Below are 223,878 nucleotides of genomic sequence, written 5' to 3'. Positions count from 1 at the left end.
TCGAGGTTCCGGTCAGCGACAGCTTCTGCGATCAGCATGAGCGTCACTCCCACGTTGGCCGCCAGGATGCTCCTGGCCGCCTCCCGCGGTTGAACGCTCAACTGGCCGGCAGCAGCGGCCTTGTTCAGCATCTCCTCCATGAGCGCCTCGGCATCGGCGACAATGGCGGGACGGCTTTCCGGACGGAGGTTACCGAACATCACCAGATAGAGCTCCGGCTGGTTGAGTCCGAATTGCACGTGGTTATCCCACATCCGCCGGATGTCTTCCAGCGGCTGCCCGGAGGGAGCGAAATCACGCTCACCCGCCACGTACTCCTCGAACCCAGCTGAAACCACCGCATCAAACAGGCCCTCCTTGTCGCCGAAGTGGTGATACAGGGTGGGCGCGCTTACTCCCGCCAGCTGAGTGATCTGACGGGTAGAGACGGCAGCTCCAGCAGAGTTGGCCAGCAATTCTGCGGCTGCACGCAGCAGTCTCATCTTCGCCGGTGGCTGGCCTTCGAAACTCATGGCCGCTAGCCTAGCACCTATAGCAACGCTATATGAACTACGTCACAGCCCAATTTCGCTAGAGTAAATTCTTACGCGGTGACGGACATCGGCAGGAAATGAGGACCTTCAGTGCAGAACTTCCAAGGAGTAGGCGTAAGCCCAGGCCGAGTGATCGGACCGATCCGTCAGATGCCCAAACCCGTGAGCGAGCCTCCCGCCGGCGAGCAGCTGCCCGCCGGTGTAGCTGCGGAGGAGGCGACGGCGGAGCTGAAACAGGCCGCCGGAGCGGTCCACGATGAGCTCAAGACACGCGCGGAGCGCGCCTCCGGCGATGGCAAAGCGGTCCTTGAGGCGACGGCGCTGATGGCCAAGGACACCATGCTCCTGAAGGGTGCCTCGAAGCTGATCGCGAGGGGAACGTCCAATCAGCGGGCCGTCTGGGAGTCCGCCGCCTCCGTCGCCGAGATGCTCCACAACCTCGGCGGATACATGGCCGAGCGCGCTACCGACGTGCTGGATGTCCGCGCCCGTATCGTCGCTGAGCTCCGTGGACAGGCAGCACCCGGAATCCCCGCCTCCGACACGCCATTCATCCTCGTCGCGGAAGACCTTGCCCCGGCCGACACCGCGACCCTTGACCCGGCCACAGTGCTTGCCCTCGTCACCTCCGGCGGCGGCCCTCAGTCGCACACCGCAATCATCGCCCGTTCCCTCGGCCTCCCCGCCGTGGTGGCTGCGGCCGGAGTCGACGAACTACCCGACGGCGCCGAGGTGTACGTCGACGGTGCGGCCGGCACTGTCGTCGTCGAACCGGGCGACACGGAACGCGCTGCGGCAGTAGCGTGGAGCGAGACGGCCTCGCTCCTGGCTGACTTCGAGGGCCAGGGCTCGACGGCGGACGGGCACCTGGTCCCCCTTCTGGCCAACGTGGGCGGAGCGAAGGACGCCGTTACGGCTGCGGGTCTCAGAGCTGAAGGAGTGGGCCTCTTCCGGACCGAGTTCTGCTTCCTTGAGCGTGACAGCGAGCCGACGGTGGACGAGCAGGCCGCTGCCTACCAGGGAGTGTTCGACGCCTTCCCCGGCAAGAAGGTGGTCCTCCGCACCCTCGATGCCGGGGCGGACAAGCCGCTGCCCTTCCTGACCGACGCTACCGAGCCCAACCCCGCCCTCGGCGTCCGGGGCTACCGCACGGACCTCACGTCTCCCGGTGTTCTCGGACGCCAGCTTGAGGCCATTGCCCGTGCCGCACAGCAGTCGGAGGCGGACGTCTGGGTGATGGCGCCCATGATCTCGACGGCGGACGAGGCTGCGAAGTTCGCCTCCATGTGCGCCGAAGCCGGATTGAAGACGCCGGGGGTGATGGTCGAAGTGCCCTCCGCCGCCCTGACCGCGGATGCGATCCTGCAGGAAGTGTCCTTCGCCAGCCTTGGGACCAATGACCTGACGCAGTATGCCATGGCCGCCGATCGCCAGCTGGGCCCGCTGGCCGCCCTCAACACCCCGTGGCAACCAGCAGTGCTGCGCCTCGTGCGTCTGTCCGTGGAAGGCGCCGGCACGGAAGGCAACGGCAAGCCGGTGGGCGTGTGCGGTGAGGCCGCAGCGGATCCTGCCCTCGCCGTCGTACTTGTGGGCCTGGGCGTCACCACGCTGTCCATGACGGCGCGGTCGCTGGCTGCCGTGGCGGCGGTTCTCAAGACAGTGACGCTGGAGCAGGCGCAGGAACTGGCGCGGCTCGCGCTCACTGCCCGTACCGCCGAGGACGCACGGAGTATGGTGCGCGAGAAGCTTCCCGTACTGGACGAGCTGGGCCTCTGACTGCGGCGAGCGCCTTGACGCCGGCTATCGCCGGGGCGTAGGACTCAGATGTCAGCTATTGCGAGCGTGAGGAGAGACCATGAGCGAAAGCACGTCGGACGAGCCGCAGGAAATCAACGAAAACCTGCCGGGCAAGCCACCTGTTGACCCGGACGTCCAGTCCGATCCCGCCAATGACGCCAGCAACCAGGGCGACTGGACCGGTGAGGGCGGGGCAACGCCGTCGGGTGCGGCCACGGACGTTGCCGATGACGACCGCCCCGTCAACGAGGAAGACGAGCAGCGCGAGGGCTGATCATCAGCCGCACGTCGAGGGGCTGGCCGTTCATCAGCTAGTTGGCGGAAGCCATCCAGAGGTCAGGACCGAAGACCTCATAGTGGATGCGTTCCGCCGGCACGCCGGCGGCCAGCGCCTGGGCGCGGATGTTTTTCATGAAGGGCAGCGGCCCGCAGAGGTACACAGAGGCGCCGTCCGGAATGCTTAGCCCCTGAAGGGACATGAAGCCCGGCTCCGCGGTGCCGGTCGGGTTCTCCAGCCAGAGCTTCAGCTGGGCACCGGTGAGTGCCTCGACGTCAGCGTTCATCTGGTCCTTCAGCGCCCACTGGTCCATGCTGCGCTCGGCGTGAAGTACCAGGACCTCCCGATTGGAGCCCTGCTCCACGAGTGAACGCAGGATCGATGCCGAGGGCGTGCAGCCTATCCCGGCGGTCGCCAGCACCAGCGGCGCGTCGCCGTCTGCCAGGGTGACATCGCCGTACGGGTTGGACAGCTCGATCACGTCCCCAACGCCGATGGAACCGTGCAGGACCGGCGAAACCTCACCATTGTCATCGCGCTTGGTGGTGAAGACCCGGCACCCTGAGCCGGTCTCGGCCGACAGGGAGTACTGGCGTACCTGCCGAATCCCCTCCGGCAACTGCACGCGGACGCTCACAAATTGCCCTGGCCTCGCAGGAGTCACGGGCGTATCGTCGGCCGGCTCGAGGGTGAAGGTCATGGCGGCAGTCCCGGCCGGCTGCGTGTCGATCACGGTCCAGGGGCTCCAGGGTTTGGTGTTGGCCTGCGCGGCATACAGACCTTTCTCGATCTTGATCAGCGCGTGGGCCATCAGCCAGTAGACCTCTGTCCAGGCATCCGCGATCTCGCTCGTGATGACATCGCGCAGCTCTTCGGCGATGGCCTCGAACAGGTACTTGTAGACGACGTCGTACTGCTCGGGCGCAATGCCGAGGGAGGCATGTTTGTGAGCGATCCGGGACAGCAGCACCTCGGGGTAGGTGTCCGGGTTGCGGACGAGGTGTGCGGCGAAACCGGCAACACTGCCGGCGAGTGCCTGCTGCTGCGATCCGTTCTTCTGGTTTGCCCGGCTGAACAGTCCGTCAAGCAGCTCGGGGTGCGCCGTGAAGAGGCGTCCGTAGAAGTTCTTCGCGATGCCCGGCATGCGCTCTCCGACGATGGGAAGTGTTGTTTCAATAATGGGGAAGGACTGGTCCGAGAGCATCGTTTCTCCTGCGTGGAAGGGCCTTACTGAAGAAAAGTAGCATCTGGCATGCTACTTTTTTGAGTCTTTTCTACGTGTCGTAGAAGAGTTCCTTGAGAAGACGCGTTTAAGCGGATTCGCGTGTGCGCAGCGTCACAAAAACGGGGCCCATTTGTTGCGGCTTGGGCATCTCGGAAATGACCAGATCGTCGAGTTCCGCATAAAAAGCCTCACGAGCGCGGCGCAGGGCGGCGCGGAGCGAGCACCGATGGTTGAGCGGGCACCCGCCCATCGCGCTTTCACAATCGACGACGTCGGCCCGGTCATCGAGTTGCCGGAGCAGCCAGCCCACCGTCGCACGGCGCCCGGCCGCACTGAGGGTTACACCTCCGCTTCGTCCTCTCGTTATGTCCACGAGCCCGAGAGTGCGCAATCGCGCTATGGCTTTGCTGACGTGGTTGTACGGCGTGCCAATGCCGGCGGCGATGTCCCGGGACGTAAGCAGGTCACCCTCGGAGGCCGCCGAAAGGAGCATGACTGCGCGCAGGCATACGTCTGCAAACGCATTGATCCTCATACTTCAAGGATAGGTGTCCTGCAAAACTGCGGCGGACACATGGTGGTGGCGCGGACGAGTGCACCGTACATAATGGAAACCATGAGCGCCGAGACCGAACAATTCGTAGGACATATCGCGAGCCTGGGCACCACGTCGGGGGTGCGGATCGTGATCGGCATGTGGGCCAGTTCCCCCCTTGGCGCGTTCACCGACGTCATGGTGCAGAGCGCGGAAGGCACGCGCACGCTGCTGGCGCCGACGCAGGCCGTTGGGGACTACGTTGCCGGAGCCTATTCCTTCGACATTGTGCGCACCGTTCCCCTGACGGTGAGCCTGGGTGAGGACTCGCTCGCTCTTGACGCCGGACCGCTGAAAGTCCGTGCGGATTTGGGGGAAATGACCTCGGTCGGGCGCCTGCTCGGCCTCGTTCCACGGGCGGTCGGCACCCACCCGCGCTGGCTCACCGCGATCAACCCGATCGCCAGGGTCCTCATGCCGGGCGTGCGCACCGCAGGGACCACGAAGGACGGCCGCCGGCAGTACTACGGCGTCACAGGATCTCGCCTGATTACTTCCGCAACGGCGTCGTGGGCGGGCGATCCGCTCGGCGTGCTGACCAACGTGCGGCCGCGCGTCCGTTTCGGGTTCAGCTCGGTGCCGAAGAAGCCGCAGGTCATAGACGTGACGACGACGGTGCTGCCGCTGACGGATTCGCCCTCGCGCGACACGGCGGACGACCTCCTCTAGCCTGCGTATTAGGACTGTCCGGAAATGCATGCTCTGAACGGCACACGGCACAACGGCTGAGGGCCGCCCTCCCGTGGGAGAGCGGCCCTCCGTCATGGCTGACGAACCTTCAGGAACCGGCGAGCTTCTCGCTGGCCTCGGGATCGGATTCACGCAGCAACTTGGCGATGCGTTCCGCCTCCTCGATCTCTCCGATGGAGGCGGCAGCACGGCCGAGTGCGTTCAGCGCCCGCAGGAACCCGCGGTTCGGTTCGTGTGAGTACGGCACCGGACCGGCGCCGCGCCACCCGTTGCGCCGCAGCGAGTCCAGTCCGCGGTGGTAGCCGGTGCGCGCGTAGGCGTAGGACTCGATGGTCCGGCCTTCGCGGTATGCCTCGTCGGCGAGGATTGCCCACACCAGCGACGACGTCGGGTGCTTGGCTGCCAGATCGACAGCCTCCTCCCCTGCCTCCAACCGTGCCACCACATCAGGCTCCTCCGGCAGAAGGGTGGGCTCTGGGCCGAGGAGGTTCTTGCGGAACTCGTCGGACATCAGAGCTTCTTGCCGGCTGAACCGAGGGACTTGGCGGCCTCGACAACGCGGGCGGCCAGACCGGCTTCTGCGGAAGCGCCCCAGACGCGGGGATCGTAGGTCTTCTTGTTGCCGACCTCGCCGTCGACCTTCAGGACGCCGTCGTAGTTCTTGAACATGTGGTCGGCAACCGGGCGGGTGAACGCGTACTGGGTGTCGGTGTCGATGTTCATCTTGATCACACCATAGGAGACGGCGTCGGCGATCTCCTGGTCCGAGGAGCCGGAGCCACCGTGGAACACGAGGTCGAACGGGTTGTCCTTGCCGATCTTCTGACCGACCTGCTCCTGGATGTCCTTGAGGATCTCGGGGCGCAGCTTCACGCCGCCTGGCTTGTAGACGCCGTGCACGTTTCCGAAGGTGAGCGCGGTGATGTAGCGGCCGTTCTCTCCGGCGCCGAGAGCGTCGATGGTTGCCATCGCGTCCTCGACAGTGGTGTAAAGCTTGTCGTTGATGGCGTTTTCGACGCCGTCTTCCTCGCCGCCAACGGTGCCGATTTCAACTTCGAGGATGATCTTCGCCGCAGCAGCGCGGGGCAGGATGTCCTTGGCGATCCGCAGGTTCTCCTCAAGCGTTTCGGCGGAGCCGTCCCACATGTGCGACTGGAATAGCGGGTCCTCGCCGCGCTTGACGGCGTCCTCGGATGCAGCCAGCAGCGGCAGCACGAAGTCGTCGAGCTTGTCCTTGGGGCAGTGATCGGTGTGCAGGGCGATGTTCACGTCATAGCTCTTCGCAACTTCCTTAGCGAACGCTGCGAACCCGAGGGAGCCGGCAACCATGTCCTTGACGGAGGCGCCGGACCAGTAGGCCGCGCCGCCGGTGGAAACCTGCACGATGCCGTCGGATCCTGCCTCGGCGAAGCCGCGGATTGCCGCGTTCAGGGTCTGGGAGGACGTGACGTTTACCGCGGGGTAGGCGAAGCCGCCTGCCTTCGCGCGGTCGATCATCTCGGCGTAAATGTCCGGTGTGGCGATGGGCATGGCAACTCCTCGTATGGTTTTGGGCGACTTGAGGCTCATGGGACATGCGCCTCACTTCCGTCCCATCCTAACGAGGGCGGTAAATGCGCGGAAACCTTACGACACCAAGGAGGAGTTCGGTTCGAGAGCGTTCCTCAACCGCCCGAGGCCGTCCCTGATGCGGGCCTTCACCGTTCCAAGCGGGGCTCCGAGTGCCTCAGCGACCTGAGCATAGGTGAGGCCCTTGTAATAGGCCATCTCAATTGCCTGCCGCTGCTTCTCGGTCAGCGCGGTGAGCGCCGCCCTCACCGCGACTGATTCGTCCCGCGCGATGACCGATTCTGTGACCTCATCGAACGGGGTGGAGATCTCCGTTGTGGACCAGCGGTCGAGCCTGTCGCGATGGGCCTGTTCCGAGCGGATCCTGTCCACCGCGCGCCGGTGGGCGAGGGTCATGAGCCAGGCGAATGGCGAGCCAAGATCGGAAGAGAATTCGCTGGCCTTATGCCATACCTGGAGAAAAACCTCCTGGGTCACTTCCTCGGAGATGGTTGAGTCGACGACGATCCTGCGGACCAGGCCGAATACCCGCGCGCTGGTATGACGGTAGAGAGAAGTGAAGGCCTCCTCATCACCGAGTCCCACCCGGGTCAACAGGTAGGCGAGGTCCGGTTCTGCTGACCGTGAGCTGGACGGGGCTTCCCCGGTGAATGTCACTGCGAGACCAACAACTGCACTTCGTCGGGACCGAGATCGATGGCGGAAGCGATGTCGGCCGGTGATGCTCCTCCCAGAATGGCTTCTTCAACAGCCACCCGGAGTTCGAAGGTCGCGGCGTCCAGCTCCCAGCGCAACCGTTCGACGTTGGATAGCGCTGCCACGAGATGCGTTTTGTCCAGAGGTGTCCCCGGCTGTGCCTCAGTTATGAGCGACATCCTTGGCACCTCCGTACTTTTAGCTAGCTCAACTAGTAATTCGACAGTCTTTTCACTAGCTAACCTATATACAAGTTGTCCATCCCGCAAGGCCGACTAGCAAAATGCTACGATGTTGCCCATGAGCACCGTTCCCCAAGCCGCCCCCGGCCCAACCGGGTACTGGTATGAGCGAGCAGAGGGAATGGACGTCCTCAATGCGCTTCGGGATTATCGTGCCGCCGAGACAGCAATGCGTCGTCGTACCCGTACCTCAATGGGAATGAATGAGAACGATCTCCTGGCTCTGCGTTACCTCTTTGAGGCGCAGCGCGATGGACGCGAAGTCAGCCCGAAGGAGCTCGCCACAAAACTCGGTATTTCCTCAGCGTCAACGACCACCCTGATCGACCGGTTGGCTCGAACGGGTCATGTCAGGCGCAAGCCGCACCCCAAGGACCGCCGGGCCCTGGTATTGGAGGCGACCACCGAATCTGACTGCGAAGTTCGAGAAACCATGGGTGACATGCACAGAAGGATGATGGAGGTGGCCCGGTCCCTCACGCCCGAGGACGCGTCCGTCGTCGTTGATTTTCTGAACCGCATGCGGGAGGCCGTCGACACGGTCGACAGCCATCACCGCGCCTAGCTTCCAGGAATGACCCGTTGCCCGAAAACGTGGCGACGCACCCAGCCGTGCATGGCAATGGCGGCTGCCGCTGACGCGTTTATCGACCGGGTGGAGCCGAACTGGGCGATGGACAGCGTGGCATCGGCTGCGGCATGAACTTCGTCGGTGAGACCAGGGCCTTCCTGGCCGAATACCAGGACACAATTGCGCGGAAGCTCGTACGTTTCGAGCGGAACGGAGTCTGGAAAGTTGTCGATACCGATCACCCTCAGGCCGGCCGACTGCGCCCACTCGACGAATTCCTCCACCGTGGGGTGGTGCCGCACATGCTGGTAGCGGTCCGTGACCATGGCACCGCGACGGTTCCACCGGCGTCGTCCGATGATGTGGACTTCACGGGCGAGAAACGCGTTGGCGGTGCGTACCACTGAGCCGATGTTCAGGTCGTGCTGCCAGTTCTCGATAGCGACGTGGAAGTCGTGGCGTTTCGAATCGAGGTCCGCAACGATGGCGTCGTGCTTCCAGTAGCGGTACTCATCGACAACGTTGCGGGTATCACCGTGCGCTAGCAGCTCGGAATCCCACTGGGGTCCGGATGGCCAGACGCCTTCCCAGGGCCCAACGCCCACGGTTGCCGGAGGGTTCTCCACGGTTTCTTCCACCCCCCAAGACTAAGGTGAAAGACTGAAGGCAGGATGTATGTCCCTTTCAACATGAAAGAAGCGAATGCGCGAAAACGAACACATTGAGTGCTGGCTGACCGATATGGACGGCGTCCTGGTCCACGAGAACCAGGCCATCCCCGGAGCAGCAGAACTGATCGACCGCTGGGTGGCCACCTCCCGGCGGTTCCTCGTCCTAACGAATAACTCGATCTACACTCCGCGAGACCTCGCCGCACGGCTCAGGGCGTCCGGGTTGGAGGTTCCGGAAGAGAACCTGTGGACCTCGGCGCTTGCCACCGCCCAGTTCCTGCAGGATCAACTGCCCGGCGGTCGCGCGTACGTGATCGGTGAAGCCGGACTAACGACGGCGCTGCATGAGGCAGGCTTTGTCCTCACCGACCAGAATCCGGATTATGTGGTCCTTGGCGAGACGCGCACCTACTCCTTCGAGGCGATCACGAAGGCTATCCGCCTCATCCTCGACGGCGCCCGGTTCATCGCCACCAACCCGGACACCACCGGCCCCTCGAAGGAGGGCCCACTTCCAGCCACCGGCGCAATAGCGGCACTCATCACAGCAGCCACCAACCGCGAGCCCTATATCGTCGGCAAGCCCAATCCGATGATGTTCCGTTCGGCGATGAACCAGATTGATGCGCATTCGGAGACCACCGCAATGGTGGGTGACCGCATGGACACCGACATCATCGCGGGAATGGAAGCCGGGCTGCATACCGTCCTCGTCCTCACCGGCATCACCCAGCGTGCGGATATAGAGGCGTACCCGTTCCGTCCGGCGCAGATTGTGGACTCCGTACAGGACCTCATCGACCAGGTCTGATGGGCGGCATCCAGAGTCTGTTGGGGTGACCGGCGTCTCCGAACGCTTCAAGACTTCCTGCGGTCGGAACCCCTAGCCCCCGGGAAGCCGCATCCCTGGCGACGGCGAGGTCCGCCACGAGCTGTTCAAAGGCGGGCTCCCTGTCCTCCGCGTTGCGCAGGCGGAGGAGCGCGGACGGATGGGTGGTGAGCAGCACCTGCGCCGGCGCCACCTCCACAGGCCCGGGCATGAGCTTGCCCCGTTCTGGGCCCACCCGCACCGGCCTGCCCATCACAGCGACGCACGGATACCCGCCGCTCAGCGGAAGCTCTTGTTTGCTCCACCGGTAGGGATCGGGATGAAATCCTGCTGCAATTGGCGTACCACGGCCTGGTAGATCAGCGGATTCCACTGGGGGCTGGCGTGTGCCGGCAGTGCACCGTCCGTGATCAGGTCGGCCGACACAATGTTGTTCGAAAACGCTGCCGCCCAGCCGGGACGCGCCGTGGCATAGTCCACCGTGCCGTCATTCGGGTTGCCGATGAAGGCCAGCCCCGTGTCGCCCAAACTGAACCGGGCAACGTTGTAGTGGAAGATGTACGAGGCCTGCGACTGGATCAGCACGCTGGAAGGAGCCAGCGGTGAAAGCTGCTCAAGGGTCTGATCGGCGATCTGGGACCAGGTGCGCTCGTTCTTATGCACAATGCGCTCAGCCAGCTCATATCCCCCTCGGAGCACCGTCGGAACGCGATATCCGGCCTCGTACAGGTAGACCACGCCGTCGAACATTGCCTGGTCGATTACGTCGAACCGGCTATGGGGACTGGAGTCCAGCATGACGAAGCGGACGTCGATGCCCACCTCCCGCAGCCGGGAAGCCACCTCCACGGCCACCATCCCACCGAAACTGTGCCCGTAGAAGTAGAGGGTATTGATCTGCTGCGTCCGGATGTAACGCCGGAGGGAGCCCACGATGGTGGTGACGTCGAGGCCGAGGTTGGAGTAACCCATCACCGCCAGCCCTGCCCGACGGCTCAGCACCGGGCGAAGTGAGTTCATGATCCAGACACCCTCCTCCCAGCTGGTCTTGTATCCCGGGAAGAGGATCCAGCGAGCGTTCGGGAACGCGGCGTCCGCGTAGTCGTCCGCGACGGGGATGATACGGAGTTCCTCCCGTGCTTCCTGAATCTGCCGCGTGACGAACAGGTCAGTAGCCAGTGCCAGGCTGAGGGCGGATCCCGTGAGGAAACGACGGCGCGACATGCCCTTCAGGGCATGCGCGTATTCCAGTAGCCGTTCGGGATCGTTGGTCATTACTCCAGACCGAGTTCATCCTTGCTGTACGCGAAGAGGTAGGGAATGCCGGCCTCTGCCTCGATCCGTTCCTTTGAGCCGGTATCGCGGTCCACGATGACGGCGACGGCCTTCACGTTTCCGCCGGCCTTGCGCACGCCCTCCACCGCACTGAGCGCGGACCCGCCGGTAGTCGAGGTGTCTTCCAGAACGACGACGTCGCGGCCGGCGACCTCCGGGCCCTCGACCTGGCGCCCCATCCCGTAGGTCTTCTGTGCCTTGCGGACAACAAACGCGTCAATAGCGCGCCCGTCCCGTGAGGCGACGTGCATCAGGGCGGTTCCGACAGGGTCCGCCCCCATCGTCAGTCCGCCTGCACACTGGAAGGTGACGCCGGCGTCGTCGAGCAGGTCCAGCATGACTTCCCCCACCAGCCCTGAGGCTTCATGATGAAGGGTGACTCGGCGGAGATCAATGTAGTAATCGGCTTCCTTGCCGCTTGAGAGCGTTACTTTCCCCCTCACCACCGCCAGGTCAAGGATGAGATCGCGGAGTCGGTCACGGGCGGTGGGGAGATCGGTCATGGGAACCAGTTTAGTAGGGCCCGCCCTCTACCCCGATTCGTACGACGCCGGGCGGATACCAGGCCTTCGGACGGCAAGTCAGGCGGTGAACGTACTGGCTGCCTCGATGGCTTCAGGTGAAAGAACGTGCGAGATTGCCATCGCCGCCGCGCCCATGACACCGGCCCGCTGCCCTGCCACCGACGGCACAATCCGAAGGTGCTCAGTGGCAAGCGGAAGCGAACGGCGATAGACCACCTCACGAATTCCAGCCAGCAAGTGCTCCCCAGCCTGGGCCAGTGAGCCGCCAATGACCACGACCGAGGGGTTGATCAGATTCACGCAGGTGGCTAGGACGTCACCGATATCCCTACCTGCCTGCCTGATGACCCCAATGGCAGACACATCTCCCGACCGCACCATTTCGATCACGTCACGACCGCTGACGAGCTCCCTTCCGGTCAGTTCGTTCAGTGCGGAGGCGAGGGCCGGCCCGCCAGCGAGTGCCTCAAGGCAACCAGTGTTGCCGCATCGGCACAGAACTTCCCCTCCCCGAGGAACGCGTACATGCCCGAGATCACCGGCGGTGCCTTGCGCGCCGCGCTGCAATTGCCCTCCGGAGATGATTCCGGCCCCGATTCCGGTGGCGACCTTGATGAACATCAGGTCGGTTACCTCCGGCCAGCTCCCCGTCTGCTCGCCCAGAGCCATGATGTTCACATCATTGTCCACGAGAACCGGGACGTCGAAGCTGCGCTGTACAAAGTGGGGAACATCGAAACGGTCCCAACCGGGCATGATCGGCGGATTGATGGGCATGCCCGTCTCATGCTCGACCGGGCCCGGAAGCCCGATTCCGATCGCTGCCAACTCCGACAGCCCTCGCTGCCCTCTGTCGAGGAGTGTCCATACAGCATTGATCAGCCAACCAAGTACCGTTTCCGGTCCATCGGAAATGGTGATTTCTGCACGCTCACTGACGATCTCTTTTCCGGAGAGATCAGTCAGAACGACTATGGCATGCGTAGCTCCAATGTCGGCCCCGACCACCACGCGGGCGCCGGGATTCAGAGCAAACAACGACGGCGGCCGTCCTCCGGTCGACGCGGCACCCCCGTAGGGAGCTATCAATCCGGTGCGCATGAGCCAGTCCACCCGCGATGCCACCGTAGAGCGCGCCAACCCGGTCAACAGTGCAAGCTCAGCACGAGTGCGTGGCTGGCCGTCCCGTAACAGCTGAAAGACTTCGCTTGCCCCCGGCGCAGGCAGCGATGAAGACCGCTGAGCAGGAGATTCTGCGGTTGACTTGGACACGCTTTTAGTAAAACACGCCGGACTTCATGCCGTCACGCCGACCCCTATCGGGTAGCCGTTGCTCGACTTTTGCCTGACTATCGACAAAAGTATGCGACGTATGTCACAGTGAAAACGTGGATGATGAAGTCAACGACCCCGTGTTGAGAGTTGTAGGGCTCACGAAGGCCTTTTTTGGCGTCCAGGTCCTCAAGAATGCCCATCTGGAACTCCATGCAGGTGAAGTGCACGGGCTTGTCGGAGAGAACGGCGCCGGGAAATCGACGCTGATGAAACTCCTGGCAGGCGTCTACCAGCGGGATGCCGGAACTGTGGAAATTGATGGCAAGGCCGTCCACTTCCATCACCCGACCCAGGCTCATGAGGCTGGCCTGTCTACCGTGTTTCAGGAGTTCAATCTGCTACCTGATCGCACCGTTGCGGAGAATATCTACCTCGGCAGGGAACCCCGCAAGGGTCCTCTCGTGGACCGCAAGGCGATGCACGCCAACACTACTGACCTTCTGGCTCAGTTAGGCATCACAAGCATTGAGCCCTCCACCGAAGTGCGCTCTCTGTCCGTCGCACAGCAGCAGATCGTGGAGATCGCGAAGGCGGTGAGTTATGACGCCCGCATCATCTCTATGGATGAGCCAACAGCCGCGCTGGCCGGGCCGGAAGTCGAGCTGCTGTACGCGATCATCCGCCGCTTGAAGGATCGCGGCACCGCTATCCTCTATGTTTCGCACCGACTCAAGGAGATTTTCGACCTATGTGACACCATCACCGTGCTGAAAGACGGCGAGGTCGTCGGAACCCAACCCGCTTCGAGCATGGACGACGCCGTCCTCGTGCGCATGATGGTTGGCCGTCCTATCTCGGCGTTCTTCCCGGACAAACTGGCCGGAACTGCACGTGGCAGCGCGTTGCTGACAATCAAGGACGGCGGAAATTTTCAGCTTGATTCCATCAACTTGACCCTTCACGCGGGCGAGATTGTCGGTGTGGCCGGCCTGCAGGGTTCCGGACGAACCGAGCTGGTCGAGGCGATATTCGGGAGCCAGCCTTTTACGCGTGGCCGTATGGAACTTGCCGGTAAACCCTATGAGGCGCACAGTCCACGCCGCGCTATCCGCCATCGTATTGCCCTCATCACCGAGGACCGAAAATCCCAGGGGCTGAGCCTCAACCAGTCCATCCTGGACAACGCGCTTGGCGTCATCAGGTCCGTCTTCCCGGGGAAAACATCCGCCGCCCGGGCGGGCGTACCCGGCGTGTTCTCTTCCCTCGAGGTCGTCGCACGCGACCTTGACCAGGAAGTGCAGTATCTCTCCGGTGGGAACCAGCAGAAAGTGGTGCTTGCCAAGTGGCTCGCGATAGACCCCCAGGTTGTCTTGCTGGATGAACCCACGCGCGGAATCGACGTTGGGGCGAAGATCGCCGTCTATAACCTGATGCGTTCCCTAGCGGCGGAAGGAAAGGCCATTCTGATGGTTTCGAGTGAACTACCCGAAGTACTTGGTATGTCGGACCGAATTGTCGTTATGCGTGATGGCCGGATCGCAGGCGAGGTATCCCCTGACAGTAGTGAAGAACAGGTCCTGCACCTCGCAACCGGTGCGCGAACGGAGGCTTTGTCATGAAGCGTCTGTCTTCAACCCACGTCGTGTACGCCGTAGTCCTGCTGACCATTATTGTGGGCGCGATCCTGGTCGGCGCCGCAGGACGCAACTTCTTCAGCACCGGCAATATATCCGCCATCCTGACCGGCACCAGCGTGCTGGGTTTCATCGCCATCGGGCAGACCCTCGTGATCCTTGTGGGCAGCCTGGACCTTTCAGTTCCGTACGTTGTGAGCATGAGCAGCCTCATCGCAGCAGGGATCATGGCGGATCAGGCCGCCAACGTCCTCCCCGCTGTTCTGATCGCGCTACTCGTTGCGGCGATAATTGGACTGACAAACGGACTCATTGTGTCTGGGCTTAAGGTGCACGGCTTCATAGCCACGCTGGGTGTGGGCCTCATCGTTAGCGGATACCTTGCTACCAACTACAAGGGCAGTTCCGGTCAGACGCCCCTCGAGTTCCGGCTCATCGGTGCCACTGGAATCGGTCCCGTGCCGATCTCAACGCTCATTATGCTGGCATGCGCCGCCATAGTACTGCTCATGCTCACTCGTACGAGGCTGGGCCACCACATCTATGCTGTCGGCGGTGACATCTCGGTGGCCCGAATGTCCGGGATCCAGACCCACACGCCGATCATCGCGGCGCACGTCATCTGCTCAGTAATGGCGGGACTCGCCGGCCTGCTGCTGGCTGCACGCCTCGGAGTTGGCAGCCCAACAATTGGCACGCAGGGCGGGTATGCTCTGCTCTCCATCGCCGCGGTCGTGCTTGGCGGCACGTTGCTCTCGGGCGGGAAGGGGTCACTGGTAGGCACTCTTGGCGGTGTACTCATCTTCGCGATGATCGACAACATCATGAGCGTCATGCAGATCAACCCCTTCCTCAAAGACGTTGTGCGCGGGATCGTGATCGTGGTGGCGGTCGCCGTCTACGCACGGCGCAAGACCACCAGCCGCACCGACAGATTTCCAACAACGCCGCGATCAAAGCAGAAGGATGCCATCAGGCAGGAGGTCGCCGCATGAGTACCGCCACCACGGCCCGCAACCAGGCTCTGAAACAGAACCGCTCGTCGGCCGCGGAACGGTTCCTCCGGGCGTTGCGTACTCCGAGCGGAGCAGTCTTTGTGCTCCTCCTCGTCCTCCTCATCGCTGTCATCGCGGCCAACCCCTCCTTCGGCGAGCCAGGGTCGCTGATCCGCTTCATCGGAAGAACGGCGCCCATAGCTATCGCAGCAATGGGGCAGTACTTCGTCATCGTGAGCGGTGAATTCGATCTATCGATGGGGTCGGTGGTGACCGCGCAGGTCATCATTGCAGGAAACCTCATCGGCCAGGATGACAGCCGAGCTATTCCCGTACTTGTTCTCATGCTGGTGTTCGGCGCCTTCATCGGCCTGGTCAACGGCCTGATCACCACTCTGCTGAAAGTGCCGAGCTTCATTGTCACGCTCGGCATGATGCTTGCCCTGCTCGGGCTGGTGCTCTACTGGACCGGAGGTGCCGCAACCGGCAACCCCGCAGACAGCTTCCGACAGATTGGTCGGGGCGGCATCGGGGGTGTCCCCGTGGTGGAGGTGTTGCCCTACCCGGTCATCATCCTCGTTGTTCTGGCCGCCGGCGCATTCTGGCTGATGCGCCGCCCGTACGGCCGCACGCTCATCGCCGTGGGGGACAATGCGCAAGCTGCCGCTCTGACCGGAGCGCGCGTCTGGTGGGTCCGTACGAGGGCGTTCATGCTTTCATCGCTCGCCGCGACGGTGGCCGGAGTCATCCTCGTCGGCTATGCCGGCGTTCACCCCTCGGTAGGGCGAGGTTACGAATTCACCGCTATTACCGCCGTCGTGCTTGGCGGCGTCGTCCTCGGGGGCGGACGAGGCTGGGTGCTCTCGGCAGCAGCCGGTGCCTTCGCCCTCGAGATGTTATTCACCCTCCTGAATTTCGTCGGAGTCCAATCCACCTGGCGCGATACCGTCCAAGGCGCCATCATCATCCTCGCCGTGGCTGCGGGGACCATAACCTGGCAACGCCGTCGGCGTGGCCGGAGCAGTACCGCTCATGAACCGCAACACCCAGTAGCAGAAACAGTTGCACCATTGCCCGCAGTGGGCACCGATGAGGGAGGAAAATGATGCGCCGACGCATCCCAACACAGGTCACAGTGCTCGCAGCTGCAACGCTGCTTGCCCTGACCGCATGCACCACCGATTCATCCATAGAAGACCCACCCACCGCCGACGCCGGCGGAGATGCGGCAGCCACTCCAGCGGAAGAAAGCAGCGATGAATGGTTTGTTCAGGAGGTATACGACGAGCAGTTCGAGCAGCGATCGGCCACCTTCGAGGGTGACCCCGAAACACCTTGGCTACAGTACATAGACGGTGAAATGACCGATACGTCGCAGTTCGCTGCCGAGGGCGGGCAGAAGGTCTGCTTTGCCAACGCCTCGATTTCCAACCCGTGGCGCCAGACCGGCTGGATCACCATGAACGAGCAGCTCAAGGTTCTGCAGGAGTCAGGGGTCATTTCCGAGATGGAGACCCGCGATGCGCAGGACGATGACAATACGCAAATCGCCGACATCGATTACTTCATCGCAGAGGGAAACTGTGACGCGTTCGTGATCTCGCCGAACTCCACGGCGGCGCTTACCCCGGCGGTCGAACGGGCATGTGAAACCGGTAAGCCCGTAGTGGTCTTCGATCGTGGGGTCCAAACCGACTGTGCAACAACGTTCATTCACCCGATCGGTGGTTTCGCCTGGGGAATCGACTCGGCGAACTTCCTTGTCGATAACCTCGGAGAGGGCAACAAGGTCGTAGCCTTGAGGATCCTCCCCGGGGTGGACGTGCTTGAGCAGCGTTGGGCGGCAGCGGAGAGAATCTTCGAAGAGAACGGCATCGAAGCGGTGGACTACTTCACCGGTGCCGACCCGACTGAGATCAAGAAGATCATCTCCGACGAGCTGGCCACCGGAGACGTCCATGGCGTGTGGATGGATGCAGGCGACGGTGCGGTTGCAGCCATCGAGGCATTCGAGGACGCAGGCGTGGACTACCCGGTGATGACCGGCGAGGACGAGATGAGCTTCCTGCGCAAATGGGAAGATACCGGCCTGAACGGACTTGCGCCCGTTTACTCGAATTTCCAGTGGCGCACGCCGCTCCTCGCGCTCGAGAAGATTTTCGCCGGAGAGGAAATCCCGGCCGAGTGGGTCCTCCCGCAGGAGCCGATCACCGAAGACGAGCGCGGCGATTATCTGGCTGATAACGAGGGCATGCCTGACGGTCACTATGCGAAGTTCGGCGGCGAGGAGCTCCCGGGCTACCCCGACGTCTGGCAGGAACGCATCATCCCGTAACCCATCCATGAGTTGTCGCCTAGTTGCCCTCTCGGACGCTGTTGAGTGAGCAACTAGGCGACAAGAACGTCAGGACACAGAAACATGCACCGGCCTATCGGCGTCAACACCTGGGTGTGGGAGTCGCCCCTGACGGACGCAACCATAACTGAACTTCTTCCACGAATCGCGGGGCAGGGCTTTGACGCGGTCGAGCTACCGCTTGAGAACGTCGGGGACTTCTCCGCACAGTCCGTCACCAACTCGCTTTCGGGCCTGAAGCCCTACATTGTCGGAGCGATGGCTTCCGGACGTGATCTGGTGCTTGCCGATCCCGGCACGATTACTGAGACGCAGCGCTACTTGAGCGCCTGCATACAGTTAGCTCACGACGTCGGTGCCCCCGCCGTCTGTGGTCCCTTCTACTCCGCCACCGGTCGGCTGTGGCGCATGAGCAAGGATGAACGCAGCGAAGCCTATGCTGAACTGCGCCGAAATCTTGCTCCGCTGGCCGGCGAAGCGGCGGACGCAGGGGTCGTGCTCGGCATCGAACCGCTCAACCGCTACGAAACCTCGCTCCTCAACACCACTGCCCAGTCGCTGGAAGCGCTCGACCCCCTGCTGGGTCACGGAGTCGGGCTGGCGCTCGACACCTACCACCTGGGAATTGAAGAGCGGTCATCTGCGGACGCAATCAAGGCGGCCGGCGAACATCTGGTCCACCTGCAGGTCTGTGGGAATGATCGCGGCGCGCCCGGCGGCGACCAGACCGACTGGGACGGCATCTTCGACGCCCTGGATACTATCGGTTACACCGGCGCACTCAACATCGAAAGTTTCACGGCACTCAACGCGAGCATCGCCACGGCGGCATCAATCTGGCGCCCGCTGGCAGCCACGCAAGACAGACTCGCCGAGGACGGCCTCGCATTCCTGCGCAGGACGCAGGACAGGACTATTAAGGAGATGCAGATATGACGACGGCGGCGCCCGCTCCCACTTCGGGAGACCTTCGTCCTGACAGCCGGCTCGGAGTGGCTGTGCTCGGTTATTCGTTCATGGGGAAGGCCCACTCCAACGCGTGGCGCAACGTCAATGCGTTCCATCCGTCACCGCTGGTGGCTCAGAAAGTGCTAGTCGGCCGCGACGCCGCGCAGGTAGACGAGGCCGCACGGCAGTACGGCTGGGAGGAAAGCCTCACCGACTGGGAGCAGGTCCTCGACCGGGATGACATTCATATCGTCGACATCTGCACACCGGGCCACCTACACGCGGAGATAGCCATTGCAGCACTCGAAGCCGGCAAGCACGTAATCGTCGAGAAGCCCCTCGCCAATACCCTCGCGGAAGCTGAGCTCATGGTCACGGCGGCTCAGCGCGCGCGAGCCCGCGGAGTCCACTCGATGGTCGCCTTCAACTACCGCCGGGTTCCCGCGCTTGCCCTCGCACGGAAACTCATCAGCGACGGTCGCCTCGGGGAGGTCAGGCAACTACGTGTGAGCTACCTCCAGGATTGGTTGGTCGACGAGGAGGCGCCCATGACATGGCGCCTGCGTCAGGAAACAGCTGGATCGGGTGCGCTCGGCGACCTGGCCTCGCACGCCACCGACCAGGTGCGGTTCCTATGCGGTTCACCTATTGAGTCGGTCACCGGATCGGTGAATACCTTTGTGAAGACACGCAAGGGTCCAAACGGTCCGGAAGAGGTAACCGTTGACGACGCTGCCTGGGCAACCCTACGCCTTGCTTCCGGTGCGGTTGCGAGCCTGGAAGTGTCCCGTTTTGCCGCCGGGCGGAAGAACTCGTTCGAGATTGAGGTCTATGGGTCTCGGGGAAGCCTCTCCTTCAACCTCGAACGGTTGAATGAGTTGCAGTTCTTTGACGCGACAACGGATTTCGACTCGCAAGGCTTCAGGACCATCATGGTCACCGAACCCACTCACCCTTACCTTGAGGCGTGGTGGCCAGCCGGACACATCGTTGGTTGGGATTCCACGTTCATCAATCAAGCAGCTGAATTCACCAATTCGATCCGAACAGGCACCGCTCCTACGCCCTCCTTCGAGGACGGGCTCGAAGTACAGAAAGTGCTGGCCGCGATCGAGACAAGCGCTGCGCAGTCCAGTGCCGCCGTCACACTCTGATCTGACCTAACCCACCCCGAACACTCCACCGAAGGAGCAATGCGTGCAACTCTCCGTGCAGCTGTACACCGTCCGAGATGCCCTTGAGTCAGACTTGGACACTACGATCGATCGGTTGGCGGCGATGGGTTACACCAACGTAGAGCCCTACAACTTCGCGGCAAATACCGATGCGTTGGGTGCTGCGCTGACGCGTAACGGGATGAGTGCGCCGTCGGGCCATGCTCCCCTGCTCGACGGCGACCGCGACCTCATCTTCGAGGCCGCCGGCACGTTGGGCATCGGCACTGTCATTGAACCTCTCGTCGATCCCGTCCGCTGGAGCACCGAGGAGGCGATCGTGCAGACCGCCCAGGCACTCAATGAAGTGGCGGCCCTCGGAGCTGAGTACGGCATCACGGTCGGCTACCACAATCACTGGTGGGAAGTGGGAACCGACTTCGGCGGCCGCACCGGGCTTGAGGTACTCGCCGAAGCCCTGGATCCCGCCGTCGTGCTTGAAGTGGACACCTACTGGGTGGCTGTGGGTGGGCACGATCCCGCTGAGCTGCTCGGGAAGCTGGGCGACCGGGTCCGTTTCATCCACATCAAGGACGGGGCCGTCGACCGGGACAACAAGTCGCAGGTAGCCGTGGGCGCTGGGCGGATGGATATTCCGTCGATGCTCGCGGCGGCTGCGTCGGTGGAGGTAGGAGTCATCGAGCTGGACGACAGTGCCGGAGACCTGTTCGAGGCGCTTGAGGACAGCCTTCGGTACCTGCAGGCCGGCGCGAATTCGACAAACGCATGAGCGGGCCGGTGGGGGTCGGCATCATTGGAGCCGGTGTTATCAGCAAGGAGTACCTGACCAACCTCACGTCGTTTCCTGACGTGCAGGTCCATATCGTCGCGGACCTTTTCGCAGAGGCTGCCCAGTCCCGTGCGGAGGACTTCGGTGTTCCGGCGTGGGGGACGGTCGAGGATGCGCTGCAGCATCCCGACGTCGAAATAATCGTCAACCTCACCACTCCCGCCGCGCATGTGCCGGTCGCGCTGGACGCGGTGGCAGCCGGGAAGCATGTATGGAGTGAAAAGCCCTTCTCCCTCGACCGGGAGTCCGGCAAGTCCCTTCTTAGGGCGGCGTCCGACGCGGGCGTGAGGTTGGGATGCGCCCCTGACACGTTCCTCGGTGCCGGCCTGCAGACCGGCCTTCGCATGATCCAGCGCGGCGATATCGGAGTGCCGCTCACTGCGCTGACGCTCATGCAGTCGCCCGGCCCGGAAGCCTGGCACCCCAATCCGGCGTTCCTGTTCCAGGAGGGTGCGGGGCCGTTGTTCGACATGGGTCCTTACTATCTGACCGCGCTGGTACAGGCCTTCGGCAGCGTGAACACCGTAGCCGCGCTTGGGTCGCGGTCACGGGAGACCCGCGTGATCGGATCCGGCCCGTGCGCTGGTGAAGAGTTCGCCGTCACCGTTCCCACGCATGTGAGCGCGCTGGTCCAGTTCAAGGGCGGCGCCTCCTCCACAAGCAACTTCAGCTTCGATTCGCCGCTCCCCCGTCACGGTTTCGTGGAGATCACCGGGTCGGAAGCCACGATTGCCTTCCCGGACCCGAACATGTTCGACGGCGCCATCCGCCTCCACCGCCACGGTGCCGACGACTGGGAAACCCTCCCGGCCGTCGGTTCCACCTTCGGCCGCGGCACCGGAGTGCTAGATATGGCCCGCTCGATCCGTGCCGGTGTTCTGCACCGCGCACAGGGTGAAACAGCCTTCCACGTCCTGGACACCATGGCTTCCATCGCCGAATCCGTGGAAAACCGCACGTTCGTTGACGTCGCCAGTTCCGCCGTGGCGGCCGAGCCCCTGCCCGAAGACTGGAACCCCACTACCCGCACGCTTTCCTGACCACTCACGCAAGGAGAAAAATTCATGGCACGCAATTTCACCCTGTTCACGGGCCAGTGGGCGGACCTGCCGTTCGAGAAGGTAGCCGAACTCGCAGGCCAGTGGGGGTACGACGGACTGGAGATCGCAGTCTCCGGTGATCACCTCGACGCCTGGCGCTGGGATGATGACGACTACATCCAGGAACGGCTCGACATCCTGGAGCGCAACAACCTCAAGGTGTGGGCCATCTCGAACCACCTCAAGGGCCAGGCTGTCTGCGACAACCCGATCGACTTCCGCCACGAAGCCATTGTCGGCCCCAAGGTCTGGGGCGACGGTGATCCCGAGGGCGTACGGCAGCGCGCTGCGGAGGAAATGAAGCTCACCGCACGGCTCGCCAAGAAGCTCGGTGTGAAGACCGTCGTCGGCTTCACCGGCTCGTCCATCTGGCAGTACGTCGCCATGTTCCCTCCCGTCAGCCAGGACGTGATCGACGCCGGGTACCAGGACTTCGCTGACCGGTGGAACCCCATCCTCGACGTATTTGATGAGTGCGGCGTGCGCTTCGCCCACGAGGTGCACCCCTCAGAAATCGCCTACGACTACTGGTCCACCCGTCGCGCGCTCGACGCCGTCGGGAACCGGCCCGCTTTCGGACTCAACTGGGATCCGAGCCACTTCATGTGGCAGCAGATAGACCCGGTGGCATTCATCTCCGACTTCGCGGACCGGATCTACCACGTGGACTGCAAGGACACGAAGATGCGGATGGGCGGCGGCCGCAACGGCATTCTGTCCTCGCACCTACCCTGGGGAGATCCCCGCCGCGGCTGGGACTTCGTGTCGACCGGACGCGGTGACGTGCCCTGGGAGGACAGCTTCCGGGCCCTCACCGCAATCGGCTATGACGGTCCGATCTCAGTTGAGTGGGAGGACGCCGGCATGGACCGTCTCGACGGTGCCCCCGAGGCTCTCGCTTTCCTGAGGAAATTCGACTTCGCGCCGTCGTCGTTGTCCTTCGACGCCGCGTTCAAGCAGTAGTCCGGCGGAGTTTAGTAACCTGTCCCCATGCGCGAACTTCAGGCGAAGATCATCGACGAAATGGGCGTAAGCCCCACCATCGACCCTGTGAAGGAGATCCGCCAGCGCGTGGACTTCCTGAAGGACTACGTCCAGGCCTCCCGGACCCAGGGCTTTGTGCTCGGGATCAGCGGCGGTCTGGACTCAACCCTCGCGGGAAAACTGGCGCAACAGGCGGCGGAGGAACTGCGGGCCGAGGGCACCGAAGCCTCCTTCGTGGCTGCCCGTCTGCCATATAACGTCCAGCATGACGAGGATGACGCGCAGGCAGCGCTGGCCTTTATCGCGCCGGACCGGTCCGTCGTCTACAACGTTGCTCCCGCCGTCGACGGTTTCCAGCGCGAGTTTTCCAGCGCTGCCGGCAAAGAAATGTCCGATTTCAACAAGGGCAACGTGAAGGCGCGCGTACGCATGGTGGCGCAGTACGCCCTGGCCGGCGAAGACAACCTCCTGGTCATCGGCACGGACCATGGCGCCGAGTCCGTCACGGGCTTCTTCACGAAGTACGGCGACGGCGGCGCGGATATCCTCCCGCTGTTTGGCCTGAACAAGCGGCAGAACCGCCAGCTCCTCAAGGAACTCGGCGCGGAGGAACGCCTCTATAACAAGATTCCCACCGCGGACCTGCTGGATGAGAACCCCGGCCAGACCGACGAGCACGAACTGGGCCTTACCTACGACCAGATCGACGACTACCTTGAGGGCCGGGAAGTTCCCGAGGAAGCAGCGCAGCTCATCGAGCGCCGCTACCTTATGACCCGGCACAAGCGCACGGTCCCCGTCTCCATTCACGATTCATGGTGGCGCGGCACACCCGAATCCTGACCGCAGGGCGGGCGCTCACGTCTGATAGAGGATCGGGTACCAAGCAAAACCCGCCGATTGGGTAACGTAGCAACTGTGAAGATTGCGACCTGGAACGTCAATTCCCTCCGAGCCCGTGCCGACCGTGTGGAGGCCTGGCTCGACCGCTCCGATGTGGACGTCCTTGCCATCCAGGAAACCAAGTGCAAGGACGAGAACTTCCCTTGGGACATGTTCGAGAAGAGCGGCTACGAGGTGGCGCACTTCGGCGTGAGCCAGTGGAACGGCGTCGCCATCGCTTCCCGTGTGGGGTTGACCGACGTTGAGCGCACCTTCCCGGGACAGCCCGTGTTCGGGAAGGACGCCGATCCTGTGCAGGAGGCCCGCGCGATCGGCGCCACTTGCGGCGGCGTACGGGTGTGGAGCCTGTACGTCCCGAACGGCAGAGCGCTCGGAGACCCGCATATGGCATACAAGATCGAATGGCTCGAGCTGCTGCGCAAGCACGCCGTCGGGCTGCTGGAGGCGGATCCGTCAGCCCAGGTGGCGCTGACCGGTGACTGGAACATTGCGCCGCAGGATGAGGACGTCTGGGACATCGACCTCTTCCTCAACAACGGCTACACCCACGTCAGCCCGCCGGAGCGCGCCGCGTTCCATGCCTTCGAGGAGTCGGGCTTCACCGACGTCGTCCGTCCGTACACCCCTGGCCCCGGCGTGTACACCTACTGGGACTACAAGCAGCTCAGCTTCCCCAAGCGCATGGGAATGCGCATCGACTTCGTGCTCGCCTCCCCTGCCCTCGCCGAACGTGTAGGCGGAGCTTCGATCGACCGTGAGGAACGCAAGGGCAAGGGCGCATCCGACCATGCGCCCGTCATCGTGGAGCTGACCTGACCCATGGCTCACATGCCGCGCGCGGGCCGCAGCTTCCCCTACGTTTCCTTCCTGCGGGTTTATGAACCACTCGACGCGTTCAGTGACGCCCAGCAACTCGCAATCCTGGAACAGCGGACCCGCGAGCGCCGGGTCACCGAGGCGATGGACCGCCTCGACGCGATGCGGCGCATCACGCGTGCCGTCTCGGACCCCTTCCCGCACCATGCGCAGGACCTCGTGCGAGTGCTTCACTTCCCGCGCGGCAACGGGACCACCGCACCCTTCTACTGCCCCAACCAGTTGGCGGTGCGCACCTTCCTCGCCGCCGAGTCCCTCGAGCAGACCATCCGCGGTCCGCTGATGGACGTGCTGCTCCCGGACATTGCCCGTGAAGCGCATCAGGCGCGGCTGGATCCGGAGACGCTCGCCGAGTCCACGGCGAAGCTGCACACCCGGTCCGCTACCTGGGGCGTCCCCTTCGCCTGGTTTGTGCTCATCCATGAGGACGACCTCACCGAGGTCGTCGACGACGACGGCCAAGTCCACACCGTCCGTGTCTCCGTCACGATCAGCGAGTGCATTGACCGTTCCCGACGCGCCGTCGCCAGCCTCGCGATCGCCGCCCCGGAACTGGACCTGCTTGAAGAGCTGACCGAGATCACCGAATGGCTGGAGTCCTTCCGCCGTGACGCCGTCGTCGAGCTGGACTACGGGCCGGTAGCGGACCTGGTGTTCCCGGACGAGTCGCCCATGGATGTCCGGATGGGCATCGAGTGCCTCGCCGAAGTGGACATGACCGGCGCGGCCGCAGCCTACCGGCGCCTCGCGTCGCGGTGGGTTCCCATCCGCCAGCTCGCCCGCGCCTCCTAGTTGACGCCGTCGACCGCGTAGGACACCTTCGTGATGCCTTTCTTTGACTTGATCCTGGTGATGTTGAGCTTCCCGACCTCGGCGACATCACGCACATGCGTCCCGCCGCACGGCACCCCGAAGGTCGGGTTGTAGAGCACGATCCTCGCGGGCTTGTTGGTAGGGATGTTCTCCGGAACGTGCCGGCAGTATTCGCCCATGTCAGCGACCGGCATGAACCGGATCTCGTTGCGGCTGCCCTCATCGATGACCCGTCCCACCTCGCGCTCGATGCGCTGACGGGTCTCCTCAATGTCTTCGGGGACGTCGCCGTTGTACTCGACGAAGGACATGTGCGGATAGTGCGCACCCTTGCCCGGCACCCATGAGAGGCCCAGCCGCTCGACGGCGAGATCAACAATGTGTCCGGCTGAATGAAGCCGGGTATTCACCGCCCGCCGCTCGGCGTCCACATCCAGTACGACGCCGGCACCCTCCGACACAGTGCCCTCACCCAGGTGGTGGACCACCCCGTGCTCATCGAGGCGCACCTCCTCGACGGTGAAGGCAGCGTCCCCTGCGGAGATTGTCCCGGTGTCCCAGTCCTGTCCTCCGCCGCGGGGATAAAAGCAGGTGCGGTCGAGTTCGACGTCGAGCCGGCCGTCGTCGAGCCTGGTCACCGCCGTAACCGTGGCGGAAGCAGTCAGCACATCGAAGTCGTCGAGATAGAGGAGGTCGGTAGCCATGTCTCCAAGCGTAGCGACCGGGACCCGGCTAGCCGGGCGCCGGGCCAGTCGAGGCGCGCAGGATGAGTTCGTGGGGCTGCGTCGGCGGGTTTTGCACGGGCGGCACACCTTCCAGCTCGTTCAGGAGGAGTTCCGCTGCGGAGGCACCCTGCTCCTCGGGCATCTGCCGCACCGTGGTCAGGCCCATGGGTTCGGCGAACTCGTGATCGTCAATCCCTGCGATAGAGAGTTCGTCCGGCACGCGGATGCCGAGCTCGGAAGCGGCAATCAGGGCACCGAACGCCATCTCGTCGGACGAGCAGAACAATGCCGTGGGCCGTTCACGCGCTGTCGAGAGCATCCGCTTCACGGCGATCTTTGCCTCCTTGAAGCGGAAGTCACCGAAGACGGACCATTCCTCGCGTACCGATAGACCGTGGGCAGCCATCGTCGCGTGATAGGACTCCTCACGGATGCGGGGTACCTCAAAATACAGGCCGAAAGAACCGCCTCCCCGCACATGTCCGATCCGGGTGTGACCGAGTGAGATCAGGTGTTCCATGGCGTCCCGAACGGCTGCATCATCATCGATGCCGACATGACGCACGCCCTGAACGGAACCGCCCACCACAATGGTGGGCGATTCCAGTTCCCGGAGGGCGCGATGCTCATCCTCCGTGAGTTCCATGCACATCACCAGGAGGGCATCGATCCGCTTTCGCAGGATCGAACGGTGGAACACCCTTTCCCTGTTTACTCCCGTTCCGCCCAGACTGAAGACGATGAGGTCATATCCTGCGGCACGGAGTTGACGGTCCACGCCCTCCAGGACAGCCGAGAAGTACCAAGTTTCGATCATGGGCAGCAGCACGCCCATCGCCATGGTTCGTCCGGAGGCCAGTCCCGACGCAGCCGACGACGGTACATAGCCGAGCTCCCGCGCCGCGCTCAGCACGCGGGCGCGGGTGCTCTCCGACACTCCAGTCAGCCCGCGCAGTGCGCGCGACACTGTCGCGGTTGACACCCCGGTGGCAACCGCAACATCCTCGATGCCGGTCACGTTGCATCAGCCCTTGAGCCCACCAGCAAGCAGCCCGCGGACAAAGTAGCGTTGCAGCCCGAAGAAGACGAGCAGCGGAACGATCATTGATACGAACGCGCCTGCCGTCAGTCTGTGCCACTCTCCGCCGCGTGTTCCGGTCAGCTCGGCAAGTCGCTGCGTGATGGGCGCGACGTCGCCTGTACCTCCGGAGAACACCAACGCCACCAGCAGGTCATTCCAGACCCACAGGAACTGGAAAATCGCATAGGAAGCGAGTGCGGGAACCGACAGCGGAATGATGATGCGCCAGAAGATGGTCGCGTGCCCGGCGCCGTCCACCCTCGCTGCTTCGATGACCTCGCCGGGAATCTCGGCTATGAAATTGTGCAGGAGGAAGATGGCCAATGGCAGCGCGAAGATCGTATGCGCCAGCCACAGTTGCGCATAGGAACCCGAGGGCAACAATTGGAACTCGCCGATCTTCAGGTTGACGAACAGCGTCAGCAGCGGAATCAGAGCCATCTGCAGGGGGATGATCTGCAGCGCGAAGACAAAGACAAACAACGTGTCCTTGCCGCGGAAGTTGCTCCACGCGAAGATGTAGGCGGCCATCGAGGCGACCACCAACGGGATGAGGGTCGCGGGAATGACAATGGCAAGGGAGTTGACGAAGTACTGTCCGAGGTTGGGTGACTGGCTGCCGCCGGAGACGAGTACGTCCCTGTAGTTATCGAGCGTGAACTCGAAGTTGGACAGGATGTTCCACCAACCGTTTCGGTTGATTTCCGCCTGCGGTCTGAAGGAGGAAATGAACAAGCCGGCAGTCGGAACGGTCCAGATGATGGCGATGATCACCGCAGCAATCGTGGCACCGCGGGAGGTAAGTCGCTGTTTTACCCGGCGGGCGATCGGCGGGGCTGGTTGACCGTCCTCGGTGCCGACAATTACTGGTACAGCTGGTGTCGAAGTCATCGGATCTCCTTCTGCTTCTTGAGTACCCGAGCGTTATAAATGACTACCGGCAGCACCATGAGGAACAGGACCAGTGCCAGGGCTGCTCCGCGACCGGGTTCAGCGGCCCGGAACGCCTGGGTGTACATCTCGTTGGCGATGACCGACGTCTCGTAATTACCCGCCGTCATGGTGCGAACGATGTCGAACACCTTCAGGGTGATGATCGTGATGGTGGTCACCACCACCACCAGTGCGCCGCGAATGGACGGGATGGTGATGTTCCGGAACTGCTGCCATGCACCCGCGCCGTCGAGCCGCGATGCTTCAATAACATCCGCCGGTATCCCCTTGATCGCCGCCGAAAGAATAACCATGGCGAACCCCACCTGGATCCACACCATCACTGCGATGAGGAAAAAGGTGTTTCCCGGAGCGTCGAGCAGGAACTGCTTCGGCTCCCCACCGAACCAGACGAGGATCTGGTTCACGAGGCCGATCTGCTCTTGCTCCGAGCCGCGGAAGGCGTACATGAAATTCCAGATGATGCCGGCGCCGACCATGGAAATGGCCATCGGCATGAAGACGAGAGCTTTCAGGACGCGTTCGCCATGTGCCTTGTCGATGAACACTGCGTAGACGAGCCCGATGATCGTCGAGAGCGTGGGAACGAGAATCACCCACAGCACGGTGTTCCTCAGTGTGACCAGAGCGGACGGCTCTGTGAACATCCAGATGAAGTTGTCGATGCCGTTGACGTTTCCGTTACGGTCCGTGAACGCGAGGAAGGTGGTCTGCAGTGCGGGCCAGACCATGCCGATGATCAGCAGGATCGCGGCAGGCGCCATGAACCCCAGGATCGTCGCTTTGTCGCGGAAAGATTTGGGTGCCCGGTCAACCAGCAGCATGATGATCCCGATGATGGCGGCAAAGACAGCCAGGGCGATCACCACCTGCAGGAATTTTTCGCCGAGATCCTCCATAGCGAAGCCTCCTTTGTGGGAAATATTCCCGAAGATCGAGAAAGTCAGTACGAACCCGGCGTACCACGTGAGTGATACGCCGGGTTCGTGAAGGAACTACTGGGGCCAGCTGCTTTCGATGGTGTCAACCACCTGCTGCGTCGGCGTGCCGTTGATCCACTCAACGATGCCCTTCCAGAAGGAGTTGGAGCCTACGGCCCCCGGCATCAGGTCAGACGCGTCGAACCGGAAGACGGTATCTTCGCTCTGCAACAGCTCGATGGACTGCTTGTCCAGAGGGCTCTGGGCAAGCGAGGCGTCGAGCGCTTTGTTGGCGCTGATGGCACCACCCTCGGAAACGCGGTTGTTGGCGAACTCAGCGGAAGCCATGAAGGTCTGGAAGGCCACAACTGCGGGTTCGTCGGAGTACGCAGCGACAATCTCGCCGCCGCCCGTGATTGCACCGCTGCCGGCTTCAACACCCGGGGTCATGAAGGCCCAGACGTCTCCGTCTTCGGCGATTTCGGTACCTTCAGGCCAGTTTGATGCCTGGAAGGACGCCTGGTGGTGCATTGCGCACGCTCCGTCGAGGACCGGCTGGCCGGCATCGGCGAACGGCGTGGTCAGGATGGAACGAGAGTCACCGAATCCGCCGTTGACGTAGTCATCGTTCTTGAGGATTTCACCCACGGAGTCGAATGCTTCAACGATTTGCGGGTCGTTGAACGGAATTTCGTGGTTGACCCACTGGTCATAGACGTCCGGGCCGGCCTGGCGCAGCACGTAGTCTTCGATCCAGTCGGTGCCCGGCCAACCCGTGGCCTCGCCGGATTCGAATCCTGCGCACCACGGCTTCATTGTTCCTTCTGCTGCGATGTCCTCGGTGAGGGTCATCATCTCGTCGAGGGTCTCAGGGATTTCCCACCCCTTCTCCTCGAAGGTCGCCGGGGAGTACCAGACGTAACCCTTCACGTTGGCGAGCATTGGAGCGCCGTAGAACTCACCGTCGACCGTGCCGTAGCCCTTCCAGTCCTCGGACCAGTTCTCATCGACGAGCGCTTCCACTTCATCGGGGGCGGGCAGTACGTTGCCGCCGGCCACCTCAGCTGCGAGCAGACCGGGCTGCGGGAAGATCGCGATGTCCGGAGGGTTGCCGGCCTGTGAGCGGACGCCGATCTGGGTCTCAAATTCCTTCGACCCTTCATAGACTATTTCGGCGCCGGTGCACTCTGCGAAGTCGGCCCAGGAATTTTCGAGACGCTCGGCTTCAATGTCCACGATGGTCGAGTAGACACGCACTTCTTCGCCGTCGAAGGTTCCGTATTCCTCGTAGGCCGCGCAGTCCGCGGCCGGTTCCTCGCCGCCTCCTCCGTCGCCGTCGCCACCTGTCCCACAGGCAGAGAGTGTGAGCGTTAGTACGCTGAGTGCCGCAATCGGCAGCACCGCTTTGCTTCCGCGAATAATCGCCATTAAATGACTCCTTTGTCTGGCAGTCGGTCTCTGAGTGGGCACCGCCGCCTAGCCTCTTGATAACATCAAAGTAAGCGCTTACGTTGTGATCTGCAACACCGAGTGCACCGTACCGCCCGGTCGATATCCAATCGTGACCCGCATCTGAAGAGGAGCCCCATGACTGCCGCCGAGCTCTCAACCCCGACTCACCAGGCCCAGAACGAGCGTGGTGCTGCATGGTGGGAAGACGCTGTCATCTATCAGATCTACCCCCGTTCATTCGCGGACGGGAACGGTGACGGCATGGGTGACCTTCACGGCATCAAAAGCAAACTCCCCTACCTTGAGAATCTGGGAGTCAATGCCGTGTGGCTCTCACCCTTTTATGTCTCACCGCAGGCCGACGCCGGGTACGACGTGGCGGACTACCGGGACGTGGACCCCCGGTTCGGCACTCTTGCTGACTTCGACTCCATGCTCGCCGAAGCGCACCAGCGCGGACTCAAGGTGATCGTCGACCTCGTCCCCAACCACACCTCCGATGAGCACGAGTGGTTCCAGGCTGCCCTGCGCTCCCCCAAGGGCTCCCGTGAGCGCGACCGGTACATGTTCCGGGACGGACGCGGCGCGAACGGCGAACTGCCGCCGAACAACTGGCAGTCCATCTTCGGCGGCAACGCCTGGACGCGGATCGAGGACGGTCAGTGGTACCTGCATCTCTTCGACACAAAGCAACCGGACCTGAACTGGGAGAACCCGGAAGTCCATGAGGAAATGATCTCCGTCCTGCGCTTCTGGCTGGATCGCGGCGTCGACGGATTTCGCATCGACGTGGCGCACGGTCTGGTCAAGGCCGAGGGACTTCCGGACTGGGCCGGCCGCGAGAGCATGGTCGGCGATGTGCATAATCCGGACGCGGCGGAGGAGGTGGCGGCCACCGAACCCACACCGCCGTACTTCGACCAGCCCGGCGTCCACGCAATCTATCGCGACTGGAACCGGGTCCTCGCCGAATACCCAGGTGACCGCATGCTCGTGGCCGAAGCCTGGGTGGAGCCGACCGAACGGCTCTTCCACTATGTGCGACCCGACGAGATGCAGCAGGCCTTTAACTTTGACTTCCTGCGTGCCGGCTGGGATGCCGGGCGCCTGAGTGTGAGCGTCACCGAGTCCCTCGCACAGGCCGGAAACGTCGGCGCGCCCAGCACCTGGGTGCTGTCGAATCACGACACCGTTCGGCACACCACGCGCTTCGGCCTTCAGGATCCGACGCAGCTGCCCAAGGGCGTAGGAACGCCGGATGAACAGCCGGATGAGGCGCTAGGCCTGCGGCGCGGACGCGCGGGAATACTCATCATGCTTGCGCTGCCCGGCTCCGCGTACCTGTACCAGGGCGACGAACTGGGCCTGCCCGAGCACACGCTGCTCGATGACACCGTCCGCCAGGATCCTGCGTTCTTCCGGACCCAGGGTGCAGAGCGCGGCCGCGACGGTTGTCGCATCCCGATTCCGTGGAAGGCAGGCGCCCCGGGCTTCGGCTTCAGCACCACGGACGACGGCGTCGCCCCCTGGCTGCCTCAGCCCGCCAGCTTCGCCGACTACGCGGCGGACGTGCAGGTCGGCCGCCCGGGCTCGGTTCACGAGCTGGTGAAGTCCGCGCTGGCCGAGCGCTCAGCGCGGCTGCTGGGCCGCGGATCTGTTGAGTGGGCTCCGGAACACCGCCCTCAGGCCGGCGTGGTTGCCTTCACCAACGGGTCCGTACTGCTGGTGGCAAACATGGGCGAGGAGCCCATCGAACTGCCTGCCGGCGTCGTCGTTGTTGCGAGCGCGGAGGATGCGGTGACCGACGGCGCGCTGCAGCCGAACAGCGCTGTGTGGATCGAGCGGTAACAGATCAGGGGGGCCAGTGCACCGTGAGCTGCGCCAAAGCCCTAGCGCACCCTCTCGGCGCGGGTGAACCGCGTGCGGGCACCGGAGCTGATGCTGATCAGCACCGGGGTCTGCACGCCGAGGACGTCATCGAGTGCGGAAACGAGCCCCGACACCTCTTCCGCCACCACATAGGGCGCTACCCCCTGCCGCGGAAAGACCCGTACCTTCAGCGCAGGCCGGCCGCGGAATTCATAGGTGGACACCGCTGAGTTCACCAGGTCCACCCGGTCGCTCAGCGCCGCCTTGAGCGCCTGCTCAGCTACGGCGGCGTTGATGGTGACGCTGCCGGGAACGGGATCGTCGTCGTCGTCATAGGCGAGCGTTCCCGAGCGGCCCTTCCCCTGATTGGCCACCCACGCGATCATGAGAATAACCAGCACGACCATGAGCAGGGCAACGACAATCCATAACCAGCTATCGCGCTGCCCCGGAAGCGTAGTGGATTCAAGCACGTTGCTGATCCCATCGCCGGCCTGTGCTGCCGTTGACTGCCACCAGCGGTCAACCCCGGGCGCACCGAGCGCCAGCGCCAGGGCGCCCACCAGCATCAGGATCGCACCGAACACTGCCAGCAGGATGCGGTTGATGACTCGCGGGGTCTGGTTCACTGCCCGATCACCCCTGACTGCGCCACCGTCACACGGACCTCGGGCACCGGATCGACGGCGCTGCGGCGGAGTTCGTCCTCCACGGCTGCCTGGACTGACCGGTCGTTAACCGGGATCCCCGATGTTGGCCGCACCTGCACCTCAACGATCCGCCGCCCGATCGTCACCAGCACCTGCTCCGGCGCGACGCCCGCGGCGACGCGCGCGCGGCGCGCCAGGGAGGAGGCCAGCACCTCCGAATCAACGACGACGGCGGCACGATCGTTCGGTATGCTCAGCCGCGCCCTCCTGCCGGGCAGGATGGCGGCCAGGAAGAAAAAGAGACCCACCAGGAAGATCAGCGCTCCGGCCGCGGCGAGCACGCTGGTGGATACGCCCTCCGGGAGGGAACCGACCCAGCCCGCAGCCTCCTCAGGGCCCAACAGCCATGGCTCCTGTCCGAGTGCCTTCAGCGCCGCCTCGAGCATCACATATAGGGCCAACACAATGACGAGCACGGCAACGATGGTTGACGGTATCGCCCGGGAGGCGTGTGTTTCCCGCCGGATGACCTCGGAGGTGAGCCGGGTGGTTTCATCGTTCATCTGGCCCTCCCGCCGTCGGAAACGAGGGCGCCCGTGACGCGGATGTCCACGCGGCTCAGGCGCGATCCGCTCAGCTGCATGACGCGTTGCAGGATCTCGCCCTTGGCACGGTGCACCCTGTCCTCCACCGATCCGCCGAAAACCGCAACCGCTGAGGGGTCCGCTGCCACCCGGTGCAGGGGAGGCACCGCGATGGGCAGGGCGAGATTGAGCCCAAGCAATCCGGCGTCGTCGAACCAGGTCGCTCTAATCTCCCGGACGGGCACGTGAAGAATATCGGAGGCAACGCCGCAGGCGGTGCTGGTCAGTGCCTGCGTGGTGATCCGATTGTGCCCGGGGAGCCGCACGCGCGCGGCGGATGCGGGGGTCACGAGGATGAACGGCGTCCGGCCAGGGCGTCACGCACGCTGCGCAGGTCGAGTTTGCCCTCTGCGACCCGGCCAACGAACGCGCCGATGGCCATGAAGAGGGCCACCAGAAGGAAACCCCAGAACTCGAAGATCAATGCGGCGAAAGCCAGGATGGTACCCACGAGCATCCCGACGACAGTGAGGTTCATGGTGTCTCCTAGCTCGCCGCAGGCCGCGGCTTATCGGGGGTCTTCGGATCATTCAGGCCGGGCACGTGCACATCATTGACCTCGACGTTGACTTCGATGACCTGCAGGCCCACGAGCTCACCGACCGCAGCAAACACTGCTGCCCGGACCTGGTCCGCCACCGCCGTAAGCGGATACCCGTATTCGGCGACAAGGTTCACGTCAACGGCAGCCTGGATCTCGCCGACCTCGACGTGCACGCCCTGTGCGAGGTCGCTGGCACCAACGACGTCGCGAAGCGCTCCGAGCGCCCGTCCGGTGCCGCTGCCCAGCGCATACACACCCGGGACCTTACGGGCGGCGATAGCGGCGACCTTGGCTACGGCCGTTTCTGAGATGGTTGTCCTGCCGGTTGCCGAGGCAGCGATCGGCGTTAGGCCCGCGGGCCGGGTTTCCTGCTCGTTTTCCATGCTGGGACCCTTTCTCTCTCGCTCAGCCTAACCCTTCCGCTGAACCTTTGACACGCGCCGGAAATGGTCAGCGGACGGGCTAGCTGCAGTGATGCGTAAGCCACTCCTGCACCGGCTTCAGCGCTTCCCGGAAGGCTTCTTCATCGAACTGGCCGGCCCCGTCCTCACCGCCCTCCGCCGCGTCCGCTAAACGGACGAAATGCGGCTTCAGTTCGTCGGGCACCTTCCCGTGCAGATGGTTCAGCTGATGCTCAAGTTTCGCCATTTTTTCGGGGTCTGCATCGCCCTTGAAGCTGAGCGGTGCAAGCAGCACTGAGGAAACCCCCGCGGCCACGACAAGACAGTCTTCCATTGCGGCTCCGGCGCTCACCTCCTCGGCCAGCCTCGGGTGCGGTACCACCGACCCGGAAGGTGAAGGCTGCGGCGCCTTGGGCGGTTCGGCCGGCATGCTCAGGCTGCTTGTGGCCTCCGGCGCAGTCCCGGCACAGCCTGACAGCATCAGAGCGACAGCGCTCCAGGCAGCCACGGCGAACACGGGTCTCACGCCTAACGATCCTTCCATGTGCGGGACTTGCTGACGGGACTCTCATCCCTGTCGGGTACGCTCCTCGATATTAACGGTCAACCGGGCAAGTCCTCTCCCCAACCGATATCGATCGAACGGATCGCTCGGGATTACTGTGAGGCGGCTTCGAACCCCGTCCGGGTCATGGTGCCCCACACCTGCTTCTTGCCGCGAAGTGCTGCCCACCACCCCTGGATCCGCCAGACCGCGGTGAGCTGGCGGTACCCGATGTTCTCTTGCACGGAAACCAGCAGCGCAATCCACAGATCCCCCCACCGGTTGTAGCGGTGGAAGGAGGCCTCCTCCACCAGCAGCGCCATCAGGGAGACGAAGATGGCATAGAGATACGCCACCGCAATAAACGCGAGCGCATAGGGCACATCCACCACGCCGAGCAGCAGGCCCAACGGGACGATGATGATGCCGAAGAGTTCGATGGCGGGGGCAACTAGCTCGAAGATCCAGTAGTACGGCAGTGCGATCATGCCAACACTTCCGTAGCGCGGATTGAACGTCATGCCGCGGTACTTTACGAGGACCTCCCACAGCCCGCGGTGCCACCGCCGTCGTTGTCGTGCAAGCACAGCGGCAGTGGAGGGCACTTCAGTCCAGCACACCGGCTCGGCGATGAAGATGACCCGGTATTTCCGTTTGGATTCGCGCATCATTCGATGCAGCCGCATGACCAACTCGAAGTCCTCGCCGATGCAATCCGGATCCAGCCCGCCTGCCTGGATCACCAGGTCGCGCCGGAACATGCCGAACGCGCCAGAGATCAGGATCAACGAGTTCAGCTGCGACCACCCGGCCCGCCCGAGGAGGAACGAGCGCAGATACTCGACAATCTGGATGCGTGCAAAGTAATTCTTCGGCATGTTCACGTCGACCACGCGGCCTGCCACGACCTCGCACCCGTTGGCGACGCGCACCACGCCGCCGGTCGCGATCACGCGCTCGGGGTCATCGGTGAAAGGTTTGGCCACCACCAGGAGGGAGTCGGGATCCAGCAGGCTGTCGGCGTCGACCATGACCACCAAGTCTTTCGACGCGACGTTCAGGCCCGTGTTCAGCGAGTCCGATCGTCCGGAATTTTCCTTGTCGATCACGACAATCGGCAGGGCAGTATCGCGTGCACGGTAGATGCCGCGGATGGTTCCGCGGACGGGCACCCTGGTCGAAACTTCCCGCCGGTCTTCAACGAGGTCGTACACATCGACCAATGTCTGCAGTGTTTCATCCGAGCTGCCGTCGTTGATGACAACAACTTCGTGATCCGGGTAACGCAGGTCCAGCACCGCGCGCACCGAGGCGGCGATTACGGCGCCCTCGTTGTAGGCGGGCATCAGGACGGAGATCCCCGGGCTTAGCGGAGAGGCGGCAGTGATACGCGACCCCGCGAAGGACTGTCTCCGAAGGTGCCCCCTGAAGTTCACGCTGGCGAGAACGATGAGCAGGAGAAGGGAGGTGTTGATCACAATGAAGTAGGCAAGCACGGGGTACGCGGTCAGCTCGAAGAGCCATTGGATCCCCGACCGCAACGGGCCCAGTACGTTATCCATCCGCTCGCCCTAGGCGTCCACGAGGATGCGGCGAACATCCGCATCAGCGTGCTCCAGCACCCGCTGGCGCACGTCCCGCGCCTCAGCGCCGGGCATCGTCTTGAGTGCTTCACCGGCTGCCTGCCGTACCGACGACGGCGCCTCGCCTGAGCAGGAGATTTCGGCCAGCGCGCTGGTGGCGGGCTGATACCCCAGCCTGCCCAGGGATCGCGCGCAGGCGGCAATGACGACGTCGGACGCGTCCTCCCGCTTACTTTCCGACACCATGCAACGGAACAGCGCTTCCGCCGCTTCCGACATGAGCAACAGTCCGACGACGGCGGCAGACCCGTAGCGGATGCCGGCATCGCGATCCTTCAGACCCTCGATGTACACCGCGGGATCCTGCTCGGGGAGATTGAGCAACGCTGTGGCCGCGACCGAGTGCGGAATTCCGCTGCTCAGGGACAGCGCGTCGATCAGGTTGCCTCCGGCTTCCGGCCGGGCGGTGACACCGAGGGCACGGGCGGCCACGAGGCGAACTTCGTGGCTCCTGTCCCGCAGTGCCACAGTGAGGGGCCTGACGACTTCCTTGCCCCCGAAGATACCAAGGAGTTCCGCCGCGGCCGCCCGCTGGATGGCGCTGCGGAAGTTGATCCGCTCAAGGGAACGGCGCAGCAGTCCCCGACCAGCGAGGACGCGGATCATCGCCTCGCGAACGTCGCCGCGGACTTCGGGAATCATCCGCAGGAGTGTTTCCTCGACGTGGGTGCCGACGGTGCCGGAGGTGGATGCGAGGTCCTTGACGAGCGCATCCAGTGCGGCATCCTCAGCAACCGCAAGCTCCATGATGCGACTGCGGATCACCGCATCATGGACAGTCCGGCGACGCTCACGCACGTGGCGTGAGCCCTTGACGATGACCACGGCGGCGAGCGCAAGAAGGCAGGCCGCAATCAGTACGACGACGGCGACCGCCAGTACCTCCCAGGAGACCAGCACAGGAATTAGCGGGCGAGGATGCCCGCGACCCGGGCTGCGAGCTCACGGGGGCTGAACGGCTTGACGACGTAGTCAGTGATTCCGGCTGCGAAGCCGTTTTCGATGTCACGTTCCTGGTTCTTCGCCGTCAGAAGGATGACGGGAACGGAGATGGGGGGCTCAGCTGCGCGCATCATCCGGACCATGTCCACTCCGGACATGCCCGGCATCATGACGTCCGAAATCACGAGGCTGTACTCACCGGTCGTTGCCAGTTCCAGGCCTGCGACGCCGTCGCCGGCAGTCTCCACCTCATAGCCGCTGGACTGCAGCTTGGTTGCAACGAGATCGCGGATGTCCGCATCATCGTCGACAACCAGAATCCTATGTGGCATGTTGCAGCCCCTCCCCGCCCGGTGTGCGCATTGCTCGTTCCCGAGACCTACCCTAATGGACGGGTCCCCGGCCCTGAATCGATTCGACACTGAGGCACGGGAGGATGGCCTGGAGGCGAAGGGAAGTGGGCAAAGCAAAAGCCCCCGGTTTCCCAGGGGCTTTCAGTGGTGGCTCCGACCGGCGTCGATCCGGTGACCTTTCGATTTTCAGTCGAACGCTCTACCAACTGAGCTACAGAGCCTTGCAACCATCTTGTGATGATCACCGTCGACGTCCGGATTTCTCCGGCCGCCTCAGCGACCCTGACGGGACTTGAACCCGCGACCTCCGCCGTGACAGGGCGGCGCGCTAACCAACTGCGCTACAGGGCCTTGCGATTTTGCAAGAGTTTTATCCTAACAGCACCGTGGCGGTGCTTTAGACAACTCTCTTGCGTACCCCCAACGGGATTCGAACCCGTGCCGCCGCCGTGAAAGGGCGGTGTCCTAGGCCGCTAGACGATGGGGGCCTGGACCACACAAGTGCTTTACTCCTCGTTGTGGACCTCTAAAACTATAGGGCCTCAATCTCGATTACACAAAACGCGGTAGTCATGCGCCGAACGCGTGGCCGGAGCGGCGGCAGTAGAGTTTCCTGCGTGCCCATTGACATGAGCCTCGAAGACTTCGAATCCGCGGTCGATGACGCGATCGACCAGATCCCCGACAAACTTGCGCGCGCAATGAACAATGTGGCGATCTTCGTCAAGGAGGAGTTTGAGCCCGGTCCCGGAGAGGAACCCGACCCCGATCTCCTGGGCCTCTACGAGGGAACCCCGCTGACCGAGCGGGACTCGTGGTGGGATGCCGGTTCGCTCCCTGACCGGATCAGCATTTTTCGCCAACCGCTCCTGCGCATGTGCGAAAGTCGCGAGGAACTGGTCAACGAGATCCTCATCACAGTCATCCACGAGGTTGCGCACCACTTCGGGATCGACGACGAACGCCTGCACGAGCTCGGCTGGGGATAAACCGGACTCCAGGACAGGCCGGGCTTCATACTGGGTATATGGGCGTACATTCTCACGGGCATCCCGTCACAGCGACGGGGAAGCACCGCAAGTCCCTGATTACGGTCGTCGCCATCACGCTCACCGTCGTTGTCATCCAGGTGATTGGAGCGGTGCTGTCCGGATCCCTGGCGCTGCTCGCCGATGCGGGGCACATGCTCTCCGATGCCGCCGGTGTCTTCATAGCGTTGCTTGCTTCCTGGATCGCGACCCGGCCCGCCACTGCCCGCAGCACCTACGGTTACCAGCGGGCGGAAGTCCTGGCCGCCCTCGCCAACGCCATCATCCTGGTGGTGATTGCCGTCGTCATTACCCTCGAGGCGTTCCGCAGGTTCGGTGAGCCGGTCGAGGTGCGCACCGACATCATGCTGATAGCCGCGCTGCTCGGTGGGGCCGCCAACCTGGTCTGCCTGCTCATCCTTCACGGCGGCCACAAGGAGAGCCTGAACATCCGCGGTGCCTATCTGGAGGTGCTGGGAGACCTGCTGGGATCGGTTGCAGTGGTGGTTGCCGCCGTCGTGATCGCAGTGACGGGATTCCAGCAGGCGGATGCCATTGCCTCCATCCTCATCGCTATCATGATCCTGCCCCGGGCGTGGAGCCTGCTGAGCGACGTGATCAACGTCTTGCTGGAATCAGCGCCGAAGGGCGTTGACCCTGCGATGATTCGGGAGCACATCCTCACGGTTGAGGGAGTGGTGGACGCACATGACATACACGCCTGGACCATCACCTCCGGGGTACCTGTCTTCTCGGCTCACGTTGTCGTGGATGCGGAGAGCCTCAATGCCGAGGGTGTGGACCGGATGCTGGATCGCCTAGTGCATTGCCTGAGCAACCACTTCGACACCGAGCACTGCACCTTCCAACTCGAGCCGTTGGAGCACGCCGTCCACGAGAGCGCCCAGCACGCCTGACGCGCACTGATCGGCCGCACAGGGTCTCCACTCGTACAGGCGCAGTTCGGCCACCTTACGGCCTGGTTCTAGGCCGCCATCGGTCCAAAGTTTGCGCGGTCCGTCAGGCGCGGGTCGTCACGGTCGGGCACCACTAGTACCGGGCCCTTTGCATGGTGGAGCACGCCCTGGCTGGTGGAGCCGAGCAGCATGCCCGTGAACCCGCCCCGTCCGCGGGTTCCTAGCACAACCAACTCGGCCGTCCGCGATGCTTCGATCAGGACCTCAACCGGCGGCCCGTCAAGCAGCTCGACTGAAATGTTCAACTGCGGGAAATGGCTCTGCAGCCATGCCTTGCCGGCGTTGAGCTGAACCATGATTTCCTCATGGAGCGCGTCCCGGTCTACCGGCGTCGGCATCCACGCCAGTGAACCGGTGAACGGCGGCAGTGAACACACCACGCGCAGGGGAAGCCCGCGGGCCTCCGCCTGCTCAGCGGCAAGCAGCGAAGCCATTCGCGCCTGTTCCGAGCCGTCAACGCCGACAACGACAACCTTCTCGACTTCCTCGGCCCTCGGGCAGGGCTCCCCTTTCGGCTTGGGCGCCGATACACCCGCTTCGTCCAGACGTGGGGCACAGAAAAGCGGTACCACGACAGTGGGGCACTTCGAGTGGGCCGGCAGCGCGGAGCTCACCGATCCCAACAACCTGCCGACGAAGCCTCCCCTGCCCCGTGATCCAACGACCATCAGCTCGGCTTCCTCGGAGAGTTCAAGGAGCACGCCAGCGGCGTCCCCAGTCTCCACACGAGGGACAATTTCGATGTTGTGATGGCCGGCTATACGACCGATGGACTGGTCGAGGACAGCCTGCGCCCCTTCGCGGATCACCGAGTCATCCACGGTGGCGTAACCCGCATCCATGCTCGACGCCGCGAAAACGGGGACGGTATATGCAGTCACCACATGCAGAGGAGATTGGCGGCGCTCGGCTTCGTGAGCGGCCCACACCAGGGCGCACATACTCTGATCGGAACCGTCGACTCCGACAACTATCCCGCGCCCCTGGGAATGCCTCGGCGCGTCCCGCATATAAGCCTCACTCATGTCCCGCCTCCTCACGGCTTGCCCCTATCACACCTTCGCTGAGCCGTTCAGATATTTCTAGCCTACTCTTCAGTAGGAAGACTATTCAGCACCCAAAAAGTTATATAGGCTTCGAGAATCGTTATCGGGCGGATGGTCTCCCCATGGGGTTCCGCCCGCTTTCAGTGCGCTTGGTTGACCCGTTCGCAGCCAAGTGTCCGCACAGCCCGGAAGAGGCGCCGGGCTGTGCGGAATTCCTCTTCCCTCAGGAGGTTTTCATCGATGGTGCCGGAGTCGCTCACCCACGTCACCGCGGAGTCCCTCACGCAGGCCGCGGCAGAGATGACAACCACCGTGGTGATCGGTTCCGGACTGTCAGGTCTGGCCGTCGCCAGCGAGCTGAGCCGCCGAGGCGTGCAGTCCATCGTGGTCGAGAGCATGGAGTGCCTGAATTCCGGCCCGAACCGTACCGTCATGACCGACTCGGTATCCCTATCCGAACGCACTGAACTCCTCCGGCTTCTGCGCTGCTACGCGTCCAGCCATTCGCTGGACATCCGGCAGGAAACCGTGGCGGAAGGCTTGTGCATGGTCGGCTACTCGCAGCATCTTCCAGCGCCCGTGCTCGGCTCCAAGAAGTGGGCGGTGCAAACCCGGAACGGCGTCCTGCTCGCGGACCACGTGGTCCTGACGAAGTATCCCCAAAACCAGCTGCGCCGCTTTGTACAGTCTCTTGGTCTCGCCGTGGGAAGTGACATCAAGGCTGCCCTGCGGGCGATCGGCCTTTACCTCATCGGCGTGGGGGAAGTGCTGACGCCCACAACTCGGGAGATCGTCCGTCAGGCCAAAGTCATCAGCGACGCAATTGTCACGCAGGGAGCCGTTGCGGCCCAGGTGATCCGGCCCGTCAAGGCTGCCGCTCTGTCTGCCGCAGTGACCGGCTCGACCAAGCGCACTCCCGTCATCAGCGCCTGACGCACCTTCTAGGGGACTTCGGTGTTTCCCTGCATAAGCCGCCGGCGGGCACCAAGGCCGAGCACTATGGTGATCGCGATCAGCACGGCGATCATCAGGATGACACCCCAGGACACGTCAGAACCTGCTGCAGGCTCCTGGTCGATTGCTCCCGGCTGGGAAGGTTCAACGGGACCAGCAGTGTCCACCGAAGCGTCGGGCGTTTCCGACACGGCGGCGCCAGCTGAAGCGGTGAATTCGAAGGTTCCCTCGATGGGATGCGAATCAGAGGAAACTACGCGCCAGTTCACCGTGTAGGTTCCGGCCGGAGCCCCTTCACGGAGGACCTGCGTTGCCACGGCGTCCGTGATTGACACGTCACCTTCAGCCCAGTCCTCGCCGGTCTCATCCAGCACCTGAACTTCCGAGCCAATCGTCGCAGGAACGTTGGTGAACGTGAGCTCGATCGTTTCCGGGACCGCCTCGAGCGTTGCACCAGGTTCCGGGGTCGAGGAGCTCAGTTCGTCATGTGCTGACACGCCGCCCGCCGTACCAAGGACCACTGCGAACGCAACCATCAACACGCCGGCGAGGACGACGGCCATGCGCTGGACGGAACGGGCAACCGGACGCGTTGCAACTACTGCGGGATGCTGGTTCATACCCAAAGCCTACGGGAGTGAACTGGCAGGATCCTGAGCCGCTCATTGGATAGACTTTCGAGCGAACTCCCCCACCAGCAGAGGAATACCTGTGCCTGCACTGCGCACCACGATGGACCGCTACTTCCAACTCACCGAACGCGGCTCATCCTATTCACGAGAAATCAGGGGCGGCATCGCCACCTTCTTCGCGATGAGCTACATCGTGGTGCTCAACCCGCTGATCCTCGCTGGTGCGGATGCCAGCGGAGTCAGCCTGGGCCTGGAACGCGTGGCGGCCGTGACGGCCCTCGTCGCAGGCGTGCTCACCATTGCCATGGGCGCCTGGGCCAAGTACCCCTTCGCTCTGGCCACCGGGCTGGGCGTAAATGCCTTCGTGGCGATCACCGTGGCCACCAACCCGGAACTCACGTGGCCGGAGATGATGGGCCTCGTCGTGCTGGCCGGCCTTACCATGCTGGTGCTGGTCCTCACGGGCTTCCGTACGGCTGTCTTCAACGCGGTGCCGGAAAGCCTCAAGACAGCGATCGTCGTCGGGATCGGGCTCTTCATTGCCCTGATCGGCCTGGTCAACGCCGGTTTCGTCAGGCGTATCCCTGACGTTGCGCAAACCACCGTCCCGGTGGGGCTCGGCTTCGAGGGTGTACTGCTCGGCTGGCCCATCCTGGTGTTTGTGTTCGGTCTGATCCTCACGATCGCCCTGGTTGTCCGAAGGGTCCGCGGCGGCATCCTGATCGGCGTCATCGCCTCCACGGTCCTCGCCGTCATCATTGAAGCGGTGGCGAACGTGGGACCGAGCGTGGGACCCGACGGCGTCAATCCGCAGGGCTGGTCGCTCGTTGTCCCCGAATTTCCCACCGGGTCCTGGGTCGGCATTCCCGACCTGAGCCTGATCGGCAGCGCCAGCGTCTTCGGTGCTTTCGGTAGCCTGGGAGCAACCGCCGCCCTGCTGCTTACCTTCACCATCCTGCTCAGTATCTTCTTCGACGCCATGGGCACAATGGTCGGTCTGGCCAATGAGGCGAAGCTGGTGGACAAGAAGGGCAACATTCCGGGCGTTGACCGCGTCCTTATCGTCGACGCTCTCGGTGCCGTTGCCGGCGGCGCGGGCTCGGTGTCGTCCAACCAGATCTACGTTGAGTCCGGCGCCGGCATCGGGGAAGGCGCCCGTACCGGTATCGCCAACATCGTGACCGGTCTGCTTTTCCTGGTGGCGATGTTCCTCACGCCCCTGATCTCGCTGGTGCCGTTCGAAGCAGTGGCGCCGGCCCTCGTCGTCGTCGGCTTCATGATGGTTTCCCAGGTGGGCCGGATCAACTGGCAGGACTGGGGAATCGCCATTCCTGCGTTCCTGACCTTCAGCCTCATGCCGTTCACCTACTCGATCGCGAACGGGCTCGGCGCAGGATTTATCGCCTACGTCCTAGTCCGGACATTCCAGGGCAGGGCCAAGGAGATCCACCCACTCATGTGGGCCGTGGCGGGTGCGTTCGTCATCTTCTTCGGGATTGGACCAATCGAGCAGCTACTGGGCGTCGCCTGACCCTCCCCCCACGTTGAAATGGCAGGACACACCCCGTTTGCAGTTCATGCGGGGTGTGTCCTGCCAACTCGAACGGGTGTGCGGGCTCAGCGCGCCGACCAGCCGCCGTCCATCGTGTAGGAGGCACCGGTCACCATGCCTGCCTGATCGGATGCCAGCCACGCCACCAGTGAGGCCACCTCTGACGGGTCCACCAGCCGCTTGACCGCGCTCTCGGTGAGCATGATTCGCTCGAGCACCTCGTCTTCGCTGATGTCGTGCAGCTTCGCCTGGTCAGCGATCTGGTTCTCCACGAGGGCCGTCCGCACATAACCGGGATTCACACAGTTGCTTGTGACCCCGTGCGGCCCCCCTTCCAGGGCGGCAACCTTCGACAGCCCCTCCAGCCCGTGTTTCGCTGACACATAGGCGGACTTGAAGGCCGATGCCCTCAACCCGTGCACTGAAGATACATTGATGATCCTGCCGAACCCTTTGGCATACATCGACGGCAGCGCTGCGCGCATCAGCAGGAACGGCACCTCGAGCATGAGCGTGTGGATGCGCCGGAAGTCGGCCGGATCGAACTCCTCGATTGGCCGCACCACCTGGATACCGGCGTTATTGACGAGGATGTCGGCGTCAAGGGTCAGGTCCTCCAGGGATGCGGTGTCCAGCAGGTCCACGGCCCAGGCCTCCCCCTTCACCTCCTTGGCAACGACGCCGGCACCTTCCGCATCGCGGTCGGCGACGACGACGAACGCCCCCTGTGCTGCCAGCTCCCGGACACAGGCTGCCCCGATTCCACTCGCCCCGCCGGTGACTACCGCGCGTCGACCGGTGAGGTATCCGGTTGGGGAAGCCGTAGGAGACGACGGCGACTGTACGGTGGGGCGCAAGCCGCCGTCGTCATTCTTGTGGGCCGCAGGCATGGCTAGCTTTCCCTGCCGACCGAAATGCCGTGGCGCTCTGCGTCCGCGGCGTCAATGTCCCGCAGCGACACACCCCGCGTCTCCCGAAGGGTGATGACCGCAATGGCCGTGACCACGCTGGCACCGAGGACGTAGAGCGCCACTCCGAGCCAGGAGCCGGTCTCCTGCAGGATCGCGGTCGCGATGATCGGCGCGAGGGAACCGGCAAGGATTGAGGTCACCTGGTAGCCAAGCGAGACACCGGAATAGCGCATGCGTGTCGGGAACATCTCGGCCATGATCGCCGGCTGGCCGGCGTACATGAGTGCGTGGAAGCACAGTCCGATTGTCACGGCAAGAATGATGATCACGGGATTGAGCGTGTCAAACATGGGGAAGGCGAAGAACGCCCAGCTTGCTCCGAGGATTGCGCCGGCCAGGTAAACGGGCTTGCGTCCGAAGCGGTCGGACAGGCGACCAACCTGCGGAATGACGAGGAAGTGCACAACGTGTGCGATCAGCAGCGCAAGCAGCAGTGAACTGGTGTTGTACTGGTGGACCTGCGAAAGGTAGACGATCGAGAAGCTCACGATGATGTAGTAGAGGATGTTCTCGGCGAACCGCAGGCCCATAGCGCCGAGGATGCCGCGGGGGTACTTCTTCACTACTTCGAAGACGCCGTAGCTGATCGCCTTTTCGCGCTCAACCTGTTCGCGGGCTTCGAGGAAGATGGGCGATTCGCTGACGTGCGTCCTGATGTAGTACCCGATCACCACGATGATTGCGGAGAGCCAGAACGCCACGCGCCAGCCCCACGCGAGGAATTCGTCCTCGGGCAGAATCGAGGACATTGTCAACAGCGCCACGGTGGCCAGAAGGTTTCCGACAGGCACGGCCGACTGCGGCCAGCTGGACCAGAAGCCGCGCGACTTGTTCGGGCTGTGTTCAGCGACCAGCAGGACTGCTCCGCCCCACTCGCCTCCCACTGCGAAGCCCTGGACGAAACGGAGAATCACCAGGAGCGCCGGTGCCCAGTAGCCAATGGAGTTGAATCCGGGCAGACATCCCATCAGGAAGGTGGCGACGCCGACCAGAATGATAGTCACCTGGAGGGTGTGCTTGCGGCCCAGCTTGTCGCCGATCTGGCCGAAGAAGATGCCGCCGAGCGGGCGGGCGACGAAGCCGACGGCGTAGGTGAGGAAGGCCGCAATGATCGCGTCCAGCGGGGTGTCCGCGTTGGGGAAGAATACGATACCGAACACCAGGGAAGCTGCGGTGGCGTAGAGGAAGAACTCGTACCACTCGACAACAGTGCCAACCATCGACGCGGCAACGATCTTCTTCAGGCCGGTGGGGGCTTCCTCGCCGGAGGCCTGGTTCCCTCCGGGTTGGGCTGGACGCGAACTGACGCTCATGGACTACTCCTTCTGTGTCGGCTCTGACACTGTTGGTCTGTGGGTGAATCGGGGTTGTTCGATTCGACTGCGATGCGCTTGTGACGACTGTCACCCGGTATGGGCCTCATTGAGTATGGCTGCACACCCATCCGCGCATCAATGGCCAGTTCCGCAGGGCTAATCTGCGAAAATGCAGATGTGTCCCTTCAGCCCGATGATCTGCTCATCCTCCTCGCCGTCTCCCATTCCGGCCGCTTCACCTCCGCTGCCGAAACCCTCGGCCTGAATCACACCACGGTGTCCCGCCGAATCACGGCGCTTGAACGCTCACTGGGCGGACACGTCTTGGTGCGGGCAAGCGGCGGTTGGGAACTGACCGACCTCGGCCTGCGGGCGGTCGCGGCTGCGGAGGAGGTCAAGCGCGCGCTTTCGGCGCTGGAAGGCAACGACGACGGCGCCAGCCGGCTTTCCGGCGTCGTACGCATGAGTGCCACGGACGGTTTCAGCGCCTACATCGCGGCGCCCGCCTTCGCGCGGCTGCGGCGTGATCATCCCCGGCTCAGCGTTGAAATCGTCGCGGCCACGCGGCGGGCATCGCAAACCCGCAGCGGCCTCGATCTTGAGGTGGTCGTTGGCCGCCCCCAGGTGCACCGTGCGGAGGCGCTGCGGTTGGGTGAGTACATGCTGGGGCTCTACGCGTCGCGTGAGTATCTGGCCGAGTACGGCACACCGTCGACCATCGAGGAGGTGCTTCATCATCCGCTGGTGTACTTCATCGATTCCATGCTGCAGGTGGACAGTCTGGACGCGCCGCGACGGCTGCTGCCGGGGATGAAGGATTCATTGAGCTCGACGAACGTATTCGTCCACGTCGAAGCTACACGGGCAGGTGGCGGCCTTGGCCTGCTGCCCTGTTTCATGGCGGACCTGCACGATGACCTGGTGCGGCTGCTGCCGGCCGAAGTCGCCGAACGGTTGGGCTACTGGCTGGTGGCACGTCCGGATTCGCTGCGGCAACCGGCCGTTGCCGCCGTCGTCAATGCGCTGCGTGCGGCGACCGACGCGTTCGAGGACCGGCTGCTCGGCAGGGACTGAATCCTTGGCCTCTAATCCCGGAGGATCTGCGCGCCGCTGATGAAACGGGTCACCTGGGTGTTGTGCCACAAGTGCGCCGGCACCCCGCCCCCCAGCAACTCCCGTGCAAGGCCCGGATCCTCACCGAGCGGCGCATCGCTTCCGGCAATGATGACGTTCCCGTAGCGCCGCCCCTTGAGCATCGCCGGATCCGCAATGATCACGGTATGGGTGAAAGCCGCAGAGATGGTAGCGGCCTCGCGTCGGGCCAGCGCGAGGTCGGGTGAATCGCCGCAGTTGACGACGTAGACGCCGTCGGAGTCCAGAACGCGCTTGGCCTGCTCGACGAATTCGAGGGTGGTGAGCGGCTCCGGTGTGCGGCTGCCCGCGAAGACATCCCGGATGATGAGGTCGCGACTGTTGTCGGAGAGCGACTCCGTGACCGCACGCGCCTCACCGACCCGTATCCGCAGCAGCGGTGCGCGTGGCAGATCGAACCAGTCGCGCACCAGTCCCGCGAGCGCACCGTCGAGTTCGACGACCACTTGCCGCGCGTCCGGGAAGGCCACCGCAAAGCTGCGCGCAAGCGAGCATGCGCCTCCGCCGAGGTGGAGGGCGCGCAGCCGCGCCGTCGACGGCCACTGCGAGGTTGCCAACGAGCTGATCCAGCGCATGTACTCAAAATCGAGCCGTGCTGGATCTGCGAGGTCGATATGCGAGCTCGGCACTCCGTTGACGTGAAGCACCCAGCCATTCGGGTTGAACCGGTCAGAAACCAGCTCGCAGGTTCCGGTGTCGATGGCGTGGATGCCGGGAACCGGGCCGCCGTCGGGGCTGGTGGTTCCCTTGCGCTCCCGTTGACGTCCCACGAATTCTTACTCTTTCAACTTGGTGCCGTGCCGGCTAGTAAGGACGGGCTGCGCCCTGGTTATGCTGATATGCGTTGACCTGCCGAACCCGGCCAGGGATTGTGAACAGGTCAATGACCATCATGATCCATAGCGGTACCAGGAAGAGAAAACCGATCAGAATCCCCACTGTGGCGTAGCCGACAAGGCCCAGCGCCAGGTACAGGAAACCCATCCCGTTCTGACGCAGGTAGAACTTGTGGGCGCCGAAGTTTCCGAGCAAAAACCAGAGCAGGTACGCGAGCCAGCTTTCCTTCGCCGCGTACACCACCACGTGCTGGGTGGGCTGGTTCCCGTAGTGGTTCGACATGTCATTCCCCTGTCTGTTGTGAAGCTGCTGCGGCCTGGCCGGCCTGCGATGGCGCGCTTGTTCGCACGGAACGCACCATCCGAATCTCGTTGAGCCCGCTCCACCGATCGGAGAGCGGTTCCCACTCGCCGTCCGGAGCGAAGCCGAGTTTGCGATAGAAGGCGATGGCGCGTTCATTTCCCTCAAGCACCCAGACACAGGCGGCGGCGTCGCCGATCGCCGCATCGGCCAATTGCCGCCCGAGTCCCGTGCCGTAATACTCCTCAAGCACGTAGAGCATGAACAGTTCGACGGCGGCAGGCGGGTTATCGCCCCGCGCGGCTCCCCCTGCAGCGATACCGACGATACCGCCGTACTCATCCACGGCGACGAAAGGAACATCGTCCTGGCTGTCGAAGCCCATCCGCCAGGCTTCAGCCTGCTGTTCAACGGTGTGGTCCAGGCCGTCCAGTACCTCCGCGCCTAGCTTTCCGCGGTACGCCTGCCTCCAGCCCTGGTTCTTCATCCGCAGCGCAGCCTCGAGCTCATCAACGCGGAGGGGACGAATAGTGACCATGCCGTTCATGCTATCCCCCACCCCGGACGATGTCGGTTGCCCGAATGCTGTGAGGACCACGCCCGCGTGCTACGTCCGGTGCATGCGGAACATGGGCTTGGAGTGCCACACCGGACCGCAGAGCGCTGTGGTTCCGTCGGGCACAAACCCGTTGCGGAGATAGAACCGCTCGGCCCGCGGGTTGTCATTCAGGATCCACAGGTACGCGGGCGAGGAGCCGATCACCGTCTGATGCAGTGCGGCGACGTTCGTGCTCGCGTAGATCTCGGCGTCGTCGGCTGTGGCTCTGCGGATCGAGAATTCTGTTCTAGTTGACGATGGCGACTGCAATCCCATCCCAGTCCTTGGATCCGACCGTCTGCAGGGCGGTCGCCTCGAGGCGCGGATGGCTGCCGAGGATTTCGAGCGCTTTCCTGGTTCCCCGGACGTCATCATCCCCGTCCTCATCCAGCACGGTTCCGCCGCGCACCACGTTATCCAGCACAATGACCGAGCCGGGACGCGACAACTTCACCGCCCACTCCACGTAATTGGGGTTGTTCGCCTTGTCAGCGTCAATGAAGAACAGGTCATAGGGCCCGGTGAGCGATGGGAGCGTCTCAAGTGCGGCCCCTACATGCACAGTCACCTTGTGCCCGATTCCGGCGGCCTCCAGATTTCGCCGCGCTACCTCCGCGTGCGCAGGCTCGTACTCGCAACTATCTACCGTGCCGCTATCGGGAAGACCCCGGGCCAGCCAGATAGTGCTGAAACCGCCCAGCGTGCCGATTTCCAATACGCGCTGCGCGCCCTGAATTCGCGCGAGGAGCATCAGGAACTTGCCCTGTCCGGCGGTCACTTCGATGGCGGGCATCCCGGCGCCGCGTGTGTTCTCGACGGCAGCGAGCAGTGCGTCATCGGGCCGCACAACGGTGCGGTTGAGGTAGCGATCCACCTCCGCCCAGTTGCTCACGAGTGCCCCTGGTACTCATCCATTTCCGCGATGGCGCTCTCAAGGCGTTCCACTTTTCCGGTCAACTCTCCCGTTCGGCCGGGCCGGATGTCGGCCTTGAGCACCAGGGAGACGCGGCTGCCGTATTTGGCAACTGCCTCGGTAGCGCGCTTCACCACGTCCATGACCTCGTCCCACTCACCTTCGATCTCGGTGAACATGGAGCTGGTGGAATTGGGCAGACCGGAATCCCGCACGATCTTCACGGCTTCAGCCACGGCGGCGTGAACGGAAGAACCGTCGGCGTCGCCGGTTGTGTCCTCGTGAGCGCCGCTGGGCCGGCCGGAAGGTGCAACTGAGAAGGCTACGAGCATGGGAACAGTCTCTCAGGTTTGGCGGCGCCGGTCACGGGCTTTAATCGACGTCCATCGTGCCGGAAGCTCATTGTGGTCCGTCCAGCGGCGGGCCCATGACTTCGATCTGGTGCCGTGTTGCTATTGCCGTGAGTGCGGGCCCGTCCATGGGAACGGGCTCTGGGAGCTCCCCCAATAGCCCGTTTCGCCGCCGGATCGCACAGGAATGACGGCGGTAGCCAACCGCTGCAGTGAAGCAGGCAACAGTGACCGGTCAGTGACTAAGCACCTGCGATCGTGCAGGATGAGGTGATGACCACCCGCGGTATTTATGTCAGCGCCATGGCCCCCAGCTCGGGCAAGTCCCTCATCTCCCTGGGACTGGCGAGCATGCTCCAGGGGCACGCGGACCGGATCGGTTTCCTGCGACCAATCTCGGAAGCGGAAGACGGCGCCGATGACCCCATGGTCCTGCTGATGCGGCGAGCGTTCGGGCTGGATGTGAGGACCTCACGAAGCGGAATGACGCGGGCAGAGGCGCGTGCACTACTGGTCTCCGGCGAGCGGGAGGAAATTGATGCGCGCTGCGTGGCGGTGTACAGCGAGATGGCACAGTCCTGCGACGTCATCATCGTGGAAGGAACCGACCTGAGCGGACAGGACGCCGCCGTCGAGTTCGATCTCAACGCGCGGTTGGCGAACAACCTGGGCGCCATGGTCCTCGCGGTGGTGAGCGCCAAGGACATGACCGCGGCCGAAGCTGCCGACGCCGTCGACGTCGCGCGCCGCGAACTGGACGCAGCACAGGTGTCCCTGCTGGCGATGATGGTCAACCGTGCGGCGGAAGACGCCGTCGATGACATCCGGAACCAGGTGAGGCCAGGCAAGTCCGGCCGGCCTGTTTATGTCATCCCCGAGATGAGCGAGATCTCCCAACCGACCATCGCCGAAGTCGCGAAGGCGCTGGACGCGCGGCACATCGCGGGCGGAGCAACGCTCGAACGGGATGTCTCGTCCATCCGCGTTGCGGCGATGAACGTGGGGCATTTCCTTGAACTGCTCACGGACGGTGCGCTGGTGATTGTTCCCGGCGACAGGGCCGACGTTCTGGTTGCGACCGTGGCGTCGTCATTCTCGCCCGAATTTCCCGTGCCCTCCGGCATGATCCTCACCGGCGGCCTCACACCGGATCCCAACATCCTTGCCCTGCTGGCCCACGCGACCTTTCCGGTATTCGCGGTCGACGACGACACCTACACCGCCGCCAAGCGCGTCAGCGAGGTACGCGGTGAAATTGCAACCGGTCTGCGGCGGAAGGCCGCTGCCGTGCTCGGCGTGTGGGCGCGGCAAGTGGACACAACGGAACTGCTGGAGCGGTTGGAACTGCCCCGCCCGGTCAGGATGACGCCGCTGCGCTTCCTTCACGAGCTCATCGAAAAGGCCCGCCGGGACCGGAAGCACATCGTCCTTCCCGAAGGGCTGGATGAGCGGATCCTCCGCGCGGCAGAAATCCTGCGCAGGAGGGATGTCTGCGACCTGACCATCCTCGGGTCGGAGTCCCAGATCCGTGAACTCGCCGCCAGCCAGGGTATCGACCTCTCGGGACTGACTCTGCTGGATCCGGAAACTTCGGAGCTGCGTGACGAGTTCGCTGGGGAGTACGCGCGCCTGCGCGCACACAAGAACGTCTCGCTCGACGACGCACGGGACCGGATGCTCGACGGCTCCTACTTCGGAACCATGATGGTGCAGCTCGGGTACGTCGACGGCATGGTGTCCGGCGCCGCCCACACCACCGCCAACACCATCCGTCCAGCGCTGGAATTCGTAAAGACCAAGGAGGGCGTGAAGATCGTGTCCTCCGTGTTCCTCATGCTCCTCCGGGACCGCGTGCTGGTCTACGGCGACTGTGCAGTCAATCCCGACCCCACAGAAGAACAGCTCGCTGACATCGCCGTTGCCTCAGCGGAAACCGCAGCTCAGTTCGGTGTAGAACCACGCGTGGCAATGCTGTCCTACTCAACCGGCGAGTCCGGTTCCGGAGGAGCGGTGGACGAGGTTCGGCGGGCGACGGAGCTTGTGCGCTCGCTCCGCCCCGATCTGCCGGTCGAGGGCCCTATCCAGTACGACGCCGCGGTGGATGCGTCCATTGCCCAGTCCAAGCTACCCGGTTCCTCGGTCGCGGGACAGGCGACGGTCTTTATATTCCCCGATTTGAATACTGGCAACAACACCTATAAGGCGGTGCAGCAGTCGGCCGGCGCCGTCGCCGTCGGGCCGGTGCTCCAGGGTCTGCGCAAGCCGGTGAACGACCTTTCCCGGGGGTGCACCGTCGAAGATATCGTGAATACCGTTGCCATCACCGCCGTCCAGGCCCAGGGCACTACATCGCAGGAGGCGCCATGATCATCCTCGTCATCAACTCGGGCTCATCGTCGCTCAAGTACCAGGTTCGGGATTCCGACAGCGGAGAACGGCTGGCGAACGGACTGATCGAGCGGATTGGTGACGCCGCCCACGGCGGCCCCAGGGATCATACGGAGGCGCTCGACCGTGTAACGGAAGACCTGGACGCTGCGCTGCAGGGCAAACCGATCGACGCCGTCGGACACCGTGTGGTGCACGGCGGGGAGCGGTTCAGTGAGCCGGTACTGATCACCAACGAGATCATTCGGGCGATCGAGCGGCTCAATCCTCTGGCACCCCTTCACAACCCCGCGAACGTGCAGGGCATCCGTGCCATCGCGGAGCGGTGGCCGGACATGCCGCAGGTCGCGGTGTTCGACACTGCTTTCCACCGCACGCTGCCGGAGCATGCGTGGCGGTACGCCGTTCCCGATGAGCTGTACAAGAAGTTTGGCATCCGCCGTTACGGGTTCCACGGCACGTCAGTCGAGTATGTGACGAGGCACGCCGCCGAGCTGTTGGGCATGCCCGTGGAGGAGTTCACGGGCGTGATCGCGCACCTGGGAAACGGCGCGTCCGTCACCGCCGTACAGAATGGCAGCAGCATCGATACCTCCATGGGTTTCACGCCGCTGGAAGGCCTCGTGATGGGAACCCGGTCGGGTGACATCGACCCGTCGATCCTGCTGTTCCTCAGCCGCGAAGGCTACACGGAGAAGGATCTCGACCAGCTGCTGAACCGGGAGTCCGGCCTGAAGGGCCTCGCCGGTCACAATGACATGCGCTCAATTGAGGAATCGGGTGACCCCGCAGGCACCATCGCGCTCGAAATTGCGGCCTACCGCCTCGCGAAGTACATCGGCGGATATCACGTCGCCGTGGGCGGAGCGCAGGCGATCGTATTCACGGCCGGTATCGGGGAGAACTCCTGGCGCTTCCGCGAGAAGGTGGTGAACCGCCTCGGCGCCCTCGGAGTTTTCATTGACGACGCCGAGAACCAGAAGCCGGGCGGTTCACCGCGTGAGATCAGCACCGAGGAATCGGCCTTCCCGGTTCTTGTGGTGCCCACAGACGAAGAGGCAGCCATCGCGGAGGCGACTGCCGCCGTCGTCGGCTCTTCTGCCTAGACCGACCCCGTTCATTTGGCAGGACACTCCCGCAAAGCGCGTCCAAACGGAATATGTCCTGCCAACTCATGGTCAGGGGGCGCCGAGCAGGCGTGCCACCGCCGCTGCACCGGCGCCCAACAGCACGACGACGAGAAACGGCGCCCGCAACCACAGCGCCAGCCCGGCGGCAACGAGCGCCGCGAGCCGGGCGTCGAGAACCAGCGCCTGCCCGCTCGAGAACGTGTTGACGGCCGTCAGCGAGGCCAGGAGCCCGATGGTCAACGTCCCAGCGACGCGGGTCATGCGCGGGTCTTCCATGATTCGTTCGGGGACCAGGTAACCGGCGAGCTTTGTGAGGTAGCTGATCACGCAGGCCAGCAGTATCCACATCCACAGGTTCACGGGTGTCCTTCCGCAGGATACGGCTCGACATCGGGTTCGAGACCCTCGCGCGGTGGCCCGAAACTCAGCCATCCGAGCACAGCGGCTACCGCGGCGGCCACAAGGATCGGCACCCCTGGCGGCACAAAGGGAACCGCGAGCAGGGTCACCAGGGCGCAGACCACCGCGATGGCGGCCGGTTCGCGAGCCCTGAGCCTCGGCCACAGGAGTCCGAGGAACGCGGCGACGGCAGCTCCGTCGAGCCCCCACTGCGCCGGATCTCCGAGGGCGTTACCGAGCAGCGCCCCGACGAGGGTGAAAACATTCCACAAAACGTATATGCCTAGGCCGGCCACCCAGAACCCCCGCGCGCGCTCCTGTGGTTCGCTCTGACCCGTGGCAGTTGCAGTCGACTCATCAATGGTCACTTGCGCAGCCACCAACCTTCGCCAGGAACGGGGCCGCAGCATCGCGTTCATCTGCATGCCATAGATCGCGTTCCGGATGCCCAACAGCGCTGAGGCGGACATAGCGGCCGCTCCGCTTCCGCCGCCTCCCACTACGCCGATGAAAGCGAACTGGGAACCTCCGCTGAACAGCAGGAGGCTCAGCGCCATGGTCTGCAGGAGGTCCAGTCCCGACGCCACTGAAAGAGCCCCGAACGACACGCCATACAGCCCGGTCGCCACGGCAATCGACAGTCCAACCCGCACGGCCGGGGATCTTGAAAACTCCACCGGCCAAGCGTATGCCGAACCTTCGAGCGCTTCACTTCGAGTCGGCGGGCAGCAATACTGAGAAAGGTCAGCATACTTACGAATCCAAGGAGGAGTATCGATGAAGGCACTTACCTGGCAGGGCAAGCGCTCCGTGAGCGTGGAGGAAGTCCCTGATCCCCGCATCGAGGAACCCACGGACGCTATTGTCCGCATCACCTCCACCGCCATCTGCGGCTCCGACCTCCATCTGTACGAGGTGCTGGGCCCCTACATGCACAAGGGCGACGTCTTGGGCCACGAATCCATGGGCATCGTGGAAGCCGTCGGCAGCAGCGTGACCAACCTCAAGCCCGGCGACCGCGTCGTCATTCCCTTCAACATCTCCTGCGGCCACTGCTGGATGTGCAACAACGGGCTGCAGTCGCAGTGCGAAACCACACAGGTCCACGAGCAGGGCACCGGTGCACGCATCTTCGGGTACTCCGAGCTCTACGGTTCCGTACCGGGTGGACAGGCAGAGTACCTCCGCGTACCCCACGCGGATTACGGACCCGTCAAGGTGGGCGACGACCTCCCCGACGAGCGCTACCTGTACCTCTCCGACATCCTTCCGACCGCCTGGCAGGCGGTGCAGTACGCGGACGTGCCCGACGGCGGCACCCTCGCGGTCTTCGGACTGGGTCCCGTTGGACAGTTCGCGGCTCGCAGCGGCCGCCATCTGGGTCACCGCGTGATCGCTGTCGAACCTGTTGCGGAGCGGCGGGAGATGGCCGAGCGCCACGGCATCGAGACGATCGACTTCACCAAGGAAGTGGGCGATGTCCTCCGCGAGATGACCAACGGACGCGGGCCGGACGCCGTCGTCGACGCGGTTGGCATGGAGGCACACAACTCACCACTGGGAGCGTTCGCGCAGCACGCGGTCGGGCTGCTGCCCGATCCCGTTGCCAGGAAGGCGATCGAAACTGCCGGCGTTGACCGATTAGCCGTCCTCCACGCGTGCATAGACGCGGTTCGCCGCGGCGGGACGGTTTCCCTGAGCGGCGTCTACGGGGGAACGGCAAGCCCCATGCCGCTGCTCGTCATGTTCGACAAGCAGATCCAGACCCGGATGGGCCAGTGCAACGTGCGGCGCTGGACGGACGAACTGCTTCCGCTTGTTGAGGATCCCTCCGATCCGCTGGGCGTGATGGACCTCAGGACCCACGAGCTGCCTCTCGCAGAAGCGCCCGGTGCCTACAGGATCTTCCAGAAGAAGCAGGACGGGTGCATCAAGGTGGTGCTCAAGCCGTAACAAACCGCCGTGCCGCGTGGATGGCGTCAGCTGCCCGCACAAGCGCAAGGTGCGAGAACGCCTGGGGAAAGTTTCCGGCCATCCGGGCGTTCTCCGGGTCGTACTCTTCAGACAGGAGGCCGAGCTCGTTGGCGTAGCCCACCAGCTGATCCATGAGGCGTTTGGCCTCGTCGAGGCGTCCGGTGTGCGCGTACTGCTCAACGAGCCAGAATGAGCAGGCCAGGAACGGGTGCTCCCCCGGCGCCAGTCCGTCGATTGCCGATTCGGTGCGGTACCGAAGCAGCAGACCGTGGTCATCCAGAAGCTGCTCCTCCATCTGTGCCACCGTGCCGAGCATCATCGGGTCGTCATAGTCGACGAAGCCGACCTGCGGCAACTGCAGCAGCGATGCGTCCACCAGAGAGCTGCCGTAGAACTGGGTGAAAGAGTTCAGCTCACGGTCGAAGCCCTGTTCCAGAATCTCCTTCCGGAGCTCATCCCGAAGCTTCTCCCACCGGTCCGCTTCACCGTTGAGCCCGTAGTCCTGGACGGCGCGCACACCACGGTCGAATGCCGCCCACATCATGACGCGGGAGTGCGTGAAGTAGGCCGGTTCTCCTCGCATCTCCCAGATGCCGTGGTCCTTCCGGCTCAGGTGCTTCTCCAGGAACCCCAGCAGTGCGTGCTGCAGGGGCCAGGAGAATTCACCCTCGTGGACGCCACGCTCACGCAGCTTCTCAAGGGCGACCATTACTTCACCGACCACGTCGGCCTGGTACTGGGTAACGGCCCCGTTGCCAATTCGCACGGGAGCCGAGTCTGCGTAGCCGGGCAGGTGACCGAGGACCTTCTCCGGCAGGTGACGCTCTCCGGAGACGCTGTACATGATCTGCAGATCCTCCGGGTCGCCGGCGACAGCGCGCAGCAACCAGTTGCGCCATCCGAATGCTTCATCCTCGTAACCGTGGGTCATCATCGCTTCAAGAGTCAGCGCCGCATCCCTCAGCCAGCAGAACCGGTAATCCCAGTTGCGTTCGCCGCCGAAGGCCTCGGGCAGCGAGGTGGTGGGTGCCGCGACGATGCCGCCCGTGTCTTCGTGTGTCAGCGCACGAAGCACCAGAAGCGAGCGCTTGACGATCTGGTCGTACTCGCCCTGTTTCTCACAGCTTGCTGCCCAGCCCTGCCAGTAGTCGATGGTCGCCTGCAGCGTAGCGTCGAAGTCCAGCGGCGTCGGCTGTTGTCGGTGTGAGGGATACCAGACCAACTCGAGGTCCACCTTCTCACCCGGCCGGACTGTGAACTCCCCCGCGTGGCGATGGTCTGCAGCATGTGGGAGATGAGTGCCGCGCAGCAGCAGTGCATCCGGTCCGGCCATGGCGAGGATGCCGGGTCCGCCGTCTTCGTTGGTGCGCCGCACCCAGGGCAGGACCTCACCGTAGCCGAAGCGCACCACGAGTTCCTGCCGCATCGGCACCGCTCCGCTGATTCCTTCGATGCGGCGTGCGAGGGACGCGCGGCGGTCGTGAAGGGGCATGAAGTCGGTCACCAGCACTTCGCCGGTTTCTGTACGCCATCGGGACTGCACCACGAAGGTTGAGTCGATGTACTTCCACTCCACCAGGTCCGCAACGCCGGCGTCATAAGCCGGAGCGACCAGCCACCGTCCGTGGCTCTCATTGCCCAGAAGAGCGGCGAACACCGACGGTGAATCGAACCGCGGATAACAGAGCCAATCGACGCTTCCGCCTCGGGACACCAGTGCGCCCGTATGAAGGTCGGAGATCAGTGCATAATCCTCAATCGGCATAGCCATGCGTTAACTCAATCACAAACGACCGGCGGTGGGCTCCCATTCAGTCTGCGGAGAACATCGGCCGGTCGGTTGGTGGTGATCTCCTGGACACCGAGCTCCCGGAGCAGGTCGACGTCGTCGTCCGTATCCACGGTCCAGACGCGGACGCGCAGCCCCGCCGCAATCCACCGTTTCACGCGCTCGGGATGCGCACGCACGTACTCGATCCCAGGGCCCGCGATCCCCACCGCTCCGCTCACAATGATGCGTTCGCCCTCATGCAGCGCGCGGCGAAGGAGGTTCATGACGGCGGCGGCAGTGAGCGGCCCCAGGGTTTCGCGCACATCGTCCGGCTTGACGTCGGCAACGAGCTGGCAGACAACCTCGGCCGGGACGCGCTCCAGCAGGTGCCTCACCGAGTCTGGGTTGAAGCTCATGAAGGTAATGTGCAGGTTCGCCAGGCGGGAAGTTTCCGGGTCATAGCCTTCCTTCATCAGGAATGCGATCAGCCGCTCCTCGAGCTTGAGGCCGAAGGGGCTCGGATGCTTCAGCTCAATCGCCAGCTCCAGCTCGCGCCCGTCCTCGCGCAGCAGATTCAGCAGGTCCTCAAGGGTGAGCAGCTGATCAGCCAGACCGCCGTACTCCGGCGGGATCCTCGCTCCCTTCCATGAGGCGAAGTCCAGTTCGCGAAGCTGTCGCAGCGTGTGGTCGCCCACTTCGCCCGTCCCGCTGGAGGTGCGGTCCAGGGTGGGGTCATGGATACAGACAAGCTGCAGGTCTTCCGTGAGGTGCACGTCGCATTCCACGCCGTCCGTATCTTCCGCGAGCGCCTGCAGGAAGGCTGCGCGCGTGTGTTCAGCGAACCGCCCGCTCGCTCCACGATGTGCAAAAACCAGATGTCTGACCGCTTGTTGTTCTGCCACACGCCTTACGCTAGCGAATCCGCGGCGTGACTGTGCCCGCCGGTGACTGGTTAGATTGGGAATCCAGCACCGATGCGGAGGACTAAGTGAGCATTGCGTTGACCGATACGGAGCGCGCGGCAGGTCTGAGGCGGATGAAGACCGTTGCAACGGGCCTCCTCGCCGTCATGGCGGTGATCTTCCTGATTGCGTTCGCGCTGCAGGATCCGTATCCGTGGCTACAGTACGTTCGCGCCGCTGCGGAGGGCGGCATGGTGGGTGCTCTGGCCGACTGGTTCGCGGTAACGGCGCTGTTCAAGTACCCGATGGGCATCAAGATCCCTCATACCGCGATCATTCCGCGCAAGAAGGACCAGATCGGAACGTCCCTGGGGCAATTCGTGGAGGAGAACTTCCTCGCGGAATCAGTGGTGCAGGAGAAACTGACTTCCCTCGGGCTCGCACAGCGCGCCGGCTCCTGGCTCTCCCGGCCTGAGGGTGCAGACCGGGTGGCTGTGGAGGGCGCCGCACTGATTCGTGGCGCATTCACCGTGCTGGACGACGACGCCGTCCAGAAGGTCATCGAATCCATTGTCCGCAAACACGTGGTTGACCCACCGTGGGGTCCGCCGGTCGGGCGGATGGCCGAACGGATCTTTGAGGAGGGACACCACCACCGTCTCGTGGACCTGCTGGTGGACCGGGCGGCAGAGTGGGTGGACACAAATTACGACGTCGTCTCCCGCGTAGTTTCCCAGCGCTCCCCCACCTGGGTGCCGCAGTTCGTAGACGGGCTGGTGGGCGACAAGGTGTACGTTGAACTCGCGAAGTTCATGCGCGCCGTCCAGGCGGACCCGCAGCATGATGTCCGGCTCTCCATCGACAAGTACCTCAAGGATCTTGCTCAGGACCTGCAGTATGATCCGGCGATCATCGCGAAGGCAGAGGAGATCAAGGCCGGCATCCTCGATGACCCACGCGTGCACGACGTCGCTGTCCGGGCCTGGACCACGGTCAAGACGGCGCTGCTGGAAGCAGTCAACGATCCGGAGAGTGAACTGACCCTCAACTTCAAGGCAGCGGTGCGGGATTTCGGCCGCAGGCTGACCACCGACGAGGATCTCGCGGGCAAGATCAACCAATGGATTTCCGACGGCGCCGGATACCTCGTGCGGACCTACCGCAGCGAGGTTGCCGGAATCATCTCCGAGACGGTGGAGCGCTGGGACGCCGAGGAAACTTCGCGGAAGATCGAACTGCAGGTGGGTAAGGATCTCCAGTTCATCCGGATCAACGGCACCGTCGTGGGCTCCCTCGCAGGGCTGCTGATATTCAGCATCGCACACGCCCTGTTCGGCTGATAGCAAGGCGAAGAATCAGTCCCGGCGGTCCTTTTCGGACGCCGTCAGCTTCTCAAGTTCGGTCAGCAGTTCGCCTGGAATAACAGTTGGCGGAGGGCCGAAGGCTTCGCGGGTGGCGTTGATGACCGTGCGTCCCATCATGTTGTTGCCCGCTCCGCCGACTGCGGCGCCGACCCCGAACGGCAAGGCACGTCCCAGCAGCGCTCCGCCCTGCCGGGCGAGCAGGCGCCGGATGAACCGCTTGCGGATGCTGGCGCCGATACCGCGAACGGCAGAGGAGGACATTGATCCGCCCACGACGTTGCCCCAGTGGCGGGTGACTCCGCCCGCGGAAGATCCGATAGTGGCCTGAATCAGTGCCGACCCTTCTTCCCCCATGAGAACGCCCATGATGAGGGTTCGCGCACGCTCGGGGTCCTCGGTGGAGATCCCATGCAGTTCGGCTACCGACTGGGCATAGAGCGCCGTGGCCTCCAGGAAGCCGACTGTGGCTGCGGCCGAGAGGCCAAGCGCCACCACCGTGCCGATGGCAGGTACGACGGCGGTGCCCCCTACCGCGGCTCCCGCCGTTGTTATCGCTACAAGATAATCCCGTTCCAGTTTTGCGCTCAACTCGGCCGCCGTTGCATCCGGATATTTCCTGCGCAGCCTTCGGATGTTCGCCAGCACCAACGGCCGCTGGATGTCGATAGCCCGTTCCACCGCGCGCTGGACGCCTGGTTTCGGTTGGCCGTGGCGGTCGAATACCGCTCCGCTGGCTATTTTCCCAGCGGGGTTGAAGCGTGCCATTGCTGATCCTTCCGTCGAATAGTTCAAGTCTGGGTTAGGAGGGTCGTCGCTGTCACGCAAAACGCCCCGCCGGATGGGGCCGGCGGGGCGTTCTAGCGGATCTCGCCCGAATTAGGCGTGCGTGCGGTTCTTGGTGATGGCTCCATAAATAAGGAGGACGATGATTGCTCCGCCAATGGCCAGGAGCCACGAGGAAAGGGAGAAGAACTCATCCACACCGACACCGAAGAGCAGGTTGCCCAGGAAGCCTCCGAGGAGAGCTCCGACCACCCCGAGGACAAGCGTGATGATCCAGCCGCCGCCTTGGCGTCCCGGCAGGATCAGCTTGGCGATGGCGCCTGCGATGAGACCTAGAAGAAGAAATGCTAGGAAATTCATGAAGTACTCCTTTATCGAACTTCTATCCGCGCAACATGTTTGTCGATTTCGACGGTGCACCGAAGTGCAACTGATACCACCCTACTTCATCAGTGAGCTTAGTAAACCTTTTGGCCGTGCCAGTGCAACCATTAAACTCCTGCTTCGATACTTTGCAACCCTCCGTAATCAAAACTTCACCCGCCGCAGGATTGACCTGTAAAAGCACGACGGCAATTGTGTCCGCGCGGCCCAGTTTCCCGAAGCGCCTGCCAGTATGCTGATTACATAGCGCGTTATTCGCCACCTGTTGCGGCTACTGTGACAAACAGAAGAATTCCCAGCAGGTCAAATCAAGGAGTAGTTGGTATGAGAATCGGTTCCTCCATCGTCCTGATTGCAATCGGTGCAATCCTGGCCTTCGCCGTCGCAGACGTTATCGACTTCGTCGACCTTCGTCTGGTCGGCTACATCCTGATGGGAGTCGGCGTCCTCGGGCTCATCATCTCCCTTGTGATGAATGCACCCCGCAGCCAGAAACGCGTCAGCGAATCGCGCAGTGTTCAGGATCCCAACACCGGCGAGCAGATCACCCGCAATGAAACCCGCGACGGCGGGATCTAGCCAGTTCCACCATCCGGGTTCTCGAACAGCCCGGACGCCTGTGAAGCCACTTGCGCCTATGCGCGGGTGGCTTCGTCGTTTAAGGAGATTCCGTCACACCGATCTGTTTTTTCTTCTGTTTTCCGTTGACAGGCAAACATAAACGAAGATAGAGTCACTGAAACGGAAACGCATGTGACACTAGTCACCAGTGAGGAGGGTCAGCTTGTTCGCCGAAGAACGCTATAACAGGATCGCCGCGCTGGTCGCGTCCGAGGGCCGCGTAAGTGTCGCCCAGCTGGCCGCCCGCTTCAACATCACGAAGGAGACCGTCCGGCGCGATCTTGCTGTACTGGAGAAGGATGGCCTCCTGCGCCGGGTTCATGGGGGTGCCGTCCCGACCACCAGCGCAAGCACCAGCGAGCTCAGTCTGACCAGCCGCGAGGGTCGCAACCAAGCGGAGAAGGCCCGAATCGCCAAAGCAGCTCTGACCATGGTTCCTGCGGAGGGCTCGATCGTGCTCGACGGCGGGACCACGACCGGCAGCCTCGCATCACTCCTCGCGCAGGAAGCCAGTGACCAGCTCCTGATCATCACCCACTCCGTGCCGGTGGCCCACACCCTCATCGGCTCATCCCTCCAGCTCGAGTTCATCGGAGGGCGCGTCCGCAGCCTGACCAGCGCATGCGTTGGCAGCGGCACTGTGGCGCGGTACAGCGGCTTCCGCCCGGACGTCGTTTTCATTGGCACCAACGGTGTGCATCCGGAATTCGGACTCAGCACCCCAGACCCAGAGGAGGCCTCCGTGAAGGCGGCAATCGTTCGATCTGCGCGCCGCGTCGTCGTACTGGCGGACGCGTCGAAGCTGAACGCGGAGACGCTCGTCGGTTTCGCTGACCTCAGCGAGATAGACGCGCTCATCACAGATGTCCAACCCGAGGCCGGGCTCGCCCGTGCGTTGGCTGACGCCGATGTGGAGCTGGTGGTCGCATGATCGTCACGCTCACCGCCAATCCCAGCCTCGACCGCACCATCGAGCTGGCTGCTCCCCTCACCCGCGGGGCGGTTCAGCGTGCGAGCGCCAACCGCCAGGAATCGGGGGGCAAGGGCGTGAATGTCTGCCGCGCTCTGTCGGCAGGTGGCACAGAGGCCCTCGCGATCCTGCCCGGCCATGATGAAGATCCGGTTCTCATCGGACTCCATGCCGCGGGCGTGCCTTACCGGAACCTGCCCATCTCCGCGGCGCTGCGCAGCAATGTGACCATCACGGAGCCGGACGGCACCACCACCAAGATCAACGAACCGGGACCGGCGCTGTCACCGCAGGACGCCGACGCTCTCATAGACCTGGTGGTGACCCTGTCCGACGGCGCCCACTGGCTGGTTCTCGCGGGTTCCCTGCCACCGGGGCTTGAGTCGGACTTCTATGCGGCGACAGTACGCGCGGTAAGGAACCGACACGGCGACCGCGCGCCACTGATCGCGATCGACGCGTCCGAAGCAGCGCTCATCGCCGCGATTGACGGTAATGCCGCACCGGACCTGCTCAAGCCGAACGCCGAGGAACTCTCCCAGCTGACCGGACTCGGTGCCGGGGATGACCTGGAAGATCAGCAGGAGCTCGCTGTCGAAGCAGCCACCCGACTGCTCGACCGCGGTGTCCGCGCGGTCCTTGCAACCCTCGGGTCCAAGGGCGCCCTGCTGGTCACGGCCGACGGCGCGTGGCATGCGCAGCATCCGCCCATCACTGCGATCTCAACGGTCGGTGCGGGGGACTCCGCGCTGGCCGGTTATCTCCTGGCGCATACCCGCGGCGCCAGTGCCCCCGATTGCCTGCGCCAGGCGGTGGCTCACGGCTCTGCTGCGGCATCCCTACCGGGATCCACAGTACCGGCCCTGCACCAAACCACACCGGACGCCGTCACTGTACAGGCGCTCACTCCAGCCAATACCTCCCCCAACCACCCATAACCTCCAAAGGAAAACCAATGTCCGCAATGATTACGCCCGAACTTGTCGTTCTCGACAAGTCCCTGGGCAACGACCGCGCCGACGTCATTCGCCGACTCGCCGAACTGGTGGTGGCGCAGGGCCGCGCCGACCAGGTGGAAGGGCTGTTCGCCGACGCACTGGCCCGCGAGGAGAAGACGGCCACCGGCATCCCGGGCGGGATCGCCATTCCGCACTGCCGTTCCACTTCTGTTCTTGAGCCCACGCTGGCAATGGCACGCCTCGAACCCCGCGTCGACTTCGGCGCCAAGGACGGGCCGGCAGACCTCGTGTTCTTCATCGCCGCTCCGGAAGGGGCCGACCAGCAGCACCTCAAGCTCCTGTCCAAGCTCGCGCGCTCCCTGATCAAGAAGGACTTCACCGCATCGCTGCGCTCCGCCGCTAACGAGCAGGAGATCGTGGCCCTGGTTGAGGGAGCGCTCGAAACCGCACCGGCACAGAAGGAGGGCGCCGGCGCCACTTCCGCTGCCACCCCCCAAGGCGGTGGCGCCACTTCCGTGACCACCCCCGAGGCCGCCGACCCCGGAACCACGACGCCGCCCGAGGCAGCCCGCACCAAACGGCTTGTGGCCGTCACTGCGTGCCCCACCGGCATCGCCCACACTTACATGGCAGCTGACTCCCTGGTCGCCGCCGCAAAGGAGCGAGGCGTTGACCTCCAGGTTGAGACGCAGGGCTCGTCCGCATCCACTCCCCTCGACCCCTCGATTATTGCGGCGGCAGACGCCGTAATCTTCGCGGTCGACGTCGATGTCCGCGACAAGCACCGCTTCGCCGGCAAGCCGGTCATCAACGCGCCCGTCAAGCGCGGCATCGATGAACCCGGCGTCATGGTTGACGAAGCGCTCGCGGCGGCGGACAACCCCAACGCCCGCCGCGTTGCTGACTCCTCCATGCCCGGTTCCGACGACGACGGCCCGCGGGAGGGCGTCGGAGGACAACTGAAGCGCGCACTGCTCACCGGCGTCAGCTACATGATCCCGTTTGTTGCCGGCGGCGGTCTCCTCATTGCCCTGGGCTTCCTGCTCGGCGGTTACGACATCACCGGCTTCGCTGACGACATGGTCCTCAACAACAGCCTGTGGAACCTCCCCACGGACTTCCCCGAGACGGCGCAGGGCGCACTCGGTGCCTACCTCGGTGCGGTGTTCTTCAAGATCGGTGCCCTGTCGATGGGGTTCCTGGTGCCGGCGCTCGCCGGATACATCGCCTATGCGCTTGCTGACCGTCCGGGTATTGCTCCGGGCTTCGTCGCCGGTGCTGTTGCCGGCTTCATGGACGCAGGGTTCCTCGGCGCGATCGTGGGTGGCCTGCTGGCCGGTTACGTCGCCATGAAGATCGGCAAGTTGGCGGTCCCCCGCTGGCTGCGAGGCCTGATGCCGGTGGTCATCATTCCGCTGGTGGCCTCGATCATTGCATCCGGCCTCATGCTTCTCGTGTTCGGCGGTCCGATCGCCGCCCTCACCGTTGCCCTCAATGACTGGCTTTCAGGTCTCACCGGCACCGGTGCCGTCCTGCTCGGCGTAATCCTCGGACTCATGATGGCGGTGGACCTCGGTGGCCCGATCAACAAGGTTGCCTACGCCTTCGCAGTCGCAGGGCTCGGCGCGGGTGCCGTAGCCAACCAGGCTCCGTGGCAGATCATGGCCGCCGTCATGGCCGCCGGCATGGTTCCACCGCTGGCAATGGCCCTGGCAACCGTCATCGACCGCCGCCGGTTCTCCCTCGCCGAGCGCGAAAACGGCAAGGCGGCGTGGCTCCTCGGCGCTGCCTTCATCTCTGAAGGCGCTATCCCGTTCGCCGCCGCCGACCCGCTGCGCGTCATCCCTGCAGGCATGGTCGGATCTGCGGTCACCGGTGCGTTGATCATGGGCACCGGCGTCACCTCCCAGGCACCGCACGGTGGAATCTTCGTATTCTTCGCAATCGGCAATGTCGCTATGTTTGTTGTATCAATCCTGGTGGGCATGATCGTCTCGGCTCTTGCGGTTGTGGCACTCAAGCGGTTCGCTGTACGCAAGCCGGCGGGAGCCACCGCCTCCGAGTCGGTTGCAGCCTAGTCCCTAGCTGAGGAGTTGGACCATTGAGCACTTTCACAGGTGTAGGAGTGAGCCCCGGTCGGGTGATCGGGCCGGTGCGGCAGATGCCGCGTCCGGTCTCGGAACCGCCAGCCGGGGAGCGATGGTCCAACACCACGGTTGATGATGAGACTGCACGGCTGAAGACCGCCGCCAAGCAAGTCCAGGCCGAACTCCGGGGACGGGCCGACTCCGCCACCGGTGACGCCAAGGCAGTCCTTGAGGCGACTGCCATGATGGCGGCAGACCCCATGCTCCTGAAATCCGCCAACACCCTCATTGTGGCCGGCACCTCCGCCGAGCGTGCTGTCTGGGAGGCGGGCGCCCAGGTGGCTGACATGCTGAAGGGTCTGGGCGGCTACATGGCGGAGCGGACGCAGGATGTCCTGGACGTCCGCTCACGCATCGTTGCCGAGCTGCGCGGCCTGCCGGCCCCCGGCATACCGACTGCCGACCACCCCTTCGTCCTCGCGGCGGAGGATCTGGCACCGGCTGATACCGCCACTCTCAACCCGGAGCTGGTGATCGCGCTGATCACCAGCTCCGGGGGGCCGCAGTCCCACACAGCGATCCTTGCCCGCGGGCTCGGCCTGCCCGCCGTGGTCGCCGCCCACGGTGTAGAGGATATCGACGACGGGACGGAAGTTTTCGTCGACGGTGCCGCCGGCACCGTGCTCGCCGGGCCGGGAGATGTCGAGCGGACTGCCGCCGCCCTCTGGGCTGAACAGTCGCAGGCACTCGGCACGTACAGCGGCACCTGCACGACGACGGACGGTCACCGGGTTCCGCTGCTCGCCAACGTGGGTGCCGGTGCTGATGCCCGCAAGGCGGCCGGAGCCGGTGCTGAGGGCGTGGGGCTTCTCCGCACCGAGTTCTGTTTCCTCGACCGTGATACCGAGCCGACAGTCGCCGAACAGGCTGCGGCGTACCGTGAAGTGTTCGAAGCTTTCCCGAACGGGAAGGTTGTGGTGCGCACGCTCGATGCCGGCGCAGACAAACCCCTGCCGTTTCTCACGGATGCCACTGAGCCGAACCCCGCCCTGGGTGTGCGCGGCTACCGTACCGAGCTCGCCACTCCCGGAGTGCTGGACCGCCAGCTGAAGGCAATCGCCGAAGCTGCCGACGGTGCCACCACGGACATCTGGGTCATGGCGCCCATGATCTCCACCGCCGAGGAAGCCCAGCGATTCGCTGAGTCCTGCGCGGCGGCGGGCCTGAAGGTTCCCGGGGTGATGGTCGAAGTGCCGTCTGCGGCCCTGACCGCCCGGCCCATCCTCCAGCGCGTGAACTTCGCATCAATCGGCACCAACGATCTCACGCAGTACGTGATGGCTGCGGATCGTCAGCTTGGACCACTTGCCGCCCTTAACGACCCGTGGCAGCCTGCCGTCCTTCAGCTGATCCGCCAGACAGTAGCCGGCGCCGACGCTGCCCGCAGCGATGCCGGCTCCGGTGATGAATACAATGGCGGCGATGATAAGTCAGTCGGCGTCTGCGGTGAAGCCGCCGCTGATCCGGCCCTCGCCGTCGTACTGGTGGGTCTGGGAATCAATTCACTGTCCATGAGCGCGCGGGCGCTGGCCGCGGTGGCCGCCGTAATTGGTTCGGTGTCCCTCGCTGAAGCCAGGGACATCGCCGAGCGTGCATTGGCTGCCCCTACTGCTCTTGAGGCACGCGCAACTGTGCGTGCCTCTTTACCGATTCTCGAAACGCTGGGCCTGTAGGCTCGCACAAAAGCAACCGGAAGGAAGATCATGATCGAACGCAAAGCAACCGTAGCCAGCCGGGTGGGGCTCCACGCCAGACCTGCAGCCATCTTCGCCGAAGCGGCGGGGGAACTGCCCGTTGAGGTGACCATCGCCCTTGAGGGCAGCCCGGCGGACGAAGCGATGGATGCATCAAGCATCCTGTCCCTCATGAGTCTCGGTGCCGAGCACGGCGATGTAGTAGTGCTCCGATCCGAGGACGACGGCGCTGAGGAGTCGCTTGACTCCCTGGTGCGCATCCTCGAGACCGACCACGACGCCTAGCAGCAGATTCCTAAAGCGGGCCGATTGCCGCGCGTAAAACGAAATAGGTGCGTCCACCCGTTCTAATGGACGCACCTATTGCTGTGTAACCCGGTGACCCCCCACGGTCACCGGGAGTTACATAATCATAATTTTGACACACCATGATGAAAACGTGAATAGTGTTTCTCACTTCGGTCGAAAAATTTCACGAAGAGGCGGCAGGCGGCCCAGGAAGCGTCAGTGCTCGCCCGCAAGGAAGTTCACGGAACGGACCTTCTCCGCACGCCTGCGGGATAGCCAGATCATGGTGAGGCCAATCGTCACAAGGACGATCCCACCGAATGGCAGCAGGACTACGGCCGCTCCAATATCGAGGGGGAACAACAGGAGCACCGCCATCACCAGCACCATCAGTAATCCCGTGCCGATCAGTGCGGCGGCCACCCGGTGCAGGCCCCGGCGGCGGCGGTCGCGCACGCTGGTAAAAGCGGGGCCCATCAGGCAGGCCGCTACGTATCCCGGGTAGATGCGTCCCATGTCGGCGTACCAATGCACCGTGGGCTGATCAGAGTAGGCGGCAAGACCAGTGGAGGACTGCGGAAGATCACTCAGCGCGAAGAGGACCACCGTCACGAGCACTGTCAGCGCCAGCACCGCCATGCCCACCGGGCCTTCGATGCACCTGCGCGCACGGTCCGACCCGAAAGCAGCCGCGCAGCGCACCCCCAGCAGCAGCATGACGACGTAGAGGCTGATCCGGATCACAAGGTTCGCCAGGTTGGCTCCGCCGAGCAAGCCGTCAACGAGAAGGTAGATCGGAGATAGGCTCAGCGCCACCGCGAGGGAAAGCAGAACCAATACGACGAACATGCTCCGGCCCTTACCGCGAACAACGTCCGGCAGTCGCATGGCCGCGAAGATGACGCAGAGTGCGAGCGCCAGCCACTGAATGAATGTTCCACCGTTCATCCGAGGTTCTCCCATAGCGTCTGGTCACGTGAATCGTCCTGCTCCTGTTTACGCAGGCGCTTTCCCAGTCCGTCAAGCCGGTCCCGCGCTATCAGGATGAGCTCTGAATCGGGCAGGGCGCTCAGAACTCTTTCGCGGCCGTCGTCGTCCCAGCCCCCTTCTTCGGGAGTAAGAAGTCCGGTAACCACCAGACCGTTGGCGAGCGAAACCCCAGAGACTCTGGCCACTTCCACACATAGTTGGGTGCTCAACCGGCCCGCGCTCAGTTGAGCGGAGAGGTTCTGTGGAGCTATTCCGGTTCTGGCGGTCAGTGCCTGGCGGAGATCCCCGCGGTCGACGGCGTCAAACCAGGCCCGTACTGAATAGCGGTGGGGAAGCGGCGAAAGTCTGAAGCTCACGGGGCAACCTACGCAGTCGGTCTCCTCGCTCCGCCCCAGGATGAGGCGGAGAAGGTCCATCGGGGAGACCTGGCTAAGGTATTCCGCCGAGGTGGGCGGAAGGATCCCAGCCGCGAGATCCCGGTATCCGTCGAACTCACTGAGCGCCTGGACTGGAGGAATCTCATATGCGCGCGCAATGCTGATTACGGTCTCCACGGAGACTTTCCCACGAACCAGCTGCTGGGCAAGGGTGGACCGCTTGATGTCCGCCTTGCGGCAGAGGTCCGAAACCGTTGCTTCCGGGGCTATCTGGGTACGCCACAGCTGGAATGATTTGGCTGTGACTGTCATCATCACCCTTCAGGTGGATTGCGACTGGACTTTTGACCCCTACCTTGAAGTATAGTTGGAGGTGCTGGCTCCCCATTCTGCGATTCCCCCATACGCAGAACGCGGAGCCAGTTTCACTTTAACCCTCCACTAGCGGCGTGCGGCCGGCAGCCAAGCTACCAGCGCACCTTCTTCTCCCGCTTTCCCTGCCGGTTGCTGGCGTGAATGGACTTGTTCCTGCGACCCGTACTGTGTGCGCTATCCAACTCCCCGAAGGCCGGGTTCTTTCGGGCGAGCGCTTCGCGGGCGCGTGGGTCGTCCACCAGCTTCCTGGCAGCCTCCTCGCTGAGATGGACGTTCAGGGGCTTCTGGTTATCTTGCTGGGTCATGGCTCTCCTTTGATGGCTATGACCGGTTGGGCCACTCACCTACAGGCAACGGTAAACAGCGACGTTAGTTGCATCCCTGGTTCCGGCATTCCGTAGGGGGATCCTGCTGCAACGACCGGGGTTACGTCCGGGGACAGCCACCGGGGGCTCATGCGCAGGAGGAGCGGAAACAAACATGGAGGCGAGGCCTCAACACGGTCTTTTCGAATGATGTTCTTGTTATTGCGACAGGTGCCGAAGCGCCCCGCCGACACAATTACTCGAAAATTATTGCTTCCATGCATTTCAACCTACACGAGCACTCCGGACATTGACCAGAGTCTCCGCGGTCTTCCTCTGCCGGCCCGGCGCCCACTTACCCCGACGCGGCAGAACTAGTAGATTTCCAGAACAGGCCAGGAGGAACAATGGGCGAGAACACGCCGAACATCGACAACCGGTACAGTCCCATCTACCAGCGCGGCGGTATCGGAGCACCAACACCCCCTGGCAACCGCGGAACTTCACCCGGCGAGCCGCAGCAGCATCGACCCGCCTCGCCTCCGAAGGCACCGGTGACACACTCCCCTGAAGAGGAAACAAACGTAGTCGAGGTGACGCCGCAGGGTAGTAGACCTCCCGGCGCCGCCGCACTCCCCGGTCCGCGAATCAACCCGTTCGTGCTGGTGCTGTGGCTGCTCGGAGCAGTGCTCCTCGTCCTGGGCTTGTGGGCGGTCTTCGCTCCGCTTCAGGTGGACGAAACGGCGATTAACGGTCCATACCCGCAGTGGATCTTCATCATCAGCCAGTCTGCGGGCGGCATCGTTGTCAGCGGCAGCATTCTTCTCGCTGCGGCCGGCGCGCTCAGCGCAACGTTCTGGGACCGGCGGCGCAGTTAGCGCTTCTTGACGTCCACGTCGACATACACAAGCCGGTGGTCGCTGGTGGGGAACGGGAATACGCCGGTCAGTTCCGAGCCGGGTGTACCGGCGCGAGGCCAGAAGATGCCTGCGCCCCGTATCTTCAGCTTCTTGGAGGGAAGGACGTAATCCACGCGTATGTTGCCCGCATTGGCGTCTTCGAAGTCAGCGGTGTCCAGGGCGGGATCTCCACGATGCTCCGCGTTCACCCTGCCCTGCAGGACCGACGCTTCCGCGGCACCGTCCGCGGTGGGCAGCGGATCCTGCACTTCCTTCAGTCCGAGGAGCCGGGCAATCGATCCGGGACGCGAATCGCCGTCAGCCGGGTCGCTGTTCAGGTCACCCAGCACCACGAAGTTGGCGCGGCGTTCGAGTCCGCCGCGCGCGCCGTCGTCGTCGTAGATGTAGTCGGCGCTCTGGCCGCCGCGGATGTAATCCGCCCAGAAGCGGATTTCATCGCTGTTTCGCCGGCCATTGCGGTCTTCCTCACCGTCGAAAACCGGCGGCGTGGGGTGGCTCGCGAGCACATGCACCGTTGAGCCGCCGACGATCAACGGAACGTCCCAGTGAGACTTGCTGGACAGACGGACAACAGCAAGTTCCTCTTCGGTGAACCAGACGTTGGGTTTGGACGTCGCGGGGTCATTCGGCAGGAGCGCGCCGGGCATGTCCTTCCAGAGGAAGTTCTGGAAGGTGCGGACGTTTTCGGTATCAATGGGGTGCCTGGAGAAAAGGACCATCCCGTACTGACCCTCGAACTGGCCGAATCCGAGCGCGTCATCCGGGCCGCCGACACTGCCGTCGTTATTCAGGTCCATCCCGCTGGGGATGCCGGTATTGGATGGCGCGGTGTAGACGTAGGGGTAGCTGACCGGGGCCTTGCCGTTCTGGCTCACCTCGAGGTATTTGGTACGGAAGAGGTCGGCTGCTCTGTGGTCGGTGTCATAATCGAATTCGTTGAGCAGCACCACGTCGGGGTTGTTGATCTGGATGACCTCGGCGATTCGCCGGGCCTGGTCATTGTCACCGGTGCTCAGGTCCGCTATGAGCGCTCCCTCGGCAGATCGGTTCAGGCTCGCGTTGTAGGTGGCGAAGCGCACGCTTTCCTTGCCCTTGGACTGCGCGACGCTGGGCTTGCTCTCATGGCGGGCAGTCGCTGCGGGCGCCGATACGCCAATGGCGGTGACGGCGAGCGCTCCAGCGGCCAGAAGGGCGGCCGCGCGGCGGCGACGTGTACGTGCTGAACCCATGGACATTCCCCTTCGATCCTGAGTGACCGGTCCAGCCTAGCCGTCCCTCCTGTGAGGGGTCGAATGCGCACCGGCCGCGCGCTCGGCTTCCTCGAACGCCGTCTCCAGCTCGGCGACGGCCGTCTCGTATCCCGGTGCGGCGCCGTCGTCGTCGGTGTCTGCCTGCTCGCGCAACGCTGCGGCTTTACGCATGGCACGCACCAACTGCGCCGTTTCCGGCTGCTTCACGTCCGTCATGTTGGGGTAGTCGATGGCGACCGCCGGATCCAGCTCATAGCTCACCCATCGCTGCAGCACCGATTCGTGGCGGGCCCGCAGCGCTGATCGTGCCTGTTCCACGCTCCGACGACGACGGCGCGCCTTGCGCTCCTGCTCCCCGCGCCACACCCAGCCGGAGGCCATGCCGAGACCCAGCATGCCGGCCAGCCCTGTGACCGCTGCTGTCTCCGGGACTAGCACCATGGCACCCGTGATGGCTCCGAGACAGGCGAACCCGCCCGTGAAGCCGTACCAGAAGACGCCGTCGCGGTCCTCGTCCGTTGCCAGGCAACGTGACACCGCCAGCGCCGCCAGCGCGATGAGCGCACAGATTACGACGACGGCGAGCGCCGTCTGGACGGGTATCGCCAATAGGGCGGGCATCGGTTTTCCTCCCGGCACCAGGTGCCGCTTGCTGGAAAGAGTCTGCACTTCCAGTACAGACTTCCTGCGCCCGGGAGTCAATGGTCGTTGCCGGAAAGCAACCAGTGGGAGCGATTCGCAACATCCCGATAAGAGAACATCCCCGCCGAAAACCTCGACGGGGATGTTCCTCAATGCACAAAGTGGGCCCTGTGGGACTCGAACCCACGACCCACGGATTAAAAGTCCGATGCTCTACCAACTGAGCTAAAGGCCCACACCATTCGGGCAGCCCGAATGACGTGTCTACTTTATCGCACCCGATCGGAAGATGAGGCAACCTGGCTCCGTTGGGTGAATTTGCCGAGGTTTCCCGGGTGCCTAGCCCCTCAATAGGCGCAGGAGTATTCTCGACCCATGGACGGCGAATACATCGACAACAGCCCTCGGCACCACAAACCCAAGCCGTTCGCGCCTGCAGACTTCGAGGTCTTTGCCGGTGGTGCGGACCCCTCCCGGGTTTCGGAGGCCGCCCATCTTGCTGCGCACGCACTGGTTCACCATGGCCGCGAGGCAGAGGACCCGCAGGTGACGCAGCGTCTCGTGCAACTGGCGGATCAGCAGGGTCTCGAGGCGATTGCCGAGCTTTGGGCCGAGAGCCCTGCGCGCTCGCTTCCCGGCGCACTCTGGCGCCTTTATGCCCTGCGTGCCGCCACCCAGCAGAGCCCCGAGAGAATCGCTGCCTACTTCAAAGCCGGCAAGGAGGTGGCCCAGGTTTCGAAGGTTGTTGCCGGCGTCGCTGAGCCGCCCGGCGCCGATGAGGTCCAGAAGATGGCAGACACCATTCTCTCCGGCGCTTTCGATGGTGAATTCGATGTAGCGCTGGAGCGTTTCGCTGCTTTCTGCCGGGTTGTTGCCCTGGGCCAGACCAACCACGCTGACGATGCCGAAACGGCCAACGGTGCCCACGCGAGCAAACTCACCCGCAGTTCGCACCAGCTGGTGAAAACCGCCGAGGACCTGGAGCACGCTGCCGCCTCGTGGCGCCGTGGCGAACTGGACTGACTGCCTGCGGCCCCTGTCTTCGCGTCGCAGGCAGGTCTAGGATCGCGGTATGGGAGATAATTCTGCGGCCACGGAAGTACTCACCGACAGCGACAGCTGGAACTGCCTGCGCGGAGTGTCAGTAGGGCGCCTCGCCGTCGTCCTTGGGGACGGACCGGATATCTTTCCCGTCAATTACACGACTGACCATGGGACCATCGTGTTCCGTACAGGAGTCGGTTCGAAGCTGGACGCGCTCGCCGCGGATGGGCGGGTAGCGCTGGAGGCCGACGGCGTGGATTCCGAGGCCGGGATTGCCTGGAGCGTCGTGGTTCGCGGGAATGCAGAGTTGGTGCAGCGTCCCGATGACGTGATCGAGTCGTTCTCGCTCCCGCTTTTCCCCTGGGAAGCGGGAAAGAAAGACCAGTTTGTGCGCATTGTTCCGGACTCAGTCTCCGGCAGGCGTTTCCCCGTGGTTGAGCCGAAGGTCTGGTGGAATCCCGATGCCGACGGAAAGCGTACCGCGGTCGAATAACAGTCGCGGTTCAGTTCTTCACCGCTAATGGCAGCAGCTTCTGCAGGCCACGGTTCTCATCCTCGTCGAAAAGAAGAGCTGGCCAATCCACCCCGCCAGCCCACCGCCGTCGTCATGTCGTTGACATGCGGGCGGGTCAGTAGCAGACTGAAACTGGTGTCGGACCGTGGAACCCCCGGGCTTCAACATTTAGCCGCTTCGAGCGGCCTTCCGCCGAGAGGCGCTCCCGGTTCGGCGCCACTTTTGTGCCCTTAGGTGGCCGGCTGCACAGCACCGGCCACCTATGCGTGGCACAGGTATTCTTAGGTGGCAACCGTCCGTGCGACCCCTAGGTGACTTAGTGAAGCTCCGCCTCTTCCCACAGGAGAACGCAGGACTGGAACTGCTCTCCAGCATGGCCCAGCAACTGGTCCTTGGAGTCCGCAGCATGTCAGGCATCCTCGGAGCTGCTCCCCAGGATTACGACCAGCTGGCCGAAGAGCTCCACCAGTACGAAGGCACCTCCACCGACCTGCACTTCGCCCTGCTGACCTCAATGCGCACAAGCTTCATCAACCCGCTGCCGCGCGAAGACCTCTATGCCATGTCGCGCCTGCTGAGCGAAGCAATGGAAAAGCTCGACGGCGCCGCGGAGCTGATTGCCCTTTACAAGCTGAACAAGCTCAGCCGGCGCGCGACCGAGCAGCTTGAGGTAATCACGCGCCAGGCGGAACTGACAGCGGAAGCGATGCGGCAGCTCAACTCTCTCGACGATCTCGAGGACTACTGGATCGAGATCCTGCGCCTCGCCAAACGCGCCGAACGCACCCATCGGATCTGGTGCTCGGAGCTGCTCGCAGACCACAAGCCCCTTGTCTATGCCCGGCACCGCGACGTCGCAAATCAGCTCGTCGACGTCACAAAGGACATCCGCAAGGTTGCAACCCACGTCGGTGCCATCGTCGTCAAGGAATCGTAGGTGGAGGGCTTCCTCCTCGGTGCCGTCATTCTGTTCGCCGGCAGTTTTGCCTTCATCAACGGTTTCCATGATGTCTCCAATTCCATCGCGACGTCCGTCCAGACCCGGGCCCTGACGCCGACCGTAGCCGTCCTGCTCGCAGCGCTGTTCAACCTCGTCGGTGCGCTTATGAGCGCCAGCCTTGCCACGCTCTTCACCGGTGACAGCATCGTTCTTCCCCCTGGCCAGAACGGCCTGGGTATTCTCCTGGCCGCGCTGCTGTCAGCGTGCGCGTGGGGAATTTTCACCTGGTATCGCGGCAAACCCTCGTCGTCCACGCATGCGCTCATCGGCGCATTGGTCGGAGCGGGCGGAGCTGCGGCCGTGCTCGGAGGCGAATCAATCGCAGGTTCGGGCCGGGTGTTCCTTGTGGATATCGCGCTGCCGTTGCTGCTCTCGCCGCTGATTGCCTACCTGCTGGCGTACGTCGTCGTCTTTCCTGCGACTTGGCTGCAGCGGCACAACTCACCGCGGAAGGTCAACGAGGGAAACCGGATGGCGCAGGCTGTCCTGACCGCCGCGTTTGCGCTTGGCCACGGACTGCAGGATGGCCAACGCACCATGGTCGTGATCGTTCTCGCCCTGGTGGGAGCCGGCCTGTATTCCGGGAGCGGCATTCCCCTGTGGGTCCAGGTTTTCGCCGCAGTGCTCCTGGCTGGAGGTTCACTGCTGGGAGGCTGGCGCATCACTCACACGCTCTCTAACCGATTGGTGCGCATCGACCCCCTCCGCGGCATGACCGCCCAGGGAGTCAGCGCCGTGATGCTGTTCGTGGGCGCGCTGTCGCTGCACATGCCGCTCTCCAGCACGCACACCATGACCTCGGCGATCGTTGGCGCCGGCGCAAATCAGCGCTACGCCACGGTTCGCGGCCGCGTTCTGCGGTCGGTACTGCTGGTCTGGATTACGACGGCGCCCGTCACCGCGCTGCTGGCGGCGATCCTTTATCTCGCGATGAGCCCGCTGCTCTAGGCGCGCGCAACGGCGCGTCCTTATCCGAAGCGGCCGGAGACGTAATCCTCGGTTGCCTTCTGGGAGGGCATGTTGAAGATGTCGGTGGTCTCGCCGTACTCGATCAGCTTGCCGGGCTTGCCGGTGCCCGCGATGTTGAAGAAAGCGGTCTTGTCGGAAACACGCGCCGCCTGTTGCATGTTGTGGGTGACGATCACCACGGTGTACTCGCTCTTGAGCTCATTGATGAGGTCCTCGATGGCGAGGGTGGAGATCGGGTCAAGTGCCGAGCAGGGTTCGTCCATGAGGATAACCTCGGGAGAGACCGCTATGGCGCGTGCAATGCAGAGGCGCTGCTGCTGGCCGCCTGACAGGCCGGAACCGGGACGGGCGAGGCGGTCCTTGACTTCGTTCCACAGGTTGGCGCCACGCAGGGACTTTTCGACCAGAGCGTCAGCGTCCGACTTTGAGATGCGCCTGTCGTTCAGCTTCACGCCGGCCAGCACGTTGTCGCGGATGGACATGGTGGGGAACGGATTGGGTCGCTGGAAGACCATGCCGATCTGGCTGCGGACGGTGACGGGGTCCACTGCGGTGTCGTACAGGTTGTCACCGTCGAGCAGCACTTCACCCTCAACGCGTGCGCCGGGGATGACCTCGTGCATACGGTTCAGGGTCCGCAGGAAGGTGGACTTTCCGCAGCCGGACGGGCCGATGAATGCGGTGACTGAGCGTGCGTCGATGTTGATGTTCACGTCTTCAACAGCGAGGAACTTGCTGTAGTAGACGTTGAGGTCCTTGACGTCGATTCGCTTGGACAATGGGGATCCTTCTGGTTGTGCCGGGGGGTCAGCGGCTGGTCTTGGGAGCGAAGAGGCGGGCGATCAGGCGTGCCACGAGGTTCAGGAGCATGACCATGACGATCAGCACCAGCGCGGCCGCCCATGCACGCTGCGTGCTGGGGTCAGTGGCGGTCGGCGAGGTCGGTGTCAGGATCTGGTAGTAGATGAACGTCGGCAACGTACTCATCCAGTCACCGAAGACGTTCCAGTTGATCGAGCTGGCGAAGCCCGCGGTTACAAGGATGGGCGCGGTTTCACCGATCACGCGCGCGATGGCCAGGGTGACGCCGGAGGCAATGCCGGAGATCGCCGTCGGAATCACTACGCGCGTAATTGTGCGCCACTTCCTGACGCCCAAGGCATAGGCGGCTTCGCGGAGCTCGTTCGGGACGATCTTGAGCATCTCCTCGGTGGAGCGCACAACGACCGGAATCATCAGTACTGACAGAGCGACGGCGGCAACAAAGCCGGTACGTGTTCCCGGCCCGAACAGCTGGCCGAACAGCGCCGCGGCGAAGAGGCCGGCAACGATGGAAGGGATACCGGTCATCACGTCAACGAAGAAGGTGATGGCGCGTGCCAGTTTGCCGCCCGTGGAGTACTCCACGAGGTATATGGCCGCCAGCAGCCCGATCGGCACGGATATGAGGGTTGCCCACAGGGTGATCTGGAGAGTTCCGACAATGGCGTGGTAGGCGCCGCCGAGAACCGGCGATCCCTCTGCAACGGTCTGGTTGTCGATCGCGCCGGTGACACCGTTCATCGAGGTAAACAGGAAGTTGTAGGTCAGCCCGGGGAAGCCACGTTCCAGCACGGTCCAGATAACCGAGAGCAGCGGCAGGAGGGCTACCAGGAAGGATCCGTAGACCAGGAACATGGCCAGTCGGTTCCGTGCTTTGCGGGACCCCTCCACGGCGCCGGTGACAGCTGTCCCGGCCACGATGAAGAGGAGTGCACTGAAGAGTGCCCACGGCACCAGACCGAACCCGACCAGCGCGGCCAGGGCAGCACCAACCACGATTGACGCTGCCAACACCGCCCAGAGGGTGTAGGAGGGCATTTTGCCCTTGGTCAATTGTGAGCGACGCGGAGTCAAGGTGGCATTCGCCATTAGTTAGCCCCTGAGAATTCTTTGTGCCGGCTGATGATCCACCGTGCAACGATGTTCACGGCAAGGGTGATGAGGAAGAGAACCAGGCCGGCGGCGATCAGTTCGGCCAGGCGCAGCCCGTACGCCTCCGGGAAGTTGAGCGCAATCTCCGCTGCGATTGTCTGGTTGCCGGATTGGATGAGGCTGGCGGAGAGCGCGCCTCCCGAAAGCACGAGAGCCACGGCCATGGTTTCACCGAGCGCGCGGCCGAGGCCGAGCATCGCTGCGCTGATGATCCCGGGGCGGGCGAAGGGCAGGACCGCCATGGTGATCATTTCCCAGCGCGTGGCGCCCATGGCGAGCGCTGCTTCCTCGTGCAGCTTCGGGGTCTGGAGGAAGATTTCTCGGCTCAGTGACGTGATGATGGGGAGGACCATCACTGAGAGGACGATGCCGGCGGTGAGCATAGTGCGTCCGGTCTGGCTCGCGGGCCCTTCGAAGATCGGGATCCAGCCGGCATTGCGTGCAAGCCACGCGTAGGCGACAGCGAGCTGCGGTGCGAGGACGGCGTAACCCCACGCCCCGTAGACCACTGACGGGATGGCCGCCAGGAGGTCGATTACGTAGCCGAGGCCCTGAGCGAAGCGCCGCGGAGCGTAGTGGGAGATGAACAAGGCAACGCCGATACCGAGCGGTGTGGCAATCAGGAGAGCAATGGCCGCTGCTATGACGGTGCCGATGACGATCGGGAAGATGTAGGTGAAGAAACCTGCCCCGCCGGAGATGTCGGCTGGGTCGGCGCCGAGAACCGGCAGAGCCTCAACGATCAGGAAGACTGCAACGCTGAATAGCGCCGCCAGGATCAGGCAGCCTGCGGCAAGGCTGGCGCCGGAGAATATCTTGTCTCCGGATTGACCTGCACCGCCTGCTCGTTTCACTGCATTCGTGGACACGGGGGACCTTTCGGCGCTTCGCGGGGGATCTTCCGGAACAGTGCTCGCGCAACTGTTCCGCTTATACAAGGTACCTGCAACCCCGTCGGGGCGCAGACAGCGGACAGCCCCGCCAAGGCCTTTCGGCCTGGCGGGGCATCATCGGCTGGTTAGGAAGCAACCTGAATGGCGTCAATCGCTTCCATGGCCTGTTCACGCAGGGTTTCCGAGATAGGCGCGTTGCCGGCGGAGTCAGCTGCAGTCTGCTGGCCCTCCTCGCTGACCACGTAGGTGGCGAACGCCTTCACGAGGTCAACGGTCTCCTGGTCTTTGTACTGGGCGCAGAAGATGTTGTAGGAGACCAGAACGACGGGGTAGGCGCCGGACTCAGTGGTGTCACGCTCGAGGTCGAGTGACATATCCAGCTCACCACGGCCTTCGACCGGGGTTGCAACCTCCACTGCACGGGCAGCGGCCTCGGAGCTGAGCGGAACGTATTCCTCGCCAACCTTCACCAGGGCGGTCCCCAGATCGCCGACGGCGGAGGCATCAGCGTAGGTGATTGCTCCCTCGGTGGCGGAGGTGGTGGAAACAACACCGTTGGTGCCCTGTGCGTTCTCAGCAACGATCTCGGAAGGCCAATCACCTGCAACCTCGTAGGTCCACTGCTCAGGCGCAGCGGCAGCGAGGTATTCAACGAAGTTCTCGGTGGTTCCCGAATCGTCCGCGCGGTGAACAACGGTGATCGGCAGATCAGGGAGCTCTACTCCCTCATTCTGGGAAGCGATCGCCTCATCATTCCAGTTAGCGATTTCGCCCTTGAAGATGGAAGCGATGGTGGGAGCGTCGAGGTTCAGTTCCTTGATCTCCGGAAGGTTGAAGGTAACCGCGATCGGCGAAACGTAGCCGGGGATGTTGATCGCTCCCTCGGGTCCGCAGATCTCCTTGGATGCTTCGAACTCCTCTTCGTCCAGGTAGGCATCCGAGCCCGCGAACTGCACGCCCTGGGCGCGGAAAGCATCGCGCCCAGCGCCGGAGCCGTCCGGGGAGTACTGGACAGTTGCCTCAGGGTTCGCCTGCTCGAAGCCGGTCTTCCACGCAGTCATGGCTGCGTTCTGTGCGGAGGAACCCGCACCGGTCAGGGTGCCGGAAACGGTGCTTTCGGTAGCGGAGCTCGAGCCGCCGTCAGATCCCGGGCTAACGGCGCTGTCAGAGCCACACGCCGTGAGGGCCAGAGCGGCCACAGAGATTACTGCCGCAGCGCGGCCAAAGCGAAGAGCCTTCACTTGAATATTGCCCCTTCCAGGGTTAACAGTCGGTGCTCAGAGGGCACCCGCGTTGTCTGTACGAGATTCGGTACGCACTTCACGCTAGGCACCGCAGGTAACGAGACTGACCGGTCAAAGTGAACGGAAGGTGAACGGAGGAAGGATTCTTACCCCTATTCGCCATGCAACTCTTGTGCTTTGGAATGAATGCGTTATTTAGGTCTGATCTTTCTCCTTGTCACAAGGGATTAGCGTGGTACCCATGACCATCGACAGCAGCTCCGACGACGGCCTCGCCGAGAACGAAAGCTCCACCGCTGACCGGCCCGCCCATGCGCTCAAGTGGCGCCGCCTGCTGTTTGGCCTCGGTATTGTGCACGTGCTGATCGTCACCCTCAGCTTCATCGCTCCCCTACTGACCGGCCAGCCGAGGGGCGAAACGCTCTTCAGCGTGTACGTCGATGTGAACCAGGAAGGGAACCTCCCCTCCTGGTGGTCCGTTGCACAGCTGGCCGCAGCGACCACCAGCCTCCTGTTCGTTGCTGTGCTGGCCCGCCACCAGAAGATCAAGGGAGCCGCCGCCTGGTGGATCCTTGGCGTGCTGGTGTTGCTCTTCTGCCTGGACGAGGGAACCGGACTACACGAACGGATGGACGCACTCGTCCTGCAGTTCGTCGATGTTACAGATTTCACGTCGGTCTGGCTGGTCGTCGGCATCCTGATCGCAGTCGTCATTCTCGTGCTGGCGATCATCAGCGCCCGCTACCTGCCGGAAAAATCAACCCGGCTGATCGTGCTGGGCGTGGCCACTCTGCTGTTCGCCGCCGTCGGACTGGAGTTCGTGGCAGGCGAGCTCACGCGCCTCGGTGCGCCGGCGCCCGTACTGCTTGCGCTCTCCCATCTGGAGGAATTCATGGAGCTTGTCGCCGGGTCGCTCCTGCTCGTTGCCCCGCTGGCCGCCGTTCGTACGCGGACAACCGGCCACCTGACCAGCTTCACCCTCATGCACCGTTCCCGGCGGTAAGGTCAGTCGTATGACCCGGGGATCCCGACTGGACCGCGCACGTTCGTTTGTGCGCACCCGATCCCGGGTCGGACTGCGGCGCAGCCGCTCCTCCTTGTTTCCGGCCGTGCAGATCACCGTCGGCGCCGTGGGGGCGTACGCCTTCGCCGAGCAGGTGCTCGGCCATGAGGCCCCGCTCTTCGCTGCCACCTCAGCGCTCATCGCGTTGGGATTCTCCCGTGATCCCCGTTTGCGCCGCGTGCTCGAGGTGGGTATCGGGTGCACGCTCGGCATCGCCGTGGGCGACGTGCTGTTGGCGCTGCTCGGCACAGGCCTGTGGCAGGCCGCCATCGTGCTTTTTCTGTCAGTGCTGCTGGCCCGGTTCCTGGACAGCGGAACCATCTTCACCACGCAACTGGCCCTGCAGTCGCTCCTGGTTGTGCTTCTGCCCGCGCCGGAAGGCGGGCCGTTCACGCGGAGTGCGGACGCCATCGTCGGTGGTGTCATCGCCCTGCTGATCACTATGGCAATACCCCGGGACCCGCGCCGCGAACCCAAAGGCGATGTCCGGAAGCTTCTCGGGGAACTGTCGGGGGTGCTGCGGGAGAACGCACGGGCGCTGTCCGCGAGCGACCCCACGCAGGCTTGGCATGCACTGGTCCGGGCGCGCAACTGCCAGCCGATCATGGACGGTCTGTCCGGTTCGATGCGCGCGGCCGCGGAGGTTGCCCGAATATCCCCGGCGTACCGAAGACACCGCGGCGAGATAGGTGAGCTCAGGGGGTCGATCGACTATATCGATCTGGCAATCCGCAACAGCCGGGTGTTCTCGCGGCGGCTCACCTCGGTCATCAACCATGCGGCACTCTCGGACGACGCCGTACAGTCCCTCTCGCAGGTGATCGAGGATACTGCCGATGCGGTGGATGTCCTGGCGCTTGCCCTTCACTCCTCCTCCACAGCCGAACGGGATCAACACCTACGCAGGGCGCGGGAGGACCTGGCGGCCGTGGCCACGGTGCTGCACCCGACCCGGCTCAATGTGGAGCGCCTTGAGGGCGAGGGGCTGGTTATCCTGTATCGGCCGCTGGTCGTCGACCTGCTCGAGGCCACCGGGCTGTCCCACGAGGACGCCGCCGGGTACCTGCCGAAACTGTGAGCCTCCTCAGGACTGTCAGAAGCACCGAGTACGTTTGAGGCATGGCAACAAAGACCTCGCGCTCGCGCACGCAATCCCCCGCCTACCGCTGCGGTGAGTGCGGCTGGAGCACCGCCAAGTGGGTTGGCAGGTGCGGGGAGTGCCAATCCTGGGGAACGGTCGAGGAGACTGCCGCCGCAGGTGTAGCGCGTACGACGGCGGCTACTACCGTTGCGCACCCGGCCCTCCGGATTGCCGATGTAGACGCCACTACCGCGTCCTACCAGCCCACCGAGATCGGTGAACTGGACCGGGTCCTTGGCGGTGGGCTGGTCCCGGGGGCAGTAATCCTGGTGGCCGGGGAACCCGGCGTCGGCAAGTCCACGCTGCTGCTCGATGTCGCGGCGCGGGTTGCACGGCTGGGACGCACCGTCCTGTACGTCACGGGTGAGGAATCCTCCGCCCAGGTGAAGTTGCGGGCGGAGCGCATCGGCGCACTCGCGGACACGCTGTACCTGACGGCTGAGTCGGACCTGAGCCAGGCTCTGGGTCAGGTGGAGAAGGTGGATCCGGCATTGCTCATCGTCGACTCGGTGCAGACCCTCAGCAGTCCGGCCGTTGAAGGCAGCGCCGGTGGTGTCACGCAGGTGCGGGAAGTGGCGGCGTCGCTCATCAACGCGGCAAAGACCCGCGGGATGACCACGCTGCTGGTGGGTCACGTCACCAAGGACGGTTCAATCGCGGGCCCCCGCCTGCTGGAGCACCTGGTGGACGTAGTCTGCCAGTTCGAAGGTGAGCGGCACTCGCGTCTTCGCCTGATGCGCGCGGTCAAGAACCGCTACGGGCCCACTGATGAGGTCGGGTGCTTCGACCTGACTGATACCGGAATTGAAGGACTCGCGGATCCGAGCGGACTGTTTGTATCCCGCACCAAAGAGCCTGTGTCAGGAACCTGCATCACGGTCACCCTTGAGGGCCGACGGCCACTACTGGCTGAGGTTCAGGCGCTGCTGGCCGAGTCCGCGAACGCCCAACCCCGGCGTGCCACCAGCGGTTTGGACGGCTCCAGGGTGTCAATGCTCCTCGCGGTCCTGCAGCGCCGCGCGTCACTGCAGCTCCACAAGGATGACAGCTACGTGGCCACGGTGGGCGGAGTGAAGCTGACCGAGCCGGCAACGGACCTCTCGGTTGCCCTCGCCATCGCATCGGCCAAGACCAACCAGGCGCTCCCCTCCCGCATGATCGCGTTCGGGGAAGTGGGTCTCGCAGGAGAGGTCCGTCCTGTCCCGGGTATTTCGCGACGCATCCAGGAGGCCGAACGCCTTGGGTTCACCCACGCCGTCGTACCGGAATCGCCGAACGGGCCCGGCAAGGTTCCCGCCGGCTTCACTGTGAAGCAGATCAGCACCCTCACGGAGGCCCTGGAGCTGCTCTTCTGACCCATCCACGGCTCCGGTGGGGCCGTAGATGGGCCGTACTGCGCTGAACGTTACGGATTTGAGCAGGGGCTGGGCCGTCAAGCGGATACGTGCTCCCATAGGATTAGGAACTGCCGGGCCGTGCATTCGCCTGTCCAGCGGGAAGAGGGAGTGAGATGGTACGCAGTCCGGAGGACGCGCTGAAGGCAACCTTGGCGCGGGTGGCGCCGGGTACGCAGTTGCGCGATGGCCTTGAGCGGATCCTGCGCGGCCGCACCGGCGCCCTGATTGTCCTTGGGTTCGACCGCACAGTGGACTCAATCTGTTCGGGTGGCTTCGACATCGGGATCGATTTCTCACCGACCCGCCTGCGCGAGCTTGCAAAAATGGACGGCGCGATTGTCTGCGACCGGGACGCGAGCAACATCCTGCGCGCCGGTGTGCAGCTGGTGCCGGACCATCGTATTGAAACGCAGGAATCGGGGACCCGGCATCGGACGGCTGAACGCGTTGCCATCCAGACTGGAGTCCCTGTGATCTCGGTGAGCCAGTCCATGCAGATCATCGCGCTTTACGTCGACGGTCTCCGTCACGTACTTGAGGGGTCAGAACCCGTGCTGGCTCGCGCCAACCAGGCGCTGGCCACCCTCGAGCGCTACCGTGCCCGGCTCGACCAGGTCACCGGGTCCCTTTCCGCGCTCGAAATCGAAGCCATGGTCACCGTCCGCGACGTCGCGGTCACCCTGCAGCGCCAGGAAATGGTACGGCGCATCTCCGAGGAAATCTCGCAATACGTGCTTGAGCTCGGCATCGACGGCCGCCTCCTCTCGCTCCAGGTTGAGGAGCTCACCACGGGTCTGGGCCCGGGCAGCGAGATGGTCCTCCGCGACTACTCCGGACTGGGCGGCAGCAGCACACCGGTCGAGGATCAGCTGGCCCGCCTCCAGGGATTCAGCTCCACGGACCTCATCGACCTCGGAACAATCGCGAGCGTGCTCGGGTTCAACCCGTCCACCGACTCACTCGACGCGGTCGTACAGCCCAAGGGATTCCGGCTGCTTTCCGGCATCAAGGCCGTTCCGCCCACCGTCGCGAATCGGCTGGTGGATCACTTCGACGGGCTGCAGAACCTTATGGCCGCCAACATCGATGACCTCATGGCGGTAGACGGCATCGGTGAGCAGCGGGCGCGGACGGTCCGGGAAGGCCTCTCCAGAATTGCGGAGACCAGCCTGCTCGATCGCTTCATGTAAGCAGACCGCTTCGCGTCGTCCCGCTTTCCTGCGTGGACTGCCCGGGTCCTACTCGAGCGTGAACGGGATGTCGTCACTGGTGCGCTCACCAAGACGCGTCTGGAACGCGTACTGGCCCGGGCCCGGCACAGCGTCCACCTCGGCGCACTCGGGTGTGCTTCTCATCCGTTCCCACGTAAACCGCGCTGTCTCCGACTCTCCCGGCTCGATAGTCACCTCGAGGTCCTCCGCGCCTTCCTGACAGTCGCGGGAGGAGAAGATTCGATCGTCGCCGCTGGTGACAAGGAACTCCATCTGCGATGTTCCGACGTTGACGGGGCAGGGCACGTCGCCCGTGTTGCTGACCGTCAGGGAGAGAACCGGGGACTGGTCAGCTGCGTAGGTCTCGGCGTCGGTGCTGCCGGTGACCTCGATGGAGGCCGGATTGCACACCGGCTCGGTTGGAGTGGCAGAGGGTGTCGGGGACGCCGACGCGGTTGTCGTGGGCGGTGCAGACGGATCAGGGGCAGCGCTGGTGGGGCCGGCGGCGGCGGCCGGAGCAGGTGCCGTGTCACCGCGAAACATACCTGCAATGGCGATGCCTGCCCATATGAGGCCCCCGATAAGCAGGAGGGCGAGCAACGCGACCATCTGACGGCGTCGCTTGTATACCCGGGGGCTGGGTTTCCCCTGGGGCCTTCTCACCCGGCTGCTGCCTGTACCTCCTGCCGAGCTCATGGTTCAAGGCTAAGAGACTGAGGCGCAACAGGCCTGCGCACCACGCCGCGGAGCCCTCACTTCCACCTGGTGCTTCGATAGGGTGGATCCTGCCTGTTTCCCAAGATTTCTGGAGCTCCCCGTGGACACCGCCGTGCTGCATGCTCGACTGATCGACTGGTTCGACGACGCGGCCCGCGACCTCCCGTGGCGGCTTCCCTCCCGCACGCCCTGGGGAGTTCTTGTCAGTGAGTTCATGCTCCAGCAGACTCCCGTATCGCGCGTTCTGCCCGTCTGGGAGGACTGGATGTCCCGGTGGCCAACGCCGGCGGACCTTGCCGCAGCGCCGTCGGGGGACGCTCTCCGGCACTGGGGCCGTCTGGGTTACCCGCGAAGGGCCCTTCGCCTGCATGCGGCGGCGACCGCCGTCGTCGTCCGCCATGAGGGCGAAGTACCCGGCTCGTATGACGACCTGCTCGCGTTGCCGGGCGTCGGCACCTACACCGCTGCCGCCGTCGCTGCCTTCGCTTTCGGACGTCGCGAAACGGTGGTCGATACGAATATCCGCCGCGTGCACGCCCGACTGGTGGGTGGAGCGGCGCTGCCCGCACCGTCGCTGACTGCTGCAGAAATGAAGCGGGCTGCCGGTCTTCTGCCCGACGACGACGCCGCCTCCGTCCGCTGGAACGTGGCTGTGATGGAGTTGGGGGCGCTCGTGTGCACCGCGCGGACTCCTGACTGCGAGCGGTGTCCGGTAATCGACCGCTGCGCCTGGGTAGCGGCGGGGAAGCCCGCTCCTACGTATGTACCCAAGGGCCAGTCCTGGGCGGGCACCGACCGTCAGGTGCGCGGCGCGATCATGCATGTCCTGCGGCACGCCGAGACGCCGGTGCCGCGGCCGCTGATCCACGAGCGACCGGTTGACATTGCGCACGGGACACCTGCGGTGCTCGAGAAACTGTACGGGCTGAACGCGCCGCTGGAACAGCTCGAGCGCGCCCTCGATGGTCTTCTCGCCGACGGGCTGGCCGAGGAGACACCTCGCGGCTTGCGGCTCCCCGCCTGACCTCTCCGGAGGTTTTGAGCACCTATGGCGGGATCGACCGTCGCGGACTCACCGGAACTGTACAAAAGTTCCGGGCGGAGGGCGTAATCGGTATCCGATCGTTCCCGGCGACCGACCGGAAGGCGCCTATCCTGCTTTCATGGGAGGCTTCCGGGCAGCACCTGCAGTCACCGGCGTCGTGCTGTGTACAGCGTGCGCGGGCGGCGGGACGGGCCCGCTGGAGTGCACGGAAATTGGTGCCGAACCGGGTGTATCAATCACCGTCGCAGAAAACATGGCGGACGCAATCGAGGACCCGGTGCTTGAGGTTTGCACCGATGATTGCCGGACCTACGATCTGGAACTTCGACCGGGAAGCGAGACAGTCGACCTCGGCTGCGACTCCACCGAACCCGAGGGCAGCTGCTCCGCGAGTGTCCGGCCAGACGGCACCCTCGTGGGGTTCGTCAGTGTTGCTGAGCTGTCCACTGAAGAGGTTGGCGTGACGGTGATATCCGGCGGCGGCACCCACTACCGCACCGCGGGCACACCGGAACCGGTCTACCCGAACGGCCCCGATTGCCCTGGCGAGGCTCTGCAGCTGTCTCTGACGCTCGACGACGGCGCCCTCACCTCCTGAACCCGGACGCCTGAGCCCGGAATTTTCGCTAGAGCTCCCCGAACCCCGCCTTCACTTCGCCGCCGATGTACTCAATGGCTTCCTGTGCCTGCGGACCGGTGGCCTCCGCCCGCAGCTCCTGCCCCTCGCCGAGCGCGAGCGACATCAGCAGCATCACTGACTTGCCGTCGACGCCGTTGACGTTCACTTCAGCGTCCATATCCGTCAACGCCCTTGCGATCACGGCCGCAGGGCGGGCGTGCAGGCCCATCTTGTTCCGCAGTCTCCACGCACCGGTCACAGGCGGCCCTGTTGGCTCCTCCGGCTGTGCCGACGGACCGGGAGCCGCGGCCCCGTGGGACACGAACGGTTCGAGCGCTTCAGGGTCGATGGACACGATGGCGCGTTCGGCAGCCGAAGCAACCTCATCCACGGTGCTGCCGGACTCCGCCTGCACAGCCGCCGCAACAGATCCCTCGACCAGTGCAGCCCGGGGAAGTCTGATCCGCGATCTGGCCTCCGCCGGAAGGAACTCAAGCGTCATTTCCGCCGTCATCACAGCCGAACCAAGGTCAGTGAGGACTACGACGCCGTCGCCCTGCTCTGCTTCCTCGAGCGCAGACTGCACCTTCTCGAGGCTCGTGCCGATGCGGGACGGTGAATCGCTGGTGCCGCCGGCAGCTACCATCTGGACACTGGGCGCCATCTGCGCTGCAAGCTCGACTACTCCCTCGGCGATCTTGCTGCTGTGGGAGACGATCACCAGGCCGACCGTCATTGGTCCGGCCTTGCAGTGTCAGCGGCCGCCTGAAGGATCAGCGCGGTGGACTGTGCACCGGGATCACGGTGACCGGCGCTGCGTTCACCCAGGTAGCTGGCCCTGCCCTTCCTGGCGATGAGCGGTTCGGTGGCAACGGCGCCCGCCTGCGCGGCATTGGCCGCAGCCTCGAGCACCTCGACGCTCGACACGTCCGCAGAATGCGCCGTTTCGGCAGCCTCAACGGCCGGAGTCCACGCGTCGATCATGGTTTTGTCGCCCGGCTCAGCCTTGCCGCGCGCCACCACGCCGTCGCGCGCCGCGGTCAGGAAGGCGACGACGGCGGCAGGATCGATCTCAGCTGCGTCGCCCAGCGCTGTGGCCGCGCGGAGGAAGGCGGTGCCGTACAAGGGTCCGGCGGCCCCGCCCACGGTGGACATCAGGGTCATGGCCGTGAGCTTGAATACCGCCGCCGGGGTCTCCTGGCTGCCGTCGTCGAGCTTGGCCACCACAGCAGCGAATCCGCGCTGCATGTTCTCACCATGGTCGGCGTCGCCGATCGCGCGGTCCAGCTCCATCAACTCAGAGCGATGCTCCGTGAGGACACGCGAGCATTCCCGGATCCAGGCTTCGGCCCAGTGCGCAGTCAACGCCATTTACACACCCCATCTCAGGGCCGGCGTCCACACCGGCGTGTCCCAGAGTTCCACCATTTCATCGTCGAGCTTCAGCACCGAAATCGATGCTCCCTCCATCTCAAGGGCGGTGATGTAGTTCCCGACGAGGGATCGTTCCACTGAGACGCCGCGTTCGGCGAGTACCTGCCGCGCGCGCCGGTACACGATGTAAAGCTCGCTGGCCGGGGTGCCGCCCATGCCGTTGACGAAGAGCAGCACGCGATCGCCGTCGGAGGCTTTCAGGTCACTGAGGATGGGCTCCAGGAGGCGATCCGTAATGCCGTCCGCATTCTCCATCGCTATCCGGTGCCGGCCAGGCTCCCCGTGAATGCCGATGCCGATCTCGATCTCTTCCTCGGTCAGCTCGAAACTGGGAACACCGGCATGCGGGACCGTACAGGCGGAGAGCGCCACGCCCATTGAGCGGACGTTGTCGTTGACGCGTTGAGCGATCTGGGTGACGGCGTCGAGCGAATCACCGCGCTCCGCTGCTGCCCCTGCTATCCGCTCCACGAGCACCGTCCCGCCGACGCCGCGCCGACCGGCGGTGTACAGCGAATCTTCCACAGCCACGTCGTCATTGATCAGCACCGATTGGACCTCGACGCCCTCGGCCTGCGCCATCTCCGCCGCTGTCTCGAAGTTCAGGACGTCGCCCGTGTAGTTCTTGACAATGTGGAGCACTCCGGCACCGCCGTCGACGGCGAGCGTGGCCGGAATGATCTGGTCCGGGGTGGGCGAGGTGAACACCGCGCCGGGTACGGCTGCGTCGAGCATTCCGCGGCCCACGAACCCGGCGTGCAGGGGTTCATGGCCGCTTCCGCCGCCCGAGACGAGACCCACCTTGCCTTTCACCGGAGTGTCCTTGCGGGTGATGAAAAGCGGGTCGGAATGCACCTCGACCAGATCAGCGTGGGCGGCCCCGAACCCCTCAACGGATTCAGTTACCACTGACTGCGGGTCATTGATGAGCTTCTTCATACGAATCTCCTTGACGGTGATCGACGGGGTGGATGACCGGTTCGCCATTGATCGGCCCGCTTCGTGTCCTGTTACAGGAAACATCCATACCCGGCAGGCCGCAAGGGTACTTGAACACTACTCTGCGCCAGCGACGGTTGCCCAGACTTTCCCGGGCGCGAAAAGCCCCAGACACAGTTGTGGGAAGGGCCCGAGAGGGTCCTTCCCACAACTGGTGGCCTAGAGGCACCAAATCAGATGCCGATTATTTCTTGAAGGCGTCCTTGATGTTCTCGCCGGCGTCCTTGAGATTGGCCTTGCTCTGGTCCTTCTGACCTTCAGCTTCCATTTCCCTGTCACCGGTGGCCTTGCCCAGGCCTTCCTGGATCTTGCCGCCCAACTTCTCGGCCTTGTTCTGTGTCTTGTCGTCTGCACCCATGGCGTTCCGCCTTTCGTCGACGTTCCGTCCCCCATTTGGGAGGACTCACCTGGCCTTCAAATACCAAGCACACTTAGTTTATCGAAAACTGCCCCCCTCTGGCTAGATGGGTCTCAGAGATCGCAGATCATCCTCGTGTTGCCGAGGGTGTTCGGCTTCACCCGCGCCAGGTCCAGGAACTCCGCCACGCCCTCGTCATGCGAGCGCAGAAGCTCGGAGTAGACCACCGGGTCTACGGCAGACTGGTCCTCCATGACCCGGAATCCGTGGCGCCGGAAGAAGGCCTCCTCGAAGGTGAGGCAGAAAACCCTCCGCACGCCGACGGCGCGCGCTTCCTCCAGTAGCGCATTGACGATGGCGCTGCCCACTCCCCTGCCGCGCGCCGCCTGAGCGGTCGCCAGGGTACGGATCTCGGCGAGGTCCTCCCACATGACGTGGAGGGCTCCGCATCCCAGCACGGCGCCGTCGTTGTCTTCGGCGATCTTGAACTCCTGGAGGCCCTCGTAATAGGCAACCGTCTCCTTGGCGATCAGGATGCGTTCCTCCGCAAGCGGGGCCACGAGCTGCTTGATGATGGGCACGTCAGCGGTGGTCGCGCGGCGGATACGAAAGGATTGGCTCACCCGACCCAGTCTAGAGAACCGGAGGCTTCTACAGTCCCAGCTCAGCCGGCAGATCCACCTTCTCGCCCAGTACGTGACGGGCCAGAAAGTGCTCGACGACGGAGTACCAGATCTTCGCGTGCTGCGGCTTGAGGATCCAGTGGTTCTCATCCGGGAAGTAGAGGAACCGGTGTTCGGTTTCCCCGTCAGGCCCCGCGGGCAGCTGGGACCGGGATAGGAGCTCGTACCAGAGCCGCAGGCCTTCGCCGATCGGCACGCGGTAGTCCTTGTCGCCGTGGATGACGAGCATCGGGGTGGTGATTTTCTCAACGTGGGCGTGCGGTGAGTTGGCGAGCGCCATCTCGGGCGTCATCTCCTTCTCCCAGTAGAACGAGGCATCAGTGGTGGGCCCGAACTGGTCCAGCGCCCACAGGCTGGCATGGGTGACGATCGCCTTGAAGCGGTCGGTGTGCCCGGCCACCCAGTTGGCCATGTAGCCGCCGAAGGAACCGCCCATCGCCGCCGTCCGGTTCTCGTCAATGTCCGCGCGGGCAACAACTGCGTCCGTTGCCGCCATCAGATCCGTGTAGGGCGCGTCTCCCCACGCACCCCATCCACGGTCGATCATTACCTGGCCGTATCCCGTGGAAAGGGCCGGATCCGGCAGCAGGACCGCGTATCCCTTCGCCGCCAGCAGCCACGGCGACCAGCGCCACGTCCACGCGTTCCAGGAGCCCAGCGGCCCGCCGTGGATCCAGAGCAGCAACGGCGCCGGATTGGAGTCACTGGCGCCTTCCGGCAGTACGAGGTAGGACTTCACCGGGTGCCCGTCGGCCCCTGTGGTCTCGACCCGCTCAAGCGTTCCGGGAAGGGCCGGGCGCTCACTCGGGGCGGGAAGTGCTGAAACGGTTCCTGTGGCCAGTTCAATCCGCACCGGCTCCGGCGGGAACTCGTAGGAGCTGCGCAGCGCGTAGGCGGTGGCCCCGTCCGGTGAGACAACGACGTCGGTGTAGGACGCCGCATCCGCCGTCACCCGCCTGACCTGACCTGTAGCGACGTCGATGGTGAAGACCGGGGAGGCGCCGTCCTCGTCGGCCGTAACCACCAGTGTGCTTCCATCGGGCAGCCACGCCGCGGGATTGGGCCAGCGGTCCCAGTCGGACGCCAGCGGCGTGAGCCGTTCGCCGGCCGCGGGAAGGAGACCGAGCTCCACCTTGGGCGGGGCATCCGGGCCGGTCCTGTGCCTCACCACAACAACGGCGGTGGAGCTGTCCGGACTGATGGGGCCGGCGTCGTAATTGAAGTCCGGATGATCGAGGATGACGGTGCGCTCCCCGGTCGCAGCATCGATGCGTACGAGCAGCGAGCGCTGGTCTCCTCCACCGATGGAGACGGTCTGCGAGGTGAGCAGGAACGTGCCGTCCGGACTGATGCGCGGAGTGGCGTCTCGCAGCCCCGTTCCGATGTCCCCGGTGACATTGCGGAGCGTGAGGGGAGGTTCGTCGTCGACAGTGACCGGCTGGGCATCGCCCCGCTCACCGTTCTCGGCCAGGAAGTAGCGGGGCTCTGCCGGGCCCAGATCGGCATCCCAGCGGCGGACCGGATAGCCCGTGTGCAGGATCGCGGCGACCCCTGCTTCCTTGCGTGCCTTGCGGCGTTCCTCATCATCCGATTCGTCAGTCGATCCCGCCAGGACCTCCGCCACCACGACGACGGCGTCCGCCTCCGCAGCAGCGGTGACCGATTGCACTCCTCCCGCACGGGAATGCACGACGCGAGCTTCGCCGCCTGCGGCAGGAATCTTCCAGAGCGCTGCGACGGGCTCTTCATCTGAATTCTCCGGGTCCGGCCGCGTGGAGGTGAACAGCAGCTCGCCGCCTGGCAGGAAGGCGGCGCCCGATTCGCCCTTTGAGCTGCGGGTGATGCGCCGTGCGCGTTGACGGCCAGTCGGGTCGAGCTCCCAGAGGGCGGAGACGTACGCCGTGCGTTTCGGATTGAGGGTAGCCACCGAGGTAACGAGCCGTGTGCCGTCGGCGCTGAGCGAGAGTCCGCGCAGGCGCGGCAGGGCAACGAAACGATCCAGGTCATGGAAGGCAGAGTCGGCGTTCGCGGGGGTGTGCGAATCGGATGCGGAAGTCATAAACCATCTTTACCACCCGATGTGTGCCACTTCACAACCCGGTCGTTCGTGGCCGGGGCTTGAAGCACTCCGAGCCCCGGCCTTAAAGCAATCATGCCCGCACCGACGATCCGGTGCGGGCATGGTCACTTGATGATGTTCAGACCTACTCGGGGACGACCGCCTCGATAGCCGGCGGCACGTCCTCGATCTCCTTGGGCGCGCCGCGTCCCACGAAGGTGAAGCGAGCTTCCTCGCCCTCGCCCTCGACGTCGACCGAGACGATTTCGCCGGACTTGATGTCTCCGAAAAGGATCTTCTCGGACAGTTGGTCCTCGATCTCGCGCTGGATGGTCCGGCGCAGCGGCCGCGCGCCCATCGCCGGGTCGTAGCCACGAGTGGCGAGCAGCACCTTGGCGGCGGGAGTGAGCTCGATGCTCATGCCCTTGTCCGCCATGCGCTTGCTGAGACGCTCGAGGAACAGATCGACGATCTGGATGATTTCGTCCTGGGTCAACTGCGGGAACACCACGGTGTCATCGACACGGTTCAGGAACTCAGGGCGGAAGTGCTGCTTGAGCTCTTCGGTGACCTTCGCCTTGATCCGGCTGTAGCTCGTGTTGGTGTCAGTGCCCGACTGGAAGCCGGTCATGACGCCCTTCGAGATATCCCGGGTACCCAGGTTGGTGGTCATGATGATCACGGTGTTCTTGAAGTCCACCACGCGGCCCTGGCTGTCGGTCAGGCGGCCGTCTTCCAGGATCTGGAGCAACGAGTTGAAGAGATCAGCGTGTGCCTTCTCCACCTCATCGAACAGGACAACGGAGAACGGGCGACGGCGGACCTTCTCGGTAAGCTGGCCGCCCTCTTCATAACCCACATACCCGGGGGGCGCGCCGAAGAGGCGGGAAACCGTGTGCTTCTCCGAGTACTCCGACATGTCCAGGGTGATCAGGGCGTCTTCATCACCAAAGAGGAATTCGGCCAGTGCCTTGGCGAGCTCCGTCTTACCGACGCCGGTGGGGCCGGCGAAGATGAATGAGCCACCGGGACGCTTGGGATCCTTAAGGCCGGCGCGGGTACGGCGGATGGCCTGGGAGATCGCCTTGATGGCGTCATCCTGGCCGATGACCCGCTTGTGCAGCTCATCTTCCATCTTGAGCAGGCGCGAGGACTCTTCCTCGGTGAGCTTGAAGACGGGGATGCCGGTGGAGTTGGCCAGGACCTCGGCGATCAGTTCCTCGTCAACCTCGGCGATGTCATCCAGGCCACCTGACTTCCAGCGGCGCTCCTTGTCCACGCGCTCATCGTGGAGCTTCTGCTCCCGATCACGCAGGCGGGCAGCCCCCTCGAAGTCCTGGGCGTCGATGGCGGATTCTTTCTCCCGCTTCACGGTAGCGATGCGCTCATCGATCTCCTTGAGCTCCGGCGGGGCCGTCATGCGACGAATGCGGAGTCGCGCTCCGGCTTCGTCGATGAGGTCAATGGCCTTGTCCGGCAGGAACCGGTCGGAAATGTAACGCTCAGCCAAATTCGCAGCGGAAGCGAGGGCGGCATCAGTGATCGAGACGCGGTGGTGTGCCTCATAGCGGTCCCGCAGCCCCTTCAGGATTTCGATGGCGTGCGCCACCGAAGGCTCCTGCACCTGGATCGGTTGGAAGCGGCGCTCAAGTGCGGCGTCCTTCTCGATGTGCTTGCGGTACTCATCCAGCGTGGTGGCGCCGATGGTCTGCAGCTCGCCGCGGGCGAGCATGGGCTTCAGGATGGATGCGGCGTCGATAGCGCCTTCAGCTGCACCGGCGCCAACCAGGGTGTGGATCTCATCGATGAACAGGATGATGTCTCCGCGGGTGCGAATTTCCTTCAGGACCTTCTTCAGTCGCTCTTCGAAGTCACCGCGGTAGCGGGAACCGGCAACAAGCGAACCGAGGTCGAGCGTGTAGAGCTGCTTGTCGCGGATGGTCTCGGGGACATCTCCGCGGACGATCGCCTGTGCCAGGCCCTCGACGACGGCGGTCTTGCCGACACCGGGCTCACCGATGAGCACCGGGTTGTTCTTGGTGCGGCGCGAGAGAACCTGCATGACGCGTTCCATCTCAAGCTCGCGCCCGATGACCGGGTCCAGCTTGCCCTCGCGCGCAGCCTGGGTGAGGTTTCGGCCGAACTGGTCCAGGACAACAGAGCCGGCAGGAGTGCCCTCCTGCTGCTGACCGCCGGACGCCACGGGCTCTTTGCCCTGGTAGCCGGACAGCAGCTGGATGACCTGCTGGCGGACTCGGTTCAGGTCAGCGCCAAGCTTGACCAGCACCTGCGCGGCAACACCCTCACCCTCACGGATGAGGCCGAGCAGGATGTGCTCGGTGCCGATGTAGTTGTGACCGAGCTGGAGCGCCTCACGCAGGGAGAGCTCAAGCACCTTCTTGGCGCGCGGAGTAAAGGGGATGTGACCGGAGGGGGCCTGCTGGCCCTGCCCGATTATCTCCTGCACCTGCTCGCGCACCGCGCCCAGGGAAATACTCAGTGATTCGAGCGCCTTTGCGGCGACGCCCTCACCCTCGTGAATTAGCCCAAGCAGGATGTGCTCGGTGCCGATGTAATTGTGGTTGAGCATGCGGGCCTCTTCTTGGGCCAGCACTACAACTCGACGGGCACGATCCGTAAATCTCTCAAACATGAGGCACACTCCTAGCTAACGCGTAGTTCGATGCTACGTGCCTAGGAAGGGCTTGTGGGGCGTGTTCGCCACAGGCGAGATAGCCCGGTTGCGACGGGGAGTCCGGACCGCCACGGATGGACTAGCGCTGGGCCGCCCGGTATGCCTCGATGATTTCGGAATTGACCCTGCCGCGTGCGGACACGTTGTACCCGTTCGCCTTTGCCCATTCGCGGATCTGGGCCGCTTCCTGGTTTCGCGCACCAGGAGCATTCTGGCGCTGTTTGGGCTGGCTCTCCCGCCGGGCCGCGGAGACGTAGCTTGAGAGAGCACTCCGCAGTTCCTCAGCGTGCGCTGTTGAGAGGTCTATTTCATACTGGGTGCCGTCGAGGCCGAACCTCACGGTTTCATCTGCCTCGCCGCCATCGAGGTCGTCAATCAGAATGATTTTGACTTTCTGCGCCACGATATTCTCCTCAATCGGCCCGGACAGGTATTACACAACAATTATCGTCCGTATTAAAGCCAAACGTCAAAGAGAAAAAGTCGCCCTGAAGGCTTTACTGCTCCCCCGGTACATCCTCCTGAGACGGGGGCGGTTTTGTTATTGCATTCTCCCTGCTGCTTCGTTCCGCAGATTCCGCTTCACGCTCCGCGCGGTCCGCGTTGAAGATCGCCTTCATGACGAAGTAGAAGATGACGCCAACCGCAAGGGAAGGCAGGAGAACAGCCAAATACTCCATGAATTATCCAAGCTCCGGCTTCAAGAGGGGGAAAAGGATGGTTTCGCGGATTCCGGCGGAGGTAAAAAGCATGACGAGGCGATCGATACCCAACCCGATCCCGCCCATTGGCGGGGCGCCGTATTCGAGGGCGCGAAGGAAGTCCTCGTCCAGCTGCATGGCTTCCTCATCCCCGGCCGCTGCCCGCCGAGACTGCTCGGTGAGGCGCTCCCGCTGGATAACCGGATCGATGAGTTCGGAGAATGCCGTGCCCCGTTCCATACCGCCGATGATGAGATCCCACGCCTCGATCAGGTGTGGCTGATCCCGGTGCTGGCGGGCCAGGGGCTGCGCGGAGGGCGGGTAATCGTAGACGAACGTAGGCTGCAACAAAGTCGGCTCGACAATTTCTCCGAAGAGTTCCAGAACCAGCTTTTCCTCGTCCCAGGCGGGGTCCACTGAAATTTCCCGTTCCCCGGCGATCTCCAGCAGCGTTTCCTTGCCGGTTTCCGGGGTGATTTCACGGCCTACAGCTTCGGAGAGTCCCGGGTAAACCCCGAGCCAGTGCCATTCGCCGTCCAGATCAATGGTCCCGGCCCCGGTTTCAATCTGTCGGGACCCGAGGAGGTCTGCGCAATTCAGGATCATCTCCTTCATTCGTTCAGCCATCACGAACTGGTCGGCATAAGCTTCGTAGCACTCGAGCATGGTGAATTCGGGGCTGTGCGTGGAATCGACGCCCTCATTGCGGAATATCCGCCCAATTTCGTAGACCCGGTCGATCCCGCCAACAACTGCACGCTTCAGATAGAGCTCCAGCGCGATGCGGAGGGTCATTTTCTGGTCGAACGCGTTCACATGGGTCTCGAAGGGTCTAGCCGCTGCGCCTCCGTGGACCAGCTGGAGGATGGGCGTCTCCACCTCGATGTACTCACGGGAGTGAAGTGTCTCGCGGATACTGCGGGTGATCATGGCCCGCGTTCTGACCATCTGCCGCGCTTCCTCACGCACCAGCAGGTCAACGTAGCGCTGCCGGACACGGGTCTCCTCATTGACCCCGGCATGCAGTGTGGGCAACGGACGCAGCGCCTTTGACGCCATCTCCCACCCCGAAGCCATGACGGAGAGTTCACCGCGGCGCGAACTGATCACCTCGCCGGTGACCTGCACATGGTCGCCGAGGTCAACGGTTGCCTTCCAGTCCGCCAGTGACTCCTCACCCACGGCCGCGAGGCTCAGCATGGCCTGCAGCCGCGTCCCGTCACCCTCCTGAAGGGTGGCGAAGCAGAGCTTTCCAGTATTGCGGAGAAAGACCACCCGGCCCACCACGCTGACGTGCTCGCCGGTGGAATCGCCCGCCTCCAGGTGCGTGAAGCGTTCGCGGATTTCCCCCAGAGAGGCGGTCCTCTCCGGCTTGACCGGATACGGTTCGTGACCGCGCTCCAGCAGGCGCTCGCGCTTTTCCATTCGGATGCGCATCTGCTCGTTGAATTCTTCGGTGGTGAGGATCTGCTGCTCAGTGGTCACGGTATCTAAGGTTACCGGTTCAGCCCTGCGCTTCCGCCGGGACTGCTTTCAGCGGCTGGTTGTCGATGAGCCTGACGCTGCCCACGCGTGCGGCAATCAGGGCCAGGCCCTCTCCCGAGAAGGGAGTCTCCCGGCAGTTGAAGGCCAGCGACTCCAAAGTGTCGGGATCCACTACCTCGAAGTACTCCAGCTTCACCAGCGGCTGGCTTCGGACCAACCCGACGGCGGAATCCAGGTCCAACGGTTCACAGCGGGAAGCACGCCGTGCCAACAGGCGCAGCGCGCGGGACAAGACCAAGGCTGCCTCCGCCTCTTCCTCGCTCAGGAAGCGGTTTCGGCTCGAGAGGGCGAGCCCTTCGGCCGACCGGACCGTGGGCACTGCCCGGATGTCGGCCGCGAAGTTGAGGTCGCGGGCCATCCTGCGGATCAGGGCCAGCTGTTGGGCGTCCTTCTGCCCGAAGTAAGCCCGGTAGGTTGCATCCGCGGCCGGCCACGCGAGGTGCAGCAGCTTGGCGACGACGGTGAGCATGCCGTCGAAGTGTCCCGGCCGGAACTCACCCTCGAACCTTTCGCCGAGGCGCCCGGCCGAGACCCGAACCAGCGGCTCACCAGCCGGGTACACCTCATCCTGGGACGGCGCGAACACCAGGTCCACACCGCACTCTCCGAGGAGCTCGACGTCGGTCTCGAGCGTCCTCGGGTATCGCTCAAGGTCGGTAGGGTCACCGAACTGGAGGGGGTTCACGAAGATAGTGGCAACAACGACGTCGTTCTCCTCCCGGGCCGCGCGGGCAAGCGCAGCGTGGCCCTCGTGCAGGGCGCCCATGGTGGGAACAAGCCCCAGACTGGCTGGACCGGGACCAGCAGCGTCCAGCAGCTGGATCGTCGCGGCGCGTAGTTCAGCGACGGTCGTGAGAACCTGTGGGCTCATTCAATTCCTTCCTTCCCGGGCACCGCGAGTGCGTCAGCGATCACCCGCGCCTGTTCCGGGGTGAGTACGCCCCGCTCCACGGCGCGACGGGTAGTGACGGCAGCCAGCCGGGTGTAGGCGAGATGGATGTCCTCCGGAGCATCGGCGAGCGCAGCCGCATGCGCTGCCACCGTCCCGGCGTCACCACGCGCAACAGGACCGGTCAACGCACCCTCACCAGCAGCGAGAGCGTTCTCCAGTGAGGCACGCATCAGCGGCCCCAGCAACCGGTCCGGGCGCTCCACTCCGATGCCCGCCAGCAGCTGCGTGGACTGCGCTGCGAGGGTGACCAGATGATTCGACGCGTGCGCCAGCGCCGCGTGATACAGAACCCGGTCCTCCTCCTCGATGACCACCGGCTCCGCGCCCATCTCCACCACCAGCGCCTGCGCCACGGGAAGGACTGCGGAGGGGGCGGTAACACCGAAAGTACAGTCGGGCAGCCGGGTGAGGTCCAGGCTCATGCCCGTGAAGGTCATCGCGGGGTGCAGCGCCAGCGGGATGGCGCCAAGCTTCCGCGCGGGCTCGAGCACCGCTGTGCCTAACCGGCCCGAGGTGTGGGCCACGAGCTGGCCGGGCTGCCATGCGCCCACGGCGGCGAGGCCTGAGACGAGCTCCGGTAGGGCGTCGTCGGGCACTGCCAGCAGGACCAGTTCCGCGCGCTCGATGATCTCCGGAATCTCAAGCACCGGGACACCCGGCAGCAGGTTCTCGGCCCGCTCCCTGCTTGCTTCAGAAACGGCGGAGACCCCGACGACGGCGTGTTCAGCTGCGCGCAGCGCAGCGCCAAGTACCGCGCCGACCCTGCCGGCACCGATTACACCGACCCCCAGCCTCCCCGGCTTCCGGCGCGATGCTCCCGTCCGACGAGCCGGATACTCAGGGACGCTCATGGGCTGGACCTTCCAGGTAGGACGGCGGTGGGGGCATGACGGGCGTTTCAGGGAACTCGTCCGGCTCTCCAGCCGCCTCCTCCACCTGTACAGGCCTCATCCACTGTTCGGGACGGCTGCGCCGGCGAGCATCGGCCGCCCGCGTTGCCTGATCGTGGAAGAGCTGCCAGGCATCCTGGTCGTCGATCTGGCGGACACGGGGCGATACCGGCCCGGGAGTGGTGTGGAAAATGAGGTCGGCAACGCCGAATCTGCGCGCCAGCGGCCCCTGGTGCAGGGCCAGAGACTGGGTGCGCTCGTGAGGTACGACGGCGAGCTGCCGCCACCACGCACCGGAGCGCGCCAGCAGCGCAGTGCGCGTCACCGCCACTGCGTTGCGCCGCCAGGCCAACGGTGCGATCAGCCGGGCCCGTCGTGGAGTGGTGATGAATCCGGCATCGGAATCACGCCCGGCGAGTCCGGCGGAGAACACCTCGACCGGCGAATCGGTTCCGGGATCGGGAAGAACCAGCGCGATGACCTGAAGCACCTCGTCGAGCGTTCCTACCGGAAGGAGGGTGGCGCGTGCCTGCGCCTCGCCGCTCGCGGAGGCGCCGTAACCGGCAACGTTGACGGTGACCTTGTACCAACCCTTCATGCGCCACAACGGTGACTGGACCACGCCGACTGCCTGCACCCGTCCGGGCGGCACTGTCTGGGTTCGCGTGTCCAGAAGGCCGTAACGGATCCGGATGCCGTCCGGGGATATAGCCGCTCGGAAATTGAAGCCTGTGTTCAGTACGTTCCAGTAGCCGCCGATCACACCGATCAGGATGGGAACGAAACCGGCGAGCAGCACCCCGGTGTCCAGGACGATCGCGAAGACCACCACAGCGATGAAACTTATGAAAACCGTGACCGTGTTGCCGGACAGGGCGGCTGCGCCCAGGACGCGTGCAGGGGTCAGAGCCAGCACCTCACGTTCAGGCGCTTCGGGAATGTCCTGCGGGTGCTCGGGGTCGACGGCGACGCCGGCCGCACGCGCCAGAATTGTGGCACGCAGTTGCTGGGCCTCGCCGAGCTTCAGGAAGGAAAGCCGCACAGCCGATTCACCGGCGTCGGCCACATCGAACTTCAGTTCCGCGAGGCCGAAGACCCTGGCGAGGAAAGGCTGCACTACGTCAATGGCCTGGACCCGATCCAGCCGGGCCTGACGGTGCTGGCGGAAGATCACGCCGGAGTTCACCCGCACGTGTTCCTCGGTCACCTGGTAGCGCGTGTAGTACCAGGACAGGAAGAACCCGGCCGCAATCAGCAGCACAACGCCCACGGCGAGCGCGATCGCAATGGGCAGGCTGCCCACCGCTTCTCCTCGGAAGCCCCTCGGCTCCCCTACCAGGAATCCTTCGAACCAGTCGCGTCCGCCAAAGAAAATCAGTGCCGCAATCGCGATCCAGCCTCGGACCAGCGGCGAGATGATGTGGACGCGCTTCCATTCATCCGGGGAACCGGACAGTACTTCCGGGTCAGGGGCAGAGCCGGTCACAGCCCCGCCAGCTTCGCTTCACCGCGTGCCGAGAGCTGCTCACGCAGACGCGCTCCCTCGCTGGAAGGAAGGCCGGGAATTTCGGCATTCGTGCCCGGAGAGGCGGTGTGCAGCTTGAGAGTGCACAGGCCCAGGGCGCGCTCGACCGGGCCGACGGCAACGTCCACGTACTGCATGCGCCCATAGGGCACCACCATGGTGCGCTGGAAGAAGATTCCTTGCCGGATCAGCAGGTCCTCGTTCCGTTCCGCGTAGCCGATAGCGCGCACCTGCCGGGGCAGCAGGAGACCACGCCACCCGGCCAAGACAACGACGGCGGCGGGCAGCCCCCAGGCAAGCAGTGACGGGAAGCGCGGCAGCACTCCGGTCAACATCAGGACGAGCGGCACCGAGAAAATAACCAGGAAGATGAGGCTGCCGATCGCCCACCCTGCGAGTCGGACCCACAGGTATTTCGACGAGACCCGGGTCCACTCGATGCCCGCCGGATCTATTGGTTCCCTACGCATACTCCCCCTCGCCGCTCTCCCCCGATGATCTGGATCCGGCCTCGTCGTCGGGGGGAAGCTTGCAGAAACTCTCCACGATCAGTCCGGTTCCAATCATGACTACGCCACCGGCGATCACGGCCAGCGAACCCCATACCGGGCCGACGTTGCTGCGCACCCCCATCAGCGTCAGCTGGTCGGCGAGGACACCGATGTGCCACCCGGTGGTCAGTGCACCGGCGTACGCGGTTGCCTGCGCGAGGATGACCGTGCGCGCGGCGAGTATGGGATCCAGGATCCGCTTTCGGTTGCCGGCACGCCAGCGTCGCACCCGGAGCCCGAACACAAGGGTCACGGCGACGACGACCGCGATGGTCAGCAGCGAGCTCAACGGAAGCGACGGCGTGGGAAAACCGTTCCGGGTGGCCCACCAGTTGATCAGCCATCCCGCGGCGCCGAACACCAGCCCGATAAGAACAAGCCAGGCGATTCTGATCGAGGCCACGGCTGCGTTCAGACCCCCTCGAACGGCACGAGCCCGGGGAGGTCCTCCGCCTGTTGGACGAGCTCGGCGACCGGACGACCGGCAAGAGTTGCCGACCCGTCCATCCAGGCCCAGGGCTGCAGCACAAAGGCGCGCTCAGCTGCGCGTGGATGCGGAAGGGTCAGCGTTTCATCGTCCAACACCAGGTCACCGTACGTGATGATGTCGATATCCAGCGTGCGCGGTCCCCACCGGACGGAGCGAATACGGTGATGCTTGTTCTCGACGGCCTGGCAATGTTCAAGCAGCTCATACGGTCCGAGGTCGGTTTCAATTTCGACCACCATGTTCAGGTAGTCCGGCTGCTCCGGGCCGCCGACTGCCTTGGTCTGCACGATGGGAGATACTTCGCGCAGCCGGACGTTGGGCGAGTCAACGAGGTCGGCGACAGCGAGGGAGAGCGTATCCCGGCTTTCGCCGAGGTTGCTGCCCAGCGCGAGGATAGCGCGCACACTCGGGCTCATGTGCGTGCCCGGTAGATGGAGACGGCGACGTCGCCGAAGGGAACCTCGATGGGCGCCTTGGGCTTGTGCACGGTCACTTCGACGGCATTCACCGGGAAGGACGCAAGAATATGCGCTGCGATGCGCTCCGCGAGCGCCTCGATCAGGTTCAGCGGATCACCCGTGATGAGTTCCATCACCTGCTCGGCGAGCTCGCCGTAATGGGCGGTTTGCTTCAGGTCATCGCTCTGCCCTGCCGGCCGCAGGTCAAGATACAGCACAACGTCGACTATGAACGGCTGACCATCGCGTCGTTCGTGTTCAAAAACCCCGTGGTGCCCGACGGCGGTAATCCCTGTCAGGGAGATTGTGTCCTGCCGCGCGGGGAGGGTGTGTGACATGACCTGCCTACCTGGTCCAGGCTGCGGCGACCTTGACCGCATCCAGGTTCGATGCGACGTCGTGCACGCGGACGCACCATGCGCCGTGGGCAGCAGCGAGGGCGGTGACGGCGACGCTGGCATGTCCGCGTTCGCTGGGACCGGCGGCCTTCCCTGCCGAGCTAAGCAGTGTTCCAAGGAACCTCTTGCGGGAAGCGCCGATCAGGAGACGGTGGCCTAGAACCTCGAAGCGCTGCAGTGAGCGCAGCAGCGCCCAGTTGTGGTCTTCCTTCTTGGCGAACCCGATTCCGGGATCGATGATGATCTGCTCCGGCGATACTCCGGCCGCGTAAAACTTGTCCCGGATGGTGGTGAGCTCCGAGATAACCTCTTCAACGACGTCGTCGTAGCTGGCGAGTGAATCCATGGTCTGGGGATTACCGCGCTGGTGCATGAGGACGTAGTGCACTCCGCGTTCAGCGATCAGCTCCGGCATCTCGGGATCGAAGTCCTGCCCCGAGACGTCATTCACAATGGCGGCACCGGCATCGATTGCCTTCGCCGCAGTGGCGGCGTGCATGGTGTCAACGCTGACCAGCGCGCCGGCTTTCACCAGCGCGGCAACAACGGGAAGGATGCGTTTCTGCTCCTCCTCCACCGTGATGCGGTCGGCGTTCGGACGCGTGGATTCGCCGCCGACGTCTACGATGTCAGCTCCCGCGTAATGCATGCGGAGCCCCTCGGCGATGGCGTCATCCGCCGTGACGAACTTGCCGCCGTCGCTAAAGGAGTCCGGCGTAACGTTCAGGATCCCCATCACCAGCGCCCGGTCGGTAGGCAAATCTGCGAAAGACTTGCGGACCCGGGTTGGCCGCAGGACGGGAATAGGGGATGTTGCCGGTCCGGTCCCTGGGGCTGCCGCGAGTGAATCCATAAAGCTGCTGTGTCCTATCTTCCGAGTATCAGGCTCATGGCCTCGGCGCGCGTGGCGGCTTCCCGCACCTGTCCGCGTACTGCCGAGGTGACGGTTTTCGCTCCCGGCTTGCGGATGCCGCGCATCGACATGCACATGTGCTCGCATTCGATGACCACAATGGCGCCTTTGGGTTGCAGGTGGTCCATCAGCGCATCCACGATCTGCGTAGTAAGGCGTTCCTGGACCTGTGGGCGCCGTGCGAAAATCTCCACCAGCCGCGCCAGCTTGCTCAGGCCAGTGATTTTTCCGTCCTCAGAGGGAATGTACCCGATATGGGCCGTGCCGTGAAACGGGACGAGGTGATGCTCGCACGTGGAGTAGAACGGAATGTCCTTAACAAGGACCAGCTCTTCGTGGTCCAGTTCGAAGGTGGTGGAGAGGACGTCCTTCGGGTCCTGTTGGAGACCGGCGAAGAATTCCGCGTAGGCCCGAGCCACCCGTCTGGGCGTTTCCACCAGGCCGTCTCTGTCAGGATCCTCTCCGATTGCGGCAAGGATCTCGCGAACGGCTCGCTCGATTCTCGGCTGGTCCACCACGGAACCACTGGCTGCCAGAGCGGCCTCAACCATCTCATCATCAAAATCGGTCACGCCAAGAATCCTATCCCGGCCCTTTTAGCCGTCCAGCCAGTCGTTACGGGACTTAACCCGGCCCGTTGGCGCCACGATCTCCGGTGTACCCGGTTGTTCCGCCCTTGTCATCCGGTTCGGTTTCCGGCTGCGGCAGGTTATCACTCGAGACGTCGAAGTCGCTTGGCAGGTTTGCGTCGGCGATCTGGTCCTGGGGCGGAACGCTGTCCGGGTCCGGCTCTCCGGCTGCCTCCGCCTCTTCACGTTCCTTCGGCGTGACCACCGGCGGCAACGAGTGCACGGGCCGGCTGTCCTTCGAAAGCCAGATGCTGCGAGCGTCGCGCTTGCGGATGTCGGCGAAGACCTCCGCGATTTCGGCCTGGTTGAGCGTCTCGCGTTCAAGCAGTTCGAGCGCCAGCCGGTCCAGAACGTCGCGGTTCTCGGTCAGGATTGCGTAAGCCTCGTCATGGGCGTTGTCGACGAGCCGCCGCACTTCCTCATCGACGATGTAGGCGATGTGGTCCGAGTAGTTCCGCTCATGGCTCATATCCCGGCCAAGGAACGGTTCGCCACCGCCCTGCCCCAACTTGACCGCGCCGATGCGCTCGCTCATGCCGTACTGCGTGACCATCTTCCGTGCCGTCGCCGTTGCCTTCTCGATGTCATTGGAAGCACCGGTCGAGGGGTCGTGGAAAACGATCTCCTCAGCCACGCGGCCGCCCATGGCGTACGCGAGCTGGTCGAGCAGTTCGTTGCGGGTGATGGAATATTTATCATCGGCGGGCAACACCATGGTGTAGCCCAGGGCGCGGCCACGCGGGAGGATGGTGACCTTCGTGACCGGATCAGTGTTGCGCAGCGCCGCGGCAACCAGGGCGTGACCACCCTCGTGGTACGCCGTGATCTTCCGCTCCAGCTCCTTCATGACCCGGCTGCGCTTCTGCGGACCGGCAATGACGCGATCGATAGCCTCGTCAAGCGCCCGGTCGTCAATGAGCTGGGCATTGGAGCGTGCCGTGAGCAGTGCGGCCTCATTCAGCACGTTGGCGAGGTCAGCACCGGTGAATCCGGGGGTCTTCTTGGCAACCGACTGGAGGTCGACGCCGGGCGCCATCGGCTTGCCCTGCGCATGGACCTGCAGGATGCGGTGGCGTCCGCCCATGTCCGGTGCCTCGACACCGATCTGGCGGTCAAAGCGTCCGGGACGCAGCAGGGCGGGATCCAGCACGTCCGGACGGTTGGTCGCTGCGATGAGGATGACGTTGGTGTTCGCGTCGAAGCCGTCCATCTCAACCAGGAGCTGGTTCAGGGTCTGCTCGCGCTCGTCATTTCCGCCGCCCACGCCGGCGCCACGGTGGCGTCCGACGGCGTCGATCTCATCGACGAAGATGATCGCCGGAGCGTTGGACTTGGCCTGCTCGAACAGGTCGCGGACTCGCGACGCACCCACACCGACGAACATCTCCACGAAGTCCGAGCCGGAGATGGAGTAGAAGGGCACCCCAGCCTCACCGGCCACGGCTCGGGCGAGGAGTGTCTTACCGGTGCCGGGAGGGCCGTAGAGAAGCACGCCCTTGGGGATCTTGGCGCCGAGAGCCTGGAACTTGGCCGGCTCCTGCAGGAACTCCTTGATCTCATGGAGTTCCTCAACAGCTTCATCGGCACCGGCGACGTCATTAAAGGTCACCTGCGGCATGTCCTTGCTGATGAGTTTTGCCTTGGACTTGCCGAACTGCATCACCTTGGACCCGCCGCCCTGCATCCTGCTGAGCAGGAACCAGAAGATGGCACCGAGGATGAGGATGGGAAGGATCAGGCCAAGGATGCTCGTGAACCAGTTGTTCTCAACCGGCTGGTCGGTGAAGCCTTCGACCTCGGAGCTGTTGATGGCATCGACGATGTCCTCGGCGCGGGCCTCGCTGAAGAAGAAGGAAACGCTGCGGCCGAGCTCTTCGTAGTCCTCGCGCAGTGTGAGGTCGACGCGCTGTTCGCCGTCGTAAATCTTCGCTTGCTCGACCTGATTACCGGAGAGGAGTTCCAAACCGACGTTCGTGTCCACGCGGGCACCGCTGGTGTCGAACACAGAGGGCAGGATGACCATAAGCGCGGCAACCGCCAGCACGATCCAGAATATGGGTCCTCTGAAAAAGTTCTTGAATTTCATTCAACTCAGGGCTGGGTGCCCTGTCCCTCCTGCTTAACTGCCAAATGGTCCTCGTCCGCAACTGCGGATTGCCCACTGCGGTGCGCCCCGAACGTGTGTACCAGCTTTACATTCTCTGCAGAATCCACGCGCACCCGGGGTGGAAAGTTCCCTCTGGGCGTACAGGACGGGGCAGGGTTACTCGTAAACGTGCGGCGCGAGCGTACCGATGAAGTCCAGGTTGCGATACTTCTCCGCGAAGTCCAAGCCGTAGCCCACCACAAACTCGTTCGGGATGTCATAGCCGACGTACTTCACGTCGATGGCGACCTTCGCGGCGTCCGGCTTGCGGAGCAGAGTGCAGATCTCCACCGATGCCGGTCCGCGCGAGAGCAGGTTGGCCTTGAGCCAGGACAGCGTCAGACCCGAATCGATGATGTCCTCCACGATGAGGACGTGCTTGCCCATGAGGTCTGTCTCAAGGTCCTTCAGGATCCGGACGACGCCGGAGGACTGGGTTCCCGAGCCGTAGGAGGATACGGCCATCCAGTCCATAGTGACGTGGGAGTGCAGAGCCCGGGCAAGGTCCGCCATGACCATCACAGCACCCTTGAGCACACCCACGATGAGCACGTCCCGGTCGGCGTAGTCACGATCGATGTCCGCGGCCAGTTCCTGCACCCGTTGCTGGATCTCTTCCTTGGTGTAGAGAACGTGCTTGAGGTCGGACTGGACGTCGTGTGAATCCACCAATTACTCCCGGATTTAGAGGTTTTTTCTAAGGACAAGACTGCCATAGCTTGGGTCACCTTGGGGAACGCGAGGCCTCCTGACCTGCCGGTAGGCGCTCACCTTGCCGCCAAGCTGCACAGGACCCGCCGATCCCCTGCGCCTAAGCAGGTTCTCGGCGGCTAGCAATCGCTCGAAACTGGGCTGCACCCCGCCAAGTTCAACGACGGCGAGCGCCAGGACCCGTTGCCGCAGCGCAGGCGGCAGGGCACGCAGGGCGTCCTCGGACAGGAGGAGGGTGCCGTCGTCGTCCCCGGTGGTATCCGGCTTCCTCCGGAGGCGGCCGTATTCAGCCAGCGCCAGCTCATCCAGGTAGGCGGCGTCCTGGGCGAGGATGCGGGAGGTCCGGTAGAGGGACTCGGCGATGCCGGGGCCGAGGGTGTCCTCAAGGTAGGGCAGCACCTGGGTACGCACGCGGGAACGGGTCAGTGTGGGGTCGGCGTTGGTGGGGTCATGCCACGGGTCAATGCCGGTGACGCTGCAGATTTCTTCGGTCTCGGTGCGCCGCAGGGCAAGGAACGGGCGCAGGTAGAGGCCCCGGCGGAACGGCATGCCGCTGAGTGATCGCGTGCCGGAGCCGCGGGAAAGGCCGAGCAGCACCTGCTCGGCCTGGTCGTCGAGGGTGTGGCCGAGCAGAACGGCGGACGCTCCGTGCTCTGCCGCGGCGGCGTCGAGGGCCTCGTAACGCGCGGTCCTGGCTGCTGCTTCGGGACCCATCCCCGCGGTGGCCACCTCGACCCGGCGCACCTCAACCGGTTCGAGGCCGAGTTTCGACAGCTGCCCGCCGGCCCTTGCCGCCACTTCCGCGCTGTCCGGCTGCAACCCATGGTCGACGACGACGGCACCCACCCGGTGCTGCCCGCTCTGCGCGAAATAGGAGGCGGTCGCAGCCAGTGCGAGGGAATCCGTGCCGCCGCTGCAGGCGACGAGGACGAGCGACCCTTCGGCGACACCTGCTTCCTCCAGCGCAGCGCGGATAAGGTTCCGCGCCATGCCGACAGTGGGACTCAGTCGTGGCCGGCGGCTCACAGACCCATCCGGTTAATCCACTCCTCGGGGGCGTGGATCTCCTTTTCGGTCGGCAGGTTGTCCGCCCGCTCCCATACCCGGTTGAACCCTTCCATGCCGACGGCATCCACCACGGCGCGGACAAAGCGGGCTCCATCGCTGTACTGGCGCATTTTGGCGTCCAGGCCCAGGAGCCGGCGGATGAACTTCTCGACAGGTCCACGGGATTTGCCACGGGCATTGAACCGGCGGCGGATGGTCTTCACGGTGGGCACGACGCTGGAGTCCACGGCGTCCATGACTACATTGGCGTGCCCTTCGAGCAGGCTCATGACGGCGGTGAGGTGGGAGAGCCTGGCCTTGTCCTCGGGCTCCTGAAGCAGCGATAGGATTCCGCCGTCGCCTTCCGGCGCGCCGTCGTCATTCTGTTGCTGGCTGTCCTGCCGGCTCCCCGACGGCAGCGACTTCAGCGCGTTGGCGAGCCGTTCGGCGAGCGTGTCGGCCTTGTCGGCCAGCCCGACTGTGAGCTGGGAAATATGCTCCATCATGTGGTCCCTGAGCCACGGCGCGGCGGCGAACTGCACGCGGTGGGTCTGCTCGTGCAAGCACACCCAGAGCCGGAAATCGGCGGGCTCGACGTTCAGCTCCCGTTCCACGGACACAATGTTGGGCGCCACGAGCATCAGACGCCCTCCCTTCCCGCGGGAGGAGGCAACGAACGGATCGTACTGGCCGAGCACCTTGCTGGCGAGGAAGGCGAGAATAGCGCCCATCTGCGCGCCCGTGACGGTTCCGCCCAGTGCGGCGTTCGCGGCCTTGAGCTGCTCGGCTTTGGTCTCCAGGAGGTGCTCGATTGCCGGTGCCATCAGCGTCTTGAAGCTCTGGGTGTTCGCCTTGGCCCACGAAGCGCGGTCGACGATGATCAGGTCCGAGTCCCGCAGGTCCCGGGCGGCTTCGAGCCCCGTGATCCGGTGTACGTGCTCAACCGAAAGGTCGGCCAGTTCCCGGAGGTTCTCGACGACGTCCCGGACCTCTCCGGCGCTGAGCTTCGGACCCGGGGGCGTCAGTTTCGCGGCGGAACTCGCGGCGAGGTCCCAGTTGACGAGCTGAAAAGGGGCGTTGCTGTCCATGGTGGCCATTCGACCACATTAGTCTGGGAGGCCGCTTGAGGGGCATCCTGCCCGTGCCCGGATTGAGGGGTTACCGGCAGCCGCAGGTGGCAAGGACGGCAGCGGCGGCGTCCACTGCGGCCCGCGCCGGCTCGGTGGTGCCGTCAAGGCCGCTCGCGATGAACGAGAAGACCAGAAGGCGCCCGTCGGCGGAAACCACGTGGCCGCTCAGGGCAGTGACGGCGTTGAGGGTCCCTGTCTTGGCCCGCACCAGTCCGGCTCCGGAAAAGGCGGGCGCCTCGACGTCGTCGAAGCGTTCGGCCAGCGTTCCCGACAGGCTGGCCACGGGCAGGCCATGCAGCACGTGCCTCAGCGAACGGCTGTCGGAGCGGAGCAGCGTGCGGACGACGTCCGCCAGTTGGCGGGGAGCAACGCGGTTGCGTGGCGAAAGGCCCGCAGCGTCACCGAGCACCAGGCCCTCCGTCGGCACCTCAAGCCGGTCGATCACCTCCACGATGGTCTCAAGTCCACCTCCGAACGACGCCGGCCTGCCGCTGGCCTGCGCCGCAAGACGGGCGAGTGCCTCCGCGAGATAGTTGTCGGAGGTCAGGAGCATGTGCTCGACCTGCGCTTCGACTGTGGCTGATTCGACGGAGCCCAGCACCACAGCATTCTCGGCTGCGGGCTGCCGCTCGATGCCCTCCTGCACGTCCACGCCGGCGACGATCAGCGCCTCCCGGAAGGCGGCGGCGGCAGCGAGGGCTGCATCCGGGGCTCTGTCGCCCGACTGCTTCGACTCGTCGACCCAGGCGGAGTTGATGGCGAGGGGGTAGATCGGCGCGATCTCGCCGGCCTCCACATCACCGGGCTGCCAGCTGGCATTCACGACGTCGCCCACGAAGAACGTATCGTCGAGCACGAGGCGGTAGGGGCCGTCGCCGCTGAGTTTTGACGCGGTCTGCTCGGCGAGCGTTGCGAGGCCGGCGTGGCCCACCACACTGTCGGGGTTCGATTCCCCGGAGCCGAGCAGCACGTCCCCTCCTCCGCGCAGCACGAGGAGATCCTCAGCGCCCGTGCCTCCTGCAACGACGGACGTGGTCAGGCGGTGGTCAGGCTCAAGCTTCGCCAACACCGCTGTAGCGGTGAGGATCTTGATGTTCGATGCCGGCAGTTGCGGTTCGCTGCCCCCCTGATCGAAGAGAACCTCTCCGGTCAGTGCATCGAGAACGACGCCGGCCACCGGCGTATCGCCCGGGACCTCCAGTGCCGCGGTGAGCAGCGGAGCGAGTGCCTCCGCCGTGGGCATTGGCGCCTGTGCGCCCAGCTGGCTGACGAGCGCTGGGGCCGATACGTCGTCGGGCGTCTGCTGGATGAGCGGAACCTCCGGCTCGGCGTCCGCGCGGGGAGCGGAGACCAGTTCGGCGACCTGGGGGCCGTAATGGAGGCCGAAAGGAACTGCCAGGACTCCCAGTACAACGGTAAGCAACAGGGCAGTGAAGACCCTGGCGCTGCGCTTCATGTGGCCCTCTCCCCAAAATTCGAATGGCAGGCGCCGGTTCATGAATCGATGATGTCGGCGGCGGCCTATATCTTTAACAGTAGATCGGGGCCGTGGGTGGTGGTCACGCTGGATCGACACGTTTGAGTTACGTTCCAGCGGCGTCGCTGCCGCGCCCGCTGTCCCACCGATGTTCCACCGCTTTCCTACCGCTGACTGCAGGAGTTCCACATGGCCATGAAGCTCGACGTAACCATCGAGATCCCCAAGGGATCACGCGTCAAGTACGAGATTGATCACGAGACCCACCGGCTCCGCCTGGACCGCGTGCTCTTCACTTCGATGCAGTACCCCACGCACTACGGCTACTTCGAGAACACCCTGGGGGAGGACGGCGATCCGCTGGACGCCCTGGTGCTCCTGCAGGACTTCGACCTCATCCCCGGCGTTCTGGTTGAGTCGCGACCGATCGGCGTCTTCAACATGGTCGACGACGGCGGCGGTGACGCAAAGGTGCTGTGCGTCCCCGTTGATGCGCGCTTCGACCACATCCAGGACCTTGGGGACGTGTCCAAGTTCCTGCTGGACGAAATCGAGCACTTCTTCCGCAAGTACAAGGACCTGGAGCCGGGCAAGTGGGTCGAAGCCGCTGACTGGGAGGGCCGAGAGGCTGCAGAGGCCGAGGTCGAGGCATCGCTGAAGCGCTTCGAGGCTCTTGGCGAGGTCAGCGAAGAGGACGAGCCGCAGGGCCGCGCCGTTGACGCGGACGCGGACAACGCCCGGGTTCAGCCCCAGGGTCGCTAGTCCTCGCGAAATACGGCTCAGCGAAGCCTCCGAATCAACGCAAATCGGTTGATTCGGGGGGTTCCTCCGTCATACTGGGGTCATGCTGTTCGTGGTGACCATCAACCAGCGCGACTCCCGCGAGGTGGGCGACCTGGTTCCCGAACTGCTGCGTGAATTCCGGTTCGTCGACGCCGTCGTGCCCTTCCAGCGCTCGGTGGGAGACGAACTGCAGGGCGTCGTCGGCAGTGCCAAGGTGGCCGTGGATGTAGCTCTCAAAGCAATCCGGTTCCGCCGCTGGCATGTCGGAATAGGGGTCGGAGAGGTTCACTCGCCTATCCCCGAGCGGATCACTGACGCTGAAGGTTACGGGCTGGTGTACTCCCGGAGGGCGGTGAATCGGGCCCAGAAAACCGGCGAGCGGATCCCGCTGGCTATCGAGGGACCGGACTCGGAAGTCGCGGCCGAAGCTGAAGCGGTGCTGCGGCTACTGGGGCAAATTGTCTACACGCGAACAGACGCGGAGTGGAACGTGCTTGACCTCATGACGCCCGGGGCTCGGGGGCAGCAGAAACTGATCGCACAGGAACTGGGAATCACAACCCAGGCGGTTAGCAAGGCCGTCATCCGGTCGCACTGGGTGGAAGAGTGGGCTACCCGTCCCGCGGCTGCCCGGCTTCTTGACCTGGCGTACGGGCCGGTGGCGCTGCCGCCGGCCGCGCTGGCGTACTAGAAGCGGCACGGCGGGCGTCCTAACGTTCGTCCTGGGCGCCGCGAGCGAGGGATCTCAGGATCTTGGCTGCGCCGTCGTCGTACACCGACGCGGTCACCTCCGACGCGACGGCGAGAACCTCTTCCGGGGCCTGGCCCATTGCTACGCCGCGTGCCGCCCAGGAAAGCATCTCGATGTCGTTGCGGCCGTCGCCGATGGCAACGGTATCCGACGGGTCGATGCCGACCCTCCTGCGCACCAACTCAAGCGCACTGGCCTTTGTGACACCCGCAGCCGCGATATCCAGCCAGGCCGTCCAGCCCACCGAGTAGGTGACTCCGTGAAGCCCGATCGACTCGACGGCGTCGCCGAATTCCTCCGCCGTGCTGTCGGTGCTGAACACCACCACGCGTACTGCCCGCGCCCGCAGCATGCGCTCGAAGTCCACACTTTCGGCCTCCGCGCCGAAGCTGGCGTCCTGGAACCGTTCCGTGGAAAGGAAGCGGCCCTCGTCGTCTTCAAGGGCGAATTTGGCCGTGGGAAGGCTCTTCCGTAGCGCCACCAGGGCCGGCCGCGGGTCGAATACCACGCGGTTGACTATCTCGTATCCGTCTTCGAACTCATCCACATCGATGCGGAGGGTGACGCCGCCGTTTGAGCATACGGCGTGCCCGCGCGTCAGGCCGATCTTCTGGATGATGGGTAGCGTGGCCCCGAGTGACCTGCCGGTTGCGATCACCGTTTCATGGCCAGCGTCTACGACGGCGCTGGCCGCCGCGCGGACCTCGTCCGACATCTGACCCTCGTGATCCACCAGGGTTCCGTCGACGTCGAGCGCAATGAGTTTTCGTGTTGTCTGCTGCTGGTCCTCGATGCCAGCGTCAAATGTAGTTGTCATCGTTAAAGTGAACCAGAAACCCAGTAAGTGCGGGTAGGTTTTTGGTCACAGCTAGGCCAACGTGAGGTTACGGACGGATGTAGAAACCGCCATGGACTGTCAGGAAACGGCGCACCTATAGCACCGGGAGAACCTCAAGCCCGCCCAGATACGGTCGCAGCGCGGATGGCACGTTCACCGAACCGTCGGGGTTCTGGTGGTGTTCAAGGATGGCCACGATCCACCTCGTCGTCGCGAGGGTTCCGTTCAGCGTCGCGACGGCCCGGGTGGACTTCGCGCCCTCGACGCGTTCACGGATGTTCAAACGCCGCGCCTGGAAGCTGGTGCAGTTCGACGTGGACGTCAGCTCGCGGTACGCGTTTTGCGTGGGCACCCAGGCCTCGCAGTCGAACTTGCGCGCCGCTGACATGCCCAGGTCACCGGCGGCCGTGTCGATCACCCGGTAGGGCAACTCGACCTTCGCCAGCATTTCCTCTTCCCAGGCGAGCATGCGCTCGTGCTCCGCGTGTGATTCCTCCAGCGTGGTGTAGGTGAACATCTCCACCTTGTTGAACTGGTGCACGCGAATGATCCCGCGGGTGTCCTTGCCGTGGGATCCGGCTTCTCTGCGGTAGCAGGACGACCATCCCGCATACCGGAGCGGCCCGGTGGAGAAGTCAAGGATTTCATCAGAGTGGTAGCCGGCGAGCGCAACTTCGGACGTACCGGTCAGGTAGAGGTCGTCCTCGGGGAGGCGATAGATCTCCGCGTCGTGGGCAATATCGAAGCCGGTGCCCTGCATCGTTTCCGGGCGCACCAGCGTGGGTGTGATCATGGGGGTGAACCCGGCTGCAACTGCCTGGTCCATAGCCATGTTCAGGAGAGCGAGCTCAAGGCGCGCGCCCACGCCCTTGAGGAAGTAGAAGCGGGATCCGGACACCTTGGCGCCGCGTTCCATATCGATCGCACCGATGAGCTCGCCGATTTCCAGGTGGTCCCGCGGTTCAAAGTCGAACTGCCGCGGCTCCCCTACCGTCTTGAGGACGACGAAATCGTCTTCGCCGCCGGCCGGCACGCCATCGAGGATGGCGTTGGGCAACTGACGCAACAGGGAGTCAGCCTCTGACTTTGCTTCCTCCGCCTCCGCCGCTGCGGTCTTCACGGATGCGGCCAGGTCCTTGACTTCGGCGAGAAGCGCCTGCTTTTCCTCACCCTGAGCTTTGGCGACCCGCTTACCGAAGGAATTCTGTTCGGCGCGAAGCGACTCTGATCTCGTAACAGCCTCACGACGCCGGTAATCTGCCGCAACGATCGCATCAACCAGAGACTCATCGGCCTTACGGGAACGCTGGGAAAGGCGGAACTTTTCAGGATTGTCGCGGAGTTCATTTACGTCGATCACTCCCCAAGAGTACCGAACCCGACCTCGGCGCCCGCACTCCCGCGCTGAAGGATAGTCTGGGGAAATCATGCCCCTCGAGTGGATTATCGTCGCCCTTGCGGTAATCGCCGCAGCCGCGTCAGCGTTCAGCTGGTGGGGAGTACGAAAGCTGCGCCGCGAACGCTCCCCTCAGTGGGAAGAACCCCGAGCGCCGCTGCAGATAACCGGTGAACGTCAGCGGGTGGCATTGGTCCTGAATCCGGTCAAGATCAACGCTCCACTCGCGCGCGAGCAGGTCGAGCAGGCCTGTTCCGACGCAGGGTGGGACCCTCCCCTCATCCTCGAGACCACCGTGGCAGAGCCGGGTGCCGCCCAGGCGAGGCGGGCGGTCGAGGAAGGCTGCGACGTCGTTATTGCTGCCGGCGGTGACGGCACCGTCCGTGCCGTGGCGGCCGCCCTGGTTCACAGCAATGCTGCTCTCGGACTGCTGCCGCTCGGGACCGGCAACCTGCTTGCGCGTAATCTCGGTATCGCTGTGAATGATGTTCCGCGCAGCGTCCGGCAGGCACTCCACGGTGCCGGCCGAAGGATCGACATGGGCCGGGTTGAGCTACGCAACGAGCGCACCGGTGTCAGCGGTGAACACACGTTCCTTGTGATGGGCGGCGTCGGGCTTGATGCGGTGGTGGTTGCCGCCACCAAGGACACGCTCAAGAGGAAGTTCGGCTGGCTGGCGTACAGCGAGGCGGGTGTGCGAAGCCTGCCCGGCAAGCGGCAACGGATGTCCATCAGCCTCGACGGCGAACCTCCGCAGACGCGCAAGGTCCACAGCGTCCTTTTCGCGAACTGCGCAAGGCTGCCGGGAGGAATTACGTTCATTCCGGACGCCTCGATCGACGACGGCTACCTCGACGTGGTCATCACCAGTCCTCGCAGCATCCTGGGCTGGCTGTGGGTCGCAGCGAAAATTGTCTTCCGCCACCCGGGCCCTATCCCTGTCATCACCTACCACCGGGTGAAGCGGGTTGACGTCGAGGTTTCGGCAGCAACGGGAACACAGCTCGACGGTGATACGTCCGGCGATGTCACGGCGCTCAGTGTCAGCGTGGTCCCGGGTGCGCTGATGGTCCGGGTCCCTGGAAGGGCAACCGGACCATCAGCGGGGATGTTCAGCGATACTGCAGCGAACTAGGGGCGCTGAGTCCCTTCCGCATCTCCGCCCTCCTGGAGAGAAGGCACGGCGTCAGCGTCGGTGTACTCGCCCTCGACTCCTGGATCGACATCCGTGGTGCCGTCGGCGTCGGTGTACTCTCCTTCGTCAGGCTGATCCTGGCCTTCGGTGTAATCACCGGCATCACCGGCACTCTGTGCACCCGTGTATCCACCGCGTGCGCGGCCCGCCGCGAGTCCCTCAGCGTCCTCGTTCTGCGCCTGGCTGTTGATCAGCTGCTGCTCCTCCGCGAAGCGCAGGTCATTGGCCTGGTCTCCAGCGTCGCCGTGCCAGTTTGGGTCCGACGTTGATCCGTCACCCTTATTCGGGTTGACCTCGCTGTTGTGTGGCTGCTCGCTCATGGTGCCTGCCTTTCATCAAGGGTCGCGCCACTGGCCGGACGCTCTCTGTCAGCCTACTTAGCAGTTGAGCCCGAGGAAAGGATTCCTACTCTTTAAGCAGCTCGCGAACAGCCTTCTCCGACGCGGAGTAGCTCGCCACCGGAATGACCTCCCCGGACATGAAGCGATCAACCACACGTGGGTCGACGTAGGAACTGCGGGCAATCGCCGGGGTGTTGCCCAGGTGCTCGGCGACCGATCGCATGGTCGCGGCGACCGCCTTCTGCCGTGCGGTTCGGCTGGTCGCTTTCAGGTCCATTCGGGCAAGCTCCATGGATGCGACGACGGTTGCCTGCCAGGTGCGGAAGTCCTTAGCGGTGAAACCTCCACCCGTTACCTGACGGAGGAACTCGTTGAGTTGCGAAGCATCGATAGAGTGCCAGGATCCGTCGGCCGTCCGGTACGCCAACATGGTCCCCGCTTCCTCCCTGCGCACCATTGGGCGCAGTGCCGCAGCGAGGTCCTGGTCCTCGATGGTGGTGTCCCACTGCTGCCCGCTCTTGCCTGGGAACCGGAGGGTGACCATCGGCCCGCTGATCGAGACGTGGTCCACCCGAAGTGTCGTCACCCCGAACGAACCGTTTTCGGCGGCGTACTGCGCCGAGCCGATACGCAAGGCACCGGTGTCCACAATGCGCAGTGCCGCTGCGAGAGCGCGTTCCTTGCCGCTGCCGTTGCTTCGCAGATGCTGGGTGATGACCCGCCGCGCGCCGGGCAACCTTTCGCCGAACTCCAGCGCGCGGTCGAACTTCTCGCGGTCCTTCTTCTCCCGCCAGACCGGGTGGTAGATGTACTGCCGCCGCCCGGCGTCATCAGTTCCAACTGCCTGTATATGCCCATTGGGGTACGGACTGATCCAGACATCGCGCCAGGCAGGCGGGATCACGAGCTCCCTGATCCGCTCGACCTCGTCCGGTTCCAGCGGCTCGCCGTACTGATTGCGGTAACTGAACCCTTTTCCGTGGCGGCGGCGTGTATAGCCGGGCTTGTTGCTGTCACTGCGTCTCAGTCGCGGCACGCCGCCTCCTCTGGTTACCCGGCAGGAAGAACTAGCCTATGTCCCCGGAGTCCGGCGCGGGGGAATGCATCAGGGAGTCCACCCACTCCTGCGCCGCCCGGAAGGCCTGGTCCGAGGTGTGCCGGGCTACCTCGTATTCGCGCCGGTCGGCACGCGCGTATGAACCAAGGAAGCGCAATCCGGGACTGATCCGGTGCAACCCCTGCAGGGCGTCAGCAACGCGGGCATCCGCAACGTGTCCGTCGGCGTCGATACTGAAGAAATAGTCGCCGAGGAACATGCCGGTCGGGCGGGATTCGATCCTGCTGAGGTTGACCCCCCGCGCCGCGAACTGGTCCAGAATTTCCATCAGGGCGCCGGGATGGTCCTCAGGGAGCGGGATCACCAGCGTGGTCTTGTCAGCACCGGTTCGCTCGGGCAGGGAATCCGGCTTGCTGACCAGGATGAATCGCGTCACTGCATCGCCCACGTCGCCGATGTGCTCGGCGAGTACGCGGAGGCCAAGCCGGTTGGCGACCAGGGGAGAACAGATCGCAGCGTCGTGGCCGGCGCCGTCGTCGAGGAGTTCGTGGGCCGCAGCCGCAGTAGAGGAGGTCGGCACATATTCCGCATCTGGAATATTTCGCTCCGTCCAGCCCCGGCACTGCGCCCAAGCGTGACCATGCGTCCCCACGAACCGGATATCGTTCAGTTCCACGCCGGCGCGCGCGACCAGTACGAAGGAAATAGGGACCAGCACCTCCCGGATGATGCGCAACGGTTCGCCGTTTGCGATCGCATCGAGAGTGGCCGATACGCCGCCCTCGACCGAGTTCTCGATCGGAACCATAGCTGCTTTCACCCGGCCCTCCCGCACCATATTCAGCGCGGCATTCACCGTGGTTGCAGGTACCCGGTCCGCTTGCTCGGCGCCCGGGACCTGGAGAAGGGCAGCCTCAGTGAAAGTTCCCGCCGGACCAAGATATGCGTATGAAGTCATAGGACGCGGGGCTCGGTGTCGGTTTCGGACACCATGGGCTTGGATGCCTCGACCCAGGCATCCATCCCGCCGCTGACGTTCACGGCCGAATATCCGTTCGCCACCAGCCATTCGGCAACGCGGAAGGAGCGGCCACCGGTGCGGCAGATGACGTGCAGGTCCTCATCCGGATCCAGTTCGTCAAGCCGTGCCGGGATCTGGTCCACGGGGATGTGCAGGGCACCCTCGATGTGCCCCGCTTCCCACTCATAGTCTTCGCGCACGTCCAGTACGGCGGTGTCCTCGCGGATCGCCTCAATGGACACGTTTTCACTGTTGCTCATTGCCAGTCCCGTTCATATTCTTCGTCCAATTCCTCCGACTTGAACCAAGCCTATAGTGGGGACCGGACTCAAACCCACCAGTGCGGAAGGCATCCCTATGAGCTCCCTGCATGAGTTGTCTGCGCTCGAACAGCGGGACCTGCTGAGGCGCGGCGAATTGAGCTCGCGGGAGCTCACCGCGCACTACCTGGAGCGCATCGGGATCCGGAATCCGGAGTTGGGAGCCTTCATCACGGTGACCGCCGATGCCGCAATGGCGGACGCGGCGGACGCCGACCAGCGGCACGCGGCAGGCGGAGATCTGCCCATGCTTCACGGGCTGCCCCTGGCGCACAAGGACCTGACCGACGTCATCGGCGTTGTGACCACGCACGGCAGCGCCGCGTTGCAGCATACGGTGGCCGCCGCGGACTCCCCGCTCGTGGCCGTTCTTCGCCGCGCAGGAGCTGTAAGTGTAGGAAAGACCCAGGTACCTGAGTTCGGGCTGAGCTGTTACAGCGAGAACCTGATCGCCCCGCCGTCGCGCAATCCGCTGAACCCCGCACTGAGTTCGGGAGGCTCCTCCGGTGGCAGTGCCGCGGCCGTTGCGGCCGGCCTGATCCCGTTTGCACCGGGTACGGACGGCGGCGGTTCAGTCCGGATACCGGCCGCCGCCACCGGCCTCGTCGGCCTCAAACCGAACCGTGGCCGGGTTCCCTCCGGTTCCGGGCAGGACGACCTCGGCCAGTTTGTGGTCGCCGGTCCGCTCGCGCGGACGACGGCGGACGCCGCCCTGTTGTTCGACGCCATGGTGGACGAGCCGAACTACCACGCAACCAGCGCTGCCGCACACGGGCCTTTCCTCGACGCGGCATTCCGGGCGGAAGGACGGTTCAGGATCGGCGTGAGCACCGCCTCTCCCTTCGCTGAAGCTTTTCCGATCGAGCTCGACGACGACGCGAAGCTGAGCTTCGAGGCGGGTATCCGCGCGCTCACGGCGGTGGGGCACGACGTCGTGGAGGCGGACCTCCGATACGACCCGCGTTACCACGAGGCTTTCCAGTCGGTGTGGACAGCCGGGCTCGCCGTCGCGCGCATTCCGTCCGCCCGGGAAGGGGAGCTCACAACGCTGGCCCTCACCCTGCGGCGCCGCGCGCAACAAAAGTCGGCAACCGAGCTGGCCACCGCCGTCGACATCCTTCGGCAGTTTGAACAGGACACGATCCAGCAATACTCCGCGTTTGACCTCATCGCGACGCCGGCCCTCGGCATGACGCCCCGCCCGATCGGCTGGTACACCGACGCCGGTGCGGACACCGACTACATGCGCCAGTGCCAGTACTCCCCCTACACGTCCATGGTCAACGTGTGCGGCCTGCCTGCCATCTCGGTACCCGTATTCACCACTGCCAGCGGACTCTCCATGAGCATTCAGCTCATTGGCAGGCCCAGCGCCGAGGCTGAGCTTCTCACCGTGTCGGCCCAGCTTGAGGACCACTTCGGACGAAACCTGAGAGGATAACTGCTTGAGCGCACCTTTCGTTCCAGGAACGACGACGGCGCCCTCCTCTCGCGGTGGGCGCCGTAGTTGTCTGGTTGTGTTGGCTAGGAGCCGTCTTCGCTCTTGCCGGTCTCATTCTCCGGCCCGGGCCCGCCGTAGCCGGACTTGTCCAGGGCGTCGGCAGCCTTATCCGCGTCCCGCTCCAATTTCTCGTCGTCTGTTTCGTCGATTTCGTCGCTTGTGGGGTTATCGCTCATGACACAACCTTTCGTTGACGGTTTTTCCAACGTACCGCCCGACAGTCGTGTGCACTAGGGCGGGGCGCCCTCTCAGTTCCGGATCACCTGACTATCGCCAGGCCAAAGCAGCTCCCCCGTAACGCTGTGGAGGATGCGGATATTCAAGTTGCCGTCCGTTGACCAGCAGCGGCGGTGGAACGTAGATCAGCTCTCCATAATCACTGGCCGTCCGCCACAGCATCGGCTCCAGCTCCACCGACCGCGCGTTGTCCGGCGTCGGCATCTGTAGCAGTTCAGCTGCTGTGCGCGCCAGGGAAGGATGCGCGGAACCGCACAGCCCTCGAAGGCGGGCGGAGACGAGGGTGACGGCAGCGGCCGCCATCCCAAGCCCGGTTGCGTAATCGAGCGCCTGAACCGGGAGGGCCCCAGGCTTGAACTCCGGCCCGGAGCCGGTCCCGTAAACATGGGCGATGCCGGTCGCCGCCTGAACGATGCTGTCGAATCCTCTACGGCCAGACCACGGCCCATGTTCTCCCCAGGCGTCGAGGGATACAACGGCGAGCCCAGGGAAGTCCTCCCGCAAGGCTGCGGCGTCCAATCCATACCGGGCGAGCGCCCCTCCGCGGTACGCGCTGAGCACTATGTCCGTCGCGGGCAAGAGGGACCGCAAGCGTGCGAGCTCCTCCGGGTTGTTCAGATCGGCCACTGCACTTCGCTTGGCGAAGCCGGTCTCCACGTGCTGGTGTTCCAGCTCGGGAAACGCGGGCGGGTCCACCCTCAGCACGTCCGCCCCCAGTGCACCGAGGAGTCGGCTCGCCGAGGGTCCGGCGATGACTCGGGTGAGGTCCAGGACGCGAAGGCCTTCCATCAGCCCTCCGTCACCACCGAGGATCCCGGCCGTTGCCCCGCGCGGGAGTTCAGGGCTCGCCGCCACTGAGAGCCCCACCCACGGCTGGCCAGCAACATCTTGCCCGGCCGGGGTCGCAGCCCACTCCTGTGGCGTTCTGACGACCGCTGCCAGTCCTCCTCGAGCGGTCACGGCGTCCTCGATGACGCTGGCCGGCAGGTCCAGCAAGGCGGCGTCGACATCAGCGGCGGTGACCACACCGAGCGCATCCAGGAGTGCACGCTCGTGGTGCGGGTAGTTCCCGTGTATGCGCACCCACCCGTCGGCAGCCCGGCGGAACCCCGAGAGGGGCCCGAATCCCTGGATCGGTAAACCTGCGATTCGGAGGTGAGTGAAGGAATTGAACCAGGCACTGACCCCGGATGACGTGAACGAAACCGCGTGCCGGCCGCCACCCGACGACGAAGCGCCGACGAGCGCCGTGGCGACCGCCTGCATGGACCCGAGCGTGAGTCCCTCCACATCCAGAGGTCCGGCCCACCACCAGCGAGGCCCTGACCACGACGCCGGTTCCGTAGCCTGCGGCAGCAACTCTTCAAGAAACCGCCAAAGCGCAGCGGCCGGGCGCCCGAAAGGATGGTCCCCTGTTTTGCCTGTCATCTCTGCATTATGTGCGTCGCGGAACGAACTTTGAGCCGGAACATCCCGATCCAGTCAGCAGAAATCACTCGGATCGGCGAAACTTCCAGTCATTTCTGCTGACTTGTCAGGCGTGATGGCATGCTGGTCCCATGGCTAATCGAGCAGGCACCGTTGCCCAATCCAGCGACCTTGTTGACGTAAGCGCCCTTCTGGACGCGTATTTCGATTCCAAACCCGACCTTTCGGACCCGGCGCAGCGAGTGGCCTTTGGGACTTCCGGTCACCGCGGATCGTCACTGAAGTCGTCCTTCAACGAAGGCCACATCGCCGCGATCACACAGGCGATCGTCGAGTATCGGGCTGGTCAGGGCATCACCGGACCGCTCTTCATGGGCAAGGACACGCATGCCCTGTCCGAACCCGCACAGAACACCGCCCTCGAAGTACTCGCGGCCAACAACGTGGCGGTGCGGATCGACGCCCGCGGCGCCTACACGCCCACCCCGGCCCTCTCGCACGCCATCCTGGCCTACAACGGTTCACGGACGGACCAGTCCGACGGCATCGTCATCACGCCGTCGCACAATCCCCCTGCTGACGGCGGCTTCAAATACAACCCTCCTCACGGCGGTCCTGCGGACTCTGATGCCACCAACTGGATCGCCGCCCGAGCCAATGAGCTGCTCGAGAACGACCTCCGCGACGTCAAGAGAATCCCCACGGCCCAGGCGCAACAGGCCGATGCCATCAGCACCTACGACTTCCTCCAGCACTACGTCGAAGACCTCCCCAATGTGCTGAACCTCGAGGCCATCCGGGGCGCCGGCGTGCGTATCGGCGCTGACCCGATGGGCGGGGCGTCAGTTGATTACTGGGGTGCTATCGGAGAGCGGCACAACCTCGACCTCACCGTCGTCAACCCCGCCGTCGATCCGCAGTGGGCGTTCATGACGCTGGACTGGGACGAGAAGATCCGGATGGACTGCTCTTCACCGCACGCCATGGCGTCGCTGATTGCACGCGCGGGTGACTACGACATCTCCACCGGAAACGACGCCGATGCGGACCGACACGGCATCGTCACCCCGGATGCCGGCCTGATGAATCCCAACCACTACCTCGCCGTCGCGATCGATTACCTCTACCGGAACCGTCCGCAGTGGCGCTCGGACGCAATGGTGGGCAAGACTCTCGTGTCGTCGTCGATCATTGACCGGGTGGCAACGGACCTTGGCCGGGTGCTGGAAGAAGTTCCCGTCGGCTTCAAGTGGTTCGTGCCCGGGCTCATGTCCGGGCAGGTTGCATTCGGCGGCGAAGAATCCGCCGGGGCGTCCTTCCTCCGGCACGACGGATCCGCCTGGAGCACCGACAAGGACGGCATTCTCCTCGCACTGCTCGCCTCCGAGATCACCGCTGTCTCGGGACGCACGCCGTCCCAACATTACGAGGGTCTCACCCAGCGGTTCGGTGCTCCGGTCTACGCGCGTATAGACGCCGCTGCGACCCGCGAGCAGAAATCGGCACTCGGCAAGCTGTCGCCCTCGGACGTCACAGCCACCACGCTGGCGGGTGAAGATATCACCGCGCGCCTGACGGAAGCGCCCGGCAACGGCGCACCGATCGGCGGACTCAAGGTCACCACCGAGAACGCTTGGTTCGCCGCCCGCCCATCCGGAACCGAGGACGTCTACAAGATCTACGCCGAATCGTTCCTCGGTTCGGAGCACCTGAAGCGTGTGCAGGAAGAAGCAAAAGCCCTGGTGGACGGAGTCATCGCCTAGTCACCTCCCGGTGATTGTCGCGTAGGATTTCCAGAGATCCCCACATCTCCGGAAGGCCGCGCCATGAGCAGAATCGGAACGAACTGGACGCTGCACGGAGACGGGCGGAACGTCCGGCCGGGGCACTTCGTAGCACCGGATGAGAGGCTGAGCTGGCCCCGGACCGTGGGCATTGGTACGCAGCACGTGGTCGCGATGTTCGGCGCCACGTTCCTCGTGCCGCTGTTGACCGGCTTCCCGCCGTCCACCACCCTGCTTTTCTCCGGGCTTGGCACCATGCTCTTCCTCGTCATAACGGCGGGTCGCGTGCCGAGCTACCTGGGATCGAGCTTCGCGTTCATCGCGCCGATTGCGGCTGCCCAAAGCCAGCACGGCCCTGCAGGGGCGCTGGGTGGCGTCGTCATGGCCGGCGCGGTGCTGGCGCTGATCGGCCTGATAGTTCACTCGGCCGGCGCCCGGTGGATCCAGGTCCTGATGCCGCCGATCGTCACCGGTGCGATCGTTGCCCTGATCGGCCTGAACCTCGCCCCGACCGCCAGGTCGAGCTTCGAACAGGCTCCCCTGACGGCGCTCGTTACCGTGGTGTCGATCCTGCTGGTCACGGTGCTCTTCAAGGGAATCCTCGGACGCCTGTCCATCCTTATCGGCGTCCTCGTCGGATACCTCGTGGCAGTCCTGCGGGGCGAAGTGGATTTCACCGCCATCAATGACGCCGCCTGGTTCGGACTGCCGCCGTTCATGGCGCCGGAGTTCCATCTTTCCGTCGTCGGGTTGTTCGTGCCGGTGGTTCTCGTACTGGTGGCGGAGAACATCGGCCATGTGAAGTCAGTTGCTGCCATCACTAACAGGGACCTCGACCCCGTCACAGGGCGCGCCCTCATGGCTGACGGCCTGGCAACGGTCCTGGCAGGTTCCGGCGGAGGCTCCGGTACAACGACCTATGCCGAGAACATCGGCGTTATGGCCGCCTCCCGGGTTTACTCGACCGCCGCCTACTGGGTGGCCGCAGTGATCGCTGTTCTACTCAGCCTCTTCCCGAAATTTGGTGCATTGATCGCTACGGTTCCCGCAGGAGTGCTGGGCGGAGCCGGCGTCGTGCTCTATGGCATGATCGGCATCCTCGGGGTGCGTATCTGGGTGCAGAACAGGGTTGATTTTTCGAACCCGATCAACCTCTCGACAGCGGGAGTCGCCCTTGTGGTGGGCATCGCGAACTTCACCTGGACCGTTGGCGCCCTGACCTTCGAGGGCATTGCCCTGGGCACGGCCGCGGCGCTCATAATCTTCCACGGGATGAGTGGAATTGCGCGGGTTCGCGGCAGCGAGTATGTTGCCGGGCCGGATGAGCTTGAGGCCGAAGACCACGGAAGCCGCCCATCAAAGCTCGGGTAAATTACGTACCCATCCTCCACGCTGACTGCGCCGAACAACCGGTGACGAGCCCCTTTGCGGGGAGAGAACCGACGGCCAGAACATGTGTTGGCACACTACTCACTCTGGCCGCCGGCTCCGGTCGGAACACCATATCGCCGCGGCTCCGCATCCTTACGGATGCGCAATCAGCGTCGCGGCTGGTTCCCCCCTGCCTATCGAACGCGGGTAGCCGGCAGCAACACCTGTTCCGGTGATGAGCAACATAACCGGCTAGCTGCTGAACCGGACCATGACCGCTCGTAACCATTCGAGCACTACCGGGGCAGCGTGTAAACCAATCATTTAGGACGGCTCGCTAGTAATAAGCATGCTTCCTATTCGAACGGGTTTGTGGTTAAGGTAAGTGCACCAACTCGGCGAGGGGCACAACGCTCGCTAAAGCTCATCACCTCGGAGGCATAGATGGAAGAAACCATAAGAAGTGGCCTAGCCACCGTCGTCGAATTCGTTCCAAAATTGCTGCTGTTCCTGGTCATCCTGATTGTCGGGCTGATCATCGCGAAAGCAATCTCGAAGGCGCTGTCCAAGCTTCTGGAGCGGGTTGGCTTCGATCGCGCGGTAGAGCGCGGCGGAGTGAAGAAAGCGTTGGCGAAGTCATCTCTTGACGCGAGCGACATCATCGCGAAAATCCTCTACTACACCCTCGTCCTCTTCGTGCTGCAGTTCGCCTTCGGAGTCTTTGGACCTAACCCGGTCAGCGATCTCCTGCGCGGCATCATCGCATTCCTGCCGAAGATCATCGTCGCGATCCTCATCGTGATCATCGCCGCAGCAATCGCAGCAGCGGTCAAGAGCCTGATCCAGAACGCCCTCGGCGGTCTTTCCTATGGCAAGATCCTCGCCAACATCGCGAGCATCTTCATCCTCGGCATCGGCATCATTGCAGCCCTCAACCAGGTGGAAATCGCCACTACTGTTACCACCCCGATCCTGATTGCCGTGCTCTCAGCGATCGTCGGAGTCATCATCGTTGGCGTTGGCGGCGGACTGATCAAGCCTATGTCCCAGCGCTGGGAGACCTACCTCAACAAAGCAGAAGAGGAAGCTCCCCGGGTCAAGGCCGAAGCACAAAACTCACCTTCCGCCTCACAACAGCTCAAGGGTGCTGCTGAGCAGGCTAAGGCAAAGACCAAATCAACCGAGTCGTCCGGCGCACACCGCGTCTGAGCCAGGCACTCCCATCCCAGTACGAATGCAACACAACTGATAAGGAGAACACCATGATTTCCCAGGACAACATTTCCCAGATCCTCGAATCCGGCGGCAAAGTCATCGATAACGACGGCGACAAGGTCGGCTCGGTCGGCCAGATTTACGTCGACGATCACACCGGCAACCCCAGCTGGGTCACCGTCAACACTGGGCTCTTCGGTTCGAACGAGTCCTTTGCACCCCTTGAGGGCGCATCGCTTGAGGGCAACGACGTGCGCGTCGGATACTCCAAGGCCAAGATCAAGGACGCACCCAACGTCGCCCCTGACGGTCACCTGAGCGAGCAGGAAGAGGCGGAGCTCTACCGCTACTACGGCCTCTCGACCGGCGGCTACGACGCCGACACCACCGATTACACCACCGGAACCACCGGTAACTACGAATCGGACCGCGCCACCGTCGGCCATGACACCTCCGGCCCGACCACGGACGATGCAATGACCCGCTCGGAAGAGCAGCTCCGCGTAGGCACCGAGCGCCGTGAAGCCGGACGTGCCCAACTGCGCAAGTTCGTCGTCACCGAGAATGTCACCAAGACGGTCCCGGTCCAGCGCGAAGAGGTCCGCATCGAGCGTGAACCGATCACCGACGCAAACCGTGATGACGCCCTCGCCGGCCCCGCCATCAGCGAGGAAGAGCACGAGGTCGTCCTCCACGAGGAGCGCCCGGTTGTGGAGAAGGAAGCTGTCCCGGTCGAGCGGGTCCGCCTGGACAAGGAGACCGTCACCGAGCAGCAGACCGTCACCGAGGAAGTCCGCAAGGAGCAGATCGACACTGATGACGTCGATGGCGTCCGCGGACGCTAACTAGCAACTCCCGCTGCATCCGGCCCATCTCCCCTCGCGGGAGGTGGGCCGTTTGTGTTGGTTACAGACACCGGTTCCGCAGGGCTGTCATGATGGGGCCATGTTGCGCATTGGCATGCTGGGAGGCATGAGCTGGGAGAGCACCGCCGAGTATTACCGCCTGGTCAATGAGATGGTCAGGGACCGTCTCGGTGGCCTCCACTCAGCGGACTGCCTGCTTAGGTCTGTCGACTTCGCTCCGATCGAGGAACTGCAGACCCGAGGTGCGTGGGAGGAAGCCGGTGCCGCGCTGGCTTCCGCCGCCGTCGAGCTCGAACGCGGCGGTGCCGAGCTTCTCGTGCTGTGCACCAACACCATGCATAAGGTGGCGCCGGCGATTGAGCAATCCGTAAGTATCCCATTCATCAACCTCATCGACGCGACGGCCGCCGCGGTAACGGCCGCCGGCATGACGACGGTGGGCCTGCTCGGGACGGCTTTCACCATGGAGCAGGACTTCTACCGCGACGGACTGGCCTCTCACGGGTTGAAGGTGTTCATCCCGAATGCCGAAGACCGCGCCACAGTTCACCGGGTCATCTACGAAGAACTGTGCCTCGGTATCGTCTCTGACGATTCTCGGAAGGAGTATCAGCGCATCATCTCCGAACTTGCATCCCGCGGCGCAGAGGGCGTCATCCTCGGCTGCACGGAGATCGAGTTGTTGATCGCGCAGTCGGATGCAGAAATCCCCCTCTATGCCACCACGTCCATCCACGCGCGGGCAGCGGTTGACGCTGCCCTTGCTGGGTGAGGGCCAGTATGTTCCCCGCGTGCCGGTTTGCCCGGGTTCTCCGGGGAGGCACCGCCGTGGAATCAACAACCGCCGCGCTCACCCGGCACAAACCCAGACACAACAGGCCGGAAGTCGGGCAAACCGGCACGCGCAAGGTGACGGTGACAGAATAATCCGGTGACCTCCCCCGCCGTCCATCCCACCAAACTGTGGAAAAGCCCTGCCTGGCAATCGCAGGTGCAATCCTGGGTCTCGCAGGTGCTGGAGGCTTTCAATATCGAACAGACGGGGCCCGTGAGCGAGCCGAGGATCCGGTTCTGGTCGGTTCAGCTCACCGTTCCCACAGATCACGGGAAACTCTGGTTCAAGGAAAATAACCCGGGGCAGTTTCAGGAGGCGTCGATCGTGGCGGCGCTGGCCGAGATCGTGCCGGAGCACGTCGTCGCGCCGTTGGCCATCGAGCCGACCAGGGGCTGGATGATCTCTCCCGATCACGGAGCCACCCTTGCCACACTGAAGTCAACGGACTACGCCCTGTGGGCGAGGGTGGTATCTGATTTCGCTGAGCTGCAACAGCAGGTAGCGCCTCACGGCCAACAGCTGATGGAGGCCGGGCTGGCATCACTGAAGCCCGACATCACCGGCAACTTCGTCAGCAACCAACTCCTCCTCCATACGGGCCTGCCGGAGGAGCACCCGCTGCACCTCAATGCCGAGCAGGCAGACGAGGTCTACGGCAGCGTGCCGTCGATTGAAAACGCAGCCGCGCAGCTCAGTGCCCTCGGGGTGCCGCTGTCCCTCGAGCACAACGACCTCCACCCCAACAACGCCTTCATACCGGGTTCAAGCACGGATCCGTTGCGGTTCTTCGACTTCGGCGACTCTTACTGGGCGCATCCGTTCAGCTCTCTCTACGTTCCCCTCGGCGTCATGATGGAGAGCTGGGAAGCAAGCCCGGACGACGCCCGCATCCGAAGGGTGCTCACGGCGTACCTTGACCGGTGGACGGCCTACGCGCCGCTCCCCCAGCTGCGCGAGGCCCTGGAACCAGCGCTACAGCTCGGCCGCCTCAACAGGTACGCCTCCTGGCTGCGTCTCCTGATACACGCCGATGACGAGTCCATGCGCGAATACGGCCCGCACGCCCTCGGATACCTGCGGACCATCACGCACCCGGTTCTTTAGCACCTTCAGGCGCGCTGCGCAGCGGCAATCACTTCACGCATCATCAGGTTGAGCTCCTCCGCCTGCTTGCGGGAAAGACCCAGCTTCGCCAACATGGTGCCCGGCACGGAGATCGCGCGTTTGCGCAGCGCGCCTCCCTCAGCAGTGAGGCCGACGGCGAGGGCACGCTCATTTCCGACCACCCGTTCACGGGTGACCAGACCGTTGGCTTCGAGTCGCTTGAGCATCGGCGACAGAGTAGCCGGTTCCATGGCGAGCGTATCGCTGAGCTCGCGGACAGTCCGGGGACTGTTCTCCCACAGGGCAAGCATCACGAGATACTGCGGATGGGTGAGGTGGAGCTCCTCCAACACCGGTCGGTAGGCGCCGATAACGCTCCGGGAGGCGACCGACAGGGCGAAGCACAACTGCCGTTCAAGGAGCAGGTCCTCCCCCTCGGAAACTTCCTCAGAAGCCTCGTGAGAAAGCCCCTGCGAGAAATCCCGAGAAGTGAGCGTCACTCCTGCCCTCCGTCGCGCTTAACCAGATACGTGGAGCCATCAGCGTTCCGGACAACATCCCACTGCTTCAGTTCCTGCTGGCGCTGTTGGTGGGCGGCACCGTCGGCGTACTTGATCGGTCCCTCCAGTCCGCCTTGGTCCGCGGGTCCGAAGAACATCCGCAGTTTCCCCGTGACACTCATGAACCGGTGTGACAATGGTTTCTTGTCCGCCATCTTCGAACTCCTCGCAGTAGTCAGCGATACCCACCGCAAGCATAACCGGGAACGTTAGTGCACTAACAATCAGCGGGCCAGTGTCCTCGCGCACGCATTACCTCAGCCAGTGTGTCTGCACGGTCAGAAACCAGACCACCCACACCCTGCTCCAACAGGCTTTCCATCACAGGCCGCTCGTTGATCGTCCAGACGTGAACCGGGATTCCCGCGGTGTTGCATCGCCTGATGAAGCCGCTGGTCACCACCGGGAGACCGCGGTAGTGCCGTGGAACCTGCAGGCAATCGACACAGGCTACCCGCGCAACCCTACGGATGAGACCAGGCACGGGCAGCACCTTCAGCACCGCATTCACGGCCATACCAGCGGACGACGCCGTCGGCCTGCTTAGCCGCTTCAGCACCCTCAGACGACGGCGGTCGGAAAACGAGGCGACCAGCACCCGGTCATGGGCGCCCGCCTTCTCGATCACATCGACAAACGGCTGCACGGACGCATCGTCCTTGATATCCACGTTCAACCGCGCCTGGGGCCACCGCTCGAGCACCTCTGCAAGGGTGGGAATCCGCTCACTTCCGCGGACCCGTACGGAGCCCAGTTCCGCCAAGGAGTGGTCTCCGAGGCGACCGTTGCCGTCCGTGACGCGCTCAAGGCGTTCGTCGTGGAAAACCATGACCACGCCGTCGCGGGTGGTTCGCACGTCTATCTCCATATAGCGAAAACCCAACTCCAGAGCCGCCTCCATGGCGGACAGAGTGTTCTCACGGCCGTCCAGTGAGAAGCCGCGGTGCGAGAGGGCAATGGGGCCCGCGTTCTCAAGGTACGGCTTGCCCACGGAGGTTCAGGCCGACTTCAGCGCGGCGAGCCGTTCCTCAAGGACCTGCGCTACGCCGTCGTCATCGAACGCGGGTGCACGAAGATTCGCCGCGGCGAGCGCATCGGGGTGGCCGGAAGACATGGCGTAGCCGTGACCGGCCCACCCGAGCATCTGGATGTCGTTGGGCATATCGCCGAAAGCGATGACGTCCGCCTGGTCGATGCCCAGTTCAGCCGCATATTTGGCGAGCGTAACGGACTTGTTGATCCCCGGCACGCTCATCTCCAGAAGGGGCACGCTCGGCGCCGAGTGCGTTGTTGCGACGAGGTGTTCAACGGCCGGCGCCACCCCGTGCAGGAACTCATCCGGAGTGATGTCCCGTTCACGGGCAAGGAATTTGATCACTCCGCAGCCGTTGAGGGACTCGCGAAGAGGCCGCGGCTCAGCCGCGCCGAGAAGCTCAACGGACCCTGGGTCCGCGAAACCCGGCTCGATCAGGAAGTTCTCCACCGTTTCGGCGGCGAACCGTACTGCCGGATAGAGGTTCCGGATGATGTCCTGTGCCTCGAAAATGCTCTGATCGTCAAGCAGGTGCGACGCGACGACTTCCTCGCGGCCGAGGTCGTAGGTCAACGCGCCGTTGGAGCAGATGACGGTTCCCTTGAAGCCGAGGTCCCGTAGGGGCTTGAGCCAGCGCGGCGGACGTCCGGTCACGAACACCACCTCGATGCCGGCAGCCAGGCATGCCTCGAACGCATGCACCGTCCGGTCAGAAATCCGGCCGTCGTGCCCGATGATGGTGCCGTCCATGTCGCTGGCGACCAAACGCATGCGAAAACTCCTTGCTTGGGTAGGTATCAAGCCTACCCAAGCCCCACCGAACAGCGCGCACCGGGTTAGGCCAGGGCGTTCTTCTCGCTCCTGGAGACCTCTGAGGTAATCCCGCAGTACGCGCAGGTCCGCGAGTAACGGCGGCTCGTGGTGAAGATCGGGATAAAGAACACGGTGAACTTCGACGCGCGCTCATCAACGCGCTGGGACGCGTTTTGGCCGCAGTTCGGGCAGACAGCCTGCCGGCGGAAAAGTTCCTTCACAGCGGTCTTGAATCCAAACAGAATCAACATGACGTGCCCTCCCGACCCTTGGCGAACCTACTGCTCGTAGGTGCCCACGATACGCGCGCGTCCGAGGGTGTGGGAGAAAAGATTGAACCCGAGGTAGGCATTCGAAGCCTCGGCGGGCACATCAAGCTGTTCAACGTCGACCGCGTGAACCACCGCGTGATAGTGGTGCGGTCCGTGCCCGGGAGGAGGCGCCGCACCCGCGAAACCGCGGAAGCCGCCGTCGTTCCTCAACTGGATAGCGCCTTCAGGCAGTGTGCCGCCGTCTTCGGTGCCGGCCCCGGAAGGCAGCGACGTGGTGCTGACAGGAAGGTTGAACACGGCCCAGTGCCAGAACCCGCTGGCAGTCGGCGCATCCGGATCGTAGACCGTGACGGCGAAGCTCTTGGTCTCCTCAGGAAATCCGCTCCAACTCAGTTGAGGTGAGATGTCCTGACCGCCCGCGCCCATGTGTCCCGATGCGTGCTTGATGTCCAGGGGCTGGTTGTCGGCCATGTCGCTGCTCGTAAGCCCGAATGACGGAACATCGGGAAGGTCTGCGTAAGGATCACGGGTCATGCGTACACTCCTTGTGCTCTCAGTTCATCTCTGGTGGGCGGGTTGGCACCCGCCCGTGACACCGTTACTGCCGCAGCCGCCGCGGCGAAGGCCAGGATGCTACGCACCTGCTCAACGGACAGCTCGCGCAACTCATTCCGACGCTGTGCGCCATCCAGCTCCCGGTCCACGACAGCGCTGAGCAACGCCGCCATGAAGGAGTCACCGGCGCCTACCGTGTCCACCACGGATGTCGACGGCGCCGAAACCTCGCACTCCCCGCGGTCAACAACTGCCCACGGACCTTTGGAACCGCGCGTGACGACGACGACGGCGGGGCCAAGCCTCAGCCACCGGCGCGCCGATTCGCGGTGGTCCTGTCCCGGATACAGCCATTCGAGATCCTCATCCGAGGCCTTGACCACGTCCGCGAGGGCGACGAACTTCTCAGCCTGCTCCCTGGCGTAGGTTGCGTCCTTGATGATGGTCGGCCGGCAGTTCGGATCATAGGTGACCGTTGCGAAGGGCCGTGCGTGCTGGATTGCGGTCAGGACATCGTGCGCGCCCGGAGCCAGCATGGCGGCGATGGACCCCGTGTGTACGAGGGTGGTTCCGTTGAACAGCTCATCACGGGCGGCCAGGTCCGGCAGTTCCCACGTTAGTTTGAAGGTGTAATTGGCTCCTCCAACGGGATCGAGCCTCGCTGATGCAACGCTGGTTGGATGGGCGTCCGGCGGCAGCGGTGCAAGGACGGAATTATCGGCGAGGTGCTGGCGGATTCGACGGCCGAACTCGTCATCCCCGAACCGGCCGAGGAACTGGGTCGGGTGCCCGAGCCGGGACAACCCCACGGCCACGTTCAGGGGGCTCCCACCGACGTGGGCACGCGGTGGGGCGGTGTCGCTGATGACTTCGTCGATAAGGGCTTCGCCGATTACTGTGAGCACCGTCTCAACCTAACATTTTGCTCCACAGGTGGGAGGCGTTGAAGTGTTACCGGAAGCGGTGAATGCTGTACCCGAGAAGCGTCAGCGCAATGATGGCGGACAGCACGAGGCTCAGGCCTGTGCCCCACCCGCCGAACAGCCACAGGTCCCCGTTGAACGGCCACCAGTCGGGGATCGGCGGCTGAAGCATCCAGATAATCCCAAGGGTCATGAACGCCAGGGCTCCCAGCGCACTGACGGCTATCCGGGGCCAGGTTTTCACGCCGATCCTAGCCGCTTTGTAGGCCTGTTTCTTGACCGGGTGCAGCTTCCGCTCGGCCCACACGTACTGCTGCGACAGGACCGCAAGGCCGCCGACCAGCATCAGCAGGCCCGGTCCGGGCAGGACCAAAGCGGCGATTCCGAGCACGACAAGGGTCCAGCCAACAACTTCGAGGCCGGTGCGGTGGGCAACCCGATGGAAGCGGGATCGCTCGCTCATTGGTGAAGGATTTCACACTTCCCTGAATTCCCCATTAACACGGCTACGTGAGACGCTCAACGGCGGCCGTAACGCGCCCCCACGCATCCGTGCCCGGGGTGATCATCGCGAAATGGTCTCCGGGTATCTGCTCGAGCTCAGCCCGCGCGCCCAACGCGCGCGCGGCATCAACGTACGTCTGTGACTGGCTGAGCGGAACAGTGGTGTCCTCCTCGCCGTGAAGGGCAAGCACCGGCACCGGAAGCGGCAAGACTGTCATCGGGTCGGCAAGACGGTACTTCTCTCCGCCCGGCTCACCAAGAAAATCACTTACGGCTCCGTTGCCCAGCTGCTCCTCATGTGCCCGCTGCAGGTTTAGCACCCCGGACTGACTAACGACGCCGGTGACCGGCACCGCCGGTACGCCGCCTCCCGGTGCGTCGCCCGGCAGCGACGACCGCCCGGCCGCCCACACCGCAAGGTGGCCCCCCGCGGAGTGGCCGAGCGCCGTCGTCGTACTGGTGTTGAGGCCGTGCTCCTGTGCCGCGACGGCGAGCAGGTCGATGCCGGCAGCGACATCCTCGAAGGTCTGCGGCCAGCCCCCGCCGTTACCCACGCGCCGGTACTCAAGGTTCCAGCAGGCGAAGCCGCGCGAGCTGAGGTCTTCGGCGAGCGGCGCGCCGAGGTCCAGGGTGTACCGGCTGCGCCAGAACCCGCCGTGAATAATGACGACGACGCCGTCCCGTGCCTGCCCGACCGGCAGGTAGACCTCGGCGAACTGGCTGGGATCAGTGCCATACGTGTAGCGCTGGGGTGCCATGGTTTCCTTGCTGTCGTCTCCTGGACCTGCTGAACGGCTGGAATCGCAACCCGCGACGGCGGCCGCGCCGAGCAGTGCCGCGCGGAGGACTGCGCGTCGCGGGAGGCCGGTCATCCTCGCCAGCGTAGCCGGTGTCCGCGGCGGGTGTTTAGATGGGTTGGTGAGTGCATGGGATGAGTTGGACGAGCGGCTGCGGCCGGCCGTCGAGGAGAGCGTTCGGGAGTATGAGCGTGTCCGGCCTGCGCTCGAGGCCGTTACGGCGGATGCGCGGGAGAGGATCGAGGGCATCTTCACCGGCACGGACCTCCGGCCGGTGTTCGTCACGGCGCGCACCAAGACCGTCGAGTCGTTCCGGGACAAGGCTTCGCGGATGCTGGCGGACGGCGATGGCCCGCCCAGCCTCGTCTTCCCCGACCCGCTGCGCAACCTGACGGACCTCGTCGGCGTCCGCGTCATCACCACACTTCCCCACGAGGTGGACATCGCCGCCAATCTCATCAAGCGGCAGCGGCACGAGTTCGACTGCCGCGGTGACCGTGAAAAGGACATCGGCTCCATTGAGTCGGGCACCTACGGTTACTCCAGTCGCCATCTGATCCTGCGGACCATCCAGAACGACGCCGTTCGCGCCTACCAGCAGATGCTTGGTTCCGATTCCGGCAGCTACCTGTTCGAGACGCAGATCCGCACCGTGCTGGCCCACGCCTGGTCGGAGATTGAGCACGACATCCGGTTCAAGTCATTCAACCCGAAGGCGTGGAGCCCCTACTTCGACCGGCAGTTCACTGCCACGGCAGCCATGCTGGAGAGCGTCGAATCAACCTTCGCTGACCTGCATTCGCGGTACCAGAAGGTTACGGGGTTCTGGGATCCCGAGGGCGAGGGAGGCGTGGAGCTCACACCCGACCGCATTCGTGAGGTGTGGCAGACGCTGCTGCCGCACGTGGACCGCAAGTCCGACGACGACTGGCGCTGGGCCGCCGAGCTCCTGTCCGCCCACGGACTGACAACGACGACGGCCCTCGCCTCCCTGCTGCAGGCTGACACCATCACCTCGGTTCGGCGCGCGCTCGATCACCGCTATTCGCCAGGCCCCGACCGCCTGCTCGACGACGTCCTGCTCTGGAACTACGGCGAACGGCACATCGAGCTCACGGCGGATCCGTCGTCGGAATCCGGGGCTTCGCGCCGCGACAGTCTGCTGCGGAGGTTCCGCCAGATCAAGACGTTCCGATCGCGGGGCTAGCCTTCCGCCTCAGCGCGAGCTGACTCGTCCGAACAGTCCCGCGATCGGCGCCAGCACAACCGGTCGGGCTGCGATCCAGGCGCCGATCACCAGCAACAATGACACGAAGAAGATCCAGAAACCGACCCAGTTAACGGCGTCCTGTCCGCCATACATGTGGTTGAGGTTGCGCAGTGCACCTGTGGCGAACACCAGCGCCACGTGGGCGATGATGAAGGCCACGAAAAAGAGCATCACCGGAAAGTGGATTGCCCTTGCCCACTCGACCGGGTAGAGCCGGTTGAGAGCCTTGGCGTCCTTCGGCCAGATTCCCGACATGCGCACGCCGGTGATCGCTGCCAGCGGCGATGCAATGAAGATGATGACGAAGTACGCGAGCATCTGGAGGCTGTTGTAATTCACCCAGCCGTTCTCGGTGGGCCAATCCAGCGAAAGGTACTGGATCAACGCCGATAGTGCGTTGGGGAAGACCTCCCAGGTCGTGGGCACCAACCGTACCCAGTGGCCGGTAACGAACAACAGCACCACGAATATCAGGCCATTGAGGAGCCACAGAACGTCGAGCGCCTGATGGAACCAGAGATTGATGCTGATCTTTCCATCGCCACCCTTGGACCACTTCGGCGTCCAGTATCCCGGCGGCCGTGTCTCCCTGCGGACATGCAGGCCGGATCGGATGATGAGGACAATCAGGAAGAAGTTGAAGAAGTGCTGCCACTGCACCCACGCTGGGAAGCCGGGCTCGGTGCCGACAGGCAAGGGCGTTTCGCCCGGGTACGTCGCCAGGAAGTCCTGCATGAAGCCGAGGGTGACGAACCACCGGGTGAAGAACACAGCGGCCAGCGCGACCACCAGGAGTCCTCCTGCTCCGAGAAGCAGCTTGGTTGTCCGGCTCGGTGCGGAGCGTGGCCGCGCGACTTTTGTCCGGTCATCGCGAACCGGCGGCTTCGAGGTTGGCTGCGCTTGAGATGCTGCACGGGCAGGTTCAGCAGGCGCAGTTTCAGTTGAAGCGGTGCTCTCGCTGGGGGCCGTCGGGGTGCTTGCCGCAGCAGCGGAACCTGCGGGTGTCGTCACCGGTTCGACGACGACAGCCGTCTCGGCCGGCCAGGCTTCGCCACCCGGGACGCGGGGCAGTCCGCGACGCAGCAGTCGCGTCGAGCCCGCCCCCACCCTTGCTGCAGCAGGGGCAGCGCTGGCGGGGTCGGATGCTGGCGTCGGTTCAGTCGTGGCTGCTGCGGCGGCGGGTACCTCCGGGCGTTCAACGGACCCGGCAGCAGGAGCAGGTGCACTCCCGGCCTCGGGAACGGCGTCCGCTGCCGAAGCCGGCGGAGGGGTCGCAGGCAGATGACCGGCGGGGGGCCACGGCTCGCCTCCGGGAATCCGGGGAAGACCTCGGCGAAATGCACGGGTCACCGTCTGCGCCCCTGACGCCGTGACCTCCTCAGGAGGTGCCGCCATCGTTCCTTCTGTCACGTATGCCGCAGCCGGGGTTTCATCCGGTGAAGGGTGGGAGGACGGCGCGGTGGAGCTGGAATCCGCGGTGATTGTGTCCGCCCCGGCGCCGTTGCCGGTTCCAGCGGCCGGACCGGCAGCGGGTTCCCGGCTAACGCCGTCGTGCAGTTCGGCGGGCATGGCGTCAGCAGGAGGCCACGGTTCCCCGCCGCTCTGCCGGGGCAATCCCCGGCGCATCGTGCGACCGTGCGTCGCCATGCCCTACTCCTTCCGCGCCGAGAGCGACTTGATCAGCTGCGGCACGACTTCAAAGACGTCTCCGACGACACCGAAGTCGGCGATTTCGAAGATCGGCGCGTCCGGGTCCTTGTTGATGGCGACGATGGTCTTTGCCGTCTGCATGCCGGCCCGGTGCTGGATGGCGCCCGAGATACCGAGGCCCACGTACAGTTCGGGGGAGACCGAGACGCCGGTTTGCCCGATCTGGTAGCTGTTTGGCACGTACCCGGCGTCGACGGCAGCACGGGAAGCACCGACGGCCGCACCCAGGACATCGGCCAGCTGCTCAACGAGCGCAAACTGTTCCTTCGAAGTAAGCCCGCGACCGCCCGCCACAACTCTGGCCGCGCCGCGCAGTTCAGGGCGGGTGGACGTCATTATCTGCTCCTCAAACGACTCGATGGACGCCGCGGCGGCCCCGGACGGCGGAGCGTCAAGCGACTCGATTGCGGGGCTTGCAGCCTCCGCGCGGGCATCGACTGCACCTTCGCGGATGGTGATCACCGGCGCACCGAAGGTGGGCGCGCTGTCGACGTTGTAGGCGCCGCCGTAAACAGAGTGGCGGGCAATGATGCCCTCTTCATCACGCACTACCCCTACGGCGTCCACGGCAAGTGCGGAACGCGTGCGGGCGGCGAACCGTCCGGCTACGTCACGGCCGTCGATGGAATTGGAGATCAGGATGGCGTCCGGCCGAACGAGGTCCGCGGCGGCGGCTAGTGCATCCACAGTGGGCACTGCCAGCAGGGAGGACGCTGCTTCAGGATCTGCCACCAGCACGTACTGTGCCCCGAGGGAGCCCGCAGCCTGCGCCGCCTCAGCTCCCTTGCCGGAACCGGCCACAAGAAGCGCAACCGGCGTGCCGACCTGAGCGGCGGCACCGAGCAGCCCGGGTGCGCTCCTCGTCAGCTCTCCTGATGGCGTCGTTTCAAGGAGGACGAGGATTGAGTCGTCAGGGAATGTGGTCATGATTGTTCCTTAGGCCAGTCGGTTCTGAATCAGGAACTCGGCGAGCTTCTCCCCGCCGTCGCCCTCGTCGACGATCTTGGTTCCGGCTGATCGGGCGGGCCGTTCGGAGACTGCGAGCATGATGGACCGGGGCGTGTCCAGTGCTTCCGGATCGATTCCGAGGTCAGCGGCCGTCAGAGTCTCCACCGGTTTCTTCTTCGCCGCCATGATGCCCTTGAAGTTGGGGAACCGCCCGGTGGGAAATCGCTCGGTGATCGAGATGACCGCCGGTAGAGGGGCCGAGACTGTCATGATTCCGCCGTCGGTCTCACGTGTTCCGCGGACGCCATCGGCCGATAGTTCCACCGTCGCCAGGGTGCTGGCGTGCGGAACGCCCAGCAACTCGGCGAGCATTGCTGGAAGCACCCCGCCGTAGCCGTCAGTGGACAGATTTCCAGCGATCACAAGATCGAACCCGGTACGGCGAATCGCCGCTGCAAGCACTTCGGCAGTGAGACTCAGGTCAGCGCCCACGAGTCTCTCGTCGGCGATGTGAACCAACTTGTCCGCACCCATGGCCAGAGCTTTGCGCAGCGTTGCTGTTGCTGTTTCAGGGGCCATGGAAACGACGGTGATCTCCGAGTTGTCGATTGCGCCTGCCTTCGACAGCGCCAGCTCGAGTGCGCGCTCACCAATCTCGTCGAGCACAGTCTCGCTGGCACCCCGCTCAGCGAGTCCAGTCTCGAGATGCAGCTTGCGTTCCCCGTAGGTGTCCGGCACCTCTTTCATGAGAACGACGATCTTCATTGACCCTCCTCAGTGTCTGACGACTTCCCGCAGCACCTCAGTACATTGAGTGAAGGAGCGTTAACCGAAAACCGTCTGCACCGAGGATACCGCGAGACGGTCTAGGGATGGGTCTCGGCCGACGCCGGAGGCGTTGGCTTCGTGCCGTTACCGCCCCAGTTGCGCAGCATCTCGACAGCGTCGAGACCGGTGGTGTCCTTCAACAACTTGAAGGTCTGCTGGAGACCGCCCGTGACGTTCTTGCCGAGCTGACTGGCGCCGTCTGTGGAGATGACCGTCATGTTATCGATCGAGGACATCGGTGCGGCGATCTCGCGTGCCACCAGCGGCAGCATCTCCATGACCTTGTTGAGGACGGCGGCGTCGTTGAACTGCTCGTAGGCGCGGGCCTGCGCTTCAATGCCCTGCGCTTCGGCGATGCCCTTCTGACGGACGACGTCGGCCTCTGCAATACCGCGGACCTGGATCACCTCCGCCTCGGCTGCACCGTTGGCGCGGGCGACTGCCGCGGCAGCATTACCCCGGGCGGTGCTGGCGGCTGCCTCTGCTTCGGCGGCGACCTTGTCGCCCTCTGCGGTCAGCCGGCGCTTGGTCAACAGGACTTCGGCTTCCACCTGATCGGCCTCCGACTGACGTTTGCGCTGCTCGAGTTTACCGGCAGCTTCCTGCTCCACCCGGTACTTTTCGGCGTCGGCGGGCTTGCGGATCTCGATGTCGAGTTCCCGCTCTCGCAGCTCCGCCTGACGGGAGGTCACCTGCTGTTCCTTGAGCAGGATCGCCTCCTTCTGCTCGGCAGCGGCAAGGGGACCTGCAGCGTCCGCCTGCGCCTGGCGTGCGTCGGCGACTTCCTTCAGCTCTGCGCGCCGGATAGCAAGACGCTGTTCAGCGAGCGCTACCTGCTCGTCGGCGATCGCAGCGGCTTCGGCGGCTTCCTGCGCGGCGTTTGCCTCCGCGATTTTTGCCAGCTTTTCAGCCAGGGCGGCCTCGGGGCGACCGAGATTCGTCAGGTAACTGGAATCGTCATTCACGGACTGGATCTGGAAGGTGTCGATGACCAGGCCCTGGTTGTGCATCGAGTGCTCGGCCTCTTCCTTCACGCTCTTCGCGAAAGAGGCACGGTCCTTGATGATGGAGTCAACGGAGAGCGTGCCCACGATCGAGCGCAGTGAACCGGACAGCGTTTCCTGCGTGTAGTGGTCGATTTGCTCCTGCTGGTTGAGGAAGCGCTGGGCCGCCCGGCGGACGGCTTCTTCGTCGCCGCCGACCTTGATCTGTGCCACGCCGGTCAGGTGGAGCTTGATGCCGTTCTTGGAAATGCCCTCAATCTGGAGGGTGACCTGCCGGGAGGCCAGCGAGATCGAGAACGCCCGTTGTGTGAACGGGTTGATGAAGGTTCGCCCGAAAACCACCCGCTGGCTTTCCTGGGCGCCCTTGCCGGTGATGATGAGCGCTTCCGACGGGCTCGCAATCCGCAGAGCCATACGAGCGACGATGACGGCGATCAGAGCAAGAACAACAATGACGCCGGCAATCACCCCAAGCGTGATTAACAGACCAATGTCCACAATTTCCCCCATGCATGAGACTGATTAGTGACGACGGTTACTCGCCCGTACAGACGCTACACGATGGGGAAAGTGAACTTCGTGCACCGTCGTCGTCTCCTGTTTTTCAGGCGCCTTCGCGCCGGGCGTCAGCCCAGCTTTCGACGGCAGCGAGATGCCGTCGAGCGGCGGCCACCACGGCGTCGGGCCTCGGGTTCCGCCAGGCCTGCTCAACGTCGAAGAGCGCGTCGGCAACGGCACGACGGGCGGCGGCAAGAGTAGTGGACTCCGCTGAAGCGCTCTGGGTTACCTGGTCGATACTCATAACACTTGTTCGTACCCGCGTGGTCTTCGGACTGTGTATCCTTCAATGAATTTAGGGGCCACGACGCTGGCGGAGGCACCGTGAACGAGCGGGAGACCATGGGCGGGACGACGGGCATGTGGCCCGAGTTGCGCGTTGATGACTGGCAGGACACACAAGCGACTCTGCACATGTGGTTCCAGGTAGTGGGCAAGGTCCGGATGGCACACGCGCCTTTGATCAACCACTGGTGGCAGATACCGTTCTATGTCACGCCGCGCGGCTTAAGTACGTCCTCGATCCCCTACGGTCACGGGGTCTTTGACATGGAGTTCGACGTCGTGAACCACCGTCTACTTGTGCGTTGCAGCTCCGGTGAAGAGGGCAGCGTGGCCCTTGAGCCGCAGTCCGTGGCCGAATTCCACGCCCGGACGATGGATGCGCTGGCCGAACTCGGGATCGATGCTCCCATCCGCCCGGTGCCGACCGAGGTGGACCCTGCCGTCCCGTTCGCGGAAGACCATCAGCACGCGTCCTATGACGCAGTCGCCGTCAATGCATTCTGGCGGCAGCTGATCCAGGCCGACCGTGTCATCACGCGTTTCCGCTCGGAGTTCCTCGGCAAGGCGAGTCCGGTCCACTTCTTCTGGGGAGCCATGGATCTGGCCTGTACGCGCTTCTCGGGACGTACCGCCCCCACTCATCCCGGAGGTGCACCGAACTGTGCCGACTGGGTCATGGAGGAGGGCTATTCACACGAACTCTCCAGTTGCGGGTTCTGGCCCGGTGGAGGCGAGGAGGGCGCCTTTTATTCCTATGCTTACCCGGAACCGGAAGGATACCGCGATGCGGTGATTGACGTCGAGGGCGCACACTACAGCGCGGAGTTCAGGCAGTTCCTGCTGCCGTATGAGGCCGTGCGTACTGCCGGGGACCCGGACGCCGTGCTCCTCGAATTTCTGCGGGCTACCTACGTGGCGGCAGCGAGCAAGGGTGATTGGGACGGCGACCTGCTGATCGACCCGCGGAGGTTGGACAAGCACGCCCGTCAAACCCTGGGGTGAGACACCGGCCAACGGGACGCGGCAGCGTTGGTTTGCGCTATTCCTGGTGTGCGTTCTCCGGGGCATCGACGTAGTCGTTATACGCCGGGTGGCGCCGTATGTATGCCGCTATGAACGGGCATACCGCGACGATCCGGTGGCCCTGAGCGGCAACGTCGTCCAGCGCAAAGCGGGCGAGAACCGCCCCCAAACCACGGCCCGCATATTCATCGTGCACTTCAGTGTGGATGAATACCCTCTGGTTCTGGCGAAGCCGAGTGCGGTACTTCGTGAAGCCCGCGATGCGATCACCATCAACTAGCTCGTACCGGTGTAGATCGGGGGCATGTCGAACGATGATATCGGAAGCCGCTGCCTCTTGGGGCGCTGCGTTATCGAAGGTCATTGAGCATCCTATTCATCATTGCGGTGTCCCGCGATCCGATCCGAGCTGCCAATCAGTCACGACGCTGATGTCCTTGCCTGCGTCTCGCGTGTGCTGCCACGCCCGCTGACGCTCGTCCTGAAGGTTCTGGCGCAGCGGGGCCTGCGTGGACCGAAGCGATGGCACCCGATCGATCACGTCGATCGCCAGTTGGTACCGGTCAATCTGGTTCATCATCGCCATGTCGAACGGCGTGGTGGTTGTCCCCTCCTCCTTGTAGCCGCGCACGTGGATGTTGTCGTGGTTGGTGCGCCGGTACGTCAGCCGGTGAATCAGCCAGGGGTAACCGTGATAGGCGAAGATGACCGGCCGCTCCCGTGTGAAAAGGGAGTCGAAGTCCCGCGCGGGCAAGCCGTGCGGATGCTCGGCGTCGTCCTGAAGCCGCATCAGGTCGACGACGTTCACCACACGCACCTTGAGCGCGGGCAGCGCTTCCTCCAGCAGCTGTGCAGCGGCGACCGCCTCGACCGTCGGCACATCTCCCGCACAACCCAGTACGACGTCGGGATCCTCCCCACCGCCTGAATCCTCGCTTCCCGCGAAATCCCAGATGCCGATCCCGCGCTCGACATGCAGCCGGGCGTCCTCCGGCCCCAGCCAGGTCATGGTGGGCTGCTTGCCCGTAACGATCACGTTCACACGGTCCCGGGTCTGCAGGCAGTGCTCGGTCACGGCGAGCATGGTATTGGCATCAGGCGGCAGGTAGACCCGGATGACACCCGCCTTCTTATTGACCACATGGTCGATGAATCCCGGGTCCTGGTGCGAAAAGCCATTGTGGTCCTGCTGCCAGACATGGCTGGACAGCATGTAGTTCAGTGACGCGATGGGCTGGCGCCACGGCAGGTCCTGATGCACCTTGAGCCACTTGGCATGCTGGTTGAACATCGCATCCACAATGTGCACAAACGCCTCATAGCAGTTGAACACCCCGTGGCGCCCGGTCAGGAGATATCCCTCGAGCCAGCCCTGGCACAGGTGCTCACTGAGGAATTCGAGGACGCGACCGGATCGCGCAAGGTGCTCATCGACGTCGTCAATCCGGTGTTGCCATGCCTTGTCGGTGACGTCGTAGACGTCCTGCAGACGGTTGGATGCGGTCTCATCCGGGCCGAACAGCCGGAAATTCTCGGGGTTCAGCCGGATGATCTCCCGCAGGTAGCCTCCCACGGTGAGCATCGGGCTCACCTTTTCCTGACCGGGCTTGTCGACGACGACGGCGTGGTCCGCGTACGCGGGGAGCCTGAGGTCCTGCAGGAACCGGCCCCCGTTGGCGTACGGCGTCGCGCTCATGCGCAGATCACCCGGAGGTGCCTGAGCGGCAACCTCCCCGGCGAGCGTGCCGTCCTTTGTGAACAGCTCCTCCGGGCGGTAGGAGCGCATCCATTCCTCGAGCTGGCGGAGGTGCGCGTCGTCGTCGTGGACTCCGGACAGCGGCACCTGGTGGGCACGCCAGGTACCCTCAACCTTCTTGCCGTCGACGTTCGCGGGGCCCGTCCAGCCCTTCGGCGAGCGCAGCACGATCATCGGCCAAGGCGTGTACTCCCGATCGCCGTGCGTTTCCTCGCGCGCGGCCGCCTGCACTTCGGCGATCCGCTCAAGGCAGGCATCGAGGGTTGCGGCGAAGTCCCGGTGCGCCTGTTCCGTGGCGTGCGGGTCTGTAACGGTGACGAAGTGGGGGTCATAGCCGTACCCCCGCATGAGATGCTCAAGCTGAGCCTCGGGCATCCTCGACAGCACGGTCGGGTTGGCGATCTTGTAGCCGTTGAGGTGCAGGATCGGCAACACCGCGCCGTCGTGCCTGGCGTCCAGGAAGCTGTTCGAGTGCCAGCTGGCCGCCAGCGGACCGGTCTCGGCTTCGCCGTCGCCTATCACGCAGGCGGCGATGAGCCGGGGGTTGTCGAAGACAGCACCGAACGCGTGAGCGAGCGAGTAGCCCAGTTCACCGCCCTCGTTGATGGAGCCGGGGGTTTCCGGTGCGGCGTGTGACGGGATGCCGCCCGGATAGCTGAACTGCCTGAACAGCTCCTTCATGCCCGCCTCGTCCGGCCCCACATGGCTGTACGTTTCCGAATAGGTTCCCTCAAGCCAGGCGTTGGCTACGTTCGCCGGACCGCCATGGCCGGGGCCGGTGATGAAGAGCATTTCCTGCCGGCGCTCCAGAATCGCCCGGTTCAGGTGCGCGTAGATGAAGTTGAGGCCCGGCGTGGTTCCCCAGTGTCCGAGCAGGCGTTCCTTCACGTCCTCCCGGCGCAGCGGCCGGCGCAGCAGCGGGTTGTCGCGCAGGTAGATCTGGCCGACGGACAGGTAGTTTGCCGACCTCCACCAGGCATCAAGCGGTCTGATCTGCACAGGCTCCTCCTTTTATTGCTGGATGAGTCAGATTTCGACGACGACGTCGGACGGTCTCTTGTCCGGTCGCCACCCCCGCCATACCGGGTGGCGCAGCTTCCCGCCCTGTGTGCGTTCGCTGAACTGGACCTCCCCGACCAGCGCCGGGCGTACCCACCGGGCGTCCGACGCGTCAAGCGCTGGTACATCATCGAGCGGTGGGGTTTTGCGGCCCATCTTTTTCAGTCGCGAACCGATTTCGGCCAGTTCCCGCTCGGTCAGGCCGGAGCCGACCCGCCCGATGTACTTCAGCTCCACGCCGTCGGGAATCGCCACCAGCAGTGAACCGACCTTGTGTGCGCGGGTGCCCTTGCCCGGCCGCCAGCCGACGACGACGACCTCCTGGGTCAGTGAATGCTTGATCTTGACCCACGATTCGGAGCGGCGGCCCGGCGAGTAGGGGCTGGTCACCCGCTTGGCCATGATCCCTTCAAGGCCCAGTTCCTTGCTCGCGTCAATGGCTTCGTCGAGAGTCGCATCGAGGGCGGGCGGAACCTGGATGTGGCCGTCCCCGGGTGCGTCGACTGCCTGTTCGAGAACTTCGCGGCGTTGGGAGTACCCGAGGTCCAGCAGCGAGTTGCCGTCGAGATGCAGCAGGTCGAAGAGCAGGAAGTGCACCGGCGTCCGCTTCCGGGCCGCATCGATGTCCGACTTCTTGGTCAGGTTCATGCGCCCCTGAAGCAAGCCGAAATCGGGTCTGCCGGCTTTGTTGATGGCGACAATTTCGCCGTCGAGCACTGCCTGTTCTCCGTTGACGTAGCTGCCGAGGTCGGCCAGTTCAGGGTAGGCGTTGGTCAGGTCATTGCCGTTCCGGCTCAGGAGCCGGGTTCCCTCCGGGGTGACTGTCGCAAGGGCACGGATGCCGTCCCACTTCATCTCGAACGCCCAGTCGTCCTCGGAACGCAGCAGCCCCGGAGACCCGGTGGTCGCCAGCATGGGCTTCAGCTGAGGCAGGTCCTCGGCTGGCTGGGGTGTGAACGCGGGTGGTGACGGCTGACCGGGCTGTTCCTTCATCAGGTGGATGAGCCAGTTCTTCTCGGCGGAGTCGGTGGAGCCGCCGGTGTGGATGAGGGCATACCTGCGCACAGGGTTGCCGCCCTTGGCCAGCCCGCCGTCCTCGCGGCCGTGCAGAGTGCAGATGACTTCCTTGCCGGGCCGCCACTTCTCGGCTTCATAGGTGCCGGAGTCCCAGATATAGACCTCACCGCCCCCGTACTCGCCTTTCGGGATGGTGCCTTCGAAGGACGCGTAGTCCAGCGGATGGTCCTCGGTCTGGACGGCGAGGTGGTTCTCGCCGGTGGAGGTCGGCGGGCCTTTCGGGATGGCCCAGGAGACCAGGACGCCGTCGCGCTCCAGCCGGAAGTCGTAGTGCAGGCGGCGCGCATGGTGTTCCTGAATGACGAAGCTGTTGCCTCCGGACTCCCCCACCATGTCCGGGACGGGCTCCGGTGTCTTGGAAGCGTCCCGCATGGAACGGTACGTGTGCAGCCGGTCCGGGCCGCCGTCGTCGTGCTGTGAGCCTGAGGAAACAGCAGCGCCGTCGGCCTGTCCGGGATCCATGTCCGTCAGCAGGTCGCCGTACTCCCGGATGCGCTCAACAACCTGCTCGAAGTCGAGGTGGGCAAGATCAGGATCGTCGAGTTCCTCCCAGGTCCGCGGTGCCGCCACCATCGGGCGCGCTTTCCCACGCAGAGAGTACGGCGTGATCGTGGTCTTGTTGCGGTTGTTCTGGCTCCAGTCCAGCAGCACCTTCCCACCGCGCAGCGACTTCTTCATGTCGCTGACCACCAAATCCGGATGATCGGCTTCAAGGACCCGTGCCAGTTCCTTCGCGACGGCGGAAACCTGGTCCGAGGTCTGCTTACGGTCAAGCGCAGCGTACAGGTGGATGCCCTTCGACCCGCTGGTAACCGGCCGAGAATCCAGGCCCATGTCGTTGAGGATCTCCCGTGCCAACCGGGCCACCTCTGCGCATTCAGGAAGCGAGGCGCCCGGGCCGGGGTCGAGGTCGAGCACCATCCGGTCCGGGTTGTTAAGTTCGCCGTTGGGTCCGAACTGCCACTGCGGGACGTGGATTTCGAGGGCGGAAATCTGGCCGAGCCACGTCAGGGTCGCCAGGTTGTTGAGCATCGGATACACGTTGGTGTGGTCGCTGTGCTCAATGCCGTGGCGCTCAATCCATGACGGCGCCGACTTGTCCAGGTTCTTCTGGAAGAACACTTCGCCCGGCTTGTCCTCGGTTCCGACGCCGTTGACCCAGCGTTTGCGGGTGACCGGGCGGTTCCGGGCGTGCGGGATGAGGCAATCAGCGACGGCGGCATAGTAGGCCAGGACGTCGGCCTTCGTGGTGCCCGTCTCCGGGTACATCACCCGGTCCAGGCTGGTCAGCTTCAGGCGGTGCCCATCGACGGTAACCGTCTGCTGCGCGCTGCCCATGGCCATTTCCCCAGTCTTGTAGGGATGCGCCGTTTACGCCAGTGGCGGCGGGGCACACCCGCCCCGTCAGTCGCCGAACTGCTCCTCGTACCGGGCCACGTACTGGTCCCACAGCGCGGGGTCCTGCCCGAGGGAGCGTTCATTCAGGAAATCGTCGAGGCCCATCAGGGTCAGGTGCCAGCCTGCTGCCGACCGGGCGATGTCCTGGCCCTCCTGAATGGTGTTGGTGAGCGTGAGGAGGCTGCCGCCGTCGTCGTCCTCGATTTCCCAGCGCAGGACTTCCTCATCCCAGGTGTAGGCGAGCAACCGCGGCTTTTCCGCCTCCAGGACAGTGCCCTCCATGGCCTTCTGCCCGGGGAATTTGAAGGTGACCACGGCACCCGGCCGCGGCAGGATATCCAACTGGCACGGGAACCAGTACTTGAGTTTCTCGGGGTCGGTGAGGTGCTTCCACAACACCCTGGCGGGTGCGTTGAAGCGCATCTCGAACCAGAGGGCGGGTTCTCCATCGGCAAGCGTCTTGGTAACCATCGGTTCGGAGTTCACCTAAGCAATCGTAGACCGGCAAGGGCAACACTGGTTCACTAGGAACATGAGAGCGATCTGGAAAGGCGCAGTAGCGTTTGGGCTGGTCAACGTCCCTGTGAAGGTTTACAGCGCCACGGAGGACCACGACATCAGTCTCCATCAGGTCCATGACAAGGACGGCGGCCGAATCCGCTACCAGCGCCGATGCGAAATCTGCGGGGAAATCGTTGAGTACAAGAACATCGACAAGGCGTACGACGACGGCGAGCGCACCGTCGTTCTCACCAGCGAGGACCTCGCGTCGCTCCCCGTGGAAAAGAGCCGCGAGATCGAAGTGGTCGAGTTCGTCCCCAGCGACCAGATCGATCCGATCATGTTCGACCGGGCCTACTACCTTGAGCCTGATTCGAAATCGACCAAGGCCTACGTGCTGCTGCGGCGAACGCTGGAAGAAACTGACCGGACGGCGATCGTACAGTTTTCGCTGCGGCAGAAGTCACGGCTTGCGGCGTTGCGCGTGCGCGGTGACGTACTGATGATTCAGACGCTCCTGTGGCAGGACGAGGTACGCGAGGCCACCTTCCCGTCCCTGGACGAGAAGGTACGTATCTCGTCCAAGGAGAAGGAAATGTCCGCAGCCCTGGTCGAGTCATTCTCCTCCGACTTCGATCCCGAGAATTTCAAGGACGACTACCAGGAGCAGCTGCGCACCCTGATCGAGGCCAAGCTCGAAAAGGGCGAAGCGCTCGATACCGAGGAGACGTTCGGGGAGACCGGCGACGAAGAAGGCGGCAACGTCCTCGACCTCATGGAAGCGCTCCGCCGCAGCGTCGAGAAGAACCGCGAAAAGAAGACTGCGGCCGGTACAAAGAAAACGTCGAAAGCAACATCGAAGAAAGGCGCGTGATGGGATTCATCCGGAATGACCTGGGGCAGCAGACAATCGTTCGCCCACCCAACGCTCCCATTGTTGGCTGGGCGCTCCTGGGCGTGGCATCCATGATGGCGCTTGAGGAAAAGAATCGGCAGGCGCTCTCGGCAGCGAGCAAGGCATGCCTGATGCTCTGGGCGGCGCTGGAGGTGACGCAGGGAGAGAGCGGCTTCCGCCGGGCCATGGGCAGTGTGACTCTGGGCTGGCTGGCCCGGGGCCGTTAGTCAGGACGCCTGGCCTGCAACCCTGGGGTCTTCGGGCGCTTTTTCCCGTTCCTGCTCCAGGAGTTTCCGGTCGCGTACCAGCCGGAGCGCTGTGACCAGCAGGATGCCGCCGATGACGTTGAACACCACGGTGTAACTGAACCAGCCCAGCCAGTCCAGGTAGCTGATGTCGGCGCCGGTCTGAATGGCGCCGAAGATCAGCAGCGAGTCGAGGATCGAGTGGAAGAGCTGCAATCCTGACAGCAGGAAGCCTCCGACGACGGCGGCGGCCAATTTGCCGCTCATCGCCTCGGTTCCGTGTTGCATCCGCGTCATGAGCGTGATGGTGCTGCCGCCAAGCACGGCCAGGCACACGGTTTGCCAGCTGAACCCGGCACCGACGTAGTGTTCGGCTGCAGTGATGACGGTCGGGGTCCACTGCGGGAAGGCGGTCATCACCAACGCCATGAACAGCCAGCCGCCCGCCAGGTTGGCGAGCAATGTGCCACCCCACAGTTTGCCGAGCTGACCGATGGTGGCCTGCTTGGCGGTGACGGCAGCAATCGGGACGAGAAAACCCTCCGTGAAGAGTTCGCTTTTCGCGAGCAGCAGCGCTATCAGACCGGCGCTGAATGCAACTCCGGCCAGAAGATGACTATCCGTCTGATGGAGTACCGCCAGGTAGGCCATGACGCCGATGCCGATTTCGAAACCGCCGAACAGGCCCGTGATGAGGACATCGGGGAACGTTCGGTGCAGGCGCTGGGCGCCTTCGTCGACGGTTCGGTCAAACGACTCCTCGATCTCATCCTCGACCGGGCCAGGGGTGTTGCCGAGTTCCCGCCGTCGGGCGTCGGGGTCGTTCTGGGGATTCGTCAAGCGCCTCGCCTATCTCCATTGAAGTGTTCGCGACCGATGCTACGGCGCAGGGTAGGGCGCCGATTTCAACGACTTCGCTAGGTGGACCGCGTTTGCGGTCATGGCGGAGATGGTGGAGGCAACCGGGTCGGGCACCTGGTCGAGGTCCTTGAAATCCACGGTCTGCATCGCCTCTCCCACCCAGTACACGCCGCCCTGTGCAGGAACCGTGAAGCCAATGTCGTTCAGGCCCTGATGCATCTCCGCGGTGACGTGGTGGGCGCCGTCCTCATTTCCGACGACGGCGGTGAGCGCCACCCTGTTGTACATAATGGGCCTGCCCTCATCATCGGTGGAAGATAGATCCGCGTCCAGCCGCTCGAAAACGCGCTGCCCGAGGCTGCTCATGTGTCCCACCCAGATCGGAGCAGCGAGAAGGAAGATGTCCGCGTCCAGGATCTGCTGGCGGAGCTGCGGCCATTCGTCCCCCTCGCCCATGTCGATTTCCACGCCGGGAGCCACATTGTGGTCAACAACCCGGGCCGACGACGTCGTTACTCCCTGCTCCTCCAGCTTGCCCAGGATGCGGCCGGCCATGAGGTCGGAGCTTGAGTCCGCCGGTGACGGGGTGAGCGTGCAAATCAGTGCGAATGCCTTCAGGTTTTCCATGGGGTTCCTTTCACTCTCTACACGCTCTTCGTCGCGGTTCCCACCACGGACGGGACGTCTTACTGGCGGTACCCCTCCACCTGGTCGATCGGCCGGGCCTCTGCCTCCTGCGGACTCTCACCAGCGTCCTGCTTCGCCCGCCTTTGGCGGAGCAGATCCCAGCACTGGTCGAGTTCCTCCTCAACCCGCCGCAGGCGGGCCCGCCGGTCACCGGCGGAGTCACTCTCATCGGGGGAGGAATCCCGCAGTCCATGCTCCTCATCGACAAGCGCCTGAATCCGCGCCAATATGTCCTGATCATTCATGACAAACTCCTTCGCTGGCTTCGAGCAGTGCTCGTCCCCCGTTGGGATGTCACGAGACAGGCCGGGCTTGTCAGGCTACTTAGTGTCCGCCCGAATATCCACCGATTTGAGCGTTTGCGTGATCAGTCCACCGATGCCCTAAACTGACTGGGAACTATTTGCCTGTGTAGCTCAGTCTGGTAGAGCATCCGCTTCACACGCGGAAGGCCCGGGGATCGAGGCCCCGCGCAGGCACTGTTCGTAGCCCGTCCCGCACCCGCGGGGCGGGTTTTTTCGTAGGTCCATGTTCGTCATGAGCGAACAAAATCAGTTAGCACTCCGTATGGTCGAGTGCTAATCTACCTACAGGTTGAGCGTACAAGACTCAACCCTAAGCAGACTAGATATCCTCAAGGAGTGACCCATCATGGCTATGAAATTCGACCCATTTCGCGAACTGGACCGCGTGGCCGGCGCACTTCTGGATACCCGCCAGGGACTGCGCCTGATGCCGATTGACCTCTACCGCGAGGGCGACCACTACATCCTGAACGCTGACCTCCCCGGCATTGATCCGGGCTCCGTCGATATCGACGTGGACGGCCAGCTGCTCACCATCCGTGCCGAGCGCACCCTGCGCAATGCGGAAGGAGTCAAGTGGCTCACCCGTGAACGCGAGAGCGGATCCTTCCTTCGGCAGCTGAACCTTGGGCAGGGTGTCGACATCGATGCCATCTCCGCGCGGTATGAGAGCGGTGTCCTCAGCGTCACCATCCCGGTCAGCGAGCGTGCGAAGCCCCGCAAGATCGAGGTGGTTTCCGGCGAGGATGCCCGGCCGGTAAAGGGCGACAAGGCTGTGGAAGCCTAGTCTCGTCCTACGAACCACGACAAAAATGAACGACGACGACGGGCTGTGACCCGTCGTCGTCGTTCATTTTCTCCGGAAGGTTACCGGCCCCGAACCGTGCGGTGCTTGTCCCGCAGCGCAAGCGCCAGAGCAATCATGGCGATGGCGAGGACCAGGTGCAGGATGTTGTCCGCAGCGTTCACGGGGACGAAGTTGGCTGCTGAATCATGCGGGACGATGAGCCCGTAGATGAACAGAACGGCGTAGATGACCCCTCCCCAGAGGAGGAAGTTGTATGCGCCGGTGGCCGACTTCGCCATCGCCACACCAGCTACCCCGAACAGGAGGTGGACGATGTTGTGCAGGACGGAAACCTGGAAGATTCCAAGCAGGAGGGCCTCTGACTCAGCTCCCGCAATGGCGAGCTGATCATAATTGCCGGTGATGCCTGGAATGAAGCCAAGGATACCGACCAGCAGGAAGACTACTCCGACTGCGAGCGCGGCTTTCTGGATGTTGCTTCGGGTTGTGACTCCCGAGCCAGATGAATGTGTGGATGCCATTGCTATATCCCCTCTGATTTGCCGGCGTGGCGGGGCGTCGGCGTTTGTTCTTGCGAGTTGATGAACAGCATTTCCCGCCACTGGTAATGCCAGACTGACACACTGGGGGTGAAATAGAAAGCAAGCTTAGTTAACTTTTCGATAACCCTTTTGTCCGATTGTCGACCCTTGCGATGCCTGCCGGGGCTTGGGGAGGATGGTGCATGACCTTCTCACCAAAGACAGCAATAGTGACGGGATCCAACTCGGGTATCGGACGGGCTACTGCAGTGGCTCTCGCCGAGGCCGGAATGGACGTCGGCATCACATGGCATTCCGGGGAAGAGGGGGCAAAGCAAACCGCGCGGGAAGTGGAGCAGCACGGACGACGGGCGGTGATTGCGCACCTGGACACCTCTGACGCCGCCGCGGGGGCAGCCGTGGTTGACCACCTCGCCGAACAGCTCGGCGGGCTTGACGTCTTCGTCAACAACGCAGGCATGAACAAGCCGATGCCCTTCCTGGAAACAGACTTCGACACCTGGCGCACCATCCTGACGGTCAACCTCGACGGTGCGTTCGCCTGCATGCAGCGTGCCGCCCAAAGGATGATCGAAGCCGGCAACGGCGGGCGGATCATCGCGGTCACCAGCGTGCACCAGGAACAGCCGCGCGTCGGCTCCGCCGCATACGACGCCTCGAAACACGCGCTCGGGGGGCTCGTCCGCACCATGGCGCTCGAACTGAGTCATCATGGGGTGACCGTGAATGCGGTCCTCCCCGGTGAAATCTCCACACCGATGAATGATGCCGAGGACGAGGACCCGAAGGAGGTCGACCGCCCAGGCATCCCGATCGGCCGTCCAGGTGCAGCCATGGAGGTGGCATCGGTAATCGCTTTTCTGGCGACGCCGGCCTCCAGTTACGTCAACGGCGCATCATGGGCGGTCGACGGCGGGATGCTGCAGATGGGACCGCAGGCCGGCTCGCATCTGAATGACCACGCCTGGCGGAAGGGCTGAATCGCTTCACGGGCGCTAATCATTCGCTTGGTTGCCTAGCTGTTGTCCAGAATCTATTCACCGAACATTCAGGAAAGCCAAATAGTGTGGCCGCAGTCACACTCCAGAAAGGCTTTTCCATGACAACCTCGCAGCATCAGGCCCTCACCGATTTCTCCGCTCTGCAGCGCGGCCAGCAGGTCACCTTGCGCCATCAATCCGGGAATCAATTCACCGGCGTATTGGAGGATCGCGCAGACGATGCCTCAGTAGTGTGGGTTCGCCTTGATGACGGCGCGGGACGGCGCCTCTTTCACCGCGAGGACGGTTACAGCATCGGTCTCTGACTGCATCACCCTTAGTACACAATCTCAGGGGTGCTCCCCGCTCACGCCCGGCTCACGGCGAAGAGCTTCCGGACGTCGTCGGCGTCGAGGGACTGCTGGCGATATTCGTCCATCAGCACACCAAGGACGTTCTCTGCGTACTCTTCGTTGGTAGAGGCGATCGCATCCTTCGCGTACGCCACCCGCACATTGTTGGCGTATGCATCCGCCGCAGTCTGAGCCACGCAGTTGTGCGTTGCTACCCCGGCGAGCACAACCGTATCCACGCTGAGATTGCGTAGACGTTGCAGTAGATCGGTACCGAAGAAGGCGCTGTCCCGTGTCTTCACCAATTCGGGAAGTCCCTCGATGTCCAAGCCGTCAACGGGTTCTGCCTGCTCGGTGCCGCTGAAAAGAAACCCCTGGTCGTCGTCGAGCATACTCAGCGTCCACGTCGACTTGTCCCGCTGATGCTCCGTGCGGATTACATAGACCGAAATACCGGCTTCACGCGCATCCGCGATAGCGGAATTACACGCCTCAACCAGCGAGTCCTGCTGCCTTCCGAGAGTTTCGTCCTCGAAGAACGCCTTCTGCATATCGATGATCAGCAGCGCAGCCGTCATGTCTTCTTCCTTCCCTGTTGCGGGTCCCTCGCGACCACTTAGACAGCATACTTACGGACCGCCCGTGGTGGCCTGCAGCATCCCGGGCAAGATCAATAACTGATAAACCTCTAAACTGTTGACTGTTAACAGTTGAGCGGCTAGTGTGAGTCGTGACACAATGCCGTCGTCGGCGGTCGTGGCCGCTAAGGAGCGCGTTTCGCCGAGACCGGATAAATCCACACGAGGTGAACACCTATGGAATCGACCACAGAACAGATCGCGTCTGACGCAGAGCGTCTACAGCGGATCAAGGAAGCGGCCTACCGCATCCGAACCAACGCTCTCATCCAGGCCGAGGTGCAGGGGCAGGGCTACATCGGACAGGCACTCGATCTGGCCGACGTACTCGCTGTCCTCTACACCGACCAGCTCAAGCTCGATCCTGCCAACCCCGAGTGGGAGGACAGGGACCGGTGCCTGCTCTCCATCGGCCATTACGCCATTGCGCTCTACGCTGCGCTGGCCGAGGCTAAGTTCTTCCCCCGTGAGGAACTGGAAACCTACGCAACCGACGACTCGCGGCTGCCCATGTCGGCGATGGCTTCCTACACTCCCGGCGTGGAAATCTCGGGCGGATCGCTGGGCCACGGACTCACGATCGCAAACGGGGTCGCGCTCGGCCTCAAGCGCAAAAAGAACCAGGCCTTTGTGTACAACATCCTGTCCGACGGCGAATTGAACGAGGGCTCCACCTGGGAAGCGGCTGCGGTCGCCGCACACCACGCGCTGGACAATCTCATCGCCATTGTCGATTTCAACGACCAGCAGGCCGATGGAAAGAGCTCATCGACCCTCGGCATGGAGCCGATCGACGGCAAATTCGAGACTTTCGGGTGGATCACCCGACGCGTGGACGGCAATGACATCTCCGCCGTCCTTGCCGCACTGGAGGAGTTGCGCGCCGCCGATGCTGCTCAACCCCGCTGCCTGATCGTGAACACCAAGCTCGGTAAGGGCGTGCAGTTCCTGGAGAACCGGGAGAAGCTGCACTTCATGTCCGTTGCCCCTGATGAATGGAAGCTGGCCCACCAGCAGCTGAAGGAGTCTTTCGAAGCATGAGCATCACCCAGAAGAAGAGGCTGACCTCGGATGCAATGAGTGCATCCCTCGCCCGTGAGGGCCAGCGCGTCACCGCCGCTCCCCTCGGCCACGCGCTCGTCCAGTTGGCCCAGCAGGATGAACGGATCGTGGGGCTTTCCGCTGACCTGGCCAAGTACACCGATCTGCACATCCTGCGCGATGCCATGCCGGACCGCTTCTACCAGATCGGTATGGCCGAGCAGGCACTGCTCGGAGCCGCGGCAGGCCTGGCGATGGAAGGCTTCGTTCCTTTCGTCTCGACCTACTCGGTCTTCGCCACACGCCGCGCCTATGACTTCCTCTGCCTGGACATCGCCGAGGCAAACCTGAACGTCAACATGGTGTGTGCACTCCCCGGTCTCACCACCGGCTATGGTCCTTCCCACCAAGCCACGGAAGACGTTGCCATCCTCCGCGGTATGCCCAACCTGACCATCGTTGATCCCTGTGATGCTGTCGATATTGAGCAGGCCGTCCCCCAGCTGGCTGCACACGAGGGCCCCACGTACATGCGCACTCTGCGCGGCAAGGTCCCGAGGGTCCTCGACGAGTACGACTACACGTTCCAGCTGGGCAAGGCCCAGTTGCTCCGTGACGGTGCTGAAGTGCTGCTCATTTCCACCGGTCTGATGACCGAGCGCGCACTGGAAGCTGCGAAGGCACTGGCGCTCGACAAGGTAGACGTGGCCGTCCTGCACGTGCCCACCCTGAAGCCATTGGACGAGGCCGCGATTCTGCGCGAACTGGCTCGTGACCGTCTGGTCCTCACCTGTGAGAATCACACCATCATCGGCGGCCTCTTCGACGCGGTGGCACACGCTGCGGTGCGCGACGGCGTTCACCGCCGAATTACCCCGATCGGGCTGCCCGACGAATTCCTCGACGCCGGCGCCCTGCCCACCCTCAATGACCGCTACGGCGTCAGCACCTCGAAGATCGTCGAGCGGGTCAAGAGGCTACTGAATCCCCCGCATACGGAACGCGCGGACTGATAGCCGCTCGGGGTCCGGCCACTCCTTGAGGTGCGCCCCGGCGAGGTCTAGCGTTGGCCACACGGAGGTGATCACCGTGCGGACGCGACTGCCGGGCGTAGCGGCGCTTCTCGCCGTCGTCGTTCTTCCTGGTTGCAGCGCCCCGGTGTCCACCACACCGGCGCCGCCCTACTTCGAGCCGCCGCCGATCACACTGGAGTCCGGCGATGTGTTTCCCTTCCTCACCGTCTATAGCGGCTGGTGGAGCACCCTCCCGTTCTCGCCCGGCACGGCGGGGCTGCCGCTCCGGATTGGACTGGTTCGGGCGGACACGGGCGAATTCCTCGCCGGTTACGACCGCGCGGCCGGCCGCCAGATAACCGGAACCCGGCCCAGTCAATCTTATGAGGGGCCGCCGGGCGCGATCCTGGTGGTGGATCTGTCCACCAACGTGGTGTGCGACTGGTTCATTGTCGACGACGCCGGCCTGCCTACCCGGGAATTCCAGGACAGAGTCTCTGCGCAACGGCGCTTCCCTCCCCTCGCGGACAATGCTGCCCCCGGCAGCTTCCACACCTTCGTACACAACGAAGACACGGGAGAGGTGATCTACCTTGGCACAGCACCGGAGGACCTGCATCAGAACGCCCGCTTCGATCTTGACTGGTAAACCATCACACCTGATGCCTCGGACGGAGCTCAACCGGCTCAATTGATCAACCGCCCTATAGAAGGAGAACTGGCCGTGAAATCACTTTGGCTTGAATCATCACCGCGCATTCCCGTCGATGCCTTCCGGGAGGGCGGCCAGTACGACTCCGTCATCGTCGGTGCCGGCATCACCGGGCTCACCCTGGCCGCGCTGCTTGCGCGGTCCGGCCAACGCGTTGCGGTCCTGGAAGCCCGCACTGTCGGAGCGGTTACCACGGGAAACAGCACGGCGAAGTTGTCACTGCTGCAGGGGACTCAGCTGTCCTCGATCATCAGGCATCACGGTGCGGCCCTGGCCCGCCACTACGTCACCGGAAACCGCGAGGGCCAAAGCTGGCTGCTGCGGTTCTGTGACGAGAACAGCGTTCGCCACGAGAGGCGGGACGCCATCAACTACGCGGTAACCGACGACGGCGCCCGCCTCCTCAGTGACGAACGCGACGCGTGTGCCAACTCCGGGATCACCGCCGTTCTGGAGAACTCCTCGGAACTGCCCTTCTCCGTGACGCGGACCCTGCGCGTGACCGGCCAGGCGCAGGTGCACCCGATGGAGGTGCTTGCGGCACTGGCCGCTGACCTGCGGAAACATTCCGGCCAGCTCGTCGAGGGCGCCAGAGTGACAGGGGTGAAGACAGGCAGCACGAAGGGCGAACGAACCACCATTCAGACGTCGCTCGGTGAGGTGACGGCAGCCCACGTGATCATCGCCACGGGCACCCCGATCCTGGACCGCGGCGGACACTTCTCCGTCCTCCAGCCGCACCGTTCCTATGCGGTCGCTTTCACCGTGCAGGACGAGATCCCCAACGGCATGTACCTCTCGGTCGATTCGCCCTCCCGGACCTTGCGCAATGCCATGGTTGAGGGCCGGCAGTACCTCATCGTGGGCGGCAACGGACACCCCGTTGGACGTGAGGCGCATACCCAGTCCCTTGTCGACGACATCATCCGCTGGACCCAGGAGCATTTCCCCACCGCACAGCCGGCATTCAACTGGTCGGCACAGGACTACCGGCCGGCGTCGTCCGTTCCCTATGTCGGCAAGATGCCGGTGGGAGGCCAGTCCATCTACACCGCCACCGGTTTCAACAAATGGGGTTTCACGAATGGAGTAGCTGCAGCCCTGGCCCTGTCAGCGGAGATTCTCGGCGGGAACATGCCATGGGCGAACGAGCTCTACAAGGTCCGTGTAGGCAAACAGGATGCGCTGAGCACCGCCAAGACCAACGCCGGCGTCGGCCGTGAAATGGTCACCGGTTGGCTGGGTGGGCTGGTTCGAACCACCCACGCCCAGCCGCCTGAGGGGCAGGGCGTCGTCGTGCGAAACGGTGCGCGGCCGGTGGGGATCTGCCAGATCGACGGCGTGACGCATCGAGTGTCCGCGGTTTGCCCGCATCTCAGCGGAGTGTTGAGTTGGAACGACGCCGAACGCTCCTGGGACTGCCCGTTGCACGGCTCCCGCTTCGCCCACAATGGCGAGCGGCTGGAAGGACCGGCCACCCGCGACCTTCAAGCACCCTAGGACGGGTTCACCTTCCATTCAACGTGGGTTCACTCAGCATTCACCTGTATCGTTGGCGTGTGATTTTTCGTCGCGCGCTTACCATCGCCCTCAGCTGTGCCGCCGGTCTTACGGTTGCCTCCTGCGGCTCGGATTATCCGCTGGGTTCCGAGCAGGAAGCTGCAGCCCAGAACGCTTCCTCCAGCCTGAGTGGAACCATTACCGGTGCCGGATCATCGGCGCAGGGTCCTGCAATGAATGCCTGGCAGTCGGAGTTCGCCACCATCCACCCGGATGTACGGGTGCAGTATTCTCCCGACGGGTCCGGGGCGGGCCGTGGTGCTCTTCTTGCCGGAGCAGTGGATTTTGCCGGATCGGATGCCTACCTCAGCGAGGAAGAACTCGAGGAGTCGCGCGAAGTATGCGGTACCGAAGGCGCATTCAACATTCCGGCATACGTGGCACCGATCAGCATCGCTTTCAACCTTCCGGGCATCGAGGAGCTGAACCTCGACGCGGAGACGATCGCCCGCATCTTCCATGGTGAGGTCACGAGCTGGAATGATCCCGCGATTGCGGGCCAGAACGAGGGCGTGAACCTGCCCGATACCCCCATCACCCCCGTGAGCCGCTCGGACGACTCAGGAACGACGGAGAACTTCACGGACTACCTGCACTCGGTGGTGCCGGATGTCTGGACCGACGAGGCTGACGGCGCCTTCCCGTCGGGTTTGGCAGGAGAGAACGCCAAGGGCAATGCCGGCGTCGTCAGCACCGTCTCCGGAACCGAAGGAGCAGTCACGTACGCGGACGATTCCGCCGTGGGGCCGCCGCTCGGCAAGGCGAAGCTGCTGGTGGGGGACGAGTATGTGTCGGTCAGTCCGGAAGCGGCTGCTGCCGCCGTCGATGTCGCTGAGCCGGTGGAAGGCCGCGCCGAATTCGACATCGCCCTGAACCTCGACCGAAAAACAACGGCGGCCGGAGCCTACCCGCTGGTACTCGTTTCCTATCACATCTTCTGCGCTACCTACGAGGATGAGGAAACCGCGAATCTGATCAAAACCTTCGGCTCCTTTGTGGTCAGTGATGAGGGGCAGCAGGCCGCAGCCGAAGCTGCCGGCAGCGCGCCGATCTCAGAGAACCTGTCGAAGCGCGCCACGGAAGCGATCAGTATGATCAGCGTCGAAAACTGATCCCGCGTAGACGCGGAAACGGAGGGTCCTCCCCAAAGAGGACCCTCCGTCTTCTGTGTTCTGCCTTAGGCCGGGTTGGACGCGCGAGGTCCACCTGACTCAGGATCGTCGAGCGACGGATCTGCAAGGCCTGCGCCCCCCGCCAGCGGATCGGCCGTCTGGCTGACCGTAGCCGAGCCAGAACCGGGCGCGTCGACGTTGCCCCGCCAGGCACCCGTCTCATTCCCGGTGTTCTCGATGAACTCCTTGAAGCGGGCGAGGTCGGACTTCACCTGCCGGTCATCTGCTCCAACCGCTGCACCGACCTTCTCGGTGAAAGTCTCCGGATCCCAGTCCAGCTGGACAGTCACCCGGGTGGTGGAGTCATCGAGCCTGTGGAAGGTCACGACGCCGGCATGGGACTTCCCGTCGGTGCTCTTCCAGGCGATGCGCTCGTCGGGGTGCTGTTCGGTGATCTCGGTGTCGAACTCCCGTTCCACCCCGCCGATCTTGGTGACCCAGTGGCTCTGGGTGTCAGAGATCTGGGTGATGGACTCCACTCCCCCCATGAACTCAGGGAAGGTCTCGAACTGCGTCCACTGGTTGTAGGCGGTGGACACCGGCACTGAAACGTCAATGAATTCCTGAATTGTTGCCATTGTCTGTTCCTCCTCTTTTGCTGGAACTCGCGTGGAACAAGTCGCGGACTAAGTGACCGCTTGATGGCCACGCTAACCGACGGTTCATCACGGATCAATAAAATGCTAAGTTTACTTAGGGTTTTCCCAGCAACAGGATTCGGCCAAAAACCCGGGTCCAGGCTGAACCGACACTGGCGGCGTTCAGCGGCCGGATTTCCGGACGGAGCGCCGTCGTCGCCAAGGGAACCTCGCTGAACCCTTTCCCTCCCGGCCTGGATGGTGAACGCGGAGAACACGACGCCCACGGCCAATGTGGTGCAGCCCGAGAAGAAGTAGAGCACTTGCACAGATGGGTGGCGGTCGGCCGACCGCCACCCATCTCGGGTTCTAGAGCCCGGGGAAGTTCGGGCGCTCCTTCGCGAGGAACGCCCGGGTCCCCTCCACCTTGTCTTCCAGTGTGAACGCGGTGCGGAAGGAGTCCGCCTCGATGGCCAGGCCTTCACCGGTGGACTTGCCCTGGGTAGCCGACAGTGTCTTCTTGACGAGCGCGACGGCGGCAGGAGACTGCCGTGCCACCAGCGCAACGGTACTGCGCGCGCCGTCGAGCAGATCATCAACAGTGTCGAACAGGGCTGTGACCAGCCCCGCACTGTGTGCTTCCTCGGCGTTCATACGGCGTCCGGTGAAGAGGAGATCGCGCGCCAGGCCCGGCCCAACATACTGAGGCAGCCGCACGGATCCACCGAAGCCCGGAACGAGGCCAAGGCTGACCTCAGGTTGCCCGAAGGATGCCGTCGACGCGGCATAAATGACGTCGCACGCCATCGCGAGCTCACAGCCACCGCCAAGGGCGAAACCGTTCACCGCAGCGATGACGGGAACCGGCAACTGCTCTATCGCAAGGGTGACCCGGTGCATGCGGGAGCTGTAGGCGTGAGCCTCATCCGGGGTCATCGCTGTCATTTCACGAATGTCCGCGCCGGCGACAAAGGCCTTTCCTGCACCGGTGATGATCACGCCGCGAACCGGCCACGCGCCGTCGTCGTTGGTTAGAACCTCCGACACTGCGCCGATGCAGTGCTCAAGGTCTTCGACCACTCTCGAGGAGAGGGCATTGAGGGCATCGGGCCGATTCACCGTAATGGTCAGCACGGAGTCACGGACATCGGTGAGGAGCGTGGCGTAGACGGGAAAATGCATGCGCCCAAGCGTAGCCCTCGCAGCGCGCGAAGGGAGCCTGAAGGCTGCTTCGGTAAGGTCTCCGGCGAAATGTCGGAGAGGGATGACACCTTTGAATCAGGCACACCGAAGGAGCGCATCATGACCGACCTCATCTTTCATCCGCCCTGCTCTTCGCTCGAATTCCTGAACCTGGGACGAGGGGAAGGGTTCAGCCGGGAACGGATCGAAGCGCAGCTGGCACAGGAGGGAGTCCTGCTGCGATTCAGCCACACTAACGGTGAACTGCCCTGCGCCTACACCGTGGGCCTGACCGAGCAGAGCCTCCCGGAACTCATTCTCTATGGCCAAAGCCCGGGCCACGTACGTCATGCCTGGTCGTTGCTTGAACCGATGCTTCATCAGCTCACTCGTCCCGGGAACCGGGTTTTCCACGGGCAGTTCGATGGGCAGACCGTCGGTGTCCGTCGGGCGTCGCTGCGGAGGCTCCGGGATGCTTTCCAGCTGTATGGCCAGGACGGGTTCAGTGCGCTGCAGGTGTACTGGATGGTCGGTTCGGACAATCATCTGCCACAGCAGTGGGAAATCCGGTTCCTCGCGGCGCAGCCTTTCCTCGGCAACGGTACCTTGCGCGATCTGGTTGACGGGACGGAAACACCTAGTTAGGGCAGCAACTCCGGCGGAATCAGAAGAAGCAAGGCTACGCCAGTGCCGTTGAACACTATGTGAGTGACGATCGCGGCACCCAGCCTCCCGGTGATGACCGTCAGCACACCGCACATCAGGCCGATCGTGAAGGTGCTGAGCAGGAGGTAGATCGATGAACGGAGGTCCGGGACCGCACCGGTATGCAGCAGACCGAAGGCAAGGGAGCTCACCAAAAGGGCAATGACCGTGGACGTCACGATAGATCGCCGCTGCACGGCAGGTGTCACTGGATCACGCCGGTTGCCTGTGCGCCGGAGCCATAGCGCGTTCTGGACCCCGCGCAGCACGAGGCCCCGGTTGAACAGCTCCTCAAGGAAGGGTGCAATCAGTACGCCGCCGAGAACACCGTTGATGAGCACCCAGACCGTATCGCCCAGGAGGAACAGTTCCGCGTTGCCCTGGATAAACTCGCCGTCCTGCAGGGGCCACAGAAGGGTGAGAAGGATGAGGATTATCGCCACAGCAATCCGGGCGGCGATGCCGACTCCCAGTCCCACCACCACGTCCACCCACTGGAACCGCAGACCGAAGTCGCGCGAAAGGGAGCGGAAGCCGTGACGCCGCGAAGCATAAAAGGTAACGCCGAACATCGCCGTCCAGGTCAACAGCAATGACGCGAAGACCAGTTCGGGACCGAAGGGCAGTGTCTCTGCCAGTGCGAGGGTCCCGAGCAGCGGCAACAGCACCACAAGCACCAGCCCGGCCAATGCCAGTCCTGCTCCCCAGCGGGGTGCGAGGGGCCCCTCGGCGGTCAGCTGGCTGGGGTTGGCCAGGCGGAGCGACGTCTGCTGCCCTATCGGTGAGGGAATGGATCGGGCCATGCAAGCACCCTACCGGTCTATTCCGGGAAGAAACTGGGCGGGGCAGTTGACGGGTGGGGGTAGGGAGTTCTTTAGTGAAGGGACATCGAGATCAGGGAGTGTGGATGAGCGAGTTCGGATTACCACCAGGGTTCGTGTTCGGGACCTCGACGGCTGCGGCTCAGATTGAGGGTGCCGTCAATGAAGGTGGACGCGGACCCAGCATCTGGGACGAATACGCGAGCCAGCACAGCAACATCCTTGATGCTTCGAGCCCCGCCATCGCGTGCGACCACTACAACCGGTACGAGGAAGACTTCAACCTGCTCAAGCAGCTGGGCGCCAAGGTGTACCGGATGTCCATTGCCTGGCCCCGCATCCAGCCCACCGGCCTCGGCCCGGCGAATCCCGAAGGGATCGCCTTCTATCATCGGCTTCTCGATGCGCTGCTGGAACGGGGCATCGAACCGTGGGTAACGCTGTACCACTGGGATCTTCCGCTGGCGCTACAGGACGCCGGCGGGTGGCAGAACCGCGACACCATCGACGCCTTCGCCCAATACACGCGCATCCTCCGCGACGAATTCGGGAGCAAGGTTGCCGCCTGGATGACAGTCAACGAACCGGTGGTGCACACCGGCGTCGGGCATGCGATCGGCCGGGCTGCCCCCGGGCTCATGCTGCTCGGTAGCGCGTTTTCGGTTGCGCATCACCTGCTGCTTGCGCACGGACGGGCCGTGCGGGTGCTGCGTGAGACCCTGGACACCCCCATCGGGATCGTCAACAACCACTCCCCCGTTGAGCCCGCCGGCGACTCGGACAAGGAACGCAACCTCGCGCTTCTCTATGACCACTATCACAACGGTCAGTTCGCGGCTCCACTGCTGACCGGTGAATACCCGGCGGACCTTGCTGAGATAGAGGGCATGTCCTTCGAGCTCATCCAGGACGGGGACATGGAGATTATTTCCACGCCCCTGGATTTCTACGGCATCAACTATTACTTCCCGACGAAGGTCGGCGCTGCCCCGCCACTGTTTCCGGTCCCCTTCATGCCACGTGACTACTCCGACGTGCCGAAAACCGACTTCGACTGGCCGGTCATCCCCAGCGGCCTGACCACCATCCTCAAGCAGCTCAAGGAGCAGTACCCCAACATCCCGCCGATCTACATCACCGAGAACGGCTGCGCGTATGACGACGGCCCCGGCGGAGACGTCGAAGACACCAACCGGATCGAGTTCCTTGAAAAGCACCTGGCAGCTATCGGGGATGCAATTGCCGAGGGGGTGGACGTCCGCGGTTACTTCCACTGGACCCTCATGGACAATTGGGAGTGGCAAGAGGGCTACACGAAAAAGTTCGGCCTCATCCGCATGGAACCCGCCACGCTTGACCGCATTCCGCGGGCGTCTTTCCACCGGTACGCGGAGATCATCGCCCGGCACAGCGGTGTCAATGCGGCCCAATCGCCGCTGGCCGCCGAAGCATCCTAAGGTCCAGTTCGACCGCTAACGACGGCGGCCGCGGCCGCGAGCGCCCTGCGCACCCTTGGAGCTCCCCGGTTTCCGCTTGGTGTTCTTGCTCTTGCCCGCAGCGGGCTTGCCCTTCGCGAGCTTTGCCGTCTTTTTGGGCTCAGCGGACGTCTCCTTCTGCGCCGACGGCTGCCGTGAGCTGCGCGCGGTCCTCCCCCGGACTATCCCGATGAATTCCTCGATCTCATCCGTGGTGTTATCGGCAATCCAGGCGACGGCGATGGTGGTTGGGGGCGCATCCGGCACTACGCGGGCAACGACATCACGCCGGTTGTAGTGACGGGCAACGGACATGGGAAGCACAACGACGCCGGCGCCCGACGCGACGACCTCGACAGCCGTTCGCGCGCCGCCGCACTCCTGAATGTCGAGGACCTTTTCATCACCCAGCTCGGGAAGCAGAACCTCGTCGAGCAGGGAGAGTTCGTTTTCCTTCGAGACGACCACCACAGCAAGCTCCTCGTAGAGGGGGATGACACTGAGCGCGTCCCGGTCCACGGGTAGGCGAACGAAGGCGATGTCTACAGAACCGTCCCTGAGCGCTGAAACCAAGGCGCCGTCGTCGTACTTGGTTGCTTCGATCGGAAGATGCGGATTCCGCTCGCGCCAGCGTCCCACCCACTTCCCTGGCGTCACCCCGGGCACGAAACCGATGTTCAGGGCGGAAGGCTGGAACTCGGGCACGTCTTCACAGTAACCCAGCCGACGTGACTACTCCTGTCCTTCCCACAGTTCGCTGGCGCTCGGCGCGGGGCCCTCGCCCAGTAGGCGCTTCTGGGCTCCCACCCCTCGCTGCGCTCGGCGCGGGGCCCTCGCCCAGTACGCTTAGGAGAATGACCCCAGCGAAGTCCCCGCAGACCATGAAGCCGGCTACAGCCGCGAAGAAACTTGGCATTTACCTGCCCGCAACACCACAGGAGTTCCAGGACAATGACATTTCCCGTGGAGACTTCAATGAGCTCCAGGAGAACCCGCCGGAGTGGCTCGCAGAGCTGCGCCGCAACGGTCCGCACCCTCGGCCGGTGGTAGCGCACAAGCTTGGCGTCTCGATCAGCGGCCTCGCCCGCGGCGGAATCACAAATCCACTGACGACGGCGGAAATCACCGCGCTGCTCCAGGCACCGCCGGAGTGGCTGGTGGCAGAGCGCTCAACAATGGCGCGGGTGCGTGCCGAGGAGAAGAGGGCCAAGGAAGCGCGGCGCGCTAAGGACTAGCTCCTACGCCGGGTTCAGCGGCTTGATCAGCAGGGGGCTGTCGTCCCGGACCGGTCCCACCTCGTGGAACTGCAGTCGTTCAGCAACGGGAGTGGCGGCGGCGACCGCTTCGTCGGCCAGTTCCTGTGTCCCCTTTGTTGTGGGGTTCAGCCACTCGTTCCAGAATTCACGGGGCAGCGTCACGGGCGTGCGGTCATGGATCTCGGCCACTCCCCCCACTGCTTCGCGGGTCAGGATGGTTGAGGAAAGTACCCACCGGTTGGGATGGTCATCCGGCAGTTCCCGGTTGCGCCACCACGCATACAATCCCGCAAACACCACCGGTTCGCCGGGCAAGTGGATGTAGAAGGGGGTCTTGGTTTTCCCCTCGGTTCGCCACTCGTAGTAGCCGCTGGCCGGAATGAGGGCACGGCGGCTCTCCAGCGAAGGCTTGAAGGTGGGTTTGCTGCCCACGGTTTCTGCTCTGGCATTGAAGGTGGGGCCTTTGGTTTTCAGTTCCTTGGAGAACGACGGCGTCAGCCACCATCTCGCTGCCTCCATGCGGCGAGTAACGTGGTCGTCCTTGAGGGACTCCAACACCACGCGAATGGGATCGGTTGGGCTGATATTCCAGGAGGGGTCGGGGAGGTTCTCGCCTACCGTGTCGACGTCGAAAAGGTCCACCAGATCCTTGTTTGAGCCTGCCACTACAAAGCGTCCGCACATGGAGACAGGCTACTCCGTATCACTTGTCCACAGAGTCTTCCACAGGTCCTGCGAGCAATTGACTTAATCGAACACAGGTTCGAATATTAAGTGTGAGTTCACCGGCTGCAGCCTCGTTTCAGGCGGCGCCCCCGGGTCATCCCCCGCAGGGTGCCCGTCGGGCACTGTCTGCTGTGGATGATGCTGCCGCAGCCACCTCCAAAGCCAGGCTCAAGGCAGAACTGCAATCAAAGATCAACGGAATGCAGAACAGCCGGCCCTCTTCCCGGCGACTGCCCACCGTGCCGGTGTTGGCAGGGATCCTTCCGGGTGGCGGCCTGCAGGCGGGTACCGCGTACTCGGTGACCAACTCCACCACTCTCGCCATGGCTCTGCTGGCCGGGCCGTCAGGTGCCGGAGCCTGGTGCAGCGTGATCGGCATGCCCACCTTCAGTGTGGAAGCCGCCGCCGGTTTCGGCATAGCGCTGGACAAACTGGTTTTGGTGCCGAATCCCGGTGACCAATGGCTCACAGTCACCGCCGCAATGGTGGACGTGGTGTCAGTTGTCCTTACCTGTGCTCCAAAGCAAGTCACACCGTCGGATGCGTCGCGCCTCATGGCCCGCCTGCGTCAGCGGGGTGCCGCACTGGTGACCATGGGCCCATGGCCGCACAGTGAGGCCACTCTCAGCGTGACCGGAAGCAACTGGCAGGGCCTGGGGTCAGGAACCGGCCACCTCCGAAACCGCAGGATGAGGATCACAGCGCGCGCTTCCACCGGCCGTTCCCGTACTGCGGACCTGTGGCTTCCGGATCTCCAGCGCGGGCCCTGGGGCGCATCCGGATCCGCTGCCCACGCGGAGCCCGGACAACAGGAATTCTTCGCACCTTCGGCCCGCGCATCATGAAACTTCCCCGTACCGGGCAGGCTGCAGCGGCTTCCCCCACCACTACCCGCACCATGGTTCTCTGGTGTCCCGACTGGCCCATCACTGCAGCACTAAGGGAATACCTCCTGCCGGCGGAACATCCCGTGGCACTGATCGAGAAGGGCGAGGTTTTTGCCTGCTCTCCCGCTGCCCGGGAACAGGGAGTCAAACGCGGACTTCGTCTGCGGGAAGCCCAGGCCCGGTGCACCGCCCTCACTGTTCTTCCCTATGATCCTGCGCTGGATGCGAGAACCTTTGAACCCGTCATAGCCGCGGTAGAGAAAATCATGCCCGGGGTCCAGCTGGTCCGTCCGGGATTGTGTGCCCTTCATGCCAAGGGTCCTGCCAGGTACTACGGCAGTGAAGAGCACGCTGCGGCTGTTCTGCTCAAGGCCCTTGCCACCATTGGCCTCACTGCCGCACGCGTGGGAGTGGCAGACAGCCCTTTTGCCGCTGAGCATGCCGCCCGGGCAACTGAATTCCTGGATGATCCGGGGACCGATTCCATGTGGATCATCCCGCCCGGGGAGTCGGCCTCTTTTCTCAGCAGCTTCCCCCTGGAAGTTCTGGAGGAACCAGCACTCGCGGTGGTCCTGCGACGGCTCGGAATCCGCACTCTGGGCGATTTCGCTGTCCTCACCCGTGCTGATGTGCGCAACCGGTTTGGTGTGGAAGGCGCGCTGGCCCATCTCAAGGCGAGCGGACTTGACCACCACAGCGTGGTGGAGAGAAAACCACCGGCGGAACTCGACGTCGTCGTGCACTGTGAACCGCCGCTGGCACGCATTGATGAACTCACCTTCACCCTCCGTCTGTCCGCGGAAGAATTCGTGGACCGGCTGCGCGAGGCAGGATTGGTGTGCACCGTCCTGGTGGTCCGGCTGCAGTCAGAATCCGGTGAGGAATCGGTTCGGCTCTGGCGCCATCCCCGCTGGTTCGACGCCGATGACGTGCTGGACCGTGTCCGCTGGCAACTGCAGGGCAGCGGCAACGTTGAGCATGGGCTGAGTTCCGGGATCAGCAGGGTTCAGCTTCTGCCCGAGACCGTAGAGAATCTCAGCGACCATGCGGACGGTCTGTGGGGAACGGGACCCGACGAGAATATTCACCACGGCCTTGCACGAGTACAGAGCATGCTGGGGCATGGGGCGGTGCTGACTGCCATGGTGGCAGGGGGGAGGATGCTCACCGACCGGCGGGTTTTCATCCCCTGGGGAGATCCGCCGTCGGAGGACGCAGCTAAAAGCCGGGATCTCCCGTGGCCTGGCCAACTTCCGGGTCCCGCTCCTGCCACCGTCTTTGATGAGCCCCGTTCCGTCGAGGTTCTGGACAGGACCGGAAACGCTGTGGACGTTGATGAGCGCGGACTGCTGACAGCGGCTCCGGCCCTGCTTGTCGCGGCGCCTCCCCGGCAATCCACCATTTCTTCCTGGGCCGGGCCCTGGCCCATCGTTGAGCGCTGGTGGGATTCACATGGGCGCACACTCAACCGGTTCCAGGTCGTGGATGAATCGGGAACGGCCTGGCTGCTGCTTCTTGAGGATCATCGCTGGTGGGCGGAGGCCAGCTATGACTGAACGCCCAGCATGCGGGCCGTTCCGCATGAATGCGAGGCCCTGATATGGGTTTCAACAATCCCCCTATTTCCTGGTCGGAGTTCGAGCGAACCCTCTCCGACCGGCGCCGTCCCGGTTCCCCTCCCCTGGGTGCGGACGGTGGTGACAGTCCGGCATGGTCGCTGAAGCGGCATCCATACTCCCCGCCGGAAGAAGCGGTGCCAACCACGGCCGGCCCTGTGGTGCCCTACGCGGAACTCCACGTGCATTCGAACTTCAGTTTCCTTGATGGCGCCGCCAGCCCCGAACAGCTTGTTGAGGAAGCCCACCGCCTTCGTCTCCACGGGCTGGCGCTGACCGATCATGACGGTCTCTACGGGGTTGTCCATCTGGCTGAAGCGGCGGAAAAGCATCCCGGCTTGTCCACGGTCTACGGCACCGAACTATCCCTGGAATTGAACAAACCACAAAACGGTGAACCGGATCCCGAAGGCCAGCATCTGCTCATCCTGGCCCGCGGCGCGGAGGGCTACCATCGGCTGGCTGCGGCTATCACCGAAGCCCAGCTGAAACCGGAAGCCGAGAAGGGCAAGCCCCGGTACAACCTCTCCGAGCTCGCCGCCAGGGCAGGCAACAACTGGATGATCCTGACCGGGTGCCGCAAAGGATCCGTACGCCATGCGCTCCTCAACGGGAGCCTTCAGGAAGCGGAACATGAAACCCGGCGTCTGATGGACCTGTTCGGGGCGGGTAATGTCGCCGTCGAGCTCTATGACCACGGCAATCCCCTGGACAGTGCGCACAATGATGCCCTCTGGGAGATCGCCTCCCGGCTGAAGCTGCCCGTCGTTGCAACCAACAATGTGCACTATGCCGTTCCGGAGCAACACAGACTCGCCACCGCCGTGGCTGCCGTCCGGGCGCGCAGGTCGCTGGATGACATGGACGGGTGGTTGCCGGCGTCGGGCTCCGCTCACCTGCGCAGCGGCGCTGAAATGACCACCCGCTTCGCCGCCTATCCAGGGGCGGTGGAACGGACAGTGGAACTGGCCGATGATCTGGCGTTCCGGCTCAGCAGCGTCAAGCCCGGTCTGCCCAAACTGAACCTGCCCGAGGGCCACACCCAGATGAGCTGGCTGAGGAAACTGGTGTGGGAAGGGGCCGCGAAGTTCTACGCCGGTCGCACCGATGTATGTGAGCGCATTGAGAAGGAACTGCACGTCATCGAGGAGAAGGACTTCCCGGGCTACTTCCTGATCGTCCATGATTTGGTTCAGTTTGCTCGCAGCAGGGGAATCCTCTGCCAGGGACGCGGATCAGCGGCGAACTCCGCGGTGTGCTACCTGCTGGAAATCACCGCCGTCGATTCCATCCTGTATGACCTCCCCTTTGAACGCTTTCTCTCCAGCCTGCGGGATGAGGAACCGGATATCGATGTCGATTTTGATTCCGACCGCCGCGAGGAGGTCATCCAGTACGTCTACAACAAGTACGGCCGGTTCAATGCCGCGCAGGTTGCCAACGTCATCACCTACCGGCCCAAGTTTGCGGTACGCGACATGGCCAAGGCGCTCGGACACAGCCCCGGGCAGCAGGACGCCTGGTCAAAGCAGGTGGAACGGTGGGGCGCCCTGGTTTCCAGCGATGACCACGACATTCCCGGGCCGGTGGTGGAATTAGCGCAGGGCGTACTGAAATTCCCGCGGCACATGGGGATCCACTCGGGAGGAATGGTGCTTACTGACCGGCCGATCGGAGAAGTATGCCCCATCGAGCATGGTCGGATGGACGGGCGCACCGTTCTGCAGTGGGACAAGGATGACTGCGCCTGGATGGGCTTGGTCAAGTTCGACCTGCTGGGGCTCGGCATCATGGCGGCCATCCAGTACAACTTCGATCTCGTGAAGAAGCACTTCGGTGAGGAATGGACGCTGCACACCATGCCCCGGGAAGAACAGGGTGTCTACGACCAGCTGTGCTTCGCCGATTCCATTGGAGTGTTTCAGGTGGAGAGCCGCGCCCAGATGGGAATGCTGCCGCGCCTGCAGCCCCGGCGCTTCTATGACCTGGTCATTGAGGTTGCGCTGGTTCGTCCCGGACCCATTCAGGGTGGAGCGGTACACCCGTACATCAAACGGAAGCTGGGTGAGGAGGAAGAGAGCTACCTCCATCCCAAGCTCGTACCGGTTCTCAAACGCACGCTCGGCGTGCCGCTCTTCCAGGAACAACTCATGCAGATGGCCATGGTGGTAGGCAACTGCTCGGGCGCAGACGCGGACCAGTTGCGTCGCGCGATGGGATCCAAGCGAGGTCTCGAGCGAATCGACACGCTCAGGGAGAAGCTGTATGAGGGTATGAAGTCCAACGGGATCACCGGGGAGGTCGCCGACTCCGTCTATCGAAAGATCCAGGCATTCGCCAACTTCGGATTCGCTGAAAGCCATTCGATCAGCTTCGCCCTGCTGGTGTACGCCAGTGCCTGGTTACGGCTTCATTATCCGGGGGCTTTCCTTGCCTCGCTCCTGCGTGCACAGCCGATGGGCTTCTACTCTCCCCAGACCCTGGTTGCCGATGCTCGTCGACACGGTGTCACGGTCCTTCGTCCGGACATCCTGCTTTCCGGAACCCATGCGGATCTTGAGCTCGATGGCTCCGCCGCCATCGGACCCACAGGTTCGGACGACTGCCTTGCATTTCACCAGCCCCCCGTACGGAAATTTGATCGCTCCGTTCCGTTCGACTCAACCATTCACCGCCGGGATGGCAACTATGCGGTCCGGTTAGGGCTGGACAGTGTCCAGTCAATCGGCAAAAAACTGGCCCAGGCCATCGTCGAGGAACGCGGGACTAACGGTCCGTTCGAGAACATGGGTGATCTTGCACGCCGGACCGAACTCAACTCGAATCAGCTCGAAGCGCTGGCAGCGGCCGGAGCGTTTGACTCAATGGGACTCTCCCAGCGGGAAGCCCTCTGGCATGCCGGCCCCGCCTCCACCGAGCGTGAGGGCCAAATCAAGGGAACCACCGTATATATCCAGCCACCCCTGTTTCCGGACCTTACCGATGTGGACCGCGTGGCAGCTGATCTCTGGTCCACGGGAATCACCACCGATGACCATCCGGTGCGCCACGTCCGGCCAACATTACGACGCCGGGGGGCGCTGACAGCCGCAGACCTCCTTTCCGCCGAACCTGGCCGGCGCGTTGAGGTCGGTGGAGTAGTCACGCACCGGCAGCGCCCTGCCACGGCCAGCGGCATCACCTTCATGAACCTCGAGGACGAGACAGGTCTGGTGAATGTCATTTGCTCGGTGGGCGTGTGGCAGCGGTACCGGCGAATAGCCAGGGAAGCCAGCAGCGTGCTGGTACGGGGGGTACTGGAACGGTCCAATGAAGGGGTGGTGAACCTCGTCGCGGACAAGTTCGAGGTTCTCCGGCTCAAGGCCACCACAAAGTCCCGGGACTTCCGCTGAGGCCATACGCCGAGATCACTGCAACAAAAAGAAATGCCCCGACCTGAGCCGGGGCATTTCAGTTGGTGCGCGAGGGGGGATTTGAACCCCCACACCCTTTCGGATACTGGCACCTGAAGCCAGCGCGTCTGCCGTTCCGCCACTCGCGCAAACTGAGTGAAGATCCTTCGAATCAGCAGAAACAAGCATAACGGAGGCCTGGCGAAAACACCTAAACGGGTGAGTTGCCCCACGTATCGCAACTTCGAAGTGTTCCAAAACGTTGAATGTTATCGACAGGCAACATCCCCGGTTAGGGCCATTTAGGGGACGCCCCAGTAGTATCGACACAAGACAGCAGCGAGCCTGCATGCCTCCGCGCGCTTTCGTGCGGGCAGGTTCGGGTAGACAAAAACGCAGGCAAGGAGGTGGCCCATGGGCATTTTGGATAACGTCGAGCGCGGACTTGAGAAGATCGTTCGTGGTGCCTTCTCCACCGGTTCGCGCTCCCAGGTGCAACCCGTCGAAATAGCGAGTGCACTCCGCCGGGAGCTCGACAACAAGTCGCTGACGCTGGCACAGGGGCGCACTCTTGCCCCTAATGTTTTCACAGCCCGGCTGTCGGATCCCGACTTCGCGCTCGCCCAGGAGTGGGGGTCTCCGCTCGCCGAGGAACTGTGTGACGTCGTTATCAAACACGTCAACAGCCAGAACTACACACTCAAGGGTCCGGTTCGCGTGTCCTTCACCCGGGACTCCGCCCTGAAACCCGGCGTCTTCGAAATCGACTCCGCCACGGAGACGCAGCCAACGCAGCGACCTTCAGCTCCCAGCGCCCCAAGTCGCCAACCGACCCGCTACCAGCCGGTCCTTGAGCTCGACGGTCAGCGCTACTCGCTCAACGTCGGTTCCGTGCTGCTGGGCCGCTCATCGGAAGCGGACATCCTCATCGATGACACCGGAGTCTCACGACGTCATCTTGAGATTCACACCGACCAGGGCCAGTCCCGCGCTGTGGACCTTGGCTCGACGAACGGCAGCTTCGTAAACGGGCAGCGCGTACAGGGAGAAGCTGCGTTGACGGACGGCACCGTCATCACTATGGGCCGCACCCGCATGACTTTCCGACTTGTACCCGTGCAGAACGGTGGCCGCTAATCATGAGTGATCTGACCGTAACGCTGTTGAGATACGGCTTTCTCCTCCTGATCTGGATCCTCGTGCTCAGCGTCGTCAGCGCGCTCCGGCGGGACCTCGTCGTCGGACTACGCAACCGGACCGGTGCACCGTCAGCCCGGCAGGCCCGCAAACATCCTGAGCTTGTCGAGGAACCACCGGCCAAGGCACAGGCTCGACGTCTCGTTGTCACGGAAGGGCCCCTGAAGGGCACCTCCCTCGACCTCGCATCCAGCCCTATACTTCTGGGCCGTGCACAGGAAGCCTCGCTCGTCCTGGAAGACGACTATGCCTCCGGCCGCCATGCCCGCCTGTTCCCGCAGGGCAGCCGCTGGTTCATTGAGGACCTGGGATCAACCAATGGGACTTATCTCGGCGGCAATCAGCTGACTCGCGCACTGCCAGTGGAGCCTGGAGTACCAATTCGGATCGGTAAGACGGTCATTGAATTGAGGCCCTAGCGCATGGCCTTGGTTTTCCGTTTCGCGGCCCGCTCTGATGTTGGAAAGGTCCGCGCCAAGAATGATGATTCCGCCTACGCCGGGCGTTACCTCGCAGTTGTCGCTGACGGCATGGGCGGGCACGCGGGCGGCAACATTGCGTCTGCTTCAACCGTCCTGGATCTGGTGCACCTTGACCGCAAGGATTACGACGGCGACGCCGGTACCCACCTCGCGGACGAGATCCAGACAGCCAATTCGCTGTTGTCGGAGTTGGTGAGCACCAACCCTCAGCTGGCAGGGATGGGAACAACCGTCACCGCTTTGCTCCTCAATGGTGAGAAGATCTCGTTTGCCCACATCGGTGATTCTCGCGCCTACCGCTTGAAAGACGGTGTCTTCGAGCAGATCAGCGTCGACCACACCTTCGTGCAGCGTCTCATCGAGGAGGGTCGGCTCAGGCCGGAGGAAGCGGAAATCCATCCGCACAAGAACGTGTTGATGCGCGTCCTCGGTGACGTCGATGCCAGCCCGGAACTCGATCTGACCACGCTGGACGCGGCGCCCGGTGAACGGTGGCTGCTCTGCTCTGACGGACTGAATGCTGTCCTCAATGACGCCACGATCGAAAGTGTCGTTCGTGAAACGCCTAATCTCTCAGACTGCGTTAATACCCTCGTTGACCTGACACTGGCCGGCGGTTCTCCGGACAACGTCACCATCGTTGTGGTTGACGTGGATGCTGCCACCCCCGAAGATCTGCGCACGGCCGCCCTCACCGCACTCCCGCCCGCCCGGGAAGCCGCCGGAGAAAAGGACAGCGACGCTTCCCCGTCCGATGAAGAATTGCCCGGTGCCACCATCAGGGCTGACGTCATCCGTGAGGACCTGTCCTCGCGGCCCCACACGCTGGTGGGTTCAGCAGCGTTGGCTACCGAAACCGGTCAGATCCCGATCGTTACCCAGAGATCCACAGAGCGACGCGCGGCCATGATGCTTACGCACAAGGCGCCCCCTGCCGACACGGACGACGACGACAACGACGACGAGCCCGCACCGCCCCCTCGGCGCTGGCTGCTACCGGCCGCGCTGGCGTTGATGGCGCTTATCCTCGTTTCGGTTCTCTCGCTGGGCTACGTGTGGACCCAAACGCGCTACTACGTTGCGACCTTCGACAACAATGTGGCGATCTACAACGGCGTGGCACAGACCCTCGGACCATTTCCACTGAGCCACGTCGATCAGACCACCGACATCCCCGTGTCCAGCCTTCCCGAATTCCAGCGCAACCGTCTGGAAAACACGCTCGCTGCAAGGGATCTACAGCACGCGCAGGACATCGTCGAGGACCTTCGACAGTCGCTCCGCGCACTGCCGTGCCCACCTGACAGCGACCCGAGCCCGACCGGGCGTGCGGCATCCCCTGAAACGGCATCACCGGAACCATCTGCAGCTGCCAGTCCCACTGCCAAGCCGACTGCCAGTACCTCGGCCACAGCTGAAGCCGCCCCAGGGGAACCGGCCATATGCGGAGAGAGGGTCCCATGAGTGACCTCTTCACTGTTCCCAAGTCCCGGCGCAATGTTGAAGCGCTCCTGCTGCTTGTGGCCCTAACGGTAGCGATTGGCGCCAACTGGCTCGTCGGTCTGGACAAGGACAATCCCTTCGACTCCGCCTTCTGGGCACAGGGCGGAACGTTGGCCGCGCTTGCGCTCATTTTCCATGTGGTGCTTCGGTTCCGTGCGAAGTATGCAGATCCGGTAATGCTTCCGATCGTAATAGCGCTCAATGGAATCGGGCTGGCGATGATCTACCGGTTGGATCTGGCTCTTCCGTCCAGCTCCCAGCCCGTCGCTCCAAGTCAGTTCCTCTGGACCACAGTGGCCATGGGTGCGTCTATCGCAACCCTCCTGGTCATCCGCGACCACCGCATCCTTCGCCGGTTCACCTATATCTCCCTCATCGTCAGCGCCGCGCTGCTAATGCTCCCACTCACCCCTCTCGGCGTGGAGATCAATGGCGCCCGCATCTGGATCAATGTGGGTGTCGGAACGTTCCAGCCGGGGGAAGTTGCCAAGATAACGCTCGCTATATTCTTCGCGGGGTATCTATCGACCAACCGCGATCTCATTCTGCTCGCAGGGAAGAAGCTCGGTCCACTGCAGTTGCCGCGGTTCCGTGACCTTGCCCCCATGGTCGCCGCCTGGCTGGTGAGCATCGGTGTACTGATCTTCCAGCGGGACCTCGGCTCTTCCATCCTGTTCTTCGGTCTCTTCATGGCCATGATCTACGTCGCCACCTCGCGCGTCAGCTGGGTCCTGATCGGCCTCGCAATGATCGCGGTTGGAGGCTTCGTCGCTTTGCAGCTGTTCAGCCATGTCGCCCTGCGCATTGATAGCTGGATCAACGCGTTTGAACCCGAGGTCTTCAACCGTAATCCCGGAGGCAGCGGGCAGGTAGTCCAGGGGCTCTTCGGACTCGCGAACGGCGGGCTGGCGGGCACCGGGCTCGGCCAGGGCCGGCCGGACCTCGTGACCTACGCCAACAGCGATATGATCATTGCTGCGCTCGGTGAGGAACTGGGTCTGGTCGGGCTCTTTGCCATAGTCCTGCTGTACATCCTGCTTATCTCCAGGGGCTTCCGTGCGGCTCTTGGTACCCGCGACGGCTTCGGAAAGCTGCTTGCGTGCGGCCTGTCGTTCACCATCGCGCTTCAGTGTTTCGTGGTTATCGGCGGAGTAACCCGGCTGATCCCCCTCACCGGACTGACTACGCCTTTCATGTCTGCCGGTGGGTCTTCCCTCCTCGCGAACTGGATCATCGTGGCCCTGCTCCTGCTCATTTCCGAGACCGCCCGACGGCCGGCCATCAAGGGTCCCGTACGTGAGACGTTCCCCGAAGGCAAGCAGAATCGCAATTCCCCAGCCAAGGACAACATCAGGGAGGTCAGCGCATGAACCAGGCCATCCGACGCTCATGGATCGTAGCCATCAGCATGTTCGCGTTGGTCCTCGGATCACTCACCTACGTCCAGTTCTTTCAAGCCAGTGCGCTGGAGAACAACGACTGGAACACACGTCAGATCCTCCAGGATTACGGCAAGAACCGCGGCGCAATTTTGGTGGACGGGCGTCCGATTGCAGAATCGGTGCCGTCGGAAGATCAGTTCAACTACCAGCGCGTGTACAACCAGCCGGCCATGTACGCACACCTCACCGGTTTCTTCTCGTTGGTCAACGGGTCCACCCAGTTGGAGAACGTAGTGAATGCGGAACTATCAGGGAGCAGTGACGATCTCTTCATTGACCAGATGGTGCGCCTGTTCTCCGGCGCCCAGGCCCAGGGTGCCTCCGTCGAGCTGACCATCGATCCGCAACTGCAGCAGATGGCTTGGGAGATGATCCCTGAGGGCCAGACGGGCTCGATCGTGGTGATGGAACCCGCGACCGGAAACATCCTCGCGATGGTGTCGAAGCCGTCCTACGACCCCAACCTGCTCGCGGCACATGACACGTCCGTGGTGGTGCAGAACATCGAGCAGCTATCGCAGGTGCCGGGTCTCTCCATCTACTTCAACCCGGCCACCCAGTCGCTGATTGCTCCCGGCTCCGTTTTCAAACTGGTGGTGGCAGCTGCAGCTCTGGAAAGCGGGCATTTCAACGCGGAGTCCACCATTCCGAATCCGCCGGTGCTTGATCTGCCGGATACCGACGTCGGGCTTCCCAACTTCACGACGGGTGGGTGCATGGCTCGTGGCACCGCTGACCTTGCGTTCGCGTTGGAGCAGTCCTGTAACACCCCATTTGCCCAGATTGCCTGGGAGCTCGGTGAAGACACGGTGCTCGAACAGGCACAGAAATTCGGTTTCGGTGAGAGATTCAATGTGCCGGTCGATGTCGCGGGAAGTCAGTTCCCCACGGAGCTGAATGACGCTCAACTCGCCCAGTCAGCCATCGGCCAGTTCAGCGTTGCGGTGACACCACTACAGATGGCCATGGTGAGCGCCGCAATCGCCAATGATGGTGTTCTGATGAAGCCGAATCTTGTGAAAGCGGTCCGCGGACCGGATCTCTCCATAATCGAAGAACCCGATCCGGAGGTTCTCCGCGAGTCACTCAGCGCCGAAAACGCCAACCAAATCACCGAGTGGATGGTCAACGTGGTGGAGAACGGCACCGCGCGAAACGCAGCGGTTCCCGGCGTGCCGGTGGCCGGCAAGACAGGCACGGCGGAGGTCGCCGAGCAAGGGGACAACGCCTGGTTCACCGGTTTCGCTCCGGCGGACAACCCTGAAGTAGTGGTTTCCATCGTCATGCAGGACGTCGACATCGCGACAGGTGCCCAGCTAACAAGTCCAAACGCTAAGAGACTCATAGAGGCGGTGTTGAATAGGTGAGACCTACTTCAGGTATCACATTAGGCGGCAGGTTCCAGCTCACTGATCGCATCGCCATCGGAGGCATGGGAGAGGTCTGGAAGGCACGGGACCAGGTGCTCGGACGCCTGGTGGCCATAAAGATTCTAAAAGAGGAATATACGGGTGACCCCGGCTTCCTCAACCGGTTTCGTGCTGAAGCCCGCCACACCGCGCTCCTCAACCATGAGGGCATCGCAAACGTCTTCGATTATGGCGAAGAAGGCGGCTCGGCCTATTTGGTAATGGAGCTCGTTCCGGGTCAGCCGCTGTCCAGCATCATCGAGCGCGATCAGATCCTGGCACCGGACCGGGCGCTTTCCATCATTGGCCAGACCGCCACCGCTCTCAGCGTCGCGCACCGGCAGGGCCTGGTGCACCGCGACGTCAAGCCCGGGAACCTTTTGATCATGCCGGACGGCCGGGTCAAGATCACGGACTTCGGAATAGCACGTCTCGCTGACCAGGTGCCGCTCACTGCGACGGGTCAGGTGATGGGTACTGCCCAGTACCTGGCGCCTGAGCAGGCAACCGGCCAGCCGGCCACCGGCTCCAGCGATATTTATGCGCTCGGCGTCATCGGCTACGAATTGCTCGCGGGACGCCGTCCGTTTTCGGGTGAGTCGCAGATCGCGATTGCCCTCGCGCAGGTCAACGATGCTCCGCCGGACCTGCCGGAGACCATCCCCCATCCGGTCCGCGCGCTCATCGCCAGCATGTTGGCCAAAGACCCCGCTGATCGTCCACCGAATGCGGAAGCCCTCGCTGAGGCGGTTGCAGCCATCCGCCGCAACGACGTTCGTGCGGCCGAGGCCGCAGTACCCGGCATGCTGCTTTTCACCGATTCTACGGGTCCGCTCACGACGCCGGTCCCCGCACCCACCAGTGCCACCCGCGTTGTACCTGCCCCGACGACGTCTGCCTTACCCACCGTCGCAGGTGCCGGAGCCGGCGCCGGAGCGGTGGCAGCCTCGCGCGAGTGGTCCGAGGAAGACATTGACGAGGAAGTTCCCCGCGAGGAAGAGCCGCGAGGACGCAGCCCGTGGTTGATTGCGCTGATCATCCTGCTCGTGCTGGGTGCGCTGGCGCTTGCCGGATTCCTGCTGGCACCGCTATTAGCTGGAGGTGACGACGACGATCCCGCCGCCGCGCCGACCACCACCTCCGCATCCCCATCACCCTCTCCGACCGAGAGCGAGAGCCCGACACCGGAGGAAACCTCTCCCGAACCGACTTCCGCCGCGCCCACAACGGCGGAAGCCATCGTGGTGGATGCTGCTGCCTACCAGGGCCGACCCATCGGGGTGGTGGTAGCCGAGCTCAACGCCCTCGGATTCTCCGTGGATCAAAAACCTGAAGTCACGGATGAATTCGAGCCTGGGATAGTACTGAACCTCAATCCCGTGGGTCCCCTCCCGCCCGGATCCCAGATCACCGTTACCTTCGCGGAGGCACCCGAGACCGTCACGATCCCATCCGGTCTTCAGGGCGCCACCGAAGAAGAACTTCAGCAGACCCTTGCTGATCTGGGGTTAAGTGCCGTCCGTTCGGGCTCTGAAGAATCCGATCAGGAAGCGGGCACCGTGCTGTCAGTGGACCCGGCGGAAGGAACCGAAGTGGAGCCCGGCAGCACGGTGCGTTACGTGGTTTCCTCGGGTCCCGAAGAAACTGAAGCACCGCCGGCGATTGGACCTGGTCAAACCCCGCCAGGCCAGGACCAGCCCTAGAAAGCATGTGGAGGGGTACCAGGTGAGCAGCGAGAGAATTCTCAACGGACGCTACGAGCTGGGCGAGCTGATCGGCCGCGGCGGGATGGCTGACGTCCACCTTGGCCGCGACATCCGGCTCGGCCGTACTGTCGCGATCAAAATGCTGCGTCAGGACCTGGCCCGGGACCCTTTGTTCCAGTCCCGCTTCCGCCGTGAAGCCCAGGCTGTAGCTGGGTTGAACCACCCCACTATCGTGTCCGTCTACGACACCGGAGAGGAGGAAGTCGAGGGTCGGCACCATGATGAAGTCCGTGTGCCGTTCATCGTCATGGAGTATGTCGCGGGGCGAACCCTGCGGGACCTCGTGAAGGCAGGGGATCTTACCCACGAGACCTCGATTGACTACATGCTGGGAATCCTCTCCGCGCTCGAGTACAGCCACCGCGCAGGAATCGTCCATAGGGACATAAAACCGGCCAACGTCATGATTACCCCTGAGGGTCAGGTCAAGGTGATGGACTTCGGAATAGCGCGCGCGATCGCTGACTCGGCGGCCACCATGACCCAGACCCAGGCAGTAATTGGCACCGCCCAGTACCTCTCCCCTGAGCAGGCACGGGGAGAAACCGTGGACGCACGCAGCGATCTCTACTCGGCCGGTTGCCTACTCTACGAACTACTTACCGGCAGACCCCCTTTCGTCGGGGACAGTCCGGTCTCAGTCGCGTACCAACACGTCCGGGAAGCCCCGACGCCGGCGCGCAAGATCAACGGGAGCATCCCGTCCGAGATTGAGTCGGTGCTCCACATTGCCCTCGAAAAGGACCGTGCCCGTCGCTTCCAGAGCGCCGCTGACTTCCGGACGGCACTGCTTGATGCCCGCCAGGGCATCCGTCCCGCTGGACCGGACGCTCCCACTGAAGCCATCGCTGCTGTTTCCTCGCGAAGGGACTATCCGGCGCCGCAGACAATGGCCATGGCGAAGGTACTGACCGGTGGAAGCATGTCATCGGGGTCACTTGAGGAAGACGAAGACACTGGCTCGCTTCCCGTAGCGCATGCGACGCAAAATCGCCTCGACGCCGACGAGCGGCGGCGATTACGCCGACGCGGATGGATCGCGGTGCTGCTCGTGCTTCTGGCGTTGCTGTTGTCTGCGGGCGGAGTCGCACTCTTCGGGATTCTCAATTCCCAACCGGAGGACCCCGTCCTCACATCGGTCCCGGCTGTCGACTCGATGACTGAAACCGACGCAAGCAACGCGCTCACCGCCGTCGGACTCCGTCCGCAGGTGGAACTTGAGTTCCACGACGAAGTGGAGTCAGGACTTGCGATTGGCACCGACCCCGCCGCGGGCAGCGAGGTTGAACCCGATTCCCTGATCACGTTGCAAATCTCCAAGGGGCCTGCCACCCGCATCATCCCCGACGAGATCTTCCAGATGACGGAATCTTCAGCACGGGATGAGCTGCAATCTGTCGGTTTGCGGGGCGGCACCGTGAGTGAAGCGAACAGCGCAACCGTTCCGGTTGGACGTGTGATTGCCACCGAACCGGCGTTAGGTTCATCGGTGCCGGCAGACTCCGAGGTGGATTTGGTGCTCTCCACCGGCCAGGTGACCGTTCCGCGAGTAGTCGGACTACCCAGCGAAGAAGCCGTGGCCATTCTCGAAGACCCGGCCCGCGCACTGGTGCCGAGGATTCAGGAGGAGCCGAACGCCGTCGTCGAACCCGGCCTGGTGGTGCGGCAGGAACCGGCTGAGAACACTGACATCGCGCCTGGCAGCGAAGTGGTCATCTATGTCGCCACAAGGCCGCCAGAAGAACCGCCGGCCGAGGCACCGCCCGCCGAGGAAGAACCCGCTGAAGAAGAGCCTGAAGCCTCGGCGATTCCCAGCGCCACACCGCCCCCTCCTGCGGAGGAGGAGCCCGGCAATCAGGGACGCGGACGAGGTCAGGGGCAGGGGAACGATGACCGGTAGTAGGAGATGCGCTGGGGAACTAGGAGCCTGACTGCTGATGAATCAGAGGGCTCAGCATGGCTGAGCGCTCCGCGGCACCCGCGAGGCCCACCTGCTCCAGCCAGTTGCCGAGCATGCGGTAGCCTCCTTCGGTAAGCACCGATTCGGGGTGGAACTGCACCCCGCACAACGGTGCGGAGCGGTGCTCGAGGCCCATAATCACGCCACTGGCCGTTCGCGCCGTCACACGCAGTTCAGCCGGAACGTCACCGACGGCGGCCAGCGAGTGGTAGCGGGTGGCCGTCAGGGGCGAGTCCAGGCCTTCGAAGACATTAGTGGAGTCGTGTTCCACAAGCGATGTCTTGCCGTGCATCAGTTCCGGCGCGTGCGTGACCGATCCACCGTAAGCCTCGGCGAGTGCCTGATGGCCCAGGCACACACCCAGCATCGGCTTGCCGTTCTCGCCGCACCACTTGATCAGGTCGATACAGACGCCTGCCTCCGCGGGTGCGCCGGGGCCGGGGGAGATGAGGACACCGTCGCGCGCTTCCGCCAGCTCGATCGCGTCGGCGAGCGTGACGTCGTCGTTTCGGACCACGGTGGTCTCCGCGCCGAGTTCCTGCAGGTAACCGACGAGGGTGTACACAAAGCTGTCGTAGTTATCCACAACCAGAATGCGGGTGGGGTTGTTCATGGTCAGGTGCCAATCGTTGAATCGGTCAGGGGGCTGAATTGGGAGAGCCAGGGGAAAACCCAGCTCACCAGGACGGCTAGCGCTGCTGCGGCGATGAGGATCGACCAGATGATGCGCAACCAGAGCGGTCCCGGAAGGTGACGGAAAATGAACTCGTACATCAGGCAGCTCCCTGAGTAACACCGGCCACTTGTGCCGCGATCTCGTCCGGCGGCCCGTCGTCCAGCGGCCGGAATGACTCCATCATCGCGTAGGCAATGATACGTTCCTGCGCGCCGAAGCGCGGGTTGCAGCTGGTGAGGGTGAGAATGCGTTGCTCGGGTTCCACCCCCGGCTGCGTGGGCACGGGCGCCAGCACGTCTACACGGTCGGGCAGCACAATCTGCGTGTTGCGGTAGACGTAGGTGTAATACCCGTCCCGAGTCTGCACGTATATCCGGTCGCCCGGCACCAGCGTGTGGATGTTGTCGAGGACAGCACCGTTGGTTTGGCGGTGGCCGGCCAGCGCGAAATTGCCGATCGCACCCGGCATGCCGGTCTCCGGGTAATGTCCGAGACCCAGGTTGTCGAGTACCGCCGTTGTTACACCGCTTGTCACCGGTCGGGTGTAGTTATCTCCGAAACGGGGAATGTAGATAACCGCGAACGTCTCACCCGCAGCCTTCGCTCCGAGCACCGGAACCTCCTCGCCCGGTGCCGAGGGTTGAGGGGCATCCTCGGCCTTCGGGGGAGCGGACACTCCGCCGAGGTCCGCGAGGAATTCCTCCACAGCCTGGTCCTGTTTGGCGTTCGATTCGACGTTGGTCCACCAAAGCTGCCAGGCGACGAAGAGCAGGAGAATCACACCGGCCGTGATGAGCAACTCACCGATCACCTGAGCAGCGACCTGAAGGAAACTACGACGACGACGGGCGGCCGGCAGGCGCCGGGAACGGTCGCGGCGGGCCACCGCGATGCCGCCGCCGAGGTTGCTCAAGCCTTCTCCCTGCTTACGGATATGTTGCCGGGCGTCGCGGCGCCGGTTCATTAGCTAGAATGGGCAGCTAGAACCGCGCCGATGACGATCGTGTTGTCTCAGGATAACTGGTGTCACCGCTGCAGTCCGAGTCTGTATGACCGCAAACACAGTGGCTGGTAGCCCAGCACACCGTCTAGGAGGATCCGTGCCCGAGTCGAAGTCCCGCAAGAAGCAGGCCGAGTCGAGGACGCGCGCGGCTGCGGAACCGAAGCCGAACCCGGTGTGGTTCAAGCCGGTGATGTTCGGGCTGATGCTTCTCGGCCTGCTATGGATTCTGGTGTACTACATTTCCGAGGGACGCTTCCCGATCCCCGAGATCGCATCCTGGAACATCCTCATCGGGTTTGGAATCGCGATTGCCGGCTTCCTCATGACCACGCGCTGGCGGTAACGCACACGCTAAGAAGGAGGCATTTTCCGGCTGGAAGGTGCCTCCTTCTTCGTTCGGTGGAGCTGCCGCCCCCGGGGAGACGGTTCAGGCGCGCAAGCCCAGCCGCGCCATGATGCGGTCAGTGACCTCCACGGGCGTGCCGACATTCTCGACAATGAGCCCCTGCTCGTCTTCCTGAAGGGGTTCGAGGGTGCTGACCTGTGAGGGCAACAGGGATTCAGGCATGAAGTGGCCGACCCGGGTTTTCACTCGGGACCGGATGACCTCAAGATCGCCAAGCAGGTGCACGAACCGGACGTCTCCGTCGGCGGCCGCAAGCACGTCCCGATAGCGCCTCTTCAACGCCGAGCACGTGACGATGGTCGACTCGCCCTTCGCGCTCTTGTCGCTGATCCACCGTGCGATCGCTTCAAGCCAGGGCGCCCGGTCTTCGTCGGTCAGGGCGATGTCCTGGCTCATCCTGCTGATGTTCTCGACGGAGTGAAGTCGTCCGCTTCTGCATAGAGCCAGCCCAGGTGCTCTGAGAGGGCGGTGGCGATGGTCGTATTGCCCGATCCCGACACGCCCATGATGATCAGATGCGTTGGTGATTCCATGTTGTCTCCTCGACCTCTTCGTCGCTCGCCTTCAGTGACGGACCGCGCCTGCTTTCGCCCAAAAGTGTTATCTTCAGGGCGAAAGATAGTACCTATGAATCGGATTGGTCCCGGCATATCCTGTTTTCATCCTCGCCCGTACCATCGGATAGGTCCACCAGTGGCGCTGTCTTCGCAAAGCCCGGCACCGGTAGCGGCTGTGATGTACAGCGGCATCATCGAGGAGCTCGGAACGAGCATCGTCAGCGGGACGCTCCCCTCCGGCGAACGGCTGACGATCGAGGCGCTGCAGCAACGGTTCGGAGTCTTCCGCACCGTAATACGGGACTGCATGCGCATCCTCGAATCAATGAACCTGGTGTTCAGCAAGCGCAGGGTCGGGATTGTGATCCAGTCACCTCGGCACTGGAATATCTACGACCCACGGATCATCCGGTGGCGGCTGGAGGGCAACTCCCGCGCTCGGCAGTTCAGGAGTCTCACCGAACTGCGTTGCGCCGTCGAACCGCTCGCTGCGGCAGGAGCAGCCCGCAACGCCACCGGGGAGCAGCGGACCGCCGTCGTCGACCTAGCCGCTCAGATGCGCACGCTCGGCGAGGAGGGCCGCCTTGACGGATTCCTCGCCGCTGATATCGAGTTCCACGCGTTACTCCTGCGCGCGAGCGGCAACGAGATGTTCTCTGCGCTCGACGGCGTCATAACGGAGGTCCTATGCGGCCGGACCAGCCAGGGACTCATGCCCCGCAAGCCGCGGGAGCATGCACTCGCCAGTCACGAAGCCGTCGCCGCAGCGATCGCCGAGGTCGATGCCCCGGCTGCAGAGTCAGCGATGCGGGAGCTGCTGGCCGAAGTGCGCGAAGCCATCACCTGAGCTCCGGTACCAAGTGCGCCCCGGCGGTGAGATCTCGTCATACACACGTTGTGCACCGAGTTATCCACAACTGTGCGTAACTTTGGGGGGTCTCCAGGAGATTTCGCACAGATTCAGGGATCGCTTATCCACATCTGTGGAATTACATGTGTGTAAGTTTTCCCCGTTGTTGATAAACCCTGTGGAAAACTACGCCGGCAGGGACACCAGATTCGCTCCGACGAAGGCCAGCGCGATCAGCAGGAGCGTCAGGGCCGCCAGCCCTGACCACTGGATTAAGGAGCGCTTCGAGCCGCGCGGCGTGTAGGCGATGATAGCCGCGGCCGCACTCCCAGCGAGAAGCCCGCCGAGGTGTGCCTGCCAGGAGATCCCCGCGACCACGAAACCGAGAACGGTGTTGATGGCGATCAGTACTACGAGCTGCCGAACGTCACCACCACGCCGACGCTGCACTATCAGCATGGCGCCGAAGAGCCCAAAGACAGCTCCCGACGCTCCAACCACGCCCTGGAGAGGGTTGGTCAGGAGGAGGACGGCAACCGAACCGCCGAAGGCTGCGATCAGGTACAACGCCAGGAATCTTGCTCTTCCCAGCAGGGGTTCGAGCGCCTGACCAATGATCCACAGCGCGTACATGTTGAAGCCGATGTGGAGCAGGAAACCGGTGGAGTGCAGGAACGCGGCGGTGATCATGCGCCAGGGTTCGGGAGTCACTATTTGCGAGGTGTATATGCCCGCGTACGCCAAAGCATCGGTGACACCGGGGATGGCGAGTTGCGCGAGGAAAAGAGCCACGCAGGCTCCGACAATTGAAAATGTCACCATCGGCCGACCCTGCCGGACGGTTCCACCGAAGACAGTTCTGGTGGTTGGAGCGTTGCGTTGCGCCTCACGGACGCAGTCAACGCACTGAATCCCGACGGCCGCCGGACGCTGACACTCCGGGCAGGCTGGCCTGCCGCATCGCTGACACCGCACATAACTCACCCGGTCGGGGTGACGTGGGCATACGGGAACGTCCTGGTCCGGCTGGCCCGCCGGGACTCCATAGGTCATGGGCCGCTAGGCCTGCTCAATGGTGATGCTGCTGATGACGACGTCCTCGAGCGGCCGGTCCCGGCCGTCGGTGGGGATGGCATTAAGCTGATCGACGACGGCGCGTGATGCCTCGTCCTTCACCTCACCGAAGATGGTGTGCTTGCCCTGGAGCCAGGTGGTGGGAACTGAGGTGATGAAGAACTGTGATCCGTTGGTTCCGCGCCCGTTCTGCAGGCCCGCGTTCGCCATGGCCAGCTTGTAGGGGGTGGTGAAGTCGAGATCAGGGTTGATTTCGTCGTCAAACTGGTAGCCCGGGCCGCCGATGCCCTGACCGAGGGGATCGCCGCCCTGGATCATGAAGTCCTGGATGACACGGTGGAAGATGGTGCCGTCGTAGAGGGGGGCATTGGTTTCCTCGCCCGTGCCCGGGTGGGTCCACTTGATTTCGCCGGTGGCCAGGCCGATGAAATTCTTCACCGTCTTGGGAGCGTGGTTGCCGTAGAGCTCTACCTTGATGTCACCGAGGCTCGTGTGGATGGTTGCGTTTGCAGTTGCGATAGCTGTCATGGGCTTCATTCTTTCACGCAGAGGCGGCGAAATCCGCGGAAGTACCGGGTTCCGCGCACAGTGAAAATGCTGTGAAATCAACCTCTGGATAGCACTGACCTCCGGATAGCACGTAGGCTGACTAAGAACAGTCACTATCCTTGGGAGGTAGTTGTGAAGAAATCCGCAACCGTTGTCCGCACCATCGAAAACAACGTTCTGATGGGCGTCGGCACTGCACGGGGTTGGGCCACGCCACGAGTGGATGCCGCAAAGGGTTGGGTTGCTCCGCGCATCGAACGAGGAATTGAAACGGCCTCACCGAAGATCCAGCAGGGTGTCAACCGGGCAACGCAGGGCCTGTCCGACGGCATCGCCGTCGTCACCCCGCGAATCCAGGAGAGCCTGGACAGGGTGGGGCCCCGTATCAACCAGATTGTCGATGACACCGCTCCCCGCATACAGGGAACCTTGGACCGTGCAACTCCGGCGATTCATAACGCCCGTGACCGGGTGGTGGGCGAGTACATCCCCGCCGTGTCCTACCGTCTTGGTGACGCCGCTGATTCAGCGTCACGCACCCTCGCCGCTGTTACCGTCCCGGCCGGTGTTGCCGGTGTTGTCACGAAAGTGACCGGTGACAAGAAGGCCGTGAAAAAGTACCAGAAGGCCGCGGTTGAGGCAGCTCAGCGTGCCGCGAAGGATCTCAAGCGCAGCAAGCGAAGCAAGAGTAACAAGGGCTGGCTGATCGCCGGCATCATCGCTGCAGCTGTGACCGCCGGTATCGCCATCTGGCGCGCGTCCCAGCCTGTCGAGGATCCGTGGAAGACCCCGGCTCCAGTAGAACCGAAGCCAACCTTCGACGTAACCCAGAAAGAGGAGACCACGGAGGCTCTCACCGACATCAGCGAAGCCGCGGATCGCGCGGCGGAGAAGTCGAATGATGACGCCGCGCCGAAGGGTCCCGCCGTCTAATTCGCTTCCCAGCTCTCTTCTAAGCGGGAAAGATCCTCCGATGGATGGATCTTTCCCGCTTTTTTGATGTCCCCACCGTGAGCGTCACTCGCTGGTGATAGATTTACCGCCGTGCACCCCGCGAAGCCGTCCGTGTCAATCGTGATTCCCGCGTACAACGAGGAAGGCGTCATCCGCCAGTGCCTCATCGCCGCCATCTACCAATCCTTGCCGGCCCACGAGATCCTTGTCGTCAGTAACCGCTCCACGGACCGCACCGTGGACATCGTCCACCAGATGCAGCTCGAGTACCCGGAGAGCCCGATACATCTGTTGGAACAGAATGCTGTGCAGGGACTCATACCCACCCGAAACTACGGCCTGGACCACGCCACAGGCGATGTCCTGGGAAGAATCGACGCGGACTCCGTCCTGGAGCCTGACTGGGTCGAGACGGTCCAGGCCGGATTCACGGACCCGGAGGTCGCCGCAGCCACGGGCCCGGTCGTTTACTACGACATGCCGATGCGACGCTGGGGCCTGAAGGCTGACGACAAGATGCGCCAGCTGGTCCTCAAACTCGCCCGCAACCAGTACCACTTCCTGTTCGGCTCGAACATGGCGCTGCGCAGGACAGCCTGGGAACAGATCCGCGACCACACATGTCTCGATGAGAAGGACGAGATGCATGAAGACATCGACATCTCCCTGCATCTCGCAGAACAGGACCTGGTGATTCGGTACATCCCCACCATGGTCAGCGGAATGTCAGCCCGCCGCCTTGAGAATTCCCCCAAGGACTATCGCTACTACGTGACACGGTTTGACCGCACGTACCGGGCTCACAAGATCGACAAGCGGGTCCTGAAAATCCCAATGCTGATCTTCATGTCCATTTACTACCCTGCGAAGGTCCTGCGCGCCGTGCACACGGCACGTGCTGCCCGGACCACAGCATCCCGCCGTTGACGCAGCCTTAAAACAATGAAGGGTTCCAGCCGCTGGCTGGAACCCTTCATCTTTCCGTGGAGGCACGGGGACTCGAACCCCGAACCCCCTGCTTGCAAAGCAGGTGCGCTACCAATTGCGCCATGCCCCCGTAAAACGGAACCTAATCAGTATACCCTGATCAGCGAGTGAAGTTTTACTCGACCGGATCGGTCGCGTTGCTCCACACTTCTTTCTCCTTCTCGGACTCCTGCCACCGTTTGTAGGCAAAGAGTCCTGCGACTGCAGCTGCCGCTAACAGCAACTTCTTCACAGTGCTCCTTCCTCGCAGTTTCCTGCCGGTTTCAGGATCCGTGGGCGTACCAGGACTTGAACCTGGGACCTCTTCGTTATCAGCGAAGCGCTCTAACCGCCTGAGCTATACGCCCCCGTACCTCATCGGGCCGAGATACGACTTTACAGCAGGCCCTCAACGATCTACAAATTGAGGACCGCCGCCGGTCAGTCGTCCGTGAGCGTCACGCCGATCCCGCCCACCAGAGTCGATGAGATGTTGTACAGAACGGCCGCAAGCATCGCCAGTGCAGTAAGCAAGACCACATTCACGACGGCGATAATCGTGGCAAAAGAGACAACCTGGCCCAGGGATGCGAACTGACGAAGGTCGAAGCCGGCTCCCTCGGATCCGGCAATCTCGCCAAGCAGCTGATTCACCCGGTCGAAGATGCCCGTGAGGTCAAGCACAGTCCAAATCACGATGGCGGCAACAACGGTCACGATGCCCAGCGCTACAGAGAGCAGGAAAGCCATCTTCAGAACCGACCAGGGGTCGACTTTGCTGACCAACAAACGCGCTTTGCGTGCCTTGGCCTTGGGCGCGGGCTTGACGAGTCCAGGACGGTTACCGGTAGGCCTCGTCCCTGATGAGGCAGGGCGTTGGGTTGGCCGCGCGGGTGGATTGACCCGAGGTCCTCCGCCTGACGACCGCACGGCACTGCCCGCGGTCGCGCGCGGATTTGAGTTGGCAGAACTCACTCGAAACCTCCAATATCGCTTGACTCAGCCTCCGGCTCAGCCGTCTCTTCTGACGACAACGGTACTTCATCCGCCGCGCCCGGCGCAGGTTCAGCGTCATCCACACCCATTACGGGGATGTCCTCATCCACTGTCAGGCCCCGTTCCGTGTTGCGGGCCACAGCGATGATCCTGTCAGCCTTGTCCGGCTTCGCAAAAATGACACCCATGGTATCGCGGCCCTTTGCGGGCACGCCGGCAACCGCCGAGCGGACCACCTTGCCCCCGCCCATGACCACGAGAACCTCATCCTCTTCCTGCACAATGAGGGCACCAACGAGGTCACCGCGCACTTCGGCAAGCTTTGCGACCTTGATGCCGAGCCCGCCGCGACCCTGCACTCGGTATTCATCCACCTTGGTCCGCTTGGCGAAACCGCCTTCAGTCACGATGAAGACATAGGAGTCATCGCTGACAACGTTGGCTGCCAACAATTCATCGTCCTCGCGGAACTTCATGCCGGTAACTCCGGACGTTGCCCTTCCCATCGGGCGTAGCGCTTCATCTGTAGCGCTGAACCGGAGGGACTGGCCCTTTCGCGAAACCAACATCATGTCATCGGTTTCCGACACCAGTTGAGCTGACACCAGTTCGTCGCCGTCGCGCAGGTTGATCGCAATGACACCCGCCGAGCGGTTGGTGTCGTAGTCCTCAAGACGGGTCTTTTTGACCAGTCCCCGTTTGGTTGCGAGCACCAGGTACGGAGACTGCTGGTAGTCCCGCAGATCGAGGACCTGGGCGATAGCCTCGTCCGGCTGGAACGCGAGCAAATTGGCGACATGCTGGCCCTTCGCATCACGCGCCGCTTCGACCAGCTCGTAAGCCTTCGCACGGTACACACGTCCGAGGTTTGTGAAGAACAGCAACCAATGATGCGTAGTAGTCACGAAGAAGTGTTCCACGACGTCGTCGCCGCGCAGCTGTGCCCCGCGGATACCCTTGCCACCACGGGCCTGCTGGCGGTAGTTGTCGCTACGGGTCCGCTTCACATACCCACCGCGGGTAATGGTGACCACCATCTCCTCTTCAGGGATGAGGTCTTCCATGCTCATGTCGGAGTCATATCCCATGAGGATCTCGGTGCGCCGGGCATCGCCGTGCTTGTCGACGATTTCCTGCAGCTCCGTCGAAACAATCTCGCGTTGCTGTACCTCGGAGGCAAGGATCTTCTTGTACTCGGTGATCTCAGTCTCAAGCTTGGCGTGCTGGTCCTGGATCTTCTGCCGCTCGAGAGCCGCAAGCCGCCGCAGCTGCATGTCAAGGATCGCCTGCGCCTGGATTTCATCAATCTCCAGCAGACCCATCAGGCCATTCCGTGCATCCTCCACGGTGGAAGACCGGCGGATGAGCGCGATGACTTCATCAAGTGCATCAAGGGCCTTGAGCAGTCCGCGCAGGATGTGGGCGGCTTCTTCGGCCTTCCGGAGACGGTACTGGGTCCGTCGGACGATCACCTCGAGCTGGTGCGTGACCCAGTGGCGGATGAACGCATCGAGGCTGAGAGTACGCGGCACGTCGTCGACGATCGCGAGCATGTTCGCGCTGAAGTTCTCCTGCAGCTGGGTGTGCTTGTAGAGGTTGTTCAGCACCACCTTGGCCACTGCATCGCGCTTCAGGACGATGACCAGGCGCTGGCCCGTGCGTCCGGACGTTTCATCCCGGAGGTCCGCGATACCCGAGACCTTGCCGTCCTTGACCAGGTCGGCGATCTTGATCGCCAGGTTGTCAGGATTTGCCTGGTACGGCAGCTCGGTCACGACCAGGCAGGTACGTCCCTGGATTTCTTCGACGTTGACCACAGCGCGCATGGTGATCGATCCGCGGCCGGAACGGTAGGCATCTTCGATACCTTTATGGCCGAGAATCTGGGCGCCCGTCGGGAAATCGGGGCCCTTGATGCGCTGGATGAGAGCCTCGAGCAGCTCCTCCTTGCTTGCTTCCGGATTCTGCAGATACCACTGCACACCGTCGGCAACCTCACGCAGGTTATGCGGCGGGATGTTGGTGGCCATGCCGACAGCGATGCCGGAGGAGCCATTGACCAACAGGTTCGGGAACCGTGACGGCAGGATCGTGGGTTCCTGGTTCTTGCCGTCATAGTTGTCCTGGAAATCGACCGTCTCCTCGTCGATATCACGGACCATCTCCATGGCCAGCGGGGCCATCTTGGTCTCGGTGTATCGCGGGGCGGCCGCGCCGTCGTTACCGGGAGATCCGAAGTTCCCCTGACCGAGAGCCAGTGGATACCGCATCGTCCAGTCCTGGATGAGGCGGACCAGAGCGTCGTAGATCGCGCTGTCACCGTGCGGGTGGTACTGGCCCATGACTTCGCCGACCACGCGCGCACACTTGTTGAATGAGCGGTCCGGGCGATAGCCGCCGTCGAACATGGCATACAGGACACGGCGGTGGACCGGCTTGAGACCGTCCCTGACATCAGGCAACGCTCGACCGACAATGACAGCCATTGCGTAGTCCAGGTACGACCGCTGCATCTCGGTCTGCAGGTCCACCTGCTCGATGCGGTCCGTCAGCACGGTGCCTTCGACGGGCGTCTCGTCGCTGGGAACCTCAGGCGTTACTTCGTCACTCATCTAGTTCGTTCCATTTCGTGAATGCGTGAACCGGTCGCGGCACAGCGCAGATCCGGCCAGGTCTGCTCAACATCGATCAAATGTCGAGGAACCGTACGTCTTTGGCGTTCTGCTGAATGAAGTTTCGGCGTGACTCCACGTCCTCGCCCATCAGGACAGAGAAGATCTGGTCTGCTGCCGCGGCATCGTCCATGGTGACCTGCAGGAGGGTCCGGTTGTCCGGATCCATGGTGGTTTCCCACAGTTCGGTGTAGTCCATCTCGCCGAGACCCTTGTAGCGCTGGATCCCGTTCTCCTTCGGGAGACGCTGGTTGTTGGCCAGGCCCATCTTGATGGTTTCATCCCGCTCACGGTCGCTGTAGACGTAGGAGTGGGGCGCATTGGACCACTTGACGCGGTAAAGGGGCGGCTGTGCCAGATACACATAGCCGTTCTCGATGAGTGGCCGCATGTAACGGAAAAGCAGCGTGAGCAGCAGCGTGGTGATGTGCTGGCCGTCGACGTCGGCATCCGCCATGAGGACGATTTTGTGGTACCGGGCCTTCTCAACATCGAAATCCTCACCGATTCCGGCTCCAAAAGCGGTGATCATGGCCTGAACTTCAGCGTTGCCTAGCGCGCGGTCAAGCCGAGCGCGCTCGACATTGAGGATCTTCCCGCGCAGCGGCAGGATTGCCTGCGTTTCCGGGTTACGCCCGCGGACTGCCGAACCGCCGGCGGAGTCTCCCTCCACAATGTAGATTTCAGACTTTGAAGGGTCCTTTGACTGACAGTCCTTCAGTTTGCCCGGCATACCGCCGGACTCCAGCAGGCCCTTCCGACGGGTGGATTCGCGCGCCTTGCGTGCAGCCAGCCGGGCCTGGGCGGCCTGGATCGACTTCCGAATGACATCGCGGGCCGGGCCGGGGTTACGTTCCAGCCAGTCACCCAGTTGATTGGTAACCACGCGCTGCACAAAGCCTTTGGCTTCCGAATTGCCCAGCTTGGTCTTGGTCTGTCCTTCAAACTGGGGCTCGGACAGCTTGACGGAGATGACGGCGGTGAGGCCCTCCCGGATGTCGTCACCCGTGAGGTTGTCGTCCTTCTCCTTAATGATGTTCTTCTCCCGCGCGTAGCGGTTAATCAGGGAGGTCATCGCGGCGCGGAAGCCCTCTTCGTGGGTTCCGCCCTCGTGAGTGTTGATGGTGTTGGCGTAAGTGTGCACGCTCTCGGAATACGCCGTTGTCCATTGCATGGCCACTTCGACTGCGATGGACCGGTCGGAGTCTTCGGTCTCAAAAGCAATGACGTCTTCGTGGATCACATCGACCCGCTTCGACGAGTTCAGGTGCTTGACGTAGTCCAGCAGGCCGTTCTCGTAGAGGTATTCCACATGCCGGTGCTTGTTCTCTTCGGACTGTTCTGCCGCAGCGTGCGCGGCGTCCGTGATCTCCTCGGTTTCCACTTCTGGCACACGTTCATCCACAAGGCTGATCCGCAAACCCTTATTGAGGAAGGCCATCTGCTGGAAGCGCGCACGAAGGGTCTCGAAATCGAACTCCACCGACTCGAAGATGGATTCGTCCGGGTAAAACGTCTGGGTGGTTCCGGTCTCTGAGGTTTCCTCGCCCTTTTCGAGCTGCCCGACGGGCTTGCCGCCATCCTCGAACGACTGCCGCCATACGTGACCCTGACGGCGGATTTCCGTATCAACCCTGGAGGAAAGCGCATTCACAACGGAGATGCCTACACCGTGAAGACCACCGGAGACGGCATAACCGCCCCCGCCAAACTTGCCGCCCGCGTGCAGGATGGTCATGACCACTTCAACGGTGGGTTTACCCTCGGTTGGGTGCATGTCGACGGGGATACCACGCCCGTTATCGATGACCCGCACGCCGCCGTCGGCAAGCAGTGTCACCTTGATGTGGTCACAGTATCCCGCGAGGGCCTCATCCACAGAGTTATCCACAACCTCGTACACGAGGTGATGGAGGCCTCGGGGACCCGTGGACCCGATATACATCCCGGGGCGCTTGCGAACCGCTTCGAGTCCTTCGAGGACCGTGATGTCACTCGCGCCGTAACCCTTGGGTGCACCGGCGCCGCTCTCCGGCATTCCGGTAGATTCCACTTCGTTGTCGTTAGCCACGGACGCTGTCGACTCCTTGTTGTCCTAGTGTTGCCTAGTCTCAAAATGAAGGCATCCCCGAAAGGAATGCCTGCACGTCCTATTCTACCGTGCGGCCCCCTACAACTCCGCCTCAATTGCCCTCTAGCGCCGAATAAACCGCGATTTAAGCTCTCAGCAGGGGGTCGCGTGGGGGCGTATACGTCCGCTGGGGTCTGCTCGACGCTGTACGCCGCTCGTCGAAGAGCTCTCGGTCAGATCGGCGGAAAGCTACCCGTAAGTATCCCGCGGTCCGCGACCTCGCACTGAACGGCCTCCCTTACGCCAGGATGGAGCGGACGGACCGACGATTTTCATGGCCGTGACAACACCGGCGCCCAACTCGTGTTCGAACCGCCGGAGGAGGTCAGGGCTGATCAATCTGAGTTGCGTGGCCCAGGCAGTGGAATCACACCGTACGAAGACCGTGGTCTCGTGAAAACTCTCCGGAGTGCAGTGTGTGGCGATCTCGAGGCCAACGAGCTCGGCCCATCGCGCCATGACTGAACCCACTGCCACCGGCGAATTCCAGCCACGCTCGCTGAGCAAACGCCCGAAGACCGCGCCGACACCTTGCGGGTCCCTCCCGGAATACGATTCCTGCAGTTTGGCGCGCCCCGCGCCGGAACCAGAACGACGACGCCGGGCGGCCGGCGCTCGGAAATCGCCGCGCGCTGCCGATGCATCCCGTAGGCGGTTCAGAAGCAGCCGAGGCGCATCCCCAGCCGGAGCGTCCTCCGCGTCGGGTGGAAACGGAACAGCGCCGCCGTCGTTGTTTGATTCATTCGCAGCCGCCGCTGCTGACTCCTCCTCAGGCCGATACTTCACTGAAGCCTCCCGGAACCACCATGAATTGCCGGCCGTCCAGCACGTCCGGAACGTCATCTCCGACCGCGGCAGTGACGAGTACCTGCTCGGCACCGGCAACGACCGATGCCAGCCGCTCGCGCCGGTCCGCGTCCAGCTCGGCGAATACATCGTCGAGGATGAGCACGGGCGTGGAGCCGGGAGTGTGGTCGTCATCGGTGAGCAGATAATACGAACCGAGGCGCAGCGCTAGTGCCATGGACCAGGTCTCGCCATGGGAGGCGTATCCCTTCACCAGGGCACGACCGAGCATCAACTCAACCTCGTCCCGGTGCGGTCCCACCAGAGAAATGCCACGCTCCATTTCACGCCGGCGCTGTTCCGCGATCGCGGTCAGAAACTTTTCAGTGAGTTCTTCGATCGAAAGGATGCTGAGATCCTCAGCGCTCGAAGCGGGACGGTCGTCGTCATCGCTGACAGAACTGACCAGAGAGGATCGGTACGCGGCAGCGGCGATTTTCGTGCCGTCGGTCAACTCGCGATACGCCTTTTGCACGTGCGGCAGAAGGCGGGTCAGAACAGCAAGACGAGCATGAAGGAGTTGCGATCCGACCGCCGCCAGATGCTGGTCCCATACTTCCAGCGTTGCCTCGTGTGCGGTGGTCAGCCTACCGCCCCGCAGCGACTTGAGCAGCGCATTGCGCTGTTTCAGTACGCGCTCATAGTCTGCGCGTACGCCCGCATGATGCGGCACCAGCTGAACCATGAGGTCATCAAGGAAACGACGTCGGTTCGAGGGGTCGCCTTTCACAAGCGCCAGATCTTCCGGCGCGAACAGAACAGTTCGCAGTATTCCCGCGGCATCCCTGGCACGCACCGGGTTCGCCCGGTTGATCCGGGCGCGGTTGGCGCGGTCACCGTTGATTTCGAGCTCCACACTTGTGGCTTGTGCTCCGCGCACCAGACGGCCGCGGACCAGGGCGCGGTCAGCGTCGAAGGCAATCAACGGCTTGTCCGTACTCACGCGATGCGATGACAGAGAGCCGAGGTAGCCGATCGCCTCGACGATATTGGTCTTGCCGACCCCGTTCGGGCCAACGAATACGGTTACCCCGGGCTCGAGCGCCACATCAAGCTGGGCATAGCTGCGAAAATCGGTCAGTGAGAGATGTTGAACGTACACCGCTGCTCAATCATGCGGAATTGCGGGGCGGACGTACGGCATGCCCACCGAACTGGTTACGCAAGGCGGCGACCATCTTCAGCGACGGCGCGTCCTCCTGCCGTGAACTGAATCGCGCGAAGAGCGCAGCGGTTATTACGGGTGCGGCCACCTCGTTGGCAATCGCCTGCTCGACGGTCCAGCGACCCTCACCGGAATCCTCGATGTACGCGCCCACATCGCTGAGCTTGGGATCTTCCTCAAGCGCTTTGATGAGCAGATCGAGCAGCCAGGACCGGACAACGGTGCCCTTCTGCCATGCCCGGAAAGTCCCAGGCACATCCTTGATGATGTCCTTTGCCTCGAGCAATTCATAACCCTCGGCGTAGGCCTGCATCAGTCCATATTCAATTCCGTTGTGCACCATTTTCGCGTAGTGCCCCGCCCCGGTTTCACCCACATGCACGAAACTTTCTTCCCGGTTGCCTTCCGGACGCAGCGCATCGAACACCGGCATCACGCGCTCGACGTCGGCCTCTGAGCCTCCGACCATGAGCCCGTACCCGTTCTGCAGTCCCCACACACCACCGGAAACTCCGCAGTCAAGGAAACCGATACCCTTCTGAGCCAGGGATGCGCTGTGTTCCTGATCCGTGCTGAACTTGGTATTTCCTCCGTCAATGACAAGATCGCCTTCGGACAGCTTCTCACCCAGTTCTGTGATCACCTGGTGGGTGATCTCCCCGGCTGGCACCATGACCCACACCACACGCGGCGTGGGGAGGTTAGCAACCAGCTCATCGACGGTCATGACATCGGACACTTCAGGATTGCGGTCGTAGCCGGTCACGTCGATACCGCGGGAACGCAACCGTTCCCTCATGTTGTAGCCCATCTTTCCGAGTCCGATCAGACCGATATGCATAGTGTCCTCCATGGGGTTCGGGGGGATGGATGGTGAGGCTGCTACTGGTTGGGCAACCTCACGGGCATCAACAGGTACCTGTAATCTTCGCGGTCTTCGCCGGTGGCTTCTTCCTGGGCTGAGATAACCGCCGGCTTCGGCGGGGTGGTGAAGGAGAATCGCACAAAGCGGCTGCTAAAAGCACTCAGGCCTTCACTCAGATAGTGCGGATTGAATGCGACGGTGATGTCATCTCCGTCCAGCGTTGCCTCGATGGCTTCAGATGCCTGGGCGTCCTCACCTGTTCCGGCGTCGAGCACTACCTGAGCTGCACTGAAAGCCAGCCGCACCGGAGTGTTTCGTTCGGCGACCAGTGCCACGCGCCTTACAGCTTCGGCCAGCTGGCTGGTTTCGACCGTGGCATGGATGGGCGTGTTCTCTGGGAAGAGGGAACGAATCTTGGGGTAGTCGCCGTCGACGAGCAGGGATGTCGTCCGCCGGCCGCCACTTTCGAATCCGATGAGTTCGCTGTTATCGGAGAGCGCGATCTTCAGGTCCCCGGAGCCGCCGAGTGTTTTCGCCACCTCGCTCAAAGTCTTGGCTTTGACCAGTGCGCTGGTGGAAATGCCCGGATTTGTAGGCTTCCAGGACAGCTCACGGAGCGCCAGCCGGTAACGGTCAGTTGCCAGGAACGTGATGAGGTCTTCCTCAATTTCCATCCGCACACCGGTAAGAATCGGCAGGGTGTCGTCGCGACTGGCCGCAATGATGACCTGGGATACGGCTTCTGCGAAAGCATCGCCGTCGACAACGCCGCTGACGTCCGGCAGAGCGGGAAGTTCCGGGTACTCCGCTTCGGGCATGGTAGCGAGATTGAAACGGCTGTTGCGACAGGTCAACGTGACTTTGGACCCGTCCGTTTCCACTTCGACAGGCGCGGAGGGAAGGCTGCGGCAGATGTCCGCAAGCAGGCGTCCGGAGACAAGGATGGTTCCTTCTTCAGCTACGTCGGCAGCGATCTCAAGCCGAGCCGAGATTTCGTAGTCGAAGCTTGCCAGACTCAGGGTGCCGGCACCCGCCTTAATCAGCAAGCCCGAAAGCACCGGTACGGGAGGGCGCGGTGACAGCGATCGCGCCGTCCACGTTACGGCCTCAGCCAGGACATCGCGCTCGACTCGGAATTTCACTGAAGGGTGCCGCCTTTCGCGAGGTACATAGGGGAAGTCGCTCATCCTCGACCTCTCCGGCAAGGGAGGGCGGGTGAGCAAAGGTGAACTCTACTGAGTCACAGCTTAGCGCGACGCGGTCTCCCCGTCGGACCGAAATTTTGCAGGGTGGTCCGGAGGGGAAATGTTATTTGGAAGAGCTCGCGGATTAAGGATCAGTAGTGTTAATAACTCCTGTGGATACTGTGGATAACCGGGACGATCGGCGCGAACCCGGGAGTCTGCCCTGTTGACAGTATGTGCACTCGCACCGGTTGAGGACTAGGGCTGTTGTGTACGGAAGCCCTGTAATTTAGCGGGTCCACAGCTCAGACGGTGCTTGTCCTCATTAACGTCCACGGGAAACACGTAGTTATCCACAATTCTTTCCACAGCTGTTAATTACAGCTGTCCGTGGGACCTGTCGGGACCTATTAGTCCTTCCGATGGTGCTTGATGCGGTTGGTCAGCTCAGTCACCTGGTTGTAGATCGCCCGGCGTTCAGCCATAAGTTCACGGATTTTTCGGTCAGCGTGAATGACCGTGGTGTGGTCTCGCCCGCCGAGCTCCTGTCCGATTTTCGGCAGCGACATATCCGTCAGTTCCCGGCAGAGGTACATAGCAATCTGCCTGGCGGTGACAAGGGTCCGTGTCCGGGATTTGCTGCACAGATCATCAAGGGTGATATTGAAGTACTCCGCCGTCTGCGCCATGATCAGCGACGACGTGATCTCCTGGGCACCGTCGTCAGTAATCAGGTCCTTGAGCACTATCTCGGCAAGATTCTCGTCAACGGCTTGGCGATTAAGGCTTGCGAACGCTGTCACCCGGATTAGGGCGCCTTCCAACTCACGGATGTTCGTTGAGATCTTCGACGCGATGTACTCGAGCACCTCATCCGGTGCGCTCAGCCCTTCACTGATCGCCTTCTTGCGAAGAATCGCGATCCGGGTTTCGAGTTCCGGAGGCTGGATGTCCGTCAGCAGTCCCCACTCGAAGCGCGAACGCATCCTTTCTTCGAAGCCCGACAACTGCTTGGGCGGTAGGTCCGAGGTGATAACCACTTGCTTGTTGTGGTTGTGCAGTGCGTTGAAGGTATGGAAAAACTCTTCCTGCGTCCTGTCCTTGCCGGAGAGGAACTGGATGTCGTCGATCAGGAGGATGTCAACGTTCCGATAGGTCTGCTTGAAGCTCGTGCCTTCATCGTCCCTGATCGAATTGATGAAGTCGTTAGTGAACTCCTCGGAATTGACGTACCGAACGCGGATCCCGGTATAGAGGTGGCGGGCATAGTGGCCGATGGCGTGCAGCAGGTGAGTCTTACCCAGCCCCGAGTCACCGTAGATGAACAGGGGGTTGTAGGCCTTGGCCGGCGCTTCTGCGACGGCGACTGCAGCAGCATGGGCGAACCGGTTCGATGAGCCGATGACGAATGTGTCGAAGATGTACTTGGGATTCAGGCGCCCGAATTCGTGGGAGTTGCTGGGCGGAGTTGGCGACGGCGCCTGCTCCCTTTGCGCAATCTCCTCCGGAACCTCTTCCGGTTCCTCTTCGATAATGGGCGTGAGGTCAGGATCAATGACAAATGCGCATTGGATCTCTTCGCGGAAGACGTCGCGAAGGGCATCATTGAGCGGGCTCTTGAGCTGGCTCTGGAGAACTTCGCGGGTCAGCTCATTGGGAACCGCGACGAGCAGGGTAGTGCCAATCAGTCCCTGGGCCTGGGCCAGCACCACGAATCCACGCTGGCGGGGGGAAATCCGCTCGTCCTGTTCGAGTGTACGGATAACCTTGCGCCAGGAGCTGCCTACATCATTGATCTCGTCGGTACTCAATCGCGTCCTCAGTTGAAGTTCAGAGAGCCGTTACAGGCCCATAGACGGGCAATAATCCACAGACTTATGCACAGCCCGTGGATAAATGCGCCACCCGGCAACAGTAGACGATGAAAACTGGCGAGGATAGCCGGGACCGGCCCTGTGGATAAGATCACTTGGGGATGTGATGAGGACCCAAAGAAGCAGGGTTCGGGACCACAGTTGTCCACATGGCAGTGGTCCAACCGGTTTGACCCTGCTGTGTCCGGTGCCCTAACGTTATGTAGTCCTTTATGTCTGCATTTCGCGTGCCTCCATATCGCCAGCTAAGGCTGAGCAGTATGCCGCAGGTAGGCAGGGCGGATGTACTACAACTTCATTGCGCCAGCCCGTTCTTCCCCCTTGTTGCAACGGCAGCGCATGCCAAGAACGTTCTGGAGTATCACAGTGAGCAAGCGGACCTTTCAGCCGAATAACCGCCGTCGTGCCAAAAAGCACGGCTTCCGCCTTCGCATGCGGACCCGCGCCGGCCGCGCCATCCTGTCTGCGCGCCGCAGCAAGGGACGCACCGAGCTTTCGGCTTAGCATCAGTTAATCCGTCCGCCCGCGTTGTCTGACCGATAGCGCCCCGACCGTCCCGGAGCTCTAGGTGCTGTCTACCGCCCACCGAGTTCGGACGGCCACAGATTTTTCACATACCGTTCGTTCCGGTGCCCGATCCGGGTGCCGGAACTTGGTGTTATATGCCGTTGGAACCGAAACAGGTACGCCCTCGCGGTTCGGATTCATCGTGTCGAAAAATGTGGGGAACGCTGTTACGCGCAACCTCGTTAAGAGGAGACTGAGAGAAGCAGCAGCATCAGCGTTGGTTCAGCGACCAGTTGGGCTTGATGTCGTTGTGCGTGCACTGCCCGCAGCAGCTGCGGCAAATTGGCCTCAACTCAGTTCCGACTTTGAGCGGTGCCTGGCATCGAGTGTGAATCGGATCGGCAAGCCCGGCGGCGGAAAGGGAGACGGCAAATGACAGCGGATCATTCGCCGTCGAACATCTCACAAGTGGTTCTGCTACCCCGTGCCGTCCTTATCGGTATTCTGGTGGTCTATCGCCGACTGATTTCACCTCTCTATGGTCCGGTGTGCCGTTTCTTTCCCTCTTGCTCGGCTTACGCGCTGGAGGCAGTGATCGTGCACGGCGCGCTGAAAGGTTCATGGTTCGCTGCCAGACGGCTGTGCCGCTGTCATCCCTGGAACGACGGCGGCGTGGACCATGTGCCAGTCGGAGGAAGACGTTTCGCACCTGGTGAAGAGCCACAGATTGTAGTGCTGAATCACCCGGTGATTCCTGCAGATGAGGAAAGCCGCCCCGCGGCCTGAGGAGCAACAGATTATGGATTTCTTCGAGACAATTCTCCTGCCCTTCCGGTGGCTGGTGTCCTGGGTTATGCGGGCCTTCCACGAGGGATTCACCTTCCTCGGTATGGATTCCGCCTCCGGCTGGACCTGGACTTTGTCGATCGTCGGTCTCGTCGTGGTGATCCGTGCTGCGCTGATTCCAGTCTTCGTCAAGCAGATCAAGGCTCAGCGTGGGATGCAGGCTCTCCAACCTGACCTACGGAAACTGCAGCAGAAGTACAAGGGCAAAACGGATCAACTCTCACGTCAGGCCATGACGCAAGAGCAGATGGCTCTGTACAAGAAGCATGGAACCAATCCCTTCGCGGCATGTTTGCCGATTCTGATCCAGATGCCGTTCTTCTTTGCGCTGTTCACCGTTCTTAACGGTGTGTCATCGGCAAGCGAAAGAGGTGAAGGTCTCGGGGCCCTCACTGTGGAGGACGTCCGACAGTTCGACCTGGCCGAGATCTTCGGCGCCCCACTCTCCTCTTCGCTGCTTCACGGCTGGGGCACTCCCGGCCACGGCTCCGTGATAGTTCTTTCGATCATCATGATCATTGCTATGACCGCCTCGCAGTTCATCACGCAGAAGCAGATCATGGCGAAGAACATGTCCGAAGAGGCCATGCAGAGCCCCTTCATGCGTCAGCAGAAAATGATGCTCTACATCTTGCCGCTTGTATTCGGCGTTGGTGGTATCAACTTCCCAATTGGCGTACTGATCTACTGGACCACCACCAACCTCTGGACCATGGTCCAGCAGTTCTACGTGATTCGCCGGATGCCGACGCCCGGATCCCCCGCAGCCAAGGCCCTCGCTGAGCGCCGCGCGAAGAAGGGGTTGCCGATGGTCCCATTGCTCGGGGAGAAGAAGCAGGAACCGGCGGTTGAAGCAGTTGCGCCACCCAAAGCTCAACGAGTACAGCCGCAGCGCAAGAACAGGAAACGCAAATGAGCACAGACAACATGCAGGAAGAGACGCTTGAGACTGTGAACGAAGATGCAGTTGACCAGGATGGAGGGGGCTCCGTGGAGGATGAAGGCGACGTCGCTGCAGACTATCTTGAGGAACTCCTGGATATTGCCGATATAGACGGCGATATCGATATCGAAGTGCGGAACGGGCGTACCTACATCTCCATCGTCTCCGAGGACAATGACGCGCAAGGATTGCAAGCTCTCGTGGGCCGGGACGGCGAGGTGCTGGAAGCACTGCAGGAACTGGCTCGGCTCTCCGTACTCACCTCGACCGAGCATCGCTCGCGGCTGGTCCTGGATATAGATGGTTTTCGTGAAGCCAGGAACAAGGAGCTGCGCGAGATTGCTGAGCGGGCAGTCAGCGAAGTGAAGGAAGCCGGTAAAGAGGTGGCGCTGGTTCCGATGTCCGCGTACGAACGCAAGATCGTTCATGACATCGTGGCTGATCTCGGCATGGTCAGCGAGTCCGAGGGTGAGGGTTCGCGGCGCCACATCGTGGTGTCGGCTGGATCCTGACGTCGGTTTGCCTGTCCCGAAGGAGGGGTTGTCTTGACGATTGAGATCGGTACGAAGGAGCTCCAGGCGGCTCGGAGCATATTCGGTGAGCGGTTGACCCTCGCGGAGCGCTTCGTAGCGCATCTGGCTACGTCAGGAATCGAGCGTGGACTGCTTGGACCACGTGAACTTCCGCGCTTGTGGGACCGGCACGTCCTCAACTGTGCCGTTGTCGGAGAGTTGATTTCGCCCGAGGCGCGCGTAGCTGACGTGGGTAGTGGTGCTGGCTTGCCCGGGTTGGCCCTCGCCATTGCGCGGCCGGACGCATCGTTCGTCCTGATCGAGCCGCTGGAGAGAAGAGTGAACTGGCTACGGGAAGTAACGCAGGATCTTGAACTTACCAATGTGGAGATTTTTCGCGGTCGCGCTGAACAGGCAGTGGGCAAGTTCGATGTCAATGTCGTGACGGCGCGCGCGGTTTCCGCGTTATCCGGTCTTGCCACTCTTACTATGCCGCTCCTGAAGGGACCGGGAGAGGTCCTGGCAATCAAGGGCCGGAGTGCCGGCGAAGAGGTGGAGGAGGCCGCTAAGGTCATTCTGCGGCTGGGTGGGAGGAGCACCACTGTTGAAACTGCTGGCAGCGCCCTGCTGGAAGAACCGACGACCGTTGTCCGCATCGTGGTCGCCCGATAACTGTGTTCCTTGGTTGCAAGTTCCGCACACTGCGGATTGTCTGCCGGGGTATTTCCGCCATAGCGGATAACCTAGAGGGGACCCACCCGGCACCCGAAAGTGAGCGAGACGCTTGTGACGAAAGATTCTGCCACGCGACGCGAGCAGCCTACGTCGACGATGGGTTCGTCTCTGGCTATAACTATTGCTGATATTCAGCCAGAAGTGTTTTCAAGCCCGATAAACACAGGCATCGTTTCACGTGAAACGATTGGCACAGCCGGGGTAAGTGACTCAAGTCAGGCCGTAAGCGTGAAAACGAATGGAAATACCAAGAACGTGATGGACGTTCTGGATGACAGCACTCCGCTAGCCCGTGAACTGGCGTCGGAGACGCGGCGCCGGGAGAAGCTCTTCGGACGGAAGCTGCCTCGCCCCGTGGAAACTCGCGTTCTAACGGTCAGTAACCAAAAGGGTGGCGTGGGCAAAACGACCACCACCGTGAACCTTGCGGCAGCTTTGGCATCCGCCGGCCTGAACGTGCTCGTCATCGATATCGATCCGCAGGGCAACGCCTCCACTGCGTTGGGCATTGCACACCACGCCGAAGTGGACAGTATCTACGACGTGCTGATCGATGATCTCCCGCTGTCGAGCGTTGTCGCGCCTTGTCCGGATGTACCCAATCTGATCTGCGCCCCGGCCACCATTCACCTGGCTGGCGCTGAGATTGAGTTAGTCTCCCTGGTCGCGCGAGAGCAACGGCTCCGCCGTGCGATCGATCTGTACGCGAAGGATCGCGCAGCGAACGGCGAGGAGCGGCTGGATTACATCTTCATTGATTGTCCGCCGAGTCTCGGTCTGCTGACGGTCAATGCTTTCGTCGCCGCCCGCGAGGTGCTTATTCCAATACAGTGCGAGTACTACGCTCTTGAAGGTCTGAGCCAGCTCTTGAAGAACATTGAGATGATCCAGAAGCACCTCAATGCCGATCTGGTCGTCTCTACCATTCTGCTTACTATGTATGACGGGCGAACGAACCTCGCAGCCCAGGTTGCTGCCGAGGTTCGCGAACACTTCCCTGATCAGGTACTTAAAGCGGTCGTCCCACGGTCCGTTCGTATATCGGAGGCCCCGAGCTACCAGCAGACGGTTCTTACTTACGACCCCTCGTCGAGTGGTGCACTTTCCTATCTCGAGGCTGCCGCAGAAATCGCTGAACGCTCCTAGAGCGCCTGCGCGGTTGACGGTGCCGCCCACAGTAGACTGGACGCGATATCAATCGCTGCAGTTTGTCTGCTCTCCTTTGAGAGGAACCGTTTCATGCCTGAGAAGCGTAGAGGTCTAGGTCGAGGACTTGGCGCGCTCATCCCGAGCAGCGCGGAGCAGCAGGATGAATCCACAAACAGCGTAGGCACCAGAGTTGCGGAGAGGGGCCGCCCCGTAGACCTCTTCTTCCCGTCGGCCGGTTCCAACGGCGGAACAGCTGAGGGGGATGACGGAAACCAGTCAGTACAGTCCTCAAGTCCGACAAAGAAGTCTTCCATAAATAAGGAGGCGCTCACCGCCCCCGCGAAAAGGACAAACGGGCGAAACCAGGCGGCAAGGAAGCGGGCCACGGCAGCCAAGGTCCAAGAGGCAAAGGTAGAGGCGGTGACCGATGTATCCGCGGATGAAGCGGCTGGTGAGCTTGAGAAGGAGTCGTCGCCAGCAGTTACGCCAGCGGTAGAAGAGCTCGAAAGTCCCACGGCGGCGGTGCTGGTCCCAGCTGAGGTAGTGCCCGAAGACGAGGTTAGCGATTCTGATGGGGTCGAACCGGGTGGTGCACTGGAGAGCGGCGGCGACGAGGATCCCGTCGAAGATGCGGATGTGCCTGTTTCACGTGAAACGCTACAGGAAGTACCGGGCGCACGTTTCGCGGAACTTCCGATTGACTCGATACATCCCAATCGAAAGCAACCTCGTACGGTCTTCGACGAAGACGAGATGGCCGAGCTGGTCCATTCCGTTCGCGAGATCGGCGTGCTGCAGCCCGTAGTCGTTCGTGCCTCCTCCGAGGGGGGTGAACAGACTTACGAGCTCGTTATGGGTGAGCGCCGCTGGCGAGCGTCAAGGGAAGCCGGCTTGGACTCGGTCCCTGCAATTATCCGCGATACCACTGACGACGATTTGCTGAGGGACGCCCTCCTCGAGAATCTCCACCGTAGTCAACTGAATCCGCTTGAGGAAGCCGCCGCGTACCAGCAGCTCCTGGAAGATTTCGGGTGTTCTCAGGAAGAGCTCGCCGCGCGCATCGGCCGGTCGCGTCCGCAGATCTCGAATACATTGAGGCTGATGAAGTTGCCGCCCCTGGTGCAGCGCCGGCTCGCTGCGGGCGTCCTGAGCGCGGGTCATGCCCGAGCGCTACTTGGCCTCTCCGATCCTGCCGAGATGGAAAAGCTCGCACAGCGCATCGTTGCGGAGGGACTTTCCGTTCGGTCCACCGAAGAGATTGTTGCCATGAGTGACGGCTTGCGTCGGCCGGGGAAGCCAACGACGCCCCGGGCTGGCGCTAGGCATGAACGACTCGACTACCTTGCTACTTCGCTATCGGATCGCCTGGATACGAATGTCAAAATTACACTTGGCGCGAAGAAGGGGCGGGTGAGCATCGAGTTCGCCAGCGTCGATGATCTGAACCGGATTATGGGAGTTCTCGCTCCCACCTCCTAGGTCTTTGGGCCGTTTCACGTGAAACGGCACCGCATTCAGCCCTTGGTGTAGCTGCTGAATCCAGAGCTCATGCCGCCATTGTCTCATCATCGAGTCGTCTGTGTCGGTTAAAGGACCCGTTGAGCTGATTTCCTTGACCCGACCGCGGAGTGATGGTCGGCCATCCTCGCAACGCCGCAACTGCTTGCCCACGCAGCCCAATGCGGTCGATGACGGTTGCTAGTCCCATATGAGTTGTATCTGTTCGTTGTCGTCAAGATGTACGACGCAGGGCGGCACTGGGACGCGTGATCCGCCGTTGCCGGTGCGGCACTTTTGAGGGATAGTGCTTGGCACGTTGGCGGTTTCACGTGAAACGGCATTGGATGCCTGAACGACTGAGCCCTCCAGCCCTGTGACTCCGTCAATGGCGCGGTGTCCGCTCTTACCTAACGTGCGATGCAGGTCATGCCATTTCCCACAGTCGCTCGAGCCACTCGCATAGATCGTTGAGTTGGCAGGGTGGGCCAAGCCCCCGCTAACCTTGTTCATACGGTGGACCGCCCCGTTCACTGGGGAATATCAGCCCGGCGTTCATGGATCGTTGAATCGCGTAGCCTTCGGGTTCGATGGTGTGGTGGTGTGCGTCTAAGAACGCTTCCTATAGTCGGGAATACATTGATCCCCTACGGACGCTCGTTTCGCCCGCCAGCTTCTTAAAGCGCATACTAGCCGTTTCACGTGAAACGGCTAGTATGGTGGGTTCTTCCGTCTAGCTTCATCATCCCGCTCGCCGATGCGCCAGGCCCCCGAGCGGGAGAAGACCGACTCCCTCCCGCTGTCAGCAATCCGACGAACAAGCACGAGCAGGACCTATCGGTTTCAACCGTAGCGCCGTAGCGATATGAGCCGTGCGGGAAGGGTTTGGCCCCTGCACCCCCTTCCCGCACACCGCGTTAGGCTTGCTGTCGTCACCCTTTGGGGAGGAGTCTATGCCGAACTGGCTAGGGACCGGCGAAGGGCTTTGTCCTTCTGCCGTCTGAGGAACCGCGTGGTCCGACTTCGCCCATAGACAGCTGTTTCACGTGAAACGTCAACGCGCGGACCTCCGCTATAAGGCCCAGCTGTCGTAAGTCGAATCTGGGACCTCGGTTTTCGTGATTTCTTGGAGCGAGGTTGCACCTAGCCCACGGCTACGTCTTCGTAAGAATCGGCAGCTCCAGCACAAAGCTGGGAAGAAAAACGACCACGGGGAGCTGATCTGCTTCTGCCAAGTTGGTCCGAAACGTATCACCCGACGCTGGAATGTTTCACGTGAAACGTACACGCACCGCTCCTGGAGTGTGCACGAGAAGGGCGGGTATGGAGGGTGTCTTTTACTCACTGCAACGAGTGGCGGACGAGTTCTACTGGGGCGCAGAGCAGCCATCGGGAAGGGTGGCATCGTTGACCTGGCGTCCGCAAGACGGTTGGCTCGCCTGGGCGGCTTGCGCGGGCGCATATTTCCACCCTACGTTTAGATGTTTCACGTGAAACTGTCCGTACTGGCGGATCTGTGATGCCCTGGGCAACCCGCTCGCTGAGCGAACGGTTCCTTGGTCACGGCGCGAGAGGCGCAAGTGCCGCCGCTGGCGCCGTGCGGGAATCGGTTGCGGCGGACGGTGGTCATTTGTGGCGCTACAACGGGTGGCGGGCACCCGGAACATATGTGAGCCCTTAGGCCCGGATACCTAGGCCTCGCTGAGGTTGCTCAAGGGCGCATCTGAGGTGAAACTTAGGCGTGATCTCGGGCGCGAGAGCAAGGGGTTGGCTCGGCCCATCGGCTGTCAGCTCTACGGTTGCCAGCACTTCCTGTCCTGCTTGTAGGGACTCGAGAGCTGTATTAGGTACTCACTGCCGTCAGTAGGGCAGCCCTAATCTTCTGACAGTCCCGAGGATGGTTGAAGAGGTGAGCCGGCGGCCGGACAGTTTCACGTGAAACAAGGACGTGGTTCCTCCGGTGCAGCCGGGGTGCCCTCGGTTCGGACCTGCGGAACAGGAAGTGGAACTTGGTACCCTCGCTCCCAGGGAGGGAGTATCGATGCTGTGAGTCGTGACCGTGGTTTGCGCGCTGTGTATCCTATACCCCTGCAAGGCCTCTAGCGCGGGCTCGTCAGTGTGAGTTATTGCAGGGTCCGGATGGTATGGATGCGATGTGGGGATTTTATGAGCCTACTCTGGAGCTCAACGCGGCGCCTCCCCGGTATAGAGAGCGTCAGGGCGCGTTTTTTGGATCCGCGCCCTGCCGGGCGAACGGCCTGATGGGTGTTTCACGTGAAACCGTGTCCAGGGTCAGTCACGCGGGTCTGTGACACGGCGGTAAGAATCTAGCCGCTGTTCTGTAGTGCTGTCGCTCCTGAAGGTATGCGGTGGTAACGAGTGGGAATAACGGAGCATCTGAAACCCAGATTAGGTCTGCCGCGGTTGATTAGCGGTACCTCTGATAGCTGACCGAGCGTGACTCTAACGGCGAATACTTCCGATCTGCAATCCGCTAGGTCGGATTCGCGTAGAGGGTTCGTCAGCCTCTTAGGCTATCGATCTCATCTGACCGAAGTCACACCGAGTAAGCGGTCGCAGATCACCTATCCGCCCTACCGACCCTCAACCATCGGCATTACGGGACAAACCGGCCAACCGCCCGGGAAACTCAACGACCGCGTTTCACGTGAAACGGCCTCCCCCTTCAGTGCATAGGAAAGGCCGAGCCGCCTGGAGGGCGGCCCGGCCTTGTCTGCTCTGGCTACTCTTTAGAGGAACTGAGCGAACTCCTGCTCCAGCACCTGCTTCGGTTTCGCCCCAATGGAGGTTGCAGCCACCTCGCCGTCCTTGAAGACGTAGACCGCTGGGATGGAGGTAATTCCGTACTTCGCAGCGGTAGCCGGATTATCATCGACATTTAGCTTTACGACATCGATCTTCTCTGAGTGCTCAGAGGCAATGTCGTCGAGGATCGGCGAGAGTTTGCGGCAGGGGCCGCACCACTCGGCCCAGAAATCAACCATTACGGGTTTCGAAGCGTTGAGTACATCCGCTTCGAACGTTGTATCCGTTACTTCCTTGGCGTTGCTCATATTTTTTTACTCCTTCGCGAGGTTAAACGGCAGCCGTCTCGGACACTTCTTCGGACACTGGCGTTGGTACTTCAGCAGCCGTGTCTACAGCATCCCCGAGGTCGGCAAGGTAGTGTTCTACGTCGATAGCGGCAACACAGCCTGAGCCAGCTGCGGTAATGGCTTGGCGGTAAGTCGGGTCGATCACGTCACCAGCAGCGAAGACGCCCGGCAGGGATGTCTTGGAAGTCCGACCAAGGACGGCGATCGTCCCCTCTTCAGTGAGCTTCAGCTGTTCCTTCACGAGGTCTATCCGGGGATCGTTTCCGATCGCCACAAATACACCCGTAACGAGGAGCTCCCTGGTGGAGCCGTCAACCGTGCTGGAGAGGGTCAGCCCGGTGACCTTGTCGGAACCGTGAATGGCAGTCACCTCCGCATTCCACTCGAACCGAATCTTCTCGTGGGCCAGTGCGCGGTCTTGCATGATTCGCGAGGCACGAAGTGAATCCCGACGATGCACTACAGTGACGGACCGGGCGAACTTGGTCAGGAAAAGCGCCTCCTCCATGGCAGAGTCGCCTCCACCGATAACAGCGATGTCCTGGTCCTTGAAGAAGAAGCCGTCGCAGGTGGCGCACCAGCTCACCCCATGCCCGGACAGTCTCTTCTCATCTTGGAGCCCTAGCTCACGGTAAGCCGAACCGGTCGAAATAATGACCGCGCGTGCCTGGAACCTCTGGCCGGTCCCGATGGTTACGGTCTTGATATCTCCGGTGAGGTCCACGGACGTAACGTCTTCGAAGAGAATCTCTGTGCCGAAACGCGCAGCCTGCTTCTCGAAGTTCTCCATGAGGTCCGGGCCCATGACCCCCTCAGGGAATCCGGGATAGTTCTCGACATCAGTGGTGTTCATCAGTTCTCCGCCTGCGGTGACGGAGCTGGCGATCAGCAGAGGTGAAAGGTTGGCGCGGGCGGTGTAGACGGCGGCTGTGTAGCCGGCCGGACCGGACCCGACGATGATGACGTCGCGGATATCGCCGGATGCATTGCTGCCGACTTCTTTCTCAGTGCTCACGGGTTGAATGGACCTTTCTATCGGTGAGAACGCTCGAACCATCCAGTCCGATCGCGATCAATTGCAACAACGACCTTCCAACACTGGTTATTCCGTGCGGCAGACGAGTCGCGCACAGACGCTAGGAGACGTTGATCTCAGCGATTCGCATGCCCCAGGGGTACTGCGCCTGAACGTTGGAGAGACGGGGTAGCTGGGTGAAGTTGACGATTACATACTGCGCTGTGGGAGGAGCGCCGTCGACCTCGGGGACGTTGAACGTCACAGAGGGGCCGGTGAACCCTGACTGCGCGACCTGGGTGGCGCCCTCAAGGGTCGGCTCATCGTTCAGGAGCACCGTGAAACTGCCGCCGGAGCTATTAAGCTGCTCGATCTGGACTTCGGAGATGTTCGACGGCTCCTCCAGTTCAACCACCAGGGCAAGGTTTTGCGCCAGTCCACCGAAGGTCTCGTTGGCGTATACGAGGCTTCCCCAGAAGCTTGCAGGGTTGCCATCGATGATCGCCCCGAGGTCGCCATCGGTCTGTGAGTTGAGCTCTGGGTTGTCGGGCACGAGGCGAATGACGTTCGACGCCACAGGATCCACAAGCTCCGGTTCCGGTGTTGCATCATCGACAGGGGACGGCGAGGCATCCACGCTTTCCGTCGGCTCAACGGTGCTCTCCGCCGCCGTGGTTTCATTGGCGACAGGCTGATCGAAGATGGGCCGCAGCTGGCTGACAGCGAATACGACCGCGCCGACTATCACGAGGGCGAGGACAATACCCACGAGCAGCCGCGTGAAGCGGGGGTTGTTTTCCCGGTCCTCATCATCGGCGTAGTCGTCGTAGGGGTCGTCGTCGTTGAACTGGGTGCCGGCTGCTGTGGCTCCACCAGCCGCGGCTGCCGCGGGAAAACGCGACGGCGGCCGCTGGGACGCCGAACTGTCCTCTGAACGGGCGTCATCTTCAGACACAGTCGAGGTTTTGGAACGCCCGCTCCGTTCGTCAGCTGCAATTACACGGGGAGGGGCGCTCGGTGGCGGCGGCACATTCGCGCTGTCGCCGGCTCCGCGGGTCGCTGAGATTTCCTGCGGTGCAGTACCCGGGTCCGACGGCGCGGATGCTGCCGTTGCGCTTGCGGCACCACCTGTGGCGGCACCGCCCGCGGCCGCACGTCCGAATCGGGGCATCCGTGCCTTGGGGAGGCGCGAAGGACGCCGCTCCGGCTCGTGGTGATCGTAGTCCTCGTCCTCGTAGGTCTCAGGTTCCGTGGAACGGGCAACGCCGAAAATCTCGGACCCGAGTGTGTCCGTGAAAAACGGTTCAATGAAGGGGGCGTCCTGCTGGATGACCAAGTCGAGGAGGTCCGCGGCTGGGGCGCGGTTGGTGACAAGGTATGTGCCGGCGTCGGTGATTCCGAGGTCAAGGACCTGGATGTGGCCGGCCCGTTCGCCGGTGGCCACCTCACGCGCGCTCGTAGCAACCTGGCTGGCATTGGAGGGCGATGCCATCAGGATGCTGACCGGCCGATTCAGCACCTGATCGACGCCGTCCAGCACCAGGTCCTTCTCAGCAGAGGCCAGTACGTAGGCGGTGACCTTATATCGGCCGCCCAGTACTGAACCGACGTCTACTGCTTCAGGCACGAATTCCTCCCGGATGTGGATACTTTGTACCAATGCTACCGGTGACTTCCGGGCTCACTGGCGTGTACGCGCGGGCCGGCGCTTACCGGCGTCGAAAGCGGGACAGCAGCGGAGCGAGGAAGTCGCTCAACTCGTTGATCCGCAGGACCTTCAGCATTCCGATGTACACCGCGGCCATCAGCGGTCCGGCAATCAAGAGTACGCCGGCGGCGCTCGCCACCGACTGCCAGACGAACCCGTCAGGCTGGTAGGCGCCGAAGAACCACATCAAACCTGCTCCTACGGCTGCTGATACGAGGCCCGCGACGGTGAGGCGGACATGGACGTCATAAATATGCCCGGCGCCGTATCCACCGATCTTTCGGACAAGGAATACATGGCTGACTATGACGGCCACAATGTTGCCGATCGTGAAGCTCAGGGCGAGCATCGGCACGATCAGGGAGGGCTCGAACAGGCTTGCGGTGAGAGCGAGCGCCACCCCCGTAACAGAGAGGATCAGCTGAACCTTCAGCGGAGTGATCGCGTCTTCAGCGGCGTAGAAGACCCTGTTCAGGAAGAAGTTGGCGCTCAGGAAGGGTGCGCCGACCGCAAGCAGGGTGATGACCACCGCATTGAGGGCACCGCCTTCGCGGATTCCGCCGGAGAAGACCATACCGAGCGGCGGCGCCAGCGTAATGAGGGCGGCTGCACCGAAGACGGTCGCGACGCCGATCGTGCGCAGGCCGAGCGACAGTGTCTCCTTGGTGGTCTTCATATCGTTCTGGGAGTGGGCGGCGGCGAGGCGGTTGAACATCACGGTAGCCACCGACAACGCGATGACCGAGTGCGGGAGAACGTAAACCAGCGAACCGATGTCCAGGTTGGTGAGACCGGCGATGTAGGCGTCGTCGGGAAGCTCGGTACGTGCCTCGGTGGCGATCGTGGCCACCCACTGGTTGACCATGTAGAGGCCATTGCCGATCAGCATGGTCACGATAGTGATGGAAGCCAGGCGACCGGTCTTCCCGAGGCCGACGCCGCGCCAGCCGAACCGTGGCCGGAGACCAAGACGCAGACGACGAAGGGGCACGAACAGGACCAGCGCCTGGACGACGATCCCGAGCGTGGTTCCCCCTGCAAGCAGGAGCGTATGGGTGGGGGTCCAGGAATCCGGAGTGTGGTTGGTGGTCCGTTCAGCGCCCATCATCGTGATGAAGGCGATCAGGAAACCGATGGAAACGATGTTGTTTACCACCGGAGCCCACATGTACGGCCCGAAGGACCCGTTGGCGTTGAGGACTTGCCCGATGATCGAGTAGAGGCCGTAAAAGAAGATCTGCGGCAGACACCAGTAGGCGAAGACGGTGGTCAGGGCGAGAGCGTCCCCTGTCACGTTCGTGAGCAGATCCGCCAGGAACGGGGCTGCCAGCGTGATCAGCACCGTCAGGATGAACAGGACCACGGCGGAGAGTGTCATGAGGCGGCTGACGAAGTCCGCGCCCCGGTCCTCCTGCTGGCTTGCCCTGATGATCTGCGGCACCAGCACGGCGTTGAACACGCCGCCCGCGATCATCAAAAAGATGTAGGTCGGCAGGTTGTTCGCTGCCGGGAAGAGGTCCGACACCGCACCGGCTGTTCCGATTGCCGTCGCGAGGAGGGCAACACGTACGAGTCCGAGTATGCGCGATACCAGGGTGCCCGCAGCCATGATCGCGCTGGAGCGTGCTGTTGAATCGGTGGGCGGAACATCGCCCGCGGGAGTGGGACGGCGGCTGGGCACCACGCCCGCATCCTGGACCGGTATTGAGGCGGTATTGGTATCAGACATCGTCACTTATCGTCTCACCAATACGTGCCGGTGCCTGTAACGGGCGGTCACAGCCTCGCAACGAGTGCCGGATCAGAGGTACCGCGGCAGTACTTCCCGGGCGAGATCAGCGATGCGGCGCTCATTCGGGAATGAAAGCTTGCGGCCGAGGTCCGCGAGCGGCACCCATGCCACATCGACGGCCTCGTGATCCGGATCGTTCTCAATGGTCAGATGCCCGCCCGTGGATACGAGCAGGAAGTGATGGACCGTCTTGTGGACGCGGTGCCCGCTGACAGTAAACCAGTAGTCGATGCTGCCCAGTGCGGTGAGCACGCGGCCGCGGATGCCGGTTTCCTCTTCGATCTCCCGCACTGCGGCCTGCTCGTTGTTTTCCTTGTTTTCGGGGTGGCCCTTGGGCAGGCACCATTCGAGCCGCCCACCGCGGTTCAGGCGCGCGATGATCGCCACGTTGAGCAGGTCTGTCGAGGCGTCGACGACGATCCCACCGGCCGATACTTCCTCCACAGTGGGAAGCGTCTGGTGGATCAGGGGCGCGCCTGTCCTGCCCAGTGACGCTGTCAATGGGGTGCGCTTTGGGGCGCTCGGAACGGGACGGTCCATGACCCCACTCTAACTACCTTTGAGGGGCGATGATGACGAGGCGCCCGGCTTCGACGTCTCCACGCAGAACGTTCGGCGTGTTGCTGCGGGAACGGCTGCGATTGCGCCATTCGGCCCGCACACCACAACCCGTAATGGTGTTTGGGCTGATCTCTGGCACGCTTAAAGAACTATGGTGCACCTGTTGGAAAACTCCCCGCTGACCGCCCCGCTTCCGGCTGTGGTTACTGAGCTCGGTCGGCTCTTCGCTGATGCCGGCCATGAACTTTCCCTGGTTGGCGGCCCGGTGAGGGACCTTTTCCTCGGACGGTCTTCACCGGACCTCGACTTCACAACGGACGCAGACCCGGATCAGACAGTCGCGGTCATCCGTCGCTGGGCCGATGTGTTCTGGGAGATTGGCCGGGAGTTCGGCACGATCGGCCTGCGCAAGGGGTCGTTCACCATCGAGGTCACCACCTATCGGGCGGAGGCTTACGATCCGTCTTCCCGTAAGCCGGTGGTCGCGTTCGGCACCAACCTGGAGGATGACCTCCTCCGCCGTGATTTCACGATCAACGCCATGGCTCTGCGCCTTCCTTCGATGGAGCTCGTGGACCCGTACGGCGGGGTGAAGGACCTCCACACCGGCCTGCTGCGCACTCCGGGCGCGCCGTCGTCGTCGTTTTCGGATGATCCGCTCCGCATGATGCGGGCAGCGAGGTTCGCTTCCCAGCTGGGAGTGGAGGTGGCCCCGGAGGTACGGGAGGCAATGACAGCGATGGCGGAACGAATCACTATCATCTCCGCCGAGCGCGTCCGCGATGAGCTGACCAAACTGATCAACGGGGCGCACCCACGGCGCGGGGTGGACCTCATGGTCTCAACCGGGCTGGCCGACCATATCCTCCCGGAGGTGCCGGCGCTGCGCCTGGAGATGGACGAGCACCACCGGCACAAGGATGTCTACCAGCACTCGCTGACAGTGCTGGAGCAGGCTTGTGAACTGGAAACCGACGACGACGGCGCGGTGCCGTCCCCGGACTTCGTCCTGCGGTTCGCTGCGCTCATGCACGACGTCGGGAAGCCGGCAACGCGCCGCTTCGAACCGTCGGGGGCGGTCAGCTTCCGTCATCACGACGTCGTCGGAGCGAAGCTCACGGCAAAACGGATGAAGGCGCTCCGTTTCGACAACGACACCATCAAGGCCGTAGCCCGGCTCGTGGAACTGCACATGCGCTTCTACGGATATGGGGAGGCAGGCTGGAGTGATTCGGCCGTCCGCCGCTATGTCACGGACGCCGGCCCGCAGCTGGAGCGTCTGCACCGCCTGACCCGGTCCGACGTGACCACACGCAACCGTCGCAAGGCCGAGCGGCTGGCCTTCGCCTATGACGACCTCGAGGCGCGCATCGCTACGCTGGCCGAGCAGGAAGAACTTGCGTCGATACGGCCGGATCTGGATGGACAACAAATCATGGCTCTGCTCAACATCGGGCCGGGGCCGGTTGTGGGGCGGGCCTACCGCTTCTTACTGGAGGAACGCATGGAGCACGGTCCGCATACACCGGAGGAAGCTGAGTCGAAGCTGCGCGGTTGGTGGGCCAGTCAACCCGAAGCTGCCGGGGGTGCCTCATGAACCAATCGGGCGCGGCTGCCGCAGACCTGACCGCCGCCGGTACACCGCTCCCGCACCTCTGGCTCCTGCGCCACGGTGAGACGGAATGGTCGCGTGACGGCAACTACACCGGTCTCACCGATCTCGCGCTGACCACGGCGGGTGAGCAGCAGGCACGGGAAGCTGCGAGCCGGCTGGCCGGCGTCGAGTTCGATCTGGTGTTCACCTCCCCGCTGCAGCGTGCCCGGCGCACCGCTGAACTGGTCGGGTTCCCTGACGCCGAAGTAATCCCGCACGCCCACGAGTGGGATTACGGCGACAACGAGGGCCGCAATAGCGCCACGGTCCGCGAGGAAAACCCTGGTTACCTGATCTGGAAAGACGGCGCACCGAACGGAGAAACGCTGGCCCAGGTGGGTGCCCGGGCAGACCAGATCATCTCCCGCGTTCAGGCCGGCTGCGGAACAGTTGCCGATCAGGACCCCGACGCAACTCCCATCCGCAACGCACTGCTCGTGGCGCACGGCCATTTCCTGCGGATCCTCACGGCGCGCTGGCTGGAGTTCGACCCGATCGAAGGGCGGCGCTTCATCCTCGGCACGGCTGCGGTGTGCGCACTCGGCTGGGACAAGCGCACTCCGGCCATCCTTCGCTGGAACATCTAGTTCAGCCGGGACTGTTGACGGTGCCCGCCGTAGGTCACCCGGCGCAGCAGCCACTCGGCCGGTCCTACCCGAACGCGCGAGAGCAGAATCCTGCTGAAAATCAGCTGGGCAAGGAAAACGACGACGGCGGTGCCCGCCACCGCGGCAGCCGGCAGCTGGTCGGAGAGCCGTAGCCCGTAGGCGGTGAAGACGAGCGCCATGATTACTGACTGCATCAGATAGTTGGTGAGGGCGATGCGCCCGGCAGGTGCGAGCAATCCGCAGAGGTGGCCTCCCGCCGTCGTGCGGAAAAACAGCAGGAGAAGGCTGACATATCCAGCTGTCAGCAGGGGCGCTGTGAGGGTGGAGATGCCGAACGCCAGAACGCTGAACCGGGCGCCGTCCACATACGTGGTCAGATATGCCTGGATTATCCCGGCGATGAGTCCGACGGGCAGGCAGGTTGCAGCCGTCGTCGTCAGTGCACGGACGGAAAGCGGACGCTCGAGAAGCCTCGACCTCCCGGCTGCAAGACCGAGGTAGAACATGGCCAGGGAGAGCGGTCCCTGAAGAAACACGACCCCGGTAACGGTGTCCAGGAAGTTGCCGGCATTGGAGGAGAATGCGGATCCCGGTCTATCGACAAGAGCGTCGGGGTCCACGGTGATTGCGGAGGGCGGGATGCCCGTCGGAGCGGCGGCGATAAAAAGGCCCACCGCCAGAATCAGCGATCCAAGGACTCCGATCAGCGCGCTGCCCGTGATGGTTGCCGTGGACGTACGAATCGAGTGCGTGGCGAGCAGGATGAACCCCATGAGCGAGTACGTCAGCAGGATGTCACCGAAGAACACCAGAACGCCGTGCAACAGACCGAGGACCAAAAGCGCTGTCAGACGGCGTAGCAACCGCTGAACGGGGGAAGTTTTCACTGCTACGGCGGCTCGCCACTGCAGAACAAAGCTGTAGCCGAAGAGGAAGGAAAAGAGCAGGTAGAACTTCGCTTCGAAAAGCGCTGCAACGGCGAAGCGGACCGCGAGGTCGGCAGCCGTGGAGTGATTCGGGCTGACTTCTCCGGCGAGGGTGAAAGGGTCGGCGAAGTACCAGATATTGACCATGAGGATGCCACCGAGCGCGAAGCTGCGCAGTGCATCAATCTCCCTGAGGCGCTCTGAGCCCACCTGTTTCCTCTCGTCACGTCCGCGTCGGACTCACTCACCTTCATAATGTCCGATTAGGCTGGACTTTCATCACGAGACATTTGAATCCAATGTGGGTATCCGCTGCTGCGGCCTTGCGCGGAGTCTCAGGAAGGTTATGGCGATCGTGAGCACACTGCGCGAGGGGCACCCGGACAACCGCCGTAAACAGGCGCCCTTTCGCTCGACGGTCGTCGGGAAGCTGATCGCTGCCCTTGCGGGGATCGGCGCTGTCCTCCTCCTCACAGGAGCGGTGATAGATGCCTTTTCGCCCGTGTTTGAAGGCGGCGGACGCATTTCCGCGGCCTTCTTTCTTATACGCGACATGACCTATGCCTCGCGCGAGGACAGTGTGTGGACCTGGTATTCCGTCCTGCTGCTAGCTGCCGTCAGTGCCGCCTTCGCTCTTCATGCCCTGATACGCCGCTCGGCGGGGAAAAGCTTTGTGCCCTTTGTCTGTCTGGCGGTGACCGCGGCTTTTATGTCGGTGGACGAAGCCACGCTATTCCACGAGAAATTCGCCAGCGCCGCGCGCTTGATGGGATTGTCGCTGCCCTTCACCTTCACCTGGCTCGTCATTGGTATCCCTTTTGCGCTTGTTGCCGGCGTTCTGCTGCTTCTGGTGGCCCGCCGCATCGACGTTCAATTGAGGCGCCGGCTCATCGTGGCGGGCGCTGTCTTTCTCCTGGGAGCTATCGGTTTCGAAATGCTGGGCGGAATCGTCGTCAGCCTCTCCGACAACCTCACGCTGCCCGGCACGAGACTTCTCTATCAATTCATCGCGATGATCGAGGAGGGCCTGGAGCTGACGGGTTCGCTGATCGCCCTGTGGGCGACCCTGGCTGCCCTGGACATCCGTTGGACCGGTCGCGGCCTGGTGGTGCGCCTGCCTCAGTCCTCCTGATTTTTCGCGGTAGTCAGGAGCCCTGTCAGCGCCTGCCTCGTCCGGCTGATGCAGGTTATTCCCGGTCAGGAAACTTTTTTGAGGGAATTCTCAGAAAGAGCTAGGCGAAGGCGGTTCAGGTGGGGTAACTTTGAGAGGTGCCATTGGGAGTTGTCAATCTCCCTGTGTTTTGCACTGTTCAGGTAAGCGCTAGATAGAAGTGGAGGTGGGATCGGTGATTAATCTTCTCGGCGGCATGATGGCCGCGCGAACCCGCCCAGCCTCCGCCGTCGCTGCGCACTGATCTCCTGCTGAAACCGGCACTTCTCTCCTAATTCCTTCCTGGGAGAAGTCTCTCTTTCACCCGTTGTGTGTCAGGCGGAATCCGCCTCCCTTTTTCGTGTCCTTTTCACGAATTCCGGGTTTAGTCCCGCGTTTTTTGAACTCACGCATCAAAATCCCAGGAGATATCCATGCCTGATTTGCAGGTCCATTCGGTCCCCATTTCCACCGATCGCACCACGACTCAAGTCGCTGTACAGCCGCGGTCGCAGGGGGAATTCATCATGTCCGGCAACCTCACACGCCTCGACAGCGCGGTTGGCGAACACCCAATCGAAGCTGTTGATTCTGCAGCGGTGATGCCTGACTTCACACAGCGGGAGGAGGTGAACGCCGTGATCAAGAAACTCCGTGAAAGTGTGTCCTTCTGGAAGCGAATACAGGAAACGTCCGTAGCTAACGCCTGGGACAACGCCCAGTCCTATGCACTGCCGCAGCATCACCTGTACATCAAGTAGCAGGTGCGTCCGCGCGGCTGTGTGCCGCTTCCTGTCGATCCGCGAAGGAGGCCCTGATGCAAGTCATCGGTCCTACCAATAGAGAAGCCCGCGCTTCCCAGCGCGGGCTTCCGCCTTTAACGGCTCCGCAATCCGTTACACGTCGCCGGACCGTCACGGAATGTAGCGGCTGGTATGCGCGTTATATGGTCAAACATGGTTAACGGGCACACGCAGGTAAAGCCCACAACATGGATGGTGAAGGAGGGTTCGTGACCCCCGTGAAGCGCGTCGCGATGCTGTCGCTTCACACGTCGCCTTTCGACCAGCCAGGCGGCGGAGATGCCGGCGGCATGAACGTCTATGTCCGCTCAGTCGCGCTGGAACTCGCCAAAGTTGGCATCGACGTCGAAATCTTCACGCGGGCGGCCGCCGACGGAAAACCGCACGTCGAGGAACTCGGGCCAGGCGTTCTGGTGCGGCACCTCATAGCCGGCCCCACCCGCAAGGTCCCCAAGGAAGTACTGCCACAGCTCTCCGATGACATGGCGGACGCAATCTCGGATGCAACCGACTTGCTCGCAGACGGCCACTTCGATGTCATCCACTCCCACTACTGGGTTTCCGGGATCGTGGGCCTGATGGTCTCCAAGTCACTCAATCTGCCGCTGGTCCATTCAATGCACACCATGGCCAGGGTGAAGAACCTTCGCCTCCACGCGGGCGGTGTGATGGAACCCGAAGAGCGGATTGTCGGCGAACAGACGATTGTCGACGGCGCTGATCGGCTCATCGCCAACACGAGCACCGAAGCCGCCGAACTCGAGTCCCTCTACGGAGCAGCTCCTGACAAAGTCGACATCGTCGCACCTGGGGTGGACCTTGACGTCTTCAACGCACAAGACCGACCCGCCTCGCGGGAGCGGCTCCACTTCCCACCCGACGTCTTCCACGTGGTCTTCGCCGGCCGGATCCAGAAACTGAAGGGCCCGCACCTGCTCGTTGAGGCCGCCGCCGATCTCCGGGCACGCCGCCCCGATATCCCGCTGCAGGTCAGCATCATCGGGTCCGGCAGTGGAGCCGAAGCGCTGGAACTGCAGCCCCTCATCAATCGGCTCGAATTGCATGATGTGGTCCGGCTTTATCCGCCCGTCCTTGCCAAACAGCTTGCACACTGGTTCCGTGCGGCCGACGTCGTAGCCATGCCCTCCTACAGTGAATCCTTCGGTCTCGTGGCTTTGGAGGCCCAGGCCTGCGGTACTCCCGTGCTGGCCGCAAACGTCGGCGGACTGCCGCAGGCAATCAGCGACGGCCGGACCGGCGTGCTGGTGAATGGGCACAGCGCCGCCCTGTGGTCGGCGGCACTTGAAGCCCTGCACGACGACGGCGGAATGCGCCGCAGGTTGGGCACCAACGCCGCGGTGCATGCGCTCGCCTTCGGCTGGCAGCGGACCGCGCTGTTCACGGCGCAGAGCTACCGCACCGCCGTCGAGCAGTATGAGGGTGCGCCGGTTCCCTGACCTCGACAGGCTTTCCGGATCCTCCGGGCGGTGCGCCTAGGATGGATGGGTGAACGCAGCCGAAGAACTTGCCAGCTATCTCGACTCCGTAGGCATCACCGGGAAGGTCGCCACGCCGCGGCAGGACAACCTGAGGCATATGCGCCTGTTCCTCGAAGGCAACGAGCACCTCGAGTTCGGGGTGCATCTCACCCGGGAGTGGACGTTCGACGAGGTTTTCGACCTGATGCATGAGCGCGTCGGCACCAGCGCCGACCGGGGCCACCTCGAGGGCCAGGACACGATCGAGGCCACCAAGTGCGTTGCCGCACTCGACAGGTTCGCCGACCGGTTGGGTGAAGCTGTTCGCGCCGGCCACCGCATACTCTTCGCCACGGGTCATCCCGCTGGCCTGCTGCCCGTCCATGCCGCTCTCGCCGCCGCCGCTGAGCGGGGCGGTGCCACAGTGGTCAAGGTTCCGGAGGGACAACCCTTCAGGGACGGCGACATCCGGCAGCTTTTCGGCGTACTCGCCTGGCACCAGTACGGCGGCCTGGTCCACACGCATTACCCGGAGCCCATGCGGCTCAGCCTCGAACTCCTCGAATCCCAGGGCGCCCTGCCTCCCCAGCTGGTGGTGGCCGATCACGGGTGGGCAGGGCATGCCGCATCGGAAGGAATCCCTTCACTGGGCTTCGCGGACTGCAATGACCCGGGCCTGTTTGTCTCTGAGGCCCAGGGCCAGCTTGAGGTCGCGGTGCCGCTGGATGACAACCTGTGCCCGGGCCTGTACGAGCCGATGATCCGCTACATTCTCGAGCATGCAGGACTGGCCTGACAGCTCGAATCCGCGGCGGAGCTGCCGCTGCCTGCGCTGGTAGATTGGACCTGAGCTCACACCCGAGCCGCCCATAGTCCAGCCAGCACCCCGGAGGGATTCAGACGATGACGTCTATCCACGCCCCTGTGTCCGACCTCGAC

Annotated in this window: 231 protein-coding genes, 8 tRNA genes and 1 pseudogene (2 of these 240 only partly in view); 99 read left to right on the top strand and 141 right to left on the bottom strand. The window is 63.3% G+C overall.

What is annotated here, in order from left to right; translation table 11 throughout:
- A protein-coding gene (locus AC5RTB_RS11090) for a TetR/AcrR family transcriptional regulator (protein WP_494061118.1) crosses the window boundary here: on the bottom strand, positions 1–512 show its 5' portion. The gene continues 208 nt to the left of window position 1, outside the view; 512 of the gene's 720 nt are visible here — the first part of the coding sequence; its start codon is at positions 510–512; its stop codon lies off the left edge, out of view.
- Between the two features lie 111 nt (positions 513–623).
- Between AC5RTB_RS11090 and ptsP (AC5RTB_RS11085) the strand changes: the two genes are divergently transcribed.
- Together ptsP (AC5RTB_RS11085) and AC5RTB_RS11080 are read left to right on the top strand one after the other, a co-directional pair.
- A complete protein-coding gene (gene ptsP / locus AC5RTB_RS11085; RefSeq protein ID WP_494061117.1) occupies positions 624–2,309 on the top strand; it encodes a phosphoenolpyruvate--protein phosphotransferase in 1,686 nt (561 codons plus the stop codon).
- 79 nt (positions 2,310–2,388) lie between these two features.
- Positions 2,389–2,604: a hypothetical protein gene (locus tag AC5RTB_RS11080; protein WP_494061116.1), complete on the top strand. Its 216-nt coding sequence runs from the start codon at positions 2,389–2,391 to the stop codon at positions 2,602–2,604.
- A 37-nt stretch (positions 2,605–2,641) separates the two neighbouring features.
- Here the strand turns inward: AC5RTB_RS11080 and AC5RTB_RS11075 are convergent, their stop codons facing one another.
- Both AC5RTB_RS11075 and AC5RTB_RS11070 read right to left on the bottom strand, forming a co-directional pair.
- On the bottom strand, positions 2,642–3,811 hold the full coding sequence (locus AC5RTB_RS11075; RefSeq protein ID WP_494061115.1) for a globin domain-containing protein: 1,170 nt from the start codon (positions 3,809–3,811) through the stop codon (positions 2,642–2,644).
- A gap of 106 nt (positions 3,812–3,917) precedes the next feature.
- Complete coding sequence (locus AC5RTB_RS11070; protein ID WP_494061114.1) at positions 3,918–4,367, bottom strand: RrF2 family transcriptional regulator; 450 nt, start codon at positions 4,365–4,367, stop codon at positions 3,918–3,920.
- Between the two features lie 81 nt (positions 4,368–4,448).
- Between AC5RTB_RS11070 and AC5RTB_RS11065 the strand changes: the two genes are divergently transcribed.
- Positions 4,449–5,096 (top strand): hypothetical protein, encoded by a 648-nt coding sequence (locus AC5RTB_RS11065; RefSeq protein ID WP_494061113.1) that lies wholly within the window; start codon positions 4,449–4,451, stop codon positions 5,094–5,096.
- 109 nt (positions 5,097–5,205) lie between these two features.
- Here AC5RTB_RS11065 and AC5RTB_RS11060 read toward each other — a convergent pair whose 3' ends face one another.
- Genes AC5RTB_RS11060 through AC5RTB_RS11045 form a run of 4 tightly spaced genes read right to left on the bottom strand, consistent with a single transcriptional unit; the run spans position 5,206 to position 7,561 of the window.
- On the bottom strand, positions 5,206–5,628 hold the full coding sequence (locus tag AC5RTB_RS11060; RefSeq protein ID WP_494061112.1) for a DUF3151 domain-containing protein: 423 nt from the start codon (positions 5,626–5,628) through the stop codon (positions 5,206–5,208).
- The gene (fbaA, locus tag AC5RTB_RS11055) at positions 5,628–6,686 is read right to left on the bottom strand and encodes a class II fructose-bisphosphate aldolase (RefSeq protein WP_494061111.1); all 1,059 of its coding nucleotides are present in this window, start codon (positions 6,684–6,686) and stop codon (positions 5,628–5,630) included. Before fbaA ends, AC5RTB_RS11060 begins: the two co-directional genes overlap by 1 nt.
- Positions 6,687–6,743: 57 nt before the next feature.
- The gene (gene sigK, locus AC5RTB_RS11050; protein ID WP_494061110.1) at positions 6,744–7,343 is read right to left on the bottom strand and encodes an ECF RNA polymerase sigma factor SigK; all 600 of its coding nucleotides are present in this window, start codon (positions 7,341–7,343) and stop codon (positions 6,744–6,746) included.
- Positions 7,340–7,561 carry a hypothetical protein gene (locus AC5RTB_RS11045; RefSeq protein ID WP_494061109.1) on the bottom strand — a complete coding sequence of 74 codons (222 nt, stop codon included), beginning with the start codon at positions 7,559–7,561 and terminating at the stop codon, positions 7,340–7,342. Before AC5RTB_RS11045 ends, sigK begins: the two co-directional genes overlap by 4 nt.
- Before the next feature lie 121 nt (positions 7,562–7,682).
- Here AC5RTB_RS11045 and AC5RTB_RS11040 point away from each other — a divergent pair, with 121 nt between their 5' ends.
- Positions 7,683–8,189, top strand: a complete 507-nt coding sequence (locus AC5RTB_RS11040; RefSeq protein ID WP_494061108.1) for a MarR family winged helix-turn-helix transcriptional regulator — start codon at positions 7,683–7,685, stop codon at positions 8,187–8,189.
- Here AC5RTB_RS11040 and AC5RTB_RS11035 read toward each other — a convergent pair.
- Entirely contained in the window at positions 8,186–8,833 is a 648-nt protein-coding gene (locus AC5RTB_RS11035) for a TrmH family RNA methyltransferase (RefSeq protein WP_494061107.1), read from the bottom strand. The genes AC5RTB_RS11040 and AC5RTB_RS11035 overlap by 4 nt on opposite strands.
- A gap of 64 nt (positions 8,834–8,897) precedes the next feature.
- Here AC5RTB_RS11035 and AC5RTB_RS11030 point away from each other — a divergent pair, with 64 nt between their 5' ends.
- Positions 8,898–9,677: an HAD-IIA family hydrolase gene (locus AC5RTB_RS11030; protein WP_494061106.1), complete on the top strand. Its 780-nt coding sequence runs from the start codon at positions 8,898–8,900 to the stop codon at positions 9,675–9,677.
- Here the strand turns inward: AC5RTB_RS11030 and AC5RTB_RS11025 are convergent.
- From AC5RTB_RS11025 to AC5RTB_RS11010, 4 genes are all read right to left on the bottom strand, one after another.
- The gene (locus AC5RTB_RS11025) at positions 9,661–9,930 is read right to left on the bottom strand and encodes a hypothetical protein (protein WP_494061105.1); all 270 of its coding nucleotides are present in this window, start codon (positions 9,928–9,930) and stop codon (positions 9,661–9,663) included. The genes AC5RTB_RS11030 and AC5RTB_RS11025 overlap by 17 nt on opposite strands.
- 44 nt (positions 9,931–9,974) lie before the next feature.
- On the bottom strand, positions 9,975–10,970 hold the full coding sequence (locus AC5RTB_RS11020) for a thioesterase domain-containing protein (RefSeq protein WP_494061104.1): 996 nt from the start codon (positions 10,968–10,970) through the stop codon (positions 9,975–9,977).
- The gene (gene pyrE / locus AC5RTB_RS11015) at positions 10,970–11,533 is read right to left on the bottom strand and encodes an orotate phosphoribosyltransferase (protein WP_494061103.1); all 564 of its coding nucleotides are present in this window, start codon (positions 11,531–11,533) and stop codon (positions 10,970–10,972) included. Before pyrE ends, AC5RTB_RS11020 begins: the two co-directional genes overlap by 1 nt.
- A 78-nt stretch (positions 11,534–11,611) precedes the next feature.
- A complete protein-coding gene (locus AC5RTB_RS11010) occupies positions 11,612–12,826 on the bottom strand; it encodes an ROK family transcriptional regulator (RefSeq protein WP_494061102.1) in 1,215 nt (404 codons plus the stop codon).
- Positions 12,827–12,942: 116 nt separating this feature from the next.
- On the opposite strand from AC5RTB_RS11010, the gene AC5RTB_RS11005 reads away from it, so the two are divergent.
- From AC5RTB_RS11005 to AC5RTB_RS10950, 12 genes are all read left to right on the top strand, one after another.
- Positions 12,943–14,448, top strand: a complete 1,506-nt coding sequence (locus AC5RTB_RS11005) for a sugar ABC transporter ATP-binding protein (protein WP_494061101.1) — start codon at positions 12,943–12,945, stop codon at positions 14,446–14,448.
- On the top strand, positions 14,445–15,458 hold the full coding sequence (locus AC5RTB_RS11000; RefSeq protein ID WP_494061100.1) for an ABC transporter permease: 1,014 nt from the start codon (positions 14,445–14,447) through the stop codon (positions 15,456–15,458). Before AC5RTB_RS11005 ends, AC5RTB_RS11000 begins: the two co-directional genes overlap by 4 nt.
- Positions 15,455–16,564 carry an ABC transporter permease gene (locus AC5RTB_RS10995; protein WP_494061099.1) on the top strand — a complete coding sequence of 370 codons (1,110 nt, stop codon included), beginning with the start codon at positions 15,455–15,457 and terminating at the stop codon, positions 16,562–16,564. Before AC5RTB_RS11000 ends, AC5RTB_RS10995 begins: the two co-directional genes overlap by 4 nt.
- The gene (locus AC5RTB_RS10990; RefSeq protein ID WP_494061188.1) at positions 16,564–17,793 is read left to right on the top strand and encodes a substrate-binding domain-containing protein; all 1,230 of its coding nucleotides are present in this window, start codon (positions 16,564–16,566) and stop codon (positions 17,791–17,793) included. The genes AC5RTB_RS10995 and AC5RTB_RS10990 overlap by 1 nt, the downstream gene beginning before the upstream one ends.
- An 84-nt stretch (positions 17,794–17,877) precedes the next feature.
- Positions 17,878–18,750, top strand: coding sequence for a sugar phosphate isomerase/epimerase family protein (locus AC5RTB_RS10985; protein WP_494061098.1), 873 nt, complete (start codon positions 17,878–17,880; stop codon positions 18,748–18,750).
- Complete coding sequence (locus AC5RTB_RS10980; protein ID WP_494061097.1) at positions 18,747–19,916, top strand: Gfo/Idh/MocA family protein; 1,170 nt, start codon at positions 18,747–18,749, stop codon at positions 19,914–19,916. The genes AC5RTB_RS10985 and AC5RTB_RS10980 overlap by 4 nt, the downstream gene beginning before the upstream one ends.
- Positions 19,917–19,959: 43 nt before the next feature.
- Complete coding sequence (locus AC5RTB_RS10975) at positions 19,960–20,706, top strand: sugar phosphate isomerase/epimerase family protein (protein WP_494061096.1); 747 nt, start codon at positions 19,960–19,962, stop codon at positions 20,704–20,706.
- Positions 20,703–21,806 (top strand): Gfo/Idh/MocA family protein, encoded by a 1,104-nt coding sequence (locus AC5RTB_RS10970; protein ID WP_494061095.1) that lies wholly within the window; start codon positions 20,703–20,705, stop codon positions 21,804–21,806. Before AC5RTB_RS10975 ends, AC5RTB_RS10970 begins: the two co-directional genes overlap by 4 nt.
- A gap of 24 nt (positions 21,807–21,830) precedes the next feature.
- Positions 21,831–22,829, top strand: coding sequence for a sugar phosphate isomerase/epimerase family protein (locus AC5RTB_RS10965; protein WP_494061094.1), 999 nt, complete (start codon positions 21,831–21,833; stop codon positions 22,827–22,829).
- A gap of 27 nt (positions 22,830–22,856) precedes the next feature.
- A complete protein-coding gene (gene nadE / locus AC5RTB_RS10960; protein ID WP_494061093.1) occupies positions 22,857–23,693 on the top strand; it encodes an NAD(+) synthase in 837 nt (278 codons plus the stop codon).
- 75 nt (positions 23,694–23,768) lie between these two features.
- Positions 23,769–24,569: an exodeoxyribonuclease III gene (locus AC5RTB_RS10955; RefSeq protein ID WP_494061092.1), complete on the top strand. Its 801-nt coding sequence runs from the start codon at positions 23,769–23,771 to the stop codon at positions 24,567–24,569.
- 3 nt (positions 24,570–24,572) lie between these two features.
- A complete protein-coding gene (locus AC5RTB_RS10950) occupies positions 24,573–25,421 on the top strand; it encodes a DUF8083 family protein (RefSeq protein WP_494061091.1) in 849 nt (282 codons plus the stop codon).
- Here AC5RTB_RS10950 and AC5RTB_RS10945 read toward each other — a convergent pair.
- The 5 genes from AC5RTB_RS10945 to AC5RTB_RS10925 all read right to left on the bottom strand — a co-directional run bounded on the left by AC5RTB_RS10945 (position 25,418) and on the right by AC5RTB_RS10925 (position 30,550).
- Positions 25,418–26,146 (bottom strand): alanine--tRNA ligase-related protein, encoded by a 729-nt coding sequence (locus tag AC5RTB_RS10945; RefSeq protein ID WP_494061090.1) that lies wholly within the window; start codon positions 26,144–26,146, stop codon positions 25,418–25,420. The two genes, AC5RTB_RS10950 and AC5RTB_RS10945, sit on opposite strands and share 4 nt — an antisense overlap.
- 28 nt (positions 26,147–26,174) lie before the next feature.
- Positions 26,175–27,185, bottom strand: coding sequence for a LacI family DNA-binding transcriptional regulator (locus AC5RTB_RS10940; RefSeq protein WP_494061089.1), 1,011 nt, complete (start codon positions 27,183–27,185; stop codon positions 26,175–26,177).
- Between the two features lie 6 nt (positions 27,186–27,191).
- On the bottom strand, positions 27,192–28,139 hold the full coding sequence (locus tag AC5RTB_RS10935; protein WP_494061088.1) for a carbohydrate ABC transporter permease: 948 nt from the start codon (positions 28,137–28,139) through the stop codon (positions 27,192–27,194).
- Positions 28,136–29,101, bottom strand: a complete 966-nt coding sequence (locus tag AC5RTB_RS10930; RefSeq protein ID WP_494061087.1) for a carbohydrate ABC transporter permease — start codon at positions 29,099–29,101, stop codon at positions 28,136–28,138. Before AC5RTB_RS10930 ends, AC5RTB_RS10935 begins: the two co-directional genes overlap by 4 nt.
- Positions 29,102–29,197: 96 nt before the next feature.
- Positions 29,198–30,550: an ABC transporter substrate-binding protein gene (locus tag AC5RTB_RS10925; RefSeq protein ID WP_494061086.1), complete on the bottom strand. Its 1,353-nt coding sequence runs from the start codon at positions 30,548–30,550 to the stop codon at positions 29,198–29,200.
- Between the two features lie 159 nt (positions 30,551–30,709).
- Here AC5RTB_RS10925 and AC5RTB_RS10920 point away from each other — a divergent pair, with 159 nt between their 5' ends.
- Complete coding sequence (locus AC5RTB_RS10920; protein ID WP_494061085.1) at positions 30,710–32,422, top strand: glycoside hydrolase family 13 protein; 1,713 nt, start codon at positions 30,710–30,712, stop codon at positions 32,420–32,422.
- Between the two features lie 41 nt (positions 32,423–32,463).
- On the opposite strand, the gene AC5RTB_RS10915 is transcribed toward AC5RTB_RS10920, so the two are convergent.
- The 12 genes from AC5RTB_RS10915 to AC5RTB_RS10860 form a co-directional block, all read right to left on the bottom strand.
- Positions 32,464–33,072, bottom strand: coding sequence for a hypothetical protein (locus AC5RTB_RS10915; protein ID WP_494061084.1), 609 nt, complete (start codon positions 33,070–33,072; stop codon positions 32,464–32,466).
- A complete protein-coding gene (locus AC5RTB_RS10910; RefSeq protein ID WP_494061083.1) occupies positions 33,069–33,656 on the bottom strand; it encodes a DUF6286 domain-containing protein in 588 nt (195 codons plus the stop codon). The genes AC5RTB_RS10915 and AC5RTB_RS10910 overlap by 4 nt, the downstream gene beginning before the upstream one ends.
- The gene (locus tag AC5RTB_RS10905; RefSeq protein ID WP_494061082.1) at positions 33,653–34,027 is read right to left on the bottom strand and encodes a hypothetical protein; all 375 of its coding nucleotides are present in this window, start codon (positions 34,025–34,027) and stop codon (positions 33,653–33,655) included. Before AC5RTB_RS10905 ends, AC5RTB_RS10910 begins: the two co-directional genes overlap by 4 nt.
- A complete protein-coding gene (locus AC5RTB_RS10900; RefSeq protein ID WP_494061081.1) occupies positions 34,024–34,215 on the bottom strand; it encodes a DUF2273 domain-containing protein in 192 nt (63 codons plus the stop codon). The genes AC5RTB_RS10905 and AC5RTB_RS10900 overlap by 4 nt, the downstream gene beginning before the upstream one ends.
- Positions 34,216–34,223: 8 nt before the next feature.
- Entirely contained in the window at positions 34,224–34,664 is a 441-nt protein-coding gene (locus AC5RTB_RS10895; protein WP_494061080.1) for an Asp23/Gls24 family envelope stress response protein, read from the bottom strand.
- Between the two features lie 79 nt (positions 34,665–34,743).
- Positions 34,744–35,208, bottom strand: a complete 465-nt coding sequence (locus AC5RTB_RS10890) for a hypothetical protein (protein ID WP_494061079.1) — start codon at positions 35,206–35,208, stop codon at positions 34,744–34,746.
- Positions 35,209–35,339: 131 nt separating this feature from the next.
- Positions 35,340–36,788: a glycosyltransferase family 2 protein gene (locus tag AC5RTB_RS10885; protein ID WP_494061078.1), complete on the bottom strand. Its 1,449-nt coding sequence runs from the start codon at positions 36,786–36,788 to the stop codon at positions 35,340–35,342.
- 9 nt (positions 36,789–36,797) lie between these two features.
- Positions 36,798–37,769, bottom strand: a complete 972-nt coding sequence (locus AC5RTB_RS10880) for a HEAT repeat domain-containing protein (RefSeq protein WP_494061077.1) — start codon at positions 37,767–37,769, stop codon at positions 36,798–36,800.
- A 5-nt stretch (positions 37,770–37,774) separates the two neighbouring features.
- Complete coding sequence (locus tag AC5RTB_RS10875) at positions 37,775–38,143, bottom strand: response regulator transcription factor (protein WP_494061076.1); 369 nt, start codon at positions 38,141–38,143, stop codon at positions 37,775–37,777.
- Between the two features lie 166 nt (positions 38,144–38,309).
- Positions 38,310–38,385, bottom strand: a tRNA-Phe gene (locus AC5RTB_RS10870).
- Between the two features lie 56 nt (positions 38,386–38,441).
- A tRNA-Asp gene (locus AC5RTB_RS10865) sits at positions 38,442–38,515 on the bottom strand.
- A 64-nt stretch (positions 38,516–38,579) separates the two neighbouring features.
- Positions 38,580–38,652 (bottom strand) — tRNA-Glu (locus AC5RTB_RS10860).
- 141 nt (positions 38,653–38,793) lie between these two features.
- On the opposite strand from AC5RTB_RS10860, the gene AC5RTB_RS10855 reads away from it, so the two are divergent.
- Together AC5RTB_RS10855 and AC5RTB_RS10850 are read left to right on the top strand one after the other, a co-directional pair.
- On the top strand, positions 38,794–39,153 hold the full coding sequence (locus AC5RTB_RS10855) for a metallopeptidase family protein (RefSeq protein WP_494061187.1): 360 nt from the start codon (positions 38,794–38,796) through the stop codon (positions 39,151–39,153).
- Between the two features lie 38 nt (positions 39,154–39,191).
- Positions 39,192–40,109 (top strand): cation diffusion facilitator family transporter, encoded by a 918-nt coding sequence (locus AC5RTB_RS10850; protein WP_494061075.1) that lies wholly within the window; start codon positions 39,192–39,194, stop codon positions 40,107–40,109.
- A gap of 68 nt (positions 40,110–40,177) precedes the next feature.
- Here the strand turns inward: AC5RTB_RS10850 and AC5RTB_RS10845 are convergent, their stop codons facing one another.
- Positions 40,178–41,194 (bottom strand): universal stress protein, encoded by a 1,017-nt coding sequence (locus AC5RTB_RS10845; protein ID WP_494061074.1) that lies wholly within the window; start codon positions 41,192–41,194, stop codon positions 40,178–40,180.
- A gap of 261 nt (positions 41,195–41,455) precedes the next feature.
- On the opposite strand from AC5RTB_RS10845, the gene AC5RTB_RS10840 reads away from it, so the two are divergent.
- On the top strand, positions 41,456–42,148 hold the full coding sequence (locus AC5RTB_RS10840) for an FAD-dependent monooxygenase (RefSeq protein WP_494061073.1): 693 nt from the start codon (positions 41,456–41,458) through the stop codon (positions 42,146–42,148).
- Between the two features lie 8 nt (positions 42,149–42,156).
- On the opposite strand, the gene AC5RTB_RS10835 is transcribed toward AC5RTB_RS10840, so the two are convergent.
- Positions 42,157–42,789, bottom strand: a complete 633-nt coding sequence (locus tag AC5RTB_RS10835; protein WP_494061072.1) for a copper resistance CopC family protein — start codon at positions 42,787–42,789, stop codon at positions 42,157–42,159.
- Positions 42,790–42,901: 112 nt separating this feature from the next.
- Here AC5RTB_RS10835 and AC5RTB_RS10830 point away from each other — a divergent pair, with 112 nt between their 5' ends.
- Complete coding sequence (locus AC5RTB_RS10830) at positions 42,902–44,332, top strand: NCS2 family permease (protein ID WP_494061186.1); 1,431 nt, start codon at positions 42,902–42,904, stop codon at positions 44,330–44,332.
- Positions 44,333–44,418: 86 nt separating this feature from the next.
- Here AC5RTB_RS10830 and AC5RTB_RS10825 read toward each other — a convergent pair whose 3' ends face one another.
- Together AC5RTB_RS10825 and AC5RTB_RS10820 are read right to left on the bottom strand one after the other, a co-directional pair.
- The gene (locus AC5RTB_RS10825; protein WP_494061071.1) at positions 44,419–45,243 is read right to left on the bottom strand and encodes a 3-hydroxybutyrate dehydrogenase; all 825 of its coding nucleotides are present in this window, start codon (positions 45,241–45,243) and stop codon (positions 44,419–44,421) included.
- A 2-nt stretch (positions 45,244–45,245) separates the two neighbouring features.
- Positions 45,246–46,637 carry an MFS transporter gene (locus AC5RTB_RS10820; protein WP_494061070.1) on the bottom strand — a complete coding sequence of 464 codons (1,392 nt, stop codon included), beginning with the start codon at positions 46,635–46,637 and terminating at the stop codon, positions 45,246–45,248.
- A 141-nt stretch (positions 46,638–46,778) separates the two neighbouring features.
- Between AC5RTB_RS10820 and AC5RTB_RS10815 the strand changes: the two genes are divergently transcribed.
- Entirely contained in the window at positions 46,779–47,714 is a 936-nt protein-coding gene (locus AC5RTB_RS10815) for a LysR family transcriptional regulator (RefSeq protein ID WP_494061069.1), read from the top strand.
- A gap of 11 nt (positions 47,715–47,725) precedes the next feature.
- Here the strand turns inward: AC5RTB_RS10815 and AC5RTB_RS10810 are convergent, their stop codons facing one another.
- The 6 genes from AC5RTB_RS10810 to AC5RTB_RS10785 form a co-directional block, all read right to left on the bottom strand.
- Positions 47,726–48,562, bottom strand: coding sequence for a spermidine synthase (locus AC5RTB_RS10810; RefSeq protein WP_494061068.1), 837 nt, complete (start codon positions 48,560–48,562; stop codon positions 47,726–47,728).
- Between the two features lie 34 nt (positions 48,563–48,596).
- Positions 48,597–48,911 carry a TM2 domain-containing protein gene (locus AC5RTB_RS10805; RefSeq protein WP_494061067.1) on the bottom strand — a complete coding sequence of 105 codons (315 nt, stop codon included), beginning with the start codon at positions 48,909–48,911 and terminating at the stop codon, positions 48,597–48,599.
- A 1-nt stretch (position 48,912) separates the two neighbouring features.
- Complete coding sequence (locus tag AC5RTB_RS10800) at positions 48,913–49,467, bottom strand: GNAT family N-acetyltransferase (protein ID WP_494061066.1); 555 nt, start codon at positions 49,465–49,467, stop codon at positions 48,913–48,915.
- Between the two features lie 69 nt (positions 49,468–49,536).
- On the bottom strand, positions 49,537–49,803 hold the full coding sequence (locus AC5RTB_RS10795) for an N-acetyltransferase (RefSeq protein ID WP_494061065.1): 267 nt from the start codon (positions 49,801–49,803) through the stop codon (positions 49,537–49,539).
- On the bottom strand, positions 49,775–50,419 hold the full coding sequence (locus AC5RTB_RS10790; RefSeq protein ID WP_494061064.1) for an O-methyltransferase: 645 nt from the start codon (positions 50,417–50,419) through the stop codon (positions 49,775–49,777). The genes AC5RTB_RS10795 and AC5RTB_RS10790 overlap by 29 nt, the downstream gene beginning before the upstream one ends.
- On the bottom strand, positions 50,416–50,772 hold the full coding sequence (locus AC5RTB_RS10785; RefSeq protein ID WP_494061063.1) for a thiamine-binding protein: 357 nt from the start codon (positions 50,770–50,772) through the stop codon (positions 50,416–50,418). Before AC5RTB_RS10785 ends, AC5RTB_RS10790 begins: the two co-directional genes overlap by 4 nt.
- Before the next feature lie 291 nt (positions 50,773–51,063).
- On the opposite strand from AC5RTB_RS10785, the gene pta reads away from it, so the two are divergent.
- On the top strand, positions 51,064–53,157 hold the full coding sequence (gene pta / locus AC5RTB_RS10780) for a phosphate acetyltransferase (RefSeq protein ID WP_494061062.1): 2,094 nt from the start codon (positions 51,064–51,066) through the stop codon (positions 53,155–53,157).
- Positions 53,154–54,284 (top strand): acetate/propionate family kinase, encoded by a 1,131-nt coding sequence (locus AC5RTB_RS10775; RefSeq protein WP_494061061.1) that lies wholly within the window; start codon positions 53,154–53,156, stop codon positions 54,282–54,284. Before pta ends, AC5RTB_RS10775 begins: the two co-directional genes overlap by 4 nt.
- A gap of 72 nt (positions 54,285–54,356) precedes the next feature.
- Here AC5RTB_RS10775 and AC5RTB_RS10770 read toward each other — a convergent pair whose 3' ends face one another.
- Both AC5RTB_RS10770 and AC5RTB_RS10765 read right to left on the bottom strand, forming a co-directional pair.
- Complete coding sequence (locus AC5RTB_RS10770) at positions 54,357–54,668, bottom strand: AzlD domain-containing protein (protein ID WP_494061060.1); 312 nt, start codon at positions 54,666–54,668, stop codon at positions 54,357–54,359.
- Positions 54,665–55,384: an AzlC family ABC transporter permease gene (locus tag AC5RTB_RS10765; protein ID WP_494061059.1), complete on the bottom strand. Its 720-nt coding sequence runs from the start codon at positions 55,382–55,384 to the stop codon at positions 54,665–54,667. The genes AC5RTB_RS10770 and AC5RTB_RS10765 overlap by 4 nt, the downstream gene beginning before the upstream one ends.
- 100 nt (positions 55,385–55,484) lie before the next feature.
- Between AC5RTB_RS10765 and AC5RTB_RS10760 the strand changes: the two genes are divergently transcribed.
- Positions 55,485–56,660: a zinc-dependent alcohol dehydrogenase gene (locus AC5RTB_RS10760; RefSeq protein ID WP_494061058.1), complete on the top strand. Its 1,176-nt coding sequence runs from the start codon at positions 55,485–55,487 to the stop codon at positions 56,658–56,660.
- Here AC5RTB_RS10760 and AC5RTB_RS10755 read toward each other — a convergent pair.
- A complete protein-coding gene (locus AC5RTB_RS10755; RefSeq protein ID WP_494061057.1) occupies positions 56,650–58,452 on the bottom strand; it encodes a glycoside hydrolase family 15 protein in 1,803 nt (600 codons plus the stop codon). The genes AC5RTB_RS10760 and AC5RTB_RS10755 overlap by 11 nt on opposite strands.
- A gap of 8 nt (positions 58,453–58,460) precedes the next feature.
- A complete protein-coding gene (locus AC5RTB_RS10750; protein ID WP_494061056.1) occupies positions 58,461–59,354 on the bottom strand; it encodes a glycerophosphodiester phosphodiesterase family protein in 894 nt (297 codons plus the stop codon).
- A 134-nt stretch (positions 59,355–59,488) separates the two neighbouring features.
- Between AC5RTB_RS10750 and AC5RTB_RS10745 the strand changes: the two genes are divergently transcribed.
- Complete coding sequence (locus tag AC5RTB_RS10745) at positions 59,489–60,694, top strand: DUF445 domain-containing protein (protein WP_494061185.1); 1,206 nt, start codon at positions 59,489–59,491, stop codon at positions 60,692–60,694.
- Between the two features lie 15 nt (positions 60,695–60,709).
- On the opposite strand, the gene AC5RTB_RS10740 is transcribed toward AC5RTB_RS10745, so the two are convergent.
- A complete protein-coding gene (locus AC5RTB_RS10740; RefSeq protein WP_494061055.1) occupies positions 60,710–61,483 on the bottom strand; it encodes a hypothetical protein in 774 nt (257 codons plus the stop codon).
- 111 nt (positions 61,484–61,594) lie between these two features.
- Positions 61,595–61,861: a GlsB/YeaQ/YmgE family stress response membrane protein gene (locus AC5RTB_RS10735; RefSeq protein WP_494061054.1), complete on the bottom strand. Its 267-nt coding sequence runs from the start codon at positions 61,859–61,861 to the stop codon at positions 61,595–61,597.
- Positions 61,862–62,209: 348 nt separating this feature from the next.
- Here AC5RTB_RS10735 and AC5RTB_RS10730 point away from each other — a divergent pair, with 348 nt between their 5' ends.
- The 6 genes from AC5RTB_RS10730 to AC5RTB_RS10705 all read left to right on the top strand — a co-directional run bounded on the left by AC5RTB_RS10730 (position 62,210) and on the right by AC5RTB_RS10705 (position 68,561).
- A complete protein-coding gene (locus tag AC5RTB_RS10730; protein ID WP_494061053.1) occupies positions 62,210–62,464 on the top strand; it encodes a DUF6458 family protein in 255 nt (84 codons plus the stop codon).
- A 205-nt stretch (positions 62,465–62,669) separates the two neighbouring features.
- Positions 62,670–63,437 (top strand): DeoR/GlpR family DNA-binding transcription regulator, encoded by a 768-nt coding sequence (locus AC5RTB_RS10725; protein ID WP_494061052.1) that lies wholly within the window; start codon positions 62,670–62,672, stop codon positions 63,435–63,437.
- The gene (locus tag AC5RTB_RS10720; RefSeq protein ID WP_494061051.1) at positions 63,434–64,414 is read left to right on the top strand and encodes a 1-phosphofructokinase family hexose kinase; all 981 of its coding nucleotides are present in this window, start codon (positions 63,434–63,436) and stop codon (positions 64,412–64,414) included. Before AC5RTB_RS10725 ends, AC5RTB_RS10720 begins: the two co-directional genes overlap by 4 nt.
- A 17-nt stretch (positions 64,415–64,431) precedes the next feature.
- Positions 64,432–66,513, top strand: coding sequence for a PTS fructose transporter subunit IIABC (locus AC5RTB_RS10715; protein ID WP_494061050.1), 2,082 nt, complete (start codon positions 64,432–64,434; stop codon positions 66,511–66,513).
- A gap of 23 nt (positions 66,514–66,536) precedes the next feature.
- Positions 66,537–68,255, top strand: coding sequence for a phosphoenolpyruvate--protein phosphotransferase (gene ptsP, locus AC5RTB_RS10710; RefSeq protein ID WP_494061049.1), 1,719 nt, complete (start codon positions 66,537–66,539; stop codon positions 68,253–68,255).
- A 30-nt stretch (positions 68,256–68,285) separates the two neighbouring features.
- Entirely contained in the window at positions 68,286–68,561 is a 276-nt protein-coding gene (locus tag AC5RTB_RS10705; protein WP_494061048.1) for an HPr family phosphocarrier protein, read from the top strand.
- 219 nt (positions 68,562–68,780) lie between these two features.
- Here the strand turns inward: AC5RTB_RS10705 and AC5RTB_RS10700 are convergent, their stop codons facing one another.
- From AC5RTB_RS10700 to AC5RTB_RS10690, 3 genes are all read right to left on the bottom strand, one after another.
- Positions 68,781–69,512 carry a hypothetical protein gene (locus AC5RTB_RS10700; RefSeq protein ID WP_494061047.1) on the bottom strand — a complete coding sequence of 244 codons (732 nt, stop codon included), beginning with the start codon at positions 69,510–69,512 and terminating at the stop codon, positions 68,781–68,783.
- A complete protein-coding gene (locus tag AC5RTB_RS10695; RefSeq protein ID WP_494061046.1) occupies positions 69,509–70,246 on the bottom strand; it encodes a hypothetical protein in 738 nt (245 codons plus the stop codon). Before AC5RTB_RS10695 ends, AC5RTB_RS10700 begins: the two co-directional genes overlap by 4 nt.
- Before the next feature lie 152 nt (positions 70,247–70,398).
- Complete coding sequence (locus AC5RTB_RS10690; protein ID WP_494061045.1) at positions 70,399–70,611, bottom strand: hypothetical protein; 213 nt, start codon at positions 70,609–70,611, stop codon at positions 70,399–70,401.
- 407 nt (positions 70,612–71,018) lie between these two features.
- Here AC5RTB_RS10690 and AC5RTB_RS10685 point away from each other — a divergent pair, with 407 nt between their 5' ends.
- Positions 71,019–71,489, top strand: a complete 471-nt coding sequence (locus AC5RTB_RS10685) for a hypothetical protein (RefSeq protein ID WP_494061044.1) — start codon at positions 71,019–71,021, stop codon at positions 71,487–71,489.
- Here the strand turns inward: AC5RTB_RS10685 and AC5RTB_RS10680 are convergent.
- The 3 genes from AC5RTB_RS10680 to AC5RTB_RS10670 form a co-directional block, all read right to left on the bottom strand.
- Entirely contained in the window at positions 71,486–72,760 is a 1,275-nt protein-coding gene (locus tag AC5RTB_RS10680) for an endonuclease/exonuclease/phosphatase family protein (RefSeq protein WP_494061043.1), read from the bottom strand. The genes AC5RTB_RS10685 and AC5RTB_RS10680 overlap by 4 nt on opposite strands.
- A 36-nt stretch (positions 72,761–72,796) precedes the next feature.
- Complete coding sequence (locus AC5RTB_RS10675; RefSeq protein ID WP_494061042.1) at positions 72,797–73,402, bottom strand: hypothetical protein; 606 nt, start codon at positions 73,400–73,402, stop codon at positions 72,797–72,799.
- 183 nt (positions 73,403–73,585) lie between these two features.
- Positions 73,586–73,658 (bottom strand) — tRNA-Lys (locus AC5RTB_RS10670).
- A 140-nt stretch (positions 73,659–73,798) separates the two neighbouring features.
- Here AC5RTB_RS10670 and AC5RTB_RS10665 point away from each other — a divergent pair.
- The 4 genes from AC5RTB_RS10665 to AC5RTB_RS10650 all read left to right on the top strand — a co-directional run bounded on the left by AC5RTB_RS10665 (position 73,799) and on the right by AC5RTB_RS10650 (position 76,929).
- Positions 73,799–74,446, top strand: a complete 648-nt coding sequence (locus tag AC5RTB_RS10665; protein ID WP_494061041.1) for a hypothetical protein — start codon at positions 73,799–73,801, stop codon at positions 74,444–74,446.
- Positions 74,447–74,495: 49 nt separating this feature from the next.
- Positions 74,496–74,960, top strand: coding sequence for a pyridoxamine 5'-phosphate oxidase family protein (locus AC5RTB_RS10660; RefSeq protein WP_494061040.1), 465 nt, complete (start codon positions 74,496–74,498; stop codon positions 74,958–74,960).
- 340 nt (positions 74,961–75,300) lie between these two features.
- Positions 75,301–75,918 carry a DUF47 domain-containing protein gene (locus AC5RTB_RS10655; RefSeq protein ID WP_494061039.1) on the top strand — a complete coding sequence of 206 codons (618 nt, stop codon included), beginning with the start codon at positions 75,301–75,303 and terminating at the stop codon, positions 75,916–75,918.
- Positions 75,919–76,929, top strand: coding sequence for an inorganic phosphate transporter (locus tag AC5RTB_RS10650; RefSeq protein WP_494061038.1), 1,011 nt, complete (start codon positions 75,919–75,921; stop codon positions 76,927–76,929).
- A gap of 20 nt (positions 76,930–76,949) precedes the next feature.
- On the opposite strand, the gene pstB is transcribed toward AC5RTB_RS10650, so the two are convergent.
- From pstB to pstS (AC5RTB_RS10630), 4 genes are all read right to left on the bottom strand, one after another.
- Positions 76,950–77,729, bottom strand: a complete 780-nt coding sequence (pstB, locus tag AC5RTB_RS10645; protein ID WP_494061037.1) for a phosphate ABC transporter ATP-binding protein PstB — start codon at positions 77,727–77,729, stop codon at positions 76,950–76,952.
- 28 nt (positions 77,730–77,757) lie between these two features.
- Positions 77,758–78,861 carry a phosphate ABC transporter permease PstA gene (pstA, locus tag AC5RTB_RS10640; RefSeq protein WP_494061036.1) on the bottom strand — a complete coding sequence of 368 codons (1,104 nt, stop codon included), beginning with the start codon at positions 78,859–78,861 and terminating at the stop codon, positions 77,758–77,760.
- Positions 78,861–79,793 carry a phosphate ABC transporter permease subunit PstC gene (gene pstC, locus AC5RTB_RS10635; protein ID WP_494061035.1) on the bottom strand — a complete coding sequence of 311 codons (933 nt, stop codon included), beginning with the start codon at positions 79,791–79,793 and terminating at the stop codon, positions 78,861–78,863. The genes pstA and pstC overlap by 1 nt, the downstream gene beginning before the upstream one ends.
- A 149-nt stretch (positions 79,794–79,942) precedes the next feature.
- A complete protein-coding gene (gene pstS, locus AC5RTB_RS10630) occupies positions 79,943–81,058 on the bottom strand; it encodes a phosphate ABC transporter substrate-binding protein PstS (RefSeq protein ID WP_494061034.1) in 1,116 nt (371 codons plus the stop codon).
- Positions 81,059–81,302: 244 nt separating this feature from the next.
- Between pstS (AC5RTB_RS10630) and AC5RTB_RS10625 the strand changes: the two genes are divergently transcribed.
- From AC5RTB_RS10625 to disA, 4 genes are all read left to right on the top strand, one after another.
- Positions 81,303–82,064, top strand: a complete 762-nt coding sequence (locus tag AC5RTB_RS10625; RefSeq protein ID WP_494061033.1) for a DUF8692 domain-containing protein — start codon at positions 81,303–81,305, stop codon at positions 82,062–82,064.
- Positions 82,065–82,074: 10 nt separating this feature from the next.
- Positions 82,075–83,202 carry an FUSC family protein gene (locus tag AC5RTB_RS10620; RefSeq protein WP_494061032.1) on the top strand — a complete coding sequence of 376 codons (1,128 nt, stop codon included), beginning with the start codon at positions 82,075–82,077 and terminating at the stop codon, positions 83,200–83,202.
- 41 nt (positions 83,203–83,243) lie between these two features.
- Positions 83,244–84,620 carry a DNA repair protein RadA gene (gene radA / locus AC5RTB_RS10615; protein ID WP_494061031.1) on the top strand — a complete coding sequence of 459 codons (1,377 nt, stop codon included), beginning with the start codon at positions 83,244–83,246 and terminating at the stop codon, positions 84,618–84,620.
- Between the two features lie 155 nt (positions 84,621–84,775).
- Positions 84,776–85,852 (top strand): DNA integrity scanning diadenylate cyclase DisA, encoded by a 1,077-nt coding sequence (gene disA, locus AC5RTB_RS10610; RefSeq protein ID WP_494061030.1) that lies wholly within the window; start codon positions 84,776–84,778, stop codon positions 85,850–85,852.
- 48 nt (positions 85,853–85,900) lie between these two features.
- On the opposite strand, the gene AC5RTB_RS10605 is transcribed toward disA, so the two are convergent.
- Positions 85,901–86,569 carry a DUF4232 domain-containing protein gene (locus AC5RTB_RS10605; RefSeq protein ID WP_494061029.1) on the bottom strand — a complete coding sequence of 223 codons (669 nt, stop codon included), beginning with the start codon at positions 86,567–86,569 and terminating at the stop codon, positions 85,901–85,903.
- Between the two features lie 109 nt (positions 86,570–86,678).
- On the opposite strand from AC5RTB_RS10605, the gene AC5RTB_RS10600 reads away from it, so the two are divergent.
- Together AC5RTB_RS10600 and AC5RTB_RS10595 are read left to right on the top strand one after the other, a co-directional pair.
- On the top strand, positions 86,679–87,614 hold the full coding sequence (locus tag AC5RTB_RS10600) for an HhH-GPD family protein (RefSeq protein WP_494061184.1): 936 nt from the start codon (positions 86,679–86,681) through the stop codon (positions 87,612–87,614).
- Positions 87,615–87,753: 139 nt separating this feature from the next.
- Positions 87,754–88,233 carry a hypothetical protein gene (locus AC5RTB_RS10595; protein WP_494061028.1) on the top strand — a complete coding sequence of 160 codons (480 nt, stop codon included), beginning with the start codon at positions 87,754–87,756 and terminating at the stop codon, positions 88,231–88,233.
- A 28-nt stretch (positions 88,234–88,261) separates the two neighbouring features.
- On the opposite strand, the gene dhaM is transcribed toward AC5RTB_RS10595, so the two are convergent.
- The 24 genes from dhaM to dacB form a co-directional block, all read right to left on the bottom strand.
- Positions 88,262–88,990 (bottom strand): dihydroxyacetone kinase phosphoryl donor subunit DhaM, encoded by a 729-nt coding sequence (gene dhaM, locus AC5RTB_RS10590; protein WP_494061027.1) that lies wholly within the window; start codon positions 88,988–88,990, stop codon positions 88,262–88,264.
- A complete protein-coding gene (gene dhaL, locus AC5RTB_RS10585) occupies positions 88,987–89,625 on the bottom strand; it encodes a dihydroxyacetone kinase subunit DhaL (RefSeq protein ID WP_494061026.1) in 639 nt (212 codons plus the stop codon). Before dhaL ends, dhaM begins: the two co-directional genes overlap by 4 nt.
- Entirely contained in the window at positions 89,626–90,627 is a 1,002-nt protein-coding gene (dhaK, locus tag AC5RTB_RS10580) for a dihydroxyacetone kinase subunit DhaK (RefSeq protein ID WP_494061025.1), read from the bottom strand.
- Between the two features lie 244 nt (positions 90,628–90,871).
- The gene (locus AC5RTB_RS10575) at positions 90,872–91,045 is read right to left on the bottom strand and encodes a CsbD family protein (protein WP_494061024.1); all 174 of its coding nucleotides are present in this window, start codon (positions 91,043–91,045) and stop codon (positions 90,872–90,874) included.
- 113 nt (positions 91,046–91,158) lie between these two features.
- Complete coding sequence (locus AC5RTB_RS10570) at positions 91,159–91,668, bottom strand: amino-acid N-acetyltransferase (RefSeq protein ID WP_494061023.1); 510 nt, start codon at positions 91,666–91,668, stop codon at positions 91,159–91,161.
- Between the two features lie 28 nt (positions 91,669–91,696).
- Positions 91,697–93,787 carry a S9 family peptidase gene (locus AC5RTB_RS10565; protein ID WP_494061022.1) on the bottom strand — a complete coding sequence of 697 codons (2,091 nt, stop codon included), beginning with the start codon at positions 93,785–93,787 and terminating at the stop codon, positions 91,697–91,699.
- Positions 93,788–93,932: 145 nt separating this feature from the next.
- Entirely contained in the window at positions 93,933–96,440 is a 2,508-nt protein-coding gene (locus AC5RTB_RS10560; protein ID WP_494061021.1) for an ATP-dependent Clp protease ATP-binding subunit, read from the bottom strand.
- A gap of 121 nt (positions 96,441–96,561) precedes the next feature.
- Entirely contained in the window at positions 96,562–96,885 is a 324-nt protein-coding gene (locus AC5RTB_RS10555; RefSeq protein ID WP_494061020.1) for a histone-like nucleoid-structuring protein Lsr2, read from the bottom strand.
- A gap of 94 nt (positions 96,886–96,979) precedes the next feature.
- Positions 96,980–97,162 carry a hypothetical protein gene (locus AC5RTB_RS10550; protein WP_494061019.1) on the bottom strand — a complete coding sequence of 61 codons (183 nt, stop codon included), beginning with the start codon at positions 97,160–97,162 and terminating at the stop codon, positions 96,980–96,982.
- A gap of 3 nt (positions 97,163–97,165) precedes the next feature.
- On the bottom strand, positions 97,166–98,620 hold the full coding sequence (lysS, locus tag AC5RTB_RS10545) for a lysine--tRNA ligase (protein WP_494061183.1): 1,455 nt from the start codon (positions 98,618–98,620) through the stop codon (positions 97,166–97,168).
- A 67-nt stretch (positions 98,621–98,687) separates the two neighbouring features.
- Positions 98,688–99,599, bottom strand: coding sequence for a pantoate--beta-alanine ligase (gene panC, locus AC5RTB_RS10540; protein ID WP_494061018.1), 912 nt, complete (start codon positions 99,597–99,599; stop codon positions 98,688–98,690).
- A complete protein-coding gene (locus AC5RTB_RS10535) occupies positions 99,596–100,531 on the bottom strand; it encodes a Rossmann-like and DUF2520 domain-containing protein (protein ID WP_494061017.1) in 936 nt (311 codons plus the stop codon). Before AC5RTB_RS10535 ends, panC begins: the two co-directional genes overlap by 4 nt.
- Positions 100,518–102,056: a PH domain-containing protein gene (locus AC5RTB_RS10530; protein ID WP_494061016.1), complete on the bottom strand. Its 1,539-nt coding sequence runs from the start codon at positions 102,054–102,056 to the stop codon at positions 100,518–100,520. Before AC5RTB_RS10530 ends, AC5RTB_RS10535 begins: the two co-directional genes overlap by 14 nt.
- Complete coding sequence (locus AC5RTB_RS10525) at positions 102,053–102,565, bottom strand: PH domain-containing protein (protein ID WP_494061015.1); 513 nt, start codon at positions 102,563–102,565, stop codon at positions 102,053–102,055. The genes AC5RTB_RS10530 and AC5RTB_RS10525 overlap by 4 nt, the downstream gene beginning before the upstream one ends.
- Positions 102,558–103,049 (bottom strand): DUF3180 domain-containing protein, encoded by a 492-nt coding sequence (locus tag AC5RTB_RS10520; protein WP_494061014.1) that lies wholly within the window; start codon positions 103,047–103,049, stop codon positions 102,558–102,560. Before AC5RTB_RS10520 ends, AC5RTB_RS10525 begins: the two co-directional genes overlap by 8 nt.
- An 8-nt stretch (positions 103,050–103,057) precedes the next feature.
- On the bottom strand, positions 103,058–103,552 hold the full coding sequence (gene folK, locus AC5RTB_RS10515; RefSeq protein WP_494061013.1) for a 2-amino-4-hydroxy-6-hydroxymethyldihydropteridine diphosphokinase: 495 nt from the start codon (positions 103,550–103,552) through the stop codon (positions 103,058–103,060).
- Positions 103,549–103,932 (bottom strand): dihydroneopterin aldolase, encoded by a 384-nt coding sequence (gene folB / locus AC5RTB_RS10510; protein ID WP_494061012.1) that lies wholly within the window; start codon positions 103,930–103,932, stop codon positions 103,549–103,551. The genes folK and folB overlap by 4 nt, the downstream gene beginning before the upstream one ends.
- Before the next feature lie 7 nt (positions 103,933–103,939).
- Positions 103,940–104,845: a dihydropteroate synthase gene (gene folP / locus AC5RTB_RS10505; RefSeq protein ID WP_494061011.1), complete on the bottom strand. Its 906-nt coding sequence runs from the start codon at positions 104,843–104,845 to the stop codon at positions 103,940–103,942.
- Positions 104,846–104,859: 14 nt separating this feature from the next.
- Complete coding sequence (gene folE / locus AC5RTB_RS10500; protein WP_494061010.1) at positions 104,860–105,477, bottom strand: GTP cyclohydrolase I FolE; 618 nt, start codon at positions 105,475–105,477, stop codon at positions 104,860–104,862.
- 52 nt (positions 105,478–105,529) lie between these two features.
- Complete coding sequence (gene ftsH / locus AC5RTB_RS10495; protein WP_494061009.1) at positions 105,530–107,620, bottom strand: ATP-dependent zinc metalloprotease FtsH; 2,091 nt, start codon at positions 107,618–107,620, stop codon at positions 105,530–105,532.
- Between the two features lie 177 nt (positions 107,621–107,797).
- On the bottom strand, positions 107,798–108,349 hold the full coding sequence (gene hpt, locus AC5RTB_RS10490; RefSeq protein ID WP_490891137.1) for a hypoxanthine phosphoribosyltransferase: 552 nt from the start codon (positions 108,347–108,349) through the stop codon (positions 107,798–107,800).
- 15 nt (positions 108,350–108,364) lie between these two features.
- Positions 108,365–109,381: a tRNA lysidine(34) synthetase TilS gene (gene tilS, locus AC5RTB_RS10485; protein WP_494061008.1), complete on the bottom strand. Its 1,017-nt coding sequence runs from the start codon at positions 109,379–109,381 to the stop codon at positions 108,365–108,367.
- Positions 109,382–109,413: 32 nt separating this feature from the next.
- Positions 109,414–110,535 carry a zinc-dependent metalloprotease gene (locus AC5RTB_RS10480; protein ID WP_494061007.1) on the bottom strand — a complete coding sequence of 374 codons (1,122 nt, stop codon included), beginning with the start codon at positions 110,533–110,535 and terminating at the stop codon, positions 109,414–109,416.
- Positions 110,536–110,596: 61 nt separating this feature from the next.
- On the bottom strand, positions 110,597–112,024 hold the full coding sequence (dacB, locus tag AC5RTB_RS10475) for a D-alanyl-D-alanine carboxypeptidase/D-alanyl-D-alanine endopeptidase (protein ID WP_494061006.1): 1,428 nt from the start codon (positions 112,022–112,024) through the stop codon (positions 110,597–110,599).
- A 216-nt stretch (positions 112,025–112,240) separates the two neighbouring features.
- Between dacB and AC5RTB_RS10470 the strand changes: the two genes are divergently transcribed.
- Together AC5RTB_RS10470 and AC5RTB_RS10465 are read left to right on the top strand one after the other, a co-directional pair.
- A complete protein-coding gene (locus AC5RTB_RS10470; protein ID WP_494061182.1) occupies positions 112,241–112,807 on the top strand; it encodes an inorganic diphosphatase in 567 nt (188 codons plus the stop codon).
- 85 nt (positions 112,808–112,892) lie between these two features.
- Positions 112,893–113,519, top strand: coding sequence for a hypothetical protein (locus tag AC5RTB_RS10465; protein ID WP_494061181.1), 627 nt, complete (start codon positions 112,893–112,895; stop codon positions 113,517–113,519).
- Between the two features lie 19 nt (positions 113,520–113,538).
- On the opposite strand, the gene AC5RTB_RS10460 is transcribed toward AC5RTB_RS10465, so the two are convergent.
- Positions 113,539–114,396: an HAD family hydrolase gene (locus AC5RTB_RS10460; protein WP_494061005.1), complete on the bottom strand. Its 858-nt coding sequence runs from the start codon at positions 114,394–114,396 to the stop codon at positions 113,539–113,541.
- A gap of 115 nt (positions 114,397–114,511) precedes the next feature.
- The gene (gene serS / locus AC5RTB_RS10455; protein WP_494061004.1) at positions 114,512–115,777 is read right to left on the bottom strand and encodes a serine--tRNA ligase; all 1,266 of its coding nucleotides are present in this window, start codon (positions 115,775–115,777) and stop codon (positions 114,512–114,514) included.
- A gap of 67 nt (positions 115,778–115,844) precedes the next feature.
- Here serS and AC5RTB_RS10450 point away from each other — a divergent pair, with 67 nt between their 5' ends.
- The gene (locus tag AC5RTB_RS10450) at positions 115,845–116,948 is read left to right on the top strand and encodes a diacylglycerol/lipid kinase family protein (RefSeq protein WP_494061003.1); all 1,104 of its coding nucleotides are present in this window, start codon (positions 115,845–115,847) and stop codon (positions 116,946–116,948) included.
- Here the strand turns inward: AC5RTB_RS10450 and AC5RTB_RS10445 are convergent.
- The 4 genes from AC5RTB_RS10445 to AC5RTB_RS10430 form a co-directional block, all read right to left on the bottom strand.
- On the bottom strand, positions 116,945–117,328 hold the full coding sequence (locus tag AC5RTB_RS10445; RefSeq protein ID WP_494061002.1) for a hypothetical protein: 384 nt from the start codon (positions 117,326–117,328) through the stop codon (positions 116,945–116,947). The two genes, AC5RTB_RS10450 and AC5RTB_RS10445, sit on opposite strands and share 4 nt — an antisense overlap.
- An 85-nt stretch (positions 117,329–117,413) precedes the next feature.
- Positions 117,414–118,385: a DNA topoisomerase IB gene (locus tag AC5RTB_RS10440; RefSeq protein ID WP_494061001.1), complete on the bottom strand. Its 972-nt coding sequence runs from the start codon at positions 118,383–118,385 to the stop codon at positions 117,414–117,416.
- Positions 118,386–118,416: 31 nt separating this feature from the next.
- The gene (gene pheA / locus AC5RTB_RS10435) at positions 118,417–119,364 is read right to left on the bottom strand and encodes a prephenate dehydratase (protein WP_494061000.1); all 948 of its coding nucleotides are present in this window, start codon (positions 119,362–119,364) and stop codon (positions 118,417–118,419) included.
- Positions 119,361–119,687, bottom strand: coding sequence for a rhodanese-like domain-containing protein (locus tag AC5RTB_RS10430; protein WP_494060999.1), 327 nt, complete (start codon positions 119,685–119,687; stop codon positions 119,361–119,363). Before AC5RTB_RS10430 ends, pheA begins: the two co-directional genes overlap by 4 nt.
- A 97-nt stretch (positions 119,688–119,784) precedes the next feature.
- On the opposite strand from AC5RTB_RS10430, the gene AC5RTB_RS10425 reads away from it, so the two are divergent.
- Entirely contained in the window at positions 119,785–121,188 is a 1,404-nt protein-coding gene (locus tag AC5RTB_RS10425; RefSeq protein WP_494060998.1) for an amidase, read from the top strand.
- An 83-nt stretch (positions 121,189–121,271) separates the two neighbouring features.
- On the opposite strand, the gene AC5RTB_RS10420 is transcribed toward AC5RTB_RS10425, so the two are convergent.
- Positions 121,272–121,424 carry a hypothetical protein gene (locus tag AC5RTB_RS10420; protein WP_494060997.1) on the bottom strand — a complete coding sequence of 51 codons (153 nt, stop codon included), beginning with the start codon at positions 121,422–121,424 and terminating at the stop codon, positions 121,272–121,274.
- A 91-nt stretch (positions 121,425–121,515) separates the two neighbouring features.
- Complete coding sequence (locus AC5RTB_RS10415; protein ID WP_494060996.1) at positions 121,516–122,913, bottom strand: CoA transferase; 1,398 nt, start codon at positions 122,911–122,913, stop codon at positions 121,516–121,518.
- 131 nt (positions 122,914–123,044) lie between these two features.
- On the opposite strand from AC5RTB_RS10415, the gene pgm reads away from it, so the two are divergent.
- The 6 genes from pgm (at position 123,045) to AC5RTB_RS10385 (ending at position 130,088) form a co-directional block, all read left to right on the top strand.
- Positions 123,045–124,676, top strand: a complete 1,632-nt coding sequence (gene pgm / locus AC5RTB_RS10410; RefSeq protein ID WP_494060995.1) for a phosphoglucomutase (alpha-D-glucose-1,6-bisphosphate-dependent) — start codon at positions 123,045–123,047, stop codon at positions 124,674–124,676.
- Between the two features lie 63 nt (positions 124,677–124,739).
- Positions 124,740–126,068 (top strand): uracil-xanthine permease family protein, encoded by a 1,329-nt coding sequence (locus tag AC5RTB_RS10405; RefSeq protein ID WP_494060994.1) that lies wholly within the window; start codon positions 124,740–124,742, stop codon positions 126,066–126,068.
- 444 nt (positions 126,069–126,512) lie between these two features.
- Entirely contained in the window at positions 126,513–127,277 is a 765-nt protein-coding gene (locus AC5RTB_RS10400; protein WP_494060993.1) for a mechanosensitive ion channel family protein, read from the top strand.
- A 53-nt stretch (positions 127,278–127,330) separates the two neighbouring features.
- Complete coding sequence (locus AC5RTB_RS10395) at positions 127,331–128,128, top strand: DUF2382 domain-containing protein (protein WP_494060992.1); 798 nt, start codon at positions 127,331–127,333, stop codon at positions 128,126–128,128.
- 100 nt (positions 128,129–128,228) lie between these two features.
- Positions 128,229–128,921, top strand: a complete 693-nt coding sequence (locus AC5RTB_RS10390; RefSeq protein ID WP_494060991.1) for an aspartate/glutamate racemase family protein — start codon at positions 128,229–128,231, stop codon at positions 128,919–128,921.
- 159 nt (positions 128,922–129,080) lie between these two features.
- A complete protein-coding gene (locus AC5RTB_RS10385; protein WP_494060990.1) occupies positions 129,081–130,088 on the top strand; it encodes a phosphotransferase in 1,008 nt (335 codons plus the stop codon).
- A 5-nt stretch (positions 130,089–130,093) separates the two neighbouring features.
- Here AC5RTB_RS10385 and AC5RTB_RS10380 read toward each other — a convergent pair whose 3' ends face one another.
- From AC5RTB_RS10380 to AC5RTB_RS10340, 9 genes are all read right to left on the bottom strand, one after another.
- A complete protein-coding gene (locus AC5RTB_RS10380; RefSeq protein ID WP_494061180.1) occupies positions 130,094–130,513 on the bottom strand; it encodes a MarR family winged helix-turn-helix transcriptional regulator in 420 nt (139 codons plus the stop codon).
- A gap of 71 nt (positions 130,514–130,584) precedes the next feature.
- Positions 130,585–130,803 (bottom strand): hypothetical protein, encoded by a 219-nt coding sequence (locus tag AC5RTB_RS10375; protein WP_494060989.1) that lies wholly within the window; start codon positions 130,801–130,803, stop codon positions 130,585–130,587.
- Positions 130,804–130,865: 62 nt separating this feature from the next.
- Complete coding sequence (locus AC5RTB_RS10370) at positions 130,866–131,639, bottom strand: glycerophosphodiester phosphodiesterase family protein (protein ID WP_494060988.1); 774 nt, start codon at positions 131,637–131,639, stop codon at positions 130,866–130,868.
- A gap of 6 nt (positions 131,640–131,645) precedes the next feature.
- The gene (locus tag AC5RTB_RS10365; protein WP_494060987.1) at positions 131,646–132,452 is read right to left on the bottom strand and encodes an HAD family hydrolase; all 807 of its coding nucleotides are present in this window, start codon (positions 132,450–132,452) and stop codon (positions 131,646–131,648) included.
- A gap of 65 nt (positions 132,453–132,517) precedes the next feature.
- A complete protein-coding gene (locus AC5RTB_RS10360) occupies positions 132,518–132,745 on the bottom strand; it encodes a zinc-ribbon domain-containing protein (protein ID WP_494060986.1) in 228 nt (75 codons plus the stop codon).
- A 27-nt stretch (positions 132,746–132,772) separates the two neighbouring features.
- Entirely contained in the window at positions 132,773–133,300 is a 528-nt protein-coding gene (locus AC5RTB_RS10355; protein WP_494060985.1) for a YbhB/YbcL family Raf kinase inhibitor-like protein, read from the bottom strand.
- On the bottom strand, positions 133,297–134,226 hold the full coding sequence (locus AC5RTB_RS10350; protein ID WP_494060984.1) for a carbohydrate kinase family protein: 930 nt from the start codon (positions 134,224–134,226) through the stop codon (positions 133,297–133,299). The genes AC5RTB_RS10355 and AC5RTB_RS10350 overlap by 4 nt, the downstream gene beginning before the upstream one ends.
- A gap of 46 nt (positions 134,227–134,272) precedes the next feature.
- Positions 134,273–134,707 (bottom strand): PGPGW domain-containing protein, encoded by a 435-nt coding sequence (locus AC5RTB_RS10345; RefSeq protein WP_494060983.1) that lies wholly within the window; start codon positions 134,705–134,707, stop codon positions 134,273–134,275.
- A 43-nt stretch (positions 134,708–134,750) separates the two neighbouring features.
- A complete protein-coding gene (locus AC5RTB_RS10340; RefSeq protein ID WP_494060982.1) occupies positions 134,751–135,620 on the bottom strand; it encodes an alpha/beta hydrolase in 870 nt (289 codons plus the stop codon).
- Positions 135,621–135,663: 43 nt separating this feature from the next.
- Here AC5RTB_RS10340 and AC5RTB_RS10335 point away from each other — a divergent pair, with 43 nt between their 5' ends.
- Positions 135,664–136,752, top strand: coding sequence for a GTP pyrophosphokinase (locus tag AC5RTB_RS10335; RefSeq protein ID WP_494060981.1), 1,089 nt, complete (start codon positions 135,664–135,666; stop codon positions 136,750–136,752).
- Between the two features lie 9 nt (positions 136,753–136,761).
- Here AC5RTB_RS10335 and AC5RTB_RS10330 read toward each other — a convergent pair whose 3' ends face one another.
- The 5 genes from AC5RTB_RS10330 to AC5RTB_RS10310 form a co-directional block, all read right to left on the bottom strand.
- On the bottom strand, positions 136,762–138,462 hold the full coding sequence (locus AC5RTB_RS10330) for a cytochrome b/b6 domain-containing protein (RefSeq protein ID WP_494060980.1): 1,701 nt from the start codon (positions 138,460–138,462) through the stop codon (positions 136,762–136,764).
- Positions 138,463–138,465: 3 nt separating this feature from the next.
- Entirely contained in the window at positions 138,466–139,452 is a 987-nt protein-coding gene (locus AC5RTB_RS10325; RefSeq protein WP_494060979.1) for an electron transfer flavoprotein subunit alpha/FixB family protein, read from the bottom strand.
- Between the two features lie 9 nt (positions 139,453–139,461).
- Entirely contained in the window at positions 139,462–140,238 is a 777-nt protein-coding gene (locus AC5RTB_RS10320; RefSeq protein ID WP_494060978.1) for an electron transfer flavoprotein subunit beta/FixA family protein, read from the bottom strand.
- A gap of 101 nt (positions 140,239–140,339) precedes the next feature.
- Positions 140,340–141,815, bottom strand: coding sequence for a flotillin family protein (locus AC5RTB_RS10315; protein WP_494060977.1), 1,476 nt, complete (start codon positions 141,813–141,815; stop codon positions 140,340–140,342).
- A 94-nt stretch (positions 141,816–141,909) separates the two neighbouring features.
- Complete coding sequence (locus tag AC5RTB_RS10310; RefSeq protein WP_494060976.1) at positions 141,910–142,107, bottom strand: hypothetical protein; 198 nt, start codon at positions 142,105–142,107, stop codon at positions 141,910–141,912.
- Positions 142,108–142,187: 80 nt separating this feature from the next.
- Here AC5RTB_RS10310 and AC5RTB_RS10305 point away from each other — a divergent pair, with 80 nt between their 5' ends.
- On the top strand, positions 142,188–143,150 hold the full coding sequence (locus AC5RTB_RS10305) for a DUF5996 family protein (RefSeq protein ID WP_494060975.1): 963 nt from the start codon (positions 142,188–142,190) through the stop codon (positions 143,148–143,150).
- Between the two features lie 37 nt (positions 143,151–143,187).
- Here the strand turns inward: AC5RTB_RS10305 and AC5RTB_RS10300 are convergent, their stop codons facing one another.
- From AC5RTB_RS10300 to AC5RTB_RS10285, 4 genes are all read right to left on the bottom strand, one after another.
- Complete coding sequence (locus tag AC5RTB_RS10300) at positions 143,188–143,535, bottom strand: GNAT family N-acetyltransferase (RefSeq protein ID WP_494060974.1); 348 nt, start codon at positions 143,533–143,535, stop codon at positions 143,188–143,190.
- A 15-nt stretch (positions 143,536–143,550) separates the two neighbouring features.
- Positions 143,551–145,926, bottom strand: a complete 2,376-nt coding sequence (locus AC5RTB_RS10295; protein ID WP_494060973.1) for a phosphoketolase family protein — start codon at positions 145,924–145,926, stop codon at positions 143,551–143,553.
- A 27-nt stretch (positions 145,927–145,953) separates the two neighbouring features.
- Complete coding sequence (locus AC5RTB_RS10290; RefSeq protein ID WP_494061179.1) at positions 145,954–148,401, bottom strand: ATP-dependent DNA ligase; 2,448 nt, start codon at positions 148,399–148,401, stop codon at positions 145,954–145,956.
- 66 nt (positions 148,402–148,467) lie between these two features.
- Positions 148,468–148,947, bottom strand: a complete 480-nt coding sequence (locus AC5RTB_RS10285; protein WP_494060972.1) for an SRPBCC family protein — start codon at positions 148,945–148,947, stop codon at positions 148,468–148,470.
- Positions 148,948–148,993: 46 nt separating this feature from the next.
- Here AC5RTB_RS10285 and ku point away from each other — a divergent pair, with 46 nt between their 5' ends.
- Together ku and AC5RTB_RS10275 are read left to right on the top strand one after the other, a co-directional pair.
- The gene (gene ku, locus AC5RTB_RS10280) at positions 148,994–149,836 is read left to right on the top strand and encodes a non-homologous end joining protein Ku (protein ID WP_494060971.1); all 843 of its coding nucleotides are present in this window, start codon (positions 148,994–148,996) and stop codon (positions 149,834–149,836) included.
- Positions 149,833–150,084 carry a hypothetical protein gene (locus AC5RTB_RS10275; protein WP_494060970.1) on the top strand — a complete coding sequence of 84 codons (252 nt, stop codon included), beginning with the start codon at positions 149,833–149,835 and terminating at the stop codon, positions 150,082–150,084. The genes ku and AC5RTB_RS10275 overlap by 4 nt, the downstream gene beginning before the upstream one ends.
- Here the strand turns inward: AC5RTB_RS10275 and AC5RTB_RS10270 are convergent, their stop codons facing one another.
- Genes AC5RTB_RS10270 through AC5RTB_RS10260 form a run of 3 tightly spaced genes read right to left on the bottom strand, consistent with a single transcriptional unit; the run spans position 150,085 to position 151,895 of the window.
- Entirely contained in the window at positions 150,085–150,942 is an 858-nt protein-coding gene (locus AC5RTB_RS10270; RefSeq protein WP_494060969.1) for a formate/nitrite transporter family protein, read from the bottom strand.
- 39 nt (positions 150,943–150,981) lie between these two features.
- Positions 150,982–151,590 (bottom strand): flavodoxin family protein, encoded by a 609-nt coding sequence (locus AC5RTB_RS10265; protein WP_494060968.1) that lies wholly within the window; start codon positions 151,588–151,590, stop codon positions 150,982–150,984.
- Between the two features lie 59 nt (positions 151,591–151,649).
- Positions 151,650–151,895 (bottom strand): DUF2630 family protein, encoded by a 246-nt coding sequence (locus AC5RTB_RS10260; RefSeq protein ID WP_494060967.1) that lies wholly within the window; start codon positions 151,893–151,895, stop codon positions 151,650–151,652.
- Positions 151,896–152,055: 160 nt separating this feature from the next.
- On the opposite strand from AC5RTB_RS10260, the gene AC5RTB_RS10255 reads away from it, so the two are divergent.
- Together AC5RTB_RS10255 and AC5RTB_RS10250 are read left to right on the top strand one after the other, a co-directional pair.
- Positions 152,056–152,129 (top strand) — tRNA-Val (locus tag AC5RTB_RS10255).
- A gap of 172 nt (positions 152,130–152,301) precedes the next feature.
- The gene (locus AC5RTB_RS10250) at positions 152,302–152,742 is read left to right on the top strand and encodes an Hsp20/alpha crystallin family protein (protein ID WP_494060966.1); all 441 of its coding nucleotides are present in this window, start codon (positions 152,302–152,304) and stop codon (positions 152,740–152,742) included.
- A gap of 80 nt (positions 152,743–152,822) precedes the next feature.
- Here the strand turns inward: AC5RTB_RS10250 and AC5RTB_RS10245 are convergent, their stop codons facing one another.
- Positions 152,823–153,284 (bottom strand): DUF4383 domain-containing protein, encoded by a 462-nt coding sequence (locus AC5RTB_RS10245; protein ID WP_494060965.1) that lies wholly within the window; start codon positions 153,282–153,284, stop codon positions 152,823–152,825.
- Between the two features lie 203 nt (positions 153,285–153,487).
- Between AC5RTB_RS10245 and AC5RTB_RS10240 the strand changes: the two genes are divergently transcribed.
- Both AC5RTB_RS10240 and AC5RTB_RS10235 read left to right on the top strand, forming a co-directional pair.
- Positions 153,488–154,285 carry an SDR family oxidoreductase gene (locus tag AC5RTB_RS10240; protein WP_494060964.1) on the top strand — a complete coding sequence of 266 codons (798 nt, stop codon included), beginning with the start codon at positions 153,488–153,490 and terminating at the stop codon, positions 154,283–154,285.
- A 119-nt stretch (positions 154,286–154,404) separates the two neighbouring features.
- On the top strand, positions 154,405–154,611 hold the full coding sequence (locus AC5RTB_RS10235) for a hypothetical protein (RefSeq protein WP_494060963.1): 207 nt from the start codon (positions 154,405–154,407) through the stop codon (positions 154,609–154,611).
- Positions 154,612–154,652: 41 nt separating this feature from the next.
- Here AC5RTB_RS10235 and AC5RTB_RS10230 read toward each other — a convergent pair whose 3' ends face one another.
- Positions 154,653–155,216, bottom strand: coding sequence for a cysteine hydrolase family protein (locus AC5RTB_RS10230; protein WP_494060962.1), 564 nt, complete (start codon positions 155,214–155,216; stop codon positions 154,653–154,655).
- Positions 155,217–155,453: 237 nt separating this feature from the next.
- Here AC5RTB_RS10230 and AC5RTB_RS10225 point away from each other — a divergent pair, with 237 nt between their 5' ends.
- The 5 genes from AC5RTB_RS10225 (at position 155,454) to pstS (AC5RTB_RS10205) (ending at position 160,714) form a co-directional block, all read left to right on the top strand.
- Positions 155,454–156,317 carry a transketolase gene (locus AC5RTB_RS10225; RefSeq protein ID WP_494060961.1) on the top strand — a complete coding sequence of 288 codons (864 nt, stop codon included), beginning with the start codon at positions 155,454–155,456 and terminating at the stop codon, positions 156,315–156,317.
- Complete coding sequence (locus AC5RTB_RS10220) at positions 156,314–157,330, top strand: transketolase family protein (RefSeq protein ID WP_494060960.1); 1,017 nt, start codon at positions 156,314–156,316, stop codon at positions 157,328–157,330. Before AC5RTB_RS10225 ends, AC5RTB_RS10220 begins: the two co-directional genes overlap by 4 nt.
- A gap of 76 nt (positions 157,331–157,406) precedes the next feature.
- Positions 157,407–157,979: a hypothetical protein gene (locus AC5RTB_RS10215; protein WP_494060959.1), complete on the top strand. Its 573-nt coding sequence runs from the start codon at positions 157,407–157,409 to the stop codon at positions 157,977–157,979.
- A gap of 75 nt (positions 157,980–158,054) precedes the next feature.
- On the top strand, positions 158,055–159,542 hold the full coding sequence (locus AC5RTB_RS10210) for an FAD-dependent oxidoreductase (protein WP_494060958.1): 1,488 nt from the start codon (positions 158,055–158,057) through the stop codon (positions 159,540–159,542).
- Positions 159,543–159,601: 59 nt separating this feature from the next.
- Positions 159,602–160,714: a phosphate ABC transporter substrate-binding protein PstS gene (gene pstS / locus AC5RTB_RS10205; protein WP_494060957.1), complete on the top strand. Its 1,113-nt coding sequence runs from the start codon at positions 159,602–159,604 to the stop codon at positions 160,712–160,714.
- 188 nt (positions 160,715–160,902) lie between these two features.
- On the opposite strand, the pseudogene AC5RTB_RS10200 reads toward pstS (AC5RTB_RS10205), so the two are convergent.
- Both AC5RTB_RS10200 and AC5RTB_RS10195 read right to left on the bottom strand, forming a co-directional pair.
- Positions 160,903–161,352, bottom strand: a pseudogene (locus AC5RTB_RS10200) (SRPBCC family protein); the annotation flags it as partial.
- A gap of 369 nt (positions 161,353–161,721) precedes the next feature.
- Positions 161,722–162,534, bottom strand: a complete 813-nt coding sequence (locus tag AC5RTB_RS10195; RefSeq protein ID WP_494060956.1) for an enoyl-CoA hydratase/isomerase family protein — start codon at positions 162,532–162,534, stop codon at positions 161,722–161,724.
- A gap of 120 nt (positions 162,535–162,654) precedes the next feature.
- Here AC5RTB_RS10195 and AC5RTB_RS10190 point away from each other — a divergent pair, with 120 nt between their 5' ends.
- A complete protein-coding gene (locus tag AC5RTB_RS10190) occupies positions 162,655–163,179 on the top strand; it encodes a DUF4262 domain-containing protein (protein ID WP_494060955.1) in 525 nt (174 codons plus the stop codon).
- Here AC5RTB_RS10190 and AC5RTB_RS10185 read toward each other — a convergent pair.
- A complete protein-coding gene (locus AC5RTB_RS10185; RefSeq protein WP_494060954.1) occupies positions 163,176–164,042 on the bottom strand; it encodes a CPBP family intramembrane glutamic endopeptidase in 867 nt (288 codons plus the stop codon). The genes AC5RTB_RS10190 and AC5RTB_RS10185 overlap by 4 nt on opposite strands.
- A gap of 104 nt (positions 164,043–164,146) precedes the next feature.
- Here AC5RTB_RS10185 and AC5RTB_RS10180 point away from each other — a divergent pair, with 104 nt between their 5' ends.
- Positions 164,147–165,517, top strand: coding sequence for a GH1 family beta-glucosidase (locus tag AC5RTB_RS10180; protein ID WP_494060953.1), 1,371 nt, complete (start codon positions 164,147–164,149; stop codon positions 165,515–165,517).
- Positions 165,518–165,532: 15 nt separating this feature from the next.
- Here AC5RTB_RS10180 and AC5RTB_RS10175 read toward each other — a convergent pair whose 3' ends face one another.
- A complete protein-coding gene (locus AC5RTB_RS10175; protein ID WP_494060952.1) occupies positions 165,533–166,240 on the bottom strand; it encodes a substrate-binding domain-containing protein in 708 nt (235 codons plus the stop codon).
- 149 nt (positions 166,241–166,389) lie between these two features.
- Here AC5RTB_RS10175 and AC5RTB_RS10170 point away from each other — a divergent pair, with 149 nt between their 5' ends.
- Positions 166,390–166,770: a DUF5997 family protein gene (locus AC5RTB_RS10170; RefSeq protein WP_494060951.1), complete on the top strand. Its 381-nt coding sequence runs from the start codon at positions 166,390–166,392 to the stop codon at positions 166,768–166,770.
- 3 nt (positions 166,771–166,773) lie between these two features.
- On the opposite strand, the gene AC5RTB_RS10165 is transcribed toward AC5RTB_RS10170, so the two are convergent.
- Positions 166,774–167,475: an SOS response-associated peptidase gene (locus AC5RTB_RS10165; RefSeq protein ID WP_494060950.1), complete on the bottom strand. Its 702-nt coding sequence runs from the start codon at positions 167,473–167,475 to the stop codon at positions 166,774–166,776.
- 92 nt (positions 167,476–167,567) lie between these two features.
- Here AC5RTB_RS10165 and imuA' point away from each other — a divergent pair, with 92 nt between their 5' ends.
- The 3 genes from imuA' to AC5RTB_RS10150 are packed head-to-tail and all read left to right on the top strand — an operon-like array spanning position 167,568 to position 173,412.
- The gene (gene imuA', locus AC5RTB_RS10160; RefSeq protein ID WP_494060949.1) at positions 167,568–168,362 is read left to right on the top strand and encodes a DnaE2-dependent mutagenesis accessory factor ImuA'; all 795 of its coding nucleotides are present in this window, start codon (positions 167,568–167,570) and stop codon (positions 168,360–168,362) included.
- On the top strand, positions 168,359–169,960 hold the full coding sequence (locus tag AC5RTB_RS10155) for a DNA polymerase Y family protein (RefSeq protein ID WP_494060948.1): 1,602 nt from the start codon (positions 168,359–168,361) through the stop codon (positions 169,958–169,960). The genes imuA' and AC5RTB_RS10155 overlap by 4 nt, the downstream gene beginning before the upstream one ends.
- Before the next feature lie 44 nt (positions 169,961–170,004).
- Positions 170,005–173,412, top strand: a complete 3,408-nt coding sequence (locus AC5RTB_RS10150) for an error-prone DNA polymerase (RefSeq protein WP_494060947.1) — start codon at positions 170,005–170,007, stop codon at positions 173,410–173,412.
- A 63-nt stretch (positions 173,413–173,475) separates the two neighbouring features.
- On the opposite strand, the gene AC5RTB_RS10145 is transcribed toward AC5RTB_RS10150, so the two are convergent.
- Positions 173,476–173,561, bottom strand: a tRNA-Leu gene (locus AC5RTB_RS10145).
- 265 nt (positions 173,562–173,826) lie between these two features.
- Between AC5RTB_RS10145 and AC5RTB_RS10140 the strand changes: the two genes are divergently transcribed.
- From AC5RTB_RS10140 to pknB, 7 genes are read left to right on the top strand one after another with little or no spacing between them, the layout of a single operon-like run.
- Entirely contained in the window at positions 173,827–174,549 is a 723-nt protein-coding gene (locus AC5RTB_RS10140) for an FHA domain-containing protein (RefSeq protein ID WP_494060946.1), read from the top strand.
- 2 nt (positions 174,550–174,551) lie between these two features.
- A complete protein-coding gene (locus AC5RTB_RS10135) occupies positions 174,552–175,028 on the top strand; it encodes an FHA domain-containing protein FhaB/FipA (protein WP_494060945.1) in 477 nt (158 codons plus the stop codon).
- 3 nt (positions 175,029–175,031) lie between these two features.
- Positions 175,032–176,555 carry a PP2C family protein-serine/threonine phosphatase gene (locus AC5RTB_RS10130; RefSeq protein WP_494060944.1) on the top strand — a complete coding sequence of 508 codons (1,524 nt, stop codon included), beginning with the start codon at positions 175,032–175,034 and terminating at the stop codon, positions 176,553–176,555.
- Positions 176,552–177,964, top strand: a complete 1,413-nt coding sequence (locus AC5RTB_RS10125; protein ID WP_494060943.1) for an FtsW/RodA/SpoVE family cell cycle protein — start codon at positions 176,552–176,554, stop codon at positions 177,962–177,964. Before AC5RTB_RS10130 ends, AC5RTB_RS10125 begins: the two co-directional genes overlap by 4 nt.
- Positions 177,961–179,403 carry a peptidoglycan D,D-transpeptidase FtsI family protein gene (locus AC5RTB_RS10120; RefSeq protein ID WP_494060942.1) on the top strand — a complete coding sequence of 481 codons (1,443 nt, stop codon included), beginning with the start codon at positions 177,961–177,963 and terminating at the stop codon, positions 179,401–179,403. The genes AC5RTB_RS10125 and AC5RTB_RS10120 overlap by 4 nt, the downstream gene beginning before the upstream one ends.
- Complete coding sequence (locus tag AC5RTB_RS10115; RefSeq protein ID WP_494060941.1) at positions 179,400–181,148, top strand: protein kinase domain-containing protein; 1,749 nt, start codon at positions 179,400–179,402, stop codon at positions 181,146–181,148. The genes AC5RTB_RS10120 and AC5RTB_RS10115 overlap by 4 nt, the downstream gene beginning before the upstream one ends.
- 22 nt (positions 181,149–181,170) lie before the next feature.
- Entirely contained in the window at positions 181,171–183,111 is a 1,941-nt protein-coding gene (gene pknB / locus AC5RTB_RS10110; RefSeq protein WP_494060940.1) for a Stk1 family PASTA domain-containing Ser/Thr kinase, read from the top strand.
- 19 nt (positions 183,112–183,130) lie between these two features.
- On the opposite strand, the gene AC5RTB_RS10105 is transcribed toward pknB, so the two are convergent.
- From AC5RTB_RS10105 to AC5RTB_RS10095, 3 genes are read right to left on the bottom strand one after another with little or no spacing between them, the layout of a single operon-like run.
- The gene (locus AC5RTB_RS10105) at positions 183,131–183,784 is read right to left on the bottom strand and encodes an anthranilate synthase component II (RefSeq protein ID WP_494060939.1); all 654 of its coding nucleotides are present in this window, start codon (positions 183,782–183,784) and stop codon (positions 183,131–183,133) included.
- Between the two features lie 2 nt (positions 183,785–183,786).
- Positions 183,787–183,945: a hypothetical protein gene (locus tag AC5RTB_RS10100; protein WP_494060938.1), complete on the bottom strand. Its 159-nt coding sequence runs from the start codon at positions 183,943–183,945 to the stop codon at positions 183,787–183,789.
- The gene (locus tag AC5RTB_RS10095; RefSeq protein WP_494061178.1) at positions 183,945–184,706 is read right to left on the bottom strand and encodes a class E sortase; all 762 of its coding nucleotides are present in this window, start codon (positions 184,704–184,706) and stop codon (positions 183,945–183,947) included. Before AC5RTB_RS10095 ends, AC5RTB_RS10100 begins: the two co-directional genes overlap by 1 nt.
- Before the next feature lie 241 nt (positions 184,707–184,947).
- Between AC5RTB_RS10095 and AC5RTB_RS10090 the strand changes: the two genes are divergently transcribed.
- Entirely contained in the window at positions 184,948–185,193 is a 246-nt protein-coding gene (locus AC5RTB_RS10090) for a cell division protein CrgA (protein ID WP_494060937.1), read from the top strand.
- Between the two features lie 84 nt (positions 185,194–185,277).
- Here AC5RTB_RS10090 and AC5RTB_RS10085 read toward each other — a convergent pair whose 3' ends face one another.
- Entirely contained in the window at positions 185,278–185,652 is a 375-nt protein-coding gene (locus tag AC5RTB_RS10085; protein ID WP_494060936.1) for a gluconokinase, read from the bottom strand.
- Positions 185,649–185,789, bottom strand: coding sequence for a hypothetical protein (locus AC5RTB_RS10080; RefSeq protein WP_494060935.1), 141 nt, complete (start codon positions 185,787–185,789; stop codon positions 185,649–185,651). The genes AC5RTB_RS10085 and AC5RTB_RS10080 overlap by 4 nt, the downstream gene beginning before the upstream one ends.
- 160 nt (positions 185,790–185,949) lie before the next feature.
- Between AC5RTB_RS10080 and AC5RTB_RS10075 the strand changes: the two genes are divergently transcribed.
- On the top strand, positions 185,950–186,660 hold the full coding sequence (locus AC5RTB_RS10075; protein ID WP_494060934.1) for a FadR/GntR family transcriptional regulator: 711 nt from the start codon (positions 185,950–185,952) through the stop codon (positions 186,658–186,660).
- A gap of 189 nt (positions 186,661–186,849) precedes the next feature.
- Here the strand turns inward: AC5RTB_RS10075 and AC5RTB_RS10070 are convergent, their stop codons facing one another.
- Both AC5RTB_RS10070 and AC5RTB_RS10065 read right to left on the bottom strand, forming a co-directional pair.
- A complete protein-coding gene (locus AC5RTB_RS10070) occupies positions 186,850–187,485 on the bottom strand; it encodes a rhomboid family intramembrane serine protease (protein WP_494060933.1) in 636 nt (211 codons plus the stop codon).
- Between the two features lie 237 nt (positions 187,486–187,722).
- On the bottom strand, positions 187,723–188,265 hold the full coding sequence (locus AC5RTB_RS10065; RefSeq protein WP_494060932.1) for a peptidylprolyl isomerase: 543 nt from the start codon (positions 188,263–188,265) through the stop codon (positions 187,723–187,725).
- A 153-nt stretch (positions 188,266–188,418) separates the two neighbouring features.
- On the opposite strand from AC5RTB_RS10065, the gene AC5RTB_RS10060 reads away from it, so the two are divergent.
- Positions 188,419–189,219 carry a hypothetical protein gene (locus AC5RTB_RS10060; protein WP_494060931.1) on the top strand — a complete coding sequence of 267 codons (801 nt, stop codon included), beginning with the start codon at positions 188,419–188,421 and terminating at the stop codon, positions 189,217–189,219.
- Between the two features lie 111 nt (positions 189,220–189,330).
- Positions 189,331–190,167 (top strand): glycosyltransferase family 2 protein, encoded by an 837-nt coding sequence (locus AC5RTB_RS10055; protein WP_494060930.1) that lies wholly within the window; start codon positions 189,331–189,333, stop codon positions 190,165–190,167.
- 57 nt (positions 190,168–190,224) lie between these two features.
- Here AC5RTB_RS10055 and AC5RTB_RS10050 read toward each other — a convergent pair.
- The 11 genes from AC5RTB_RS10050 to dnaA form a co-directional block, all read right to left on the bottom strand.
- Positions 190,225–190,297 (bottom strand) — tRNA-Ala (locus AC5RTB_RS10050).
- A gap of 45 nt (positions 190,298–190,342) precedes the next feature.
- Positions 190,343–190,459 (bottom strand): DLW-39 family protein, encoded by a 117-nt coding sequence (locus AC5RTB_RS10045; protein ID WP_494060929.1) that lies wholly within the window; start codon positions 190,457–190,459, stop codon positions 190,343–190,345.
- Positions 190,460–190,500: 41 nt separating this feature from the next.
- Positions 190,501–190,574, bottom strand: a tRNA-Ile gene (locus tag AC5RTB_RS10040).
- Between the two features lie 73 nt (positions 190,575–190,647).
- On the bottom strand, positions 190,648–191,181 hold the full coding sequence (locus AC5RTB_RS10035; RefSeq protein ID WP_494060928.1) for a DUF3566 domain-containing protein: 534 nt from the start codon (positions 191,179–191,181) through the stop codon (positions 190,648–190,650).
- Positions 191,178–193,814 (bottom strand): DNA gyrase subunit A, encoded by a 2,637-nt coding sequence (gyrA, locus tag AC5RTB_RS10030; RefSeq protein ID WP_494060927.1) that lies wholly within the window; start codon positions 193,812–193,814, stop codon positions 191,178–191,180. Before gyrA ends, AC5RTB_RS10035 begins: the two co-directional genes overlap by 4 nt.
- A gap of 76 nt (positions 193,815–193,890) precedes the next feature.
- Positions 193,891–195,945 carry a DNA topoisomerase (ATP-hydrolyzing) subunit B gene (gene gyrB / locus AC5RTB_RS10025; RefSeq protein WP_494060926.1) on the bottom strand — a complete coding sequence of 685 codons (2,055 nt, stop codon included), beginning with the start codon at positions 195,943–195,945 and terminating at the stop codon, positions 193,891–193,893.
- A gap of 249 nt (positions 195,946–196,194) precedes the next feature.
- On the bottom strand, positions 196,195–196,791 hold the full coding sequence (locus AC5RTB_RS10020; RefSeq protein WP_494060925.1) for a DciA family protein: 597 nt from the start codon (positions 196,789–196,791) through the stop codon (positions 196,195–196,197).
- Complete coding sequence (gene recF / locus AC5RTB_RS10015) at positions 196,775–197,953, bottom strand: DNA replication/repair protein RecF (protein WP_494060924.1); 1,179 nt, start codon at positions 197,951–197,953, stop codon at positions 196,775–196,777. Before recF ends, AC5RTB_RS10020 begins: the two co-directional genes overlap by 17 nt.
- A 10-nt stretch (positions 197,954–197,963) precedes the next feature.
- The gene (gnd, locus tag AC5RTB_RS10010) at positions 197,964–198,857 is read right to left on the bottom strand and encodes a phosphogluconate dehydrogenase (NAD(+)-dependent, decarboxylating) (RefSeq protein ID WP_494060923.1); all 894 of its coding nucleotides are present in this window, start codon (positions 198,855–198,857) and stop codon (positions 197,964–197,966) included.
- Positions 198,858–198,898: 41 nt separating this feature from the next.
- A complete protein-coding gene (dnaN, locus tag AC5RTB_RS10005; RefSeq protein WP_494060922.1) occupies positions 198,899–200,023 on the bottom strand; it encodes a DNA polymerase III subunit beta in 1,125 nt (374 codons plus the stop codon).
- 452 nt (positions 200,024–200,475) lie between these two features.
- Entirely contained in the window at positions 200,476–201,876 is a 1,401-nt protein-coding gene (gene dnaA / locus AC5RTB_RS10000; protein ID WP_494060921.1) for a chromosomal replication initiator protein DnaA, read from the bottom strand.
- Between the two features lie 429 nt (positions 201,877–202,305).
- Between dnaA and rpmH the strand changes: the two genes are divergently transcribed.
- From rpmH to AC5RTB_RS09960, 8 genes are all read left to right on the top strand, one after another.
- The gene (rpmH, locus tag AC5RTB_RS09995; RefSeq protein WP_055854070.1) at positions 202,306–202,443 is read left to right on the top strand and encodes a 50S ribosomal protein L34; all 138 of its coding nucleotides are present in this window, start codon (positions 202,306–202,308) and stop codon (positions 202,441–202,443) included.
- 64 nt (positions 202,444–202,507) lie between these two features.
- Positions 202,508–202,882, top strand: coding sequence for a ribonuclease P protein component (gene rnpA / locus AC5RTB_RS09990; RefSeq protein WP_494060920.1), 375 nt, complete (start codon positions 202,508–202,510; stop codon positions 202,880–202,882).
- On the top strand, positions 202,879–203,232 hold the full coding sequence (gene yidD / locus AC5RTB_RS09985; protein WP_494060919.1) for a membrane protein insertion efficiency factor YidD: 354 nt from the start codon (positions 202,879–202,881) through the stop codon (positions 203,230–203,232). The genes rnpA and yidD overlap by 4 nt, the downstream gene beginning before the upstream one ends.
- A gap of 13 nt (positions 203,233–203,245) precedes the next feature.
- Positions 203,246–204,208 (top strand): membrane protein insertase YidC, encoded by a 963-nt coding sequence (gene yidC, locus AC5RTB_RS09980; RefSeq protein WP_494060918.1) that lies wholly within the window; start codon positions 203,246–203,248, stop codon positions 204,206–204,208.
- On the top strand, positions 204,205–204,747 hold the full coding sequence (locus AC5RTB_RS09975; protein ID WP_494060917.1) for a Jag family protein: 543 nt from the start codon (positions 204,205–204,207) through the stop codon (positions 204,745–204,747). Before yidC ends, AC5RTB_RS09975 begins: the two co-directional genes overlap by 4 nt.
- Positions 204,748–204,780: 33 nt before the next feature.
- Positions 204,781–205,419, top strand: coding sequence for a 16S rRNA (guanine(527)-N(7))-methyltransferase RsmG (rsmG, locus tag AC5RTB_RS09970; protein ID WP_494060916.1), 639 nt, complete (start codon positions 204,781–204,783; stop codon positions 205,417–205,419).
- A gap of 99 nt (positions 205,420–205,518) precedes the next feature.
- Positions 205,519–206,628, top strand: a complete 1,110-nt coding sequence (locus tag AC5RTB_RS09965; protein ID WP_494060915.1) for a ParA family protein — start codon at positions 205,519–205,521, stop codon at positions 206,626–206,628.
- 423 nt (positions 206,629–207,051) lie between these two features.
- The gene (locus AC5RTB_RS09960) at positions 207,052–208,110 is read left to right on the top strand and encodes a ParB/RepB/Spo0J family partition protein (RefSeq protein WP_494060914.1); all 1,059 of its coding nucleotides are present in this window, start codon (positions 207,052–207,054) and stop codon (positions 208,108–208,110) included.
- A gap of 2,768 nt (positions 208,111–210,878) precedes the next feature.
- Here AC5RTB_RS09960 and trxA read toward each other — a convergent pair.
- The 5 genes from trxA to AC5RTB_RS09935 all read right to left on the bottom strand — a co-directional run bounded on the left by trxA (position 210,879) and on the right by AC5RTB_RS09935 (position 216,299).
- The gene (gene trxA, locus AC5RTB_RS09955; RefSeq protein WP_490891015.1) at positions 210,879–211,202 is read right to left on the bottom strand and encodes a thioredoxin; all 324 of its coding nucleotides are present in this window, start codon (positions 211,200–211,202) and stop codon (positions 210,879–210,881) included.
- 22 nt (positions 211,203–211,224) lie between these two features.
- Positions 211,225–212,217, bottom strand: a complete 993-nt coding sequence (gene trxB, locus AC5RTB_RS09950; protein WP_494061177.1) for a thioredoxin-disulfide reductase — start codon at positions 212,215–212,217, stop codon at positions 211,225–211,227.
- 163 nt (positions 212,218–212,380) lie between these two features.
- Positions 212,381–213,886: an ABC transporter substrate-binding protein gene (locus AC5RTB_RS09945; RefSeq protein WP_494060913.1), complete on the bottom strand. Its 1,506-nt coding sequence runs from the start codon at positions 213,884–213,886 to the stop codon at positions 212,381–212,383.
- A gap of 82 nt (positions 213,887–213,968) precedes the next feature.
- The gene (gene murJ / locus AC5RTB_RS09940) at positions 213,969–215,696 is read right to left on the bottom strand and encodes a murein biosynthesis integral membrane protein MurJ (protein WP_494060912.1); all 1,728 of its coding nucleotides are present in this window, start codon (positions 215,694–215,696) and stop codon (positions 213,969–213,971) included.
- Positions 215,697–215,768: 72 nt separating this feature from the next.
- Positions 215,769–216,299 (bottom strand): NUDIX hydrolase, encoded by a 531-nt coding sequence (locus tag AC5RTB_RS09935; protein ID WP_494060911.1) that lies wholly within the window; start codon positions 216,297–216,299, stop codon positions 215,769–215,771.
- A gap of 172 nt (positions 216,300–216,471) precedes the next feature.
- Here AC5RTB_RS09935 and AC5RTB_RS09930 point away from each other — a divergent pair, with 172 nt between their 5' ends.
- Positions 216,472–217,917 (top strand): CCA tRNA nucleotidyltransferase, encoded by a 1,446-nt coding sequence (locus tag AC5RTB_RS09930; RefSeq protein ID WP_494060910.1) that lies wholly within the window; start codon positions 216,472–216,474, stop codon positions 217,915–217,917.
- Positions 217,914–218,561 (top strand): histidine phosphatase family protein, encoded by a 648-nt coding sequence (locus AC5RTB_RS09925; protein WP_494060909.1) that lies wholly within the window; start codon positions 217,914–217,916, stop codon positions 218,559–218,561. The genes AC5RTB_RS09930 and AC5RTB_RS09925 overlap by 4 nt, the downstream gene beginning before the upstream one ends.
- Here AC5RTB_RS09925 and AC5RTB_RS09920 read toward each other — a convergent pair.
- Entirely contained in the window at positions 218,558–219,718 is a 1,161-nt protein-coding gene (locus AC5RTB_RS09920) for a DUF418 domain-containing protein (protein WP_494060908.1), read from the bottom strand. The genes AC5RTB_RS09925 and AC5RTB_RS09920 overlap by 4 nt on opposite strands.
- Before the next feature lie 136 nt (positions 219,719–219,854).
- Here AC5RTB_RS09920 and AC5RTB_RS09915 point away from each other — a divergent pair, with 136 nt between their 5' ends.
- The 5 genes from AC5RTB_RS09915 to AC5RTB_RS09895 all read left to right on the top strand — a co-directional run.
- On the top strand, positions 219,855–220,640 hold the full coding sequence (locus tag AC5RTB_RS09915; protein WP_494060907.1) for a DUF8692 domain-containing protein: 786 nt from the start codon (positions 219,855–219,857) through the stop codon (positions 220,638–220,640).
- Positions 220,641–221,092: 452 nt separating this feature from the next.
- Positions 221,093–221,419, top strand: coding sequence for a hypothetical protein (locus AC5RTB_RS09910; protein WP_494060906.1), 327 nt, complete (start codon positions 221,093–221,095; stop codon positions 221,417–221,419).
- Positions 221,420–221,670: 251 nt separating this feature from the next.
- Complete coding sequence (mshA, locus tag AC5RTB_RS09905) at positions 221,671–222,918, top strand: D-inositol-3-phosphate glycosyltransferase (protein ID WP_494060905.1); 1,248 nt, start codon at positions 221,671–221,673, stop codon at positions 222,916–222,918.
- A gap of 49 nt (positions 222,919–222,967) precedes the next feature.
- The gene (locus tag AC5RTB_RS09900) at positions 222,968–223,735 is read left to right on the top strand and encodes a phosphatase (protein WP_494060904.1); all 768 of its coding nucleotides are present in this window, start codon (positions 222,968–222,970) and stop codon (positions 223,733–223,735) included.
- 107 nt (positions 223,736–223,842) lie between these two features.
- Positions 223,843–223,878: the 5' end (the start) of a formate--tetrahydrofolate ligase gene (locus AC5RTB_RS09895; RefSeq protein WP_494060903.1), read on the top strand. 1,656 nt of this gene lie beyond the right edge of the window; only the first 36 of its 1,692 coding nucleotides appear in the window; it begins with the start codon at positions 223,843–223,845; its stop codon lies off the right edge, out of view.

It is taken from the genome of Arthrobacter sp. M71 S08, from assembly GCF_059089725.1.
The sequence above is the reverse complement of the archived record's forward strand: the minus strand, read 5'-3'. Positions and strand labels throughout refer to the sequence as shown.

Coding starts and splice junctions, on each gene's coding strand:
- AC5RTB_RS10360 (WP_494060986.1), bottom strand. CDS start 132,745: ATGTTGATTCTGTTTGGATTCAAGACCGCTGTGAAGGAACTTTTCCGC.
- AC5RTB_RS10900 (WP_494061081.1), bottom strand. CDS start 34,215: ATGAACCTCACTGTCGTCGGGATGCTCGTGGGTACCATCCTGGCTTTC.
- AC5RTB_RS10695 (WP_494061046.1), bottom strand. CDS start 70,246: ATGATGACAGTCACAGCCAAATCATTCCAGCTGTGGCGTACCCAGATA.
- AC5RTB_RS10065 (WP_494060932.1), bottom strand. CDS start 188,265: ATGACAGCTATCGCAACTGCAAACGCAACCATCCACACGAGCCTCGGT.
- AC5RTB_RS10300 (WP_494060974.1), bottom strand. CDS start 143,535: ATGACCTTCGATAACGCAGCGCCCCAAGAGGCAGCGGCTTCCGATATC.
- murJ (WP_494060912.1), bottom strand. CDS start 215,696: ATGTCTGATACCAATACCGCCTCAATACCGGTCCAGGATGCGGGCGTG.
- AC5RTB_RS11080 (WP_494061116.1), top strand. CDS start 2,389: ATGAGCGAAAGCACGTCGGACGAGCCGCAGGAAATCAACGAAAACCTG.
- AC5RTB_RS10620 (WP_494061032.1), top strand. CDS start 82,075: ATGACCCGGGGATCCCGACTGGACCGCGCACGTTCGTTTGTGCGCACC.
- ftsH (WP_494061009.1), bottom strand. CDS start 107,620: ATGAAATTCAAGAACTTTTTCAGAGGACCCATATTCTGGATCGTGCTG.
- AC5RTB_RS10375 (WP_494060989.1), bottom strand. CDS start 130,803: ATGGCGGACAAGAAACCATTGTCACACCGGTTCATGAGTGTCACGGGG.
- AC5RTB_RS10245 (WP_494060965.1), bottom strand. CDS start 153,284: ATGGCATCCACACATTCATCTGGCTCGGGAGTCACAACCCGAAGCAAC.
- AC5RTB_RS10470 (WP_494061182.1), top strand. CDS start 112,241: ATGAAGCTCGACGTAACCATCGAGATCCCCAAGGGATCACGCGTCAAG.
- AC5RTB_RS10815 (WP_494061069.1), top strand. CDS start 46,779: ATGGCCAGTTCCGCAGGGCTAATCTGCGAAAATGCAGATGTGTCCCTT.
- AC5RTB_RS10105 (WP_494060939.1), bottom strand. CDS start 183,784: ATGAACAACCCCACCCGCATTCTGGTTGTGGATAACTACGACAGCTTT.
- AC5RTB_RS10745 (WP_494061185.1), top strand. CDS start 59,489: ATGAAGACCGTTGCAACGGGCCTCCTCGCCGTCATGGCGGTGATCTTC.
- AC5RTB_RS10950 (WP_494061091.1), top strand. CDS start 24,573: ATGGCTCACATGCCGCGCGCGGGCCGCAGCTTCCCCTACGTTTCCTTC.
- AC5RTB_RS10820 (WP_494061070.1), bottom strand. CDS start 46,637: ATGAGCGTCAGTTCGCGTCCAGCCCAACCCGGAGGGAACCAGGCCTCC.
- AC5RTB_RS10990 (WP_494061188.1), top strand. CDS start 16,564: ATGCGCCGACGCATCCCAACACAGGTCACAGTGCTCGCAGCTGCAACG.
- gnd (WP_494060923.1), bottom strand. CDS start 198,857: ATGCATATCGGTCTGATCGGACTCGGAAAGATGGGCTACAACATGAGG.
- AC5RTB_RS10425 (WP_494060998.1), top strand. CDS start 119,785: ATGAGCTCCCTGCATGAGTTGTCTGCGCTCGAACAGCGGGACCTGCTG.
- panC (WP_494061018.1), bottom strand. CDS start 99,599: ATGAGCCCACAGGTTCTCACGACCGTCGCTGAACTACGCGCCGCGACG.
- AC5RTB_RS09935 (WP_494060911.1), bottom strand. CDS start 216,299: ATGGACCGTCCCGTTCCGAGCGCCCCAAAGCGCACCCCATTGACAGCG.
- AC5RTB_RS10100 (WP_494060938.1), bottom strand. CDS start 183,945: ATGTACGAGTTCATTTTCCGTCACCTTCCGGGACCGCTCTGGTTGCGC.
- yidC (WP_494060918.1), top strand. CDS start 203,246: ATGGATTTCTTCGAGACAATTCTCCTGCCCTTCCGGTGGCTGGTGTCC.
- AC5RTB_RS10130 (WP_494060944.1), top strand. CDS start 175,032: ATGGCCTTGGTTTTCCGTTTCGCGGCCCGCTCTGATGTTGGAAAGGTC.
- AC5RTB_RS10730 (WP_494061053.1), top strand. CDS start 62,210: ATGAGAATCGGTTCCTCCATCGTCCTGATTGCAATCGGTGCAATCCTG.
- AC5RTB_RS10165 (WP_494060950.1), bottom strand. CDS start 167,475: ATGTGCGGACGCTTTGTAGTGGCAGGCTCAAACAAGGATCTGGTGGAC.
- AC5RTB_RS10830 (WP_494061186.1), top strand. CDS start 42,902: ATGGACCGCTACTTCCAACTCACCGAACGCGGCTCATCCTATTCACGA.
- AC5RTB_RS10180 (WP_494060953.1), top strand. CDS start 164,147: ATGAGCGAGTTCGGATTACCACCAGGGTTCGTGTTCGGGACCTCGACG.
- AC5RTB_RS10925 (WP_494061086.1), bottom strand. CDS start 30,550: ATGGCGATTATTCGCGGAAGCAAAGCGGTGCTGCCGATTGCGGCACTC.
- AC5RTB_RS10930 (WP_494061087.1), bottom strand. CDS start 29,101: ATGGAGGATCTCGGCGAAAAATTCCTGCAGGTGGTGATCGCCCTGGCT.
- AC5RTB_RS10230 (WP_494060962.1), bottom strand. CDS start 155,216: ATGACGGCTGCGCTGCTGATCATCGATATGCAGAAGGCGTTCTTCGAG.
- AC5RTB_RS11000 (WP_494061100.1), top strand. CDS start 14,445: ATGAAGCGTCTGTCTTCAACCCACGTCGTGTACGCCGTAGTCCTGCTG.
- AC5RTB_RS10265 (WP_494060968.1), bottom strand. CDS start 151,590: ATGGAAAACCTGAAGGCATTCGCACTGATTTGCACGCTCACCCCGTCA.
- AC5RTB_RS10885 (WP_494061078.1), bottom strand. CDS start 36,788: ATGGATAACGTACTGGGCCCGTTGCGGTCGGGGATCCAATGGCTCTTC.
- AC5RTB_RS10365 (WP_494060987.1), bottom strand. CDS start 132,452: ATGCGTTTGGTCGCCAGCGACATGGACGGCACCATCATCGGGCACGAC.
- AC5RTB_RS10665 (WP_494061041.1), top strand. CDS start 73,799: ATGGACGGCGAATACATCGACAACAGCCCTCGGCACCACAAACCCAAG.
- AC5RTB_RS11020 (WP_494061104.1), bottom strand. CDS start 10,970: ATGACCAACGATCCCGAACGGCTACTGGAATACGCGCATGCCCTGAAG.
- dhaM (WP_494061027.1), bottom strand. CDS start 88,990: ATGACGGTCGGCCTGGTGATCGTCTCCCACAGCAGCAAGATCGCCGAG.
- AC5RTB_RS09910 (WP_494060906.1), top strand. CDS start 221,093: ATGCCTGATTTGCAGGTCCATTCGGTCCCCATTTCCACCGATCGCACC.
- tilS (WP_494061008.1), bottom strand. CDS start 109,381: ATGGCGCGGAACCTTATCCGCGCTGCGCTGGAGGAAGCAGGTGTCGCC.
- AC5RTB_RS10605 (WP_494061029.1), bottom strand. CDS start 86,569: ATGAGCTCGGCAGGAGGTACAGGCAGCAGCCGGGTGAGAAGGCCCCAG.
- AC5RTB_RS10125 (WP_494060943.1), top strand. CDS start 176,552: ATGAGTGACCTCTTCACTGTTCCCAAGTCCCGGCGCAATGTTGAAGCG.
- AC5RTB_RS10445 (WP_494061002.1), bottom strand. CDS start 117,328: ATGAGCGAGCAGCCACACAACAGCGAGGTCAACCCGAATAAGGGTGAC.
- AC5RTB_RS10120 (WP_494060942.1), top strand. CDS start 177,961: ATGAACCAGGCCATCCGACGCTCATGGATCGTAGCCATCAGCATGTTC.
- AC5RTB_RS09925 (WP_494060909.1), top strand. CDS start 217,914: ATGAACCAATCGGGCGCGGCTGCCGCAGACCTGACCGCCGCCGGTACA.
- AC5RTB_RS10315 (WP_494060977.1), bottom strand. CDS start 141,815: ATGGGGGAAATTGTGGACATTGGTCTGTTAATCACGCTTGGGGTGATT.
- AC5RTB_RS10225 (WP_494060961.1), top strand. CDS start 155,454: ATGGAATCGACCACAGAACAGATCGCGTCTGACGCAGAGCGTCTACAG.
- AC5RTB_RS10660 (WP_494061040.1), top strand. CDS start 74,496: ATGGGAGATAATTCTGCGGCCACGGAAGTACTCACCGACAGCGACAGC.
- AC5RTB_RS10965 (WP_494061094.1), top strand. CDS start 21,831: ATGGCACGCAATTTCACCCTGTTCACGGGCCAGTGGGCGGACCTGCCG.
- dhaL (WP_494061026.1), bottom strand. CDS start 89,625: ATGGCGTTGACTGCGCACTGGGCCGAAGCCTGGATCCGGGAATGCTCG.
- AC5RTB_RS10760 (WP_494061058.1), top strand. CDS start 55,485: ATGAAGGCACTTACCTGGCAGGGCAAGCGCTCCGTGAGCGTGGAGGAA.
- AC5RTB_RS10345 (WP_494060983.1), bottom strand. CDS start 134,707: ATGAGCGAGCGATCCCGCTTCCATCGGGTTGCCCACCGCACCGGCCTC.
- AC5RTB_RS10450 (WP_494061003.1), top strand. CDS start 115,845: ATGCCCCTCGAGTGGATTATCGTCGCCCTTGCGGTAATCGCCGCAGCC.
- AC5RTB_RS10430 (WP_494060999.1), bottom strand. CDS start 119,687: ATGAGCAACAGTGAAAACGTGTCCATTGAGGCGATCCGCGAGGACACC.
- AC5RTB_RS10155 (WP_494060948.1), top strand. CDS start 168,359: ATGAAACTTCCCCGTACCGGGCAGGCTGCAGCGGCTTCCCCCACCACT.
- AC5RTB_RS10525 (WP_494061015.1), bottom strand. CDS start 102,565: ATGCGTAGGGAACCAATAGATCCGGCGGGCATCGAGTGGACCCGGGTC.
- AC5RTB_RS10140 (WP_494060946.1), top strand. CDS start 173,827: ATGGGCATTTTGGATAACGTCGAGCGCGGACTTGAGAAGATCGTTCGT.
- disA (WP_494061030.1), top strand. CDS start 84,776: ATGGTACGCAGTCCGGAGGACGCGCTGAAGGCAACCTTGGCGCGGGTG.
- folK (WP_494061013.1), bottom strand. CDS start 103,552: ATGAGCCCGAGTGTGCGCGCTATCCTCGCGCTGGGCAGCAACCTCGGC.
- AC5RTB_RS10135 (WP_494060945.1), top strand. CDS start 174,552: ATGAGTGATCTGACCGTAACGCTGTTGAGATACGGCTTTCTCCTCCTG.
- AC5RTB_RS10775 (WP_494061061.1), top strand. CDS start 53,154: ATGATCATCCTCGTCATCAACTCGGGCTCATCGTCGCTCAAGTACCAG.
- pta (WP_494061062.1), top strand. CDS start 51,064: ATGACCACCCGCGGTATTTATGTCAGCGCCATGGCCCCCAGCTCGGGC.
- AC5RTB_RS10340 (WP_494060982.1), bottom strand. CDS start 135,620: ATGACCGGCCTCCCGCGACGCGCAGTCCTCCGCGCGGCACTGCTCGGC.
- AC5RTB_RS10325 (WP_494060979.1), bottom strand. CDS start 139,452: ATGACCACATTCCCTGACGACTCAATCCTCGTCCTCCTTGAAACGACG.
- AC5RTB_RS10715 (WP_494061050.1), top strand. CDS start 64,432: ATGTCCGCAATGATTACGCCCGAACTTGTCGTTCTCGACAAGTCCCTG.
- AC5RTB_RS10800 (WP_494061066.1), bottom strand. CDS start 49,467: ATGGTCACTATTCGTCCCCTCCGCGTTGATGAGCTCGAGGCTGCGCTG.
- AC5RTB_RS10535 (WP_494061017.1), bottom strand. CDS start 100,531: ATGAGCGTCCCTGAGTATCCGGCTCGTCGGACGGGAGCATCGCGCCGG.
- AC5RTB_RS10560 (WP_494061021.1), bottom strand. CDS start 96,440: ATGTTTGAGAGATTTACGGATCGTGCCCGTCGAGTTGTAGTGCTGGCC.
- AC5RTB_RS10910 (WP_494061083.1), bottom strand. CDS start 33,656: ATGAACGATGAAACCACCCGGCTCACCTCCGAGGTCATCCGGCGGGAA.
- AC5RTB_RS10405 (WP_494060994.1), top strand. CDS start 124,740: ATGAGCAGAATCGGAACGAACTGGACGCTGCACGGAGACGGGCGGAAC.
- AC5RTB_RS10935 (WP_494061088.1), bottom strand. CDS start 28,139: ATGACTTCGACACCAGCTGTACCAGTAATTGTCGGCACCGAGGACGGT.
- AC5RTB_RS10875 (WP_494061076.1), bottom strand. CDS start 38,143: ATGCCACATAGGATTCTGGTTGTCGACGATGATGCGGACATCCGCGAT.
- trxA (WP_490891015.1), bottom strand. CDS start 211,202: ATGAGCAACGCCAAGGAAGTAACGGATACAACGTTCGAAGCGGATGTA.
- pheA (WP_494061000.1), bottom strand. CDS start 119,364: ATGACTTCATACGCATATCTTGGTCCGGCGGGAACTTTCACTGAGGCT.
- AC5RTB_RS10150 (WP_494060947.1), top strand. CDS start 170,005: ATGGGTTTCAACAATCCCCCTATTTCCTGGTCGGAGTTCGAGCGAACC.
- AC5RTB_RS10785 (WP_494061063.1), bottom strand. CDS start 50,772: ATGCTCGTAGCCTTCTCAGTTGCACCTTCCGGCCGGCCCAGCGGCGCT.
- AC5RTB_RS10740 (WP_494061055.1), bottom strand. CDS start 61,483: ATGGCACGCTTCAACCCCGCTGGGAAAATAGCCAGCGGAGCGGTATTC.
- gyrA (WP_494060927.1), bottom strand. CDS start 193,814: ATGAGTGACGAAGTAACGCCTGAGGTTCCCAGCGACGAGACGCCCGTC.
- AC5RTB_RS10675 (WP_494061042.1), bottom strand. CDS start 73,402: ATGCCCGCCCTATTGGCGATACCCGTCCAGACGGCGCTCGCCGTCGTC.
- AC5RTB_RS10550 (WP_494061019.1), bottom strand. CDS start 97,162: ATGGAGTATTTGGCTGTTCTCCTGCCTTCCCTTGCGGTTGGCGTCATC.
- radA (WP_494061031.1), top strand. CDS start 83,244: ATGGCAACAAAGACCTCGCGCTCGCGCACGCAATCCCCCGCCTACCGC.
- AC5RTB_RS10855 (WP_494061187.1), top strand. CDS start 38,794: ATGAGCCTCGAAGACTTCGAATCCGCGGTCGATGACGCGATCGACCAG.
- AC5RTB_RS10735 (WP_494061054.1), bottom strand. CDS start 61,861: ATGAATTTCCTAGCATTTCTTCTTCTAGGTCTCATCGCAGGCGCCATC.
- AC5RTB_RS10835 (WP_494061072.1), bottom strand. CDS start 42,789: ATGAACCAGCATCCCGCAGTAGTTGCAACGCGTCCGGTTGCCCGTTCC.
- AC5RTB_RS11075 (WP_494061115.1), bottom strand. CDS start 3,811: ATGCTCTCGGACCAGTCCTTCCCCATTATTGAAACAACACTTCCCATC.
- AC5RTB_RS10355 (WP_494060985.1), bottom strand. CDS start 133,300: ATGACCCGTGATCCTTACGCAGACCTTCCCGATGTTCCGTCATTCGGG.
- AC5RTB_RS11065 (WP_494061113.1), top strand. CDS start 4,449: ATGAGCGCCGAGACCGAACAATTCGTAGGACATATCGCGAGCCTGGGC.
- folB (WP_494061012.1), bottom strand. CDS start 103,932: ATGTCACACACCCTCCCCGCGCGGCAGGACACAATCTCCCTGACAGGG.
- AC5RTB_RS10080 (WP_494060935.1), bottom strand. CDS start 185,789: ATGGAATCACCAACGCATCTGATCATCATGGGCGTGTCGGGATCGGGC.
- AC5RTB_RS10400 (WP_494060993.1), top strand. CDS start 126,513: ATGGAAGAAACCATAAGAAGTGGCCTAGCCACCGTCGTCGAATTCGTT.
- nadE (WP_494061093.1), top strand. CDS start 22,857: ATGCGCGAACTTCAGGCGAAGATCATCGACGAAATGGGCGTAAGCCCC.
- AC5RTB_RS10850 (WP_494061075.1), top strand. CDS start 39,192: ATGGGCGTACATTCTCACGGGCATCCCGTCACAGCGACGGGGAAGCAC.
- AC5RTB_RS10995 (WP_494061099.1), top strand. CDS start 15,455: ATGAGTACCGCCACCACGGCCCGCAACCAGGCTCTGAAACAGAACCGC.
- AC5RTB_RS10390 (WP_494060991.1), top strand. CDS start 128,229: ATGTTGCGCATTGGCATGCTGGGAGGCATGAGCTGGGAGAGCACCGCC.
- dacB (WP_494061006.1), bottom strand. CDS start 112,024: ATGAAGCGCAGCGCCAGGGTCTTCACTGCCCTGTTGCTTACCGTTGTA.
- AC5RTB_RS10260 (WP_494060967.1), bottom strand. CDS start 151,895: ATGAATGATCAGGACATATTGGCGCGGATTCAGGCGCTTGTCGATGAG.
- AC5RTB_RS10575 (WP_494061024.1), bottom strand. CDS start 91,045: ATGGGTGCAGACGACAAGACACAGAACAAGGCCGAGAAGTTGGGCGGC.
- AC5RTB_RS10170 (WP_494060951.1), top strand. CDS start 166,390: ATGACCCCAGCGAAGTCCCCGCAGACCATGAAGCCGGCTACAGCCGCG.
- AC5RTB_RS10700 (WP_494061047.1), bottom strand. CDS start 69,512: ATGAACGGTGGAACATTCATTCAGTGGCTGGCGCTCGCACTCTGCGTC.
- AC5RTB_RS10320 (WP_494060978.1), bottom strand. CDS start 140,238: ATGAAGATCGTCGTTCTCATGAAAGAGGTGCCGGACACCTACGGGGAA.
- AC5RTB_RS10595 (WP_494061028.1), top strand. CDS start 87,754: ATGGGAGGCTTCCGGGCAGCACCTGCAGTCACCGGCGTCGTGCTGTGT.
- AC5RTB_RS10945 (WP_494061090.1), bottom strand. CDS start 26,146: ATGGCTACCGACCTCCTCTATCTCGACGACTTCGATGTGCTGACTGCT.
- AC5RTB_RS10680 (WP_494061043.1), bottom strand. CDS start 72,760: ATGGGTTCAGCACGTACACGTCGCCGCCGCGCGGCCGCCCTTCTGGCC.
- AC5RTB_RS11030 (WP_494061106.1), top strand. CDS start 8,898: ATGCGCGAAAACGAACACATTGAGTGCTGGCTGACCGATATGGACGGC.
- AC5RTB_RS10085 (WP_494060936.1), bottom strand. CDS start 185,652: ATGAGCCAGGACATCGCCCTGACCGACGAAGACCGGGCGCCCTGGCTT.
- AC5RTB_RS11045 (WP_494061109.1), bottom strand. CDS start 7,561: ATGTCGCTCATAACTGAGGCACAGCCGGGGACACCTCTGGACAAAACG.
- AC5RTB_RS11060 (WP_494061112.1), bottom strand. CDS start 5,628: ATGTCCGACGAGTTCCGCAAGAACCTCCTCGGCCCAGAGCCCACCCTT.
- AC5RTB_RS10395 (WP_494060992.1), top strand. CDS start 127,331: ATGATTTCCCAGGACAACATTTCCCAGATCCTCGAATCCGGCGGCAAA.
- AC5RTB_RS10845 (WP_494061074.1), bottom strand. CDS start 41,194: ATGAGTGAGGCTTATATGCGGGACGCGCCGAGGCATTCCCAGGGGCGC.
- yidD (WP_494060919.1), top strand. CDS start 202,879: ATGACAGCGGATCATTCGCCGTCGAACATCTCACAAGTGGTTCTGCTA.
- AC5RTB_RS10240 (WP_494060964.1), top strand. CDS start 153,488: ATGACCTTCTCACCAAAGACAGCAATAGTGACGGGATCCAACTCGGGT.
- pgm (WP_494060995.1), top strand. CDS start 123,045: ATGGCTAATCGAGCAGGCACCGTTGCCCAATCCAGCGACCTTGTTGAC.
- folP (WP_494061011.1), bottom strand. CDS start 104,845: ATGGATTCACTCGCGGCAGCCCCAGGGACCGGACCGGCAACATCCCCT.
- AC5RTB_RS09930 (WP_494060910.1), top strand. CDS start 216,472: ATGGTGCACCTGTTGGAAAACTCCCCGCTGACCGCCCCGCTTCCGGCT.
- AC5RTB_RS10420 (WP_494060997.1), bottom strand. CDS start 121,424: ATGAGCGATAACCCCACAAGCGACGAAATCGACGAAACAGACGACGAG.
- lysS (WP_494061183.1), bottom strand. CDS start 98,620: ATGCGCATCCGAATGGAAAAGCGCGAGCGCCTGCTGGAGCGCGGTCAC.
- AC5RTB_RS10690 (WP_494061045.1), bottom strand. CDS start 70,611: ATGACCCAGCAAGATAACCAGAAGCCCCTGAACGTCCATCTCAGCGAG.
- AC5RTB_RS10460 (WP_494061005.1), bottom strand. CDS start 114,396: ATGACAACTACATTTGACGCTGGCATCGAGGACCAGCAGCAGACAACA.
- AC5RTB_RS10805 (WP_494061067.1), bottom strand. CDS start 48,911: ATGTCGAACCACTACGGGAACCAGCCCACCCAGCACGTGGTGGTGTAC.
- AC5RTB_RS10250 (WP_494060966.1), top strand. CDS start 152,302: ATGGCTATGAAATTCGACCCATTTCGCGAACTGGACCGCGTGGCCGGC.
- AC5RTB_RS10415 (WP_494060996.1), bottom strand. CDS start 122,913: ATGACAGGCAAAACAGGGGACCATCCTTTCGGGCGCCCGGCCGCTGCG.
- AC5RTB_RS10185 (WP_494060954.1), bottom strand. CDS start 164,042: ATGGCCCGATCCATTCCCTCACCGATAGGGCAGCAGACGTCGCTCCGC.
- AC5RTB_RS10920 (WP_494061085.1), top strand. CDS start 30,710: ATGACTGCCGCCGAGCTCTCAACCCCGACTCACCAGGCCCAGAACGAG.
- AC5RTB_RS11070 (WP_494061114.1), bottom strand. CDS start 4,367: ATGAGGATCAATGCGTTTGCAGACGTATGCCTGCGCGCAGTCATGCTC.
- AC5RTB_RS10480 (WP_494061007.1), bottom strand. CDS start 110,535: ATGGCCACCATGGACAGCAACGCCCCTTTTCAGCTCGTCAACTGGGAC.
- AC5RTB_RS10720 (WP_494061051.1), top strand. CDS start 63,434: ATGATCGTCACGCTCACCGCCAATCCCAGCCTCGACCGCACCATCGAG.
- AC5RTB_RS10895 (WP_494061080.1), bottom strand. CDS start 34,664: ATGGAAAACGAGCAGGAAACCCGGCCCGCGGGCCTAACGCCGATCGCT.
- fbaA (WP_494061111.1), bottom strand. CDS start 6,686: ATGAGCCTCAAGTCGCCCAAAACCATACGAGGAGTTGCCATGCCCATC.
- AC5RTB_RS10330 (WP_494060980.1), bottom strand. CDS start 138,462: ATGGCGACGCACGGTCGCACGATGCGCCGGGGATTGCCCCGGCAGAGC.
- dhaK (WP_494061025.1), bottom strand. CDS start 90,627: ATGAAGAAGCTCATCAATGACCCGCAGTCAGTGGTAACTGAATCCGTT.
- AC5RTB_RS10755 (WP_494061057.1), bottom strand. CDS start 58,452: ATGGCTATGCCGATTGAGGATTATGCACTGATCTCCGACCTTCATACG.
- AC5RTB_RS10070 (WP_494060933.1), bottom strand. CDS start 187,485: ATGGTGACATTTTCAATTGTCGGAGCCTGCGTGGCTCTTTTCCTCGCG.
- AC5RTB_RS10985 (WP_494061098.1), top strand. CDS start 17,878: ATGCACCGGCCTATCGGCGTCAACACCTGGGTGTGGGAGTCGCCCCTG.
- AC5RTB_RS10625 (WP_494061033.1), top strand. CDS start 81,303: ATGACCATCGACAGCAGCTCCGACGACGGCCTCGCCGAGAACGAAAGC.
- AC5RTB_RS10980 (WP_494061097.1), top strand. CDS start 18,747: ATGACGACGGCGGCGCCCGCTCCCACTTCGGGAGACCTTCGTCCTGAC.
- ku (WP_494060971.1), top strand. CDS start 148,994: ATGAGAGCGATCTGGAAAGGCGCAGTAGCGTTTGGGCTGGTCAACGTC.
- AC5RTB_RS10825 (WP_494061071.1), bottom strand. CDS start 45,243: ATGCCTGCGGCCCACAAGAATGACGACGGCGGCTTGCGCCCCACCGTA.
- AC5RTB_RS10840 (WP_494061073.1), top strand. CDS start 41,456: ATGGTGCCGGAGTCGCTCACCCACGTCACCGCGGAGTCCCTCACGCAG.
- AC5RTB_RS10195 (WP_494060956.1), bottom strand. CDS start 162,534: ATGCATTTTCCCGTCTACGCCACGCTCCTCACCGATGTCCGTGACTCC.
- AC5RTB_RS10970 (WP_494061095.1), top strand. CDS start 20,703: ATGAGCGGGCCGGTGGGGGTCGGCATCATTGGAGCCGGTGTTATCAGC.
- AC5RTB_RS10795 (WP_494061065.1), bottom strand. CDS start 49,803: ATGGGATTGCAGTCGCCATCGTCAACTAGAACAGAATTCTCGATCCGC.
- AC5RTB_RS10685 (WP_494061044.1), top strand. CDS start 71,019: ATGGGCGAGAACACGCCGAACATCGACAACCGGTACAGTCCCATCTAC.
- pyrE (WP_494061103.1), bottom strand. CDS start 11,533: ATGACCGATCTCCCCACCGCCCGTGACCGACTCCGCGATCTCATCCTT.
- AC5RTB_RS10310 (WP_494060976.1), bottom strand. CDS start 142,107: ATGAGTATCGACCAGGTAACCCAGAGCGCTTCAGCGGAGTCCACTACT.
- AC5RTB_RS09915 (WP_494060907.1), top strand. CDS start 219,855: ATGGCGATCGTGAGCACACTGCGCGAGGGGCACCCGGACAACCGCCGT.
- AC5RTB_RS10565 (WP_494061022.1), bottom strand. CDS start 93,787: ATGACTTCCGCATCCGATTCGCACACCCCCGCGAACGCCGACTCTGCC.
- AC5RTB_RS10220 (WP_494060960.1), top strand. CDS start 156,314: ATGAGCATCACCCAGAAGAAGAGGCTGACCTCGGATGCAATGAGTGCA.
- pstA (WP_494061036.1), bottom strand. CDS start 78,861: ATGGCGAATGCCACCTTGACTCCGCGTCGCTCACAATTGACCAAGGGC.
- AC5RTB_RS10235 (WP_494060963.1), top strand. CDS start 154,405: ATGACAACCTCGCAGCATCAGGCCCTCACCGATTTCTCCGCTCTGCAG.
- AC5RTB_RS10190 (WP_494060955.1), top strand. CDS start 162,655: ATGACCGACCTCATCTTTCATCCGCCCTGCTCTTCGCTCGAATTCCTG.
- AC5RTB_RS11040 (WP_494061108.1), top strand. CDS start 7,683: ATGAGCACCGTTCCCCAAGCCGCCCCCGGCCCAACCGGGTACTGGTAT.
- AC5RTB_RS10290 (WP_494061179.1), bottom strand. CDS start 148,401: ATGGGCAGCGCGCAGCAGACGGTTACCGTCGATGGGCACCGCCTGAAG.
- AC5RTB_RS09975 (WP_494060917.1), top strand. CDS start 204,205: ATGAGCACAGACAACATGCAGGAAGAGACGCTTGAGACTGTGAACGAA.
- AC5RTB_RS10705 (WP_494061048.1), top strand. CDS start 68,286: ATGATCGAACGCAAAGCAACCGTAGCCAGCCGGGTGGGGCTCCACGCC.